Here is a 197,502-nt window from a genome sequence, read left to right as displayed (position 1 = left end):
GGATATCCCCTGAGTTGAAAGCCGGATGAGGCAAAACAAACCGCCATTGTACCGGGCAGGCGGTCAGTTATCCACACGTGGTGGCGACCGCGATCACGTTAAAACCGCCAAAAACTGACGCTTACATCACTCAAGCGGTGTTGATAAGCCCTGTGGATAACGACACCTGTGGGCTATGCACAACCCCGGGCTGAGCTCTGTGGATAAAAGCCCTGTGGATAAACACCCATTCAGCCCACAGGTTGTCCTCATGGCCCGCACAGACAGAGCACCCTTTACCGACAAGGTTGCGAAGCTCTGTACAGCCTGTAAAACGTGGCCTTGAATGGCTTATCCACAGAAGGTTGTCCAGCTAAGATCTATAAGTTCTTCAAAAAAGCTTTTTATATGCCTCTTTGTTTTTTCTGTTTGCCTGCGTTTTGTCCACACGGGCAAACGGTCATCATTCGAGGGAGATTCGATCTACCCTGATTCGACCTTCCATAAGAATGGCTGGTTGGAAATTGACCTATTGCCTTGCTTTCTCTAGAATCGCCGATCTCTTAAAAAGGGGGCCCTTCCGGCCCGTTGTCGACCAACCCAGGTAACACGCCATGAAACGTACTTTCCAACCAAGCACCATCAAGCGCGCCCGCACCCACGGTTTCCGTGCCCGTATGGCTACCAAGAACGGCCGTGCCGTTCTGTCGCGTCGCCGTGCCAAAGGCCGTAAGCGTCTGGCAATTTGATTTTTCGGCACAGGTGGTGAGTCAGGACTTCAGTCGGGAAAAGCGACTGCTTACAGCCCGGCATTTCAAAGCGGTCTTCGACTCCCCAACCGGCAAGGTTCCAGGGAAAAACCTGCTTATCCTTGCCCGCGAGAACGGCCTCGATCATCCGCGCCTAGGCCTGGTGATCGGCAAGAAGAGCGTCAAGCTCGCCGTTCAACGCAATCGCCTGAAACGCCTGATGCGCGATTCGTTTCGCCTGAACCAGCAGCTGTTGGCTGGCCTGGACATCGTGATCGTCGCGCGCAAGGGGTTGGGCGAAGTGGAAAACCCAGAATTGCACCAACACTTTGGCAAGCTCTGGAAGCGACTGGTCCGCAGTCGGCCCTCTCCAGCGGTCGCCAATTCCGCAGGGGTAGACAGTCACAATGCGTAAACTGGCCCTCGTTCCGATCCAGTTTTACCGTTACGCCATCAGTCCACTGATGGCCAGTCACTGTCGTTTCTATCCCAGCTGTTCCTGTTACGCCTATGAAGCCATTGAAAACCATGGCCTCTTGCGTGGTGGGTGGCTGGCCGTTCGTCGCCTGGGGCGTTGTCATCCGTGGAACGACGGCGGTTTCGATCCCGTTCCACCTGCTCCTTCCTCCCGAACTTCTTCGATAGCCGAGTAATCATGGATATTAAACGCACGATCCTGATCGTCGCCCTGGCAATCGTGTCCTATGTCATGGTCCTCAAGTGGAACCAGGACTACGGCCAGGCTGCCCTGCCGACTCAGAATGCTGCTGCCAGCAATGCTGCCCCGGCCCTGCCGGACACCGTGCCGGCCGGCAACTCCGGTGCAAGTGCCGATGTGCCGAGCGCCAATGCTGAATCCAGCCCAGCCGAACTGGCGCCAGTGGCGCTCAGCAAGGACCTGATCCGGATCAAGACCGACGTCCTGGACCTGGCTATCGACCCGGTCGGTGGTGACATCGTCCAACTGACCCTGCCGAAGTACCCTCGTCGCCAGGATCATCCGGATATTCCGTTCCAGCTGTTCGATAACGGTGGCGAACGTGTGTATCTGGCCCAGAGCGGCCTGACCGGCGCCAACGGCCCGGACGCCCGTTCCACGGGTCGTCCGCTGTACTCCGCAGAGCAGAAGAGCTTCCAGCTGGCCGACGGCCAGGACCAACTGTCGGTCGACCTGAAGTTCAGCGAGAACGGCGTCAACTACATCAAGCGCTTCAGCTTCAAGCGCGGTGAGTATGACCTGACTGTCAGCTACCTGATCGACAACCAGAGCAGCCAGGCCTGGACCGGCAACATGTTTGCCCAGCTCAAGCGTGACGCCAGCTCCGACCCGTCGTCGAGCACCGCCACCGGTACCGCCACCTACCTGGGCGCGGCCCTGTGGACAGCTTCCGAGCCGTACAAGAAAGTGTCGATGAAAGACATCGACAAAGGTAGTTTGAAAGAAAATGTGACCGGCGGCTGGGTCGCCTGGCTGCAGCACTACTTCGTGACCGCCTGGATCCCGACCCACTCGGACAACAACGCCGTCCAGACCCGCAAGGACAGCCAGGGCAACTACATCATCGGCTATACCGGCCCGGCGCTTAACGTCCCTGCCGGCGGCAAGGTCGAAACCAGCGCCATGCTGTATGCCGGCCCGAAGATCCAGTCCAAGCTCAAAGAGTTGTCCCCAGGCCTGGAACTGACCGTCGACTACGGCTTCCTGTGGTTCATCGCCCAGCCGATCTTCTGGCTGCTGCAACATATCCACAGCCTGCTGGGCAACTGGGGCTGGTCGATCATCGTCCTGACCATGTTGATCAAGGGCCTGTTCTTCCCGCTGTCGGCCGCCAGCTACCGCTCGATGGCGCGCATGCGTGCCGTGGCGCCAAAACTGGCCCAGCTGAAGGAACGCTTCGGTGATGATCGCCAGAAGATGTCCCAGGCGATGATGGAGCTGTACAAGAAAGAGAAGATCAACCCGCTGGGCGGCTGCCTGCCGATCCTGGTGCAGATGCCGGTGTTCCTGGCCCTGTACTGGGTACTTCTGGAAAGCGTCGAGATGCGCCAGGCCCCGTGGATGCTGTGGATCACCGACCTGTCGATCAAGGATCCGTTCTTCATCCTGCCGATCATCATGGGCGCCACCATGTTCATCCAGCAGCGCCTGAACCCGACCCCGCCCGATCCGATGCAGGCGAAGGTAATGAAAATGATGCCGATCATCTTCACCTTCTTCTTCCTGTGGTTCCCGGCTGGTCTGGTGCTGTACTGGGTTGTGAACAACTGCCTGTCGATCGGACAGCAGTGGTACATCACTCGCCGTATCGAGGCTGCGACCAAGAACGCAGCCGCTTGACGGGCTGCTACGCTAGCCTGTTAACAAAAACGCCCCCCTGGGGCGTTTTTGCTATCTGTCGTATTCGTTGTAGAGGTTCGAGCATGAACACAGTGCGTGAAACCATTGCCGCCATCGCCACCGCCCAGGGCCGTGGCGGGGTAGGCATCGTCAGATTGTCCGGCCCGCTGGCCCGCCAGGCCGGGCAAGTCATCACCGGGCGCAATACGCTGACCCCGCGGCATGCCCATTACGGCCCGTTCCGCGATGACGATGGCCTGGTGCTGGATGAAGGGATCGCGCTGTTCTTCCCCGGGCCAAACTCGTTCACCGGCGAAGATGTGCTGGAGCTGCAGGGCCATGGCGGTCCGGTAGTCATGGACATGCTGCTGCAACGTTGCCTGCAGCTCGGTTGCCGGCTGGCACGTCCAGGCGAATTCAGCGAGCGAGCGTTCCTCAACGACAAGCTCGACCTGGCCCAGGCCGAGGCAATCGCCGACCTGATCGAAGCCAGCTCCACACAGGCTGCGCGCAATGCCCTGCGTTCCCTGCAAGGGGCATTCTCCAAGCGTGTGCATGGCCTCACCGAAGATCTGATCGCCCTGCGCATCTATGTCGAAGCCGCGATCGACTTCCCAGAGGAAGAGATCGATTTTCTTGCCGATGGCCATGTGCTGCGCATGCTCGATGAAGTACGTGACACGTTATCCACAGTTCAGCGCGAAGCAGGGCAAGGCGCATTGCTTCGCGACGGCATGACCGTGGTTATCGCAGGCCGGCCGAACGCCGGCAAGTCGAGCCTGCTCAACCAGTTGGCCGGGCGTGAAGCGGCAATCGTCACCGATATCGCCGGCACCACCCGGGATATCCTTCGCGAACATATCCACATCGACGGTATGCCCCTGCATGTGGTCGACACCGCAGGCTTGCGCGACACCGATGACCATGTGGAAAAGATCGGTGTGGAACGGGCGCTCAAGGCCATCGGCGAGGCCGACCGTGTGCTCCTGGTAGTCGATTCGACGGCACCGGAAGCCAGTGATCCGTTTGCCTTGTGGCCAGAGTTTCTCGATCAGCGCCCCGACGTGGCCAAGGTCACCCTAATTCGCAACAAGGCGGACCTCAGTGGTGAGGTCGTAGGCCTGGAGCAAAGCGACGATGGGCACGTCACCATCACCCTCAGCGCCCGGGACAACGACATGGGCCTGGATCTGCTGCGTGAGCATCTCAAGGCTTGCATGGGCTATGAACAAACCGCCGAAAGCAGCTTCAGCGCTCGTCGCCGGCACCTGGAGGCGCTACGCCAGGCCAGTGCCCACCTCGAGCATGGCCGTGCGCAGCTGACCCTCGCCGGTGCCGGTGAGCTGCTGGCAGAGGATCTGCGCCAGGCACAGCAAGTGCTGGGTGAAATTACCGGAGCGTTCAGTTCGGATGACCTGCTGGGGCGGATCTTCTCCAGCTTCTGCATTGGCAAGTGATCCCACAGGGTTCGATTCGCAACAAAGCCGCTCTCTGGAGCGGCTTTTTTTTGTCTGCGATTCGTGTGGGTACGGGTCATTGCAAGCAGGCCATCGACCACGGACGACAAGCGCTGCGCAAAATATTTCATCAACAGCGTTCCGAACGCCTGGCTAAGCTCTGTGGAAAACTAGGCCTCAGCTCCGTTGATAACCAGGCTTTTTTTCTGAGGACAAACCTGCCTGTGGGTAACAGCACCATTCATCCACAGGTTAAACAGCGGTATCCAGAGCCCCCAGGCCTACCTGGACACAGGGTTATGATTCTCTGTACACATTGTAATACATAGGCTGTAGAGACTTATGCACAGACAGGTGGGTACCTAAACATAAACATAAAAACAAAGCTTTTTTAAATTTTTCCTCTTTGTTTTCTTTTACCTGCCACTCATCCACAGCCTGGTCAAATTTTGCTCAGAAGGTTTCTTTGGAGGGTGGGAAGTCCCTATACTTGTCCGCTTACCTTCTCTATTCGCAAAAACAGGCACGAGGTGCGTGGTGGATTTCCCTTCCCGTTTTGAAGTGATCGTCATCGGCGGCGGCCATGCCGGTACCGAGGCTGCGCTTGCGTCCGCACGCATGGGTGTGAAAACCCTGCTGCTGACTCATAACGTGGAAACCCTCGGTCACATGAGCTGCAACCCGGCCATCGGTGGCATTGGCAAGAGCCACCTGGTCAAGGAAATCGATGCGCTCGGCGGCGCGATGGCGCTGGCCACCGACAAGAGCGGCATCCAGTTCCGCGTTCTGAACAACCGCAAAGGCCCGGCGGTACGCGCCACCCGTGCACAGGCGGACCGCGCCATCTACAAGGCCGTGGTACGTGAAATCCTGGAAAACCAGCCCAACCTGTGGATATTCCAGCAGTCGTGCGATGACCTGATCGTCGAGCAGGACCAGGTCAAGGGCGTGGTCACCCAAATGGGCCTGCGGTTCTTCGCCGACTCCGTGGTACTGACCAGCGGGACTTTCCTCGGTGGACTTATCCACATCGGTTTGCAGAACTATTCAGGTGGCCGCGCCGGCGATCCGCCCGCCAATGCCCTGGCCAACCGCATGCGTGAATTGCCGCTGCGTGTCGGCCGGTTGAAAACCGGTACCCCGCCGCGCATCGATGGCCGTTCGGTGGACTTCTCGGTGATGACCGAGCAACCGGGCGATACGCCGATCCCGGTAATGTCGTTCATGGGCAATGCCGACATGCATCCGCGCCAGGTGAGCTGCTGGATTACCCACACCAACGCCCGCACCCACGAGATCATTGCCTCGAACCTCGACCGTTCGCCGATGTATTCGGGGGTGATCGAAGGCATCGGCCCGCGTTATTGCCCGTCGATCGAGGACAAGATCCACCGCTTCGCCGACAAGGAAAGCCACCAGGTGTTCATCGAGCCGGAAGGCCTGACCACCCATGAGCTGTATCCCAACGGCATTTCCACATCGTTGCCGTTCGACGTGCAGCTTGAGATCGTCCGCTCGATCCGCGGCATGGAGAACGCGCACATCGTGCGCCCGGGCTATGCCATCGAGTACGACTACTTCGATCCGCGCGACCTGAAGTACAGCCTCGAGACCAAGGTCATCGGCGGCCTGTTCTTCGCAGGCCAGATCAACGGCACCACCGGCTACGAAGAAGCCGGTGCCCAAGGCCTGCTGGCCGGGACCAACGCGGCTCTGCGCGCCCAGGGCCGTGAAAGCTGGTGCCCGCGCCGCGACGAGGCGTACATCGGCGTGCTGGTCGACGACCTGATCACCCTCGGCACCCAAGAGCCGTACCGCATGTTCACTTCGCGAGCCGAGTACCGGCTGATCCTGCGCGAAGACAACGCCGACCTGCGCCTGACCGAGAAAGGCCGCGAACTCGGCTTGATCGACGATGAGCGCTGGGCGGCGTTCAGCGCCAAGCGCGAAGGCATCGAGCGTGAAGAGCAGCGCCTGAAGAGCACATGGGTGCGCCCGAACACGCCGCAAGGCCAGGCCATTGTGGATAAGTTCGGCACGCCATTGGCGCATGAGTACAGCCTGCTCAACCTGCTTGCCCGCCCTGAAATCGACTACGCTGGCCTGATCGAGGCAACCGGCGGCGAGAATATCGATCCACAGGTCGCCGAACAGGTCGAGATCAGGACCAAGTACGCCGGCTACATCGACCGCCAGCAGGAAGAAATTGCCCGCCTGCGCGCCAGTGAAGACACACGTCTGCCTGTGGATATCGACTACACGACCATTTCCGGGCTGTCCAAGGAGATCCAGGGCAAGCTCGGCGACACCCGGCCAGAGACCCTGGGCCAGGCTTCGCGTATTCCCGGCGTCACCCCGGCGGCGATTTCCCTGTTGCTGATTCACTTGAAAAAACGCGGCGCAGGCCGCGAATTGGAGCAAAGCGCTTGAGTTCCCCGGTCACCCCGCAACATGCCGAAGAGTTGTCCACAGGTGCGCGCCAGCTTGGTGTCGAGCTGACCGCGCAGCAGCACGAACTGCTGCTGGGCTACCTGGCCCTGTTGATCAAATGGAACAAGGCCTACAACCTGACCGCCGTGCGCGACCCCGACGAGATGGTCTCGCGTCACTTGCTCGACAGCCTCAGCGTCATGCCGTTTATCCACAACGACACCCAGCGTTGGCTGGATGTCGGCAGCGGCGGCGGCATGCCGGGCATTCCGCTGGCCATCCTGCACCCGCACAAGCAGGTGACGGTGCTCGACAGCAACGGCAAGAAGACGCGCTTCCTCACCCAGGTGAAGATGGAGCTGAAACTGGACAACCTCAGGGTTATCCACAGCCGGGTGGAAGAGGTCCAGCCCGAGCAGCCGTTCTGCGGGATCGTCTCCCGGGCCTTCAGCAGCATGGAGAATTTCACCAACTGGACCCGCCACCTGGGTGACAGCCGCACGCAATGGCTTGCAATGAAGGGGCTGCATCCTGCCGATGAACTGGTAGCATTGCCCGCAGACTTCACAGTGGAAAGCGAGCAGGCCCTGACCGTTCCAGGTTGCCAGGGCCAGCGCCATCTGCTGATACTGCGCCGCAAGGCATGACTGGGAACACGAGCAACAATGGCTAAGGTATTCGCAATCGCGAACCAGAAGGGTGGTGTGGGCAAGACCACCACCTGCATCAATCTCGCCGCATCGCTGGCCGCGACCAAGCGTCGCGTGCTGCTGATCGACCTCGATCCACAGGGCAACGCGACCATGGGCAGCGGTGTGGATAAGCACGAGCTCGAGCATTCGGTGTACGACCTGCTGATCGGGGAATGCGACCTGGCCCAGGCCATGCACTACTCCGAGCACGGTGGTTACCAGCTGTTGCCGGCCAACCGCGACCTGACCGCCGCCGAAGTGGTCCTGCTGGAAATGCAGATGAAGGAGAGCCGCCTGCGCAACGCGTTGGCGCCGATCCGCGAGAACTACGACTACATCCTCATCGACTGCCCGCCGTCGCTGTCGATGCTGACGCTCAATGCGCTGGTCGCCTCCGATGGCGTGATCATCCCCATGCAGTGCGAGTACTACGCGCTGGAAGGGTTGAGCGACCTTGTGGATAACATCAAGCGCATCGCCGCCCGGTTGAATCCGGAGCTGAAGATCGAAGGCCTGTTGCGGACCATGTACGACCCGCGCCTGAGCCTGAACAACGATGTTTCGGCGCAGCTCAAGGAACACTTTGGCGAGCAGCTGTACGATACGGTGATCCCGCGCAACATCCGCCTGGCGGAGGCGCCGAGCTTCGGCATGCCGGCACTGGCCTACGACAAGCAATCCCGTGGCGCGCTGGCCTACCTGGCGTTGGCCGGGGAACTGGTTCGTCGTCAACGCCGTCCATCACGCATTGCACAAACAACTTAAGGAATCCGCATGGCCATCAAGAAACGCGGTCTCGGACGTGGGTTGGATGCACTGCTCAGTGGTCCTTCCGTCAGCGCGCTCGAAGCGCAGGCTGTCAAGATCGACCAGAAGGAACTGCAACACCTGCCGGTCGAGCTGATCCAGCGCGGCAAGTACCAGCCGCGTCGCGACATGGATCCCGAGGCGCTGGAAGAACTGGCGCACTCGATCCGCACCCATGGCGTCATGCAGCCGATCGTGGTTCGCCCGATCGGTGACAACCGCTACGAGATCATCGCCGGTGAGCGCCGCTGGCGCGCCACCCAGCAGGCTGGCCTGGATACCGTTCCGGCCATGGTCCGCGAAGTACCCGACGAAGCCGCCATTGCCATGGCGCTGATCGAGAACATCCAGCGCGAGGACCTCAACCCGCTGGAAGAGGCGCTCGCCCTGCAGCGTCTGCAGCAGGAGTTCGAACTGACCCAGCAGCAGGTGGCTGATGCCGTCGGCAAGTCGCGGGTCACCGTGGCCAACCTGTTGCGCCTGATCTCGCTGCCCGAGGCGATCAAGACCATGCTCGCCCATGGCGACCTGGAGATGGGCCACGCCCGCGCCTTGCTCGGCCTCGAGGAAGATCGACAGGAAGAAGGGGCGCGTCATGTTGTCGCACGCGGCCTCACCGTGCGCCAGACCGAGGCACTGGTGCGTCAGTGGCTCAGTGGCAAACCTGAGCCGGTCGAGGCGAGCAAACCTGATCCGGATATCACGCGTCTTGAACAGCGTCTGGCAGAGCGCCTGGGCTCGGCGGTACAAATTCGCCATGGCAACAAGGGCAAAGGCCAGTTGGTTATTCGCTACAACTCCCTTGACGAGTTGCAAGGCGTGCTTGCTCACATCCGCTGAAACAATTCCTGTTGTAGCGCGCAGTCGGAAATCACTACCCAAGAGTTGAATAGGGGTTAATCCACCCCTATACTCTGCGCGCATTTTGTCGGCACAAATTATGCCAAGTCATTGTTGACGAGGCGGTCGACTTTCGAGGAGCAGTTGTGATGGAAATCCGCACGCCAAACCGCCTGCCTTTCCATCGCTGGGCGGTTTTTCCGGTACTGCTGGCTCAATTTGTCGTACTGCTGCTGGCAACGCTGGTGTTGTGGCAGTGGAAAGGGGTGGTCAGTGGATATTCAGGCCTTTGCGGAGGTTTGATTGCCTGGCTGCCCAATGTGTATTTCGCCTGGAAGGCTTTTCGCTTCAGCGGAGCCCGGGCGGCGCAGGCCATCGTCAAGTCGTTTTACGCGGGCGAGGCAGGCAAGATGATTTTGACGGCAGTGCTGTTTGCACTGACCTTCGCAGGAGTGAAGCCATTGGCGCCGTTGGCAGTATTCGGCGTCTTCGTGCTGACCCTTTTGGTCAGCTGGTTCGCGCCCCTGCTGATGAATAAAAGACTTTCGAGACCTTAGGGCGTTTGAGGCAACCATGGCAGCAGAAACCGCTTCGGGCTATATCCAGCACCACTTGCAGAACCTGACCTACGGTCAACTACCAGACGGCAGCTGGGGCTTGGCCCATTCGGCTGCAGAAGCCAAGGCAATGGGCTTCTGGGCGTTCCACCTGGACACCCTGGGCTGGTCCGTTGCGCTGGGTCTGATCTTCCTGTTCATCTTCCGCATGGCGGCTAAAAAGGCCACTTCCGGCCAGCCTGGCGCCTTGCAGAACTTCGTAGAAGTGCTGGTGGACTTCGTCCACGGCAGCGTGAAGGATTCCTTCCACGGCCGCAGCCCGGTGATCGCCCCGCTGGCGCTGACCATCTTCGTCTGGGTATTCCTGATGAACGCCATCGACCTGGTACCGGTCGACTGGATTCCTCAACTGGCCATCCTGATCTCCGGTGATCCGCACATTCCGTTCCGCGCGGTGTCGACCACCGACCCGAACGCCACCCTGGGCATGGCCCTGAGCGTGTTCGCGCTGATCATCTTCTACAGCATCAAGGTCAAGGGCATCGGCGGCTTCATCGGCGAGCTCACCCTGCACCCGTTCGGCAGCAAGAACATCTTCGTGCAGATCCTGCTGATCCCGGTGAACTTCCTGCTCGAGTTCGTCACCCTGATCGCCAAGCCGATCTCGCTGGCGCTGCGTCTGTTCGGCAACATGTACGCCGGCGAGCTGGTGTTCATCCTGATCGCGGTGATGTTCGGCGCCGGCATCCTCTGGCTCAGCGGCCTGGGTGTGGTGCTGCAGTGGGCGTGGGCTGTGTTCCACATCCTGATCATCACCCTGCAAGCTTTCATCTTCATGATGCTGACCATCGTCTACCTGTCGATGGCTCACGAAGATAACCATTAAGACCGCCTGGCGTGTCTGATAGCCTTCCCCGCCGGTTTGGGGGGAGGGCTTAAAAAGTCCGCAAGGGCATGCTGTACCAAACGATTTGTTTTACCGCTTCAAACTAAAAACCTAACCAATACGACGTAAAAGTCGGGAGGAAAGATGGAAACTGTAGTTGGTCTGACCGCTATCGCTGTTGCTCTGCTGATCGGCCTGGGTGCTCTGGGTACCGCCATTGGTTTCGGCCTGCTGGGCGGCAAGTTCCTGGAAGGCGCTGCTCGCCAGCCAGAAATGGTTCCGATGCTGCAGGTCAAAATGTTCATCGTTGCCGGTCTGCTCGACGCCGTAACCATGATCGGTGTTGGTATCGCTCTGTTCTTCACCTTCGCGAACCCCTTCGTTGGTCAGATCGCCGGCTAATCACTCGTTCCTACGAGTTGATTGGTGTGATGGACAAAGACCGAGCGAGGTGTTGGCGTGAACATTAATGCAACCCTGATTGGCCAATCCGTTGCTTTTCTGATTTTTGTACTCTTCTGCATGAAGTACGTATGGCCTCCGGTCATCACTGCCCTGCAAGAGCGCCAAAAGAAGATTGCCGACGGTTTGGACGCTGCCAACCGCGCAGCTCGCGACCTGGAGCTGGCCCAAGAGAAAGCGGGTCAGCAACTGCGTGAAGCGAAGGCACAGGCAGCCGAAATCATTGAGCAAAGCAAGAAACGCGCTGCTCAGCTTGTCGAGGAAGCCCGTGAACAGGCTCGCGTCGAAGCTGACCGTGTGAAGGCTCAGGCTCAAGCCGAGATCGAACAGGAACTGAACAGCGTCAAAGACGCCCTGCGTGCCCAAGTGGGTGCCCTGGCTGTTGGCGGTGCTGAAAAGATCCTTGGCGCCACAATCGATCAAAACGCGCATGCGGAGCTGGTTAACAAACTGGCCGCTGAAATTTAAGCGAGGGCGATCATGGCAGAACTGACCACGTTGGCCCGACCTTACGCTAAGGCTGCCTTCGAGCATGCCCAGGCCCATCAGCAACTGGCCAATTGGTCAGCCATGCTCGGCCTGGCTGCTGCGGTGTCGCAAGACGACACCATGCAGCGCCTGCTCAAGGCCCCGCAACTGACTAGCGCAGAAAAGGCCGCCGCATTCATTGAAGTGTGCGGTGACAAGTTTGACGCCAAGGCACAGAATTTCATTCATGTTGCCGCGGAAAACGAACGTCTCCTGCTTCTGCCGGAGATTTCGACTCTGTTCGACCTGTACAAGGCCGAGCAAGAGAAGTCCGTGGACGTGGAAGTCACCAGTGCTTTTGCGTTGAACCAAGAACAGCAAGACAAACTCGCCAAGGTTCTCAGTGCACGGTTAGGCCAGGAAGTGCGCCTGCACGCGTCGGAGGATGCCAGCCTGATCGGCGGCGTCGTCATCCGCGCTGGCGACCTGGTAATCGACGGTTCGGTTCGCGGGAAAATCGCGAAACTGGCCGAAGCCTTGAAATCTTGAGTTTGAAGGGGCAGCAGAGCAATGCAGCAACTCAATCCTTCCGAAATTAGTGAAATCATCAAGGGCCGCATCGACAACCTCGATGTCGGCTCCCAAGCCCGTAACGAAGGTACCGTCGTTTCGGTTTCCGACGGCATCGTGCGGATCCACGGTCTGGCCGACGTCATGTACGGCGAAATGATCGAGTTCCCTGGCAGCGTATTCGGCATGGCCCTGAACCTGGAGCAAGACTCCGTAGGTGCAGTGATCCTGGGGGCCTATGACACCCTCGCCGAAGGCATGAGCGCCAAGTGCACCGGCCGCATCCTGGAAGTTCCGGTTGGTAAGGAACTGCTGGGTCGCGTCGTCGACGCACTGGGTAACCCGATCGACGGCAAAGGTCCTCTGGGCAACACCCAGACCGACGCGGTCGAGAAAGTAGCTCCAGGCGTGATCTGGCGTAAGTCGGTAGACCAGCCTGTACAGACTGGCTACAAGTCCGTCGACGCCATGATCCCTGTCGGCCGTGGCCAGCGTGAGCTGATCATCGGTGACCGTCAGATCGGCAAGACCGCCATGGCCATCGACGCCATCATCAACCAGAAAGACTCCGGTATTTTCTGTGTTTATGTTGCAGTCGGCCAGAAGCGTTCCACCGTTGCCAACATCGTTCGCAAGCTGGAAGAAGCCGGCGCCCTGGCCAACACCATCGTGGTCGTTGCCAGTGCTTCGGAATCCGCCGCACTGCAGTTCCTGGCGCCTTACGCCGGCTGCACCATGGGCGAGTTCTTCCGTGACCGCGGTGAAGACGCCCTGATCGTTTACGATGACCTGTCCAAGCAGGCCGTTGCCTACCGTCAGATCTCCCTGCTGCTGCGCCGTCCACCAGGACGTGAAGCGTACCCAGGCGACGTGTTCTATCTCCACTCCCGTCTGCTGGAGCGTGCATCGCGCGTTTCCGAAGAGTACGTCGAGAAGTTCACCAACGGTGCCGTAACTGGCAAGACTGGCTCGCTGACCGCTCTGCCGATCATCGAAACCCAGGCTGGCGACGTTTCCGCGTTCGTTCCGACCAACGTGATCTCGATCACCGACGGTCAGATCTTCCTGGAATCGGCCATGTTCAACGCAGGCATCCGTCCTGCCGTTAACGCCGGTGTGTCGGTATCCCGTGTTGGTGGTGCCGCCCAGACCAAGATCATCAAGAAGCTGTCCGGTGGTATCCGTACCGCCCTGGCCCAGTACCGTGAACTGGCGGCCTTCGCCCAGTTCGCTTCGGATCTGGACGAGGCTACCCGCAAGCAGCTGGAGCATGGTCAGCGCGTTACCGAGCTGATGAAGCAGAAGCAGTACGCGCCAATGTCGATTGCCGACATGGCCCTGTCGCTGTACGCCGCTGAGCGTGGTTTCCTGACCGACGTAGAAGTCTCCAAGGTTGGCAGCTTCGAGCAAGCTCTGATTGCCTACTTCAACCGTGATCACGCCGAACTGATGGCCAAGATCAACGTGAAGGGTGACTTCAACGACGAAATCGACGCTGGCATGAAAGCCGGTATCGAGAAGTTCAAGGCCACCCAGACCTGGTAAGCCGCAGCGGGGGCTCCGGCCCCCGCTTGCTAACCTGATAGGTGATACATGGCAGGCGCAAAAGAGATTCGCAGTAAGATTGCGAGCATCAAAAGCACGCAAAAAATTACCAGCGCCATGGAGAAAGTGGCGGTCAGCAAGATGCGCAAGGCACAAATGCGCATGGCTGCTAGCCGTCCTTACGCGGAGCGTATCCGCCAGGTGATCGGTCATCTGGCCAACGCCAACCCGGAATACCGCCACCCGTTCATGATCGAGCGCCCTGTAAAGCGCGCTGGTTATATCGTGGTGAGCAGTGACCGTGGTCTGTGCGGTGGCTTGAACACCAACCTGTTCAAGGCCCTGGTCAAGGACATGGGCGAAAACCGCGAACAGGGCGTTGAAATCGACCTGTGCGTGATCGGCAGCAAGGGTGCGACTTTCTTCCGCATCTTTGGCGGCAACGTCGTAGCCGCGATCAGCCACCTGGGCGAAGAGCCATCGATCAACGATCTGATCGGCTCCGTCAAAGTGATGCTGGACGCCTACCTCGACGGCCGTATCGATCGCCTCTCGGTGGTTTCGAACAAGTTCATCAACACCATGACCCAAAAACCGACGGTCGAGCAATTGGTACCGTTGGTGGCAACCCCGGATCAGGAACTCAAGCACCACTGGGACTACCTGTACGAACCCGACGCAAAAGAGCTGCTGGACGGCTTGATGGTGCGTTACGTGGAGTCGCAGGTGTACCAGGCGGTGGTCGAGAACAACGCTGCTGAACAAGCGGCCCGGATGATCGCCATGAAGAACGCCACAGACAACGCCGGTGATTTGATCAAAGAGCTTCAGTTGATCTACAACAAGGCGCGTCAGGCTGCGATCACCCAGGAGATCTCGGAAATCGTCGGCGGCGCTGCCGCGGTTTAACGGTTCAAAAATTCAGAGGATCCAGCTATGAGTAGCGGACGTATCGTTCAAATCATCGGCGCCGTCATCGACGTGGAATTCCCACGTGACGCCGTGCCGAGTGTTTACAACGCGCTGAAAGTACAAGGCGCGGAAACCACCCTGGAAGTTCAGCAGCAGCTGGGCGACGGCGTGGTTCGTACCATTGCGATGGGCTCGACCGAAGGTCTGAAGCGCGGTCTGGATGTCGTCGACACCAAGGCTGCCATCTCGGTACCTGTTGGCAAGGCAACCCTGGGCCGTATCATGGACGTCCTGGGCAACCCGATCGACGAAGCCGGCCCGATCGGCGAAGAAGAGCGTCGCGGTATCCACCAGCCAGCGCCTTCGTTCGCTGACCAGGCAGGCGGCAACGACCTGCTGGAAACCGGCATCAAGGTTATCGACCTGGTCTGCCCGTTCGCCAAGGGTGGTAAGGTTGGTCTGTTCGGTGGTGCCGGCGTCGGCAAGACCGTCAACATGATGGAACTGATCCGTAACATCGCCATGGAACACAGCGGTTACTCCGTGTTCGCTGGTGTGGGTGAGCGTACTCGTGAGGGTAACGACTTCTACCACGAGATGAAGGACTCCAACGTTCTCGACAAGGTAGCGCTGGTCTACGGTCAGATGAACGAGCCACCAGGAAACCGTCTGCGCGTAGCGCTGACCGGCCTGACCATGGCTGAGAAGTTCCGTGACGAAGGTAACGACGTTCTGCTGTTCGTCGACAACATCTATCGTTACACCCTGGCCGGTACCGAAGTATCCGCACTGCTGGGCCGTATGCCTTCGGCAGTAGGTTACCAGCCGACCCTGGCCGAAGAGATGGGCGTTCTGCAAGAGCGTATCACTTCGACCAAGGAAGGTTCGATCACCTCCGTCCAGGCCGTATACGTACCTGCGGACGACCTGACCGACCCGTCGCCAGCGACCACCTTCGCCCACTTGGACGCCACCGTCGTTCTGTCCCGTGACATCGCTTCCCTGGGTATCTACCCAGCGGTCGATCCACTGGACTCGACTTCGCGCCAGCTGGACCCGAACGTGATCGGCACCGAGCACTACGACACCGCACGTGGCGTTCAGTATGTTCTGCAGCGCTACAAAGAGCTGAAGGACATCATCGCGATCCTGGGTATGGACGAACTGTCCGAAGCCGACAAGCAACTGGTTGCCCGCGCTCGTAAGATCCAGCGCTTCCTGTCGCAGCCGTTCTTCGTGGCCGAAGTCTTCACCGGCTCGCCAGGCAAGTACGTTTCGCTCAAGGACACCATCGCTGGCTTCAGCGGCATCCTCAAAGGTGACTACGACCACCTGCCAGAACAAGCGTTCTACATGGTCGGCAGCATCGACGAAGCGATCGAGAAAGCCAAGAAACTGTAATCCCGGCGCCCCGCAAGGGGCGCTAATCAGGTTGAGGCAAGCAGATGGCTATGACAGTCCATTGCGATATCGTCAGCGCGGAAGGAGAGATCTTCTCCGGCCTGGTCGAGATGGTAGTAGCGCACGGAAACCTGGGCGATCTGGGTATCGCTCCAGGCCACGCGCCGCTGATCACCAATCTCAAGCCTGGTCCGATCACGCTGACCAAGCAAGGTGGTGATCGTGAGGTGTTCTACATCTCCGGTGGCTTCCTCGAAGTGCAGCCGAACATGGTCAAGGTTCTTGCCGACACCGTGCAGCGCGCTGCCGACCTGGACGAAGCTCAGGCTCAGGAAGCCCTCAAGGCTGCTGAGAACGCGCTGAACGCGAAAAGCTCGGACTTCGACTACGGTGCTGCTGCCGCACGTCTGGCCGAAGCTGCAGCTCAGCTGCGTACCGTCCAGCAATTGCGCAAGGGCAAGTAACCTGGCCTTGGCCGGTCACTTCCAATGCGATTGAGTTAAAGGGTAGCCTCGGCTACCCTTTTTCTTTTCTGAATTTCCCCTTTGGTCACGTCCCTGACCGCCCAGTATTGGTAGCCAGTCAATGTCCCTCGATATCGTCATTCTCGCCGCAGGCCAAGGCACCCGCATGCGCTCCGCGCTGCCCAAGGTGCTGCATCCGGTTGCCGGCAACTCCATGCTCGGCCACGTTATCCACAGCGCCCGCCAGTTGCAGCCCCAGGGTATTCACGTGGTTATCGGCCACGGCGCGGAGCTGGTGCGCGAACGCCTGGCGGCCGACGATCTGAACTTCGTCATGCAGGACAAGCAACTGGGCACCGGCCATGCCGTGGCCCAGGCGTTGCCGGCGATTACCGCCGACACCGTGCTGGTGCTTTACGGCGATGTGCCGTTGATCGAGGTCGAGACCCTGCAGCGCTTGCTGGCCAAGGTCAGCGAACAACAGTTGGGACTGCTGACCGTAACCTTGCAAGATCCGACCGGCTACGGTCGCATTGTGCGTGACGCCGCGGGCAAGGTGACCGCGATCGTCGAGCACAAGGACGCCAGCGAAGCGCAAAAGGCGATCAAGGAAGGCAACACCGGTATCCTCGCCATGCCGGCCGCACGCTTGGCCGACTGGATGGGCCGTCTGTCCAACAACAATGCCCAGGGCGAGTACTACCTCACCGACGTGATCGCCATGGCCGTGGACGATGGCCTGGTGGTCGCCACCGAACAGCCCCACGACCCGATGGAAGTGCAGGGCGCCAACGATCGCCGCCAGCTGTCGGAACTCGAGCGTCACTACCAGCTGCTCGAAGGCCGTCGCCTGATGGCCCAGGGCGTCACCCTGCGCGATCCGGCGCGCTTCGATGTCCGTGGTGAAGTGACCGTCGGCCGCGATGTGCTGATCGACATCAACGTCATTCTCGAAGGCCGGGTAGTCATCGAGGACGACGTGCAGATCGGCCCGAACTGTGTGATCAAGGACAGCACCCTGCGCAAGGGCGTGGTCATCAAGGCCAACAGTCATATCGAAGGCGCGGTGATGGGTGAGGGCAGCGATGCCGGCCCGTTCGCCCGCTTGCGTCCAGGCAGCGTGCTGGAGGCCAAGGCGCATGTGGGTAACTTCGTCGAGCTGAAGAACGCCCACCTGGGCGAGGGCGCCAAGGCCGGCCACCTGACCTACCTGGGCGACGCCGAGATCGGCGCCCGCAGCAACATCGGCGCAGGCACCATCACCTGCAACTATGACGGTGCCAACAAGTTCCGCACGGTGATGGGTGAGGACGTGTTCATTGGCTCCAACAACTCCCTGGTTGCCCCTGTGGAAATCCAGGCCGGAGCCACTACCGCAGCGGGCTCGACCATTACCCAGATGGTTGAAGTGGGACAGTTGGGCGTTGCGCGTGCACGCCAGCGCAATATCGAAGGCTGGAAACGGCCGGAGAAGATCAAGAAGAGCTGAGTTATCCACAGCGCTTTTTGCACAGGGCCGGCTTATGTGAATAAGTCGGCCTTTTTGTTTGCCGGTTGATGCCCGACTTGACGAATCGATTGACTTAGGTTTTGATTGCAACACTTATCTTTCGAATCGAAACTTAAATCCACATGTCGAAACGAAATACCCCTCAACGGCGCCACAATATCCTGGCCTTGCTCAATGAGCAGGGCGAGGTCAGTGTCGACGCCTTGGCCAAGCGTTTCGAAACCTCCGAAGTGACCATCCGCAAGGATCTGCATGCCCTGGAGGCCAACGGCCTGCTGCTGCGCCGCTACGGCGGTGCGGTGACCATGCCCCAGGAGCTGCTGGGCGACACGGTCCAGCCGGTGTCCCTCTACAAGCAGGCCATTGCCCGTGCTGCGGTAGAACGCATCCGCGAACACGCGCGCATCATCATCGACAGCGGCAGCACCACGGCGGCGATGATCCCGCAGCTCGGGCGCCAGCCAGGCCTGGTGGTGATGACCAACTCGCTCAATGTGGCCCGGGCTATCAGCGAACAAGAGCATGAACCCGTGCTGCTGATGACCGGTGGTACCTGGGACCCGCACTCGGAGTCCTTCCAGGGCCAGGTGGCCGAGCAGGTACTACGCTCATACGACTTCGACCAGCTGTTCATCGGTGCCGACGGCATCGACCTGGAACGTGGCACAACGACCTTCAACGAACTGCTGGGATTGAGCCGGGTCATGGCCGAAGTGGCCCGCGAGGTGATCGTCATGGTCGAGTCGGACAAGGTCGGCCGCAAGATCCCCAACCTCGAGCTGCCCTGGGGCAGCGTGAATACCCTGATTACTGATGATCGCCTGCCCGCCGAGGCACGCGACCGGATTCAAGCCCGCGGCATCACCCTTATCTGCGCCGCTATCAGCTAGGAGCAACATCTTATGTGTGGAATCGTCGGTGCCGTTGCTGAGCGCAATATCACAGCCATTCTCATCGAAGGCCTCAAGCGTCTGGAGTACCGTGGTTATGACAGCGCCGGCTTGGCCGTCCTGACCCAGCAAGGCGCGCTCGAGCGTCGCCGCCGCATCGGCAAGGTCAGCGAACTGGAAGGCGCGGTTGCCGCCGACCCGCTGGCTGGCCAACTGGGTATCGCCCACACCCGTTGGGCCACCCATGGCGCGCCTACCGTGCACAATGCCCACCCGCACTTCTCTGGCCATGAAGTGGCGGTGGTGCACAACGGCATCATCGAGAATCACGAGGAACTGCGCGAAGAGCTCAAGGGCCTGGGCTACACCTTTGTCTCGCAGACCGACACCGAGGTGATCGTGCACCTCATCCACCATCTGCTCAAGACCATCCCCGACCTCACCGATGCGCTCAAGGCCGCGGTAAAGCGCCTGCATGGCGCCTATGGCTTGGCCGTGATCAGCGCCAGCCAGCCTGACCGGCTGGTGGCTGCCCGCAGTGGCAGCCCCCTGGTGATCGGCCTGGGCCTCGGTGAAAACTTCCTGGCCTCGGATCAACTGGCCCTGCGCCAGGTCACCGACCGTTTCATGTACCTGGAAGAGGGCGATATCGCCGAGATTCGTCGCACTCAGGTGCAGATCTGGGACCAGGCCGGTCAGCCGGTCCAGCGTGAGACGGTGCAGTATCACGAAGGTGCGGAAGCCGCCGAGAAGGGCAACTACCGCCACTTCATGCTCAAGGAGATCCACGAGCAACCCGGCGTGGTGCAGCGTACGCTGGAAGGTCGCCTGGGCAATGACCATGTGATGGTGCAGGCCTTCGGTCCCCAGGCCGCCGAGCTGTTCGGCAAAGTGCGCAATGTGCAGATCGTCGCTTGCGGTACCAGCTACCACGCCGGCATGGTCGCCCGTTACTGGCTCGAAAGCCTCGCCGGCATCCCTTGCCAGGTGGAAGTCGCCAGTGAGTTCCGCTATCGCAAGGTGGTGGTGCAGCCGGACACCCTGTTCGTCTCCATCTCGCAATCCGGCGAGACCGCCGACACCCTGGCGGCCCTGCGCTATGCCAAGGAATTGGGCTTCCTCGGCAGCCTGGCCATCTGCAACAAGGGCATCAGCTCGCTGGTGCGTGAATCCGACTTGACCCTGCTGACCCTGGCCGGGCCGGAGATCGGCGTCGCCTCGACCAAGGCCTTCACCACCCAGCTGGTCTCGCTGATGCTGCTGACCCTGGCCCTCGGCCAGGTGCGCGGTACCCTCGAGGCCGGTGTCGAAGCCGAGCTGGTGGACGAGCTGCGCCGCCTGCCGGCACGCCTGAGCGAAGCGCTGGCGATGGATGGCGTGGTCGAGAAGATCGCCGAGCTGTTCGCCGACAAGCACCACACCCTGTTCCTTGGCCGCGGTGCCCAGTACCCGGTGGCCATGGAAGGCGCGCTCAAGCTCAAGGAAATCTCCTATATCCACGCCGAAGCCTACCCGGCCGGTGAGCTCAAGCATGGTCCTCTGGCGTTGGTGGACAACGATATGCCCGTGGTGACCGTGGCTCCTAACAACGAGCTGCTGGAAAAGCTCAAGTCGAACCTGCAGGAAGTTCGCGCCCGTGGTGGTGAGCTGGTGGTCTTTGCCGACGAGCAGGCCGGCATGAGCAATGGCGAAGGCACCCATGTGATCAACGTCCCGCACATCAACGATGCGCTGGCACCGATCCTCTACACCATCCCGCTGCAACTGCTGTCGTACTACGTCGCCGTGCTCAAGGGCACCGACGTCGACCAGCCGCGCAACCTGGCCAAGTCGGTGACGGTGGAGTAACGCTACTGCTGTTGAAAAGGGAGGGTGGTTGCACGGATTATAGATTGACACAAAAGGTTAAAGTTTGACACAAGCAATTATAGTTTGACACAACGCGCAAACCCCCGTATTTACGGGGGTTTTCCGTTTATGGGCCAAGCCGTTTGTCCGGATCAGCCGCTTCACTTGTCAGCGGGAGTAGTGTTGGAATTCCATCGACGGGCCGCTTAGTAGGTCGGTTTTTTCCTATGACTATTTTTGCGAGTGAGGTGAAGCGGTCCGGTTGGGCTGAGGAGGTGGGGTTGCGCGGTCGTAGGTTTTCATCGAAGCAGGACATTGAACGGCACATCGCAAATGGATTTGGAGCAGGCGCCGGAGTCGGCTACATGCCTTGGTTACGCGTACAGGACGTGCCCTCCACAGGTCGCTCCTGGAAGATCCAAGGCGTCAAAATCGAGCGCATGCATCATCTCCTGTCCGATCTTGAACGGGCCTATCTTCTAGTCCTCGAGTTCTCTGAAAACGTTGTAGATATCCGCGAGCAGTATCCACTGCTGCCTTTCGAAAGCCCCCAGGCAATCGCAAGAGCGATTGGTGTTCGTTACCCAAGGTACATGAAGACCAACGTTCCATTGGTTATGACGACAGACTTCCTGTTAACTGTTAAACAGCCAAATGGAGACTTCAAGTCTGTCGCCAGAACTATCAAATATCAAAAGGATCTGCTGGGCGAAGACGCTCTTCGGACGCTACAAAAGTTAGAAGTCGAAAGACGATTCTGGATGAGTCAAGGAGTGGACTGGAGTATCGTCACAGAAGAAGATTTCACGCCTGATCTGATTAAAAACCTTGGATTGCTAAGGCGATATGCTCAACTGCCTCGCGCCCTGATGAATTCATCATTGCACTCGGAGTTTCTAGAACTTCTAGAGTCTAGCAAACCTTACGCCTGGGCTACGATGTCAGAGTGCCTGAGGAAAATTTCCAAGCGTTTGTCTATCCCATATGCGGAGGCGCGGGACATTTTCTTTAACCTGATTTGGCGTAAATTCATCCGGCTTGATCTGTGCAATGTGCCTCTTCACCTAACTTCGCCGTTACCTGATTTCCATATCGTTTATCCATCTGAGTTGAGTTCACTGAGAGAGAGGTCGTAATGAATATTTCAGTAAATGACGTATTCGAACCCGTCACAGAGTTCTCTGTGCTTTCTACTATGGTGAGGGCAATTCATGTCGATGAGGCACACGATGCAGTGATCGTTATGAGCCTGATTGATCCTCCTGGAAAGCCCTATCCAATGGGGCTTGAGGAGCTCAAGTTATCACTGGAGTCTGGCGACACCAAGTCAGTGGTTACGGCAGTGCCGGAGTTCCTGTTGGTCCTTGAGGATGACCTCGATGAGACCGCCAAGCGAGACAGGGATGAAAAGTGGGCGGTTATTGCCCCTCTGTTGGATCCGGCCTATCCAGGGCAGATATTCGTTCATGGCGAAATGGGACGGTTGGTCGGTAACAGGGCCGCAGAGTTAGGTATACAGCGAAAGACAATCTACCGGAACCTGTACAGATACTGGTTTTACGGCCAGGTAAGAAACGCACTCCTGAAAAACTATTCGGCCGTTGGTGTACAAAACCGTAACTACACCCCTGACAAGCGGCCAGGACCAAAGCCAAAGTTTCAAGGAGTGCTTGTTTCGCCTTCAAAGTTGCTCAGCGTTACAGATAAACGCTGCATTCGTATAGGTTATTCGCTGTATACCAATGATAAGACATCTACAATTCGTAGCGCTTACGACAAGATGCTTAAAAAATTCTATTCGGTGAAAAATCTTTCTAAAAATGCAGAAAATAGAGTTCGCTTGCTTCCCGAGTCAGAAATTCCAAACTTCAATCAGTTTGATTATTGGGGAAAACAATTCTTTGACGAAGTAGAAACTGATCGTGGCCGTAAGGGGCTGACAAAGTGGCTCAAGGATTGTCGCCCGCTTTCCGGTACCGTTCGAGATTGGCTCAGAGGGCCTTGCCACCAGTTTGAGATCGACGCGACGATTGCCGATATCTACTTGGTCAACAGCTACTCCAGGCGGATGCTCATCGGCCGGCCGGTGGTGTACATCGTGGTGGACAGCTTCTCGGGGATGATAGTCGGGCTGTATGTCGGGCTAGAGGGGCCAAGCTGGAATGGCGCTCGGCAGGCGTTATTCAACGCGTTCACCTCCAAGGTAGATTTCTGCGCGCAATATGATGTTGAAATCACTCCGGAGGAGTGGAACTGCCACCACCTGCCACACAATATCTACGCTGACAGAGGCGAGATGCTGTCTTTGGCATCGGAGGGGTTGGCGACTGGACTGGGCATCGAAATGGGCACCGCTCCTCCGTATCGACCGGATTGGAAACCTATGGTCGAGAGCCGATTTGGCATCCTCAATGACCTAACTGGTATCAGGTGGCTACCGGGTGGAGTGGCTGCGCGTGAACAGGAACGAGGCCAGCGAGATTATCGCCTCGATGCCACACTGAACCTGAAGGAGTTCACCCGGATTGTCATCGAGTGTGTCCTGCACTACAACCGCCATCACCGGCAACCAGACCGGCTGACCCAGGCGATGATGAACGATGGGGTTGAGCCGACCCCGATGGGCATCTGGACCTGGGCTTCAGAGAATGACCTGATCCAGGCCAATAATCGGCCTGACGAACTGATCTATCTCCATCTGTTGCCTCGTGAACGAGCCACTGTCCAAAAGGGTGGAGTCATTTTCCGCGGGATGCACTATGTCTGCGAGATGGCGATCAACGACAATTGGTTCGCCAAAGCGCGGCGCAATGGGGTCTGGTCAATCGACTGCCGATTCGATCCCAACTCGGCAGCGCATATCTGGATCCAGGGTGAGAACAAGCAGTTTGTTCGCTGTGACCTTCGCCGCTCGGATATCAAGTACGCGAGTTACCGCTCGGACGAGATTTACGATCTTCTGGAGGCCTACCGGCAGACACCCCCAGCTCATAAACGTGCGGAGCTGGAGAGCCGCGTGGGCCTGGTCGACACCGTAGAACAAATCATCACCAATGCACAGGCTGAGCAGAAGCTTGAACCTCCACCTAGGACCAAGGCAGAGGCTGTGGCCAACATTCGCGAGAATCGCGCTGAGGAGCGGATTCTGGGGCGCGAAAACGCGACTGTCCCAGATGGTGTCCGTGCCGAACCAGTCCAGCCCGTCGCGGATGCCCCTGCCATCGCGCACGACTCTTACGCGGGCCCTCGCAGTGCAGAGGTTATTGATCTGCTCAAAAGACGTCGGCCAGGACAGGCTCAATGAAAGGCGCACAGATTTTTGCGAGCTACACGAAGCAGGCTATCTCGGAGTATGCAGGCAATCCGTTGATCGAAGCACTACCGCCGATTCTTCCAGAAACGAAGGCCATCGAGCTGATTTCGAATTTTCCCCAGCCGGTAGTACCTGAAGAACTCGAACTCGAGAGTGCAACACGGATTCACTGTATTGAGCGCCTGAAGACGGTAGTGCAGCCGTTCCTGCTGCACTTGGAGCTTGAGTCCATGTTCTCCCTTCTGATCCGCCGCGGATACGTCGGGCGTAATCCGACCTCTCCAGACACGGTGAGGCATCTGCATTCGTTGTCGGGGGCTCAGCGATATCACGAGTCCTTCAGGTCGACAGCTGACGCCTTCACTCTGGTGGGCCTGAGTGGTATTGGGAAGTCCACCGCTCTGCACGCCATCCTAAGCCTTTACCCGCAGACGATTCGACACGAGCGTTATGAGGGCCATCAGTTCGTCCAAACCCAGATCACGTGGCTGAAACTAGATTGTCCGCGGGATGGTTCCCTGGGTGGGTTCTGTCAGCAGTTCTTCCACGCGGTCGGACTGGCACTGGGTGACAAGGACTATTACAAGCGACATCGGCACCGTAACATCAATGATGCGCTGAAACAGATGGAGCAGGTTGCCAGTACGTTTTACATCGGCGCCTTGCTCATCGATGAGCTGCAAAATCTCCGCCTAGCAAAATCGGGCGGGAAGGAAAGCATGTTGAACTTCTTCCTTAACCTAGTGAACAACATCGGCATCCCAGTCGTATTCATCGGCACGAATTCGATGATCAGCCTGATTTCGGACGTCATGCGCGTTGCCCGGCGCACTTGCGGCGGTGGGATGGTCGAATTCAAGCGCTTTGAGAAGAACAATGAAGAATGGCAGATCCTGGTTGAGAACCTCTGGAGTTACCAGTGGTGCAAGCAGACGGCTGAGCTAACCCCCGAGATTTGCGATGCACTGTACGACTACACTCAAGGCGTAACTGATTTCCTGGTAAAGCTACTGGTGCTCAGCCAGCGCTATGCCATTCAAAGTGGTTCCGAATGCCTGAGTGCCGAGATAATCGCCAAGGTGAGCAACACTAAGATGCAGATCCTCAAGCCAGCGTTGTCGGCTCTACGCAGCCGAGATCCTGCTCGCATGAGACAGTTTGACGACCTGCTCCCCATTGAGGAGCAGTTGATCGACATGATGTCCTTCGATGGGCTTCTGCGATCAGAGGGTCTTGCCTTGCTTCGTGGCGTGAAGCCACATGCGAAGCCAGAGGCTCTCCCTCCAGCGGCTGTTTCAAGTAAACCAACGGCTCCAGCAGCTGTTGCGGTGGAGACATCGGAAGCGAAAGCACTGAGTGAAGAGCAAGACAGCCTGGCGGCTCTGAAGTCCGCTGGCTGGATCAGCACGGACCTTTTTGAGTTTTCACCGGCCTACCGAAAATCATGAATCGAAGGTGGTGGAATGGCGCTGAAATTCCATTTCTTCCCGGCGGTCTTCCCCGACGAGACACTTCACAGTGTCCTCTCTCGCTACGCTCGGCTTTGCGGTGGAGGTAGCCGCAAAGCAGCTTTCGCTGGAGAGGACGCTGCAGCTTCGTTCACTCAGAACGTGGCGTTTCCAAGTAGGTTGGGCGATTTGGTTGAGTCACTTCCCCGCGGTATGGACCTGTCGGTGGCTCAAATCATCAAGCGTCATACCGTACTGCCGTATTTCGCCCCCTTTCTCACCTACGACCAATTGCAGCATGCTCAGGTCTCGATGACTGGCGATGGTAGTGGCCTGATGCTGAAACTGGGCATCAATGCCAGTCGGGTCGAGAGCGCTTCGAGAATACGGTTCTGCTCCGAATGCCTCCATGAGGACATTGAGCGTGTTGGCGCAGCATACTGGCACCGCGTACACCAGCTGCCTGGTGTGCTGGTATGCCCACACCACATGAAGCTGCTCAAGGTGGTAGATCCCGGCTCGAGCAGCCGTATTTCCCGGCAGCTCAACTTGCCTGACGACGAAGAGATACAAACCCATTCGATCCAAATTGATGCTTGCACGGACACGCTTCAAAGGTTGTATCAAATTGCCTTGAGGTCATTGCAGCTCCTCGATTTGGAGCTCAACCCTCTTCCAGCTCCCGCTTTACGCACTTGGCTCCTGCAAGGGGCTGCCAACCTGGACTTGACCACTGGAGCCAAACGGCGATTAGACCTGCCCCGTTTGGCTGCGCACATGGCCAGTTTTTTCAAAGCGCTCCCAGCCGCTTGGGAGTATTCGGTGCTTCGAGAAGCCCCTGCTGGTTTCCCCGCGACGTGGGTCACCAAGCTGCTCCGGAAACCCAGATGCACTCACCATCCACTCAAATACATTGTGCTGTCCACCGCATTGGAGGTCGACCTAGCTTGCATCCCTCGCGATGAAGAACCGTCGCCACCTGTGGGTAAGCGTGCGACGCTGATTGATATCCCTTCCTCACCACTAGGGCCAAGAGAAATCATACCTGAGGGATGGGAAGGCCTACCCGCAGCAGTTTGCAGGCTGGCTTTTACCGGGCAGGAAGCACGGCTAATCGCCGACACTCTGGGTGTATCCCTGGCTTATGTTTACCGGACTATCCGCGCCGTTCACTGCGGCCCAAGCGCATGGAGAGACGCAAGATTCCTGCGCGAGCGTCGGCAGCGCCGAACAGCCTTCGAGAGGGACTATCGGCACCTGCATGCTCACCAATGTCGTAACTATGCATGGCTTTACCGATGCGATCGGATTTGGCTTACAGACCGCATTGCGAACTGTGGCAGTGTCCACGCAAGCCGAGCTGATAGCGCCGGCGCGTTTGCGGTCCTCGACTCGCAACTCGCCGAGCAGGTGAGGGACTGTGCACAGTGGCTTCGTGGCGTAGATGGGAGACCCGTCAGGATCACGCGCACCCGCATCGGTCGGGAGCTGCACGTCCTATCACGTATCCAAAAGCAGCTAGCTAAGCTCCCCCTTTGTGCGAGAGCACTGGAGCAGGTTTGTGAGCCCGCCGAACTGTTTCACCTCCGACGTCTGCTGTGGGCAAAGGCAAAGTTGGAGGGTGAACAGCGAAGAGTGACCCGATCAGCGCTGTATCGCACCGCATGTATCAGGTCTGGGATTTGAGCTGTTAGGTCGCATGAGGCGCGGATGTAGATTCTGGAAAATCGCCTTATAAGCTGACCATTCGGTTAATTTAACAAGGTAACGCTATAGCGCACTACGAACAGAGTCAGCGGGAAATTCGGCTGGCGACTCGCTCGCCATCCCCTTCATCGCTTTAATCGAGTAGGTTGCTCAGCCAGGGGCCTAATCATGGTGATCAGCTCCAGCTGATACCTCTATCCAGCTCGTTGTTCCCGCCAATCGAAAAGGAAGTCAGATGCACATTCGCCTCGCTCAACCCAGTGATGTTCAGGCCATTGCCGAGATCTACAACCAGGGGATCGAAGACCGCAGCTCTACGTTCGAGACCCAGCCGCGCACCGCCATGGATGTACAGCCCTGGGTGGCCGATATGTCCCGCTATCCAGTGCTGGTCGTCGAGGTCGACGGCGCGGTAGTGGCGTGGGCAAACCTGAGCAGCTACCGCGCGCGTTCGTGCTACGCCGGCATCGCCGACTTCTCGATCTATCTGCACCGTGACGTCCGCGGACGTGGCATTGGCAAGGCGCTGCTCAAGGCATTGCTCAGCGAGGCTGAGGCACGTGGTTTCTGGAAAGTCCTCTCCCGCATTTTCACCTTCAACGAGGCGAGCCTCGCGCTCTGCCAGGCCTGCGGCTTCAGGACGGTTGGCGTCTATGAGAAGCATGCTTGTCTTGAAGGTCGGTGGCTGGATTGCGCTATCGTTGAACGGATTTTTCCATCGAACCAGCCCGGTCCAGATGGCGAAGCAACTGGGGCATGAGGTAGCCCGCGTCAGCTCCTACACCCCTGAGGGTTGCTGAGGCGAAGTTCCTTTGCTTTGGCAGCCCGACGAAGTACAGACCTGGCACCTGATCTGCCACCCCGTTTCGCTGCAGAACGTTCCCATGCCGGCCAACAACTGGGAGCTGTGCCAGAAACGCCAGGTTCGGCCGGAAGCCCGTGGCGAAAATCAGCGCGTCGGCCTGATGGGTGGTTCCATCCGCCCAGACAACGCCATCGGGCAATACCTGCTGGAACATCGCTTTGCGCTGGAGCCGCCCGGAGTCCAGGGCAGCCCGGTACTTGCCGGTATCCAGCACAGGCGTGCTCTGGTCACTCAACCAGCGCGTGTGCTCCAGCCGGGTGAGTTTCAACCAGGCGTGAAAATCGAGCCCCAGGATCCGCTGCGGGAAAAAGCGGATTTTCTCGCGAGTCGCCAGCACTACCTGCGCAACGCCGGCAAGCTCATAGGCAATTTGAACAGCCGAATTCGCCGCACCAACTACGACGACACGCTGGCCGGCAAAGGCCTCAGGCGTTCGATACGCCGAGCTGTGCAGACAGGTCCCTGAGAAGCTTTCCAGGCCAGGAATGTCAGGCATGTTTGGACGGCTGAAGCCCCCCGATGCCACGACCACCGCACGCGCCGTGAAGGTCGATCCGTTGGCGGCGAGAACCTCAAATGCCTTGTCCTTCTGCACGACTTCCAGCACCCGGGTACCGCCCTCAAAAGGCAGCTGAAATTCGGCGGCGTATGACTCCAGGTACTGCACCACGTCGTCTCGCAGCGGGTAGCTCTTGGGATCACCGGGAAACACCATCCCCGGTAGCGCTGAATACTCCGCCGGGGAGAACAGTTGCAGGCTGTCGTAGTAGTTGCGCCAATTCCCACCAGGGTGTGTCTGCTCATCCAGGAGGAGAAAGTCCAAGCCGTGTTGCTGCAAATGCCAGCCAAGCGCAAAACCCGCTTGCCCACCACCGATGACGACCACATCCAACACGCGACTCGACTTATTCATATGTGCGCACCCATGCATATATAAGGTCAAAAAAGGGCTAGCTACGGGCAGCACAGCGAAACCAGACCCTTGGTTCGCTGGAGCAAGCCCTCAAGGCGCTCGATGATCGCCCCACCATTCACCTCGTAGAACACCTGCCTGCCCACCTTGGTGGCTTTCACGATCTGGGCGTCGTGCAGCACCTGTAGGTGCCTGGAGACCACCGAGCGCTCCTGCGGCAGCTCTTTGGCGATTTCGCCGACATCCGCCCAGCCCAGCAGGAGCACGCGCTTGAACACCGCGACCCTGGAGGGCTCGCAGAGCGCTTTGAAGAAGGCCTCATCCAGCGACTCGATGGCAGCGTCGATGGCTTGGGTGCGGAGGTTCAGGTTGGTCGTCATGTCGCCAATATATGTGCACGAATATGCACATGTAAAGCCACCCATCCTCAGAGGGGTTGCGATACATTCGAAAAAGCGTATATTCGAAAAATCATATATGCGCAGAGTACCTCGTGATGACTGGCAAGATCCGCGTCCTGTTTGTTTGCACCGCAAACGCTGCTCGCTCCCAGCTCGCCGAAGCATTGCTCCGACACACAGGCCCTGTGCGTTTTGAAGCTTTCAGCGCCGGCACTCAGCCTGGCGAGGTCGATCCGCGTACCTTCGCGGCGCTTGAGCACCTCGGTATCGATGCCAGCGGCCTGCGCAGCAAGTCCATCGATGAGTTCGCCGATGAACACTTCGATTACGTCATTACCCTTTGTGACAAGGCTGTGCTGGAGTGCCAGGTCCTGCCGGAATTCGGGGAGCGCCTGATGTGGCACTTCGAAGATCCAGTCACCAGCGACAAGCACGATGCCTTCCGCCACACGCTTCACGAGCTCCATGAGCGCATCAAGATGTTCGTCCTCGTGAAAACCAAACACTGAGAATCGCTATGACTGATCCACTGACCCCGACCAAGGTTTTCAAATGCCTCGCCGACGAGAACCGCATTCGGATGATGCTGCTGATCGCCCGCGAGGAAGAGCTCTGCGTCTGTGAGCTGACCTGTGCACTGGAAGAAAGCCAGCCCAAGGTTTCCCGCCACCTGGCGCAGCTGCGCACGTGTGACCTGCTGGCAGACCGCCGCCAGGGCCAATGGGTGTACTACCGGCTGCATCCAGAGCTGCCCGCCTGGGTACGCGAGATCCTGAAAACGACGCTGGAGGCCAATAGCGAGTGGCTGAACAGCAGTTCCACTCGATTGGACGCAATGGGTGACCGCCCACAGCGCGTCGCCACCTGCTGCTGATCACTGCCGAGCAAAACCGATGAAAGTTCTGTTCCTCTGCACCGCCAATAGCTGCCGCAGCATCCTGTCAGAAGCCGTGTTCAACCACCTAGCCCCGGCCGGTATGAAGGCCTACAGCGCCGGCAGCCAGCCCAAAGGCGAGGTACCTCCGTTGTCCATCTCCGCGCTGCAGCGCGCCGGTATTTCCAGCGATGGCCTCAGCAGCAAGTCCAGCGATGCGCACGCCGAGCTGGCCCCGGACTTTGTCATCACCGTCTGCGACAAGGCTGCCGGCGAAGCCTGCCCCGTGTTCTTCGGGCCGGCAGTAAAAGCCCACTGGGGACTTTCCGATCCGTCGGACCTGCAGGGCAACCCCGCCGAGTTGGACGCGGCGTTCGACACCACGCTTGAGCAGATCAAGCGACGCCTCAAGGCATTCCTCGCACTGCCTTTTGAACAATTGGATGCCGCCCAGCTCAAGGTCGAGCTGGCCCGCATCGGAACGCTCTGACGTATAGGGAGATCCACCATGAGCAAAAGCCGACTTTCCTTCCTCGACCGTTACCTGACGGTTTGGATCTTTCTGGCCATGGGCTTGGGTATCGCCCTGGGCAGTCTGTTCCAGGGATTGCCCGCGTGGCTGAACAGCCTGTCGGTAGGCTCGACAAACATCCCCATCGCGATTGGCCTCATCGTCATGATGTACCCGCCGCTGGCGAAGGTGAAATACGAGGAACTGCCTCAAGTTTTCAAGGACAAGCGCATCCTCGTGCTGTCGCTGGTCCAGAACTGGGTAATCGGCCCGGTACTGATGTTCGGGCTGGCGGTAGTGTTCCTTTCCGACAACCCCGAGTACATGACCGGCCTGATCCTCATCGGCCTGGCGCGCTGCATCGCCATGGTGCTGGTGTGGAACCAGATCGCCGGTGGCAACAACCAATACGTGGCGGGCTTGGTCGCCTTCAACAGCATTTTCCAGATCCTGTTCTTCAGCGTGTACGCCTGGATCTTCCTGGGCCTGCTGCCGCCTCTGTTTGGCCTTGAGGGTAGCGTCATCGAGACCAGCTTCCTCGAAATCGCCCAATCGGTGCTGATCTATCTGGGCATCCCGTTCCTGGCCGGTTTCCTGACCCGCAAGATCCTGATCAGCAGCAAGGGCGAGACCTGGTACCAGGAACGCTTCATTCCGAAGATCAGCCCGCTGACGCTTGTGGCGTTGCTGCTAACCATCGTGGCCATGTTCAGCCTGAAGGGCGACATGGTGCTGCAACTGCCGCTGGATGTGCTGCGCATCGCCATCCCGCTGACCATCTACTTCGTGGTGATGTTCTTCATCAGCTTCTGGATGGGCAAGCTGCTGGAGGCCGACTACCCACGCACCACCGCGCTGGCGTTCACTGCAGCAAGCAACAACTTCGAACTGGCCATTGCCGTGGCCATCGCTACCTTCGGCCTCGCTTCGCCGGTTGCCTTTGCAACAGTCATCGGGCCCTTGGTGGAAGTGCCGGTACTGATCTCACTGGTGGGCGTGGCCTTGTGGCTCAAGCGTCGCTGGTTTGATCAGCGCTCTGGTGCCTTGTCTCAGGAGTAAATCATGACCGAACACCACATCCCCAACATCGACAACGAACTGGTCGACCTGCCGTCCGCCGACAAGCTCGCGATCGAGCAGCAGTCCACCCATAAACCCCGCATTCTGCTGCTGTACGGATCGACACGGGAACGCTCCTTCAGCCGTCTGCTGACAGAAGAAGCGGCACGCCTGCTGGAGCACTTCGGTGCGGAGACGCGAATCTTCAATCCCACTGGCCTGCCACTGGCGGATGACGTGCCCGATGACCATCCCATGGTCAAGGAACTACGTGACCTGGTGCTGTGGTCGGAAGGCATGGTCTGGTGCTCGCCTGAGCGCCACGGCGCGATGACCGGCGTGTTCAAGTCGCAGATCGACTGGATTCCACTGAGCATGGGCGCCGTGCGGCCGACGCAAGGCAAGACCCTCGCGGTGATGCAGGTCTGCGGCGGCTCCCAGTCGTTCAACGTGGTCAACCAGCTGCGCGTCCTCGGCCGCTGGATGCGCATGTTCACCATCCCTAACCAGTCGTCCGTACCCAAGGCCTACCTGGAGTTCGACGAGGCCGGCCGCATGAAGCCCTCGGCGTACTACGACCGTGTCGTCGACGTGATGGAGGAGCTGGTGAAGTTCACCCTGCTGCTTCGCGACCGCTCCGACTACCTGGTCGACCGCTACTCCGAACGTAAAGAGTCGGCTGAAGAACTATCCAAGCGTGTCAATCAACGATCCATTTGAGGCTTTCTGAGCATGCAATTGCACCCGTATTCCGTGTTGGCCAGTTCCGAACTGGTCGGCCAGCTGATCTTCACTCCGTGCCCAGGCACCAAGGACACCTCGGTATCTCAGGCGCTGGCAACGCTGCGCGAAGCCGGTGCGAGTGCACTGGTCACCCTGATGCCAAGTGAAGAACTGCTGCAGAACGAGATCGATCTGCTTCCCGAGGAGTGCCAACTGCTGAGCCTCGAATGGTTCCACCTGCCGGTGGAAGACGACCAGGCACCCGGCGAGCCCTTTGCTGCCGCCTGGGAGATCCACCGGGAACGCCTGAAAGAGTTGGTGATGACTGGCAAGACGATCGCCATTCACTGCAAAGGCGGCTCCGGCCGCACCGGCCTGTTTGCGGCCCGCCTGATGATCGAGTGCGGCATTCCCGTGCAGGAAGCTGTTACTCAGGTCCGGGCCCTGCGCCCACGTGCCATTCAGAACCCTGCGCACGTCGACTACATCAACCAGTTCGCCAATACCCTCTGACCGTCCCCTGACCGCTACGCGAGAACAACAACATGGCAATCAAAGTAGGCATCAATGGGTTTGGCCGCATCGGTCGCTTGGCGCTGCGCGCGTCTTGGGACTGGCCAGAGTTCGAGTTTGTGCAGATCAATGACCCGGCCGGCGACGCCGAGACCCATGCCCACCTGATCAACTTCGACTCGGTCCACGGCCGCTGGCTTCGTGAAGCCCGTGCTGAGGGCAGTACGGTGGTGATCGATGGCAAGCGTATTCAGGTCACCGCGAACAAGACCATCGCCGACACCGACTGGTCGGGCTGCGACCTGGTCATCGAGGCCAGTGGCAAGATGAAGTCGGTAGCCGTGCTCCAGGCCTACCTGGATCAGGGCGTCAAACGTGTGGTGGTCTGCGCTCCAGTGAAGGAGAAAGGCGCACTGAACGTGGTGATGGGCGTCAACCAGCACCTGTTCGACCCGGCGCAGCATCGCATCGTTACCGCCGCCTCCTGCACTACCAACTGCCTGGCCCCGGTGGTCAAGGTGATTCACGAAAACCTGGGCATCCGCCACGGATCGATCACCACCATCCACGACCTCACCAACACCCAGAGCATCCTCGATACACCGCACAAGGACCTGCGCCGCGCCCGTGCCTCTGGCATGAGCCTGATCCCAACCACCACGGGCTCGGCTACTGCGATCGCCGAGATCTTCCCCGAGCTGCGCGGCAAGTTGAATGGTCACGCCGTGCGCGTACCGCTGGCCAACGCCTCGCTGACCGACTGCGTGTTCGAAGTGGAACGTGAGACAACGGCTGAAGAGGTCAACGCTCTGCTGAAGGCGGCGGCCGAAGGCCCGTTGAAAGACATCCTGGGCTACGAAGAGCGCCCCTTGGTGTCCATCGACTATCGCACCGATCCGCGCTCCTCGATCATCGACGCACTGTCGACCTTGGTGGTCAGTGGCACCCAGGTGAAGCTCTACGCCTGGTATGACAACGAATGGGGCTACGCCAACCGTGCAGCGGAACTGGCCCGCCTGGTCGGCGCAGCGGAGTAAACCACGGTCATGAAGGCGTTGTCAGCCCTGTCTGCGGAAGTGCGTCAGTACCTGCTGGTTACCGGCAACTACTGGGCCTTCACCCTCACCGACGGCGCGTTGCGCATGTTGGTGGTACTGCACTTCCATTCGCTGGGCTACACGCCGCTGCAGATCGCCGCGCTGTTCCTGTTCTACGAAGTGTTCGGCGTGATCACCAACCTGGTGGGCGGCTACCTCGGCGCCCGCCTGGGACTCAACCGCACCATGAACATCGGCCTGGGCATGCAGGTGCTGGCCTTGCTGATGCTCACGGTACCGGCAGCCTGGCTGACCGTGCCGTGGGTGATGGCCGCTCAGGCGCTGTCCGGCATCGCCAAGGACCTGAACAAGATGAGCGCCAAGAGCTCCATCAAGCTCCTGGTACCGGACAGCCAGCAAGGCACTCTCTACAAATGGGTGGCCATCCTGACGGGCTCGAAGAACGCGCTCAAAGGTGTGGGCTTTTTCCTCGGCGGAGCACTGCTCGCGTTGCTCGGCTTCACCCTGGCGGTGCTGGCCATGGCGGCAGTACTGGCCATGATCTGGATCGGCAGTCTGGTGCTGCTGAAAAAGGACTTGGGCAAAGCCAAGGCCAAACCCAAGTTCCGCGACATGCTGTCCAAGAGCCGAGCCATCAACATCCTCTCGGCCGCACGGCTGTTTCTCTTCGGTGCCCGGGACATCTGGTTCGTCGTGGCGCTGCCGGTGTACCTGAGCACCGCGTTTGGCTGGGACTTCTGGCTGGTCGGCGGCTTCCTCGCCGCGTGGATCATTGGCTACGGCATCGTCCAGTCGTTTGCTCCTCACATCACCGGCAAGAAACGAGGTCATGTGCCGGACGGCCGAGTGGCCTTCATCTGGGCGCTCGCCCTGGCCGGACTGCCTGCGCTTATTGCCGTGGGCCTATCGGCAGAATGGTCGGCGCAGGTGGTGCTGCTCGGTGGGCTGATGCTGTTCGGCGTGCTGTTCGCGGTGAACTCATCGCTGCACAGCTACCTGATCGTCAGCTATGCCAAGGAAGACGGCGTCTCCCTGGACGTAGGCTTCTACTACATGTCCAACGCCCTGGGGCGGCTGGTCGGCACGCTGCTGTCGGGCTGGGTGTTCCAAGCCTATGGGTTGCAGGCTTGTTTGTGGGTCTCGAGCGTCTTCGTATTGGCTGCCGCGCTCATCTCGATCGGGTTGCCCAGGCACAGCGAAATGGCCCAGCAGACCCACTGAGCACAGAGGAAGATCGGAGGCACTCAAGCCTCCGCTTTCACCAGAAACTGCTCGATCTCAGAAATAGAGCTACGGGCTGTGCGCGTAACTGCGGAGCCTGTCCACTCGCCATATACGCACATGAGCAGCACCAGCATCAATCACACACACGACCATATGTTTCTTGGCTCGGCACATGATGAAAACGCCAAGCGAACGCTTTGGGTCGTGGCATTGACCGTTGTGATGATGGTTGGAGAGATCACCGCAGGCTATCTCACAGGCTCGATGGCTTTATTGGCCGATGGATTTCACATGGCAACTCATGCCGGTGCATTGGGCATCGCGGCGGCCGCATACGGATATGCAAAACGGCACGCTTCCAGCCAACGCTACAGTTTCGGTACCGGAAAGGTAGGGGACTTGGGCGGTTTTGCCTCTGCATTGATTCTCGGCATCGTCGCCTTGGGAATTGGCATTGAATCTGTCATGCGCCTCTTGCAACCAACAGACGTTCAGTTCGGTACCGCTACGCTAATCGCGATTGCCGGATTGATAGTCAATGTTGTCAGTGCACTGTTGCTGGGTCACGGCCACAGTCACGACCACGATCATGTTCACCACGGGCACGATAACAATCTGAAATCGGCCTACATGCCGCTATCGTCAGCGTTCTTGGTGAAGTCACTGGCAGCGCGGAGAGTATTCGTGAACGGATCAAGCCGGTTCACGAAGTCTGCCATCTGACGGTCGAGATCCGAGCGGTCTCATAGCAGACCCCCAACCTGTGTTGGATCGGCGTAACCGGCAAGCAGCGTATCGAAGCAGAGTGGAAGGACGGGAGTCGGAATCAACGCTGTTTCCTTCGCCACATCGCGGCCGATGAAGATGGCTACTCTATCAACCGTCGTTTTCCCGATTTAGTGCAAAGAAGGCTTACTTAGATGTAATCCCCCGATCATTTGGCCGACAGGTCAACCCGCTTAAGATTAATCACACCAGATCGGAGTGATGAACATGAAAGCTATCAAAAGTATTGCCGCCTTGCTGATTCTGACTGCCTCCTCGGTTGCACTGGCTGAGGGGGGCTCAGACCGCCTGCATGGCCAGATGATTCAGGCAAATGAGCAAGCAATGCGGGCGTACGCCGCCGCCAACGGGAAAAACGAACCTGAGGTCACCCATTATCGCTATGGGATGAAGCTCGACGTGGCCAAAGTGATCAGCGTGACCTCGAACCGGGGTAGCTGCGACGTGATGCCAGCACAGATGAACTATGAAGACTCAAGTGGAAAGCTCAACATCCTCGAGTACCGTACATCCGGTATTGGTTGCCGCGGCCAGAATTGAGGAGTTCAGATGCTCACATATCCAACGAAAACGGCGCCAGGAAGGCGCCGTTTTCGTTGGTTGGTAGGTTTACTTGGCAGGATAATCTGCAACCACGCGATCTTCCCCCCCTGTGGTAAGGCCTATGACCTGGTAAGCATGACTTACGCCATCCACCTCCATTCCTGGAGAACCAGCAGGCATACCAGGCACGGCGACCCCGACCAAATCATTTCGCTCTGAAAGCTGTCGAATCTGTTCGGCCGGAACATGACCTTCAACGAACTTTCCGTTTATCACTGCGGTGTGACAGGAAGCTAGGCGCGGAGCTACCCCTAGCGTCTGCTTAACAGCACTCATATCGGCTTCAACGTGATCGATGACCTTTAAGCCATTTTGCTCCAAGTGAGCAATCCACTTTTTACAGCACCCGCAGTTTGCATCCCGGTGCACGTCAATAGTGGTTGGCACTGCCGCGTTAACTGGCGGAAGCACGAGAAAAGCAGCGAGTGCTGCCAAGCTAAGGAATCGCCTTCTAGCCCTCATGGGTGTGCTCCTTACCATCTTTGTGAGTATGCGTATTTGGGGTCGGTTTGGAGTGATGGTCACTATCAGCTTCCGTGACTTCATGCTCGTTGTGGTGATCGGTTTCAGGCTTGGCATCTGCAGGCTGCGCATGATGGGCTTCAGGCTGTCCCATATCATGATGGCCCTTCGCGGAGGCCGCCTCGCCGTGGAGATCAGCGTCACTTTTATCGTGCTGGCCTTCATGATTGTGCATATCACTTTCCCCACCGCCGTGCTGATGGCCGCCGCTGGTCGCTACCATTGACTTGTATTGCTCAGCGTTCATCTGTGGGAGCTGATCTAAGAAAGCAACGATCCCCCAGATGTATTGATCACCCATGCTCTTGCCCCAAGCAGGCATGCCGGTGGCTTTAATGCCGTGTTTAATAGTCCAGAATGCAGCGGCAGCGTCCCCACCATCACCGATCTTGGAGAGATCGGGTGGGGACGGGTAAAGCGCTTGGCTGAGCTCGGTCTTATCAACGCCTGGGGCGAGGTGACAGCCAATGCACATGGCATTGTAGTTTCCGGCGCCTGTTCGAATCAGGGTTTCATCTTTGAGATTCGGTACCTCGATATCCTTGGCACGCACTTCGATGGAGCGATCTCTCGCCATGGCGAGAAAAGCATGCACAGCGGGGAAATGAGGGTCATCAGCGCCCACGTTGACCAGGCCAAAATAGGCGGTTCCCAATACAGCCGCGCTACCCACGGCGCCTGCTGCGACCAATGTTGTAATTGTCTTTTTCATGTCAGGTTCTCAAAACCACATCCGAATGCCGGCAACGAAACGCGCTTCACTTACATCCCCGCCTTCGTCCCGAATCAGGTCAGCAGTTTTGCCGTAAGAGCGGCTCCAGGTGACGCCTATGTAGGGAGCAAACTGGCGAACAATTTCATACCGAAGTCGTAGCCCCACCTCGGTATTGGCAAGACCTGAACCAACACCACGCTCAGGGTCATTTTTGCCATAGAAGTTCGCTTCGGCGGTGGGCTGTAGGATCAGGCGATTGGTTAAAAGGATGTCGTAGTCGCCTTCCAACCGTGCGGCAGTCTGGCCATTCTCACCAATGAACGCCGTGGCTTCCGCTTCAAACGCATAGAGAGCCATGCCCTGAATGCCAAAGGCTGCCCACGTCTGGGGAGATTCGGGTTGGAAATCCTGGCGTACCCCTGCAACGACATCCCACCACGGACCAATTGATCGGCCGTAGAGGAGCTGCAGCTCGGCATCCTCGGTTACACCATTTGTTCGCTCGCCCTCGGAGCGAATCCAAAGACGATTGATGTCGCCACCAACCCACCCAGAGGCATCCCACGCCAAGGTGCTACCCTCGTCAGCATCCTGATACTCCAGCTGATCTAACAAGAAGAAGCTGTTGATGGCGCTGTCGTGAACCTCATGACCGCCCAAAGGGGGAAAAGCCGCTTTACGGTCCGCATCCGTCAGGACAGGAATGGGGGTGCGACTGGCGGCAGTAGGTGCATCAGCGGAGCCGTGGTTCATTTTTGAATGATCCATCGTTCCGGGCCCCATCCCTTCCATGCTCCCATGACCCATATTGCTGTGATCCATAGGGGCAGGCTTCACCTTAGGTTGACCATGTCCCATCGTGCTGTGATCCATGGTGCCCATGCTACCCTGCATAGCGCCATGATCCATCTTGCTATGATCAGCAGGGGCAGGTTTTTTCTCCTGCTTGCTCGCTCCCATCTGGCTGTGGTCCATACCCGGCATCGGTTTTGGAGAAGGGGCAGAGTCCATTTGCATAGATCCATGCCCCATTGCCGAATGGTCCATTTCTTCAGCCGCAAAACCAGTTGTCCCCCCGAATGCGCCCAGGGAGACAGCCAATGCCAAGAGCGATGGTCGTGCCAGCCTATTGGTCATCTTTCCCTGCCTTTGCTTTATCGCCGCCCTGCGATTCCATCATTTTGCTGTGATCCATACCTTCCATCGAGCCGTGGTCCATACCTTCCATGGACCCGTGATCCATGCCCTTCATGGAGCCATGGTCCATGCTACCGGACTGCTTATCCTGCGCCGTCTTTGCTCCTGCGTTGGATTTCGCTGCATTAGGTGTATCTACAGACTTCTGGGAATGTTGGTCATGGTTTTCACCGGACCACGAGGACGGGGCGTAAACAGCCAGAAGTCCTACCATGGCAGCAGAGAAGAAAAAGGCGCTACGTTTCATTGGTTTGCTCATCTCAAATCTCCAGATCATTCGTCCACACGGACTTCTCGGAACATGCCCATTTCCATGTGGAGCAGTAGGTGGCAGTGATAGGCCCAACGACCTAATGCATCTGCAGTTACGCGATAACTTCGTTTAGAGCCAGGCGGCATGTCGATGGTGTGTTTTCGAACCATGAAATTACCGTTCTCGTCTTCCAGATCACTCCACATGCCATGGAGGTGAATTGGATGCGTCATCATGGTGTCGTTGACCAAGGTGATGCGAAGACGCTCGCCATATTTGAGACGCAGCGGCTCGGCATCTGAAAATTTGATTCCGTCAAAGGACCAGGAGAATTTTTCCATGTGACCAGTGAGATGAAGCTCGATTGTTCTACCTGGGTCGCGGCCGTCGGGATCAACGAACGTGCTTCGCAGATCTGCGTAGGTAAGGACACGACGCCCGTTGTTCCGCAGTCCGATTCCTGGATCGTTCAACTTAGGTGTTGGCGACATCGTTTGCATGTCGACCAATGGATTATTGGTTTCCGACGCAGGGTGAACCTGCATGGCGCCGCCCATCCCAGCCATCTTGCTGTGATCCATGCCAGCCATGCTGCCCTGGTCCATCCCGGCCATCTTGCTGTGGTCCATGCCAGCCCTGCTGTCCTGGCCCATCCCAGCCATCTTGCTGTGGTCCATGCCAGCCATGCTGTCCTGGCCCATCCCGGCCATCTTGCTATGGTCCATGCCAGACATGCTGTCCTGGCCCATCCCGGCCATCTTGCTGTGGTCCATGCCAGCCATGCTGTCCTGGCCCATCCCGGCCATGCCTCCATGGTCCATCCCACCCATACTGCCGTGATCCATGCCCATATCGCTCATCGAGATTAGAGGGCGTGGATCAACGGCTGGTACTGGTGCTTGCATACCTTCGCGCACGGCCAGGGTGCCTCTGGAGTAACCAGTACGATCCATGGATTGCGCAAAAATGGTGTAAGCCTGTGCATCGTCTGGTTCGACGATGACATCGAAAGTTTCGGCTACTGCAATTCTGAATTCATCCACGTTCACCGGCTTGACATGCTGCCCATCGGCTGCAACTACAGTCATTTTCAAACCAGGGATCCGGACATCGAAGTACGTCATGGCGGATGCGTTGATGAAGCGCAGACGAATCTTTTCGCCCGGCTGGAAGATGCCCGTCCAGTTACCGTCCGGAGCCTGGCCATTCATGAGATAGGTGTAGGTATAGCCACTAACGTCGGCCAAATCAGTGGGGCTCATTTTCATCTCAGCCCACATTTTCCGATCCGCTACTGCTGCTGACCAACCCATCTCACTGACGTCATTGACGAAGTCGCCAACCGTCCGCTTATGGAAGTTGTAGTAGTCCGACTGCTTTTTGAGCTTGGACAGTACTCTGGCAGGGTCCTCGTCCGTCCAATCGCTGAGCAGCACGACGTAGTCTCGCTCGTAGGTGAACGGCTCGGGCTCCTTCGCATCGATGACCAATGCGCCGTACACTCCGATCTGCTCCTGCAGACCAGAATGGCTGTGGTACCAGTAGGTACCGTTCTGATGGACCTTGAACTTGTACTCATACATGCCATCGGGTGCGATGCCATGGAAACTTAGGCCTGGGACACCATCCATGTTTGCCGGCAGAATGATGCCGTGCCAATGGATAGATGTGTCCTGCTGCAAACGGTTTCGAACCCTAAGGGTGACAGTGTCACCTTCGCGCCAACGAAGAATGGGACCGGGCAGTGAGCCGTTGATCGCCATTGCCGTGCGAGCAGCTCCGGTAATATTGACTGGCAGCTCACCGATATACAGATCAAAATCGTTCCCTGTCAGCACGTTAGCTTGGCCAGGGCTGGTCACGGCCCACACCGGCGTGCGCCACATGCCCAATCCACCCAATAATCCAGTGGCGGCCAAGCCTTTAACGAAGGATCGTCTCGTGGTTTTGCTTTGCATGCCGTAGTGTCCAGTGAGTCAGGTAATTCGCTGATATCCGGGCCTGCGCGAAGCCGCAGCACCCCGTTTCCTTACAATTCCCGCAAGCTTTGTGAATTTCATACACAAGATGCGGCGGGAACGAGCACTCCGAAGCTGCCACACAAAAGATTCGTGAGTGATTACATTTCTGTAAGCTCGACTCAGCAATTCTCGTGTTTGGTCTCTCGGTGCTCAGCAGCGACTGGGGCGGTGTCCTTCTTCTGCTGCGCGATCTGATAGGCCTGCATAGACGATTGGCGAGCTGCCTCCATCCTTGCAAAAGTGCGGTCGGCACCACCTTCAGCTAGGGCAACGCTAGCCAAACCATATGTGATCATCATCACAAGCGCTTTCACCATGTTCATTCCTAGTCCCTCTGCAGTCAGTTGGAGGCCCATTGGGTAGGCTTGGAGTCAACAATAGCCCCGCCTCGCTTTCAGGTAGCTGAGCTCGACGTTACAGATCTGTCAGCTTCTAGGGTCAAAGGAACCTCATCTGTTCCGGACCTTTCGAGAGGCTGACCAAGGAAAACTGCAGCCACGCGTCACCCAAAAAAACGGCGCCGGTTAGGCGCCGCAAGGCCAAGGAGCACTGGGGAACGGCCACGAAGAATGGATTATGGATGACATTCCTTGTCCGCCATCATGAGCTGGTGTTCACGAACCATCTGACCAAGGACGTCATCTACCATCTTGTCATGTTTCTCCATCCACACGAGATGCTCATCCTTTGACATGCCGGCTTTGGGGTGGTCTTGATGCAATTGGCTCATCAAATCCTGAAGCATAGACATGTGTTCTTTCATATGAACATGCCGTTGGCTGGGGTCGGCTTTCTCCGCCTTGATCAACACAGCTTCGGCCTTGTCTCGAAGTGACTGAATTCTTTCAAGCGCGCGGTCGCTTCCACCTTCAGCAAACGCAGCTGACGATATCAGCATAGCTGAAGCAAGAATCATGGGTTTGAGCGATTTCACAGGACGATCTCCATCAGGTTGTCAGGGTCACTGCTACCGCTAAATGGCAGACAGGATCGATTGAAATGCCTGTCATGAATGACCGTAGACGGGCTGCCTGACAGCGGCCTGATGCCTAAATTACTTTTGCGTCAGGTTCTGGTTAGGTGGTGTTTTTGCTGCAAACTGGGCATGTACACCTTTGGGGTTGGAGCACATGAAATTACTCGTAGCTGAGGATGAGCCGAAAGCGGGAGCCTACTTGCAGCAGGGCCTGGCAGAGGCAGGTTTCACCGTTGACCGAGTCCTCTCGGGTACCGACGCACTTCAAAATGCACTGAGTGAGAGCTACGACCTGTTGATCCTCGACGTCATGATGCCGGGCTTGGACGGGTGGGAAGTCCTGCGGATGGTTCGTGCTGCTGGTAAGGACGTCCCGGTCTTGTTCCTGACCGCTCGGGATGGCGTGGATGATCGAGTGAAAGGCCTTGAACTGGGCGCCGATGACTATCTGATCAAGCCCTTCGCCTTCTCTGAATTGCTAGCTCGGGTACGAACATTACTACGCCGGGGAACCAGTGCCTCAGCCCAAACCACCATGAAGATGGCAGACCTTGAGGTAGACCTGCTCAAGCGCAGAGCCACCCGAAGCGGCAAGCGAATCGATCTGACTGCCAAAGAATTCTCTCTTCTTGAGCTGCTGATGCGCCGACGCGGCGAAGTGCTGCCCAAGTCCTTGATTGCTTCCCAGGTTTGGGACATGAACTTCGACAGCGACACGAACGTGATTGAAGTAGCAATCCGCCGCCTACGTGCAAAGATCGATGACGATTTCGCTCAGAAGCTCATTCATACCGCCCGTGGAATGGGTTACATGATGGATGAGCCGGAGTGATGCTCTCCCAATCCTCGCTGGTCAAGCGTCTGACCCTCATGATTATGTTCGCGGTCATTTCGGTACTGGTGGTCGCAGGCATCAGCGTCAACATGTTAAGCCAGCATCACTTCCGCATGCTTGATGAGCAGGCACTGTCCGAGAAACTGGAGTCGACAAGACACATCCTGTCAATTCAAACACCAGGGACGAGGCAAGAGGAGCTGCGAGAACAACTGCGCGCGCTGCTGGGTGCTCACCAAGATCTGACGGCGGAAATTCTCACCTCGGATGGCGGCGTACTTTTCTCAGATCTCAAAACCACCCTAATCCCCGACCGATACAAGGTGGCGGGAAAGGACAATATGTGGGAGTGGCAGGACAGTTCCCATAATTTCCGTGGTGTAACCTCTCGCGTTCAGATCCAAGGCGATCCAGCCCTTGGTACCGTCATGCTGATGCTGGATGTCACTAGCCATGCTCACTTCTTTGAAACGCTGCAACGGTGGTTCAGCATCGGCTTGGTCATTAGCGCATTGGTCAGCGCGGCATTGGGTTGGGTGGTTGCAAAAAGTGGGTTGCGTCCCGTCGAGCAGATAACGAAGGTTGCGACATCCATGTCCGCGAGATCACTCCAAGAGCGCATCCCGTTGGAGCCTGTGCCCCTTGAGCTTCAGGAAATGATCGTGTCTTTCAACGGGATGCTTGCGCGTCTAGAAGATGCATTCATTCGCCTATCCAACTTTTCGGCCGATATCGCACATGAGCTAAGAACGCCAGTGAGTAACTTGCTAACGCACACCGAGGTAGTGCTTACAAAAAAACGTGATTTGGTCGCGTACGAGGAGAACCTGTACTCGAATTTGGAGGAACTGAAGCGAATGTCTCGAATGATCGATGACATGCTCTTCCTCGCCAAAGCCGACAATGGCCTCATCATTCCTGAGCAAGTTGATATCAAACTCGAAAAGCTAGTGGCTAAGCACTTCGACTACTACCAACTGGTGGCTGAGGATCGGGGTATACGGCTAACCCTCCAAGGAGAGGGTGTTGTCTCTGGGGATACACTCATGATCGACCGTGCCCTTTCCAACATCTTATCGAACGCTATGCGGTACACCCCCGAAGGAAGCTCAATCTCGGTAGAGATCCAGGAAACCTCTGACACCGTGACCCTCACTACTCGAAATGGGGGGGCCACAATTGCTCCAGAGCATGCCAAGAAAATCTTTGACCGCTTCTACAGGGCCGACCCGGCAAGACGGGAAGGGGGGCCTAGCAACGCCGGACTCGGCCTTGCAATAACCCGTTCCATCGTCGAAGCACACAACGGACGGATATGGTGCGCACCGGAGGACGGTGAGACTGCATTCCACATTGCATTTCCTGCCAGGAAGCGGCCGATGAATGATCGTGCCCACCATTAATGCCGGGCTAATCGATTTAACCTACACTCGACCACTATGATCAGGGTTGTACGACTACTCACTATCCTTCTGCTGGTTCTCTCGCTTCCCCTCAACGGGATGGCGGGAGTCGACTCACCCGTTGAACCCTGCCCGATGCAGGCTATGGGCATGGAAATGATGGCGGGCATGGATCACGACTGTTGTCAGGACCAGGACCAAGGGAAGTATTCCCAGCACGCCTCAAAAGCCTGCAAAGTCGGCCAAGAATGCAGAACCGCGAGCACACTTCAAGTCAGCTTGCTCGAGCCCCAGTTGACCTTCTCTACTACGTGCCCTGCGGATGGTTATGCCGTAAGCCTGGTAACTCGAGCGCCGCCAGATCACTGGCGTCCTCCGCGCGCCTGATTCCTTCGTAAACCTCACACCCGTTGTTCTGCCTTGGCGGCCGAACGATGGCATGCGCCTGTGCGCTGGTTTTTCGAGGAATCATGGTCATGACTCCCCTACGTTTCACTTCAGGACGGATACTTCCGGCTGCCCTGATAGTCCTGCTACCGATGCTATCGGCGCAGGCGGCTTCGCTTTCTCTGGATGATGCGCTGCAATTGGCTGAGCGTAATGCGCCTTCGCTTCAGGCACGCCAGGAGCAGGTGTCGGCGGCGCGTCACTCCATCGTGCCAGCGGGTGAACTACCCGATCCGCGGCTTAACCTCGGGGTACAGAATCTACCGATCGAGGGCAGCGATCGCTGGAGCACCAACCGAGACTTCATGACCATGCAAGTGGTCGGGCTTTCTCAAGAGGTGCCCAACCGCGACAAGCGCAAAGCACGGGTCGAGACAGCACGGGCCACAGTCGAACGCGCTGATGCCGAAACTGTCTTCGAGCGTTTGAAGGTGCGCGCGGCGACGGCGCAGGCTTGGGTGGCCGCCTACACGGTGCAACGCAAGCTGCAACAGTTCGATGAGTTCTATAAGGAAAACCGCCTGCTGGCTTCCGTCGTGAAGGCTCGTCTAGCCGGCGGGGGCGGTTCGTCGGCCGATACGCTTGCGCCGAGCCAGGAAGTAGCACAGCTGGATGAACAAAAGGACCTGCTAATGAGCCAGGCGGCCCAGGCAAGAGCGGCACTCAAGCGCTGGGTCGGACAGGACGTGGATGCACAAGCACCGGCTTTTCCGCAGTGGCCAGTGAAAGCCCCGGAATACCTGCACGCCCTGCACGCGCATCCCGAACTGGCGGCCTACGGCGCCAAGACCCGTGAAGCCGAAGCACAGGTTCATCAGGCGGTCGCCGAGAAAAAGTCGGACTGGGGCTGGCAATTGGATTACCAACGTCGTGGTCCGGACTTTAGCAACATGGTCAGCGTGCAAGTCAGTTTCCAGTTGCCGCTGTTCACAGGCTCTCGCCAAGACCCAACGATCGCTGCGCGGCAAGCTGAGGTGCGCCAGCTGGAAGACGAGCAAGAGGCTGCGCTGCGTGAACATACCGAGCGGTTGGAGTCAGATCTGGCGGAATACCAGCGCCTGCAACGGGCAGTGACCCGTAGCCGCGAGACCCTATTGCCCCTCGCCGAGGACCGGGTTCGCCTGGCACTGGCGGACTACCGGGCGGGAAAGTCGACATTAAGTGAGGTGCTTGCGGCACGACGCCAGCGGGTCGAGGCCCGGCTACAGGATATCGACCTGCAAGGGCAGTTAGCCGCGACAGCGGCGCGCTTGCACTTCGCATATGGAGAGGTTCGGGCATGAGACCTATGTCGATAGGATTGGTCGCAGCGCTCGCACTGGCCATAGGTGGTGGTGCGGGCTACTGGCTGGCTCAACAGGCCCAAAGTGGACCAGTGCCGACACCAGAACAACGCAAAGCGTTGTACTGGTATGACCCGATGTACCCTCAACAGCACTTTTCTGAGCCTGGTAAGTCACCTTTCATGGACATGCCATTGGTCGCCAAATATGCCGATGGCACACAGGATCAAGCAGCGCCTGCGGTACAGATCAACACGGGTATACAGCAGAACCTCGGCGTGCGGCTCGCGACAGTGGGCCAAGGCCGCCTCGAACGCACGCTGCAGGTCAGTGGTGTGCTGGCCTTCGACGAGCGAGATTTCAGTGTGCTGCAAGCACGGACCGCAGGATTCGTCGAACGCACCTATGGCCGAGCCACGGGCGATGTCGTGGCCAAGGGCGCACCGCTGGCCGATGTCTTGACCCCTGAATGGGCAGGATTGCAGGAGGAGTATCTGGCACTGCGGCGCTTGGGCGATGGCGAACTGCAGGCCGCAGCCCGTCAACGCTTATTGCTGGCCGGAATGCCTGCCGAGCTCATCGAGCGGATCGCGCGCATTGGTAAGGTACAGAACCTTGTCACACTGCTAGCACCAAGCGCCGGGGTGATCCAAACGCTAGACCTGCGTCCGGGCATGAGCTTGGCGCCAGGGGCTACCCTGGCGCGGATCAATGGTGTGGCCAACGTCTGGCTCGAAGCCGCAGTGCCGGAGGCGCAGGCCCAGGGCCTGCGCGAGGGGCAGGCAGTGCAGGCGCATTTACCCGCCTATCCAGGTGAAGCCGTGCCGGGCAAGCTGACCGCTTTGCTTGCAGACGCCAACCCGCAAAGCCGTACTTTGCGCCTGCGTATCGAGCTACCCAATCGCGACGGCCGACTGCGACCGGGGATGTCCGCCCAGGTCGCGCTGCATCCAGCCGGGCAAATCGATACCACACTGCTAATTCCCGCCGAAGCAGTCATCCGCACCGGCAAACGTGATCTGGTGATGCTGGCCGAAGACCAAGGTCGTTTCCGCCCAGTGGAAGTGGTGCTGGGTCAAGAGAGCGGCGGCCAGGTTGCCGTGCTGCAAGGGCTGCAGTCAGGCCAGCGGGTGGTGACATCGGGTCAGTTCCTCATCGACTCCGAAGCCAGCCTCAAGGGCATTGAGGCCATGACCACGCAGGAATCCCCACCTGCACCAGCACTGCCAGCACTGCATGAGGCAGACGGACGTATCGTGCAGATCGAGGGCAATCAGCTGACGATCGCTCACGGTCCCTTCCTCACCCTGGGCATGCCTGGCATGACCATGACCTTCCCCGTGTCTGATCCCACGCTGATTGTCGGGCTGAAGTTGGGCCAACGTATTCGCTTCGGAGTTCGCGAGCGGGATGAGGGCATGGTGATCGAGCAGATCAATGCGCTGGAGAGTCAACCATGATCGCGAAACTGATTCGCTGGTCAGTGGGCAACCGAGTGCTGGTGCTGCTCGCCACACTGTTCCTGGTGGCCTGGGGCGTGTTCTCGCTGCGCAGCCTGCCGATCGATGCACTGCCGGACCTGTCGGACGTGCAAGTGATAATCCGTACCTCCTACCCGGGTCAGGCGCCACAGATCGTCGAAAACCAGGTCACCTACCCGCTGACAACCACCATGCTCTCGGTACCGGGGGCCAAGACCGTGCGCGGCTTCTCGGCCTTCGGTGACAGCTTTGTCTACGTGCTGTTCGAGGACGGCACCGACCTGTACTGGGCACGCTCGCGGGTACTGGAGTACCTGAGCCAGGTGCAGTCGCGCTTGCCGGCGTCGGCAAAGCCGGTGCTCGGGCCGGACGCCACCGGCGTGGGTTGGATCTTTCAGTACGCGTTGGTCGACCGCAGTGGCGGGCATGACTTGGCGCAATTGCGCAGCCTGCAAGACTGGTTCCTGCGCTTCGAGCTCAAGACCTTGCCGGATGTCGCTGAAGTGGCGAGCATCGGCGGCATGGTCAAGCAGTATCAGGTGGTGCTTGATCCGCTGCGGATGGCCAGCCTGGGCATCACCCAAGGGGAGGTGTCGGACGCTATCGGAAAGGCCAACCAGGAAACCGGTGGCGGCGTGCTGGAACAAGGCGAAGCCGAGTTCATGGTGCGGGCGTCAGGGTACCTGAAGACGTTGAACGACTTCCGCGCCATTCCCCTGCGCCTGGCCACCAACGGTGCGCCGGTGACACTCGGCGATGTCGCCACGGTGCAACTTGGCCCAGAAGCGCGTCGGGGTATCGGTGAGCTGGATGGTCAGGGCGAGGCCGTTGGCGGTGTGGTGATTCTGCGCAGTGGCAAAAACGCCAGGGAGGCCATTGCCCACGTCAAGGACAAGCTTGAAGCGCTGAAAAAGAGCCTGCCCAAGGGCGTGGAGATTGTCACGACCTATGATCGCAGCCAGCTGATTGACCGGGCAGTGGACAACCTCAGCCACAAGCTGATCGAGGAATTTATCGTGGTAGCGCTGGTGTGTGCGGCGTTTCTCTGGCACCTGCGTTCGTCGCTGGTGGCAATCGTCTCGCTACCGGTAGGGGTACTGATCGCTCTGATTGTCATGCGCCATCAAGGCATCAACGCCAACATCATGTCGCTTGGCGGTATCGCCATCGCCATCGGTGCGATGGTCGATGCTGCCGTGGTGATGATCGAGAATGCGCACAAGCGAGTGGAAGCCTGGCATGCACGCAACCCAGGGATGTCGCTGCGCGGCGAGCAGCACTGGAAAGTGATGACCGAGGCGGCGGTCGAAGTGGGGCCGGCGCTATTCTTCAGCCTGATGATCATCACCTTGTCGTTCATCCCGGTGTTCACCTTGCAGGCCCAGGAGGGACGACTGTTCGCTCCCCTGGCGTTCACCAAGACCTACGCCATGGCAGCCGCGGCAGGGCTGGCGGTGACCCTGGTACCCGTGCTGATGGGCTACTGGATTCGCGGCCCTCTGCCAGCAGAGGAACGTAACCCGCTCAACCGTGGTCTAATCCGTCTGTATCGGCCTGCGTTGGAAGTGGTGCTGCGCTGGCCCTGGATGACACTGGTTGGCGCGCTGGCGATCTTGTTCAGCAGCCTGTGGCCATTGAGCCAGCTGGGTGGGGAATTCCTACCACCGCTGGACGAAGGTGACCTGCTGTACATGCCCTCGGCCCTGCCAGGCCTGTCGGCGCAAAAGGCCTCGGAGCTGCTGCAACGCACCGACCGGCTGATTCGTACCGTGCCCGAGGTCGCCAGCGTGTTCGGCAAGGCTGGTCGAGCCGAATCAGCGACCGACCCGGCGCCGCTGGAAATGTTCGAAACCATCGTGCGGCTCAAGCCGAAAGATCAGTGGCGTCCGGGCATGACCACCGAAAAGCTGATCGAGGAACTCGACCGTACGGTGCGGATACCGGGCCTGACCAACATCTGGATTCCACCGATCCGTAATCGTATCGACATGCTGGCCACCGGCATAAAGAGCCCGATCGGCGTAAAAGTGGCGGGCAGCGACCTGACGCAGATCGACCGCACGACCCAAGCCATCGAGCAAGCCGCCAAAACCGTGCCCGGTGTGACCTCGGCACTGGCCGAACGTTTGACCGGCGGCCGTTACATCGATCTTGACATCGATCGCCAGACTGCATCGCGATATGGCCTGAACATTGCCGATGTACAGGCCATCGTCGCTGGTGCCATTGGTGGTGAGACCATCGGCGAGACGGTCGAGGGCCTGGCGCGCTACCCGATCAGCGTGCGCTACCCCCGCGAATGGCGCGACTCGGTTGAAGCCTTGCGCCAACTGCCGATCTACACCGCGCAAGGCGGCCAGATCACTCTCGGCACCGTGGCCCATGTGCGCATCACGGACGGTCCGCCGATGCTCAAGAGCGAGAATGCCCGCCCATCTGGTTGGGTATACATCGACGTGCGCGGTCGTGATCTGTCCTCTGTGGTCGCCGATCTGCGCCAGGTGGTGAGTCGCGAGGTGAAGCTCGATCCTGGCATTAGCCTGAGCTATTCCGGCCAGTTCGAGTACCTGGAGCGCGCCAACGCACGTCTGGCCTGGGTGATACCGGCGACACTGGTGATCATCTTCGTGCTGCTCTATCTGACTTTTGGCCGCCTCAGCGAGGCGTTACTAATCATGGGCACTTTGCCTTTTGCCCTTACCGGCGGCGTGTGGCTGCTGTACCTGATGGGCTTCAATCTGTCGGTGGCCACCGGCGTGGGCTTTATCGCCCTGGCTGGGGTCGCGGCGGAGTTCGGGGTGATTATGCTGATCTACCTGAACAACGCATGGGCCGAGCGACAGTCCAATAGTGAGCGCACGCAACTGGCGCTACTGGAAGCGATCCGTGAGGGCGCGGTGCAACGCATCAGACCCAAGGCGATGACGGTGGCGGTGATCGTCGCAGGCCTGCTGCCAATTCTCTGGAGTGATGGTACCGGCAGCGAAGTGATGAGTCGCATCGCCGTGCCCATGGTGGGCGGCATGCTCTCTGCTCCCTTGCTCTCTCTGTTCATTGTTCCTGCGGCGTATTGGGTAATCCGGCGCCGTGATCTCGCGATTACCAATGATTCCAAACCAGGAGAAACACAATGAAAAACGTCAATTTCAGCGCTTTACTGATGTTGGCTTTCGCGACGGGCGCGCAGGCCCAGGCCAGCATGGAAGGCATGGACATGAAGAACATGCCGATGGAAGGAATGGACATGAAGACCGAGCAGGCGGTACCGGTAGCCCATGCAGAGGGTACGATCAAGGCCATTGATGTCGAGCAAGGCAAAGTCACCTTGGCACACGGGCCGGTGGCTACGTTGAAATGGCCGGCGATGACCATGGTGTTCAGGGCCACCGCGCAGCAGCTTGAAGGATTGAAGGTAGGGGACAAGGTAAGGTTTGGCTTCCGGATGCAGGGCAGTACCACAACGATTGTTGATATCCGAAAAGAGTAAAGCGCTCTAGTCCCATAGAGTCGTCCCTTGAACACACGAGGCAGCTCCCTTGCAGGAACTGCATAGCGGCGCTTAACGCAAACGACTGGTCAAGTCGAATGCAAACGGGTGGTCAAATAACCGCAATTACCCAAGCACGCTGCTGGAGCTAATCCAGCAGCCGGCCAATGACTATGTGCGCACCTTCTTCAAGGGCTTCGACGTGTCCCGCGTGCTCAAATCTGGCGACGCCGCGCCGCTGCACCCCTCGGCATTCTGCTAGGCTTGCAGCAAAGCGTTGGAACCGACCCGCCAGCTTCCACACCGGCCAGCCCCTCCACCATGAAGTACAACCGCAAGTTGATACAGGCGATCATGTGGGACAGTATCAACATCGCCGAAGTGGTGGGCGCGCAGGTGATCAGTCTCGACCAGGCGCCATAAGGCTACGGCGAGTTCAACGCCAGTGTACCGAAGAAGTTCGTCATCGATCCGCACCGAACCGTTTCCTGAGCAAGGTCTTGACTCTCAGCTATGACGGCCATCGGGCGCTTCGATAGGAGGCCTCTATTTCGCCTGTGTCAGAGTGGTACTCCTTGGGGCGCTTATCGTCCAGGGTAGATACTGCTAATACGTAGCTCAAACCATGGAGCGGTTCATGCCGGCGCTGCCGCTCGACCATTCCGGACTCGCCACGACTGTCGATAGTCGCGGATTCTTGGCAGTTTCTGCAGCCTGCATGGGGTAGAGAGTTACTCTGCATTCACCAAGTGAAGGTCGTGCCTTTATGCCGGCCTGGCCTTCAACCTCTAGGAACCTTGCAAGGAGTAGTTAAATCCAGCGCTGAGCGATACGAAGATGTTTGAACGTCCATCATCCCGAGAACTGTGTGGAACAGGTTGTCATGGCTCAATGGTGAGTTTTCCTGACTTCTTAGACAGTCAACGTTAAGCCCTTCGCTCTTTGCTAGCGAATCCGACATCCAGAGCACCAATGGAACCTTGGTCTGCTCATCCGGAGCCATTGCATAGGGCAACCCATGCAAGTAGAGCCCCCCCTCACCCAGTGACTCCCCGTGATCCGAGACATACATGAGTGCAGTGTCGAATTTGGTGTTCGAAGCCAGAATGTCGATCAGCCCGGATGTCACATAGTCGGTGTACAAGATCGAGTTGTCGTAGGCGTTGACCACCTCTTGCTGCTTACACTTGTCGAGCTCATTCGTCTCACACACAGGCTCGAATTTCCTAAATTTCGAGGGGTAGCGTTTGTAGTAGGCAGGACCGTGGCTTCCTTTGTAGTGGAGCACCAGAACAGCATCGCCCGCCTGCCGCTTGATGAAGTCCTCCATCTCAGCGAGTAGCACCCCGTCCTTGCACTCGTCACTGGTGCATAGTTGGGGATCCGCGCTTGGGACCACCTTGCGGTTGGGCACACGGTCGCACACCCCTTTGCACCCTGAGTTGTTATCAGTCCACATGACGCTGATCCCCGCGCGCTGAAGCACATCGAGCAGCCCTTCACGGCTCTTGGCTAAGCCGTCCTTGTATTCATCTTTTCCCACATCTAGGAACATGCATGGCAGCGAAACTGCGGTTGCGGTACCACAAGAGCTCACATTCGAGAAGCTAATGACATTGCGCTTTTGAAGCTCCGGATTGGTATCACGGGAGTAACCGTTGAGCGAGAAGTTAGCAGAGCGCGCAGTTTCCCCCACAGCCAGCACCAACAGTTTGGGCTTTCGAACCGCCCCTTGTCGATTTACTACCGCATCAGCACCAATGACCGTTAGCGTTTTAGGCGTTGCCAGTTGGCGTTTAAGGTATCCATGACCGGCCGCAAACAAGTTCGTGGGTACCAAGATGAGTCGGATCTCTCGGTTGTTCCGTAGCAAGGAAGCATAGGATTGGTACTGACTCAGAACGATGCCGGATAGGGTGACCAGAGAGATTGAAAGGGCAATGAGTCTGCTGGCAAGTGCCTTCGTCCAGGGCTTGCGTCGAAGAGGGACCTGGCCGATCAAGCAGACGGGTAGCCCCCCCACCATGGCTACCCATAGGAAGAGTTTCCAATTCAACAGCTCGGAAACCTCACCGACATCGGTCTCCACGACGTTGGTGAACATCGTGTAATCAATAACGATGCCGTAAGCATTCATGAAGTAGCTTGCGAAAGCCGCACTGATTAGGACCAGACATAGCAGTGGTTTTGCAAGCCGTCCCCACGACAGCAGGCTGAGTACAGTAAACACCCAGGCAAACACAAGCACCGGCAGGCTGGCTGCAAGCAGCCAGTTAATTTCATCGGTGCTGAATACCAGCTTCCAAACCAGAGCCCAGAGCTCAGCGTTCGCGAACAGCAATAACCACGCAGTCACTAATCCGATGAGTAGATTGGTACTTACCCCATTCTTTCGAACATTGTGTATAGCAAACATCCACTTACCGAGCAGGATTTGAGCATTAAATTTTGACGGAGCCATTTTGAAACTCTGAGATCCTACTCACCCATGACGCTTGTTGCTATGGACTATTCGGAAGCTGGCAAGCAAGCTGTCGACAGACGCTAAGCGAATGCGGCGGCGAGCACCTGAGGCCGTGAACCCCATAGCTTGAGAGCGCGTAGGATGTGTGAGATAGATGGATTAGAAGAGCGAAGAGAGTTAAATCTCGCTAGCCGCATTATTTCTGGAGTCTGATAACGACACGATGACCTCATGATTACAATGCTGACAGAATTACCGCAATGACTTTTCGCTCGCCATCGCTGACGCTATGCTAAAAATTAGGGCGTCTTCAACTGTAAAACTTTCGATATCCTTTGCGCAGATTAATTAATTTTCACAAACCAAGCACCCTAGCTTTGTCGTACGCTCACGTTTGAACTTAGGGCTTCACTTAAAAGTCTCTGCCTTGAGCAGATAACCTTTTCTCCGATGCTACTCGTGGATAGGCACTAATTCTGAGGGGCGAACATTATGAAGATTTTCAAAGATTTGTTGGGCGGCCACCATGGTCGCGGTAACCACGGCGGCGGTAAGCATTACGGCGGAGGACATGAGAGCGACCGACATGAGCGACGGGACGGCCATCAGAATTGCGACAATAGCGGCCGGTCGGGCGATGGCGCACGCCCAATAGCCGAATCCACCATCAAGGATCTGAAGGCCTGTGGGCAGTGCCGGACGGCAAACGATCCGTCAGCACGCTTTTGTCTAAACTGTGGGACACCACTATCTAGTGGCTGCGCTGCTTGCGGCTCGCCCCTAAGCACCGGGGCAAAATTTTGCAGCCAATGTGGCCAAGCGGCGCTCTGAAACTAGGCAGGAAACAAAAACGCGACCACCGCCCTACGCAAGGAGAAATACGTGGGATCGAATCATGATCATGGTAGTTCTGCGGTACGTGAAGAGCATCAGAAGAAGCTAGTCATGGCACTGGCCTTGACCGGCAGTTTCATGATCGCAGAGGTAATCGGCGCATGGATTACCGGCAGCTTGGCACTGCTGTCGGACGCCTCTCACATGTTCACCGACACTGCAGCCCTAGCGATCTCATTGATTGCACTCCAGATAGCCAAGCGGCCGGCCGACCAAAAAAGAACCTTTGGCTATGCGCGCCTGGAGATACTCGCATCCACGTTCAACGCTGTGCTGCTGTTCATGGTGGCGATGTACATCTTGTACGAGGCGTATCAGCGGTTCTTCATGCCAGCAGAGATCGCTACAGGAGCCATGATGTGGATCGCTGTCGCGGGCCTGGCCATCAACCTGATTTCGATGCGACTCCTTGCATCTGCGAGCAATGAGAGCCTCAATGTCAAAGGGGCCTACCTCGAAGTCTGGAGCGACATGCTCGGTTCGGTGGGAGTGATCATCGCCGCCCTTATCATCCGGTTCACCGGCTGGGGTTGGGTCGACACGATTGTTGCTGTAGCGATCGGTCTTTGGGTACTGCCACGGACCTGGCAATTGCTTCGAGAAAGCTTAGGGATACTCATGGAGGGTGTCCCCAGAGGTCTAGATGTCTCGACAATCGAGTCTAAGATCCTCAGTGTCGATGGCGTTACAGCCGTCCATGACTTGCACGTCTGGGCCGTCAGTAGTGGCAGCAACGTACTGACATCGCACGTCGTAGTGCGGGACTCTGTGGACGGGGATGCCGTACTGGCGGCTGTTGTAGATGCAGTCAGCGATGCGTTTGAAATACACCACTGCACTATTCAGATTGAGCGGACAGCCTTCCACGAAAGTGTTCCATCGCCATCACATTGATCGGTCGTGAACACCTGGCCAGTGCCACCTTCCAGGCCGAGGGTATCAAAAGACAGTAGCACTTTATCTCTCGGGTTTCTCCACTTTCTAAAGCAGGCTCAGCGATGGCTTGGATCATCACGAAGTACCTACTCACTGCTGTGATGGTTACCCTCGTATCAGAGCTCGCAAAAAAAGTGATAAGCCAGGTGGACTGATCGCTGCTCTGCCCCTAATCGCCGTCATAACGCTAATCTGGCTCTACCTTGAGAAGCAGAGCATGGAGAAAATCTCCAACCATGCCTGGTATAGGCTATGGTATGTGCTTCCGACACTGCCGATGTTCATCGCGTTCCCGCTGCTCTTGCCCAAGCTGGGATTCTGGCCGACGCTCTTCGCCAGCTGCATCATCACAACTGCAAGCTTCTTTGGCTTTGCCCTGCTGCTGCGTCGATTTGGTATCGAGCTTCTATGATTCGAGTACATAGAGGCTTACCACTTTAGCCGGTCAACGACTATTGATGCACTCGCCCTTCACCAGATAACGAACCATGTGCAGCTCTCCTTGCGAATCCTCGTAAGTCATCATGCTGCTCAGGTTACCGCAGTACCGCACGCTGGGCGAAACGTACACTAACTTACAAATGTCGAGATTCATGCCGTAGGTGTAGTCCTCAAGCTCAGGCATTGGCTTTTTAACACTCTGGGCATAGTCAGCTGTAGCAACTCTTGCAGCACGTTCGGTTCGCTGATTGATCTCCATGCCACTTTGTGCATTGGCTGTTAGTGATGAAAAGAGCATAAACACGACAATAGCGGATCTAGTTGTATTCATGAGAAGTCCATTAATAAAAAAGCGCCCGTTACAGGGCGCTAAAATTCACCTTGCCAAGGGAGCATATGGTTCCAAGGTGAATGCATTGGCGTGAGTAGGTTCTCGTTACTCCCACCATGCTGCTTCGGATTCAGACGCCCCAAAGCAGCGCTGCCTGTGTGCAGCTTTCAAACTAGCAAAGGCGGCTAACGACAAGATGATGGTGGAATTACAATTTGGACATGTAATAGATTGTAAAATAATTACCCTGCCCGCCTTAGATTAAAATTCGAGCGCGCTTAACGGGGGGAGCCCTATAGCCGTGGGGCGAACGACAGGTGGCAAGCTCGCATCCGGCTCTTACGCTCGATGGCATCTCCGTAGCTAAGCCAACGCTGCCTGACAGAAATGCTGCCTTCCCCGGCCAGATCAGCCTATTATAGGCGCCGGAGCGGAAAACCGCTGTAAGCCCCAGAGTCCGCTAAGCTCAGGAAGGTAGCCTCGCATGACTGTCAGCAGTCTTACGGCTACATTACAAATTTGTAGGATTTCGCCGCGGCCAGCTACTTCGCGTTAAGATTCAAGCGTCCTCAGGTGACCAAGGCGTATGGATAGAGGTAGCGACTACCACATGCCATGCACACAGCCGACCCTTCACGCATTCTGTAAGAACAACCTTGGCGGATTAGGCCAACTCCTTCCTCATACCTTGAGATAAGTTATGCGCGTTCTAGTTGTGGAAGACGAAATCAAAACTGCCGAATATCTTCAGCAGGGCCTGTCCGAAAGCGGATATGTCGTAGATATTGTGCACAATGGTGTTGATGCACTGCACCAGTTCCATACTAATGATTACTCGCTTGTTTTACTGGATGTTAACCTCCCGGGCATCGATGGTTGGGATCTGCTGGAAACCATTCGCAAAACCAGCCGAGTTCGCATCATCATGCTAACTGCTCGCGGGCGTATCAATGACAAGCTCAAGGGCTTGGACGGTGGCGCTGATGACTATCTCGTGAAGCCGTTCGAGTTTCCCGAATTGCTAGCACGCATACGCTCACTGCAGAGGCGTGGTGATGAATTAGTCGAGAAGAGCTCGCTGAAGATCGCCGATTTGGAACTCGACTCCGTACGGCATCGCGTCTTCCGCGGCGGCACACGCATCGATCTTACCACCAAGGAGTTTGCTCTCTTGCACCTATTCATGAGCCGCCCAGGCGAAGCCCTGACTCGCTCCCAGATCATCTCGCTGGTCTGGGACATGAATTTTGACTGTGACACCAACGTCATCGATGTCGCCATCCGGCGCCTGCGCTCGAAGATTGATGACCCGTTTGAAACCAAGCTCATTCACACGCTTCGAGGCATTGGGTACGTTTTTGAGGAGCGCGCATGAGGCCATTCAGCCTGGCTGCAAAGCTGGGGTTAAAAGTTGGATTGATGAGTGCAGTATTGCTGCTTCTCTTCGCCACCTTCGGATACCTGATGGTTGGCCAGGCTCTTGAAAGAAATGCCAGGACTGACCTCGAAGTGAAAATGGAGGGCATGGCTCACAACCTGTCCACAATCTCGGATCTCTCCGGCGTCAACGCAGACGCGCACCAGCTTGTTGATTTGGTCATGGGCCACAACAACCTGTACGTAAGCATTTTCGACTCGACAAGTAATCAGGAGCCACTGCTCTCGATAGGCTCTAAGCAAGTCAATTTGGAGGTACACCGCTTCCTGGCAGGGGCAAAGGCGCAAGAGCACGAATGGCGTGATAATCAGGGTCGCCCCCTTCTCAGTGCCTCTCGTGTTATGAGCTTGGGCGACGGCACCGCAGTCAGCGTCTACATGACCATGGACCAGTCTTCCAATGAGGCTCTGCTCGGTGCATTGCTTACCTGGGCACTGATGATGTCACCGCTTATCCTTGCGCTGATCCTGACCATTGGTTGGTGGACCGTACGCCGTGGGCTCCTGCCACTGACCAAGTTCCTAAAGGTTGCCTCGAAGATTTCCACCGAAAGCCTTGAGCATCGATTGCCAACGGAGGGAATGCCCGCAGAACTCAAAAAGCTCGCAGACGGAATCAACATCATGCTGGCTCGCCTGGATGAAGGGGTTCAGCAGCTATCGCAGTTTTCTGACGACCTTGCTCACGAGCTCAGAGCACCGCTGTCCAACCTGATGGGTAAAGCCCAGGTCGCATTGACCCGAGAGCGGTCGCTTTCCGAGTACCGCGAAGTTCTTGAGTCCTGCACAGAAGAGCTAGACCGTATGAGCCGCATGGTTTCCGACATGCTGTTCCTGGCTCAGGTCACTCATCCGGCCTCCATGGTGGAATTCGAAGCTGTGTCTTTGGTCGATGAGGTACAGCGGGTGTGCGATCTTTTCAGCATCTCGGCCGAAGAAGGCGAGATTCAGCTACAGATCTCTGGCAGTGATGATGTCGTCCGCGGCAACCGCCTTATGATTCAACGAGCTGTCTCGAACCTGGTGTCGAATGCAATCCGCTACTGCCCTCGTGGCCGAACGGTCTACGTGAAGGTGCAACGCGGCACAAACGGCACAACCTTGAGTGTCGGTAACCCTGGCCGCGGAATCGCTAAAGAACACCATCCGCATCTGTTTGAACGGTTCTACCGTGTAGACAAGAGTCGAGCACGCAGCGAAGGTGGTACGGGACTCGGCTTGGCCATCGTCCAGTCGATCATGAGCCTGCATCAGGGGTCGGCGAGTGTGGAAGTTACCGATGAGAACTTCACGTGGTTTCACCTTCATTTTCCTGAAGCCCAGCTAAACCAGCCAGCTCTGAGCGCTGCCTAAATCGCCCCCGCATGAAAAGGCCCGCCAACAGGCGGGCCTTTAGGTTTCTGCCCAAAACATCAGTGCCTGATGACCACTGGCTCCATGGGGGCCCGCAGAATAACCGACTTTATGATCCGTTGTTCTTCAGAATTGGCGTTCTTCCAAAGGTGGGAAAAATATTGAGCATTAACCTTTTCTTGGGCGCTGACGCTACCAGCTTCATCGATGAGGCGCATGGTCGAGTAGACACAGATCAGTGCAAGAATAAAGAATGCTGTCGCCACCACCATGACGTAACGCTTGGCCAGAATCGGCGCACGCTTGAGCTCCAGGATCGAGGTATTCGCAGCCTTTGTAGCTACCGAAAGCTCCAGTATCAGGGGTTGGATGGCAGTGTCGACTCCACGGCAGGCAGCGGAATAGGCCTCCGCAGCGGCGTGCAAAGCGACCTCCTCAGCATTGGACCAAAGTCTTTCAGACTTCCGGACCTCTCCTTGGATCTCCCGGCCTACAGCATCCACCTGCTCCACCAGCTCGTTCGACTTCTCCAAGACAGCGGTACAGACTCGCGTCTGAGACGCCAGCTCGTCGAGCTGGAGGGTGAACCTCTCAGTGCATCGGCGAAAATCATTAATGGCAGCTGCCCAGGGCTCAATTTCTTTCATGGCTATCTCCTAGAGCGGCCAGTAGTGCCGCACTGAGTAAATGCATTAGATATCAGAATTGTTATTTTATTTGAAGAAACCTGAGTACTCCCTCGACAGCGCCGAGATAGACATGATCCTTCCAGATTTACAGATTTAACGCATCCTGCCGCTCACAAAAATTACGGAATTGTAATTAGCGCCTCACCTTGCCGTTAGCTTCGCATTCCTAAACTACAAACCAACAAAGGCCGCTATTCAGGCAGGCCTAGTAGAAACCGAGGCACTAAATGAAATTTGTAAAATCCATCGCTTTTGGCAGTCTGCTGCTTGGTCTTATGGGCACCGCCTATGCTGAAGGTGGTTTCGAGCGAGCGAAACAGTTCCACGAGAATTTCCGAAATGAACAGGCTCGTATATGGAGCGATGACTCGTCGGACCAGAGCAAGCAACGGGTCGCTCAAGAGCAACAGAAAGAGCGCAAGGATGCCAAGGAACAAGCCGAAAACTAATCGGCGTCTCAATAGGATTTAAAATGACGAAAGTAATCGACAGAAAAGCCAGGTTAACGCTTGGCTTTTTTGTGCTTACATTTAACCTTGACCCGTCCGGAAGTCTCCGGCTTTAGTTTCCCCGACTAGACCTTCTGCATTTTACTTAACCCCTTTCCAACTACATAGCAATAGTTGGCTGGCGTTCGCCTGGGTGATTTCGATGCATCCCAGATTGGCAGGCAGTTGAGCTTTGCTGTCACGCAAGCGCTTCGACAAGTAGAACGAGCCATCGCCCGGCCATTTAGAAGGATCCTTGATGTTCTCGGACTTCCCGTTGCTGTAGAACTCGGATGAATACGAGCGATGCCCAGGATAGATCAGGGGAGCAGATTGAGTAGACTGTGCATTCAGCCACGCTTGCACGACATCTCGCTGATTCTGAGGTCTCCTCTCCAGCACGCCCGGGTAGATGATGCTTGCACCGATGATGGGCAGCGCCATCGCACTCGCAGCGGCTACCCAAGTTGTCTTTGGCCCGACCTCACTGATGCGAGCAGACAGCAGCAAAGCCCATGCTGGTAAAGCCGGAAGCAGGTAGGTCCAAAGAATGTTGCCAGCGAATGTGAAAAAGACTGGAGTCGCCAGCGCCCAAAGCCAAAGGTAGGCCTCAAATCTCTGTATTGATCCATTTCTGCGAATCAGCGATGGAAGGAAGAAGACCCACGGCAGCAACGCTAAGCCGAGCTGGATTCAGATAGTCCCATATGGCTTGGCGTGAGCGCTCCCATAGAGATCACCTGCCCAATTGCTGACGACATAACGGCTCCAGTGCTCGCCTAAGAAGAAGTACTCCATGAAGCCTGGCGTCTTCATCTCAGCCGCGACATACCAAGGCACCGATATGCCTAGCATCAGGACAAGGCCATCTGCTGTGTGCCGATGTTGATAATGATGAAACAACTAGCCAAGTGCAGTAGCCAGGCAGGGAAGCGAGCAGCGAACTCATTGACACCGAAGAGCGTCATGCTCGCGGCTTGCGTCCAAAAAGACAGCGGTGGTTTCCCCAGAACGGTACCCCGTAGTCAAACATGGGCGTGATCCAGTCATTCAGCTCGACCATCTTGCGCGCCATTTCCGCGTAGCGGGCCTCCGATGTATCCATCAGGGGGTAAACACCTAGGCTCTGTACGAAAAGTTTTGTGGGAGCGGGCTTGCCCCGCGATGGAGTGCGAAGCGCTTCTGTGCCCGATATCAAATACGCCGTGAATTCGGGCTTTGCTGCCGCGTTGCGGCAGATCGCGGGGCAAGCCCGCTCCCACAACGATGGATAACCATACTTTTCGTACAAAACCTAGTCCCGATAGGCGCAAGACCAGAATCATGCCCAGGATCCACCAAAGAGCTTGCTCGTTTTTCAGACTCAAAATTTCTTGCCCTCGATCGAAGAAACCGAGGGGGGCAAAGGCATGGGATCCGGCTTGCTGCTGTTCTTCAAGAAGTAGAGGGGGCGACGCTTCACCTCAGCGAGTGTCACGCCCACGTATTCACCCACCATAGCGACGCCCCCGCATATGAATGAAGACATTCCGACGAGCAAGTGATGACTACTGGCCAGCAATGGGGCAACAAACCCGGCCATCAACAGCGCCAAGAAAATTAAATAATGCACTCCCGTTGCTATTAGTCCAACCCCTAGATAGCGAGCCAGAAAAATTATATGAAGCGGGCTTTTGTTTTCCATTTGAGAAGACTATGGAGTAAAAGGTGAAAAAAATGAATTACGTATCATTCCGGATGCGGCACGAAGCACGTACAAATAAAGATGGAAGTTGGCGCGCTAAGCTAGCACGCCAAAACATCAACAGGATTACTTGATAATTACGCTTTCGCAATAAAGGCACTCCAATAACGTAGGCATGACCTAGAAATTACAATCCTGACAAAATAAGGAATAGCAGATCAGCATTAGGATAAATTCGTCCGTTCAAGGGGGACGACAGGGTTACACAAAATGAAACACTTCCTGACGTCGGCATTTCTTACAGTCCTGACATTCTGGATGATCTGCCAATTGATGATCAGTTAGCTCTAGAGTTTTTCGCAACGGCTCGCTGTGCCAGCTTCAAGCAGGCTCCTCGAGCGCTAAATGTGCCCGTAGTAGGCCTTCGGACGCGCCTGGAAAAGCTTGAGGAACACATCGGTGCTCCAGTATTCGTTTATAAGCTCAACAAGCTTGCCCTGACCCGCACCGGCGAGAGGGTCAGCTTTTACCTGTCTCAACTGTTCGGCCCCGAGGGCCTTGGGAACGCCTTCGTGACTCGCCTGCAGTACATCTTCTGATCAGTTTTCGACCTTGCGTAAAAAGCCGGGGACGCTCAACGCGCCCCCGGCTTTTTTCTGCCGACTGCTTTCAGTGATCAGGTGTCTCTACGATAGGGCACCACAGATCAGCGCGAATACTAGCTCAGTGTTCACTCCAAAGATGCCGCCATGCTCATGGCCATGGTCTTCGTGCCCGGTTTGGTCATCCGGACGCTCAAGCATACTTTTCATAACTCGTCCCTTCTGGCTCAAGGCTTCCAACTGCTACCTGCAGCTAGAGGCCATCGCTATTGGTTAGCAAAGGTCTACTCACGAACTTCCCAAAATGCAGCCACTAAAGCATTCCGACTTCGCGCGGCCCTTCGGAATCAATAAAAAAGCCAGGCACTGCCCGGCATTTTCGAATTCTCTTATTATCCTATTCAAAGCTGCAGCTACTTATTATTGATACATTGTGAGTACATGGAGTAACGAACTGTCTTGAGCGTGCCCTCAGAGTCCTCAAAGGTCATCAGCCGTGGGTAGACTTGACAGGTGCGTGGATCTTTCGATTGCCGCACGAACTTCGCGACATCTATCTTCATTCCGTACTTGTAGTCTTGAACCTCAGGCATAGGCTTGCCATTTTTCTCCGCATAGGTAGCTACAGCGCTCTGGTGCTCCTGGATGTATTGCAACTGCCGCTCCTCGGAGAACGTTGAAGCTTGCGACGCCATAGAGAAAACAACAAGTGCTGCAGCAATAATGAGCTTGTTCATAGAATCCTCTTAAATTCAAAACTTCTCGGACGTAACCTTAGCAACGCATAGCCATCACCGGCATGACGAGAAGCTTACAATTTTGAAAGAAAATATAAGTCACTTCTGGTGAAACAAAAAAGCCCACAACAAAGGTTGTGGGCTTCCTGTTTTACCGGCTATCAACTAACCACTTCGGCCTCGTCGCCGTCTTCATCCTTGCGGTGCGCCCAGTGATACAGAGCGGGTAGTACCAACAAGGTCAGTGCAGTGGAGGACAAGATGCCACCAATCACCACCGTCGCCAGTGGCCGCTGGACTTCTGCACCGGTGCCGGTGGCCAAAGCCATCGGGATGAAGCCCAGTGAGGCCACCAAGGCAGTCATCAGAACAGGCCGCAATCGAGTCAACGCGCCCTCATCGACGGCTTGTCTGAGCGTGCGCCCTTCTTCCCGCAGCCCACGGATGAAGGCAATCATCACCAAGCCGTTAAGCACCGCAACCCCCGAGAGCGCAATGAAGCCGACACCTGCGGAGATCGACAGCGGGATATCCCGCAACCACAGAGCCACGACGCCACCAGTAAGTGCGAATGGAATGCCGGTGAAGACCAGCATGCCGTCCTTCAGATTGTTGAACATCAGGAACAGCAAGGTCATGACCAGCAGTAAGGCGACCGGAACAACGATCTGCAGACGTTTGGCGGCCGACTGCAGCTGCTCGAACTGGCCACCCCAGGTGGTCCAGTAACCCGCAGGGATCTCCACGTTTGTTGCCAGAGATGCGGTCGCTTCTTCAACGAACGACCCAAGGTCGCGGCCCCGAACGTTTGAACTAACAATGACCAGGCGTTTGCCATTCTCGCGGCTGATCTGGTTCGGGCCCAGCTGCAGGTCCAGATTGGCGACCTGCGACAGCGGAATGAAGCCAATCTGATTGGCGCCCTGAGCAGCATTAGCCGGTACGGGAATCAGCAGGCTGGACATGCCCGCCACATCGGTACGAACGGTCTCTGGCAGACGTACCACCATGTCGAAGCGACGGTCGCCTTCGTACAACGTGCCAGCGGTACGGCCACCCACTGCAATAGCAATCGAGTTCTGCACATCCGCGATGTTCAGCCCATAGCGCGCAGCTTTTTCACGGTCGATGTTGATCGTCAGCACCGGCAGGCCGGTAGTCTGTTCAACCTTGACCTCCGAGGAACCCGGAACTGCTTTAAGTGCTGCAGCGATCTTGTTGGCCGTACTGTTGAGCACGCCCATATCATCACCGAAGACCTTCACTGCAACGTCACTACGCACACCCGAGATCAGCTCGTTGAAGCGCAACTGAATTGGCTGAGACAGCTCGTAGTTGCTCCCAGGAACTCCGGCCGCGGCTTTCTGTACCTCAGCGATAAGCTCGTCACGAGGCTTTTTGGGATTCGGCCACTGATCCTGAGGCTTGAGCATGATGTATGCGTCGGAGGCATTAGGCGGCATCGGGTCGGATGCAATCTCAGCCGTACCCGAGCGTGCAAAAATCCGCTCTACCTCAGGGACTTGCTCAATAACGGCCTTCTCGAGACGCTGCTGCATCTCGACGGACTGCGTAAGGCTCGTCCCAGGTACTCGGATGGCCTGCATCGCAAAGTCACCCTCGCTCAGGCTCGGGATGAATTCGCTGCCCATACGACTTGCAAGTACACCACTAAGCACGACCAATGCGACTGCTGCCGAGAATGCTATGTTCCGGTGCCCAAGAACCCATTGCAGTACCGGCTCGTAGCGCAGCCGCGCAGTGCGCATGACCACACCTTCTTCTTCTTTGACCTTGCCGGTGACAAACATGGCGATGGCCGCAGGTACGAAGGTAACAGAAAGGATCATTGCACCCAGCAGCGCCATCACGACAGTGAAGGCCATGGGGTGGAACATTTTTCCTTCGACGCCGGTCAGGGCGAAAATCGGCAGGTAAACCACCATGATGATCAGCTGGCCGAAGATGAGCGGTCGACGAGCTTCCCGCGCAGCCGCAAAGACCTCATGGAACCGTTCGGTTTTGGTGAGCATACGGCCATGCTTGTGCTGCGCATGAGCTAACCGACGGATTGCGTTTTCTACGATTACCACGGCTCCGTCGACGATGATGCCAAAATCGAGTGCCCCCAAACTCATTAGGTTGGCACTGACCTTGTTGTTGAACATACCTGTGAAGGTGAACAGCATGGACAGTGGGATCACCATCGCAGTGATCAGTGCCGCACGGATGTTGCCAAGGAACAGGAACAGAATGGCGATTACTAGGATTGCGCCTTCCACCAGGTTCTTCTTCACCGTAGTAATGGCTTTTTCAACCAGGTTGGTACGGTCGTAAACGGTGATAGCAACCACTCCCTTTGGTAGGGTGCGATTGATGTCAGCCAGCTTGGCAGCGACAGCTTGAGACACGGTACGGCTGTTTTCACCGATCAGCATGAACACGGTACCAAGCACTACTTCACGGCCATTCTCAGTAGCTGCCCCCGTACGTAGCTCCTTACCGATGCTGACATCAGCGACGTTGCTGATGCGAATTGGCGCTCCATCCACACTGGTAATCACGATGTTGGCGATGTCTTCGATGCTGCCAACCTGACCCGGTGCACGGATGAGCAACTGCTCGCCATTACGCTCAATGTAACCAGCGCCGACGTTGGCGTTGTTACTTTCCAATGCTGCAACCAAGTCATTGAGCGTCAGCTTATAAGTAGCCAGGCGCTTCGGATCCGGTGCAACCAGGAACTGCTTGGCATAGCCACCGATGGTGTTGATCTCGGCCACGCCCGGCACGTTGCGTAGCTGCGGTTTGATGATCCAGTCCTGGATCACTCGAAGGTCGGTGGGTGTGTACGGCGTACCGTCCTCTTTGACCGCGCCTTCTTCGGCCTCAACGGTCCACAGGAAGATCTCGCCGAGACCAGTGGATACCGGCCCCATGACAGCCTCTACGCCCTCTGGCAACTGCTCCTTTGCAACCTGCAGCCGCTCGTTGATCAGTTGGCGGGCAAAGAAGATGTCGGTGCCGTCCTTGAAGATCACTGTGACCTGAGACAGGCTAGAGCGAGACAGGGAGCGGGTCTGCTGGAGCCCTGGCAGGCCGGCCATGGCCGTTTCAACTGGAAACGTAATACGCTGCTCGGTTTCCAACGGCGAATAGCCAGGCGCTGCAGCGTTGATCTGCACCTGCACGTTAGTAATGTCAGGTACGGCATCGATGGGCAGCTTTTGATAGCTGTAGATGCCGATACCGGCCATGATCAGAACAGCGATCATTACGACGATGCGCTGTTCAATGGCGAATCTGATGATACGTTCAAACATGAGAAATCATCCTGTCAGTTCGCATCAGTGACCGTGCTCGGCAGAAGCTTTGCCGAGTTCGGACTTGAGTGTGAAGCTGCCACTGGCTGCTACCTGGGCGCCGGCTTCGATACCGTCGGTGATTTCCACATACCCATTGTCACGACGGCCCAGCTTTACAGGACGGGTGTCAAAGCCTTCTGAGGTGCGGACGAATACCGACGCCTTGTCTTCGACGGTTTGCACCGCACTTTCAGGAACAGCTACGGCAACTCGATCTGTCTGGGAAGTGACGGCGATGTTTACGAACAGACCTGGTCGCCAGGCACCGTTGGGGTTGGTCAAGGTGACGCGGACGGTTGCCGCACGATTTTGCTCACCTAGCAGGCTGCCGACGTACCCAACTTTTCCATCGACCTCAACATTCATGTCAGGCGAAGTAACCTTTACTGCACGACCAGTCACGACCTTACCCAAATCGGTAGGAGGCACTGCGAAGGTTGCCCACACCTGGTTAAGGTCAGACAGGATGAAAGCGTTGGTCGCCTCACTGACAACTTCACCAATGGTCAGGTGCTTCTCCACTACCACGGCGTCAAATGGCGCCCGGAGCTCGTAACGGTTACCACCGAGTGAGCTGACAGAGGTACCGATTGCACCAACTTTCTGTTTGGCGTTTGCCAGAGAGATCTCAGCTTCTTGCAGCGCTTGGCGTGCCTGGAGGTAATCCTGCTCGGCGGAGATCTTGTCCTGCCACAATTGCTTCTCCCGATCGAAGGTCACGCGTGCGAGCTCGACGCGCCGTTGTGCAGCCTGCTGCTCACTGCGCAGATCGGATATCTGTTGGCTGGCAATGACCGCGAGGACTTGGCCTTTCTTGACCACCTCGCCCAGGTTGGCCTGAACACTTTCAACAACACCAGGGACCCGAGGTACCACGTGTGCGGTGCGATCCTCGTCGAAGCGGATCTCACCTGGGAAGGTCACGACCGTGCCGAGGTCTCGAGGAGCTGCGGCCTCCAGGACAACCCCGGCAGCTTTGATCTGCTCAGCACTAAGCGTCAGTTTGCCTTCTTCCTCACCACCCTCTTCGTCGTGGCCTTCTTCACCATGTCCTTCATCCCCCTTTTCCTTAGCAGGTGATGCGGCCTTCTTTTCGTGACCGTGACCATCATTAGAACCGTGCTCGGCACTGCTGGACGGCTGTTGTTCGGAGCTAGAGTTCCAGGCGAGGCTGCCGAAACCAAGGGCTGCCGCAGCTGCTACAGCTAGGGCGATCTTGCGTTTGTTATCCATTGCTACTCCTGCTGATCGTAGGCACCGGCCTTGTCAAAACCGAGTGTCGAAGAAATATTTGACCCGTTCAGATACCGCCGGCACTCGCACCAAGGTCGCCATAAACCCTTTCCACCTGCGCACGCGCATTGGTCGCTGCTGCCAGCGACTCGAGGTATTGGCCACGAGCGACGATCAATGTGCGTTGGGCATCCAGCACTTCGATGAAGCCGAATTTGCCCATCTCGAAACCGCGGGTTGCGGTATCCACGGCCTGCTGGGCAGAAGGCAAGATGGTCTTGTCATAGGACTCGACCTCCTGCATGGCAGTAGTCCACTGGTTCAACGAGGTCAGGGTTTCTGTACGTAGTCTCAGCTCTACAGCGTTACGCTGATCACGGGCCTGGTCTGCGCGTCGAGAAGCAGAAAGAATGTTGCCCTGGTTACGATCAAACAGAGGCAGCGGCATGGACAGCCCGACGACATTGACCCGCTCACGCACGGAGCGGTCGTACTGGCTACCCACGCTCACCGTCAGGTTCGGAATACGTTGTGCTTTTTCAGCACCGAGCGAGGCATCGCTCTTGTCGATCTGCACCACTGCCTGGCGCATTTCGGCTGTTTCATCGAGCTTCGAGAGCAGTTCTTCAGCTTGTGGTGGCAAGCCAGGGGACAGGGTCGGCGAATCCAGGCGATCAAACACGGTAACCGCGCTGCCTGTAATCTGGGCGAGCTCCTGGTAGGCGGTCGCTTTCTCCGTTTCGGCGCGGCGGAACTGCAGCCTGGCTTCGGCCAATTGCACCTGAGCACGGGTGGCCTCCACCGGGGACGATTTACCTGCGCGTACACGTCCATCGACAATACGAAGACCGCGCTCAGTCAACTCCAGGGATTGTTTGGCCAAGTCCAGGCCCGTTTGGGCACGCAAGGCCGCGTAGAAGGCCTGCACGACGTCAGCACGCAGACCGTTCACACGACGGTCCAACTCCAGCTGCGCGGCAGTTTGGCCGTATGTAGCGACTTCAACTCGAGCGCCTCGCTTACCGCCCAGTTCCAAAGTCTGGCTGAGCCTGACAGTAGTCGTGCTGGTGCTTCTACGTGTGTCTTCAGCCTCGTAAGAGATCTCGGGGTTGGGGATAAGTCCAGCCTGTTTGCGTGCACCATCCGCTATCCCAATCTCCTGCCTAGCTGCGGCCAAATCTGGGTTGGCATCCATTGCCGTGGAGAGCGCTTGGGGCAAGCTGATGCTTTGGGCAAATGCAGCAGGTGCCATCAAACCGGAGATTGCCACACAGAGTGCAGCAATCTTCCAAGGTGAGATTGAGGTCTTGGATAAGACATTACGGTTATACCGGGGCACTTTGATGGTCCTCGTGCACAAACTTCGATAAAGCTTGGCGAGAACGCCGAGACAGCTGCCAAGCCCCACTGGATTAGGTGATGGCACTCTAATCAGCGGTAGCTATCAGAGGGGTGGCTAGAAAATTACAATTTCGTAAGGAAGCCAGGAAGCACCCGTAAATACTGAAAAAATCAATCCATCCCACGGATTTCATTGCAAACGTCAGACTTGGATAGCACGCCTCAATCGCCCTCAAACAACGAAAACATGACGAAATTGTAATTTTCCTATCACCATCCCGTTATCTTTGGCCTGCAAAGATGAGCTTGGCGCTACGCTTGGCGCGCTGACGCGTTAGAACATATAACGACAACGCATCGGTAAAACATAATAAAAGCTGCCGTAAATCAAAGGAGCATCGGATGAGAATCAGAGTACCACTTTATCTGGCCGCAGTTTCTGCGCTCTCTGGAAGCTATGCTATTTCGGCACAAGCTGAAGACAAGCCAGACGGCTTTATCGAAAGCAGCAGCCTTACAGTCTTGAACCGAAACTTCTATTTCAACCGTGATAATCGCGACAGTTCGGCCCCTACTTACAACAGTGGCAAGGGCAACACCAATGGCTACTCCGAAGCCTGGGCGCACGCGATCATTACCAAGTTCAACTCTGGGTTTACCCAGGGTACGGTCGGCTTTGGTGTTGATGCCTTTGCCATGATCGGCCTCAAGCTCGACACCGGCGACGGGCGCAACGGCGGCCGGAGCTCCTTCGATGTGCTTCCCGTTGATAACAAAGGTGAAGCTCGTGATGAGTACACCAAGGTAGGTGGCGCCGCAAAAGTCCGCTTGTTCGATACCGTTGTGAAAGTGGGTGATGTCTTCCCGTCGACCCCAGTGGTTGCATCGGGCGATTCGCGTCTGCTGCCAGAAAGCTTCCGTGGTGTAACTGTTGAAAACACCAGCATCCAGGGTCTCACCCTGCAGGGCGGTCGACTGCATGCGATGAGCCAGCCAGTTTCTAGTAACTTGAACGATAACTTCGTTACCTTCTACGGCGGCCCGGTAAACTCGCCCTGGATCGGTTACGGCGGTGGCGACTATCAGGTCAACGACAATGTCACCGTTAGCGTGTACGCCAGCCAACTTAAGGATGTCTGGAATCAGTACTACGCCGGCACTAGCTTCGTCTACCCACTGAACGATGATCTCGCTCTGCTCGGCGGCTTCAATTACTACAAAGCAGTGGACGAGGGTAAGCGACGTCTGGGTGAGTTCGACAACAACATCTGGAGTGCCAAGGTAGGTGTGCGCTACGGTGCCCACACCCTCGCTCTGTCGCACCAACGCAACAATGGCGATGACGACTTCGACTACCTGCGTCAGTCGGACTCGATTTTCGTCGACAACTCGATCCAGTACAGTGACTTCAACTCTCCGAAGGAACGCTCCTGGATGCTGCGCTATGACCTCAACATGACCAGCTACGGCATCCCCGGACTGTCGTTCATGACTCGTTATGCTCGAGGCTCAGGCGCGGACTACTCGAACGCCAACCAGTTCTACATGCGCACCGACGACAACGGCAATCCGCTCACCAACCAGAAACGTTGGGAACGTGATATTGAGGTCAAGTACGTTGTACAAACTGGCCCAGCAAAAGACCTGTCCTTCCGGTTGCGCCAAGCCACCACTCGTGCAACTGCATTCGAATCGGACCTGGATGAAACTCGCGTGATCGTGGAGTACCCTCTCTCGATTCTGTAAGCACACATTGAATCGATTTCACAAAGCCGATTCAATTAGGAAAATGAACATCACGAATTCACCTTGAGTGGCTTAATTGCTCCTTTGGTAAAAGGTGGATATTTGGCGCCCTATGGGCGCCTTTTTTTATCTAAAATTCAAGCATTTGTTCGAGTGCACGCATCGCCTGTCGATGCAGTTCATGGCTGCACCAGTGTTCGACTTCTTCAGTGTAAGCAACATCGCCCTCATCTGAACGTAATGAGGACAATACAAAAAACAAAATAACCCAATACTTCATAAGGTCAAATCACTTGTCAGATATGGGGTCCGTAGCGGTCAAACCCGAGTCGGGACACGATATACCCCGATACTATCAACCGTATTACCTGAAAATTACAAATCCGTAATTTAGAACCTATTCATCTCATTTTGATTTACCATCCCTCTCAATAACACCGGCACGCGTGCGCGGTTAATTGCTCAGTGATATCGAGACAAAATCACATGCGAATTCTGGTAATCGAGGATGAAGTAAAAACTGCAGAATATGTACGTCAAGGCCTTACAGAATGTGGGTATGTCGTTGACTGCGTACATACCGGCCCAGATGGACTATTCCTGGCCAAGCAGCATGAGTACGAGCTCATCATCCTCGATATAAATCTGCCAGAGATGGATGGATGGCAGGTTCTTGAACTATTAAGGCGAAAGAGTTGCCCTTCGCGCATCATGATGCTCACAGCGAGGAGCCGCCTAGTTGACAAGGTTAGAGGCCTTGAGAACGGTGCAGATGACTACCTGATCAAGCCATTTGAGTTCCCTGAACTGCTTGCTCGGGTTCGAGCCTTAATGCGCAGGTCTGATCACCCCTCATCAGCAGAGATCATTCGCGTCGCTGATCTGGAGCTCGATCAGAGCCGTCACAGAGCGTTTCGAGATGGCCAGCGCATTGATCTGACCACAAAAGAGTTCGCACTTCTGCATTATTTAATGCGAAACACTGGCGTGGTACTTAGTCGCACCCAGATCATTTCTCAAGTTTGGGATATGAACTTTGATTGCGACACTAACGTAGTCGAAGTCTCAATCCGGAGGCTGAGAGCAAAGATAGATGATCCTTTCGAAAGCAAATTAATTCACACCTTAAGAGGTGTTGGGTATGTATTGGAAAAACGATGAGGCTAACCATTAATACTCTCATGACACCTATTATTGCTGCCAGTGTTGATTTTGACCTGTGAACAAAAATCAACTACTGCCCTTCGACAAAGATAGTTGTGCCGTCAATTGTTTTTTCAACTGATATAGTTACTTGCCAGATACGAAAACACAATTCCATCAGCATATAAAAAGCCCCGCCACTCCGGCGGGGCTCTCTGGTTACTTGCCTTTTCTGTGCTTATGCACACCTAGATCTGGATGTTTGTCTTTGTTCTCAGGGGTAACACTACGACGCTGATCTTCCTTTCCCGTCGACTTAGCGATCGGCTTAGGTCCCGGTTTTATCCCCATAGAGCTTCCCTTTCCACTAGTAAGTAGGTTTCTCAAAAGCTCTGGCCATGTAGGTAGCCCATTGAGCTGGGTCACCTTTCTACTGGCGCACCTAACAATGTCGCTCGCAAAATGCCTTGGCGCGCCTTTTTAGTAAGCCTGGTTTCACGCTTATGTAGAAAGCCAGTCCATACGGCTGTTCTGTAAAAGATACCCCACCATGTACCTAGGTCGGAGCTGAATCGGTATAGCGTATTAGCGCCTGGCTAATTCCTTGCCCATACCCTTGAAGATTTAAGGTGAATGAGCAAGTGGCCCGCCTGGACCCCTTGCTTGAACTACCGCTGAGTTATTGAGTTCTCCATGAATCAACTTCTTGCGAACGGTATTTGGATTTCCACTCTTTCAACCTCTTGTGATTACCACCTTTGGTCTCAATAATTTCGCCAGAGTGTGGGTTCTTGTAGACCTTCAACTGACGAGGCTTACGAGTACCCCTATCGGCAATGGGAGCAGGAGCGGTGGAGCGTGCAGTAGCCTGAGGGTCGAGGATCGCGACGATGTTACGCAGGCTGTAGCCGTACTCACCCAGCAGGTCGCGAAGCTTCTTCTCGAATTCGATTTCGCGCTTCAGACCATCGTCATTTTTCAAGGACTCAAGCTCAGCTAGCTGTGCAGCAAGCTGCTGTTCGAGAGCACGAAATTCGGCGAGACGTGACATATGATATTCCTTAATTATGATGCTTAGAGACTATCCCATCTGCTGGCCAGCCAACAAGAACTTAGGCTAAAATCTGAGCGGTTTTAGCTGATTTCGAACATTCCATTGCCAGTTGCCTAAATGGCTCACCATTAATTTTGGCTTTATATCGAAACAGGCACCCTAGGGTCAGGAAACCAGCGCTTGAGGACCTGTAGGTTGCTTTAGCGATAGTTCACCTCGTCGTGTTGTGATTGGTGTGGAAGTCCTGGGAGTCAGTACCGTCGCTGATGGAAAGGCACAAGCAGAAGACTGCACTCAGCACTGGGCTACCGTTCACCGAACGAATATGCAAAAGGCTTGAGAAAGGCGGCTCAATAGCCAGCCTCTTGGCGTCCGTTGTCACGGGACAGGCTCAGATGGTCTTTGCCATTCAGGATGTCCTGGCAACGATTTTGGTGCTCTATTGCGCGCCTGAAGCACTCGGTCGTTAACACTCTCATGATCAGTGGTAGGGGGCGATAGGGAATACGGAAATATCCGTTGCCCATTGGCGATCTTGGTAGTCGCTGTGTTCCAGTCGGTTTATGGCACTCGTCGTGCGCACTCGGCTCATCGGAGGACAGTGCACGGCCAATCGCGGTTTCATGCGCTTGCATGGCCGAGTCGGTTTGAGCCTTTTCGCACGCCTGGGAAGAAGTCGATCGCCCCAAGTGGCCGAAGGCCTTCCTGAGCTTGCGCACTTGCCACGGTGTCTGAAGCGAATTATCCGGTGAGAGGTCAGCCCTGCAGCTTGCAATTTCTTCCATCAGCTTGGCGTACTCTTCGCTTCTGTCGAACAGCCCGCCTGAAGCGATCCTCACGTTCGGGCCGCGTCAGGATAAAGGCCGTACCGTGGATGGCCAGTAAATCTCATTCCACGGCTTGAAACGCTTCGCGGCTCGTGCATTGTTCCGGCAACAGGTAAAGCAGCACTGCAGCACCTGAGGCCTTCAGGATTTTCCAGGCACGCATTCGCTCGTGGCGTTGGCCGTCGAGCACCCCAGAATCAATAGCGACCAGTCAATCATGTAGATGACTCAACATAAAATATATCTGTCTCTATATTAAGCTGGATCTGTCCAAAAGCGACGTGTATTCAACGAGCGCGTCGAGCAGGGTGGAACCACGTTGACCATATCCTCCTGGGGGGGATACGCTGTTGTCACCATTATGAAAGTCAAGCGATTGAGATCGCCGCCAGCCTTGCACAGAGGTGCCATGCTATCCGTCCTGAAAAATCGCACCTACAGGCACCTGTTTGTGGCCCAAGTGATCGCCTTGATCGGTACGGGTTTGGCGACTGTTGCCCTTGGCCTTCTGGCCTATGATCTGGCCGGGGCGCAGGCTGGCGCCGTGCTGGGTACTGCGCTCGCGATCAAGATGGTGGCCTACATTGGCGTGGCCCCGATTGCCGCTGCGTTCGCCGAACACTTGCCCAGGAAAGCCATGCTGGTCACCCTCGACCTGGTGAGGGCGGCAGTGGCACTGTTGCTCCCGTTTGTCACAGAGATCTGGCAGGTCTACGTGCTGATTTTCGTGCTGCAGTCGGCATCTGCCGCATTTACCCCAACGTTTCAGGCCACCATCCCCGACATCCTTCCAGATGAGCGTGATTACACCCGGGCGCTATCGCTTTCGCGCCTGGCTTATGATCTGGAAAGTGTCATCAGCCCGATGCTCGCGGCAGCACTGCTGACCGTGGTCAGTTTCCACAGCCTGTTCGGCGGCACCGTCGTAGGTTTTCTCGTGTCAGCTGCCATGGTGGTTTCAGCGGTACTGCCGGTAGCCGTTCGCGGGCCCAAGCGGGGCATCTATGAACGTACGACCAAAGGTCTGCGGATCTTCCTGCACACCCCACGCCTGCGCGGCCTGCTGGCCCTGAACCTCGCCATTGCTGCGGCCAGCGCGATGGTGATTGTGAATACGGTCGTTCTGGTTCAGGCGAAGCTTGGGCTGGATCAGCGCGCGATGGCCATGGCATTGATGGCCTTTGGTGGCGGCTCGATGGTGGTGGCGCTGGTGCTTCCGCGACTATTGGAGCGCCTTGATGATCGTAAAGCCATGCTTGCCGGCGGAGCGGTCCTGGTGGCTGGTTTGTTGGTCGGGGCCTTCGTCTCCGGCTATTCGGCGCTGATCGCTCTGTGGGTGGTGCTGGGCGCTGGATATTCCCTGGCACAAACGCCATCGGGGCGGATCTTGCGTCGATCATCCTCGGCTCAGGATCGACCAACGTTGTTCGCTGCCCAGTTCGCCCTGTCTCATGCCTGTTGGCTGATAACCTATCCGATGGCCGGGTGGCTGGGAGCCAGCGTCAACCTCACTGCTGCGTTCGTTGGTCTAGGTCTACTCGCTGGTGCTGCGTGGGTACTGAGCAAATGGATCTGGCATCCTGACCATGATCTCGAGGTTTTGCCGCATCAGCACGACGACCTTGCGCAAGACCATCCACATGTCGCGGATGGCCAATCCCACGCTCATACGTTTGTTATCGATGAGCACCACCGGAAATGGCCCCGGCAATAGTGCCCTCCACCGCGATCGGTTGGGGCACTAAGTCGGCGCTATTTCTTTAGCGCCTTCAGTCGCGCACTGGCTTTCTGTGCGGCTGCCATCTTCTCCGGGCGCTTCATGCGCTTCCACTTGCGAATTTCATCTTTTGACCGCCCGCAGCTGACGCACAGATCACCCTTCAACTGACATAGGGAAATACAAGGGTTCTCGATCGGTGAAGCCATTGTTGAGTTACCTGCGAGTCGGGACTGTGAAGCGAGAGTGCGGGCAACGACTGCGGTCCGCATGCCCACATTAGGCTAGATGGATTTCGACGGTCAGGTGCCGTATTTCATGGACCGGCAGCAGCCGCTCACGAATTCTTGCAACGCTGGTTCCAGCCTGGCCAACAACGCTGACGATCGCTGCGTGAGCATCGGGCCCGACACGCCAGACATGCAGATCGCAAATGCGGACGTCACCGTGTTGTTCAATGAACTCACGGATTTCCTGCGCTACATGATCATCGGTTTTGTCCAGGAGGACACCGGCGGTCACTTTCATCAGGTTCCATGACCAGCGGCCAATAACAACGGCGCCCACGATGCCCATTACAGGGTCGAGCCAGACCCATCCGAGGTATTTGCCCGCCAACAGTGCGACGATCGCCAGGACCGAGGTCAATGCGTCGGCTAGTACATGCACATAGGCCGACCGCAGATTGTTATCGCCGTGGCCATGATTATGGTGGTGGTCATGGCCGTGATCATGGTCGTGCCCGTGGCCCAAGAGCAGCGCACTCACGACGTTCACCAGCAGGCCAACTACCGCGATACCGATGGCCATGCTGAACTGGACTTCATTCGGTTGGAACAGGCGGACGATCGACTCAGCACCGACTGCCAGGGCAACGAGACCCAGAATCAGCGCTGAGGCAAATCCACCAAGGTCACCGACTTTGCCCGTACCAAAACTGAATCGTGAGTTGGTGGCATGTCGCTTTGCGTACGCGTAGGCAGCGGCTGCGATGCCGAGAGCCCCAGCGTGTGTGGCCATATGGAAGCCATCGGCGAGTAGAGCCATCGATCCGGTGATGTAACCAGCGGCAATCTCACCCACCATCATCACAACGGTTAACAAGACCACCCAGAGCGTGCGCTTCGCATTATCTTCATGAGAGGCACCGAGAAAAACATGGTCGTGGGTAGTTGCTGTCGTGCTCATTGCTTGGATGTCCGAGGTCATTTTGAATACCGCTGAATAGCTTCCAGGAGTTCTTCAACGCCCTTACTGCGCTGTTCGTCAGTGAGCGAAGGTTCAGCCACGTGCGCCCTGGCGTGATTCTTGATGATCTCGTCCAGCAGCCCATTCATCGCTCCGCGGGCCGATGCCACAAGGAGCAGGGTTTTGGCGCAGTCATCTTCTTCCTGAAGAGCTTTTTCGATTGCTTGCACCTGCCCAGCAATACGTTTGACGCGCTTGAGCAGCGCGTCCTTGTTTGATGCGAGATGGCCCATACCATACCCCCCTTATGTATATTGGCGCGGATGTTGTCATACCCCGCCCCCCTATACAAGAGGCCAATGCTCAGCAGGCGGTTATGGAGACGAACGGACCGGCTGGCGAAGGTACCAGCCGTCATTCTGGGGAGGTGTAGGTAGAGCCATCCTTGGCTCTCACCGGGGCGTCAGTCGTGAGCGTGGCCATGGCCCGCGCTGTCCTTCGATAGCTCAGGCTCGGCATCGCCGCATGCGACGAGCAGACCAAGAAGGCTGATTACAGCGAGCGAACGTACCAATTTGATAGTCATGTTGTAGGTTCCAAGGTTTTGCGATCAAAGGGTTCAAGGTGCGAGGCTCTCTGCTCGTGAGCCCCGACCTGTTTTCATTTTTTGAGATTGAGATAGTCGCCGGTTGTATTCAGCACGATGGTGACGTTGCCCGAGGTACGGTTACGCCAGAACCAGCCATGGGTACCGTCGAAGAGCGCAATCAGCTCTCCCTTGTCGTCGTTCACCTGGCGGCCCTTGCTGTAGCTGTGAAAGTCGCCTTGGGCCGCATCATAGGTTTCGCCGTGGGTGTCGTGGTTGACCGGCCCTGAAGCACTCCACTCATAGGCCACGGCAGTTCCCTTACGCATTTCGAGCTTGATCTCGCGCCCTTCGCCAGGCTTGAGGGTCAAGCTGACTTTGTCGGTTTTTGCCGCTGGCTGCACCGCTGCAACTGGTGGGGCCGCAGCGGGAGCAACCGGGGGAGCCGGTGTCGGCTTAGCAGGCGCAGGTGCAACTGCAACTACTTTCGTAGCGGCCTCATCGGCCAAGGCCTCTTGGGCGAGGGAGATCTTGATCTCGCCCATCTGGGTGAGCCCCATGGCTCGGCCCAAACCAGTTGGGTCGACGGCATACTCCGAAGGCATGACCACAGTAACCAGAAGGCCAATCGCGACTGCGAAGGCGATCGCGGTGGATCGAATGAGCTGACGGCTGCTCGGCAGTTCACTTGCCGAAGGAAGTGGAGAGTTGAACATGTTCAGGATCCTCAAGCGGTAACAATCAGGCCGGTCAGCTGGTAACCCATCAGCAGAAAACCGGCACTCATCATGGCAACGTTGGCGGTATAGGCGTGAAGCCAAAAACCACCGGTTCTTCTCCAGAAGCCCATCACAATCAGGATGGCGCTCAGCGCGAGCAACTGACCGATCTCAACCCCTACATTGAACGCAATGAGGTTGGGGATCAGGCCGTCGGTGGAGATTTCGTACTCCTGGATCTTTGTTGCCAGGCCAAAGCCATGCAGCAGACCGAATGAAAGCGTCGCGGCTTTGGTGTTCGGCTGGTAACCGAACCAGCGCTTGAAGGCCCCGAGGTTATCCATCGCCTTGTAGACCACCGAGAAACCGATGATGGCGTCGATAATGTAGGAGCTGATGCTGATCTCCGTGAGCACTCCATACAGCAGCGTGACCGAATGCCCAACGGCGAAGAGCGTGACGTAGAGGCCCACGTCCTTGAGGCGGTAGAGGAAGAAGATGACGCCGAACAGGAACAGCAGGTGGTCGTAGCCCGTCATCATGTGCTTGGCGCCCATGTAGATGAACGGGATCAGCATGACCCCCGAGCTTTCCTGGATGAATCCCTTGTCGCCTTCCGCTACAGCGTGTGCCAATGCCTCGGGCATGCCGATGAGCAATGATACGACTAACAGGAACAAGAGGAAGATGGGACGGCGTGTGCGCACGGCGAGCACGCTTCCACCCGGTTTCGAGTGTAAAAACATGAACCAATCCTTTTTGCAGTGATCAAGAGCCGCAAAGCGGCCAGGGTCAGGAAGCAAAAGCAGGACGGGGTGGGCGTTCGATCCGGAAGATTGGTGGGTGTGGTACCGAGTCGCCTGACCAGGCCAACAGTGTGGGCGGGCCAAAGATCGGCATCAGTTGCGCTGCAGAAGAGAGCTGAGGCGTTTCGTGTTGATGGTCTGGGGTGAGCGGGGCATGGTAGTGGTCAGTGCAGTGCGTGCAGCTCCACGAGGCCTCGCCGTGATCGTGTCCAGGCTTAATCGTCACGGTCTCTTGGGGAGCGACTTGAGTCGGTACCGCTAACGAATAGGCGTGCCCCGTCCAGGCCAGCATAAAGGCCATTGCCAAAGCGACGATCATGGTCGATGACAGGAAACGACGAGACATCCAGGTGCCTATCAGGCTGCTCCAACAGCAAAGCTACATGTTTGACCCAACCCCCTGGGGGGGATAGCATCTCCAGCGTAATGTATCGCCGACTGAGACTCAAGATATGTCCGATCACTCCCATAATCACCCGCATGATGCCAAACACGGGCATGCTCACACTCACCAGAGCCATGAGGCGATCATCAAGCGCCTGAAACGGGCAGATGGGCATTTGCGCAGCATCATTACGATGATCGAGGACGGACGTGAGTGCGTAGACATTGCCCAGCAGCTGCATGCGGTCGAAAAGGCTGTCTGCCAGGCCAAGCGTACGCTCATCCAGGACCATATTGACCACTGCCTGGAGGACTCAGTGGCAGCTTTGAGCAACGGCGATCGATCGGCCCTGGACGAATTCAAACAAATCACCAAGTACCTGTAGGGCCGTGTTCGAGCTCACCAGCTACCTCGGCCTGTTTCTGGCAGCTTTTGCAGCCGCCACGCTGTTACCCATGCAGTCAGAAGCAGCGCTTGTCGCGATGCTGGTGTCTGACCACTACCTACCCGTGGCGCTTGTCGCGGTAGCCACCGCCGGCAATGTGCTGGGTTCGGTAGTGAACTGGTATTTGGGTCGAGGCGTCGAGCACTTCAAGCACAAGCGATGGTTCCCGGTTAGTGAGGCCAAGCTGGAGAAGGCACAAGCCTTCTACCAGCTCTACGGATATTGGTCACTGCTACTAAGCTGGGTACCCATCATCGGTGATCCGATTACGTTGGTGGCCGGGATCATGCGCGAGTCGCTTTGGCGTTTCACGCTGCTGGTCATCCTAGCCAAGGGTGGGCGGTACCTGCTGCTGGCACTTTTAGTGCTTGGAAGCATGCCATGACTTCAGATTCACTCCGCCCCACAGAGCGGCACACTGGCCAGGACCTGATCAAGTGGATCGCCTTGATCACGATGGTGTTCGATCACATGCGATTGGCCTGGCCGGCTACAAGCGACCTATTTGTCCTGGGCCGACTGTCCTTCCCTTTGTTCTGTTTGGCGATAGCCATCAACGTCTCGCGGAATCAGGCTGGTGAGTTGTTTACCCGAAGTAATAGCCGGTATCTCGCCCTGTTGGTGTTGTTTGCAGCGCTATCAGAAGTGCCATACCGCTTGGTAAGCACCTCAGGGACATTCAACGTCCTCGTCACATTGACGCTGGGGCTTCTGATCGCTTGGGGAGTGCAGCACCGGACGCTCGCAAGCATGGTGCTGGCTGGCGGTGCAATTCTGGCGGCCTATCTGCTGAGCGGGCCGCTGATGTTCGGTTTTTATGGGGTGTTCGTGCCGGCAGCTCTGGTGCTCGCGATCAAGCGCCCCGAACTGTTCGCGTTACTGCCCGTCGCGCTCTGTGTAGCTGCCAACTCTCGAGCTGGCCTGTTCGAGCAGGCAGCGCAGCTGGAGCCATTCGCCATCCTCGCGCTGCTGACCGCCGCTTTGGCGCCTTTGCTTGGTTTGTCTCTCTACTGGGCCCCTTTGCCGTTCAAGGTTTTGCCTGTCACCCAGTGGAGCTATTGGTTCTACCCCGGCCACTTGGTGGCGGTGCTGGGTATTCGCACACTGATGTAGCCGCCGACTCTGCTTAGGACTGGCATCCTCAGGGTCAAGAACGCCAGCGCTGATAGGGCCTGCGGACTGCGTTAGTGGCAGTGGCGCTCGCCCGTTTTGTGATTGGTGTGGCAACCCTTGGAGTCGGTACCGCCGCTGTGCGCGAAGGCAGCAACCGAAGACAACGACAGAACTGCAGCGATCACGAGGGAAAAGGTCTTCATCAGGCTACTCCATGCTTAGTTTTATGGTGGCACATTGCCTTGTCGAGCATATGTCCTAGAGCATCCTCATAACAACCGTAATGGCGGGAAAGTCGATGAAAGGACTGACCGCTATGGTTTGATGGCGGTCGTCGGTGAGAGGCTCCTTTCAGTCCTTAACGGTCAATCACAAGCATGCATGGTCCGGGCGGCTGATCAACAGCCTCTGGCCTTTGCCGTTTGATGATGGAATGCCATTCGCTTTGGTACACGCTGGTCGGCCCTTGCGGAAGAGAAGCCAGCGGCGCGAAGTGGTGCTACGCGTCAGCGGCCATCGCTAGGCGAGGTCGCCAGCACCCTCGCATTCGTCAAACCAGCCGGACATTCAGCCTGGCGCATTGCGGGCGTTATGGCACGTTTCTACAGGCGTAATTTTGCGAGAAAGTGTGAGGGCATCTTGGGGGGGGATTTCCGTGCACCCCCCGTAATTACTGATGTATACGTGATTTGTACCGGGCAGATACTGATCGGAATATAGATTGAAAAAGTGTCAAAGTACTATGGCTAATTGACGTCGGGCTTTGTGTAAATTCTCAAAAGTCCTGTCCCTGATACAGGATTTCGTGTGTTACAAGTATGCCGATCACTGGATGTGCGTCCTTTCCGAGCCCTATCTTGCAAGTCGGTAACTGATGTCTGATCTTCTATTTTTCCCTATGTCGATGCCGGACGAGATGCTGCATTCTCGTATCACGCGCTACCACTTCCTTTCAGGTAACAGAACCGTAGGGGAGACTTTTCGCGATCTGTTTGGCTCGAATCCCTTCAACGTCGGTATGCTTCCAAAGCAGATTGAGGTGCTTGCTGCCAGGCTACCAGGTATCACATCAAGCAATCTTGACGAGTTGATCTGCACCAACACTACCTTTCCCGCTTACCGACCATTTCTGGGGATCAGTGAATGGGCGGAGGGACCCTCGACAGGCCTCAGCTTCACTGGAGTAGCCCGTATTCCCCGAAGGGAGGGGGCGGTCCACTGCAAGGCAAAGCTCTGTCTCACTTGCGTTCAGCAGGACCTTCTCGAACTGGGTTATGCGTACTGGCATCGCTCACACCACCTACCTGGTGTGGCCGTCTGTTGGCGTCACGGTGACCTGCTGATGCAAGCATGCCCGAGATGCTCTCACCCATTCTTCAGAAAAAATCGGATGCTACCGAGCCTGTCTGAGCCATGTGTATGCGGTTGGAATACGCTCGCTCCTGCGCCAGTGAATCAGGGTACTCAACTTGAAAAGAAATTTGCCCAGTTCGCACACGAACTGCTACAGCGCAATTTGCCACCGATGAGTAGTGATGCTTTGTGTTCTAGCTATCTGCGGCAATGCAAAAAGCGGGGTTTCATACATGGAAGGTTTGCTGGAACAGCAAAACTGTTCGACAGTATTCGTGATACATATGGTGATGAAACTTTGTCGCAGATATGCAGTGCCTACGCAGCGGGAAAGCATGAACAATGGATAAGGTTTACTTCCCACAATGGACAGATGGATATGCCCCTTGCACGGCATATGATCATCGCGCTGCACCTGTTCGGCAGTGCTGATGCGTTCGAGAGTGCCTTGAAGAAAGAAATCATACTTAAAAGTATTTCTGGTGTCAGGTTGCGTGGGCTGCAGGGCAAACCAATCTTGGGTAAAGAGGCGCAGTTCCGTCAGAAAATTGAAACTCTCCTAGCGGTGCGGGCGGACGTCGGCTTGGAGTATCTCTGGTTGAATGCCTATAAAGCGACACGGTGGCTTTACGATAACGACAAATCGTGGCTGATGGCGAAGCTCAGCAGGCCAAAGCCCAAGCCTGTTGAGTTTGAAAACGCCACTGACCCTCGTGACAAAGAGTTTGCTGCCATCTTGATTAAGGGGGCTGAGGAGATGTATCGGATTTCGAGAGGTCAGAAACGAGTCAATATTACCAATTTGCAGAAGCTACTCCCGGTCAATTTGCCGAGGCATTGCCCAACCCGTAAGCATAAATTTCCCCTGGCTCTAGAGCAGGTTGAGCTCCTCTTGGAATCGGTCTGGCACTTCCGGTTGAGGAGATTGATTTGTGCTGTTGACGATATGGTTAGACTTAACCTTCCGATAAATACCGGCAGCCTTAATATAGTTTCCAGCGTTGATAAGCCGGTATTCCATGTTTTAGTCAGCTTTTTCGAATGGGATCTGGAGAGTTTCGTGAAAAATGGCGTAGATCCTGAGGCTGTACTCAGGTCAACCGGCGTATCACGGGACTGGCAGGGACCTCCCGGCTTCAACGTTGTTCTCGGGGGAAATGCTTACTACCGTAATAGACCAGCGAGCGGATTTTTGGAGAACGCGAAGAAGTAGGAGCCATCAACTGCACTAGAAGGACGGCGGCAGCTTTGATCACCCGCTTGCTCAGCGGTAAGCTGATCGAAAGCTAGGAGTTGAAATCATGATCAACGGACAGCGCCTTAGCGGTGAGCAGTGTTCGGTCGGCCTGAAGGTGGCGCTTCGAATCATCGATGCCTGGCGAGCAACACCGGAACAAGCCTGCAGCATCCTACGGATCTCTCTATCGACGTATCGCCGCGCTGTGCGGGGTCTGGAGTGTGGGCAAAAACTCGATCTGGATCAGCAGCAGCGGATCGGCCTGGTGATAGGTATTCACGGTTTTTTGAGAGCTGCATTCAGCAATCAGGATAATGTGAAGGGCTTTCCAGGCTTCAAGAATGCCAACGCATTTTTTGAGGGGCGCACGCCTCTGGAGATCATGGCCCAAGGAGACCTAATCTCTCTGTACGAGACGTATCGACGTATTGAGCAGATTCACTGCGGCGAAATCATCGCTGCTTGACGATCAGCCGCAGTGGGGGAAGGCTAGGGTTAGGCTACCAACTGCAGGCGAGGAGCGATTGCAAGGTAGTCTTGCGGGATGGTCGATAGGATTGCAACGACGTTCTCCTGTGGCAGCCGTTCAGAGAGCAGCGCTTCAAGTTTGGCCAACCGCTCTTGGACGGCGTGGGTACGATCCCACTGAATGACGAAGCGCTTGGCCGCGACCTTCTGCTCTACAAGCACCAAATGACGGCTGAGGTCGTAGGTGTAACGCATGGTGACCTTGCTCGACGATCCGTCATCGTCTGCCTCTTGGAAGGTGAGCTCGAACACCAGGCCCTGAGAGGTTTTCCGGGCTGAGGACTCGACGTAGTCCTCCTCGAAGAGATTGTCGATGAGCTCACTGGGCTGAACGCCACGGGTTACGTGGAGAGTCGAGAGCTCATCAACCAGCATTTTGATGGATTCAAGACTCATTTCAGTATTCTCCTCAGATCGTCGATGATCACTTCCACGTCCTCAATTGACCTGGTCAGCAAGCCATTGTCACGGTCAGCAACCCTACCGAATTTCTTCGCCAGCTTGGTGTTAATAAAGCTCACCAGTATACCGTCGTTAGGTGTGTTGAATTTCACCATCGGCAGGTGGTTTTTGAAAATCGGATAAAGGGTAGAAGCTTTTTCTGAGATCTGCAGGTCGCTGAGCAAGGTCGCGACCTCGTCTTGAGCCTTCTTCGTCAGGATCTCGCGAAGCTGCTTGCGGGCGATCTCGGGCCGCTTTTCCACAAGATTGGGGTCTATGATCTGAGCCGCTTTCTTCGTTTCGGCGTTGAGGAAAACGCTCTTGAGCTGCGCCAGAACTTCCGCGTCGTAGCCCTCGAGTCCAGTAAGCGCCTGGACCTTTTGGGTCGCGATGGATTCGACCTCAGCCCTTTTCTCGGAAAAAATCTTATTGAAGTCCAAGTCTACAAGGTAGGAATCTTGGTCACTCACGAACGCTTCTGAGGTTGAAACACCACCCAGTTCCCGCTCTTTGCGGGTGTAGTCCTCATCCGTGATGGTGTAGTCGCGGGTCCGCTGGTGTTTTGCCCGATCAACCTCAGTCTGGAAGGCCGTCCACATAGCGTCCAGACCGGTTTCCTTGTGATAGATCACCACGGCGTTGTTATCGATCTCAAAGGCCGTGATTTCCTCATCCGGAATCGCTCGCAGGACTCTGCCGACTATCTGCGCAAAGGCGTTTTCGCTTCGGTAGGGCCGGAAAAGCGCAAGAACCGTGAGGTACCGATGGTCGTAGCCTTCCATCAACATGTTCACTGAGATGACGACATCGCATTGATGGTTGTCGATTACCCGAAACGCTGCAGCGATATCGCCCTGATCCATGTAGCTGTGCACGACAGCCACAGTCAGGTTCTTGGACTGATACCAGGTGCGCAGGTCCTCGGCATGGGTGATGCTGCAGCCAACAGCGAGAATCTTGTGCGGCACTTTTGGAGAGGTTTTCCGAAGCTCATCCAGCTTCTGAATGCTCAGGTCGATAACGTCCATCGAGCATTCTGGAGACAGGGCGACGCTACGCTCTACCCACTCCCGGTCCTTATATTCGAGGACTTGTTCCTTGGATAGCCGGGTACCTGGCTGCTCCGCGATTGTGAAATAGAGCTCGTGAGCGCTGACGGTCTCTTTTCTCAGCCACTTCACGTACCGATCACGCATCACCTCTGAAAGCGGTGTCTTGTGGATCAGCTTCCCTGGCACTTCCTGGTTGTCGCCGCGGAATGGAGTGCCCGTCACGAAAATTTTCTTGGCCTTGGAGAAATGGGCCAAGGTCTTTTGCCAACTGCCCGCCGGCGCATGGTGCCCTTCGTCGATGATGATCAGGTCGAAGAAGTCAGGGGCCACCCGCTTTGTTAGTGACTGACCGCGCTCGTTGTACACCTGCTGGATGTTCGAGTAGACGAAATGGGCCTGTTCCAGGCTGGCCTGATGTGTTTCTGACGTGAATTCACACGTGACCGGCAGATCCTCGGCACTGAAAATCACATCGAAATTGATCCAGAAATTGTCTTCCAGCAGATCCTGGGTCTTTCGGATGCTCTGCTTCGTGACCAAGCCCGGTGTGATGATCAACACGCGACCCTTTGCCAGGCCAAATGGCACGATGGAGATCAGTCCACTTTTACCTGTGCCGGTCGGCAGGACGATCAGCGCATCCTCATTGGAGCTTTCGAAATGCTCCTGCGCTTTGATGTAGGCCTCGATCTGCGGGCTGCGCAGCTTCTTATTACCGAGGATGTTAGCTGCCGTTTCGGTGAAGTAATTCATAGACAGTCGAGGTTCCTATCGGCGGCGCGCGCCAAGGTGCCCGCGCGCTGGGCCACTGCTCGGCGACGGGAGGACAGAATTGGAATTGTTCGAGGTGCAGCAGATGTGGGCATTGAAATATCCATATTTCGGGCCAGGCATCATCAGGCGATCTTGATGACTGAGCGTAAGCGCTGTGGCTGATTGTAGCCCAGTGATATCACGCTTTGGGGCCCGATTTTCTGGCGAATGCGGTTCACGGCACCGTGCCAATGAACATTTGTACCTTTCATGGACAGGTTGAAATGCGTGGCATGACAATACGCTGAACATGCCGGCGCGCGGCATAACCTGCATCAGGCTCAGCGATAGGACTTCCTAGCATGCTTTACCTTACCGACGAACAGCCCGCGTTCTGTCCAAAATGTGGCAAGCCGATCGACCCACAGCTGCACGGCTGGGAGGCAAAGGATCGTTTTTACAACGGACATCATCCGTTTCTTTGCGGTTGTGGGGCCCGCTATCTGATCGCAGGGGCAGCCGTGAACAAAGCCTTCGACTCGGCTGAAACGGTCGCCGGTGACGCTGGCATTGACCGGCAGGCGAGAGCCAACCTGATGTGCGAGCTGTATGTGATTTTGGGAGCCCTTGATGCTCCGGCCGCAGTGCTTGACCAGGTACTTGCAGCGGTTGAAGGCGACGAACTGCCGTACTCTACTTTATTGCCATTCGAGAATGACTAAATGAACAAGCTTTACTGGTTCTGCGTTTCCAATCCAGATGGAAAGCGTTTTCCCGAATGGCGACGGTCCTTCGGCGTGAGTGACGGCGGGGTAGTGTTCGTGCCGGCGGCGATGGCGGGTGATGAGACTGAGATGAACGTCATGCTCTGTGCATCTGGTGATGGGCAGAGCACTGCTGTGCACCTTGATCACCATTTCGTGCCGAGTGACTGGCTGAAACGCGAGTTCCCCAAACACTTTGAGTTGATCGAGATGGTTGAGGCCCGTGCCCAAAGTGCTTTGGCAGAAATCGGCCAGGCACAGTCAGCGCCTATTTTGGATTAGGTTTCCGGATTGGCCTCAGCACGATCACGCTGTTGACCAATTCGATGCTGAGCTTGTCGCCTACGGAAAGGCTCAGCTCTTTCAGGATGTCTGGGGGTAACTCCACGATCACATCCCTTGAGCCATCACGAGGGTCCTGACTTTTGACCGTCGTGCGCGCTGATTGGGTCATGGAAGGGTCTCGACTGGTTCAGCTGTGCCTTTGTACTTCGACAGGCTTCTTCAATGGTCACCACGTTACCGAAAGGCGGCGGGGACGGACTTGGCGTGCGGCACATGGCATGAATGGGATCGTAGTGCACAGATGAGGTCGCTTTGAGCGGGCTTGTCGCTAGCTGTGTCAAACTATATTCCGTGCAACGGAGTGCCTTTTTTCGATGGGGCGCCTGCTTGTGTCAAACTATGATTCGTTCGCAGCTGTAGGTCTCATCGCTGGAGGCTACGAATTACAGGGGGCTCTGTGTCAAACTATATTGCGAGCCCCCAGAGGGCGCCGCACGGGCGCCCTCCCTTTATGCTGTCTTCCTTCCTCTCAAAGCCTCCCCCGCAACCTGTCCGAGCAGGTAAAAACGCATATTGGATATGCAGCGCTGACGCATCGCGCAATCTAGAAACGTCATATCCTTCTGCTGCTCGATGAAGCCGTGCCTTGCGGCCTGGCGATGCAGCAACACACTGGTCGACCCAGGATGGGCGATCCGACAACAAGAACAAGAGAAGTCATCGACATGGATGTGAGATGTGATCAGCTCAAGACGCTGACGGGCACGCTGTGCCTGGCGTTTGCCACCGGCCTGCCGCTGTCGGCTGCGGCGGCCTATCAGGACACTGGCCGCCTGGGCGACCCTGCCAGCTGGCGCTCGGTCGAATACCAGCAGGACTGGGGCCTGGAGCGCATGCAGGCGAGCCAGGCCTATGCCGCCGGGTTCACCGGTGCCGGGGTCAGCATCGGCGCCCTGGACTCGGGATTCGATCCCGCCCATCCCGAAGCCAGCCCCGGGCGTTTCCACGCGGTCACCGCCACCGGCCAGTACCTCGACGGTACTCCGTTCAGTGTGTCCGGGGTGCTCAATGGCGCCAACGACAGCCATGGTACCCATGTCACCGGCACCATGGGCGCGGCCCGTGATGGCGTGGGCATGCACGGCGTGGCCTTCAATGCCCAGGTATACGTGGGCAACACCAACAAGAATGACAAGTTCCTGTTTGGCACCGATCCCGATCCGCGGTATTTCAAGGCGGTCTACGACGCCCTGGTGGATGCCGGGGCGAGGGCGATCAACAACAGTTGGGGCAGCCAGCCCAAGGATGTCAGCTACCAGACCCTCGGCGACCTGCGCACGGCCTACGCCCAGCATTTCCAGCAGGCCACCTGGCTCGATGCCGCTGGCGATGTGGCGCGTCGGGGTGTGATCAATGTGTTCAGCGCCGGCAACAGCGGCTATGCCAATGCCAGCGTGCGCTCGGCGCTGCCGTACTTCCAGCCGGAACTGGAAGGCCACTGGCTGGCGGTATCGGGCCTGGACAAGAACAACCAGCAGAAATACAACCAGTGCGGCATCGCCAAATACTGGTGCCTGGCGACCCCCGGGGCGGCAATCACCAGTACCGTGCCCGGTGGCGGCTATGCCACCTACAACGGCACCTCAATGGCCGCGCCCCATGCCACCGGGGCCCTGGCCCTGGTCATGGAGCGTTATCCCTATCTGAACAACCAGCAGGCCTTGCAAGTGCTGCTGACCACTTCGCGCCAGCTCGATGGCTCGCCGACCCAGGCGCCCAGCGAGCGGGTGGGCTGGGGCGTTCCGGACCTGGGCCGGGCCTTGCATGGCCCAGGGCAGTTGTTGGGGGAGTTCAACGTCAACCTGGAGCGTGGGCAGGGCGATAGCTGGAGCAACGGCATTTCCGACCAGGCACTGGTGCAGCGTCAGGCCGAGGACGTCGCGGAACGGCAGGCCTGGCAGCAGACCCTCAAGGATCGCGGCTGGGAGCATGGGCTGGCAGCGGGCGCCAGCCAGCAGGATCGCAGTGATTATGCCCTGGGCATGGCGCGTGACGCGGCAGCCGCGCAGCGGGTTTACCAGGGCAGCCTGGTCAAGTCCGGGGCCGGTTGGCTGGTGCTGTCGGGTGACAGCAGCTACCGCGGCCCGACCCGCGTCGATGGCGGGTTGCTGGCGGTCAACGGCAGCCTGCAATCAGCGGTGACGGTCAATGCTGGCGGTACAGTGGGCGGCAATGGCCGGGTCGGTGCCCTGATTGCCAACGCTGGGGGCGTGGTGGCCCCGGGTAACTCCATCGGTACCTTGAATGTCGCCGGTAACCTGGACTTGCAGCCGGGTTCGACCTATCAGGTGGAGCTGTCGCCCACGGCCAGTGATCGACTCGTGGTGGATGGTCAGGCCAGCGTCGCTGGCGCCAATCTCGATCTGGTGCCCCAGGCTCGGCCGAACCTGCTGGCCGGTGGCCCGGTCACCAGCCTGGTGGGGCGCCAGTTCGACATCCTGCAGGCGGCAGGCGGCGTCGATGGGCGCTTCGCCCAGGTTCAACCCGGCTACTTGTTCCTTGGGACCGTGCTCGACTATTCGGCCAACGGTGTGCAGTTGGACGTGACGCGCAGCGCCGCAACGTTCGACAGCGTCGCGGCCACGCCCAACCAGCTCGCCAGCGGCGCCGCCGTGGAGCGCCTGGGGCCGGGCAATCCGGTGTATGAAAGCCTGCTGCTCTCGACCTCGGCGGACCAGGTCCGGGACGGCCTGCGCCAGCTAGCCGGGGAGATCTATCCGGCGCTGGACTCGATGCTGCTCAGCCAGGGCTCGGTGTTGCGTGATGCCTTGGGCGATCGTGTGCAAGGCGCCGCACTGCCAGCCAATGCGCCTGGCACGACGGCGCCCGAGACCGGCTCGACCCAGCTCTGGCTCAAAGGCCTGGGCAGTTGGGGGCGCATCGAGGGCGTGCAGGGCAGTGAGTCCTATACCAGCTCCTTGGGCGGCATGCTGCTGGGCCTGGACCGGGACTTCGACGAGCAGACCCGCGCCGGTCTGGCTGCCGGCTACAGCGACAGCTCCCTGGGCATGGGCGGCAGCCACTCCCGGGCCACGGTCGACAGCTATCACTTGGGCGCCTATGTCCGTCACGACGTCGACCAGCTGCGCTTGAGCCTGGGCGGCAGCTACAGCTGGCACTGCGCCGAAGTTCGTCGCGACCTGGCCTATGCCGAGGTGTCCGGCCGCCAGCGCGCGCGGATCGATGCCCGCAGCCAGCAGCTGTTTGCCGAGGCGGCCTATCGCCTGGCGTTGCCGGCGGTGCAGTTGGAGCCGTTCGCCAACCTGACCTACCAGCACCTGGACCGTGATGGCTTCCATGAGAAGGGCGATGCCGCAGCGTTGCAGGCGGGCGACGAGCAGCGTGATGCCTGGTTAAGCACCTTGGGCCTGCGTGGGCGCCAGCAATGGCAAGTGGGCCCGCAGCAGGACCTGCAATTGGCGGCAAGCCTGGGCTGGCAGCACCGGCTGAGCGGAACCCAGGACCGCGAGCACCTGGCCTTTGCCGACAGTGACCTGCCGTTCCGGGTGGAGACGGCGCCAGCCCTGCGCGATGCCGCGCTGGTCGGGCTCCAGGCACGGGTGGGCCTGACCCGCGACCTGGACCTGAGCCTGGACTACCAGGGGCGTCTGGCCAGTCGTGAACAACAGCATGGCGCGGGGCTCAACCTGCAATGGCGTTTCTGAGGCGTCATGGCGCCAGTTGTTGCAATACGGAGTTCGACCAACGCGGTATTCAATCCATACAACTAAGGAAGGTCGTAGTGAAGCGAGTCAGACAGGATGACAGCGCACTTGGGCAGGGCTGGGCCCTGGCGCCGCTGGGGCGGGTATTGATGGGCTGGGCGGCGTTGATGGGCACGGCCCAGGCCGCGCCCTATGTGGAGAGTGGCCGCCTCGGCGACGCCAGCAGCTGGCGGAGCAGCGAATTCAAGGCCGATTGGGGGCTGGGGGCGATCCACGCCGACAGCGCCTATGCCGCCGGCTACAGCGGCAAGGGGGTGAAGCTGGGGATCTTCGACCAGCCGGTGTACGCCGCGCACCCTGAGTTCGCCGGCAAGGACAAGATCGTGACCCTGGTCACCAGTGGCATTCGCCAGTACACCGACCCCTATATTCCGGTGAAAGCCGGCGATGCCTTCCGCTACGACGGCAGCCCGTCGGTAGGTTCGGATGGCAAGCTCGGCTCCCATGGCACCCACGTCGGGGGGATCGCCGCCGGCAACCGTGACGGCGTGGAGATGCATGGCGTGGCCTTCAATGCGCAGATCATCAGCGCCGACAACGGCGACCCCGGCCCCGAGGATGGCATCGTCCTGGGCAACGATGGCGCGGTGTACAAGGCCGGCTGGGACAGCCTGGTGGCCAGCGGCGCGCGGATCATCAACAACAGCTGGGGCATCGGCATCACCGACCGCTTCGCCAAGGGCGGGCGCAATCCGGACTTCCCGCATTTCACCGTGAACGATGCCCGGGCGCAGTTCGCGCAAATCCAGCCGCTGCTGGGCACCTTGCCCGGTGGCGCCTATGACGGGGCCATCGCCGCCGCCCGCAGCGGGGTCCTGACGATCTTTGCCGCCGGCAACGACTACAACCTGAACAACCCCGATGCGATTGCCGGGCTGGGCTATTTCGTACCGGAGATCGCCCCCAACTGGATGACCGTGGCGGCGTTGCAGCAGAACCCCGACACCAGCAGCGCCAACCCGTACGTGATCAGCACGTTCTCTTCGCGCTGCGGCTATACCGCAAGCTTCTGCGTATCGGCCCCCGGCACCCGCATCTACAGCGCGGTGATTGGCGGTACCAGCCTGGAGGACCTGACCCAGGGTTACGCCAACAAGAACGGTACCTCCATGGCCGCGCCCCATGCCGCTGGCGCAGCGGCGGTGCTGATGGAGCGTTTCCCCTACATGAGCGGCGCGCAGATCGCCAGCGTGCTGCGCACCACTGCCACCGACATGGGCGCGCCCGGCATCGATTCCTTGTATGGCTGGGGCATGATCAACCTGGACAAGGGTATCCGCGGCCCCGGCATGCTGGTTACCGAGCAGGACATTCCCGAGGAGTTGCGGATCGCCGGCGGCTACGGCCCGAGCCAGTTCGTCGCTGATCTGCCGGGTGTCGGCGCCCTGGTGGATGCTGGCAGGCCCACGGAAAGGCGCTGCAACGATCTGAGCTGTGTGCTGGATCTGTGGAGCAACGATATTTCCGGGCATGGCGGCCTGACCAAGCAGGGCATCGGCACCCTGGTGCTCAGCGGGAACAACACTTACGCCGGTCCGACGCTGGTCAACCAGGGGCGGCTGGCGGTCAATGGTTCGCTGCAATCGACCGTGACGGTCAACGACGGCGGCGTGCTGGGCGGCAATGGCCGGATCGGCGCGCTGGTGGTCAACCGCGGCGGCGTGGTGGCGCCCGGCAACTCCATTGGCACCTTGCGCGTCAGTAATGACGTGACCTTCCAGCCTGGCTCGACCTATGCGGTGGAGGTAGACAGCACTGGCAGCGACCGTCTGGTCAGCGATGGCCAGATAGCCGTGGGCGGTGCGAACCTGGCCCTGGACCTGCAGAACCCTGGCGTTTCGCTGCAGTCCCAGCAAGCCACCAGCCTGGTGGGGCGGCAGTTCGACATCCTGGATGCCGCAGGTGGCGTGCAAGGCAGTTTTGCCCAAGTGCAGTCCAACGCGTTGTTCCTCGGTGGTGGCTTGGCGTATACCGGCAGTGGGGTACGGCTGGCGGTGCAGCGTAATGCCACCTCGTTCGCCAGTGTCGGCCTGACCGCCAACCAGCGTTCGGTGGCCGCGGCGGCCGATCGGCTCGGCGCGGGCAACCCGGTCTACGAGAGCCTGCTGTTGTCGGCCGATGCCGCCAGCGCCCAGCAGGCATTCGATCAGCTGTCCGGCGAAATCCACCCGGCGGTGGGTAACTTGCTGCTCAACGACAGCCGCCAGTTGCGCGACGCCGTAGGCGAGCGTACCCGGCTGCAGGGTGTGGAAGGCCAGGACAACGGCCTGTGGGTCAAGGCCCTCGGCGCCTGGGGCAAGGCCGACGGTGATTCCGGACATGCGCGCTATAGCAGTTCGATTGGCGGCATGCTGCTGGGGATCGATGGGCAGATGAGCGAGGACACCCGTGTCGGCGTCTTTACCGGCTATAGCGACAGTTCGCTGAGCATGGGCGATGGCCGTCACTCCTCGGCCAGCGTCGACAGCTACCACCTGGGCGCCTATGCCGGCAAGGAACTGGAGCAGCTGCGCCTGAGCGTGGGCGCCAGCCACAGTTGGCACCGTACCGAGACCAAGCGCGAACTGCAGTACAACGAGGTCAGCGATCGCCAGAAGAGCAAGCGCGATGCCCAGAGCACCCAGGTGTTCGGCGAGGCGGCCTGGAAGGTCGAACTGCCGAGCGTGGCGCTGGAGCCGTTCGCCAATCTGGCCTACGTGCATATAGCCAGCGACAGCTTCAGGGAGCATGGCGGCGCTGCCGCGCTCAAGGGGGGCCAGGATAACCGCGATGCCTGGCTCTCGACCTTGGGCATGCGCGCCGGCAAGCAGCTGCAGTTGTCCAGCGGCCAGGCGGTCGAGCTTGCCGCCACTCTGGGCTGGCAGCACAACCTGAGCTCCACCGGGGCCGACCAGCACCTGGCGTTCGCGGGCCAGGGCGATACCTACAAGGTTCAGGCGCTGTCACTGGACCGTGATGCGGCGGTGGTCGGTGCACGGGTGGGGATTGCCCTGAGCCGCGAGGCCCGGGTCAACCTGGACTACAACGGACTGCTGGGTAGCCGCGACAAGAGCCACGGGGTCGGCCTGACCCTGGATTGGGCATTCTGACACTAAGGTCTCAGTGCTTTGTAGTCAAAAGGCCCCTGCATTCGCGGGGGCTTTTAAGTTCTGCAGGTAAGCATTTTCGGAGCAATGTGAAATCCGTAGCAGTTCGTCGTTGTCGGACGTTTCTACAACCAGCGTCTGGCATGGATCAATGTTTTCTCTCCGGGTTTGCCCTAACGTCCCCCGACCCATCAGTCATCAAGGACGACAGGAAATGCAGACGCTGCAACGAAAGCACGATATCCAGCCATTGGAAGGCAATGAAATGACCCTCCTGGTCAATGGGTTGCCCGCAGTCGCCAGTGCCGGCGAGACTGTACTCAGCGTGCTCAACGCCGTTGGCCTGCGCCAGCTGGCGCGTAACGATCATGGCCAGCTCAGCGGTGCCTACTGCGGCATGGGCGTCTGCCATTGCTGCCTGGTGCAGATCGACGGTCGTCCCAAGCGTCGCGCCTGCCAGACCATCGTCAAACCGGGCATGCACATCGAGACCGAGGTCAACCGCGTGCACGAGGAGGCCCATCCATGAGCCTTCGTCCTGTGATCGTCGGTGGCGGCTCGGCCGGCATGGGCGCGGCCATCGAGCTGGCCGAACATGGCGTGGATTGCCTACTGTTCGACGAAGCCTCGCGCCCCGGTGGCGTGGTCTATCGTGGCCCGTTGCGCGCCGGCGTCGACCTGGGCTACCTGGGCCCGCGCTACACCAAGGCCCTGACCAAGCTGCACGAAGATTTCGCCGCCTGCGCCGAGCGCATCGACCTGCGTCTGAACCATCGCGTGGTGGGCGGTGACGACCAGCGGCTGATGGTCCTCGATGGCGACGAGCGCCTGCACGAGATCGACTATTCCCATCTGCTGCTGGCCGCCGGTTGCCATGAACGCAACGTGCCGTTCCCTGGTTGGACCTTGCCGGGCGTGATCCTGCTCGGTGGTTTGCAACTGCAGATCAAGAGCGGTGTGGTCAAGCCACTGGGCAGTACCCTGATTGCGGGTACCGGGCCTTTGCTGCCACTGGTCGCCTGCCAACTGCACGCCGCCGGTGCCAAGGTCGCGGGGGTGTACGAGGCCTGCTCGTTCAACCGCATCGCCAAGGAAAGCCTGGCGCTGATGAACAAGCCGCAGCTGTTCCTCGACGGCCTGAGCATGCTCGCCTACATGAAGCTCAACGGCATCCCCATGCATTACGGCTGGGGCGTGGTGGGCGCCACGGGGGAGGGCGAACTGCAGGAAGTCGAGGTCGCACCCTATACCCAGGACTGGCAACCGGACATGAGCCGTGTCCAGCGCGAGCAGGTGCGCACCCTGGCAGTGGGCTATGGCTTCATCCCGCGTACCCAGCTCAGCCAGCAACTGGGCCTGGCCCATGGTTTCAGCGAGGACGGCTACCTGCGCGCCGAATGCAACGTGTGGCAGCAAAGCAGCCAGCCGAACATTCACCTGGCGGGCGACATGGCCGGGATCCGCGGTGGCGAGGCGGCCATGCTGACCGGGCGCATTGCCGCGGTTTCGATGCTCCAGCAGATGGGCAAGCTCGATGCCGAGCAGGCGATCGAGCGCCGTGAGCGCTACCTGGGCAAGCTGGCTGCGATCAAGCGCTTCCGTTCCGGGGTTGAGCGCTACACCGCCCGTGGCGCCGCACAGGTCGCACTGCCACAGGCCGACACGGTGATCTGCCGTTGCGAACACGTGACTCGCGAGCAGATCGATCTGGCCCTGGAGCAGGGTGTGCAAGACATGGCCAGCCTGAAGATGCGCACCCGGGTGAGCATGGGCGACTGCCAGGGGCGCATGTGCGTCGGTTACTGCAGCGACCGTCTGCGCAGCGCCACCGGGCGCAAGGACGTGGGTTGGCTGCGCCCGCGCTTCCCGGTGGACCCGATCCCGTTTTCCGCATTCGAACAACTCGGCACGGAGGCCTGAACATGAAAAAGCACTACGACATCATCATCGCCGGTGGTGGAGTGATCGGCGCGTCCTGCGCCTACCAGCTGTCCAAGCGCAGCAACCTGAAGATCGCCTTGATCGACTGCAAGCGCCCGGGCAATGCCACCCGCGCCTCGGCCGGCGGCCTGTGGGCCATCGGCGAATCGGTGGGGCTGGGTTGCGGGGTGATCTTCTTTCGCATGATGTCCTCGCGCAGCAAGCGCGAGGCCAATGGCGCGGCGGTGGTGGTCGATTCGAGCACACCGCACATCCTGCCGGAATGCTTCTTCGACTTCGCCTTGCAGTCCAACGCGATTTATCCACAGCTGCACCAGGAACTGATCGAACGCCACGGCATGGACTTCAAGTTCGAGCGCACCGGGCTCAAGTACATCATCCAGGATGAAGAAGACCAGTTATACGCCGAGCACATCGTCAAGCAGATCCCGCACTTGGCCGACCAAGTTCGTTGGCTCGACCGCGACGCGCTGCGCGCTTCGGAACCGGCGGTAACGCTCAAGGCCAATGGCGCGCTGGAGTTTCTCTGCGATCACCAGGTCAGTCCGTTTCGCCTGGGCGATGCGTTCATGGAGGCGGCGCGGCAGAACGGCGTCGACCTGTACCCGAACGTCAACATCACCGGCGTGCTGCATGAAGGCTCACGGATCAAGGGCGTGCGCACCGCCGAAGCCGGTGAGTTCCATTGCGGCACATTGATCAATGCCGCTGGCGCCTGGGCGGCGGAACTGAGCGAGTGGGCCACCGGGGAGAGCATTCCGGTCAAGCCGGTGAAAGGCCAGATCGTGCTGACCGAGCGTCTGCCCAAGCTGCTCGATGGCTGCATCACCACCAGCGATTGCTACATGGCACAGAAAGACAACGGCGAGATCCTGATCGGCAGTACCACCGAGGAGAAGGGCTTTGATGTCAGCAATACCTTCCCGGAGATCAACGGCTTGGTACAGGGGGCGATCCGCTGCGTGCCACAGCTGGCGCAGGTGAACCTCAAGCGCACCTGGGCCGGCCTGCGGCCTGGGTCACCGGATGAGCTGCCGATTCTCGGGCCTGTGGATAATGTCCCGGGGTATTTCAACGCCTGTGGACATTTCCGTACCGGGATTCTGACCTCGGCGATTACCGGCGTGCTGCTGGACAAGGTTGTCCACAATGAGGCGCTGCCGCTGGATATCACGCCATTCCTGGCGTCGCGCTTCCACAGCGCTGGGGATAAACAGCGGGCCCATGGCTAAGTGGGCTTTGCCCTGCGATTGCGTTGGCAGGCATGACGCAATCGCGGGGCAAGTCCGCTCCCACGGGCGGTGCTGAAAGGTCCGGTCAGATCTGCATCGCCATCCCTTGCACATTCATCGCCGCCTGGCGCAGGGCCTCGGAGCGGGTCGGGTGCGGGTGGCAGGTGAGGGCGATGTCCTCGGCCGAGGCCGAGAACTCCATTGCCACGCAGAACTCGCCGATCATCTCGCTCACGCTTGGGCCGACCAGGTGCACGCCCAGCACCTCATCGGTCTCGGCATCGGCGATGACTTTGGCGAAGCCTTCGGTCTCATGGTTGATCTTGGCGCGGCTGTTGGCGGTGAAGGGGAACTTGCCGACCTTGTAGGCACGGCCTTCGGCCTTGAGCTGCTCTTCGGTCTTGCCGACGCTGGCCAGTTCCGGGCGGGTATAGATGACGCCCGGGATGAGGTTGTAGTTGACCTCGTGGGCCTTGCCGGCGATGCGCTCGATGCACGACACCGCTTCGTCTTCGGCCTTGTGCGCCAGCATCGGGCCGGAGGTGACGTCGCCGATCACCCAGATGCCTGGCACCGTGCTGCGGTGATGGTCGTTGGCGAGCATGCCGCGCTTGTCGGTTTGCAGCCCTGCGCTTTCCAGGTTCAGGCCTTGGGTATAAGGACGGCGGCCGATGGCTACCAGCACGTAGTCGGCCTGCAGGGTTTCGGCGGTACCACCGGCGGCGGGTTCCAGGGTCAGTGTGACGCCGTCGGCCGCGGCCGTGGCCTGGGTCACCTTGCTGCCCAGCTTGAAGGTCATGCCTTGCTTGGCCAGGGCTTTCTGCAGGGTCTTGGCGGTTTCTTCGTCGGTGCCAGGGCAGATGCGGTCCAGGTATTCGATCACCGTCACTTCGGCACCCAGGCGACGCCATACCGAACCCAGCTCCAGGCCGATCACCCCGGCGCCGATGACGATCAGATGCTTGGGCACCTGGGGCAGCGACAGGGCACCGGTGGAGTCGATGATGCGCTGGTTGTCGATGGTCACGCCGGGCAGCGGCGTGGGCTCCGAGCCGGTGGCAATGACGATGTCCTTGGCCTGCAGGGTGGTTTCACTGCCGTCCTCGGCCTTGACGATCACCTTGCCAACCCCGTCCAGGCGGCCCCAGCCCTTGACCCAGTCGACCTTGTTCTTGCGGAACAGGTATTCGATGCCCTTGGTCAGGCCAGTCACGCTTTCATCTTTCTGCTTCATCATCTGGCCCAGGTTGAGGGTCGGCTTGACCTCGATCCCCAGGTGGGCGAACTCATCGCCACTGGCTGCCTCATACAACTCGGAAGCGTGCAGCAATGCCTTGGAAGGCATGCAACCGACGTTCAGGCAGGTGCCGCCCAAGGTCGAGCGACCCTCGACACAGGCCACGCTCAGGCCCAGCTGGCCCGCACGGATCGCGGCGTTGTAGCCGCCGGGGCCGCCGCCAATGATCACCACGTCATAGGATTTCATGGGTTTCGTTACTCCGAGAGTGTGAGGAAGCGAAGAGGGCACAAGGTTAATCTGAGCGAGCAGGATTGTATACAATCTGCCATATAGGCTGCGCCAGATAGTTCTAGACCATGGTCGTGATTACCGGAAACTTCGTACGAATGAACTACCCTGATGCGGTGACGTCCGACACATTAAGGCGTGGCGTCCCGTGTCAACGAAAGGGAGGGTCATGAATGCTTGCGCAACTTCCACCTGCGTTGCAGAGCTTGCACTTACCTTTGCGCGTCAAGCTGTGGGACGGCAACCAGTTCGATCTGGGGCCGAGCCCGCAAGTCACCATCGTGGTCAAGGAACCCCAGCTCATTACCCAGCTCACCCATCCCAACCTCAATGAGTTGGGATCGGCCTTCGTCGAGGGCAAGCTGGAGCTGGAAGGCGATATCGGCGAAGTCATCCGGGTTTGCGACGAACTCAGCGATGCCTTGCTGCAGGATGAAGATGAGGTATTGCCGGCACGCACTGCCCATGACAAGACCACCGATGCCGAAGCCATTTCCTATCACTACGACCTGTCCAACGAGTTCTACCAACTGTGGCTCGACCGGGACATGGTCTATTCCTGTGCTTATTTCAAGGAGCCGGACAACACCCTGGCCCAGGCTCAGCAGGACAAGTTCGATCACCTGTGCCGCAAACTACGCCTGCAGGCTGGCGATTACCTGCTGGATGTCGGTTGTGGCTGGGGCGGGCTGGCGCGCTTTGCCGCCCGTGAGTATGGCGCCAAGGTGTTTGGCATCACCCTGAGCAAGGAACAGCTGAAGCTGGGCCGCCAGCGGGTCAAGGAGGAGGGCCTGGCTGACAAGGTCGACCTGCAGATCCTCGACTACCGCGACCTGCCCCAGGATGGTCGCTTCGATAAGGTGGTCAGCGTCGGCATGTTCGAGCATGTCGGCCACGCCAACCTCGAGCTGTACTGCCAACGGCTGTTCGGTGCCGTGCGCGAGGGTGGCCTGGTGATGAACCATGGCATCACGGCCAAGCATGTCGATGGCCGCCCCGTCGGCCGCGGCGCGGGCGACTTCATCGATCGTTATGTATTCCCCCATGGCGAGCTGCCGCATATCTCGATGATCACTGCACGGATTTGCGAAGCGGGCCTGGAGGTGGTCGACATCGAGAGCCTGCGCCTGCACTACGCCAAGACCCTCAACCACTGGAGCGAGAACCTCGAGAACCAGCTGCAACGCGCCGCCGCGCTGGTGCCGGAGAAGACCTTGCGTATCTGGCGCCTGTACCTGGCCGGTTGCGCCTACGCCTTCACCAAGGGCTGGATCAACCTCCATCAGATTCTCGCAGTGAAGCCTTACGCCGACGGTCACCACGACCTGCCATGGACCCGTGAGGACCTGTATCGCTGACCTCTACAGCGGCGTGCTCGTCCGGCACGCCGCTGCGCGCTACAGGATCGGTGAAATCAGGCGCGCGATGCGCATACCCAGCTGTTGCAGACGATGGGTGTCGCGGCTGTCTTCAGCGGTGATCTCCCTGGCCTGCTCGAAATCATTCACCAGCATGAGCTCGACCTGATCGGCAAAGGCACGATCCACAGTGAGCAAGGTGATCTCGAAATTCAGCCGGAACGAACGATTGTCGAGGTTGGCGCTGCCGATGGCGCTGACCTCGTCATCCACCAGCACGACTTTCTGGTGCAGGAACCCCGGTTGATAGCGGAACATGCGCACCCCGGCGCGCACCGCTTCGAAGGCGAACAGGCTGGAGGCGGCGTAGACGATGCGGTGGTCGGGGCGCGAGGGAATCAGGATGCGTACATCGACGCCCCTCAGTACCGCCAGGCGCAGGGCGGCGAAGATGGCTTCGTCGGGAATGAAGTAGGGGCTGGTGATCCATACCCGGCTGCTCGCCGAGTGAATCGCTTCGAGAAAGAACAGCGCGCAGGTTTCCTGGGGATCGGCCGGGCCGCTGGCCAGCGCCTGGCACAACACGCCATCCTCGGGGTAGGCATCAGGCAGGATCAGCGGCGGGAGCTGGCGCGTGGCCCAGTACCAGTCCTCGGCGAAGGACTCCTGCAGGCAGGCCAGCACCGGGCCGCTTATCTGTACGTGGGTATCGCGCCAGGGCGAGAGCTTGGGGTGTGCACCGAGGTATTCGTCTCCCACGTTGTGGCCACCGAGAAAACCTTGCAGACCATCAACCACCACGATCTTGCGATGATTGCGGAAGTTGACCTGAAAGCGGTTGAACCAGCCGCGGCGCGTGGCGAAGGCCTCAATCTGCACTCCACCGTCACGCAGTACCTGGCTGTAGCTGGCCGGCAGCGCATGGCTGCCGACGCGGTCGTAAAGCACGAAAATTCGGACACCTTCGGCGGCCTTGCGCAGCAATAGCTGCTGCAGTTCCTTGCCCAGGGCATCGTCATGGATGATGAAGAACTGCACCAGGACGGTGTCCCGCGCCATGCGGATGGCCGAGAAGATCGCCTCGAATGTGGCAGCGCCGTCGACCAGCAGTTTCACTTCGTTGTTGGCCAGGCATGGCATGCGCCCGAGCTTGGGCATGGCGCGCAGGGCGGCATAGCTGTCCGACTCGCGGGCGGTCAGCGCTTCCTCCACCCATGGGCGCCAGTTCAGGTTGGCCATGGCCACATGCATTTCCTGGTTGGCCTGGCGCCGCGCCTGGATGTACGCATAGAAGGAGCGGGCGCCGAACACCAGGTAGGGGATGAGCGTGAGGTAGGGGATGAACAGCAGCGACATGGCCCAGGCGATCGCACCTTGGGCGGTGCGCACGGTGAACACCGCATGCAGCGCGGCGGCCAGGCCGAGCAGGTGAATCAGACCGAGCACGTAACCGAAAAAGTAGGGGCTGTGGTAATCCATACGCATCCTGCTTGCCGAGAGTACTGCTGCTAACAGACCACGTTCGAGGGGACCACTGCAACCCACAGGCGAATTCGACGTCTAAAGGCTCAGTCCGGCCGGAGCCGGTATTTCGAGGAGCTTTCATCCATGAAGATTCGTCTGCCATTGCTCGCCCTGGCACTGGGGTTGGGCAGCCCGCTGGTCCACGCGCAGATGTTGCAACCCGGCTTGTGGGAGCTGACCACCAGCAATATGCAGGTCGATGGCAAGCCGTTGCCAGACATGGAGTTCATGCTCGGCCAGTTGAAGAACCTGCCGCCTGAGCAACGGGCGATGATGGAAGGTGCCCTGGCCAAGCAGGGCATCACCGTGGGCGGCAAGGGTGTGCGCTCGTGCCTGACCGCCGAGCAGGTCAAGACCAACGACATCCCCCTGCAGGACCCGCAATCGGGCTGCACGCAGAAGATCACCGAGCGCAATGGCAATGTCTGGAAGTTCCAGTTCAACTGCCCGAAAGCCCAGGGTACCGGCCAGGCCACCTTCCTCAGCGACCGTGAGTTCCTGACCAAGGTCAACGGCACGTTCAATGCCTCCGGTGTCCAGCAACAGGGAAGCATGGATACCCGGGCGGTCTGGCTGGGCAACGACTGTGGAACAGTGAAGCCACGCAGTTGAAGTAGCGCTCACCACCGATGTTGAGTCACCGCAACCGCGTCGTGGGCATGCAGGCTCTCTGCATGCTCCACGCGTACGCTGAACCCCAACACCTCTTCAATCTGCATCAATGCCAGGTGCAGGCGCCGGGCAGCATCCTCGCAGAACATCAGGTTCTGTCCATTGGCCAGGGCAAAAGCCTGCTCGTCGGCGCGCTTCACTGCGGTCTGCACTGCGGTGCCCAGCGCGGCTTCCGCCGCGTCGATCAGCCCTGTCAGGTTCAGCGCTTCCCCTGCAAGGCGTACCTGAAGCCTGGCCATGCTCCGTTGGCTATGGGGCGTGGCGACGATCCCGTCACTACTGCCCAGCCATTGGCGAATGCCGCAGCGGTCCAATGGCCGGTGGGCGAAGTCCCTGTCGAACTGCTCCTGGATCAACTGCCTTGCTAGTGCTGCCGAGCATGGGCATGTCGACGAGTACGGCACATTCACTGATAGTTCCACGTGGAACATTTCATCTTCAAGCTTGGCATCCACGGTTACCGGGTAGCGCTTCCAGCCAGCCAACGGACTGATCAGTGCCGACCGTTTGAGCAGATGATCAAAGGTCAGGCGCAGATAAGCATTGTTGGACAGGCCGGTGTGGCTAAGCAGAAATGACCGCAGTATATGGCGTAGAAGCGGGGGTGACAGGGGTTGTTGCTCCAGCGCCTCCAATGCCAGGTACAGCCGGGACATGTGGATGCCGCGTGAGGCGCCATCGTCGAGGCTCACTCCGGCATCGGCAAATGCGGTGACGGTGCGCCCGTCGAGTTGCAGCGCAACGGCGATACCATTCATGCCCACCCAGTCCAGCGGCAGTGCCTGTTGGTTGCTTTGGGCGGCGACATCGGGAAGGGATAGGCTGGTCATGGAAGGGATCCTGAACGGTTAAAGTCACTGGCAACCGCCGATGAGGCTGCAATGCAGGTTGAAGCGTTGGCCGCTGGAGCTGGAAACACGATTCAGCGTGGTCCAGCCAATACGCCGGCTGTAGCCGACCCAAGCCTCGCCGTCGCTGGCCAGGCCGGTAAAGAACGTCAATGCGCCGTGGCGGCTGTTGGTTTGCGCCCAAAGCCGCTTGCTCGCAACTTCATACCCGCGCAAGTAAAAGGTGCTGCCCTCGGTTCGCACGCTGTAGTAGTTGCCCTTGCTGTCCTGGCAGGCCAGCAAGGTTGCGCTGCGGGTGCACCGTGCAAGGTCGGTAGTGGGCATGGCAAAGAGCTGCTCTGGATGAACGAGCAGCAGCAGGGCGATGACGCCAGGTAGTTTCATGACGCTCTCCAGGCAACCGTTCGGCGATACGGCTTGGCGAAATTGTATTGTTATAATATAACATTGTGCAATGCATCGTTTCGAATGCGCCTGCCCGATGAGGTTCGTCATGCCCAACCGTCTTCCTGTCACCGTGCTGTCCGGCTTCCTGGGTGCCGGCAAGAGCACGTTGCTCAACCATGTCCTGCGTAACCGCGACAATTTGCGCGTGGCCGTGATCGTCAACGACATGAGTGAAATCAACATCGATGCCAGTGAGGTGCAACGCAATGTCAGCCTCAACCGCGCTGAGGAAAAGCTGGTTGAGATGAGCAACGGCTGCATCTGCTGCACACTGCGCGAGGACCTGCTGGAGGAGGTGGCCCGGTTGGCGGGCGAGGGTCGCTTCGATTACCTGCTGATCGAGTCCACGGGTATATCCGAGCCGCTTCCGGTCGCCGAGACGTTCACCTTTCGCGATGAGCAGGGCCGCAGTCTCTCCGACATGGCACGCCTCGACACCATGGTCACCGTTGTCGATGGGCTGAACTTCCTTCGCGATTATCAGGCAGCCGAAAGCCTGGCCAGTCGGGGTGAGACCTTGGGCGAAGGTGACGAACGTTCGATCAGTGACTTGCTGATCGAGCAGGTTGAGTTCGCCGATGTGTTGCTGCTGAGCAAGATCGACCTGATCAGCCAGCATGAGCGCGAAGAATTGACCGCCATCCTGCGCAGCCTCAATGCGCGGGCGCAGATCGTGCCGATGGTGATGGGCCAGGTGCCTTTGGCGCGCATCCTCGATACCGGCCTGTTCGATTTCGACCAGGCCGCGCAGGCGCCGGGCTGGCTGCAGGAGCTGCGTGGCGAACATGTGCCGGAAACCGAGGAGTATGGTATTGCCGCGACCACCTGGCAGGCGCGCCGGCCATTCCATCCGCAGCGTTTCTTCGACTTTATCCACAAGCCTTGGAGCAACGGCCGCTTGCTGCGCTCCAAAGGGTTCTTCTGGCTGGCTAGCAAGTTCCAGGAGGCCGGTAGCTGGTCGCAGGCCGGCGGCATGATGCGCCATGGCCTGGCTGGTCGTTGGTGGCGTTTCGTGCCGCGCGAACAATGGCCGCAGGATGAAGAGAACACCGCGGCGATCCTCAAGCAGTGGTCCGCGGAAGCGGGCGACTGCCGACAGGAACTGGTGTTCATCGGGCAGAACATCGACTTTGTTCGGTTATCCACAGAGCTGGAAGCCTGCCTGCTCGATGATGAGGAAATGGAGTTGGGGCCGATGGGCTGGCTGCGCCTGCCGGACCCCTTTGGTGAGTGGCATGAGGACGCTGCGGCATGACTGTGGATATCCGCCAGGTCTTCGGTGAGTCACCCCAGGTGATGACGGAGATTCTCCAGGATGGGGTCAACCTCGCGGTCTGGCAGCGCCGCCTGCCGGCCCAGGTCGAGGACTTCGCCAACCTGGTGCTGAGCCTGGGCCAGCCATTGGCCGATGAGCGCGTGATCGAGGTGGATGAACGCCAGCCGCCAGCGTTGCCCGGGCTGCTCAGAGAAACCGCCGATCTGCATGGCTACGATGGCTTCGTCGCCGATGTGGCCTGGCTGGTGGCGGCCTATACCTGCCTGCTGGGCGCTCGGCGCCTAGGGGTGCGGCTGCGGGTGCTTGAGGGGGCGATGTGCCCGCGCATGCATGTGGATCATGTGCCATTGCGCCTGCTCAGTACCTACGCCGGCGCAGGTAGCGAATGGCTGCCAGAGGGTGCCATCGACCGTACCCGGTTGCAGCTGGCGCCGCCGCCTGTGGATAACGTCCGGCGATTGGTGGCGGGAGAGGTAGCCCTGCTCAAGGGTGAGAAGTGGCTGGGGAACGAGGGTGCGGGCTTGGTCCACCGGTCCCCGCAGACACCCGCCGGGGAGCGTCGCTTGCTGTTGAGCCTGGACTGGTTGGCATGAATTGCCGGACGCCCCGGTATAGACTGCCATCAAGCCCTTGCGATACCGAGCCATGTTGCAGAACATCCCCACCCATGTGATCGCCGGCCCGCTAGGCGCCGGCAAGACCAGCCTGATCCGTCACTTGCTGGAGCAACGACCAACTGGTGAGCGTTGGGCCGTGCTGGTCAACGAATTTGGCCAGATCGGCCTGGATGCCGCCTTGCTCAGCCGTGATGAGGCCGGCATCGCCATCGCAGAGGTGGCGGGAGGCTGTCTGTGCTGCGTCAATGGCGCACCGTTCCAGGTGGGGCTCGGCCGCCTGCTGCGCAAGGCGCGCCCGGATCGCCTGTTCATCGAACCGTCCGGCCTCGGTCACCCACTCGAATTGCTGGAGCAACTGGGGCGGGCGCCTTGGACCGGTGTCCTGTCGGTCCAGCCACTGTTGATGGTGCTGGATGCCGCGGCCCTTTCCCGGGGCACTGGCTTGCCAGAGGCACAGAACATGGCATTGGCGAAGGCGGGGTTGCTGCTGTTCAACAAGGCGAGCTCCATGGATGCTGCCACCCGCCTGTTGATAACTGCATCATTGCCTGAAGTCCCGGCGTTGTGGACGGATCATGGCGCGCTAGCCCTCGCTGAGTTGCCTGTATCGCCCGCGGCGCCAGCAGCGGGCTCACTCGACCTTTCCAGTTTGCCTGTGGATAACGGCCCCGTCCCACGGCCCACCTTGTGGGTGGATCCGCGGCAACCGATCTGTCAGTCCCGGCTGGCGGACGAGGGCTGGAGCGTAGGTTGGCGCTGGCATCCGGGCCAGTTCTTCGATGAAATGGCGCTACGTGGCGTTCTTGAGCAATGGTCGTGGTGCCGGGCGAAAGGGGTTATCCACACCGCGGCGGGGTGGCAGTCGTTCAATGGCCTGGAACGTGGGGCGCTGGAATGGCGCCCCAGCGAATGGCGCAGGGACTCGCGCATCGAGCTGATCTTCGATCAGCCACAACCAGTGCAGGTGCTCCAGGCGGCCATCGCCAGCTGTTACGTTGCTGGCTGATCAATTGCGCCAGCGGTTATGTTCCTGGCGCCATTGCTGCATTTCGATGACGTTGTCGGTGCGTGGCGGGGTCTTGATCTCGAACGGGTAGGGTGCAAGTTCGATCTGCATGGTGTGGGCGCCGAACTGGGTGACAGTGCCGGGGTGACGTTGTTCGCCGGTAACGGTGAACTCGAAATTGTAGATGCGCGCCAGGCGCTTTCGGCCATTGGCGTCGCGCACGAAAGCGATGCGCTTGAGCGCCACGGCGTCGTCGAGCAGTTCCAGGTCGAGCTTGGCACAATGCTGCTTGACCCGAGCCAGGGCCTTCTCGCGAAGCCCGTGGTTGTGCCACAGCCAGGCGCCTGCGGTCGCCACCAGCATCAGGACGAAAAGGTTTTCCAGGGTCAGCATTTGCGTAAGCTCCAGACAGGTCGATCCAGCTTAACTGCGTCTCTGGCCTGTCGTACAGATGGCAATCAGGTTCATACTGCGGGCCGCACATTTCTTCACATAGTTTCGGAAGCGCCCTGCATGAAACGTACACCGCACCTGCTCGCCATTCAGTCCCACGTGGTCTTTGGACACGCCGGCAACAGCGCCGCGGTGTTTCCCATGCAGCGGGTCGGGGTCAACGTCTGGCCACTCAACACGGTGCAGTTCTCCAACCACACTCAGTATGGCCAGTGGGCGGGGGAAGTGCTTGCGCCAGCGCAAATTCCCGCGTTGGTGGAAGGCATTTCCAATATCGGCGAATTGGGCCACTGCGATGCGGTGCTGTCGGGTTACCTGGGCAGTGCCGAGCAGGGGCGGGCGATCCTGGCTGGCGTCGAGCGGATCAAGGCGGTCAATCCCAGGGCTTTGTACCTGTGCGACCCGGTCATGGGCCATGCCGAGAAAGGTTGCATCGTGCCGGCCGAGGTAAGTGAATTCCTGCTCGAGCAGGCCGTGGCCAAGGCCGATATCCTGTGCCCCAACCAGCTTGAGCTGGACAGTTTCTGTGGCCGCCGCGCGCAGTCGCTGGAGGATTGCGTGGGCATGGCGCGCGGGTTGTTGGAGCGTGGGCCGCAGGTAGTGCTGGTCAAGCACCTGAATTATCCACAGCGCGCGGACGATGCCTTCGAGATGCTCCTGGTGACCCGCGAAGCCAGCTGGCACCTGCGTCGGCCACTGCTGGCGTTCCCGCGTCAGCCGGTAGGGGTGGGCGACCTGACGTCAGGGTTGTTCCTCGCCCGGGTGCTGCTTGGCGATAACTGGCTGCAAGCCTTCGAGTTCACCGCCGCTGCCGTGCATGAGGTGCTGCTGGAAACCCAGGCCTGCGCCAGCTATGAACTGCAGCTGGTGCGGGCCCAGGATCGCATCGCCCACCCACGGGTGCGCTTCGAGGCGCAGCGCCTGAACGGCTAGATCGAATCGGTCTTCAGGTTCTGATAGCGCTGCTCTAGCTCCTGGCGGATCTGTCGGCGCTGCTGACCCTGCAGGAAGCGGCGCTTCTCTTCGCTGCTCTGCGGCTGGCGTGGTGGTACCTTCACCGGGCGCCGGTCATCGTCGACAGCCACCATGGTGAAGAAGCAGCTGTTGGAGTGGCGTACAGAGCGCTCGCGGATATTCTCCGTGACAACCTTGATGCCCACCTCCATCGAGGTGTTGCCGGTGTAGTTGACCGACGCCAGGAAGGTCACCAGTTCGCCGACGTGCACCGGCTCGCGGAAGATCACCTGGTCCACCGACAGGGTCACCACATAGGTACCGGCATAGCGGCTGGCGCAGGCATAGGCGACTTCGTCGAGGTACTTGAGCAGGGTGCCGCCGTGTACGTTGCCAGAGAAGTTGGCCATGTCCGGTGTCATCAGGACGGTCATGGTCAGCTGGGCGTTTCCAGGTTCCATAGAGAGCTCACGGTGAATTTGCACGGTATCGGGGCGGGTATCTGCAGACACTTCTGTTTCCCCTCTTTGAGGTTTCCCATCCTGGTACGGGACGTCGGCTGACGCTCCATCGTCACGCCAATATTGCCATCGGCGGTGTCGAATCTGCCGATCTGTTTCTGCATATTGCATTGGCAATTTGCGGCAAGGCGCGATGTTAACCTGACGACGCCCATGCAACGTGGGCTTTCGCGTCAATCACAACAGTATGTGCCTGCTCCGCGCCCAGGGTCTTCCCAGCAGAGGAGCGGTTCGCCCCCAGCATCGAAAACAAGGAGTAACACGCCATGCATGCCATCAGCTTCATCCAGGATCTGGCGGTGATCATGCTGGTTGCCGGGGTGGTCACCATTCTCTTTCATCGCCTCAAGCAGCCCGTGGTGCTGGGCTACATCGTCGCCGGCTTCATCATCGGGCCGCACACGCCGCCGTTCGGGCTGATCCACGACGAAGACACCATCAAGACCCTGGCTGAACTGGGAGTGATCTTCCTGATGTTCTGCCTGGGCCTGGAGTTCAGCCTGCGCAAGCTGTTCAAGGTCGGTGCCACGGCGTTCATCGCCGCCTTCCTGGAAATCGTCCTGATGATCTGGATCGGTTTCGAGATAGGTCGCTGGTTCGGCTGGAACACCATGGATTCGCTTTTCCTCGGGGCGATCCTGGCGATTTCTTCGACCACCATCATCGTCAAGGCGCTCAACGACCTGAAGATGAAGAACGAGCGCTTTGCCCAACTGATCTTCGGCGTGCTGATCGTCGAGGATATTCTCGGCATCGGTATCATCGCGCTGCTGTCGGGCATCGCCGTCAGCGGTACGGTGAGCTCCGGCGAGGTGTTCTCGACCGTGGGCAAGTTGTCGCTGTTCATGATCGTCGCGCTGGTCATCGGCATCTTGCTGGTGCCGCGGCTGCTGGCCTATGTGGCCAAGTTCGAAAGCAACGAAATGCTGCTGATTACCGTGCTGGGCCTGTGTTTCGGCTTCTGCCTGCTGGTGGTCAAGCTCGAGTACAGCATGGTGCTGGGTGCCTTCCTGATCGGCGCAATCATGGCCGAGTCGCGCGAGCTGCTGAAGATCGAGCGCCTGATCGAGCCGGTGCGCGACTTGTTCAGTGCCATCTTCTTCGTGGCCATCGGCCTGATGATCGACCCGTCGATCCTGCTCGAATACGCTTGGCCGATCGTGGTCATCACCCTGGCGGTGGTGTTGGGCAAGATGCTTTCCTGCGGCATGGGGGCGTTCATTGCCGGCAATGATGGACGCACTTCGCTGCGTGTGGGGATGGGGCTTTCGCAGATCGGCGAATTCTCCTTCATCATCGCTGCCCTGGGCATGACCCTGCAGGTCACCAGCGACTTCCTCTACCCGGTCGCGGTGGCGGTATCGGCCATCACCACCCTGCTCACGCCCTACCTGATCCGCGCTGCCGACCCGTTGTCGATCAAGCTGGGCAATGTGGTACCCAGCCGCCTGGCGCGGGTGCTTTCGCTGTACGGCGAGTGGTTGCGCAGCATCCAGCCCCAGGGCGAGGGGGCCATGCTGGCGGCGATGATCCGGCGCATCCTGTTGCAGGTCGGGGTCAACCTGGCGCTGGTGATCGCGATCTTCTTCAGTGGCGGCTATTTCGCCGGGCGTATCGGCGTCTGGCTCAGCGAATGGGTGACGGACGCCGGTCAGCAGAAGGCGCTGATCTGGGGCGCGGCGCTGCTGCTGTCGTTGCCGTTCCTGATTGCCGCGTACCGCAAGCTCAAGGCACTGTCGATGTTGCTGGCAGAGATGGGCGTCAAGCCGGAGATGGCGGGGCGACATACCCAGCGCGTAAGACGGGTGATCGCCGAGGTGATTCCGCTGCTGTCACTGCTGGTGATCTTCCTGCTACTGTCAGCCTTGTCGGCGAGCATTCTGCCCACCAGCGAACTGCTGCTGATCATCGCGGTAGTGGCGGCGGTAGTGGTGGCACTGCTGTGGCGCTGGCTGATCCGTGTGCATACGCGAATGCAGGTGGCGTTGCTGGAGACGCTGGAGAACAGCCGCGATCATTCGCACTGAGGGAGCGGTTAACGCTTTCTGCGCAAGATTTCACCGTCGTCCGAGGGGATGGAGCGGTAGCAGTGTCGCCAGGCGCAGAGAGCCTGGCGATTCTACGAGTGATTGGTAGCTATAAGCCATCACTTTGTGCGGGTATTTCTCATTCAGCTTTCCAGCCAGACATCCCGCGCCCAGTGCCAGACCGATTCCCAGCTTTCCTCGGTGACGATTTCCTCTTCACCGGACCACAGCACCACGGTGCCGTCCTCTTCGACGCAGTAGAAATCGTCTCCGTCCTGGCAGATCGGTATGAGGTCGCGGGGCACGCCGGCGTCCCAGGCATTGGCCGCCACCTCCGGCAGGTAGGTGTGGGATTGCGGGTCGGTCACGGTGACCGGCTCGAGGCTGCCGTACACCACGTCACTGACGGTCAGCAGGTATTCCTTGAACACGAAGGGGATGTTGATGAACAGCTCTTCCTCGATCTCGACCAGCTGATCCTCGTCCGGCAGTTCCAGCGGCACCGGTACCGGCTCGTTGGCTTCACGGAGTTGTTCGATCACTTCTTCCACGGTTCACATCCTCTGACCTTATGACAACGCTGCGCGTTATACCCTAGTAGGCCGCTCTGGCAAAAGCAAAAACCCCGGGACAGGCCCGGGGTTTTTTCTGCAACGTGCGACGGTTAACCGTTTTGGCGGATACCGGCCAGCAGCCAAGGCTGGTTTTCGCCCTGGGCGCGAACCATGTGCCAGCTTTCGCTGAACACTTCGCCCTGGTCGAAGCGCGAAGTCTTCGACACGCCACGGAAGGTAAGGGTGGCGTCGGTCTGGTCGGCGCGGTCGTCTACGCCGTCCAGTTGCACATCGAGGTCGTCGATGTAGGTGGACTGGAAGCCTTCACCTTGTTCCGCGCGCTCACGCTTGAGGAACTCGAGCATCTGCGGGGTGACGAACTCGGCGATCTTGTCCATCTCGTTGGCGTCCCAGTGCTGCTGCAGCGACTGGAAGTGCGAACGTGCGGCGGCCAGGAAGCTGGCTTCGTTGAACCAGGCCGGGGCGTTTATCGCAGGCGCGGCAACCGGTGCGGCGGAACCGCCGAAGATCGACTGCGGGGCGGCCTGCGGCTGGGCTTCGCGCTGGTACGGGGCATGGCCGGCTGCAGCGTGTTGCGGCTGCTGCTGGCGGCGGCGCGCGGCGATGAAGCGGAAGACCAGGAAGGCGATCAGGCCCATGATCAGGAAATCGAGGATCTGCATGCCATCGAAGCCATCGCCCATGAACATGGAGGCCAGCAGGCCACCGGCGGCGAGGCCGGCCAGCGGGCCCAGCCAGCGCGAGGCGCCGCTGGCGGCAGCGGGTGCGCGGCCTGGCGCGGTCGGGGCGGCGGCAGGGGTGGTCGGGGTAGCCTGGCGGGTTTGGTGGATAGGCGCGGAGCCCGAGCTCTTGCCGCCACCGAAGCGCTTGGCGTTGGCGTCGAGGCTCAGCGTCAGGCCGACGCAGAGCGCCAGAGCGATGCTAAGAAAACGTTGCATAAGTTGGGGGTTCCCGTTTGTGTGGATTGCACGCGCGTCATGGTGCACATGAACCAGCAGACATAGCCAGCGACAACATGTTTCGAGCTTTTGCCTGATAGTCGGGAATGCAGACGGGCGTTGTCTGAAAGGTCATCGCGGGGCAAGCCCCGCGATTGGGTTCAGATGGCTTCCAGCTTGGCGTAACCAAGCATCAGCCATTTGCTGCCTTCGGAGAAGTTCACCTGCACCCGCGCCTGGGCACCGGAGCCCTCGAAGTTGAGGATCACGCCTTCGCCGAACACCGCATGCTGCACCCGCTGGCCAAGGCTGAAGGCGGTCTGCGGGATGCTGGCGTTGGCGAACAGGCTGCTCGCGGGCGTCTTCGCGCCGCCGAACGGGCGGCTGACGGTGTTCGATAGGCGCACTTCCTGCACCAGCCCGGCCGGAATCTCGCGGACGAAACGCGACACCTTGTTGTAGGTTTCGCTGCCGTACAGGCGACGGGTCTCGGCGTAGGTCATGACCAGCTGGCGCATCGCCCGGGTGATGCCCACGTAGGCCAGGCGCCTTTCTTCTTCGAGGCGGCCGGGTTCTTCGAGGCTCATCTTGTGCGGGAACAGGCCTTCCTCCATGCCCACCAGGAACACGTAGGGGAACTCCAGGCCCTTGGCGCTGTGCAGGGTCATCAGCTGGATGCTGTCCTCGTGCTCGTCGGCCTGGGTGTCGCCGGCCTCCAGCGAGGCATGGCCGAGGAACGCCGACAGTGGCGACAGGTCGGCGTCGTCGTCGCTGGTCTCGAAGTTGCGGGCCGCGCTGACCAGTTCCTCAAGGTTTTCCACCCGGGCCTGGCCTTTCTCGCCCTTTTCTTCCTGGTGGTAGATGATCAGGCCGGACTGTTCGATGACGGTCTGGGTCATCAGGTGCAGCGGCATGTCCAGCACCTTGGCGGCGAGGTTCTCGAGCAGCTCGATGAAGGCGCCCAGCGCACTGGCGGCGCGGCCCTTGAGGGCCTTGGCGGCCAGCAGCTGGCACATGGCGTCCCACATCGACAGCTGGCTGTGACGGGCGTGTTCGCGGATGGCCTCGACGGTCTTCTCGCCGATGCCGCGTGGCGGCACGTTGATCACCCGCTCCAGCGCCGCGTCGTTGCCGCGGCCTTCGAGCAGGCGCAGGTAGGCCATGGCGTTCTTGATCTCGGCGCGTTCGAAGAAGCGCTGGCCGCCATAGATGCGGTAGGGGATGCGTTCGCGCAGCAGGGCCTCTTCCAGCACCCGCGACTGGGCGTTGGAACGGTAGAGGATGGCGATCTCGTCGCGAGCGTTGCCCTGCTTGATGAGACTTTCGATGGTCTCGACCACGTAGCGCGCTTCGTCGTGCTCGTTGTACGCGGCGTAGAGCGTGAGCGGTTCGCCCTCGCCCATGTCGGTCCACAGTTCCTTGCCCAGGCGTCCGCTGTTGTTGGCGATCAGCGCGTTGGCGGCCTTGAGGATGCCGCCGGTGGAACGGTAGTTCTGCTCCAGGCGAATCAACTCGGCGTCGGGGAAGTCGGCGGTGTACTGGTGGATGTTCTCTATCTTGGCGCCGCGCCAGCCGTAGATCGACTGGTCGTCGTCACCCACCGCCATCAGGCTGTCGCCACCGGAGGCGAGCAGGCGCAGCCAGGCGTACTGCACGGCGTTGGTGTCCTGGAACTCGTCCACCAGCAGGTGGCGGAAGCGGCGCTGGTAATGCTTGAGCAGGTCCGGGTGGTCGCGCCACAGGTCGAGGGCGCGCAGCAGCAGCTCGGAGAAGTCGATGACCCCGGCGCGGTCGCAAGCCTGTTCATAGGCGACATAGATGTCGCGCATGGTGGCCAGGAACAGGTCGCCGCTGGCCTGGATATGCCGTGGGCGCAGGCCCTCGTCCTTCTGGCCGTTGATGAACCACTGGACCTGGCGTGCCGGCCATTTCTGCTCGTCCAGGCCCATTTCGCGGATCACCCGCTTGACCAGGCGTTGCTGGTCGTCGCTGTCGAGGATCTGGAAGTTCTGCGCCAGCCCTGCCTCCTGCCAGTGCGCCCGCAACAGGCGGTGGGCCAGGCCGTGGAAAGTGCCGACCCACATGCCGGCCGGGTTGATGCCCAGCAGTTGCTCGATACGCTGGCGCATTTCCGCCGCGGCCTTGTTGGTGAAGGTCACCGACAGGATCGAGTGCGGCGAGGCCTGCTCGACCTGGATCAGCCAGGCGATACGGTGCACCAGCACGCGGGTCTTGCCCGAGCCGGCGCCGGCCAGCACCAGTTGGCGCCCGACGGAGGCCGCCACGGCCTGGCGCTGGGCGTCGTTGAGGGAGTTCAGCAGGAGGGAGAGGTCGTCATTATGCATGCGGGCATTCTATGGCCGCGCGCAGGCAGGGGCAAACGCCCGCGCTGCAAATCACCGCACAGGCCATCTACCGTTCATCGGCGCTGCTGGCAGCGCCGCGTGGTTGAGCGGTCAGACCTGGACGGACGAGACATTTTCCAAATCATGACGTAGAGCAGTTTGGTCTGACGCGACGCTTGTGTATTCTCCCTGCACATTTGTGGTCAGCCATAACAAGAACTCAAAAGAATCCAGCCATATGACCCAGGATTGCATGGCGATCGGAGCATCGCCGGAGACGACACGGAGCGTTCGCAGGCAATTCGCCACCCAGCTGTCGATCGAGCGGACTCGCCTGCTGTACCAGGGCTCTCTGCTGCCCACCCTGTTCATGCTGCTCAACGGCCTGCTCAGCGCCTGGCTGCTGTGGAGCCCTGGGCGCTATCTGCTGGTTGGTGTGTGGATGGCCTGGCTGCTGGCACTGGTGGTGCTGCGGGTGATCCAGGTGGCGGCCTTCGAATCGGCGACACCGGTTCGCCAGGCCAAGCCAGCCTGGCGGAGGATGTTCCTGCTCGGTTCGGCGTTCAGCGGCCTGACCTTGGCCAGTGCGGTGATCGCCCTGGCGCCGGCGGACAACTTCGTGCAGCAGGCCTGGGTATTCGGCCTGCTCGGGGCAGCGGCGTTGTCGGCCAGTGTCGCCTACGCGGTCAGCCTGCCGGCGTTTCTCAGCTTCGCGGTGCCGTGCCTGCTGCCGCCGATCGCGTTTCTCTTCGTCTATGACGCCGGGCACCAGCGTGGCTGGGGCTGGCTGGGGCTGATCCTGCTGGTAGCGCTGATGGTGGTGGCCTGGCAGGTCAATCGCCTGATCGAGCGTGGCTTGCTGCGCCGCTTCCAGAACCAGGCGCTGATCGAGCATCTGCAGTGCGCCCAGCGCCACAGCGAGGGCCTGAACCGCAAGCTCAGCGCCGAAATCGCCCAGCGCCGTCAGGCCGAGGACGACCTGCGCCAGGCCCATGCCGGCCTTGAACAGCGCGTGGCCGAACGTAGCCATGAGCTGGACCAGGCCAACCAGGCCCTGAGCAAGAGCGAGCAGCGCCTGGCCCTGGCCCTGCAGGCCAGCGAGCTGGGGCTGTGGGACTGGAACCTGGAGACCGACGAAGTCCATCACACACAACTGCATGCCCTGTTCGGCCTCGATGCCGACCAGGTGCGTTCGGTACGCGCCGACCTCAAGCCGCGGCTGCACCCCGATGATTTGCCGGTGCTGCGGCGCACGCTGGTCGAACATCTCAAGGGGCGCACCGAGGACTACCGGGTCGAGTACCGGGTGCGTCACGCCCAAGGCCACTGGTGCTGGATCGAGGACCGTGGGCGGGCGGTGGAATCCGATGCCCAGGGCAAGGTCCTGCGCATGCTGGGCACCCGCCGTGACATCACCGCACAGAAGGAGCAGGAGGAGCAGCAGCGGCTCGCCGCGACGGTGTTCGAGGCAGCCAGCGAGGGGATCGCCATTCTCGATGCCGACTTCCAGCTGCTGGCGGTCAACCAGGCTTTCTGCGATGTCACCGGCTACGGCCGGGCCGAGTTGATCGCCCGCAACGCCCTGGAGCTACCCTGCAGCCGCGACGCCCGGCGCCACAGCCAGGCCATCGACCAGGCGCTGGACCAGCAGGGGCGCTGGCAGGGTGAGTTGGTCGAGGCGCGCAAGAGCGGCGAGCTCTATCCCCAATGGTTGCAGCTCAACAGCGTGAGCGATGTGCGGGGGCGTATCGTCAATATCGTCGGCTTCTTCACCGACCTGTCGGCGCGCCGCGAATCCGAGGAGCGCCTGCGCTATCTGGCGCACTACGATGACCTCACCGGCCTTGCCAACCGTGCGCTGTTCCGCCTGCGTCTGCACGAGGCGGCGCAACGCATGCGTCTGAATGGCCGCAGCCTGGCGCTGCTGCATGTTGACCTGGACCGCTTCAAGCTGCTCAACGAGAGCCTGGGTCATGAGCTGGCCGACCAGTTGCTGAAGAAGATGGCCCAGCGCCTGGCCAACGCGGTGCCCGAAGCCGATACCGTGGCGCGCCTATCCGGCGACGAGTTCGCGGTGCTGTTCGACGGCTATACCAACTTATCCAGCCTGGTGCGCGTCACTACCCGGTTGCTGGACAAACTGCGAGTGCCCCAGCGTGTGGGCGGGCACGAGGTGGTGATCAGCGCCTCGGTGGGTATCAGCCTGCTGTCCGATGCCAGCCTGGACCTCAATGCCCTGGTAAGCCAGGCCGACATGGCCAAGCAGCATGCCAAGCATCTGGGCGGCGACAGCTTCCAGTTCTATACCGAGAGCCTGCGTGCCAGCACCCTTGAGCGCCTGCAGCTGGAGAATCAGTTGCGCAAGGCCATAGACGAAGGCCAGCTGCTGGTCTACTACCAGCCCAAGCTGTGCCTGCGCACCGGTCAGTTGCACGCGGCCGAGGCCTTGGTACGCTGGCAGCACCCGCAATGGGGCATGGTGCCACCCAGCGAGTTCATTGGCCTGGCGGAGGAAACCGGATTGATCGCGCCCATGGGCGAGTTCGTGCTGCGCCAGGCCTGTTGGCAAGCCTGCGAGTGGTTGCGCCAGGGCCTGGAGGTGCGTGTTTCGGTCAACCTGTCGGTGTACCAGTTGCGCCAGGGCAAGCTGGTCAGCCTGGTGCGCCAGGTCCTGCAGGAGTCCGGCCTGGCGCCGCACCTGCTGGAGCTGGAACTGACCGAAAGCCAGTTGCTGGACAGTGTCGAGCACATCATCGCCACCTTCGAGCAGCTACACGCGCTGGGGGTTAAGCTGGCCATCGACGATTTCGGCACTGGCTACTCGTCACTGAGCTACCTCAAGCGCTTCCCGGTCGACTACGTAAAGATCGACCAGGCGTTCATCCGCGGGCTGCTTGAAGGCACGCAAGATGCGGCCATTACCCGGGCGATCATCGCCATGGCGCAGAGCCTGCAATTGAAGGTGGTGGCCGAAGGGGTGGAAACCCGTGAACAGTTGCAGTTCCTGCGCGAGCACGGCTGTGACGAGGTGCAGGGCTACCTGATCAGCCGGCCGGTCGATGCCGCGTCGTTCAAAGCGCTGCTAGGGCTTTCGACCGCCGACCTGTTGGGCTAGGCGTGCCAGGCCTGGCCCTGGCGCGCCAACAGGCTGTTGGCCTGTTCCGGGCCATTGCTGCCGGCGGGGTAAGGGCGCGGCGCCTGGAAGTGCTCCTCCCAGCCCTGCAGGATCGGGTCGATCCAGGCCCACGCGGCCTCGACCTCGTCGCGGCGCATGAACAGCGTCGAATCGCCTTCGAGTACATCCAGCAACAGCCGTTCGTAGGCCTCCCAGCGGCGGGTCTGGGCGAAGGCCTGGGCCAGGTTGAGGTCCAGCTCGACCGGCGCCAGGCGCATGCCTTTGCCCGGGCTCTTGGTCATCATGCGCAAGCTGATGTGCTCATCCGGTTGTAGCTGGATCAGCAGCTGGTTGACCTGGCCGCCGCTGAACAGCTCGTGCGGCACGGGCTTGAACTGGATGACGATCTGCGACGAGCGCCGCGCCATGCGCTTGCCGGTACGCAGGTAGAACGGCACGCCGGCCCAGCGCCAGTTGTCGATGTGCGCCTGGACCGCGACGAAGGTTTCGGTGTCGCTGTCGTTGTCCACGTCCTTCTCGAAATAGTAGGCCGGCACTTCCTGGCCGCCGATCTTGCCGGCGCCGTATTGGCCGCGCACGGTCTTGTCCTGGACGTCCTGGCCGGTGATGGGCTTGAGGGCGCGGAGGATCTTCACCTTCTCGTCGCGTACCGCTTCGGCCTCGAACTGCGAGGGGGGCTCCATGGCCACCAGGCAGAGCAGTTGCAGCAGGTGGTTCTGCAGCATGTCGCGGGTAGCGCCGGCACGGTCGTAGTAGGCGCCGCGGTTTTCCACGCCGAGGGTTTCACAGACGCTGATCTGCACATGGTCGACCTGGCCGTTGCGCCATACCGGCTCGAGCAAGGCGTTGGCAAAGCGCAGGGCCATGAGGTTCTGCACGGTTTCCTTGCCCAGGTAGTGGTCGATGCGAAAGACCTGGGACTCGTCGAACACCGCGCCGATCGCTTCGTTGATCGCGGTGGCCGACTCAAGCGAGTGGCCGATGGGCTTTTCCAGCACGATGCGCGCTTCGCTGTCGGCCAGGCCGGCGATGCGCAGGTGAGTGGCGATCGGCACGAACAGCTTGGGCGCGGTGGCCAGGTAGAAGATCCGCGTCAGGCCGCCGGGCTCACCCAGGTAGCGGGCCAGGCGGCCGAAGTCAGCGCTCTGCGCCGCGTCCATGGGGAAGTAGTCGAGCCGCGCCGAAAAGCGCTGCCAGACGTCTTCGTCGAAGTCCTGGCGGGCGACCTGCGCCCGGCAATGGCGCTCGGCAAGCTTGACGTAGTCGTTGCGCGGCAGGTTGCGTCGGGCCAGGGCGATAATCCGCACGGCGGTGTGCAGGCGGGATTCGCGATACAGGTGGTAGAGCGCCGGGAGCAGTTTGTGCAGGGCCAGGTCGCCCGTGCCGCCGAAGACCAGGATGTCGCAAGGAATCGTCAAACCACCACTCTCCACGTTCGATTAGCTGGGCGGGTTGGCAAGCATGTAGTATAACTACAAGAAAGCTACATCCCGGCACGCCGATCATAACCGAGTCCAGCCCGTGAATCTGTTGCAACATATCGACCAATCGCGGCACCTGCTGCGCAAATCGGAACTCAAAGTGGCCGACCATGTGCTGCTCGATCCGGCTGCCGTCATGCACAGCTCCATGGCCGATCTGGCGCACAGCGTGGGTATCAGCGAACCGACCATCGTGCGCTTCTGCCGGGCGATCGGTTGCTCGGGCTTCCAGGATCTCAAGCTCAAGCTGGCGCAAAGCCTGGCTGCCGGTGCCAGCTTCGGTCAATTTGCCATCCATGAAGACGACTCGGTCGCCGACTACAGCCTGAAAATCTTCGACACCACCCTGCATACCTTGATGGAAGTACGCGAGCACCTCGACCCGCAAGCCTTGCAGCAGGCGGTGACGGCCATGGCCCAGGCCCAGCGCGTGGAGTTCTATGGTTTTGGCGCCTCGGGCGCGGTCGCGGCGGATGCGCAGCACAAGTTCTTCCGCCTGCTGCTCAGCGCGGCGGCCTATTCCGATCCGCACATGCAGGCAATGTCGGCTGTCACGCTCAAGCCGGGCGATGTGGCGGTGTGCATTTCCCAGTCGGGTCGCTCGAAGGACCTGCTGATCACCGCCAACCTGGTGCGCGAGAGCGGTGCCAACCTGATCACCCTGTGCCCGAGCCAGACACCGCTGGCCGAGCTGTCGACGGTCAACCTGGCCATCGACGTACATGAGGACACCGAAATCTACACGCCGCTGACCTCGCGCATCGCCCACTTAGTTGTGATCGACGTGCTGGCCATGGGCGTGGCAATGGCCCGCGGGCCGAGCCTGGTCAACCACCTCAAGAGCGTGAAGCGCAGCTTGCGCAGCCTGCGCCTGTCGCCCAAGTCGATCAAGGCGACCGACGACTGATTCAAGGCTGTGCTCGCATGGGGGCGGGCTGGCCCGCGCCCATGCAGGTTTCATCATTTCGTCACCAATCCACCGCCAAACCGTAAACCACTGAGGCCAGTCTGAAACTCCCCGCATCCTTTCTGGGAGACAGGCAATGGCACGTGATCACGACGGTGTGTACCAACCCAACGCCAAGGCTCGCAAGCAGCAGGAAAAGGATCAGCGCCGCATGGAGTACCGCCGCGCGATCGAATGCTACTGCGACCAACGCCAGTTGCTGCGCGAACTGGCCGACTACCCCGACCTGCAGGACCTCACGGTGTGGCAGGTATCGGCGGCAACTTCCCCGAGAAACGCTCAACAAGCCCGCTGATCATTGCACGTTCGCTGCGGATGAACGCTTGAAACGCCAGGGCCACCGGCGATTGCCGCTTGCTCCGGGACTGCACCAGGCACCAGCTGCGGTACAACGGCAGTTCTTCCACCGGCAACTCCCTGAGCATGCCGGTGGCCAGTTCCATGTTGACCGCATGACGGGTCAGCAGGGCGATGCCCAGCCCGGCCACCACGCATTCGCGCTGGGCATCGGTGGAGGCCACCTCGAGGGTCTGGGTGAAATGCACGCGCTTGTCCTTGAAAAACTCCTCGCAGGCCTTGCGGGTGCCAGAACCCTGTTCACGGACCAGCAAGGTGTGCGGTTCGAGATCCTGCAGGCGCAGGCTGTCCGGCTTGCACAACGGGTGTTGCGGCGGTGCCACGGCGATGATCGGGTTGTTCAGGAAGGGCAGGAACTCGAGGCCCATGTCCTGGGGCACCATGGACATGATGACCAGGTCGTCGCGGTTGTCCGACAGGCGCCTGATCGCCTGGGCACGGTTGACCACCGTCAAGGTGAGGTTGACCTCCGGGTGGCGCTGCTTGAAGGCGGCGAACAGGTGTGGCACGAAGTACTTGGCGCTGGATTCGATCGCCAGTTTCAGCTGCCCCTGCAGTGAGCCCTGCATGTCCGACAGCTGCATATCGAGGTTTTCCAGGCGCCCGAAGATATCCCGGCTGGCGCGTTGCAGCGCTTCGGCGGCCTCGGTCAGGTAGAGCTTCTTGCCGACATACTCGAACAGCGGCTGGCCAACCAGCTCCTCGAGCTGGCGGATCTGTAGACTAACGGCGGGTTGCGTCAGCGCCATCTCTTCGGCCGCCCGGCTGTAGGAGCGCAAATCACACACTTCGTTGAAGACCTGCAGCTGACGTAAAGTCATACGCATCAATGACTTGCGCATTTTTTGCGGTGCTCCGGCAAAACCTTGTTACCCAACTATAAGCTTTTGCTTATGCTGCCTCTAACAAATATTGATTTTTGTTTATCGACCTTCAGCGCTAGGGTGGATATGCGACTGGCCAGCGACGTTTGGTCACGCGCCGACCGGTAGAACCGGATCGTCTGTTCCTACGGCTTTGGGAAGACTCCAGTGATAACAAAAATCCTGATCGCCAACCGGGGTGAGATTGCAGTACGGATCGTGCGTGCCTGCGCCGAGATGGGCATTCGCTCCGTGGCGATCTACTCCGACGCCGACCGCCACGCCTTGCACGTCAAGCGCGCCGACGAGGCCTACAGCATCGGTGCCGAGCCCCTGGCCGGCTACCTGAACCCGCGCAAGCTGGTGAACCTTGCTGTCGAGACCGGCTGCGATGCCTTGCATCCCGGCTACGGTTTCCTGTCGGAAAACGCCGAACTGGCGGAGATCTGCGCTGAACGCGGGATCAAGTTCATCGGCCCGGCTGCCGACGTCATTCGCCGCATGGGTGACAAGACCGAAGCGCGCCGCACCATGATCGCGGCCGGCGTGCCGGTCACCCCCGGCACCGAAGGCAACGTCGCCGATATTCATGAAGCCCTGCAGGAAGGCGACCGCATCGGTTACCCGGTGATGCTCAAGGCCACCTCCGGTGGCGGCGGGCGCGGCATTCGCCGCTGCAACAGCCGCGAGGAACTGGAACAGAACTTCCCCCGGGTAATTTCCGAGGCCACCAAGGCCTTCGGCTCGGCGGAAGTGTTCCTGGAAAAGTGCATCGTCAACCCCAAGCATATCGAGGCGCAGATTCTCGGTGACAGCTTCGGCAACGTGGTGCACCTGTTCGAGCGCGACTGCTCGATCCAGCGCCGCAACCAGAAACTCATCGAGATCGCCCCGAGCCCGCAGTTGACCCCTGAGCAGCGTGCCTACATCGGCGACCTGGCCGTGCGCGCGGCCAAGGCGGTGGACTACGAGAATGCCGGTACCGTGGAGTTCCTGCTCGCCGATGGCGAGGTGTACTTCATGGAGATGAACACCCGGGTGCAGGTGGAACACACCATCACCGAGGAAATCACCGGCATCGACATCGTTCGCGAGCAGATCCGCATCGCCTCCGGCCTGCCGCTGTCGATCAAGCAGGAAGACATTCAGCACCGCGGCTTTGCCTTGCAGTTTCGCATCAACGCCGAAGACCCGAAGAACAACTTCCTGCCCAGCTTCGGCAAGATCACCCGCTACTACGCCCCGGGCGGCCCGGGTGTGCGTACCGACACGGCGATCTACACGGGCTACACCATTCCCCCGTTCTACGACTCCATGTGCCTGAAACTGGTGGTCTGGGCGTTGACCTGGGAAGAAGCCATGGACCGCGGCCTGCGGGCCCTGGACGACATGCGCCTGCAGGGGGTCAAGACCACTGCCGCGTACTACCAGGAAATCCTGCGCAACCCGGAATTCCGTAGCGGCCAGTTCAACACCAGCTTCGTCGAAAGCCACCCTGAACTGACCAACTACTCGATCAAGCGCAAACCCGAAGAGCTGGCCCTGGCCATCGCCGCCGCCATCGCCGCCCACGCAGGCCTGTGAGGAACCGAATAATGTCCAAGAAAATCTTTGTTACCGACACGATCCTGCGCGACGCTCACCAGTCCCTGCTGGCCACCCGCATGCGCACCGAAGACATGCTGCCGATCTGCGACAAGCTCGACAAGGTCGGCTACTGGTCGCTGGAAGTCTGGGGCGGCGCCACCTTCGACGCCTGCGTGCGCTTCCTCAAGGAAGACCCGTGGGAGCGCCTGCGCAAGCTGCGTGCCGCGCTGCCCAACACCCGCCTGCAGATGCTCCTGCGCGGGCAGAACCTGCTGGGCTACCGCCATTACAGCGACGATGTGGTCAAGGCCTTCGTGGCCAAGGCCGCGGTCAACGGCATCGACGTGTTCCGCATCTTCGACGCCATGAACGATGTGCGTAACCTGCGCGTGGCCATCGAGGCGGTGAAAGCCGCCGGCAAGCACGCCCAGGGCACCATCGCCTACACCACCAGCCCGGTGCATACCGTCGATGCCTTCGTTCAGCAGGCCAAGCAGATGGAATCCATGGGTTGCGACTCGGTGGCGATCAAGGACATGGCTGGCCTGTTGACCCCGTTCGCCACCGGCGAGTTGGTCAAGGCACTGAAAGCCGAGCAGTCATTGCCGGTGTTCATCCACTCCCACGACACTGCCGGCCTGGCCGCGATGTGTCAGCTCAAGGCCGTCGAGAACGGCGTCGACCATATCGACACCGCGATCTCCAGCTTCGCCTGGGGTACCAGCCACCCGGGCACCGAGTCGATGGTCGCCGCGCTAAAGGGCAGCGAGTTCGACACCGGCCTGGACCTCGAGCTGCTGCAGGAGATCGGCCTGTACTTCTACGCCGTGCGCAAGAAGTACCACCAGTTCGAAAGCGAGTTCACCGCCGTGGATACCCGCGTGCAGGTCAACCAGGTACCGGGCGGGATGATTTCCAACCTGGCCAACCAGCTCAAGGAGCAGGGCGCGCTCAACCGCATGAACGAAGTGCTGGCGGAGATCCCGCGGGTGCGCGAAGACTTGGGATTCCCGCCGCTGGTGACCCCGACCTCGCAGATCGTCGGCACCCAGGCGTTCTTCAACGTGCTGGCCGGCGAGCGCTACAAGACCATCACCAATGAAGTGAAACTGTACCTGCAAGGCGGCTACGGCAAAGCCCCCGGTGTGGTCAACGAGCAGCTGCGGCGCCAGGCGATCGGCAGCGAGGACGTGATCGACGTGCGCCCGGCCGACCTGCTCAAGCCGGAGATGGCCAAGCTGCGCGCCGACATCGGCAGCCTCGCGCACTCCGAGGAGGACGTGCTGACCTTCGCCATGTTCCCCGACATCGGCCGCAAGTTCCTCGAGGAGCGTGAAGCCGGCACCCTCAAGCCAGAAGCCTTGCTGCCGATTCCGGAAGCTGGCGCGGTGGGGGCGGTGGGCGGTGAAGGCGTGCCGACCGAGTTCGTCATCGATGTCCACGGTGAAACCTACCGCGTCGATATCACCGGTGTCGGCGTGAAGGCCGAAGGCAAGCGCCACTTCTACCTGTCCATCGACGGCATGCCGGAAGAAGTGGTGTTCGAGCCGCTCAACGAATTCGTCGGCGGTGGCGGCAGCAAGCGCAAGCAGGCCAGCGCGCCGGGCCACGTCAGCACCAGCATGCCGGGCAACATCGTCGATGTGCTGGTCAAGGAAGGCGACGTGGTCAAGGCCGGCCAGGCGGTGCTGATCACCGAGGCGATGAAGATGGAGACCGAAGTCCAGGCAGCGATCGCCGGCAAGGTCGTGGCCATTCACGTGGCCAAGGGCGACCGGGTGACCCCGGGCGAAATCCTGATCGAGATCGAAGGCTGACAGAAGCCTTCATCTACAAGCTGTTAACCTCTGGGGAGCGGATGCTCCCCTTTTTTTGTCTGGATAAATCAGCCCACGCGGCACGCTTCCAGCGTGCGGACTTGTCCCTCAGGCTGCTGGTTTTCCTCACTCAACCAACGCTCGAACCCCGCCGCCACGGTCGGCCATTCGGTATCGGTAATCGAATACCACGTTGTATCGCGATTACGGTCCTTGACCACCATGTGGTTGCGGAACACGCCCTCGAACACAAAACCGAACCGTTCGGCCGCGCGCTTGGAGCGGGCATTGGCGTCGTTGCACTTCCATTCCAGCCGGCGATTGCCCAGCTCGAAGCCCAGTTTGCTCAAAAGGTAAACCGCCTCGGTGCCCTTGGGTGTGCGTTGCATGGCGGCGCCGAAGGCGATGTGGCCAATCTCGAAGCGGCCGTGTTCGGGGACGATCGACATGTAGCTGAGGATGCCCTGAACCTGGCCGTTGGCGCGGTCGATCACACTGTAGAACAGCGGGTCGCGGCTGGCGGCGTTGCCTTCCAGCCAGCGGTCGAAGCTGGCGCGCCCAGCAAACGGGCCGTAGGGCAGATAGTCCCATAGCGCTGGGTCCGAGCCCGGACCTTGCAGTACTTCCCAAAGGTCGTTGCCATGGCGCGCCGGGTCAAGCTTCTCCAGGCTGATGAAACGGCCTTCGATGGGCTCGGCCTTGGGCGTACCGGCGGGTTTCCAGTTCAATGCGTCGTTCATGGGCGGCCTACAGTGCTTTGCGGAATTGGATGAAGCCCGGTCGCTCGGCGACCTGCTCGTACAAGCTGATGGCGGTGGCGTTGGTCTCGTGGGTCAGCCAGTGCACCTTGATGCAGCCGGCGGCCTTGGCCGTGGCGTAGACATGCTCGATGAGCTGCCGACCGATGCCCAGGCCACGCACTTCACTGTCCACGTAGAGGTCCTGCAGGTAGCAGGAGTTCTCGATGCTCCAGTTGGAACGATGGTAGATGAAGTTGACCATCCCCACCGCCTTGCCATCGACCCAGGCCAACGCCGAGTGGGTGGGCTCGTTCGCATCGAGCAGGCGTTGCCAGGTGCTGGTGTTGACTGCGTCGGGCAGTTCGGCCTGGTAGAAGCGCAGGTAGGCCTGCCACAAGGGTAGCCAGGCGGCGTGGTCGTTGGCGCCCACCGGGCGCAGGGTGATGCTGGTCATGGGCTTTTCCTTCAGAGGTCGCGCATGTGCGCGGCGAGTTGGTTATCCACAGGGTCGGCGCTGGCGGCCAGGCCTGCGCGGACCCCGGCGATGTCTTGCGCCGAACGGTTCTGACTGAGCTTGCGTGCGCCCTGCAGGCGGGCGATCGGCAGGCGGATACCGATGATGGCGCGGAGCATGCCGTCAAGGTAGTCAGCCGGAGCATCGGCGACGCTCCACGGTGCTGCGCGGCCTTGCTCATGGCGGTCGGTCAGGCGGCTGACGATGTCCAGCAATTGCGTCGGTGCGTGGATCACCTCCACCGGGCCCCAGGCATGCACCGCCATGTAGTTCCAGGTGGGCACCACCTTGGGGTTGTCCGTCTTGCTCGGGTAGTAGCCAGGGCTGACATAGGCGTCGGCGCCGGGGAATACCAGCAAGGCTTCAGCGCCTTGTGCCAGGTCTTGCCACTGCTGGTTGGCCCTGGCGAGGTGGCCGTAGACCGTGCCGAATTCGCCCTCGCCGGTGGTGACCAGCACGGGCAGATGGGTGGCCAGCAGCCCGTGCTCACCGTGGCTGACCAGCGTTGCCAGGCGGGTGTGCAGCATGTGCTGGTGCAGGCGGGCAAGGTCATGTTCCTGATGCGGTTTGCTGTTGTACATGCCGGTGTTCCTTGTGCTGTGGCTTCATGCTAGGCAGGCTATTGGCTCTGTGTAAGAGCCATTCGTGACTGTTTTGATAGGTCCAATACCATGAGCGAACGTACCCACGCGTTGCCTTTCGATCCGGCAGGGATCGTCCTGGATCGCCATCGCGGGCTTAGCCAGCAGCTTTACCAGGCCTTGCGCGCGCGCGTGCTGGATGGGCGCCTGGAAGGCGGCACTCGGCTGCCGGCCACCCGTGACCTTGCGGCGGTGCTCGCGTTGTCGCGCAACAGCGTGGTGCGTGCCTATGACCAGTTGTATGCCGAGGGCTTTATAGAAAGCCGGGTAGGCGATGGCACCTATGTAAGCCGCCTGGGAAAACTATCCACACAACTGTCCACAGGGTTATCCCTGGTGTTATCAACAGACTTATCCACATTTGAGGCGTCTGATACTGAGGATTTATCCAGTTTTGCGCTGTGCAGCGAGCCGTTGTTGCGTCTGAAAAAGCACCATCTGCCGCCGCCAAAAGGCGATGCGCCGAGGGCTTTCAGGGTTGGCCTGCCAGCCTTCGACCTGTTTCCTTTCGAGGTCTGGGCCAAGCTGCAAGCGGGTTTCTGGCGAAATCCCGACCCGGCGCTGCTCGGCTATGGCGACCCGGCAGGGGAGCTGCCGTTGCGTGATTTGATTGCCACCTATCTGCGTCGATCGCGAGGGCTTTCCTGCAGTGCTGAACAAATTGTGATCACCAGTGGTGCGCAGCAGGCGATCAGCCTTTGTGCACAGTTGCTGTTGCAGCCTGGTGACGGGGTGGCTGTGGAAAACCCGGGCTACCGCGCTGCCGGGCACGCCTTCGCCCTGGCGGGGGCAAGGGTCAGCGGCGTGCCGGTAGACGAAGAGGGCATGGACTGTGCGCGCCTGGCCGAGCTGCCGGATTGCCGGCTGGCTTACGTGACCCCGGCTCACCAGTACCCCACCGGTGTGACCATGAGCCTGGCCCGGCGCCTGGCGTTGCTGGCCTGGGCCGAGCGCCAGGACGGTTGGGTCGTCGAGGACGATTACGATGGTGAGTACCGCTACAGCGGTGCGCCTTTGGCACCGCTGGCGGCACTGGATCGGCAGGGCCGGGTGCTGTACGTCGGAACGTTCGGCAAGATCGCATTTCCGGCTTTGCGGCTGGGTTACCTGGTGCTGCCCGGACGCCTGGTGCGGGCATTCAGCCAGGCCAAGGCGCTGGCGGTGCGTCACTCGGAAGTCGGCACGCAATGTGTCATGGCGCAGTTCATGGCCCAAGGGCATTTCCAGCGGCATATCCGCCGTATGCGCCGGGCGGCGCTGGCCCGCAGGAATGTGCTGAAGGCCGGTTGGCCCGTGGATGTACCGGGGCTGGGGGCAATGCCAGACGTCGCAGCAGGGCTGCATGTGAAGGTGGCTGTGGATAACTTGGCGCGGGAGCAGGAGTTGGTGGCGCGGGCGGAGGCGGTGGGGGTGGAGGTCACTCCGCTGAGCAGCTACTGGCTGGAGGACAGCGCGGAACCTGCGGATACGAGGGCAGGGCTGGTACTGGGATTCGCGGCAGTGCCAGAAGGGGAGATTGCGCAGGCTTTGATGCGCCTGCGCAAGGCCTGGCGAGATTGAATGGGGCCGCTCTGCAGCCCCAAAAACATCAGGTCCCCGACTTGATCTTGGTCCAGGCCCGCGTCCGCGCCCGCTCGGCATCCCGTGGCAACGGCTTGAGCGTGTACAACTTGGCCATTGCCTCCGCCGTCGGGTACAGGTTTGGATTGTTGCGGATCGCCGGGCTGACCTTGTCGGTCGCATCCTTGTTCGGATTCGGGTAGCCGACGAAGTCGCTGATCGGTGCGATCACTTCTGGTCGCAACAGGTAGTTGATGAATGTGTGGGCATCTTCCGGGTTGGCGGCGTTCTTGGGGATCGCCAGCATGTCGAACCAGATCGGCGCGCCTTCCTTCGGCAGACGCATGTCCACCACCACGCCGTTCTTCGCTTCACGAGCCCGATTCGCGGCCTGGGAGAAGCTGCCCGAGTAGCCCACCGCCACACAGATATCACCATTGGCGATATCGGCCATGTACTTGGACGAGTGGAAGTAGGTTACATGCGGGCGGATCTTCAGCAGCAGGTCCTGGGCTTTCTGATAGTCGGCCGGCTTGCCGCTGTTGGGGTCCAGGCCCAGGTACGACAGCGCCAGCGGCAGGATCTCCGACGGCGAATCAAGCAGCGCCACGCCACACTGCTTGAGCTTGGCGATGTTCTCTTCCTTGAAGATCAGGTCCCAGCTGGCCACCGGTGCGTCGTCGCCGAGCACCGCCTTGACCTTGGCCGGGTTGAAGCCGATCAGCACCGTGCCGTACATGTAAGGCACGGCAAACTTGTTGCCGGGGTCATTGGCCTCGATCAGCTTCATCAGTGCCGGGTCAAGGTGTTGCCAGTTGGGCAGCTTCGCCCGATCGAGGGGCTGGAACACGCCGGCTTCTATCTGCTTGGCGAGGAACACGTTGGACGGCACCACCACGTCATAGCCGGAGTTGCCGGTGAGCAGCTTGGCTTCCAGTGCTTCATTGGTGTCGAAGATGTCGTAGATCAGCTTGACCCCGCTGTCCTTCTGGAAGTCGACCAGGGTTTGCGGGGTGATGTAGTCGAACCAGTTGTATACCCGCAGGGTACGCTGTTCGGCGTGTGCCTGCAGTGCGCCAGCGAACAGGCCGGCGGCGACGAGCGGGGCGAGCAGACGTTTGAGTCGGGTCATGTTCACGCTCCTGGCTGGGCCTGCTGGAAGCCTTCCAGCACATTGACCGCGTTGATGCCGATTTCCTCCACAGCGTAGCCGCCCTCCATCACGAACAAGGTCGGCTTGCCCAGCTGGGCGATGCGCTTGCCCATCGCCAGGTAGTCGGGACTGTCGAGCTTGAACTGGGAGATGGGGTCGTCCTTGAAGGTATCCACGCCAAGGGAGATCACCAGCACATCGGCATCGAAGGTGGCGATGCGCTGGCAGGCGTCTTCGAGGGCTGCGCTCCAGGCTGCCCAGTCGCTGCCGGCAGGCAGCGGGTAGTTGATGTTGCAGCCTTCGCCGGCACCTTCGCCGATCTCGTCGGCGTAGCCGAGGAAGAACGGGAACTCGTCCTGCGGGTCGCCGTGGATCGAGGCGAAGAACACGTCGTTGCGGGTGTAGAAAATGTCCTGCGTACCGTTGCCGTGGTGATAGTCGACGTCGAGGATGGCTACCTTGCGCCGGCCGTGGTCGATGAAGGCCTGGGCGGCAATGGCTGCGTTGTTGAGGTAGCAGTAACCCCCCATCACTTCGCCTGCGGCGTGGTGCCCTGGTGGCCGGCACAGGGCGAATGCGGCATGGGCGCCTTGCTGGATCGCGGCCTGGGCGGTCAGGGCGACCTGGGCGGCGCTGTAGGCGGCCTGCCAGGTGCCGGCGGTGATCGGTGCGCCGGCGTCGAAGCTGTAATAACCGAGCTCGCCGTGCAGGCCGCTGGGTTTGACCTGGCGCAGGGTGCGCGCCGGCCAGGTGAACGGCAGCAGGTCACCTTCCTGGCCAAGCGCGGCCCAACGGGCCCAGGCGCCTTCGAAGAAATCCAGGTAGTCGGCGCTGTGGATGCGCTGCAGCGGCGCGCGGCCAAAGTCGGCGGGGCCTTGCACGGGCCCGAGGTTGCGCTGCTTGACGCGCTCCAGGACGTGGTCGGCGCGCGACGGCATTTCGAAACAGGGCATCAGCTTGCCGTCGATGAGCTCGCAGCGGCCATGGTGCAGGCGGTGGTCATCGGAATAGATCGTCAGCACGTTGTTGTTCTCCGTATTCACTGGCGTGGAGCCATTTTTACGGACTGCCCGGTACTGGAGAACGTCGCAAACGGCCAAAAGGGGATCGATGTGGCCAAGCCGTCCGTAACCGGTCAACCGCGAAAATGGCTTGGCGCCACGCCGCTCCAGCGCTGGAAGGCATGTCGGAAGCTCGCGGTCTCGCTGAACCCCAATGTTTCGGCAATGCGGTAGATCGGCATCTGGTCCTCGGCCAGCAACTGCTTGGCCCGCTCGAAGCGCAGCTCGTCGAGGAGCTGTTGATAACTGCTGCCCAGCGCCTGCAAATGCCGGCGCAGTGTGCGCGACGAGCAGTTCATCTGCCGTGCCAAGCCTTCCAGCCCAGGCGCGGCATCCAGTTGTCGCAGCAGCAGCTGGCGGATCCGCCCCAGCCAAGCTTGGCGGCCGGTGAACTCCAGGTTGAGGCGCCGGCAGCGTTCGCCCATGGCCTTGTGGGTGATCGGGTCGGCCAGGGGCAGGGGCATGTCCAGCCAGTGTCGTTCGAAAGCGAAGGCATTGTCGCTGGCGCCGAAGCCGAGTGGGCACTGGAATGCAGGGTCATAGAGCGCGTGGTAGCCCGGGCGCGGGTGTTCGAAACGCGCCGCCAGCAACGGTAGTTGGCGGCCGAGCAGGTCATCGCAGATCACTTTCAGCGACAGCAGGCAGAATTCGGCATTGAAGGCGGCCAGCCCAGGCGCGTCGTAATGGTCGCTGGCGCTGAGCCACACGCGCTGGCCATCGTCCACCAGGCGCAGCTGAAAGACTGTTCCCAGCAGTGCCGGAAAGGTCAGCGCCAGGCGCAGGGCGTCACCCAAAGTGGCACTTGAGAGCAGGGCGTAACCGAGCATGCCGTAGCACGACACGTGCATGCGCCGGCCGAGTTCCAGGCCGATGTCCTGGCGCCGGGCCACGGCGTTGGCGCAGACCTGCAGTTCCTGCTGGGTGGTGATGCGCGCATCGGCGTGGCCCAGGTCTGCGGGACCTATGCCGCTGCCGGCGAGCATGTGCTGCGCGTCCACGCCGTCTTCCTGGAACACCTGGAGGATCAGCGAAACGGCGTTGAGGGTGGTGAGGTGGCTGTGCAGCATGCTCGGCATCCCGTTGAGCTGGGGAGAATTACCGAGCAAGTTGTGTGCCGGGTACGCGGCGTGGCGTGGGAGCAGGCTTGCCCCGCGATGGCGTAGTTGAGGCCCGCATCAATATCGCGAGGCAAGCCCGCTCCCACGGCCGCTCCCCTATCAACAGCATTTCGCAGGCATAAAAAAAGGGCCCGTAGCATGCGCTCGGGCCCTTGAAAGGTTGAGAGGTGTCTAGTCCCTCGACCTGGTGAGACTGTTTGCAGCGGTCTGGGTTACGCCTTCAGCGGAACCAGACGGGGAGCGATCATGTTTTCCGGACGCAGGATGTCGTTGAGCATCTCTTCGTCCAGCAGCTTCTCTTCGCGCACCAGTTCCAGCACGCCGCGGCCGGTTTCCAGGGCGACGCGGGCGATACGGGTGGCGTTTTCGTAGCCGATGTATGGGTTCAGGGCGGTGACCAGGCCGATCGAGTGCTCGACCAGTTCACGGCAGCGCTGTTCGTTGGCGGTGATGCCGACGATGCAGTGCTCGCGCAGCATGTCCATGGCGCGTTGCAGCAGGCGGATCGAGTCGAAGATCTTGTAGGCGATCAGCGGTTCCATCACGTTCAGCTGCAGCTGGCCACCTTCGGCGGCGACGGTCAGGGCCAGGTCGTTGCCCATGATGGCGAACGCGACTTGGTTGACGGCTTCCGGGATAACCGGGTTGACCTTGCCTGGCATGATCGAGCTGCCTGGCTGGCGCGCCGGCAGGTTGATCTCGTTGATGCCGGTGCGTGGGCCGCTGGACAGCAGGCGCAGGTCGTTGCAGATCTTCGACAGCTTGACCGCGGTGCGCTTGAGCATGCCGGAGAACAGCACGAAGGCGCCCATGTCGGAGGTGGCTTCGATCAGGTCGGCAGCCGGCACCAGCGGCTGGCCGCTGATGATCGCCAGGCGCTGGACGGCCAGCATCTGGTAGCCCGGGTCGGCATTGATGCCGGTACCGATGGCGGTGCCGCCCAGGTTGATTTCGGTCAGCAGTTCCGGAGCCAGCGAGCGCAGGCGCTGCAGGTCTTCGGTCATGGTGGTGGCGAAGGCGCGGAATTCCTGGCCCAGGGTCATCGGCACGGCGTCTTGCAGCTGGGTACGGCCCATCTTCAGAACGTGGTCGAACTCTTTACCTTTGGCAGCGAAGGCCTGGATCAGGCTGTCGAGGCTAGCCAGCAGGGCGTCGTGGCCCAGCAGCAGACCCAGACGAATCGCGGTCGGGTAGGCGTCGTTGGTCGACTGCGCCATGTTCACATCGTTGTTCGGGTGCAGGTACTGGTACTCACCCTTCTGGTGACCCATGGCCTCCAGCGCGATGTTGGCGATGACTTCGTTGGCGTTCATGTTGGTGGAAGTACCAGCACCGCCTTGAATCATGTCCACCACGAACTGCTCGTGATAGTCGCCTTTGATCAGTCGTGCGCAGGCTGCGCTGATCGCGGCGTGCTTGGCATCGCTCAGGTGCCCCAGCTCACGGTTGGCGTCAGCAGCTGCCTGCTTGACCATCGCCAGGCCGACTACCAGTTTCGGGTAGTGCGACAGCGGAACACCGGAGAGGTGGAAGTTGTTGGCAGCGCGCAGAGTCTGGATGCCGTAGTAGGCATCGGCAGGGACTTCAAGGGTACCAAGCAGATCTTTTTCGACGCGGAACGATGCAGCGGAGGACATGATGGATATCATCTCGATTTTGACCCGGCACCTGCCGGAATGGCGCCAATGCTAGGGCTGCCCAGATTTTGCGGCCAATGCTGTTGCACGCTAACCTATGCGCAAACGGCATACGGTTTGATGTGACGCCGATTGACAATCGAGCGTGTTCCATTTTGGTGCACGCAGTGCGGAGTAGTCGATGAACCTCGAAAGCAAATGGCTGGAGGACTTCAGTGCCCTGGCCTCGACCCGCAGTTTCTCGCAAGCGGCCGAGCGCCGGTTCGTTACCCAGCCAGCGTTTAGCCGACGCATACGCAGCTTGGAAGCGGCGCTTGGGTTGACCTTGGTGAATCGTTCCCGCACACCCATCGAACTGACCGAGGCCGGGCAGCTGTTTCTCGTCACTGCACGCACCGTTGTCGACCAGTTGAGCGAAGTTCTCCGCCATTTACATCACCTCGAAGGCGGTCAGGGCGAAGTGATCCAGGTCTCGGCCGCGCACTCCTTGGCATCGGGCTTTTTCCCCCGCTGGGTGGCGCAATTGCGCAACGATGGCCTTAACATCGCCACGCGCCTGGTCGCCACCAACGTCGGTGATGCGGTGCATGCATTACGCGAAGGCGGCTGCGACCTGATGCTGGCCTTCTATGACCCGGACGCGGCGCTGCAGATGGACGCCGAGATCTTCCCGTCGCTGCACATGGGCAATACCGAAATGCTTCCGGTGTGTGCCGTGGGCCCCGACGGCGAGCCGCTGTTCGACCTGGAGGGGGAGGCCAGCGTGCCCTTGCTGGCCTACAGCGCCGGCGCCTTCCTCGGTCGGTCGGTCAACCTGCTGCTGCGCCAGCGCAACCTGCGCTATACCACTGTCTATGAGACGGCCATGGCCGACAGTCTCAAGAGCATGGCGCTCGAAGGCATGGGCATCGCCTGGGTCCCGAAGCTGTCGATGCGCGGCGAACTGGAGCGTGGCGAGCTGGCGATCTGCGGTGGCAGCCAGTGGCATGTGCCACTGGAAATCCGCCTGTATCGCTGCGCCTTGGTGCGCAAGGCCAACGTGCGCTTGCTGTGGCGCAAGCTGGAGGGCGGTTCAGTTGACCCAAAAGTCAGCCAAACCCCCGAAAAATAAGGCCGACAGTTGGTCGCCGGGGGTGCCGTGACCGCGCAACGTTACGCTATACTGCGCGGCCCCTCGACCGGATAGATTCCGGTCATGATCAGCAAACAAGCCACGCCGGTCGTCCCGCGTGGCTTGTTGTTTTTTGACGCGCCTGCGGGCGCACAAGCGAAGAGGCTCGACGATGAGTGCACTGGTTGGCGTGATCATGGGCTCCAAGTCCGATTGGTCCACCCTTAGCCACACCGCCGATATGCTGGAAAAACTCGGCATTCCCTACGAAGTGAAGGTGGTTTCCGCCCACCGCACCCCGGACCTGCTGTTCCAGTACGCCGATGAGGCCGAAGGCCGCGGCATCGAAGTGATCATCGCCGGCGCCGGCGGCGCCGCCCACCTGCCGGGCATGTGCGCCGCCAAGACCCATCTGCCGGTGCTCGGTGTGCCGGTGCAATCGTCGATGCTCTCGGGTGTTGATTCGCTGCTGTCGATCGTACAGATGCCTGCTGGCGTCCCGGTCGCCACCCTGGCCATCGGCAAGGCCGGCGCGATCAACGCAGCCTTGTTGTCGGCGAGCATCCTCGGGGCCAAGCACCCGCAGTTCCACGCGGCGCTCAAGCAGTTCCGCACCGAGCAGACCGACACCGTGCTGGATAATCCAGACCCGCGTCAGGCTTGAGGCTGAAACCCATGAAGATCGGTGTAATCGGTGGTGGCCAACTGGGCCGCATGCTGGCCTTGGCGGGCACCCCGCTGGGCATGAACTTCGCTTTCCTCGACCCGGCACCAGACGCCTGCGCCGCGCCGCTGGGCGAGCACCTGCGTGCCGACTACGGTGACCAGGACCATCTGCGCCAGCTGGCCGACGAAGTCGACCTGGTGACCTTCGAGTTCGAAAGCGTGCCGGCCGAGACCGTGGCCTTTCTCTCGCAGTTCGTCCCGGTCTATCCGAGCGCCGAGGCCCTGCGCATCGCCCGTGATCGCCTGTTCGAGAAGAGCATGTTCCGCGATCTGGGGATTCCCACCCCGGCCTTTGCCGACATCCTCTCGCAGGCGGACCTCGATGCCGCGGTGGCAAGCATTGGCCTGCCGGCCGTGCTCAAGACCCGCACCCTGGGTTACGACGGCAAGGGCCAGAAGGTCCTGCGCAAGCCCGAAGACGTGGTCGACACTTTTGCCGAACTGGGCAGCGTGCCGTGCCTGCTGGAAGGCTTCGTGCCGTTCACCGGGGAAGTGTCGCTGGTGGCCGTGCGCGCCCGCGACGGTGAAACCCGCTTCTACCCGCTGGTGCACAACACCCATGACAGCGGCATCCTGCGCCTGTCGGTGGCCAGCGAGGCGCACCCGTTGCAGGCCCTGGCCGAAGACTACGTTGGCCGCGTGCTGCAGAAACTCGACTACGTGGGCGTCATGGCCTTCGAGTTCTTCGAAGTGGACGGTGGCCTGAAGGCCAACGAAATCGCCCCGCGTGTGCACAACTCCGGGCACTGGACCATCGAAGGCAGTGAGTGCAGCCAGTTCGAGAACCACCTGCGCGCCGTGGCCGGCCTGCCGCTGGGCTCGACCGCCAAGGTCGGCGAAAGCGCCATGCTCAACTTCATCGGCGAAGTGCCAGCAGTGGAGAAAGTCGTCGCCATCGATGACTGCCACCTGCACCACTACGGCAAGGCATTCAAGGTCGGGCGCAAGGTTGGCCACGCCACCCTGCGCTGCCAGGACATGGCCACCTTGAAGGCCAAGATTGCCGAAGTAGAGGCGTTGATCGCCGGCTGATCGAACTTCTGCCGGGCATTGCCGCTCTGAGATGGCAACATGCCGAAGCGCTGACTAGGCTTTGGCATGTCTCATGTTCATCACAGAGGGATTGCCATGGGCATCATTGGAACCATCTTCATCGGCCTGATCGTCGGCCTGCTGGCGCGTTTCCTGAAACCGGGTGACGACAGCATGGGCTGGATCATGACCATTCTCCTCGGCATCGCCGGTTCCCTGGCCGCCACCTACGGCGGACAAGCCCTGGGCATCTACCAGGCCGGGCAGGCCGCGGGCTTCTTCGGGGCCCTGGTCGGCGCGATCATCCTGCTGGTGATCTACGGCTTCATCAAGAAACGCTGAATTCCCGCTAGAATGCCCGGCAATTCATCCTGAGTTGCCGAGCATTTCCATGCGTGCGTTATCCCTCATTCCCCTGTTGCTGGCCAGCGCCCTGGCCCATGCCGAACTGCCCGAGACCGACTGGCTGGAACTGATGCCCAAGTCGGACCAGAAGGCGCTCGAGCAGATGCCCGAGATCGATCACAACTCCCCGGAAGCCCTGGGCACCTTCACCGCCAAGGGTGGGCTGAAGCAGAGCAAGGGCCTGCCGGCAGTGATGTACTCGACCAAGACCGTGGCCGCCATGAACGGCAGGCAGATCCGCCTGGGTGGTTATCCGGTGCCGCTGGAGAGCGATGCCAAAGGCAACAGCACGCTGTTTTTCCTGGTGCCTTACCCAGGGGCGTGCATCCATGTACCGCCGCCGCCACCGAACCAGCTGGTGCTGGTGCGGTATCCGAAAGGGCTGAAGATCGACGACATCTACACGCCGCTGTGGGTGACCGGCACCTTGAAGGTGGAGGCGGTCAGCAATGACTTGGCGGATGCGGCCTATGCACTGGAGGCGGGGCAGGTGAGGGTGGTGGAGGATGCGGACCTCTGAGCCTGGCAGAGCGTATCGCGGGGCAAGTCGGGCCGCCCCGCGATAGCGATTTCAGAGCGCTTCGCTACCGATTGCCACGCTCATCGCATGAGTCGCCCCTGGCTTGAGCACCACCACGTCATCCATCACATTCGCCGTCTCGATGCACAGCATGCGCTGCCAGCCATCGTCGGCCATGTCCGGCAGGTCGCGGGCGCGGTCGGTCCAGGGGTTCCAGATCACCGCGGTGCTTGAGCCGCCAGCAGTAAGGGTGGTGCGTCGGTTCCAGTGCGGATCGACAATCGCCAGTCGATCGGGCGCGTTCAGGTAGATGCGATCAGTCTCGCCCGCGAAACCCAGGTTGCCCTGCTGTTTGCGCTGTTCCCAATTGGCCAGTGTTTCGATGTAGGCCAGCCCGTCCACGCCTTCCACTTGCACCTGGCGCACATCGCTCACGGCGAAGTAGCTGTGCAGCGCCTGGCTCAGGGTGACATCGGTATTGCCGAGGTTGTAGCTGGTGAGGGTGAGCTTCAGCTGGTCACCCAGCTCTACCAGGAGCTTGAGCTGGACCTCATGAGGCCAACCCGGCAGGTCACCCTGGGCTTCGGGCAATTCGAACTCGACCTGCAGGTGGTCGCCGTGTTCCTCGGCGCGCAACAACTGCCAGTCACGGCCACGCACCAGGCCGTGGGCGGGCGGCTGCTCGCCCTTGAACATGGCTTTGACCGTATCGGGATTGCGCTCGAAGATACCGAACCACGGCCAGCACACGGGAGCGCCGGCACGCACCGACTTGCCCTGGCGGAAGATGGCCTGGTCGCTCAGCCACAGCAGCGGAGGCTCGCCCAGGCGCTGATAGCTCAGAACCTGGGCGCCCTGCTGGGCAATCAGTAGTTCGGCATGATCGCTGGTGATGCGCCAGCAGTTGAGTTCGCCGTGCAGCTCGGTCTCGACCGTGAAGTTAGCCATTGCGTTCGTCTCATTGATTGTCTGTCAGGCCGTTGGACCCGGTGACGTGCAATGAGTTTACCGCTGGCCAGGCTCAGCGACGAGGTACGGAGCGGGTGCGACCACTGCCATCGATGGCGACGAACACGAACACCGCCTCGGTAACCTTGCGCCATTCGCTGGACAGCGGGTCGTCGCTCCATACCTCGACCATCATCTGGATCGAGCTGCGGCCGATTTCCAGGGTCTGGGTATAGAAGGACAACTGCGCGCCCACGGCCACCGGGACCAGGAACGCCATGCGATCGATGGCTACCGTGGCCACTCGGCCTCCGGCGACGCGGCTGGCCATGGCGGTGCCGGCCAGGTCCATCTGGGCGACCAGCCAGCCGCCGAAGATATCGCCGAAACCATTGGTTTCGCGCGGCAGCGCGGTGATCTGCAAGGCCAGGTCGCCTTGCGGGATAGGATCTTCTTGTTCGAGCTCAATCATGCCGTGGGGCCTCTGACCCGTGACGCTTCGTTGGTGGCGCAATAACGGACGCCGTAAAAACGATTCAGCAGCACGCATACTACGCTGATTTCGCTTCAGGGGGCGGCCTCAGGGAAACTCTGCGAAACAGTCTGACAACGATGACCGACGTTTTCGCACAACATCCCTCAGGATAAGCAACCTTTTCCTACGAGCGGGCAGTATATATACCTGCACAGCCAGCGACGACCGCGCATTCATGAATATCTGTATGGATTTTGTACCGCTATGAGCGCAGCTCGGCAATTTGCTATCTTCGCCGACTATTCAATCCAGAAGCCGCATGCCAAGCGGTCCGCAGACCTACAAGAGAAAGAACAGCGATGACCTCCGTGCAGAGCAGTATCGAGCAGCCGTCCCGGCCGTTGTCCCGCAGTGACTACAAGACCCTCTCGCTGTCCGCCCTGGGCGGTGCCCTGGAGTTCTACGACTTCATCATCTTCGTGTTCTTCGCCACTGTGGTGGGCAAGCTGTTCTTCCCGGCCGACATGCCCGAATGGCTGCGCCTGATGCAGACCTTCGGCATCTTCGCCGCCGGCTACCTCGCCCGGCCATTGGGTGGCATCGTCATGGCCCACTTCGGCGACCTGCTCGGACGCAAGAAGATGTTCACCCTGAGCATTTTCATGATGGCCGTGCCGACCCTGGTGATGGGGCTGCTGCCCACCTATGCGCAGATTGGCCTGTGGGCGCCGATCCTGCTGCTGTTGATGCGGGTTATCCAGGGCGCGGCCATCGGTGGCGAGGTGCCGGGGGCCTGGGTGTTCGTCTCCGAGCACGTGCCGGCGCGCAACACCGGCTATGCTTGCGGCACCCTGACCGCCGGCCTGACCTCGGGCATTCTGCTTGGCTCGCTGGTGGCGACGCTGATCAACACGATCTACAGCCCCGAGGAAGTGGCGGACTACGCCTGGCGTATTCCATTCCTGCTCGGTGGGGTGTTCGGCTTCTTCGCGGTCTACCTGCGCCGCTGGCTGCATGAGACCCCTGTGTTCGCCGAAATGCAGGCACGCAAGGCCCTGGCCGAGGAGCTGCCACTGCGCGCGGTGCTGCGTGATCATCGCGGCGCGATCATCCTCTCGATGCTGCTCACCTGGCTGCTGTCGGCCGGCATCGTGGTGATCATCCTCATGACCCCGGCATTGCTGCAGAGCCTCTACCACGTCAGCCCCACCGACTCGCTCAAGGCCAATAGCCTGGCTATCGTGCTGCTCAGCCTGGGCTGCGTCGGCGCTGGCAGCCTGGCCGACCGTTTCGGTGCCGGGCGAGTGTTCATCGTCGGCAGCCTGATGCTGCTGGCGTCGTCCTGGGCCTTCTACCACAGCCTGCCGACCCGCCCGGACCTGCTGTTCCCGCTCTATGCGCTGACTGGCTTGTGCGTGGGTATCGTCGGCGCCGTGCCTTACGTGATGGTCAAGGCGTTCCCGCCTGTCGTGCGCTTCAGCGGCCTGTCGTTCTCCTACAACCTCGCCTACGCGATCTTCGGTGGCCTGACGCCGATGGTGGTGACCGCGCTGCTCAAGTTCAGTCCGATGGCACCCGCCTATTACGTGGCGTGCCTGTGCGCCGTTGGTCTGCTGGTGGGCATCTATCTGCTCGCGCGCAAACGCTGAAACCCGCTCTAAGTCCCCTCCGCAACATCCTGTAAAGGCCATCCCGGTTACCGGTGATGGCCTTTCATCCAATTGTCACATTCGAGTCATAGAGTGTTCATGCGGCCTGCAGATACTTGGGCCCGTTCCATCTCACAACCCACGATATTCCTGCTAGGAGCAAGGCATGAAACTGAAGCGTTTGATGGCGGCCCTGACCTTTGCCGCCGCTGGCGTCGCTGCCGCCAATGCGGTCGCCGCTGTCGATCCTGCAATCCCGACCTACACCAAGACCACCGGTGTTTCGGGCAACCTCTCCAGCGTCGGTTCCGACACCCTCGCGAACCTGATGACCCTGTGGGCCGAGGCCTACAAGAAGGAATATCCGAACGTAAACATTCAGATCCAGGCCGCCGGTTCCTCGACCGCGCCACCCGCCCTGACCGAAGGCACCGCCAACCTGGGCCCGATGAGCCGCAAGATGAAGGACGTCGAGCTGCAGGCGTTCGAGCAGAAGTATGGCTACAAGCCGACTGCCATTCCGGTTGCCGTTGACGCCCTGGCCGTGTTCGTTCACAAGGACAACCCGATCAAAGGCCTGACCATGGCCCAGGTCGACGCCATCTTCTCCTCCACCCGTCTGTGCGGTGGCAAAGCCGACGTAAAGACCTGGGGTGACCTGGGCGTGACCGGCGACCTGGCCAACAAGCCAGTTCAGCTGTTCGGCCGTAACTCGGTATCCGGCACCTACGGCTACTTCAAGGAAGAAGCCCTGTGCAAAGGCGACTTCAAGCCTAACGTCAACGAACAACCTGGCTCGGCTTCGGTCGTGCAGTCGATCAGCTCGTCGCTGAACGGCATCGGCTACTCGGGCATCGGCTACAAGACCGCCAGCGTCAAGACCGTGGCCCTGGCCAAGAAAGAAGGCGGCGCGTTCGTCGAAGACAACGAAGCCAACGCCCTGAACGGTACCTACCCGCTGTCGCGCTTCCTCTACGTCTACGTCAACAAGGCCCCGAACAAGCCTCTGGCCCCGCTGGAAGCCGAGTTCGTCAAGCTGGTGCTGTCGCAGGCCGGCCAACAAGTTGTCGTGAAGGACGGCTACATCCCGCTGCCAGCCAAGGTGGTCGACAAGACCCTGGCCGACCTGGGTCTGTCCCACGCGGGTAACGTTGCAAAGAAGTAAATAACTGAGGATGAGGCCGGTGCCAAAGAATGCCGGCCTCCTCCACGAATTCCTTAGTCCGAAGCCAGGGCTCCTGAGCGGCGGGCTTTTTTGCGTCACTGCACTGTCATGTTTTTGTCATACGGGACCGCTAGGGTGTGCGCATGAATGATCTGGCCAACTCCACAATGACCCAAAATTCTCCTCCCGTGCGCATTGACTTCAATACGCCCGAGTTGCAACGCAAGCGCCGCCTGCGCGCCCTCAAGGATCGCCTGACCCGCTGGTACGTCCTGGTGGGCGGGCTCGCCGTGCTGGCGGCGATCACGCTGATCTTCTTCTACCTGGCCTATGTGGTGCTGCCGTTGTTCCAAGGCGCCACGCTTACCAGCAAGAAGGCGCTGGAGCCGACCTGGCTGCAGCAGGACGCCGGTAAACCGCTGCTGATCGCCCTCGAGGAACAGAACCTCGTGGGCATGCGTGTATCCGACAAGGGCCAGGCCCTGTTCTTCGACACCAAGACCGGCAACGAACTGAAGCGCGTCGACCTGCCGCTGCCGGCCGGCGCCCAGGTCAGCTCGATCAGCACCGACCAGCCGGGCAGCCCGCTGGTGGTGGTGGGCCTGTCCAACGGCCAGGCACTGGTGTTCCACCACACCTACAAGATCACCTATCCGGACAACAAGAAGACCATCGAGGCGGGCATCGACTTCCCCTATGGTCAGGACCTGTTCACCCTGGATGACCAAGGCCGCGCGCTGGAGCATGTGAGCGTCAACGTCAACGGCGACACCTTGTTGCTGGCCGGTTCCACCGGTGCGCACCTGCAGGTGATCGAACTGTCGCGCACCGAGAACATGATGACCGACGAGGTCACTGTCGAGCAGAACCGTATCGAACTGCCGCAGATGACCGAGGTGGTGAAGAACATCTTCATCGACCCGCGCCAGCAGTGGCTGTACGTGGTCAACGGTCGCGCCACCGCCGACGTGTTCAGCCTGCGCGACAAGAGCCTCAACGGCCGCTACAAGCTGCTCGAGGACGGCAACGCCGAGATCACCGCGACCGCCCAGCTGGTCGGTGGCATCTCGCTGATCTTCGGTGATTCCAAGGGTGGCCTGAGCCAGTGGTTCATGGCCCGCGACCCCGATGGCGAGTCGCGCTTCAAGTTGATCCGCAGCTTCCAGCTGGGCAAGGCCCCGGTGGTGCAGATCGACGCCGAGGAGCGCCGCAAGGGCTTCATCGCCCTGGACAGCGAAGGCAAGCTCGGCGTGTTCCACAGCACCGCGCACCGCACCCTGCTGGTCGAGCCGGTCGCCGAAGGCGCGGGCATCCTCGCCCTGTCGCCGCGCGCCAACCGCATCATCATCGAGCAAGGCAACAAGCTGCTGCCGCTGAGCCTGAAGAACCCGCACCCGGAAGTCTCGTTCAGCGCGCTGTGGGGCAAGGTCTGGTACGAGAACTACGACGAGCCCAAGTACGTCTGGCAGTCGACCGCCTCGAACACCGACTTCGAACCCAAGCTGAGCCTGTCGCCGCTGACCTTCGGTACGCTCAAGGCCGCGTTCTACGCGATGATCCTGGCTGCCCCGCTGGCCATCGCCGCCGCCATCTACACCGCCTACTTCATGGCTCCGGGCATGCGCCGCAAGGTCAAGCCGGTGATCGAGTTGATGGAAGCGATGCCGACGGTGATCCTCGGCTTCTTCGCCGGCCTGTTCCTCGCGCCGTACCTCGAAGGCCACCTGCCGGGCGTGTTCAGCCTGTTCCTGATCATGCCGATCGGTATCCTGCTTGCCGGCTACAGCTGGAGCCGCCTGCCGGAGTCGATCCGCCTGCGCATCCCCGATGGCTGGGAAGCGGCGATCCTGATCCCGGTGATCCTGGTCATTGGCTGGTTTGCCCTGTACATGAGTCCGTTCCTCGAGAGCTGGTTCTTCGCGGGCGACATGCGCCTGTGGATCACCAACGATCTGGGGATCACCTATGACCAGCGCAACGCCCTGGTAGTGGGTATCGCCATGGGCTTCGCGGTCATCCCGAACATCTACTCCATTGCCGAGGACGCCGTGTTCAGCGTGCCGCGCAGCCTGACCCTGGGCTCGCTGGCGCTGGGCGCGACGCCATGGCAGACCCTGACCCGCGTGGTCATCCTCACCGCCAGCCCGGGCATCTTCTCGGCGCTGATGATCGGCATGGGCCGTGCGGTGGGTGAGACCATGATCGTGCTGATGGCCACCGGCAACACCCCGGTGATGGAGCTGAACCTGTTCGAGGGCATGCGCACCCTGGCCGCCAACGTGGCCGTGGAAATGCCCGAATCGGAAGTCGGCGGCAGCCACTATCGTGTGCTGTTCCTCGCCGCCCTCGTGCTGCTGTTGTTCACCTTCGTGATGAACACCCTGGCCGAGCTGATTCGCCAGCGCCTGCGCAAGAAATACTCGTCGCTTTGATAGAAAGGTAGAGATCCGTGAAAAAGGATTCCCTCAAAGGCTGGTTCAAGAGCGGCGCCCCCGGCGTCTGGATCAGTGGCGGCGCGGTGGCCATGGCGGTCATCATGACCGTCGGCCTGCTGGCCGTGATCGCCGTGCGCGGCCTGGGCCACTTCTGGCCGGCCGACCTGGTCCAGGCCACCTACAAGGTGCCCGGCCAGGCTGACCACATCGTCATCGGTGAAGTGGTGCAGAAGGAAGAAGTGCCCCGCGAACGCCTCAAGGGTGCCGGCCTACCGGTGCCCGACCAGGGCCCGGAGTTCATGACCCGCGAGCTGATCAAGGTGGGTAACCGCGACCTCAACGGCAGCGACTTCACCTGGGTGGTCGGCGAGTGGCTGGTCGACCAGCAGAAACCTGCCGACCTGATTGCCCTGGAGCGCCGCGAATGGGGCAACTTCTACGGCTATCTGGTCAGCGTCAAGGAAGAAGGCCGCGTGGTCGCCCAAGGGCCGGAAGCCTGGAACGAGCTGCAGGCCCGCCTCAAGCGCGCCAGCCAACTCAACGACCAGCTTGTGAAGCTCGAGAAGAAGGACATCGGTGCCATCAACCATGGCCTGGAGCGCCTGCGCCTGCACAGCCGCAAGCTGGAACTGGACGGCAAGCTCGACGCCGCCGCCCAGGCCGACATGGACGCCGAGCGCGCCGAGCTGAACAACCGCTACAAGGCCATCGAAGAGCGCCTCAACGGCCTGCATCAGGAGTTCGCCCGCGACAGCCTGGTAGCCCGCGACGGCAACGGCCGCGAAGTGGAGATCAACCTGAGCAAGGTGGTCCACGCCATTCAGCCGAACGCCATGTCGGGCTTTACCAAGATGGGCGCCTACTTCGCCAAGGTGTGGGAGTTCCTCAGCGACGACCCGCGTGAGGCCAACACCGAAGGCGGTATCTTCCCGGCCATCTTCGGCACCGTGATGATGACCCTGATCATGGCGGTGATCGTCACCCCGTTCGGCGTACTGGCTGCCGTCTACTTGCGTGAATACGCCAGGCAGGGCCCGGTGACCCGGCTGATCCGCATCGCCGTGAACAACCTCGCCGGCGTCCCGGCGATCGTCTACGGCGTGTTTGGCCTGGGCTTCTTCGTCTACGTGCTGGGCGGCTCGATCGACCGGCTGTTCTTCCCCGAGTCGCTGCCGGCACCTACGCTGGGTACGCCGGGCCTGTTGTGGGCTTCGCTGACCCTGGCGCTGCTGGCCGTGCCGGTGGTGATCGTGGCCACCGAGGAAGGTCTGGCGCGTATTCCGCGCACTGTACGCGAAGGCTCGCTGGCGCTGGGCGCGACCAAGGCCGAGACGCTGTGGAAGATCGTCCTGCCGATGGCCAGCCCGGCCATGATGACCGGCATGATCCTCGCCGTGGCCCGCGCCGCCGGCGAAGTGGCCCCGCTGATGCTGGTGGGTGTGGTGAAGCTGGCGCCATCGCTGCCGGTTGACGGCAACTACCCGTACCTGCACCTGGACCAGAAGATCATGCACCTGGGCTTCCACATCTACGACGTCGGCTTCCAGAGCCCCAACGTCGAGGCCGCGCGGCCGCTGGTGTACGCCACCGCGCTGCTGCTGGTGCTGGTGATCGCCACCCTCAACCTCTCGGCGGTGTGGATCCGTAACCACCTGCGCGAGAAGTACAAGGCCCTGGACCACTGATCCCGATTGCAAGCGTGCCGCCCGGATGCCGGGCGGCCCTTTGAAACGAATTGATAGCGTATGGAGTTGACCATGCAGCATGAATCCCACGCCCACGGCATCGACATGTCGGCCCTGGGCCGCGACAAGCAGAGCCTGCGCCTGGCTGAAGAGACCGTGGCCATCGAAGTACCCGGCCTGTCCCTGTTCTACGGCGACAAGCAAGCACTGTTCGACGTCAGCATGAACATCCCCAAGCAGCGCGTGACCGCCTTCATCGGCCCGTCCGGCTGCGGCAAGTCCACGCTGCTGCGCACCTTCAACCGCATGAACGACCTGGTCGACGGCTGCCGTGTCGAAGGCGCCATCAACCTGTACGGCAACAACATCTACCGCAAGGGCGAGGACGTGGCCGAGCTGCGTCGCCGCGTGGGCATGGTGTTCCAGAAGCCCAACCCGTTCCCCAAGACCATCTACGAGAACGTGGTCTACGGCCTGCGTATCCAGGGCATCAACAAGAAGCGCGTGCTCGACGAGGCCGTCGAGTGGGCGCTGAAGGGCGCGGCCCTGTGGGATGAGGTCAAGGACCGCCTGCACGAGTCGGCGCTGGGCCTGTCCGGTGGCCAGCAGCAGCGTCTGGTGATCGCCCGTACCATTGCCGTTGAGCCGGAAGTGCTGTTGCTCGACGAGCCGTGCTCGGCACTGGACCCGATCTCGACGCTGAAGGTCGAAGAGCTGATCTACGAACTGAAATCCAAGTACACCATCGTCATCGTGACCCACAACATGCAGCAGGCGGCCCGTGTTTCGGACTACACCGCCTTCATGTACATGGGCAAACTGGTCGAATTCGGTGATACCGACACCCTGTTCACCAACCCGGCGAAGAAGCAGACCGAAGACTACATCACCGGTCGCTACGGCTAAGACCGGCAAGGTAGGAACGCCAGGGAACGACACGAACGACTTGAAGCCTGCAGCTGCTTCGCGGAGCCAAACGATGATCAACAAAGAAAGCCTTACCCACCACATCTCCCAGCAGTTCAACGCCGAGCTCGAGGAGGTGCGCAGCCACCTGCTGGCCATGGGCGGGCTGGTGGAGAAACAGGTGAACGACGCCGTCACCGCGCTGATCGAGGCCGACTCGGGCCTTGCCCAGCAAGTGCGCGAGGTCGACGAACAGATCAACCAGATGGAGCGCAACATCGACGAGGAGTGCGTGCGCATCCTCGCCCGTCGCCAACCGGCGGCCTCCGACCTGCGCCTGATCATCAGCATCTCCAAGTCGGTGATCGACCTGGAGCGCATCGGTGACGAATCGACCAAGATCGCCCGCCGTGCCATCCAGCTGTGCGAGGAAGGCGAGTCGCCGCGTGGTTATGTCGAGGTGCGCCATATCGGCGACCAGGTGCGCAACATGGTCCGCGACGCGCTGGACGCCTTCGCCCGCTTCGACGCCGACCTGGCGCTGTCGGTGGCCCAGTACGACAAGACCATCGACCGCGAGTACAAGACGGCGCTGCGCGAGCTGGTCACCTACATGATGGAAGATCCGCGCTCGATCTCCCGCGTGTTGAGCGTGATCTGGGCCCTGCGTTCGCTGGAGCGCATCGGCGATCACGCACGCAACATCTCCGAGCTGGTGATCTACCTGGTGCGTGGTACCGACGTGCGCCACATGGGCCTCAAGCGCATGAAGGCCGAGGTGCAGGGCGAAGCGTTCGATGAGGGCGAAATCGCTAATGTTCCGGCTGAACCGGACGATAAATAGGATTGCTCCCGAGCATGAACGCCCGGCAACCGCCGGGCGTTTTCGTTTGCGGTCGAGCACCAGCAGGCACCCGCGAACCGTGTGAGAAGTCCCGGCGTGACCAGTGGTTTGGCAAATGGCCATCAGTCGGCGGTATGCTAGCCGGGATCAAGAGGAGTATCGATGAGTAAAGTGAATGTGCTGGTCGTGGATGATGCCCCGTTCATCCGCGACCTGGTAAGGAAGTGCCTGCGCAATGCCTTCCCCGGCATGGTGATCGAGGACGCGGTCAACGGTCGCAAGGCCATGGCCATGCTGAGCAAGGAACGTTTCGACCTGGTCCTGTGCGACTGGGAAATGCCGGAGATGTCCGGCCTCGAACTGCTGACCTGGTGCCGTCAGCAGGAAGAGATGAAGACCATGCAGTTCATCATGGTGACCAGCCGTGGCGACAAGGAGAACGTGATCCAGGCCATCCAGGCCGGCGTTTCCGACTTCGTCGGCAAGCCGTTCACCAACGAGCAGCTGCTGACCAAGGTGAAGAAGTCGCTGACCAAGATCGGCAAGCTCGACAGCCTGATGTCCAGCGCGCCGGCGCGGGTCAACTCGGCGTTTGCCAACGATTCGCTCAGTGCCCTGACCGGTGGTCGTCCGGACGCGGCCAAGGTAACCGCGCCCGCCGCTGCGCCAGTGGCAGCGGCGGCCAAGCCTCTGATCAACGCCCCCACGCCGAAGACTGCCGCTGCGGCGGCCCAGACTGGTCGTGGCCAAGGCCAACTGCGCCTGTCCAGTGGCACCCAGCCGTGCATGATCAAGGCCTTGAGCCTTAAGGAAGCCCTGCTGGTGGTGCGCCGCGGCACTAACCTGCCACAGGTGCTCGAAGGCGCGGTGCTGGACCTGGAGCAAGGTGAGAACGCCGAAACGGCGCGTCTGAACGGCTACCTGCACGCCATTGCGGCGCTGGAGCCCAAGCCTGAGAGCGACTGGCTGCAGCTGACCTTCAAGTTCGTCGACCAGGATGCGCAGAAACTCGACTACCTGTCGCGACTGATCGCCCGCGGCACGGCGCAGAAGCACTTCACGCCTGGCGCCTGATGGCCACTTGAGCACCGCGTCGCAGCGGATGTAGTGGGAGCGGGCTTGCCCCCTCCCACGTTACACCTCCAGCATCCCGACCAACTGTCATATCCCTCTCAAATCCGGCTGCTAGGCTTCGACAGAACACCACTGTCAAAAAGCCACCATCATGCCGCCCTCCAGACTGCTGCTGTTCTGTGCCTTGCTCACGGCCTCGGCGTCGAGCCTGGGCATGACCATCTACAAGACCACTGATACCTATGGCGTGGTTTCCTATTCCGACCGACCCCGCGTTGGCGCCAAGGTTTTCGTGTTCCGCGAACCCATGGTCGAGCGCCTGGACGGCCAGGTGCGGCTGAAGACCGAGGATTTCGCCGGTGGCGTGCGTTTTGTCGCGCGCAACGAGCTGTTCGTGCCGATGGAAGTTGAACTGCGTGTGGAGCGCCTGGCCAATGCCCAGGGCGGTAACGCCCCGCGCATCGTCCGGCGCCTGGTGCCGCCACGCTCGAACCTGATCCTCAGCGTGGTACAGGCTCGCCAAGGGGCTCGCCTCAAGTACGACACCAAGTTCCGCTACGCCATGGGCGACCCGGGCCAGCGCCCGCAGGGCTACCGTTATCCGTTCCCCTGGAAGGGCGGGCCGTTCCGCCTGAGCCAGGGCCCCAACGGCCGTTTCAGCCACTTCGGGCCCAAGGGCCGCTACGCCATGGATATCGCCATGCCCGAAGGCACGCCGATCATCGCGGCACGCGGTGGGGTGGTGGTGAAGATCGAGAACAACCAGAGCGGGCGGGGCAACAATCCGGCGGGCAATTTCGTCAGGATCCTGCACCCGGACGGCACCATGGGCGTTTACCTGCACCTGATGCGCGGTTCGGTGGTGGTGGGCGAGGGGCAGCGGGTTGCACAGGGGCAGCCATTGGCCAAATCGGGCAACACCGGCAACAGCAGCGGGCCGCACCTGCATTTCGTGGTGCAGCGCAATGTGGGGCTGGCGCTTGAGTCGATCCCGTATCAGTTCGACCGGCCAATCGGTGGTTTGCCGGACTTTACCGCAGGGAATCCATGACGCATTGCGGAGCAAGCCCGCACCCACGGATGTAGGCGCGGGCTCTCGGGTCAATCGAGCTTGAGCACCTTGGCCAGCACGATCTTCGGCCCTTTCATCTTCTTGATGATGATGCGCAGGCCTTCGACCTCCAGCACTTCCTCTTCCTCAGGGACGCGCTTGAGGGTCTCGTAGATCAGCCCGGCGAGGGTTTCAGCCTCGATGTGGTCCAGGTCGATACCCAGCAAACGCTCGACCTTGAACAGCGGCGTATCGCCGCGCACCAGCAGTTTGCCCGGCTGGTAGGCGAGGATGCCGCGCTCGGTCTTGCGGTGCTCGTCCTGGATATCGCCCACCAGCACTTCCAGCACGTCTTCCATGGTCAGGTAGCCGATCACCTTGCCGTCGGCTTCCTCGACCAGCACGAAGTGCGCGCCGCCCTTGCGGAACTGCTCCAGCAACTGGGCCAGTGGCATGTGCCGGGACACCCGCTCCAGCGGGCGGGCGAGGTCTGCAAGGTCGATGGTTTGCGGCAAGTGGTCGAGCTCTGCGAGCTCCAGCAGCAGGTCCTTGATGTGCAGCAGGCCGGTGAATTCTTCGCGCTCGGCGTCATACACCGGGTAGCGGCTGAACTTGTGACGGCGCAGCAGGGCGAGGATTTCCTTCAGCGGCGCATGGGCATCGATGCTGACCATGTCCTCGCGGGAGTTGGCCCAGTCGACCACCTCCAGCTCGCCCATCTCCACGGCCGAGGCCAGCACGCGCATACCCTGGTCGCTTGGGTCCTGGCCACGGCTGGAGTGCAGGATCAGCTTGAGCTCCTCGCGGCTGTAGTGATGCTCGTGGTGCGGCCCGGGCTCGCCTTGACCGGCGATGCGCAGGATAGTGTTGGCGCTGGCGTTGAGCAGGTAGATCGCCGGATACATCGCCCAGTAGAACAGGTACAGCGGCACGGCGGTCCACAGCGACAGCAGCTCTGGCTTACGGATCGCCCAGGACTTGGGTGCCAGCTCGCCGACAACGATGTGCAGGTAGGAGATCACGAAGAAGGCGACGAAGAACGAGATCGCCTTGACCAGCTCCGGGCTGTCCACGCCGACATAGGCTAGCAACGGCTCGAGCAGGTGGGCGAACGCTGGCTCGCCGACCCAGCCCAGGCCCAGGGAGGCGAGGGTGATGCCCAGTTGGCACGCCGAGAGATAGGCGTCGAGCTGGTTGTGCACCTTGCGCAGGATGCTGCCACGCCAGCCATGCAGCTCGGCGATGGACTCGACGCGGGTGGAGCGCAGCTTGACCATGGCGAACTCGGCGGCTACGAAGAAGCCGTTGAGCAGCACCAGGAACAAGGCGAAAAGGATCATGCCGAAATCGGCGAACAACGAGGTGAGGCTGATACCAGGGGAAGGGTCCATGATGGGGTTTTTACGGGGTCCGTCTTTGAAAGGGAGAAAAAAAGTGCCAGCGATGGCTGGCACGGGGGATCCAATGTAGCGGCTGGCGCCGCAAAAGCAAAGGGGACGCTGACCGCATCGCGGGGCAAGCCCGCTCCCATGCCAGCAGAGGCAAGCGTGGGAGCGGGCTTGCCCCGCGCGGGGTCATCCTCGATTTGTGACCAACTGCGCCGGCGCAAAGTGGCAGGTAAAGGTACTGCCATGCCCCGGCACGCTGCTGATTTCCAGGCGTGCGCGATGGCGCATCAGCACGTGCTTGACGATCGCCAGGCCCAGCCCGGTGCCGCCGGTGTTGGAGGCGCGGCTGGAGTCGACGCGGTAGAAGCGTTCGGTCAGGCGTGGCAGGTGCTTGGCCTCGATACCGACCCCCGAGTCCTGCACGCTGAGGTGCGCGCCCTGGTCGTCGGCCCACCAGCGAATGCGAATGGTGCCCTCATCCTGGGTGTACTTGACCGCGTTGAACACCAGGTTAGAGAACGCGCTGCGCAGCTCCGACTCGCTGCCCTTGAGGCGTATGCCAGGCGTTGCTTCCAGGCTGATCCGCTGGTTGCGCGGGCCGGACAGGGCCTGGGCGTCGTTCTTGATGGCGGTGAGCAGGGTGTCGACCAGCACCGGCTGGTTGTCCGAGGGATAATCGGTGGCTTCGAGCTTGGCCAACAGCAACAGGTCGTTGAGCAGCGTCTGCATGCGTGAGCCTTGCGCGCTCATCTGCTGCAAGGCACGGCTCCAGCGCGGGTTCACGTCCTCGACGTTGTCCAGCAGCGTCTCCAGGTAGCCGGTGATCACCGTCAGCGGCGTGCGCAGTTCGTGGGAGACGTTGGCGACGAAGTCCTTGCGCATCTGTTCCAGCTGGTGGATGCGGGTCACGTCGCGCACCAGCATCAGATGTTCGTTGTTGCCGTAGCGGGTAAGGTGCAGTTGCACGCGCAGGCGGTCGTTGATCGGCGACGGGATCTCCAGCGGTTCGGCGTAGTTCTCCGACTCGAAGTACTCCTTGAAGCGCGGGTGGCGCACCAGGTTGGTCACCGGCTGGCCGCCGTCCTGCGGGGTCTTGAAGCCCAGCAGGGTCTCGGCGGCGCGGTTCCACCACTCCAGGTTGCCGTCGCTGTCGAGCATGATCACCGCATCGCGCAGCGCGGCGGTGGACTCCTGGACCCGGTCGATCACTGCCTGCAGGCGGCCACGCACGCGCTGGTCGCGGCGCTGCAGGTGATAGATGCTGTCGAACACTTCGCCCCACAGGCCGTAGCCATCGGGTGGCGCCTCATCGGGTTGATGATTGCGCAGCCAGTCGTGCAGGCGCAGCAACTGCTTCAGTGTCCAGCCCAGGTAGAAGGCCAGGCCGATGGCCAGGCTCCAGCCATAGTACCCGCTGACCAGCCCGCCGATCAGGCAGACGGTGATCAGCAGGAGCATGTGGCGAATCAGGGTCGCGTGCCAGTTCTGGTTCAATTGACAGTCCTTGTACAGCGGGCGCTTGGGCTTCGATCAGCTTTTGGTCGAGAAGCGATAGCCAGTGCCGCGGACGGTTTGTACCAGATTTTCGTAGGCTTCACCCAGTGCCTTGCGCAGGCGGCGGATGTGCACGTCGACGGTGCGCTCCTCGACATAGACGTTGCCGCCCCAGACCTGGTCGAGCAACTGGCCGCGGGTGTAGGCGCGCTCCTGGTGAGTCATGAAGAACTGCAGCAGGCGGTACTCGGTGGGGCCCATCTCGGCCGGCTTGCCGTCGATGGTCACGCGGTGGCTGATCGGGTCTAGCAGCAGGCCGCCGACTTCGATCGGCGCTTCGCTGTCGCTTGGGCCGGTGCGGCGCAGCACGGCCTTGAGGCGCGCCACCAGTTCACGGGGCGAGAACGGCTTGGTGATGTAGTCGTCGGCGCCGACTTCCAGGCCCTGGATCTTGTTGTCCTCTTCACCCTTGGCGGTGAGCATGATGATCGGGATGTCGCCGGTCAGCTCGTCGCGCTTGAGGCGGCGGGCCAGTTCGATGCCGGAGGTGCCCGGCAGCATCCAGTCGAGCAGGATCAGGTCCGGCTTGCGGTCGACGATGATGGCGTGGGCCTGTTGCGAGTTCTCGGCCTCGAGGCAGTCATAGCCGGCCATTTCCAATGCAACGGCGATCATCTCGCGGATAGGCGCTTCGTCGTCGACGATCAGAATGTTTCTGCCAACCATGCTCAATTACCTCTCCCAGGAACGATGTCTTGGCCCGCATTAGATAACGGAATTATTGCAGCTGTGTGACAGGGCGTGGGCGGTTCTGGCGACATTGCGTGACTGGACTAGGCTAAAAGTGGCCGCGAACATTCAATCCACCCCTGAACAATGGTGATTCCAATGACACGACATACGCTGAGCTGGATGGCCCTTTGCGCTGCGCTGGCAGTGCCGGGGGTGGCGTCGGCTCATCACGCCATGGAGAAGGATGGCATGTGGGTCGACCACGATGGCATGACGCTGTACACCTTTGACAAGGACGCTGGTGGCAAGTCCATGTGCAATGGCGAGTGCGCCAAGAACTGGCCGCCGTTGATGGTGAAGAAGGACGACGAGGCGCCGAAGGACAAGTGGACTCACGTCACCCGCGACGATGGCTCGATGCAGTGGGCCTATGACGGCAAGCCGCTGTACACCTTCGTCAAGGACAAGAAGGCCGGGGATACCACCGGTGATGGCATGAAGGATGTCTGGCACGTCGCCAAGCCTTGATGCACCTGGCGTGGGAGCGCCGCACCGCCGCTCCCACCATTGGCCTGCGCAATGTCAGCGCAGCGCGTAGTCCAGCACCACACCAATGAAGATCAACAACCCCGCCCAGTGGTTGTGCAGGAACGCCTTGAAGCACGACTCGCGGTCCAGCTTGCGCGTCGACCAGAACTCCCAGGCGAAGCATATCGCCGCCGCCAGCAGCCCCAGGTGGAACCAGCCGCCCAGCTCGAAGCGGTTGCCCGCCAGGAGCAGGCAGCCCAGCGACAGCAGCTGCAGGCTCAGGATGATCACCCGGTCGGCCTCGCCGAAGAGGATGGCGGTGGATTTCACGCCGATCTTCAGGTCGTCGTCACGGTCGACCATGGCGTAGTAGGTGTCATACCCCACCGTCCACAGCAGGTTGGCGATGTACAGCAGCCAGGCGCTGGCCGGCAGCTCGCCACCCGCGGCGGTGAAAGCCATCGGGATACCCCAGGAATACGCCGCGCCCAGCACCACCTGCGGGTAGTAGGTGTAGCGCTTCATGAACGGGTAGCAGAAGGCCAGGGCGACCGCGCCGAACGACAGCCAAACCGTGGTGGCGTTGGTGCACAGCACCAGCAGGAAGCTCACTCCCACCAGCAGGGCGAACAGCACCAGCGCTTCGCGGGGCTTCACCCGGCCGCTGGCCAGTGGCCGGTCGGCGGTGCGCTTGACGTGGCCGTCCACCTTGCGGTCGGCGAAATCGTTGATGCAGCAGCCGGCGGCACGCATCAGCACCACGCCGAGGCCGAAGATCAGAACGTTGGCCAGGGTCGGCGAGCCGTTGCCGGCAATCCACACCGCCGACAGCGTCGGCCACAGCAGCAGGTAGATGCCGATGGGGCGGTCCATGCGGCTCAGCTGGACAAAGTCCCAGGCGCGCGGGTGCAGGCGGTTGAGAGACTTGAGCAGTTGCATGTACATCAGCGGTTTTCCTCCGTGGCCGCGTGCCACAGGGCGGGCAGGAACACCTCGGCCACCAGCAGGTCGAGGCCGGCGCGTTCGAAGCGCGAGCGCCTTCCCCACAGCCCGGAGCTGGTGACCTCTACGGGCAGCCAGTCCTGTGGATAACTGCACACTTCGATAGGGTGGCGGACGAACGCCTGGTCGCAGAACAGTAGCTCGCCCAGCGAGCGGCTGCCCAGGGTCTCCAGGTCGAGCCCCCCGCGCTCCAGCGCTGTGCGGCTGGCGACGCTGCGGGCGAATACCCACGGCTGGCCATGGCCGCGCAGGTAGACCTCGCGCACCCAGCCCTGCGCGCCAGGCCGCAGGCCCAACGCGGCGCATTCATCGTCACGTAGTGGCTGCCAGCCCTCGAACAAAGGGGTGACGCTGAAGTGGTCATGGGAAAGACCGGTCAGGCGACGGGTCAGGGAGCCTTCGTCGAACAACCAGTCCAGGGTCGGCTGGTCGGGCAGGGGCGCCAGTTGCGGATACGCCAGCCACGCGACAGCGGCTGCTTGCGGGGTTTCGTACGGCACGTCGGTATGCTTGATACAGGCCAGAGAGGCGGCGAGCTTAGCATGATTGCCGTCCTGGCTTGCATACTGCCAGCAGGCCCAGTACAAAAGCCGACCAGAGATTGCACGGTGGTCACTTGCAGGCGCGGGCGTGCCCCACGACCCGGTCACCAGTTGCAACGCACCAATGAGCCTGACCGAGGAACAGCATCCGATGAAGAAGTGGCAATGTATTGTCTGTGGCTTGATCTACGACGAAGCCGATGGTTGGCCGGACGACGGCATCGCCCCCGGCACCCGCTGGGAAGACGTGCCGGAAGACTGGCTGTGCCCTGATTGTGGCGTAGGCAAGAGTGACTTCGAAATGATCGCCATTGGCTGATCGCAACCCTGGCTTGAACAAGGAACGCACGACATGACGTCCCCCGTGGTGATCATTGGTACCGGCCTTGCCGGTTACAACCTGGCGCGAGAGTTTCGCAAGCTGGACGGCGACACGCCGCTGCTGCTGATCACCGCCGACGACGGTCGCTCCTATTCCAAGCCGATGCTGTCCACCGGCTTTGCCAAGCAGAAGGACGCCGACGGCCTGTGCATGGCCGAACCGGGCGCCATGGCCGAGCAGCTCAAGGCCGAGATCCGCACCCATACCCGCATCAGCGGTATCGACCCCGGCCACAAGCGCCTGTGGATCGGCGAGGAAGCGGTGGAATACCGCGACCTGGTACTGGCCTGGGGTGCGCAGACTGTGCAGGTGCCCGTGGAAGGCGATGCGGGCGAGCTGGTCTTCCCGATCAACGACCTTGAGGACTACGCACGATTTCGTGTCGCCGCCGCAGGCAAGCAACGGGTGCTGATCCTCGGCGCCGGCCTGATCGGCTGCGAATTCGCCAACGACCTCACCTTGGGCGGCCTGCAGTGCGAGGTCGTGGCGCCGTGCGAACAGGTCATGCCGACCTTGCTGCACCCGGCGGCGGCCGCTGCCGTGCAGGCAGGCCTTGAAGGGTTGGGCGTGCGTTTCCATCTCGGCCCGGTGCTGACCCGCCTGCAACGTTTTGGGGAGGCTGTGGAGGCGCACTTGTCCGACGGCAGCGTCATCCCTTGCGACCTGGTGGTGTCTGCGATCGGCCTGCGGCCGCGCACCGACCTGGCGGCGGCAGCGGGCCTGCAGGTCAACCGCGGGGTGGTGGTGGATCGCCAGCTGCGCACCTCTCACGCCAACATCTTCGCCCTGGGCGACTGCGCCGAGGTCGATGGTATCAACCTGCTTTACGTCATGCCCTTGATGACCTGCGCCCGCGCCCTGGCCCAGACCTTGGCCGGCAACCCGACCGCAGTGGCCTATGGCCCGATGCCGGTCACCGTGAAGACGCCGGCCTGCCCGCTGGTGGTGTCCCCGGTGCCGGCAGGCTACGAGGGCACTTGGGTGGTGGAAGGCAGCGGTGGCGACCTGAAAGTGCTCTGCCATGGCTCCGATGGCCAACTGCTGGGCTACGCCCTGACCGGCGGCGCGGTCATGGAGAAACTGGCGTTGAATCGCCAGTTGCCACCCTTGATGGCGTAAATGGCGGGCGTTCTGTCGTAATTATCCTGTTCTTGCCACGACAATGGCCGCCCAGATACTGGCGCGGCCCCGGTCGGCGTGCCATCCTCACTGGCGTCTACCGCAGCCTAGAGCCTGCGGTGCCTTGAACGCTGCTTCCTTCGGCAGCACGGCATAACAACAAGAAATCCCGTCAAAGAGGCTTCACTATGCGTAAACCAGAACTCGCCGCCGTCATCGCCGAAAAGGCCGACCTGACCAAGGAAAAGGCCAATATTGTCCTGAACGCGATTCTCGACAGCATCACCGGCGCACTCGACAAGGACACCGTCACCCTGGTCGGCTTCGGCACCTTCGAAAAACGCCACCGCGGCGCTCGCACCGGCAAGAACCCGCAGACCGGCGAGCCGGTTAAGATCAAGGCCAGCAACACTGTCGCCTTCAAACCGGGCAAGGGCCTGCGTGACAGCGTCAACGCACCGGCCAAGCCTGCCAAGAAAAAGTGATCGACAAGCCATCGAGACGGGCGCCTTAAGGCGCCCGTTGTGTTTCTGGTAAGCAAATGCGGCGAACTTGCATAAACAGGGCGATAAACGGATAAACTGCGCGACTCAGTCATTTTTCACTCGAGGCGCGTTGATGAAGTTTCGTTTTCTTCTCTGGGCCATGGGCTTGCTGATGGCCAAGGCCAGCCGCAACAACCCGGCGTTCCAGCAGCAGCTGCAGGACAAGGACCTGGTCTTCCAGATGCAGACGCTCGACGGCAAGGTTGCCCGGCACTTCATCGTCAAGGACCTGCGCATCAGCAGCAAGGGCGGCCTGCACCCGCAGCCGGCGTTCGCCATTGCCTTCAAGGATGCCGCGTACGGCTTTGCCACGCTGCAAGCCGGTAACAAGCAGCTGGCTTTCATGCAGGGGATTCAGGAGAAGAACATCCAGATCAAGGGCAATCCGGCGCTGGTGATCTGGTTTCAGGGCTTGATGAAGTACCTGAAACCGAAGAAGAAAGCGTAGTAGCGGCTTTAGCCGCGATGCAGGCACCGCGGTTTCTGGCACCCGCTTCGCGGGTGATCGCGGCTGAAGCCGCTCCTACGGGGCGGCCTTAATGCGAATGCGGCGGGTGGAACTGCGACGCCAGCTCGCGTAGCAATGCCTCGGCCTCCAGCACCTTGTTCACCACCTCTTCCGCCTTGTCCCGGGTCAGCCCCAGGCGCTCGAGCAGGGCATCCGGGATCTCGTCCTTCGGCCCCGAGCCAATCCCCCGGGCGCGCAGCAGGCGCGTCGCCAGGCACACCAGGTTGGGGAACGCCGCATAATCGCCGTCGTACGCCGGATCGTGCTGGAAGCGCAGGGCTGTGGACAGTTCATCGGGCATGTCCCATAGCTTCATCAGCCAGGCACCGATCTGTTCACGGCTGATCCCCAGCAAGTGCTGCTCCACATAGCTGTGGCACAGGTGTGGGTTGACCTCCAGATGACGGCAGATCAGCGAGAAATGCGGGGGGAAGACGTGGGCCAGCAGCAGGTAGCCGAAGTTGTGCAGCAGCCCGGCCAGGTAGGTCAGGCCTGCTTCCGGGCGTTCGGCGCGCGGCATGGCACGGGTCAGGCCCTCGATCACGGCAGCGGTATAGATCGACTGCTGCCAGTACGGCGTGGCCTGTTGCGGGTGGTCCTTGGGCAGGCTCAGGGTCTTGCCCAGGGCCAGGCCCAAGGCCAGGTTGATCACCAGGTCGAAGCCCAGTACCCGCACGATGGCGTCTTCCACCGAGCGGATCTTGCCGGGTGACGCGTAGTAGGGCGATGCCGCCCAGCTGACGACTTGCGCAGCCAAGGCCGGGTCGGTTTCGACCACGCCGGTGATGTCATCGATGCTGGCATTGGGGTCGACACGCAGCTTGATGATCTTCTGCGCGGTGTCGGCCAGCGGCGGAATCTCGATGGTCTGCTCCAGGCGCTGCTGGATGCGCCGGGCGGTGAAGGCCTGGACTGCGCGAATGACTTCCTTGGGAGGACCGTCCAACTGATCGAAACTGAGGCGAATATCGCTGATCGGCTGGCCGAAGGTGCTGGCACTGGCCTTGACCAGCATCTTCTTGAAAGCCGTCCGGCCGATTTCCAGGAGCAGCCCGGCTTCACCGGACTGGATCAGCAGGGTTTCGTTGTCGAGCAGGCTCTTTTCGTACTGGCACGGCGAGCTGGTCAGCGCGGGAATGGCGGGCAGGGTCTTGAGGTGATGCTTGTCGAGCATCTGCTTCAAGCGCTCCAGCGGCACGGCCTTGAGCTTGCGTCCGGTCAGTTCCTCGAGGCGCTTGAGGTCCAGCAACTGGCTTTGCGGGAACAGCACCATCAAGGCACCGATCTCGTCATCGAGCAGCACGGCCTGTACGCGCGAGTTGGCCGGCAGCCCCGGGTGCTCGGGCACCTCGCGGAAGCTGACGCCGAGCTTGTCGAGCAACAGCCGGATGACAGACGGTGCGTGTAGGGTTGCGGTATCCAGGGCAACTTCAGTCATGGCCTGTATCCAATCATTTCTGTAAACGCGAAGTATAACCAGCCTGGCCGCCAAGCTGGATCCATAATGGGACGGGCGTCACACCTGGCCATATTGTTGGCCGTGGCGCAACCAGCGGTCGAGTAGCGGGCTGACGTGGCCCGGCCAGTGCGCCAACAGGGCCTGGGCAGCGTCACGTACGGCCGGCAACAAGTCGGCGTCGCGCATCAGGTCGGCGACCTTGAACTGTAGGAGGCCGGTCTGGCGAGTCCCGAGCATCTCGCCGGGGCCGCGCAACTCCAGGTCCTTCTCAGCGATGACGAATCCGTCGTTGGTTTCCCGCATGATGCCCAGCCGCTCTCGACCGATCTGCGACAGCGGTGGATGATAGAGCAGCACGCAGTGGCTCACCGCGCTGCCCCTACCGACTCGGCCGCGCAACTGGTGCAGTTGGGCCAGGCCCAGGCGCTCGGGGTTCTCGATGATCATCAGGCTGGCATTGGGCACGTCGACGCCGACCTCGATCACTGTGGTAGCGACCAGCAGTTGCAGCTCGCCGGCCTTGAACTCAGCCATCACCGCCGCTTTTTCCGCAGGCTTCATGCGTCCGTGGATCAGCCCAACGCGCAGCTCGCCCAGGGCGCTGCCCAGCTCTTCGAAGGTGCTTTCGGCGGCCTGGCAGGTCAGCTCCTCGGATTCTTCGATCAGGGTGCACACCCAGTAGGCCTGGCGGCCTTCGGCACAGGCGGCGCGAACCCGCTCGACCACCTCGAAACGACGGCTGTCGGCGACCAGCACGGTATTCACCGGTGTACGACCGGGCGGCAATTCGTCGAGGACCGAGGTGTCCAGGTCGGCGTAGGCGCTCATGGCCAGGGTGCGTGGGATCGGGGTGGCGGTCATGATCAACTGGTGCGGGCATAGCTGGCCCATGACGCCTTTCTTGCGCAGGGCCAGGCGCTGCTGCACGCCGAAGCGGTGTTGTTCGTCGATGATCGCCAGGGCCAGGTGCTTGAATTGCACCTCGTCCTGGAACAGCGCATGGGTACCGACCACCATCGGCGCGCCATTGGCGATCTGTTCCAAGGCGCTGGCGCGGGCCTTGCCCTTCAGCTTGCCGGCCAGCCAGGCGACTTCGATACCCAACGGCTCCAGCCAGCGTTTGAAGGTGATGAAATGCTGCTCGGCGAGAATCTCGGTGGGGGCCATCAGCGCCACCTGGTATCCGGCCTCCAGGGCCTGCAGCGCCGCTAGCGCGGCGACCACGGTCTTGCCGGCCCCCACGTCACCCTGTACCAGGCGCATCATTGGTTCGGGTTGGCTGAGGTCGTAGGCGATTTCGTTGCCGACGCGCTGCTGGGCACCGGTCGGGTTGAAGCCGAGGTTGGCCAGGTACTGGGCCGGCAGGCGGGTGGCCTTGGGCAGCACCGGCGCACGCAGGCTGCGCTGGCTTTCCCGCAGGCGCTGCTGGGAGAGCTGATGGGTCAGCAGTTCCTCGAAGGCCAGGCGGTGCTGCGCCCAGTGATGGCCCTCGGCAAGCTCGTCCAGATCGGCATCGGCCGGCGGGTTGTGCAGGTAGCGAATGGCATCGCTCAATGGCGCCAGCTTGTAGTCGCGGGCCAGTTGCTCAGGCAGCCAGTCGGGCAGGCTGCGCGGGCCGAGCATGCCAAGGCTCTGCTGGCACAACAGGCGCAGGCGTTGCTGGGTGAGGCCTTCGGTGGTCGGGTAAATCGGCGTCAGCGTCTGTTCGACCGGCGGTGGTGCCTCATCACCGTTCAGCGCCCGGTATTCCGGGTGGTAGATTTCCAGCCCCGAGGCGCCGGGACGCGCTTCACCATAGCAACGCAGATGTGTGCCACGCTTGAGGCCCTCCTTTTGCGCATTGCTGAAATGGTAGAAGCGCAGGCTCAGCGTGCCGCTGCCGTCACCTAGGCGCACCACCAGGCTGCGGCGCTTGCCCATGGTCACGTCAGCTCCGCTGACCACGCCTTCGATCACCGCGTCCTGGCCCGGCCGCAGTTGGCCGATAGGTACCACGCGGGTGCGGTCCTGGTAGCGCAACGGCAGGTGGAACAGCAGATCCTGCAGGTTCTCCAGACCGACCTTGGCGAGTTTCTCTGCCATGGCTTCACCAACACCCTTGAGCGTGGTGACCGGGACGTTCGACAGCTCGGTCATGGGCTCAGGCCGGTTGGTCCACGGTTGGCTTGGCCACCGAGCAGAGGCGGATCGAGTCGGCGAGGATCTCGATGGCCTTCGGCCGCGGGAAGCTGGCGCGCCAGGCGATGGCCACGGTGCGGAACGGCGCGGGCGCGGTCAGCGGGCGAACTTCGATGACGCCCGGCGCGTAATGATGGCTGTGCACTGCCGATAGCGGCAGGATCGACACGCCCAGGCCAGAAGCGACCATGTGGCGGATGGTTTCCAGCGAGCTGGATTCGACCGTGGTGTGCTTGGAGGCTTCGCTGCCCTTGTTCAGGGTCGGGCAGGCTTCAAGCACCTGATCGCGGAAACAGTGACCCTCGCCCAACAGCAGCAGGCTCTTGTCGTTGAGCATGGCGGTGTCGATGGTGTCCTTGGCGGTCCAGGGGTGGTCGGCCGGCATCAGCGCGCAGAACGGTTCGTCGTACAGCGGCAGGGTCAGCACGTCGGCCTCGTTGAACGGCAGGGCGATGATCACCGCGTCCAGTTCGCCATTGCGCAGCTTCTCGCGCAGTACATGGGTGAAGTTCTCTTCGATGTACAGCGGCATCTGCGGCGCCACGCGGTGCAGTTGCGGGATCAGATGCGGGAAGAGATAGGGGCCGACGGTATAGATGGCCCCGACCTTGAGCGGTGCTGTCAGCTGGTTCTTGCCGGCTTGGGCCAGTTCGCGGATGCCCTGGGCCTGTTCCAGCACCTTCTGCGCCTGGGCGACGATGCTCTCCCCGACCGGCGTGAGGCGCACCGCGCTCTTGCTGCGCTCGAAGATCAGCACGCCGAGTTCGTCCTCGAGCTTCTTCACGCCCACCGAAAGGGTCGGTTGGCTGACGTGGCAACGCTCGGCCGCGTGGCCAAAGTGCTGCTCTTGCGCGAGGGTGACGATGTAGCGAAGTTCGGTGAGGGTCATAACGTGCGTCCATGAAGTTGCGGCCCCAGCATAGCGGCTGCAATCGATAGACGCACGTTATCAGACTTGCCGTTTTGTGACAGAAACAAAAACGTCAGCGTCGGTCCAGTGAGTAGACGAACGGCGCAACCACTTCGATCGTGCCATTGTTCAGCAGCTCCGCCGGAGGCTTGGGTACCGTGCCGGCACGGCGGATCATCTCCAGCGTGGCCCGGTCCAGCGCCGCGCTACCCGAACCACCGGCCAGCGTGTACGACACTACCTTGCCTTCGGCGTCGACCACGAAGCGCAGGCGGTTGATGCCCTGCAACCCACGGCGGCGAGCGTCCTCGGGGTACTTCTTGTACTTGGCCAGGTGGCGCAACAGATCACTCTGCCAGCTCGGCAGGGCATTGCTGTTGGACGCGATGCTTGGCTGCGGCGCCGCCGACTTCTGCGGTGGCGTGTTGCTGGGCGGTGTATCCGCCACATCGTCCTTGGCCGGCGGTTCGTCCTTTGGCGGCTCCAGTTTTTTCTCAGGCTTGGGCGGCTGTGGCTTGGCCTTGGGCTTGGGCGGCTTGGGGATGGCGATCTTCGGCTTCGGCGCCTCTGCCAGCTTGGGCAGCGGTGGTTCCTCGATCGGCGTCGGCGGTTTCGGGGCGGCCTTGGGCGGAGGCGGTGGCGCGGGCTCTGGCAGTGGGGCCAGCTCGACCATCATCGCTGCCGGCGGCAACTCGAGGGCCTGGGGCACCGACCAGTTGAGCGTCAGCAGCACGGCGACCGCGTGCACACCCAGCACGATCGCCAGGCTGCCACCGTAGCGCGCCAGGTTTGAGCGCGTTTTCGTCATTTCTTGGCTGCCGTCTCGAGTCCGACCAGGCCGACCTTGAGGTAACCGGCGGCACGCATGGTGTTCATCACTTCCATCAGGTCGCCGTAGTCGACGCCCTTGTCAGCCTGGAAGAAGATGGTGGTTTCCTTGTCGCCCTTGGTCTTGGCGTCGAGCATGGCGCCAAGCTGGTCGCGCTGGGCCACCTCGTCGTCGCCGAGGTAGAGCTTCTTGTCGGCCTTGACGCTGACGAACACCGGCTTCTCGGGCCTCGGCGCCGGCTTGGCGGTCGAGGCGGGCAGGTCGACCTTGATGTCGACAGTGGCCAAGGGCGCCGCGACCATGAAGATGATCAGCAGCACCAGCATCACGTCGATGAACGGCGTGACGTTGATTTCGTGGTTCTCGGCGAGGTCGTCGCCACCTTCGTTGAGATGCAGGCCCATGGTTTACCCCACTTTCACCATGTGCGGGGCGACGCGTTCGCCACCCTGGTGGTCCAGATCACGGCTGACCAGCAGCAGTACCTGGGCGGAGGCATCGGACACCTGTGCCTTGTAGCCGGCGATAGAGCGGGCGAAGACGTTGTAGATGACCACGGCCGGAATTGCGGCAACCAGGCCCAGGGCGGTGGCCAGCAGGGCCTCGGCGATGCCAGGGGCGACCACGGCGAGGTTGGTGGTCTGGGTCTTGGCGATGCCGATGAAGCTGTTCATGATGCCCCACACGGTACCGAACAGACCGACGAACGGGGCGGTGGAGCCGATGGTGGCCAGCACGCCGGTGCCGCTGCTCATGGTGCGACCGCTGGCGGCCACCAGGCGCTCCAGGCGGAAGCTGACGCGTTCCTTGATGCCTTCCTTCTCGCGAGCGTTGGCCGACAGGCGCATCTCTTCGAGGGCGTCATGCACCAGGGTGTGGGCCAGGGTGCCTTCCTTGTTAGACACCTCGCTGGCCTCTTTCAGGCTCACCGAGCGTTTCAGGGCAGCGATCTCGCCACGCAGGCGGCGCTTGGCGCCCATCAGCTCGAAGCCTTTGGCGATCCAGATGGTCCAGGTGATGATCGAGGCGATGGCCAGGCCGATCATCACGGCCTTCACCACCACGTCGGCGTTCTTGTACATGCCCCATGGGGACAGGTCGTGGGCCATGCCCAGCGAGGTGTCTTCGACCATCGCCTGCACGTTCTCGTCTGCCGGTGCCTGGCCATCCACTGGGGCGTTGGTGTCGGCAGGCGCGTCGGTTGGCGCAGCTACCGGTGCCTGGCCTTCGGCGGCAGGCGCGGCCGTGGCGCTGGCGGCTGCCGGTGCGGCGGCAGTGGCGGCGGGCTCATCGGCCATGGCCACGGGGGCCAGTACCAGGCTGAACATCAGCGCGGCAATGGCGCGCCAGGCGCGCGACGGGGTTGGCGAAGCGGAAGATTGAGTACGTGTCATGCTGGCCGGACCTGATGAAGAGAAATGGGTTGAGTTCTTCAAGGCCTCGAAGCAGGCCGAGAACAGACAGGGCCGCCATTATTGCAAGTAATTCTTGTTAACAAAAGAATGGAGAGCGCTTTTTTTAACCTTTGTCTAGCCGCCGATCGCTAAATCCGGTTAGCGTGAACCTTTGGATTTGGAGTTTCATGATGTCGGACCTGAGAGCGTTGATCGTCGGCTGCGGCGATGTGGGAGGCCGTCTGGCCCGACAGTTGCTCGCCCATGGGTGGCAGGTCGATGGCCTGCGCCGGTCGGTGCGGGACCTGCCCGAAGGGGTGCGGCCCGTTGCCGCTGACCTGTCGAACCCGCGCCTGCCGGAAGCGTGGCCCGCACGCGCGCCGGACTACCTGGTGTACTGCGTGGCGGCCAGCCAGCATGACGAAGCGGGCTACCAGGCCGCCTATGTCGATGGTTTGCGCCATGTGCTCGATTGGTTGAAAACCAAGGGTCAGCGGCCGCGTCGCCTGCTGTTCGTCTCCAGCAGCAGTGTCTATGCACAACAGGATGGTGAGTGGATCGACGAGAGCGCAGCCACCGCACCCGAGGGGTATTCGGGCAAGGTGATGCTCGAAGCGGAGCGCCTGGCGTTGGGCAGTGGCATTCCCGCGAGCATCGTGCGCTTGACCGGGATCTATGGGCCTGGACGTGAGTGGCTGCTGAGCCAGGTACGTCGAGGCTACCGAGTGGCCGAGGAGCCGCCGTTGTACGGCAACCGCATTCACGCCGAGGATGCCGCTGGTTTGCTGGCGCACCTGCTGCAGGCCGATGCCCGGGGTGTGGCGTTGGACGATTGCTACATCGGTGTCGATGACGATCCGGCGCCGCTGGCCGAGGTGGTGGGCTGGCTGCGCGAGTACCTGGGGGTCACCGAGTGGTCGGACGAGCAGCGGGTGCGGCGTACCGGCAGCAAGCGCTGCAGCAATGCGCGGGCTCGGGCACTGGGCTGGGCGCCGCAGTATCCGAGCTATAAAGAAGGCTATGCGGCCATTCTGCAAGGGCGTGGTTGAGAGATCTGGCTCTATCGCGGGGCCAGTCGGGCCGCCGCGATGATGGCTAATCCTTTTCCAGCACCCACTGCCGGGCGCCGGCAGTCAGTTGCGGCATTTCGTCCGGCTGGGCGCGGTTCACCGCCTGGAAGATCTCCAGGGTGTCGCCGTCGCGCTTGAAGATCCACGGCGCGCCACGCTGGTTGCGCTCCAGCCACAGGCTGTCGTTGCCATCGCCCATGGTCGCGCAGTCACCCGCCAGGCACAGGGCAAAGCGGTCCGGGCCGGGCAGGCCGGTGACATTGCCGGTATCGCTGAAGCGTACTAACCCGCCCTTGCCCTGGCCCTCGACGATCTTCCAGTCACCGCCCAGGTATTGCTGGTACAGCGCCTTCTCGAAACTGCCGCCCAGCGCAGCGCCTTCTGGCGCCTTGCTGCGCACGAACGTCTGCTGATGGCCGGAGGGGTCGATAGTCACCAGTTCGTCGCCATTGAGCTTGAGTTGTTCGGTCAGGTCGCCTTCGAAGTTGACCTGCCAGTCCTTCTCGTTGGCGCTCAGGCGCCCGTCGGCGGCCTCGAAGCCATTGCTGAAGCTGGCCTGCTGGTTCTTGACGTCGATCTTCCACTCGAACACCGGACCCTTCGCGTCCAGGGCCTGGCGCAGGCTGGTGCCTTTGCTGGCGGCGTCGATGGCGGCCTGGTTGATCCAGGTGCCGTTGAAATCTTCAGGCTTGTGGCTGGCGCAGCCGCCCAGGAGCAGGGCTGCCAGCGTGAGAGGCAATGCGTGGCGCATGGTGAAAACCTTGAGGCAGGAGGGGGGTGACGGGCCTTGACCCGTCACCGGGGTATTACTCGAGAACCAGGATGGCGTCCATCTCGACCTGGGCGCCCTTGGGCAGGGCAGCCACGCCGATGGCGGCGCGGGCCGGGTAGGGCTGCTCGAAGTAGCGGCCCATGATCTCGTTGACCTTGGCGAAGTGGCTCAGGTCGGTGAGGAAGATGTTCAGCTTGACGATGTCCTTGAACGAACCGCCAGCGGCTTCGGCCACCGACTTCAGGTTCTCGAACACCTGGACGGTCTGGGCTTCGAAGCCCTCGACCAGTTCCATGGTTTTCGGGTCGAGCGGGATCTGCCCCGACATGTACACGGTGTTGCCGGCCTTGATCGCTTGCGAGTAAGTGCCGATGGCGGCTGGTGCCTTGTCGCTGGTGATGACGGTCTTGCTCATGATGACTCCTTGCGGTTGGCGGACTACGCACGCATCCGGGTGATGCGGACCACGCCGGTCAAGGTGCGCAGCTTCTTGATCACACGGGCCAGGTGCACGCGGTCGTGCACGCTGACCACCAGTTGGACCACGCTGATACGGCCGTCGCGTTCGTCCATGCTGATTTTCTCGATGTTGCCGTCGGCGGCGTTGACGCTGCTGGCCAGTAGGGCGATCAGGCCGCGCTGGTGCTCCAGCTCGACGCGCAGCTCGACGTTGAACTCGCCGGTGATGTCCTTGGCCCAGGAGAGCTGCAGGCACTTCTCCGGGTTATGTCGGACTTCACTGATGTTGCGGCAGTCTTCCAGGTGCACGACCATGCCCTTGCCGGCCGACAGGTGGCCGACGATCGGGTCGCCCGGGATCGGCGTGCAGCACTTGGCGTAGCTGAGCACCAGGCCCTCGGTGCCGCGGATCGCCAGCGGGCCTTCCGGGGCCGGCAGCTGTTCGCCTTCGGCGGACAGCAGGCGGCGGGCGACCACGTAGGCCATGCGGTTGCCCAGGCCGATGTCTTCGAGCAGGTCTTCGACCAGCTCCAGGCGGTACTCGGTGAGGATCGCCTGGACGCGCTCCTGCGGGATCTTCTCAAGGCTGCTGTCGAAGCCGGTCAGCACTTTGTTCAGCAAGCGCTCGCCAAGGCTGATGGACTCGGAGCGGCGCTGCTGCTTGAGGGCGTGGCGGATATGCGTGCGCGCCTTGCCGGTGACCACGAAGTTGAGCCAGGCCGGGTTCGGCCGGGCCCCCGGTGCGCTGACGATCTCGACGGTGGAGCCGCTCTGCAGTGGCTCGGACAGCGGTGCCAGGCGGCGGTTGATGCGGCAGGCGATGCAGCTGTTGCCGACGTCGGTGTGTACCGCGTAGGCGAAGTCGACGGCGGTGGAGCCCTTGGGCAGCTCCATGATCCGGCCTTTCGGGGTGAAGACGTAGACCTCGTCCGGGAACAGGTCGATCTTCACGCTCTCGATGAATTCCAGCGAGTTGCCGGCGCGCTGCTGCAGCTCGAGGATGCCCTTGACCCATTGGCGGGCGCGGGCATGACTGCCTTTTGGCTGCTCTTCCTCGTTGGACTTGTACAGCCAGTGCGCGGCGATGCCGTTGTTGGCCATCTCTTCCATTTCGCGGGTGCGGATCTGGATTTCGATGGGCACGCCGTGCATGCCGAACAGCGTGGTGTGCAACGACTGGTAGCCGTTGGCCTTGGGGATCGCGATGTAGTCCTTGAAGCGGCCCGGCAGCGGCTTGTACAGGTTGTGCACGGCACCGAGCACGCGGTAGCAGGTGTCGACCTTGTCGACGATGATGCGGAAGGCGTACACGTCCATGATCTCGGTGAAGGCGCGGCGCTTGCCGCGCATCTTCTTGTAGATGCCATAGAGGTGTTTCTGTCGGCCGCTGACCTCGCCTTCGATGCCGTCGGCGGCCAGGCAGTTGGCCAGCGAGGTCTCGATCTTGGCGACGATCTCCTTGCGGTTGCCGCGCGCGGCCTTCACTGCCCGGTGGATCAGCGACGAACGCATCGGGTGCATGGCCTTGAAGCCGAGGTCCTCGAACTCCACGCGCACGGTGTGCATGCCCAGACGATTGGCGATGGGGGCGTAGATCTCGAGGGTTTCCTTGGCGATGCGCCGGCGTTTTTCGCCGGAGAGCACTTCCAGGGTGCGCATGTTGTGCAGGCGGTCGGCCAGCTTGACCAGGATCACGCGGATATCGCGGGCCATGGCCATGGCCATCTTCTGGAAGTTCTCGGCCTGCGCCTCGGCCTTGGTCTCGAAGTTCATCTGGGTCAGCTTGCTGACCCCGTCGACCAGCTCGGCGACGGTCTCGCCGAATTGCTGGCTCAAGGCTTCCTTGGCGATGCCGGTGTCTTCGATCACATCGTGCAGCATGGCGGCCATCAGGCTCTGGTGGTCCATGTGCATGTCGGCAAGGATGCTGGCCACTGCCAGCGGATGGGTCACGTAGGGCTCGCCGCTGCGGCGGCGCTGGCCATCGTGGGCCTGCTCGGCGTAGAAGTAGGCCCGGCGAACCAGATTGACCTGTTCGGGGCCCAGATAGGTCGACAGCCGTTCGGCGAGGGCTTCTATACCCGGCATGGTTTCACCTCTTGCAGTAGAAGAGGGCCTTGCGCCGCACGGTGTCGACTGGGCATCAATTAGACGGCCTCGTTGTTCTCGTCCTCGAACGCGGCGAATACCGGATCCTCGGTGACGATCTCTTCGGCGGCGATGAACTCTGGCGTGACGATGCCTTCGGCGATTTCACGCAGGGCGACGACGGTCGGCTTGTCGTTTTCCCACGCAACGCGGGGCTCTTTGCCGCCGGTAGCCAGCTGGCGGGCGCGCTTGGTCGAGAGCATGACCAGCTCAAAGCGGTTATCCACGTGTTCCAGGCAGTCTTCAACAGTTACGCGGGCCATGGTCTTCCTCAGTAGCAAATGCGGTTAGGCGTGCAGCCCAGAATGGGCAGGCGGACTAGATAGTTTAAAAAATCACCAGCCAATAGGGAAGGGCTGTTTTGTCGGGTGTACCTGTGTCGCCTGTATCGCGGGGCAAGCCCGCTCCCATGCATGTGTTCCCGAGTCGGGCAACGTGGGAGCGGGCTTGCCCAGCGATAGGGCCGATCCAGACAACTGGAGCCAACCGCCGATGCCCGACAATAGCGTGCTGTCCCTTGCCGGCACAACCGCCCTTGACGCGTTAACGCAACATCGCGTCGCGCAGGCGCGGGGTCAGCTCCTCGAACAGCGTCTGCACCGAGCGCAGGGCACGGCAATCGGGCCGCGTCAGCAGCCATAACTGGGTGTCGCAGCCGGGCAGCGGGCCGCTCAGTGCCTCGACGCCGGGCAGGTCGTGGACCATGTAGTCGGGCAGTGCCGCCACGCCCAGGCCGGTGGTCACCAGTTGGGCGATGGTCGACATGCCGCTGCACTGGTAGCGCGGGATCAGGCCGGGATGATGCTGGTTACGCCAGACCACGGTGGCGTGGTCCTGCATGGAATCGTCGGGGGCGATCCAGGGCACGCTCAGGGGGGCCTCCTGCAGCCGCTCGCGCAGCGCCGGCTGGCCGCAGACCACATAGGAGGTCGACCCCAGGCAGCGCCCGACAAGGTGCTCCGGCGGCGTGTTGGTCAGGCGCAGGGCGATGTCGGCATCGCGGCGGCTGAGGTTGGCGAAGGTGTTGGAGGTACCCATCTCCAGCGACAACGCCGGATAGTTGGGCATGAACTCGGCCAGCGCCGGCAGCAGCAGGCTGTGCAGCACGGCCTCGGTGCAGGTCAGGCGCACGGTGCCGCTGACCACCTGTTCGCCGCTGGTCAGGGCGATGCGCGCCGCGTCCAGGGCCTGCTCGGCGCGCTCGGCCTGCTCGGCCAGGGCCTGGGCGGTGTCGGTGGGCAGGTAGCCTTTACGGCTCTTGACGAACAAGGCGGTGCCCAGCGCCGACTCCAGCCGGCGGATCGAGCGGAACACCGTCGAAACGTCGACCTTGAGCAGTTCGGCTGCCTTGGCCAGCGAGCGGCCGCGCTCCAGTGCCAGGACCAGGGAAAGGTCCGCATGGTTGATCTGATATTGCATCGGTGCACGCTCTGCTTGCCAAAATGCCAATGTCTGTTGCGTTTTGGCCATTTTATAGTGGAACGGCCCCCGGGAATCAATGCAGCCGGTCGGCAACCAGCCCCCAACGATGGGCCAGTGAAAAGAACAACAGCAGCACCATCGTCGCCCTCCAAGGCGTCATCCGCAGTTCCCACATCGCCGCTCCGAATCAAAGGATGTACAGCCATGACGTCGGTCTCCCCGTGCGCCAGTTCTTCCCGCGAGATGAATGAATTCCTGGATGCCCATCCGGATACCCAGTACGTCGACCTGCTGATCTCCGACATGAACGGCGTGGTGCGCGGCAAGCGCATCGAGCGCGCCAGCCTGCACAAGGTGTACGAGAAGGGCATCAACCTGCCGGCATCGCTGTTTGCCCTGGATATCAACGGCTCGACCGTCGAAAGCACCGGGCTGGGCCTGGATATCGGTGACGCCGACCGCATCTGTCTGCCGATTCCTGGCACGCTGTGCGACGAACCCTGGCAGAAACGCCCCACCGCCCAGCTGCTGATGACCATGCATGAGCTGGACGGCGCGCCGTTCTTTGCCGACCCGCGGGAAGTGCTGCGCCAGGTGGTGAGCAAGTTCGACGACTTGGGCCTGGATATCTGCGCCGCGTTCGAGCTGGAGTTCTACCTGATCGACCAGGACAACCTCAACGGTCGCCCGCAACCGCCGCGCTCGCCGATTTCGGGCAAGCGCCCGCAGTCGACCCAGGTGTACCTGATCGACGACCTCGATGAGTACGCCGACTGCCTTCAGGACATGCTCGAAGCCGCCAAGGAGCAGGGCCTTCCGGCTGATGCCATCGTCAAGGAAAGCGCCCCGGCGCAATTCGAGGTGAACCTGCACCACGTCGCCGACCCGCTGAAGGCCTGTGACTACGCGATCCTGCTCAAGCGCCTGATCAAGAACGTCGCCTACGACCATGAGATGGATTCCACCTTCATGGCCAAGCCCTATCCGGGCCAGGCCGGCAACGGCCTGCACGTGCACATTTCGTTGCTGGACAAGAAAACCGGCAAGAACATCTTCGCCAATGAGGATCCGCTGCAAAGCGACACCCTGCGCCATGCCGTCGGCGGTGTGCTGGAAACCATGCCGGCATCGATGGCGTTCCTCTGCCCGAACATCAACTCGTACCGTCGCTTCGGTGCCCAGTTCTACGTGCCCAACGCGCCGAGCTGGGGCCTGGACAACCGCACCGTGGCCGTCCGCGTGCCGACCGACAGCAGCGAGAACGTGCGCATCGAACACCGCGTGGCTGGCGCCGACGCCAACCCGTATCTGATGCTTGCGGCGATCCTCGCCGGCATTCACCACGGCCTGACCAACAAGGTCGAGCCGGACGCGCCGATCGAAGGCAACTCGTACGAGCAGTTGGAGCAGAGCCTGCCGAACAACCTGCGCGATGCCCTGCGCGCGCTGGATGACAGTGAAGTCCTCAACCAATACATCAGCCCGGACTACATCGACATTTTCGTGGCCTGCAAGGAGAGCGAGCTGGCCGAGTTCGAAGTGTCGATCTCCGACCTCGAGTACAACTGGTACCTGCACACGGTGTAAGCCCATGAGCGCAATTGCGGTCCCCTTGATCGGTGTCAGCGCCTGCCGCCAGCAGGTGGGGAAGAACTCGTCGCACACGGTGGGCGACAAGTATGTCGAGGCCGCGGGCTTTGCCGGGCTGCCGCTGATCCTGCCGGCCCGTGACGGCGGCAGCGACACGCAGGCGCTGCTGGCCAGGCTCGATGGCATTCTTTTTACCGGTTCGCCTTCAAATGTCGAGCCGCATCATTACAATGGCGCGCCCAGCGCGGAAGGCACCCGGCACGATCTTGCACGTGACCGCCTGACCTTGCCGCTGCTGCAGGCGGCCATTGCCGCGGGTGTGCCGGTGCTCTGCATCTGCCGTGGATTCCAGGAACTGAACGTGGCCCTCGGTGGCAGCCTGCACCAACGGGTGCAGGAATTGCCCGGCTACCTGGACCACCGCGAACCTGAGGACGCACCCCTGGAGGTGCAATACGGCCCTCGTCACCCCGTCGGCATACAGCCGGGTGGGATGTTCGAGCGCCTGGGCCTGGCTGCGCGGTTCGAGGTCAACTCGCTGCACAGCCAGGGTATCGACCGCCTGGCCCCGGGCCTGCGCGTCGAGGCACGGGCCCCGGATGGCCTTATTGAAGCGGTGTCGATGCCTGATGCGCCGGGCTTTGTACTCGGCGTGCAGTGGCACCCTGAATGGCGTTTCGCCGAAAACCCGGTTTCGCTGCGCCTGTTCGAGGCGTTCCGCGAGGCCTGCATTGCCCATGCTGCACGGGAGGGTGTGCGCCAGAAGACCCTCTGACGTCACCCGGTAGTCTCGGATGACCCACCCCGGCAGTGAGCTTTCAATGAGTGGAAGCGGGCCCTCTACGGGGGCCTGTGAAAACAATTCCAATAGTTACGGCAAATACTCATGAGCGATTACACAGAAGCCGGCCGCCCACCCGACGTGGCGGCCGACTCGGGCAACACCCAGCGCAGCAAGGGCCTGGCCAAGGGCCGCCTCGGCCTGCTGGCCAGCGTCGTGCTGGGCATTTCCACCATTGCACCGGTCTATACTCTGACTGGCGCGCTCGGCCCGACCGTGCGTGAAGTCGGCGCCCACTTGCCGGCGGTGTTCATCGTCGGCTTCCTGCCGATGCTGCTGGTCGCCCTGGGCTACCGCGAGCTGAACTCGGCGGAGCCCGACAGCGGCACGTCCTTCACTTGGTCGGCCCGGGCCTTCGGCCCGATGATCGGCTGGATTGGCGGCTGGGGGCTGGTGGTGGCCACCACCATCGTGCTGTCCAACCTGGCAGGGGTGGCGGTGGACTTCTTCTACTTGTTCCTGGCGCAGATCACCGGCAACCAGGAGCTGGCCGCGCTGGCGGACAACCTGTTGATCAACGTCACCACCTGTTGCGTGTTCATCGCCCTGGCAGTGTGGATCTGCTGTCGCGGCATGGCCACCACCATGACGGTGCAGTACGGTCTGGTGGCCTTGCAGTTGCTGGTCCTGATCGGCTTCGCCTTTGCCGCGTTCGGCGAGACCACCGCGCCGCCGCCGCTGGCGTTCGACCTGGCCTGGTTCAACCCGTTCGGTGTCGAGTCGTTCTCGGCCTTTGCCGCAGGCCTGTCGCTGTCGATCTTCATTTTCTGGGGCTGGGACGTGTGCCTGACCGTCAGCGAAGAGTCGATCGGCAGCGACGAAGTGCCGGGCAAGGCGGCGACCTGGACCGTGCTGCTGATCCTCGGCCTGTACCTGCTCACCGCCATCGCCACCCTCCAGTTTGCCGGGATCAGCGAGCATGGCTTGGGCCTGAACAATCCGCGCATCCAGGAGAACGTGTTCGCCCACCTGGCCGGGCCGGTCATGGGCCCGCTGGCGATTCTGATGTCCATCGCGGTGCTGGCCAGCACCGCCGCCTCGCTGCAATCGACCTTCGTCTCGCCAGCGCGCACCCTGCTCGCCATGGGTTACTACGGCGCTGTGCCGCAACGCTTCGCCACGGTGTGCCCGCGTTCGCAGACGCCGCGCTACGCGACGATCTGTGCCGGTATTGCCGCGGGCCTGTTCTACGTGACCATGCGTACCCTCAGCGAGAACGTGCTGGCCGATACCATCACCGCCCTGGGCATGATGATCTGCTTCTACTACTCGCTGACGGCCTTCGCCTGCGTGTGGTACTTCCGCCGCAGCCTGTTCGACAGCGTGCGCCACTTCTTCATGCGCGGCGTGTGCCCGCTGGTGGGTGGCCTGATCCTGTCGGTGATCTTCCTGCGCACGGCGATCGACAGCGCCTCGCCAGACTTCGGCAGCGGCTCGCATGTGGGTGGGCTGGGGCTGGTATTCGTGATCGCGGCGATCATCTCGGCGCTGGGTATCGTGCTGATGCTGCTGTCGCGGCTGCGTGCGCCAGCGTACTTCCTGGGGGCTACCCTGCGTCAGCAGGCGACGTTGCAGTTGCAGGAATAAACCAGTCGGAATCATCGCGGGGCAATCCCGCCGCCACGCCAAACGCGTGGCGGCGGGATTGCCCCGCGATGCTTTTTCAGCCGACCAGTTGTTTCAGCAGTGCTCCATGGCGCTGTTGCTGTTTTTTCAGCAGCAGACGGTTCGATGCGAACACTGCCTTCATTTCTTCCAGTGCCACCGCGAAGTCATCGTTGATGATGACGTACTCATATTCGTCGTAGTGCACCATCTCGCTGACCGCTTCCTTCATGCGTCCGGCGATGATTTCCTCGCTGTCCTGGCCACGGCCGTCCAGGCGTTGGCGCAGGGCCTCCTGGCTTGGCGGCAGGATGAAGATCGAACGCGCCTCGGGCATCAGCTTGCGCACCTGCTGGGCACCTTGCCAGTCGATCTCCAGGATCAGGTCGTAGCCCTGGTCGAGGGTTTCCTGCAGGGCGCTGCGCGAAGTGCCGTAGAAGTTGCCGAACACTTCGGCGTGCTCGAGGAAATCGCCCTGGGCGATCAGTGCCTTGAACTCTTCGTGGACCACGAAGTGATAGTTGACCCCGTGTTCCTCGCCCGGGCGCATGGCACGGGTTGTGTGGGAGACCGAGACGCGGACGCGCTCGTCGTCCTTGATCAGGGCAGTAACCAGGCTGGTCTTGCCGGCGCCGGACGGGGCCGAGACGATGTAGAGGGTGCCGCTGCTGTGGTTCATGGTAGGGGTGGCCTTACTCGATGTTCTGTACTTGTTCACGCATCTGTTCGATCAGCACCTTCAGGTTGACTGCCGCCTGCGTGCTGCGTGGGTCGAATGCCTTGGAGCCAAGGGTGTTGGCTTCGCGGTTGAGCTCCTGCATCAGGAAGTCCAGGCGCCGGCCAGCGGCGCCGCCCGACTTGAGCACACGGCGCACTTCGGTGACGTGGGTGCTGAGGCGGTCCAGCTCTTCGGCGACGTCGCTCTTCTGCGCCAGCAGGACCATTTCCTGCTCCAGGCGCTGCGGGTCGAGCTCGGCCTTCATATCGCCGAAGCGATCGAGGACCTTCTGCCGTTGCGCGGCCAGCATCTGCGGCACCAGGGTGCGCAGGGTGGCGACTTCGCCGGCCATGCTGTCCAGGCGCTCGTTGATCAGCCGGGCCAGTTCGGCGCCTTCGCGTTGGCGGCCGGCCTTGAGTTCGGTCAGGGCTTCGTCGAACAGTGCGATGGCTTCGGCATTGAGCGCTTGCGGATCGGTGGCGTCGGCCACCAGCACGCCCGGCCAGGCCAGTACTTCCAGCGGGTTGAGCGGTGCCGGTTGCTTGATCAGGCTGGCGACGGTTTCGGCGGCGGCCACCAGTTGCGCGGCACGTTCGCGATCGACCTGCAGTGGCTTGCCGGTGCTGTCCTCGCTAAGGCGCAGGGTGCACTCGACCTTGCCGCGCGAGAGGCCTTGGCGCAGGCCTTCGCGTACGGCGCCCTCGAGGTCGCGCAGGGCCTCGGGCAGGCGCAGGTGGGGTTCGAGATAGCGGTGGTTGACCGAGCGCAGCTCCCAGACCAGGGTGCCTTGGCTGCCAGCGCGCTCGACACGAGCAAAAGCGGTCATGCTATGCACCATGGGGAGTACCTCGCGTATTCAGGTGGACGGGGAGCCTGTCGGCTGCAAGGCGCAGGATTGTAGCGCAGTGCGGCGCGGGCGCCCAATCCAGCCATGCTAACGGTCGCCCCTAAACCTGTCGGAAAACACGACAGGCTGCGCGAGCGCGACGACAGGCGTGCCTTCGTCGGGTGTCGGGCTCTATAATGCTCGGCAGATTCAAAGTCCCCGTACAGGTATTCCAGATGAAACGTCCAAGTGGTCGCGCCGCCGATCAGCTCCGCTCGATCCGCATTACTCGCAACTACACCAAGCACGCCGAAGGATCGGTTCTGGTCGAGTTCGGTGACACCAAGGTCATCTGCACGGTCAGCGTCGAGAACGGTGTTCCCCGCTTCCTCAAAGGCCAGGGCCAAGGTTGGCTGACCGCCGAGTACGGCATGCTGCCGCGCTCCACCGGCGAGCGTAACCAACGCGAGGCCAGCCGTGGCAAGCAAGGCGGCCGCACCCTCGAGATCCAGCGCCTGATTGGCCGCTCCCTGCGCGCCGCGCTGGACATGAGCAAGCTCGGCGACATCACCCTGTACGTCGACTGCGACGTGATCCAGGCCGACGGCGGCACCCGCACTGCCTCGATCACCGGCGCCATGGTCGCTCTGTGCGACGCCCTGGCGGTGATCAAGAAACGTGGCGGTCTCAAGGGTGGCAACCCGCTCAAGCACATGATCGCTGCGGTATCGGTGGGCATGTACCAGGGCGAGGCCGTGCTCGACCTCGACTACCTCGAGGACTCCGCCGCCGAGACCGACCTGAACGTGGTCATGACCAGCGCCGGTGGTTTCATCGAGGTGCAGGGCACCGCCGAGGGCGCGCCGTTCCAGCCTGACGACTTCAACGCCATGCTGGCGCTGGCGCAGAAAGGCATGGACGAAATCTTCGAACTGCAGAAGGCGGCGCTGGCCGACTGAGCAGACACCAGGGAGGTGAGGGATATGAACGACTCGGATCTGCCGATCACCCCGCCCAGCGCCGATGTCCGGCAATGGGCGATGTTCTGCCACCTCTCGGCATTATTGGGGCTGGTGCTGCCCCTTGGGCATTTGCTGGGCCCGTTGGTGCTGTGGCACCTCAAGCGCGAGCAGGACCCGTTCATCGATGCCCAGGGCAAGGAGGCGCTGAACTTCCAGATCAGCGTGACCATCGCCGGTTTCGTCTGCTTCCTGCTGATGTTCGTGTTCATCGGCATCCTGCTGTTCGCCGTGCTGATGGTGGCGGTGCTGATCCTGATCATCCTGGCAGCGGTCAAGACCAATGAAGGGCAGCCATATCGCTATCCCTTCATCTGGCGGCCGATCAGATAGACACAAAAAAGCCGACCTGATGGTCGGCTTTTTTGTGCGTGCCATCCTCAGATGGTCAGCGTCCAGTCATAGTCCACGATCAGCGGCGCGTGCTGGGAGAAGCGCGGCTGGCGCGGCAGGCGAGCGTTGCGCACGAAGCGGCGCAGGCCTGGGGTAAGGATCTGGTAGTCGAACCGGTAACCCAGGTTGAGCATCTCGGCCTGCTCGTTGTCCGGCCACCAGCTGTACTGGTCGCCTTCACGGCTGACTTCGCGCAGGGCATCGACATAGCCCATGTCGCCGACGATGGCGTCCATCCAGGCGCGCTCGGGCGGCAGGAAGCCCGGCGACTGCTGGCTGTCACGCCAGTTCTTGATGTCTAGCTTCTGCTGCGCCACGTAGAACGAACCGCAGTAAATGTACTCGCGACGCTTGCGGCGCTGCTTGTCCAGGTACTTGGCGAAGTCGTCCATCAACTTGAATTTCTGGTTCAAGTCCTCGTCGCCGTTCATGCCCGAAGGCAGCAACAGGCTGGCAATACTGACTTTGTCGAAATCTGCTTGCAGATAACGCCCGTAGCGGTCGGCTGTCTCGAAGCCCAGGCCGGTGATGACTGCCTTGGGCTGCATGCGCGAGTAAAGTGCCACGCCACCTTGGGTGGGCACCTCCGCGTCGCAGGCGTAAAGGAAATAGCCATCGAGCTGGAAAGCTGGGTCGTCGAGTTCAAAGGCCGAGGCGCGGGTATCCTGAAGGCAGATGACGTCGGCATTCTGGGCTTGCAACCAGCTGAGCAATCCACGCTCGGCCGCAGCCTGAATGCCATTTACGTTCACACTGATGATCCGCATAAATGGCCCCAAAAATCTCGTGCGTGTATGATACCCGAGCTCAACACATTTAGCTAAATCCGTGGTGTCCGGGACCTTTCATGCAGCCGTATCAGCGCGACTTCATCCGTTTTGCCATCGATCGCGGCGTTCTGCGCTTCGGTGAGTTCACCCTGAAATCGGGGCGTACCAGCCCGTACTTCTTCAATGCCGGTCTGTTCAACACCGGGTCCGCCCTGGCGCAGCTGGGGCGTTGCTACGCGGCGGCCATCGTCGACAGCAAGATCTCCTTCGACGTGCTGTTCGGCCCGGCGTACAAGGGCATTCCGCTGGCAGCCACCACGGCGGTGGCGTTGGCTGACCAGCACCAGCTCGACGTGCCATGGTGCTTCAACCGCAAGGAAGCCAAGGACCACGGCGAGGGCGGCAACCTGGTCGGCGCCCCGCTGGCCGGCGACGTGCTGATCATCGACGACGTGATCACCGCCGGCACTGCCATCCGCGAAGTGATGCAGATCATCAACGCCCAGCAGGCCAAGGCTGCTGGCGTGCTGATCGCGCTGAACCGCGAAGAGCGCGGCAATGGCGAGCTGTCGGCGATCCAGGAGGTCGAGCGCGACTTCGGTATCCCGGTCGTGAGCATCGTCTCGCTGACCCAGGTACTGGAATTCCTGGCTGACGATCCGCAGCTCAAGCAACACCTGCCGGCGGTCGAAGCCTACCGCGCCCAGTACGGTATCTGACGCGCACACGGCAACGGAAAAGGCGACCCTGAGGTCGCCTTTTTCATGCCGGTGTTTCAACGGCCGTTGGGGTAGGGGTCCTGCACGGCGTCGCCGACACCAGTCAGGATCTTCCAGGCCCGCTTCGGGTGGGAGATGGTGTCGAAATCGGGGCAAGGCGGTAGTGACTTCTTACCCTGATTGGAGTACTCGTAGCCGCAGTCGGCACACTCGTAGCTACCTGCGGAAACATCGCTGCCGTAGGGAACCTCGTCTTTTTTCATCGCTGGATCTCCTGTGTGTGGGAAGTCTCCATGCTAATCAGCCGATGAAAGCAGATGTTGTAGTACCCGTCCGACACTGCTGTGGGGCTGTTCTGGGCAGTGCTCGTCTTATCGCGCTACAAGCCCGTACCCTCCATCTGCGTGGGGGGCGGGCTTGCATAGCAGTGGGCTGGTTGAATCAGCGTGGCTTGCGGTTGCTGATCAGCGTGCCCACGCCGCTGTCGGTGAAAATCTCCAGCAGCACGGCATTCGGCACGCGGCCGTCGATGATGTGCGAGCTGTTCACGCCGCCCTGGACGGCATCCAGCGCGCACTTGATCTTCGGCAGCATGCCACCGTAGATGGTGCCGTCGGCGATCAACTCGTTGACCTGCTCGGTGCTCAGCCCGGTGAGGACCTCGCCCTGCTTGTCCATCAGGCCGGCGATGTTGGTCAGCAGCATCAGCTTCTCGGCCTTCAGCGCCTCGGCCACCTTGCCGGCTACCAGGTCGGCGTTGATGTTGTACGACTCGCCGTTGGCACCCACGCCGATCGGCGCGATCACCGGAATGAAGTCACCCTTGACCAGCATGTTCAGCAGGTCGGTGTTGACGCTGACGACCTCGCCGACATGGCCGATGTCGATGATTTCCGGGGTGGTCATTTCCGGGGTCTGGCGGGTGACGGTGAGCTTCTTGGCGCGGATCAGCTCAGCATCCTTGCCGGTCAGGCCGATGGCGCTGCCGCCGTGGCGGTTGATCAGGTTGACGATGTCCTTGTTCACCTGGCCGCCCAGGACCATCTCCACCACGTCCATGGTCGCCGCGTCGGTGACGCGCATGCCATCGATGAAGTGGCTGTCGATCGACAGGCGCTTGAGCAGGTCGCCGATCTGCGGGCCGCCACCGTGAACCACCACCGGGTTGATGCCTACAGCCTTCATCAGCACGATGTCACGGGCGAAGCCGGTCTTGAGCTCCTCACTCTCCATCGCGTTGCCGCCGTACTTGATCACCAGGGTCTTGCCGACGAAGCGGCGGATGTAAGGCAGTGCTTCGGACAAAACCTCGGCTACATGGGAAGCGGCATCGCGATCGAGGGTCATGCAGGGCTCCAGGTAAGGAACGGATAGTCGTCAGAACGGCAGTTGCAGGCCTGGTTGGACCCGCAGCAACTGCGTGCGGAATACAGCCTTGATTCGGTCGAGTTCTGCGGCGCTGTCGGCCTCGAAGCGCAGCACCAGCACCGGTGTGGTGTTGGAGGCGCGAACCAGGCCCCAGCCGTGGGGATAGTCGACCCGCACACCGTCGATGGTGGTCAGGCTGGCTTCGCCCCAGTCGGCGTCGCGTTGCAGTGCATCAATGATGCTGAATTTACCCTCGTCGGTCACATCAATGTTGATTTCCGGCGTGGAAATATCATTTGGGAACGCGGCGAACAGGCGTTCGGCGTTCTGCCCGGCCTTGCTGAGGATCTCCAGCAGGCGCGCGGCGCTGTAGATGCCGTCGTCAAAACCGTACCAGCGTTCCTTGATGAAGATGTGCCCGCTCATCTCGCCAGCCAGCAGCGAGCCGGTCTGTTTCATCTTCTTCTTGATCAGCGAGTGGCCGGTCTTCCACATCAAGGCACGGCCACCGTGCTGTTCGATCAGCGGTGTCAGGCGGCGCGTGCATTTGACGTCGAAGATGATCTCGGCGCCCGGGTTACGCGATAGAACGTCCTGGGCGAACAGCATCAGCAGGCGGTCGGGGTAGACGATGCTGCCAGTGTTGGTCACCACACCCACGCGGTCACCGTCGCCGTCGAAGGCCAGGCCGATATCGGCGCCGGTCTCTTTCACCTTGGCGATCAGGTCTTCCAGGTTCTCGGGCTTGCCCGGATCCGGGTGGTGGTTGGGGAAGTTGCCGTCGACTTCGCAGAACAGCGGGATGACGTCGCAGCCCAGCGCTTCGATCAGTTGCGGAGCGACCACGCCGGCGGCGCCGTTGCCGCAGTCGACCACCACCTTCAGGCGCTTGGCCAGTTTCACGTCGGCGACGATCTGCTGGAAGTAGCGATCAAGGATCTCGACCTTTTCCACGCGGCCTTCGCCGCGGGACAGGTCGTTGCTCTTCAAACGCGTCAGCAAGGCCTGGATTTGCTCGTTGGCGAGAGTGTCGCCGGCGATGACGATCTTGAAACCGTTGTAGTCCGACGGGTTGTGGCTGCCGGTGAGCATCACCCCCGACTTGCCAGCCAGCACGTTGGCGGCGTAGTACAGCGCTGGGGTCGGCACCAGGCCGACATCGCTGACCTGGCAACCGGCGTCGGCCAGGCCTTTGATCAGTTGCTCGACCAGCATCGGGCCGGACAGGCGGCCGTCACGGCCGACCGAGATCTGTGGCTCGCCCTGGGCGAGGGTCTGGGCGCCGATGGCGCGACCGATCCAGTAGGCGGTCTCGGCATGCAGGGTCTTGCCGACCACGCCGCGGATGTCATAGGCGCGGAAGATGCTGTCGGGCAGTGCGGGGACCAGCTGGGCCATGTCGTTCATCTCTGGGGACTCCAAGTATTCAAAGGCTTCTGGGCAGGCACAAACTGAACGCTTGGACGGTGGTTTCGCCGCAGAGTTCGCCATCCATGGCCCAACGGTCTGTCGTTGGCTCAGCGGGTGCCCGAATGGCCGAAGCCGCCGGCGCCACGCTGGGTTTCGTCGAACTGCTCGACGATATCGAAGTGCGCCTGCACCACCGGCACCAGGATCAGTTGCGCAATGCGCTCGCCGACGGTGATGGTGAACGGCGTGTTACCACGGTTCCAGCAGGACACCATCAGCTCGCCCTGGTAGTCGGAGTCGATCAGGCCAACCAGGTTGCCCAGCACGATGCCGTGCTTATGGCCCAGGCCCGAGCGCGGCAGGATCATGGCCGCCAGGCCCGGGTCGCCGATGTACACCGACAGGCCGGTGGGGATCAGCAGGGTCTGGCCCGGTTCGAGGACGGTGTCCTCCTTGAGCAGGGCACGCAGGTCCAGCCCGGCGGAACCGGGGGTGGCGTACTGCGGCAGGGGGAATTCGGTGCCTAGGCGTGGGTCGAGGATCTTGGCTTGAAGAGCGTGCATGTAACTTATTGAACCTGGTTGAGCCGTTCGGCGATGAAGGCGACCAACTGGCGGGCAATCTTGCCTTTGCTGGTCTGCGCGAAAAGGGTTTGATGCTGCTGCCGGTCTATCACGGTCAGGGCATTTTCCTCGCTGTTGAAGCCGATGCTGGGGTTGGCCACATCATTGGCGACGATCAGGTCGAGGTTCTTGTCCTTGAGCTTGCGCGTGGCGTAGTCGAGCAGGTGCTCGGTCTCGGCGGCGAAGCCGACGCTGAACGGGCGGTCGGCGCGACCGGCAATGGTCGCAAGGATATCGGGATTGCGCACCATCTGCAGCAGCATGCCGTCGCCGGTGGTGGGATCCTTCTTAAGCTTCTGAGGGGCGACGACCTCCGGGCGGTAGTCCGCGACCGCAGCCGAGGCGATAAACAGGTCGCACGGCATGGCTGCTTCGCAGGCCGCGAGCATGTCCCGCGCGCTGACCACGTCGATGCGACTGACCCGGTCGGGGGTCTGCAGGTGCACAGGACCGGTGACGAGGGTAACCCGAGCTCCGGCTTCGGCGGCGGCCTCGGCCAGGGCGAAGCCCATCTTCCCTGAACTATGGTTGGTGATGTAGCGCACCGGGTCGATGTTCTCTTGGGTGGGGCCGGCGGTGATCAGCACGTGCTTGCCGGTCAGGGCCTGGCGCTTGAAGCTTTCGGCGGCGCACCACGCCAGGTCGGTGGCTTCGAGCATGCGACCCAGGCCCACGTCGCCACAGGCCTGGCTGCCGGAAGCCGGGCCGAATACCTGGATGCCGCGGCTCTTGAGCAGCTCGAGGTTGGCCTGGGTCGCCGGGTCGCGCCACATGGCCTGGTTCATCGCCGGGGCGACGGCAACGGTGGCGTCGGTGGCCAGCACCAGGGTGGTCAGCAGGTCGTCGGCCATGCCCTGGGCCATGCGCGCCATCAGGTCGGCGGTGGCCGGGGCGATCAGCACCAGGTCGGCCCATTTGGCCAGCTCGATATGGCCCATGGCCGCTTCGGCCGCGGGGTCGAGCAGGTCCATGTGCACCGGGTGGCCGGACAGCGCCTGCAGCGTGAGCGGGGTGATGAACTCGGCGCCACCACGGGTCATGACCACGCGCACCTGCGCGCCGTGTTCCAGGAGTCGGCGAATCAGCTCGGCGCTCTTGTAGGCGGCGATGCCGCCACCCACGCCGAGAACGATGCGCTTGCGATACAACCGCTGCATAGGCCTTGCCTTATTCCAGTGAAAGCGGGTGGCGACGACAGCTGCCTGCGGCAGATCGTCGCATTTTCGAAGCGAACTAGATTAACACAGCGCCCAAAGGGGCCGTAGTGGCAGGCGAGGAGGGGAAATGAACATGAGGGAGTGGCCGGCTGAAGAACGGCCGAGGGAGAAGTTGTTGCAGCGTGGCGCGGGGATCCTGTCGGATGCGGAATTGCTGGCGGTTCTGCTGGGGTCTGGGGTTGCCGGGCGCAATGTGCTCGACCTGGCGCGTGGGTTGCTGGCAAAGTTCGGCGGGCTGCGCCAGTTCCTCGAGGCGGATCGGGCCATGGTGCTGCGCGAGCCTGGCCTGGGGCCGGTGCGGTATGCGCAGTTGCAGGCATTGCTGGAAATAGGCAGGCGCTACCTGGACGAGCACATCGAGCGTGCGTCGGTTCTGGAGAGCCCGGCCTCGGTGAGGCGCTATCTCAAGTCCATGCTGCGGCACGAGTCCAGCGAGGTGTTCGGCTGCCTGTTCCTGGACACCAAACATCGGCCGCTGGCGTTCGAGATACTGTTCCGTGGCACCATAGACCGCGCGAGTATCTACCCCCGCGAGGTCGTTCGGCGCTCATTGCTGCACAACGCGGCGGCCCTGATCCTTTGCCATAACCATCCGTCGGGCATATGCGAGCCGAGTCAGGATGACGTGCACTTGACGCTGATGCTCAAGCGCTCGCTGGCGCTGATCGATGTGCGGGTGATGGACCATGTCATCGTGGGTGATGGCGAGCCTTTGTCGATGGTCGAGCATGGATGGCTGGCCGGTTAGGCAGCGCGGGGCAAGCCCGCTGTCCAATGACTGTGGGCTTGCCTCGTGATTGGGCGTCAGCGGTTGACTGAGACCTTGCTGAAATCCTGCCGCCCGAACGGGCTCACCTGGTAACCCTGTACGTCCTGGCGCAGCAACGCTGCCGCAGTCGGATGCGCCAGCGGCAGCCACAGCGCCTGCTGCTGGATCAGCGTCTGAGCCTGCTGGTACAGGCGGCTGCGCACGCTCTGGTCGTTGGTGGTGCGGCCGGCGTTGATCAGCTGGTCCAGGCGGTTGTCGCAGAAACGCGCGAAGTTGGTCCCGGACTTGACCGCGGCGCAGGCAAACTGCGGGCTGAGGAAGTTGTCCGGGTCGCCGTTGTCTCCGGCCCAGCCCATGAACAGCAGGTCGTGCTCGCCGGCCTTGGCGCGGCGGATCAGCTCGCCCCACTCGATGGTGCGGATCTCGGCCTTGATGCCGATTTTCGCAAGGTCGGCCTGCAGCATCTGTGCGCCCAGGCTGGGGTTGGGGTTGAGCAGGCTGCCCGACGGGCGGGTCCAGATGGTGGTCTCGAAACCCTTGCCCAGGCCGGCCTTGGCCAGCAATGCCTTGGCTTTCTTGTGATCGAGTGTGTAGCCGGGCAGGTCCTTGGCATAGCTCCAGGTATTCGGCGGATAAGGACCGTTGGCGGCAGTGGCGGTATCTTCGAACACGGCCTTGAGGTAGGCCGGCTTGTCGAAGGCCAGGTTGATGGCCTGGCGCACTTCAGGCTTGTCCAGTGGCGGGTGCTGGCTGTTGATGGCGACGAAGGCGGTCATGAATGCCGGGGTGGTGGCGACCTTGAGGTTGCCGTCCTTGCCGGCCTCGGCGATGTCCAGCGGCTTGGGCGACAGGGCCACCTGGCATTCGCCGCGCCTGATCTTTTGCAGGCGGACGTTGGCGTCCGGGGTGATGGCGTAGATCAGCGGGTCGACCGACGGCTTGCCGGCGAAATAGTCAGGGTTGGCGCGGTAGCGCACCACGGCGTCTTTCTGGAAACGCTGGAAGACGAACGGGCCGGTGCCCACTGGCTGGTTGTTGAGTTTCTCGGGGGTGCCGGCCTTGAGCAGCTTGTCGGCATATTCGGCGGAGTAGATCGAGGCAAAACCCATGCTCAGGGTGGCCAGGAAAGTGGCGTCGGCGTGGGTCAGGGTGAAGCGCACGGTGTGCGGCTCGGGTGCGTCGATGGCCTTGATCAAGCTGCCCAGTTGCAGAGATTGGGCATGCGGGTAGCCGCCCGGGGCGGTCTTGTGCCAGGGGTGGGCCGGATAAAGCATGCGTTGGAAGCTGAACAGGACGTCGTCGGCGTTCAGTTCGCGGGTCGGCTTGAAGTAAGCGGTGGTGTGAAACTTCACGTCCGGGCGCAGCTTGAAGTCGTAGACCAGGCCGTCAGGCGACACCGTCCAGCTTTGCGCCAGGCTTGGCACCACCTTGCCCTCGGCGGCATCGAACTCGACCAGGCGGTTCATCAGCACGTCGGCCGAGGCGTTGGTAGTGGTCAGCGAGTTGTACTGCACCACGTCGAAGCCTTCGGGGCTGGCTTCGGTGCACACCGACAGCGCTGCGGCCTGGGCAAGGCCCGTGGCGCACAGGGTGGTGAACAGGAGGGAAAGGGCGGCGGCACGCATGGTGACTCCTTGGCTGGTCGGTGGCCCATCTGCCGGTGCAGTCTGGAAATTGAGGAAATGTCCTACCCTAGTGCGGGCATGGGCAAATGACCACACCCTTTCGCATTAATTCGGCGACGGGCGGTCGACAGCTTGCCGCCCCAGTCGTTATGCTGCCCAGGCGCGCTCGGCCCGACCGGAACTCTCATATTCTGTTGTTGTGGCGGAGTCTTTCTGGTATAAAGCAGCGCTCTTTTCTAGGGGCTCGGTCTGTCGCGTAAGCGCACCCGGCCGATAAGACCCCCGGGAACACGGCGCCTTGGCGCCATTGACTGAGAGATTAAGCGGCCAACCCATGCCGGGTTGGGCATGTGGTTTTAGAGGGCTGAGGCATGTCGAGAGTCTGTCAAGTTACCGGTAAGGGTCCGGTAACTGGGAACAATATTTCCCACGCAAACAACAAAACCCGTCGTCGTTTCCTGCCGAACCTGCAGCACCACCGTTTCTGGGTTGAGTCCGAGAAGCGCTTCGTGCGTCTGCGCGTTTCCGCCAAAGGCATGCGTATCATCGACAAGCGCGGCATCGATGCCGTTCTGGTCGACATCCGTCGCGCTGGCGCCAAGGTTTAAAGGAGAACATCATGCGTGAATTGATCCGTCTGGTTTCGAGTGCCGGTACCGGCCACTTCTACACCACCGACAAGAACAAGCGCACCACTCCGGACAAGATCGAGATCAAGAAGTACGATCCGGTCGTCCGCAAGCACGTGGTGTACAAGGAAGCCAAGATCAAGTAATTGATCGGCAACCTGAAAAACCCGCAACCGCAAGGTGGCGGGTTTTTTTATGTCTCCAGCAAAGTCATCGCGGGGCCTGCATGAAGCCGGGCCCCGCGATTGGGTTCATTTCTGCTCGAACATCACATAGATCTTGCGGCACGGCTCCAGCACTTCCCAGGTGCCCTTGAAGCCTGCGGGGATCACAAAGCGATCGCCGGCACGCAAGGTCTTGGCGCCGCCGTCCTGGTCGCGCAGCACCGACACACCCTGGACGATCTCGCAGTACTCGTGCTCGGTGTAGTTCACCGTCCACTGGCCCACCTCGCCTTCCCAGACGCCCGCAGCGAACTGCCCGCACGGGCTGGTGTAGTGGTTGTAGACAGCCTGGTCAGGCTCGCCCTTGAGGATTTTCTCCGCTGCCGGACGGTAGCGTTCGGCTTCGGTCAGAACTTGGGCAAAGTCGACGATGCTGGTGATACTCATGGTGGTTACCCTGTCGTTGTTTAATAAAATGAACATCAGTAGGCATTTGAGCCGTTGGTGTCAAATATATTGATAGTTTCCCCGCCCTGGTTTAGGGTGGCAGGTGCCCGTGTGCGTCGTCACCCGGCCAGAATTTCTGACAGCGCCCGTGAGTCCTCAGTGCGGCGTTGCACCTTAACAAGAGAGGAGTTTCCTATGACCACCCTGACTCGTGCGGACTGGGAACAGCGTGCCCAGCAACTGAAGATCGAAGGCCGCGCCTTCATCAACGGCGAATACACCGATGCCGCATCCGGTGAAACCTTCGACTGCCTGAGCCCGGTGGACGGACGCTTCCTGGCCAAGGTCGCCAGCTGCGACCTGGCCGACGCCAACCGCGCTGTCGACAACGCCCGCGCCGTGTTCGAATCCGGCGCTTGGTCGCGCCTGGCCCCGGCCAAGCGCAAGGCCAAGCTGATCCGCTTCGCCGACTTGCTGCGCAAGAACGTCGAGGAACTGGCCCTGCTCGAAACCCTCGACATGGGCAAGCCGATCGGTGACTCCTCCACCATCGACATTCCGGGCGCGGCGCAGGCCATCCACTGGACTGCCGAAGCCATCGACAAAGTCTACGACGAAGTCGCCCCGACCCCGCACGACCAACTGGGCCTGGTGACCCGCGAGCCCGTGGGTGTGGTCGGTGCCATCGTGCCGTGGAACTTCCCGCTGCTGATGGCGTGCTGGAAGCTGGGCCCAGCCCTGGCCACCGGCAACTCCATCGTGCTCAAACCGTCCGAAAAATCGCCGCTGACCGCAATCCGCATCGCCCAGCTGGCCATCGAGGCCGGTATTCCGGCTGGCGTGCTGAACGTGCTGCCAGGCTACGGACACACCGTGGGCAAGGCCCTGGCCCTGCACATGGACGTCGACACCCTGGTGTTCACCGGTTCGACCAAGATCGCCAAGCAGCTGATGGTCTATGCCGGTGAGTCGAACATGAAGCGCGTGTGGCTGGAAGCCGGTGGCAAGAGCCCGAACATCGTCTTCGCCGACGCCCCTGACCTGCAGGCCGCCGCTGAGGCCGCCGCCAGCGCCATCGCTTTCAACCAGGGCGAAGTCTGCACCGCAGGTTCGCGCCTGTTGGTCGAGCGCTCGATCAAGGACAAGTTCCTGCCCATGGTGGTCGAGGCCCTCAAGGCCTGGAAACCGGGCAACCCGCTGGACCCGGCAACCACCGTCGGTGCCCTGGTCGACACCCAGCAGATGAACACCGTGCTGTCCTACATCGAGGCCGGTCACCAGGATGGCGCCAAGCTGCTGGCTGGTGGCAAGCGCATCCTCGAAGAGACCGGTGGCACCTACGTCGAGCCGACTATCTTCGACGGCGTGACCAATGCGATGAAGATCGCCAAGGAAGAGATCTTCGGCCCGGTACTGTCGGTGATCACCTTCGACACCGCCGAAGAGGCCGTGGCCATCGCCAACGACACGCCATACGGCCTGGCGGCGGGCATCTGGACCTCGGACATTTCCAAGGCGCACAAGACCGCCCGCGCCGTGCGCGCCGGCAGTGTCTGGGTCAACCAGTACGACGGTGGCGACATGACCGCGCCGTTCGGTGGCTTCAAGCAGTCGGGCAACGGCCGTGACAAGTCGCTGCACGCGCTGGATAAGTACACCGAGCTGAAGGCGACCTGGATCAAGCTGTAATCGGGTAGCGCCTTTTTTCGCGGGGCAAGCCCGCTCCCACATGAGTAGTGGGAGCGGGCTTGCCCCGCGATGCTTTTTGCCAGAATTCTTACCCGGAGGCCGCTATGCGTTGGGGAACCTACTTTGCCGTCCTGGCGTCGGTGCTCAGTGTCGGGCTTGCGCTCGGCGTGAGTATGCCGCTGGTGTCCCTGCGCCTGGAGGGTTGGGGCTACGGTGGATTCGCCATCGGCGTGATGGCGGCGATGCCGGCCCTAGGTGTGCTGGTCGGTGCCAGCCTGGCCAGCCGCCTTGCCGGTTGGGTCGGCGTACCCATGGCCATGCGTCTGTGCCTGTGGGGTGGGGCGCTGTCGATCAGCCTGGTGGCGCTGCTGCCCAGTTATGCCCTGTGGCTGGTACTGCGCTTGATGATCGGTATGTCGCTGACGGTGGTGTTCATCCTTGGTGAGAGCTGGATCAACCAGTTGGTGGTCGAACAGTGGCGTGGCCGGTTGGTAGCGCTGTATGGCAGCAGCTATGCACTTAGCCAGTTGGCCGGCCCGTTGGTTCTAGGTTTTCTGGGCTCTGACGATGATTTCGGCTTCTGGGCGGCGAGCGGCTTGTTGCTGGTTGCACCGCTGATTCTGCTGGGGCGCGGCGGTGCACCGACCACTGAGGCGTGCAGCGTGACCTTCGCCGATCTGTTCGGCTTTTGTCGGCGTCTGCCGGTGATCGCCTGGGCGATCGCGCTGTTTGCGGCATTCGAGGCGATGATCCTGACGCTACTGCCGGTCTACTGCCTGCAGCAAGGGTTCACCACGGAGGTGGCGTTGTTCATGGTCAGCACTGTGGTGGTGGGTGATGCGGTGCTGCAATTACCGATTGGCGCCTTGGCCGATCGCATGTCACGGCGAACGCTGTTCAGCGGCTGTGCACTGACCTTGCTGGTCTCAAGCCTGGTGATTCCAGTGCTGCTGCATAACCCGGCGATCTGGCCGCTGTGGGTCCTGTTCGGTGCCAGCGCGGGCGGCTTGTTCACATTGTCACTGGTGCTGATCGGCGAGCGCTATCGGGATGACGAACTGGTGCGGGCCAATGCTCACGTGGCGCAGCTGTGGGGTATCGGTTGCCTGCTCGGGCCGTTGCTGGCCGGGGCGGGGAGCCAGTGGATCAGCGGGCACGCGTTGCCGTTGCTGATGGCAGCGGGAGCGGCGGGGTTGGTGCTGCTGACACGGCGCAAAGATGCATTTGAACCTGCGGCGGCGTGATTACTGACTGGGGCTGCTACACAGCCCCTCGCCGTCAAGCTTACACACATCTGTAGCGCACCATCTCGATCCGATGCAGCGGGCCCACAACGGGCCCTAGCCGGCTTCATCAGACATCATCCGAGGCGAACAACCGCTCCAGCTCCACCCGCGCCTCCTTGGCCGTCTGCATCACCTTGGCCCGGTCGTCGCGTACCTGCCCCTGGGCCTCCAGGACCTGCTCATCATGCTCGGTGAACCGGGCGATGCGGTCTGTCGCCTGCGCTTCGGTGAGCCCCAGCCCGATCAACGCGCGCCGGCTCATCTCCAGGCTGGAATAGAACGTCTCGCGAATCGGGTCGGCACCCACGTCAATCAGCTTGTGCACGTGCTGGCGGTTGCGTGCCCGGGCGATCACTTTCAGGTGCGGATACAGGCGCTTGGCCCGCTCCGCGGTGTGAATGGCCACCTCGGGATCATCAATGGTGATGATGAAATACTCCGCCTCGCCAACCTTGGCCGCGTGCAGCACTTCGGGGCGCAGCGGGTCGCCATAGAACACTGGCACCTGTTCGAACATGCGAGTCATTTCGATGGCGTCGACCGAGGTCTCCAAGGCAATGAACGGGATCTTCTGCGCCCGCAGGATGCGCGCGACGATCTGGCCCATGCGGCCCATGCCGGCGATCACCACGCGCGGGGTGCCCGCGTCGATGGCCTTGTACTGCTCGGGCACCTCGCGGGCCGCCTGCGGGCGCTTCAGGGCGCGGGCGCAGCCGAGCATCAGCAGTGGCGTTAGCGCCATCGACAGGGTGATGGTCATCAACAGCAGGTCGTAGGTCTGGGTGTCGAGCAGGCCCTGGTCCTTGCCCAGCTTGAACACCACGAAGGCGAACTCGCCGCCGGCGGCCAGTACCATGCCCAGGCGCAGGGCGCTGGCGCTGTTCAGGCCACCGGCCAGGCGGCCGACGCCTATCAGCAACGCCAGCTTCACGCCGATCAACAACAGGGTCAGGCCCAGCAACACCAGCGGCATTTCCAGCAGCAGGCGCAGGTTGGCGCCCATGCCGACGCTGATGAAGAACAGGCCCAGCAGCAGGCCTTTGAACGGCTCGATCTGCGACTCCAGCTCATGGCGGTATTCGGAGTCGGCCAGCAGCAGGCCGGCGAGGAAGGCGCCCAGAGCCATGGACACGCCGGCTTCCTCCATCAGCCAAGCGGTGCCGATTACCACCAGAAGCGCGGTGGCTGTGGAGACTTCCGGCAAACCGGTGCGGGCGACGATACGGAACAACGGACGCAGCAGATAGCGGCCGCCGACGATGACGATGGCGATGCTGGCGAACACCTTCAGGCCATGTTCGATGCTGTCGCCGTGGCTGGTGTCGGGGCCGCTGGCGGCCAGCAGCGGCACCAGGGCGATCAACGGGATTGCGGCAATGTCCTGGAACAGCAGGATGGCGAAGGCCAGCCGACCGTGGGGCGCATTGAGCTGCTTGCTCTCGGCCAGGCTCTGCAGGCCCAGTGCGGTGGATGACAGCGCCAAACCCAGGCCGAGCACGATGGCCGCCGGCAGGCTCTGGCTGAAGCCGAACAGGGCGATGGCGCCAAGTACCGCGCCGGTCAGCACGACCTGAGCGGTGCCGACGCCGAACACCGATTTGCGCATCAGCCACAAGCGTCGTGGTGAAAGCTCCAGGCCGATGATGAACAGCAGCAACACCACACCCAGCTCGGAGATGTGCGCGACGCTCTCGGTGTCACGGATCAGTCCCAGGGCCTGCGGGCCGATGGCCACGCCGGCCAACAGGTAGCCGAGCACGGCGCCCAGTTGCAGGCGCTTGGCCAGTGGCACGGCGACCACGGCGGCGAGGAGGAAAATGACGGCGGTTTGTAGAAGGCTGCCTTCGTGTGGCATCGCTCGGACTCCTTGAACTGCATGCGGCAGCGCTTGATGCAACAGCTTATGCCATCGATGAAAGAGGCGGGCATTTTCGGCGGACAAGGGATACAGGACAATCCTGGGGTTACAGGAAGCAGCGTTCTGAATGTCGGACCTTTGCTGAATCAGTCGCGGGACAAGCGCGCCCACAGGTGTGATGTCTGCGTGGGAGCGGGCTTGCCCCGCGGAGGCGATCGACCCGTTATTGCAGATGGGTTTTCAAGGCCTGTGCCGCCTGGTCCATGGCACTGCGCACACTAGGCACGCTGCTCAGTACATTGAGCAGGCCATAGTCATGGATCATGCCGTTGTATCGCACGGCGGTCACCGGCACTCCGGCGGCGTCCAGTTTCCGGGCATAGGCTTCGCCTTCGTCGCGCAGCACGTCCATTTCGGCGGTTTGCACCAGGGCCGGCGGCAGGCCCTTCAATTGCTCCACGCTGGCGCGCAGCGGCGAGGCGTGGATGTCGTCGCGCTGGCGCGGGTCGGTGATATAGCTGTTCCAGAACCACTGCATCATGTTGCGGGTCAGGAAGTGTCCTTCGGCGAACTGGTTGTAGGACGCATTGTTGAAGTTGGCGTCGGTCACCGGCCACAGCAGTGCCTGGAAGCGCAGCTTCGGCGTGCCGGCCTCCTTGGCCTTCAGTGCCACCACCGCGGCCATGTTGCCGCCGACGCTGTTGCCGGCAACCGCCAGGCGGCTACCGTCCACGCCGATCTCCTTGCCATGCTCGGCAACCCAGCGGGTGGCCGCGTAAGCCTGGTTGATCGCGGTGGGGAACTTCGCTTCGGGGGACGGCGTATAGTCGACATACACTGCCGCAGCACCGGAGCCCACCACAAGGTCACGGATCAGGCGTTCGTGGGTAGGGTAGTCACCCAGCACCCAACCGCCACCGTGGAAGAACATGAATACCGGCAATTCGCCCTTGGCCCCTGCGGGCCGAACCACACGGATCTCCAGTGGCTGGCCACCGGCCTGGATGGTCCGGCGTTCGACGCGTATCTCCGACACATTGACCTTTACGCCGGCTTGGGCTCCGCTGAGCACCGCACGGGCATCCTTGGGCGCCAGGGTCTCCAGCGGCTTGCCGCCACCGGCGGCCAGGGCATCGAGGAAACCCTGGGTGGTGTGTTCGACACCGGGGCTGCCGGCGGCGAAGGCGCTGTTCACGGCAAGGGCCAGCAGGCCGGCGGTCAGGGTGTGGGACAGTTTCATGTTGTAGCTCCTTTGGTGGGCGAGCCGCGGCTCAGTTCTGATTGGCAAGGACGGTGGGTTGCACGTAACTCACGGCGCGCAGCTGGCCGCTGCTGTCGCGGTAGGTCAAGGTGGCGGTGCTGGTCTGACCTTGGGTGCTGGTGGGGGCATCGACGCTGACGACCTTGGCGATGTCCAGGTCCATGCCATAGTGGTACGAGGTGGCTTCGCTGGCGAAGCTGCTGACGCTGGTGCCGAGGGCCAGGGTGGTGACGGTGACGGCGAAGGCTTTGCGAAGGGTCATGATCGTTCTCCGGGTTCTGCTGAGTGGGGTTGGCGACTGCTTACTGCTTGAGGTGATATTGCGCGCAAATATTTAGTGCGCAAAATATATTTCCGCTATGAGATCGATTGACTGGGTCTGTCGAAGGAGCTCAGCCATGATGCAGCGGGTGATTGCGCGGAAGCCGCCGTAATAGATCAGGCGCTGGGCCGGTACTGCAGCGCCTCCGCCAGGTGCGACCTGGCAATGGATTGCGCGCACTCCAGGTCCGCCAGGGTGCGGGCCACCTTCAACAGCCGGTGTGCTGCCCGTAACGACAGCGTCAGCCGTTCGCAGGCCTGCTCCAGCCAGGCCTGGTCGACCGGCTCCAGCGGGCAATGCCGGCGCAGCCCCTTGAGATCGAGGAAGGCATTGGCGCAGCCCTGCCGGCGCTGTTGCAGCTCCCGTGCCTCGGCCACCCGCTGGCCAACACTGGCGCTGGTCTCCCCGCTGGGCTGGTGGGTCAGCACGGTACTTTCCCGGGCCACTGTCAGGTGCAGGTCGATGCGGTCGAGCAGGGGGCCGGACAACTTGTTGCGGTAGCGCTGGATCTGCTCGCTGCTGCACCGGCAACGGCCGGTCGGGTCACCCAGATAGCCGCAAGGACACGGGTTCATGGCTGCCACCAGTTGAAAGCGCGCCGGGAAGCGTACCCGGTCCTTGGCCCGAGCTACCACGATCTCGCCAGACTCCAGCGGCTCGCGCAGCACCTCCAGCACACGTCGTTCAAATTCGGGCAGCTCATCGAGGAACAGCACGCCATGGTGCGCCAGGGTGATCTCGCCGGGTTGCGGTCGGCTGCCACCACCCACCAGCGCCGGGCCGGAGGCCGAGTGGTGGGGATGGCGAAACGGCCGCTGTGGCCAGCAATCGAGCGGTGCTTGGCCACTGACCGAGCGGATCGCCGCCACCTCCAGCGCCTCGCGCTCGTCCAGCGGCGGCAGCAGCCCGGGCAGGCGGCTGGCGAGCAGGGTCTTGCCGGTGCCCGGCGGGCCGGAGAGCAGCAGGTTGTGGGCACCAGCTGCGGCGACCAACAGCGCCCGCTTGGCAGCGATCTGGCCTTGAACTTCGCTGAGGTCCGGGTAGGGGCGTTGCTCCAGTAACAGGCCTTTCGCCACGTAGGGTGACATTGCCGGTTGAGCATTCAGGTGGGCTGCCAGTTCTCGCAGACTCCCCACCGCGTACACCACCAGGCCGTTGGCCAGGCTGGCTTCCTCGGCATTCTCCCTGGGTACTACCAGCGCCCGACCCGCGTCTCGCGCCGCCAATGCCGCAGGCAGTACACCCTGCACCGGGCGCAGCGTACCCGACAGCGCCAGTTCCCCCAGGCATTCAATGCCGTCGAGGGCGGCAACCGGTACCTGGCCATTGGCGGCCAGGATACCCAGCGCGATGGCCAAGTCGTAGCGGCCACCGTCCTTGGGCAGGTCGGCTGGGGCGAGGCTCTGGGTGATGCGCCGTGCCGGATAGTCCAGGCCAGAGTTGACGATGGCGCTGCGGACTCGATCCTTGCTCTCCTTGACCGTGGTTTCTGGCAGACCGACCAGCGTGAGCGTGGGCAGGCCGTTGGCCAGGTGGGTTTCGACGCTGACAGCCGGAGCCTGCACCCCGACCTGGGCGCGGCTGTGGACGAGGGCGAGGGACATTGACACTCCGTGTTTGCAGGTGATGGCCGCGTCCTGCGGCCTGGCAAAGCTTAGTGGTGCTCTTGTGCAAGTGGACGAGAAGAGTGCGTCGAATTTTGTCCGGCCTGCCCCCCAAGTCTGTGGGCGCCCGTCGTGCGTGGCTGCCTGGCGCAGATCACCGGAATCCCCGAACCCCGCGCCCGCGCCAGCAACTCCTCGGTATCATCACCGCCCGGCAGCGCCAGCACCAGGTCGGGCCGACTGTCGCGCAACATAAAGAGGTTGCGCAGGCGCTCGGCCAACTTGCCGTGGAGTTGCCAATTGGGCGGGTAGCGCACTATGTCGGCGCCCTGTTCGCGGGCCCAGCCTTCGATTTCGCCGCCCAGATGCTGGCTGCCGCCGTGGATCAGCACCTGGATTGGTTGCTGGCGCTGGAGGGCGTCCAGCGCCTGGCGGCAGCGTTGGTTGTCGGCGTAGTTGCGCCCCGCGCAGATCAGTACGCGCATGCCCACCCCCTCAGAACCACTGGCCGAAGCGGCGGATGTACAGGGTCTTCATGCCCTGGGCCACCAGGCAGTAGCCGAGCAGGGTAGCGGCCAGCCATGGGAAGTATTCCCACGGCAGCGGCACCAGCCCGACCATCGCCCCCAGTGGCGAGAACGGGATGTAGATGCCCAGGCACATCACCAGGCCGGTGGCCAGGATCACCGGCAGCGCCGCGGTACTCTGGAAGAACGGCACCTTGCGCGTGCGCAGCATGTGCACCACCAAGGTCTGCGACAGCAACCCCTCGATGAACCAGCCGGACTGGAACAACGCCTGCATTTCCACGCTGTTGGCGGCGAACACGTACCACATCAGGGCAAAGGTGGTGATGTCGAAAATCGACGAGGTTGGGCCGATCCACAGCATGAAGCGACCGATGTTGCGCGCATCCCACTTGCGTGGCTCGGCCAGGAATTCCTTGTCCATGCGATCCCACGGCAGCGACAGTTGGGAAAAGTCGTACATCAGGTTCTGCAGCAGCAGGTGGATCGCCAGCATTGGCATGAACGGGATGAACGCGCTGGCCACCAGCACCGAGAACACGTTGCCGAAGTTCGAACTGGCGGTCATGCACAGGTACTTCATGATGTTGCCGAAGGTTTCGCGGCCCTTGAGCACGCCTTCCTCCAGCACCAGCAGGCTCTTTTCCAGGAGGATGATGTCGGCCGATTCCCTGGCGATGTCGGTGCCGCTGTCCACTGAGATGCCCACGTCGGCATCGCGCAACGCCGGGGCGTCGTTGATGCCGTCACCGAGGAAGCCCACGGTGTGGCCATTGGCTTGCAGTGCCTTGAGTACCCGCGACTTCTGCAGCGGAGTGAGCTTGGCGAACACCGTGCGCTCTTCGACCAGGGCCTTGAGCTGGGTGTCGTCCAGGCGTTCGATGTCCTGACCGAGCAGTGGTTGGCCGGGCTCCAGGCCCACTTCGCGGCAGACCTTGCAGGTGACCACAGGGTTGTCGCCGGTCAGCACCTTCACCTTCACGCCCATTTCACGCAGGGCGGCGATGGCCGGGCCGGCGGTTTCCTTGGGCGGGTCGAGGAAGGTCAGAAAACCACGGATCACCAGCTCGCGTTCGTCATCGGTGTGGTACTGAGGCTTGCCGTCGGCAGCTGGGATGTCCCGGGTGCCGACCAGCAGCACGCGGAAACCCTCCTGGTTGTAGCTGCTGGCGGTGGCCAGCAGTTGCTGGCGTCGCCCGGCATCCAGAGTGACCCGCTGGCCGCCTTCTTCCACATGGGTGGCGATAGCCAGCATTTCCTCGACGGCGCCCTTGCTCACCAGCAGGTGATCGCCCAGGGCATCCTTGACGATCACCGACAGGCGACGGCGGATGAAGTCGAAGGGCAGTTCGTCGACCTTGGCGTAGGCATAGGGCGGTTGGAAGCCCTGGTTTTCGCCGGCAAAGCGCAGCACGGCCTGGTCCATCAGGTTTTTCACGCCGCTCTGGTGGTGGCTGTTGAGCCAGGCCAGCTCCAACAGCCGCGCGTCCTTGTGGCCGCTGGGGTCGACGTGGTGTTCGAGGATGATGCGGTCCTGGGTCAAGGTACCGGTCTTGTCGGTGCACAGGACATCCATCGACCCGAAGTTCTGGATGGCGTTCAGGCGCTTGACTACCACCTTGCGCCGGGCCATGGCCACGGCGCCTTTGGCCAGGTTGGCGCTGACGATCATCGGCAGCATCTCCGGGGTCAGGCCCACCGCAACGGCCAGGGCGAACAGGAAGGCATCGCTCCAGTCACCCTTGACCACGCCGTTGAGCATGAACACCACCGGCACCATCACCAGCATGAAGCGGATCAACAGGCGACTGACGCTGTTCACGCCACGGTCGAAGGCGGTCTGGCTGCGCGAGCCGACGATGGCCTTGGCCAGCGAACCGAAGTAGGTGCGCTTGCCGGTGGCCACCACCACCGCGCGGGCGCGGCCGCTCACCACGTTGGTGCCCATGAAGCCGATGTTGGGCAGGTCGAGCAGGCCGCTTTCATCGCT

General features: G+C 60.8%; 184 protein-coding genes and 5 pseudogenes (1 of these 189 only partly in view). 109 read left to right on the top strand and 80 right to left on the bottom strand.

What is annotated here, in order from left to right; genetic code table 11:
* The first annotated feature begins 593 nt into the window (after nucleotides 1–593).
* The 26 genes from rpmH (at nucleotide 594) to LU688_RS27635 (ending at nucleotide 28,033) form a co-directional block, all read left to right on the top strand.
* Entirely contained in the window at nucleotides 594–728 is a 135-nt protein-coding gene (gene rpmH, locus LU688_RS27760) for a 50S ribosomal protein L34 (protein WP_003253163.1), read from the top strand.
* Nucleotides 729–741: 13 nt separating this feature from the next.
* A complete protein-coding gene (rnpA, locus tag LU688_RS27755; RefSeq protein ID WP_094010827.1) occupies nucleotides 742–1,143 on the top strand; it encodes a ribonuclease P protein component in 402 nt (133 codons plus the stop codon).
* Nucleotides 1,136–1,381: a membrane protein insertion efficiency factor YidD gene (gene yidD, locus LU688_RS27750; protein WP_011536514.1), complete on the top strand. Its 246-nt coding sequence runs from the start codon at nucleotides 1,136–1,138 to the stop codon at nucleotides 1,379–1,381. The genes rnpA and yidD overlap by 8 nt, the downstream gene beginning before the upstream one ends.
* Nucleotides 1,382–1,383: 2 nt before the next feature.
* A complete protein-coding gene (gene yidC / locus LU688_RS27745) occupies nucleotides 1,384–3,066 on the top strand; it encodes a membrane protein insertase YidC (protein ID WP_094010828.1) in 1,683 nt (560 codons plus the stop codon).
* An 83-nt stretch (nucleotides 3,067–3,149) separates the two neighbouring features.
* Nucleotides 3,150–4,523 (top strand): tRNA uridine-5-carboxymethylaminomethyl(34) synthesis GTPase MnmE, encoded by a 1,374-nt coding sequence (gene mnmE / locus LU688_RS27740; RefSeq protein ID WP_094010829.1) that lies wholly within the window; start codon nucleotides 3,150–3,152, stop codon nucleotides 4,521–4,523.
* Between the two features lie 537 nt (nucleotides 4,524–5,060).
* Nucleotides 5,061–6,953 (top strand): tRNA uridine-5-carboxymethylaminomethyl(34) synthesis enzyme MnmG, encoded by a 1,893-nt coding sequence (mnmG, locus tag LU688_RS27735; protein WP_102683386.1) that lies wholly within the window; start codon nucleotides 5,061–5,063, stop codon nucleotides 6,951–6,953.
* Nucleotides 6,950–7,600 carry a 16S rRNA (guanine(527)-N(7))-methyltransferase RsmG gene (rsmG, locus tag LU688_RS27730; RefSeq protein ID WP_023628557.1) on the top strand — a complete coding sequence of 217 codons (651 nt, stop codon included), beginning with the start codon at nucleotides 6,950–6,952 and terminating at the stop codon, nucleotides 7,598–7,600. Before mnmG ends, rsmG begins: the two co-directional genes overlap by 4 nt.
* A gap of 18 nt (nucleotides 7,601–7,618) precedes the next feature.
* A complete protein-coding gene (locus LU688_RS27725) occupies nucleotides 7,619–8,410 on the top strand; it encodes a ParA family protein (RefSeq protein WP_023628558.1) in 792 nt (263 codons plus the stop codon).
* Between the two features lie 9 nt (nucleotides 8,411–8,419).
* Nucleotides 8,420–9,292, top strand: coding sequence for a ParB/RepB/Spo0J family partition protein (locus LU688_RS27720; RefSeq protein WP_023628559.1), 873 nt, complete (start codon nucleotides 8,420–8,422; stop codon nucleotides 9,290–9,292).
* 149 nt (nucleotides 9,293–9,441) lie between these two features.
* Entirely contained in the window at nucleotides 9,442–9,849 is a 408-nt protein-coding gene (locus LU688_RS27715) for a F0F1 ATP synthase subunit I (RefSeq protein WP_011536507.1), read from the top strand.
* Between the two features lie 16 nt (nucleotides 9,850–9,865).
* Nucleotides 9,866–10,735, top strand: coding sequence for a F0F1 ATP synthase subunit A (gene atpB / locus LU688_RS27710; RefSeq protein ID WP_023628560.1), 870 nt, complete (start codon nucleotides 9,866–9,868; stop codon nucleotides 10,733–10,735).
* A 144-nt stretch (nucleotides 10,736–10,879) separates the two neighbouring features.
* Nucleotides 10,880–11,137: a F0F1 ATP synthase subunit C gene (gene atpE / locus LU688_RS27705; protein ID WP_003097235.1), complete on the top strand. Its 258-nt coding sequence runs from the start codon at nucleotides 10,880–10,882 to the stop codon at nucleotides 11,135–11,137.
* Nucleotides 11,138–11,194: 57 nt separating this feature from the next.
* Complete coding sequence (locus LU688_RS27700; protein WP_023383136.1) at nucleotides 11,195–11,665, top strand: F0F1 ATP synthase subunit B; 471 nt, start codon at nucleotides 11,195–11,197, stop codon at nucleotides 11,663–11,665.
* A 12-nt stretch (nucleotides 11,666–11,677) separates the two neighbouring features.
* Nucleotides 11,678–12,214: a F0F1 ATP synthase subunit delta gene (locus LU688_RS27695; RefSeq protein WP_023628561.1), complete on the top strand. Its 537-nt coding sequence runs from the start codon at nucleotides 11,678–11,680 to the stop codon at nucleotides 12,212–12,214.
* Nucleotides 12,215–12,235: 21 nt separating this feature from the next.
* Nucleotides 12,236–13,780, top strand: coding sequence for a F0F1 ATP synthase subunit alpha (gene atpA / locus LU688_RS27690; protein WP_038707082.1), 1,545 nt, complete (start codon nucleotides 12,236–12,238; stop codon nucleotides 13,778–13,780).
* Nucleotides 13,781–13,828: 48 nt separating this feature from the next.
* Nucleotides 13,829–14,689 carry a F0F1 ATP synthase subunit gamma gene (atpG, locus tag LU688_RS27685; protein ID WP_023628562.1) on the top strand — a complete coding sequence of 287 codons (861 nt, stop codon included), beginning with the start codon at nucleotides 13,829–13,831 and terminating at the stop codon, nucleotides 14,687–14,689.
* Between the two features lie 27 nt (nucleotides 14,690–14,716).
* Nucleotides 14,717–16,093, top strand: coding sequence for a F0F1 ATP synthase subunit beta (gene atpD, locus LU688_RS27680; protein WP_023628563.1), 1,377 nt, complete (start codon nucleotides 14,717–14,719; stop codon nucleotides 16,091–16,093).
* Nucleotides 16,094–16,137: 44 nt separating this feature from the next.
* Nucleotides 16,138–16,557, top strand: coding sequence for a F0F1 ATP synthase subunit epsilon (locus LU688_RS27675; protein WP_011536500.1), 420 nt, complete (start codon nucleotides 16,138–16,140; stop codon nucleotides 16,555–16,557).
* Nucleotides 16,558–16,678: 121 nt separating this feature from the next.
* Nucleotides 16,679–18,046, top strand: a complete 1,368-nt coding sequence (gene glmU, locus LU688_RS27670; RefSeq protein WP_094010831.1) for a bifunctional UDP-N-acetylglucosamine diphosphorylase/glucosamine-1-phosphate N-acetyltransferase GlmU — start codon at nucleotides 16,679–16,681, stop codon at nucleotides 18,044–18,046.
* 143 nt (nucleotides 18,047–18,189) lie between these two features.
* The gene (locus tag LU688_RS27665; protein ID WP_046857650.1) at nucleotides 18,190–18,957 is read left to right on the top strand and encodes a DeoR/GlpR family DNA-binding transcription regulator; all 768 of its coding nucleotides are present in this window, start codon (nucleotides 18,190–18,192) and stop codon (nucleotides 18,955–18,957) included.
* A gap of 12 nt (nucleotides 18,958–18,969) precedes the next feature.
* Entirely contained in the window at nucleotides 18,970–20,805 is a 1,836-nt protein-coding gene (gene glmS / locus LU688_RS27660) for a glutamine--fructose-6-phosphate transaminase (isomerizing) (protein WP_094010832.1), read from the top strand.
* 281 nt (nucleotides 20,806–21,086) lie between these two features.
* Nucleotides 21,087–21,941: a TnsA endonuclease N-terminal domain-containing protein gene (locus LU688_RS27655; RefSeq protein WP_232887957.1), complete on the top strand. Its 855-nt coding sequence runs from the start codon at nucleotides 21,087–21,089 to the stop codon at nucleotides 21,939–21,941.
* Nucleotides 21,941–24,109 (top strand): Mu transposase C-terminal domain-containing protein, encoded by a 2,169-nt coding sequence (locus LU688_RS27650; RefSeq protein ID WP_232887889.1) that lies wholly within the window; start codon nucleotides 21,941–21,943, stop codon nucleotides 24,107–24,109. The genes LU688_RS27655 and LU688_RS27650 overlap by 1 nt, the downstream gene beginning before the upstream one ends.
* A complete protein-coding gene (locus LU688_RS27645; protein WP_232887890.1) occupies nucleotides 24,106–25,566 on the top strand; it encodes an ATP-binding protein in 1,461 nt (486 codons plus the stop codon). The genes LU688_RS27650 and LU688_RS27645 overlap by 4 nt, the downstream gene beginning before the upstream one ends.
* 15 nt (nucleotides 25,567–25,581) lie before the next feature.
* Nucleotides 25,582–27,252, top strand: a complete 1,671-nt coding sequence (locus LU688_RS27640; RefSeq protein ID WP_232887891.1) for a TnsD family Tn7-like transposition protein — start codon at nucleotides 25,582–25,584, stop codon at nucleotides 27,250–27,252.
* Nucleotides 27,253–27,508: 256 nt separating this feature from the next.
* Nucleotides 27,509–28,033: an arsinothricin resistance N-acetyltransferase ArsN1 family A gene (locus LU688_RS27635; protein ID WP_232887892.1), complete on the top strand. Its 525-nt coding sequence runs from the start codon at nucleotides 27,509–27,511 to the stop codon at nucleotides 28,031–28,033.
* Here LU688_RS27635 and LU688_RS27630 read toward each other — a convergent pair.
* Together LU688_RS27630 and LU688_RS27625 are read right to left on the bottom strand one after the other, a co-directional pair.
* Entirely contained in the window at nucleotides 27,969–29,051 is a 1,083-nt protein-coding gene (locus LU688_RS27630) for a flavin-containing monooxygenase (RefSeq protein WP_232887893.1), read from the bottom strand. The two genes, LU688_RS27635 and LU688_RS27630, sit on opposite strands and share 65 nt — an antisense overlap.
* A 41-nt stretch (nucleotides 29,052–29,092) precedes the next feature.
* Complete coding sequence (locus tag LU688_RS27625; RefSeq protein WP_232887894.1) at nucleotides 29,093–29,431, bottom strand: ArsR/SmtB family transcription factor; 339 nt, start codon at nucleotides 29,429–29,431, stop codon at nucleotides 29,093–29,095.
* A gap of 116 nt (nucleotides 29,432–29,547) precedes the next feature.
* On the opposite strand from LU688_RS27625, the gene LU688_RS27620 reads away from it, so the two are divergent.
* The 10 genes and pseudogenes from LU688_RS27620 (at nucleotide 29,548) to LU688_RS27575 (ending at nucleotide 36,740) form a co-directional block, all read left to right on the top strand.
* Complete coding sequence (locus LU688_RS27620) at nucleotides 29,548–29,961, top strand: arsenate reductase ArsC (protein WP_232887895.1); 414 nt, start codon at nucleotides 29,548–29,550, stop codon at nucleotides 29,959–29,961.
* Between the two features lie 8 nt (nucleotides 29,962–29,969).
* Entirely contained in the window at nucleotides 29,970–30,326 is a 357-nt protein-coding gene (locus tag LU688_RS27615; protein WP_028692329.1) for a metalloregulator ArsR/SmtB family transcription factor, read from the top strand.
* A 19-nt stretch (nucleotides 30,327–30,345) separates the two neighbouring features.
* Entirely contained in the window at nucleotides 30,346–30,816 is a 471-nt protein-coding gene (locus tag LU688_RS27610; protein ID WP_232887896.1) for an arsenate reductase ArsC, read from the top strand.
* An 18-nt stretch (nucleotides 30,817–30,834) separates the two neighbouring features.
* Nucleotides 30,835–31,896 (top strand): ACR3 family arsenite efflux transporter, encoded by a 1,062-nt coding sequence (arsB, locus tag LU688_RS27605; RefSeq protein WP_232887897.1) that lies wholly within the window; start codon nucleotides 30,835–30,837, stop codon nucleotides 31,894–31,896.
* 3 nt (nucleotides 31,897–31,899) lie between these two features.
* The gene (arsH, locus tag LU688_RS27600) at nucleotides 31,900–32,616 is read left to right on the top strand and encodes an arsenical resistance protein ArsH (protein ID WP_004575545.1); all 717 of its coding nucleotides are present in this window, start codon (nucleotides 31,900–31,902) and stop codon (nucleotides 32,614–32,616) included.
* Between the two features lie 12 nt (nucleotides 32,617–32,628).
* Entirely contained in the window at nucleotides 32,629–33,132 is a 504-nt protein-coding gene (locus tag LU688_RS27595) for a cyclin-dependent kinase inhibitor 3 family protein (RefSeq protein WP_232887898.1), read from the top strand.
* Nucleotides 33,133–33,164: 32 nt separating this feature from the next.
* A complete protein-coding gene (locus LU688_RS27590; RefSeq protein ID WP_232887899.1) occupies nucleotides 33,165–34,169 on the top strand; it encodes an ArsJ-associated glyceraldehyde-3-phosphate dehydrogenase in 1,005 nt (334 codons plus the stop codon).
* 9 nt (nucleotides 34,170–34,178) lie between these two features.
* Entirely contained in the window at nucleotides 34,179–35,411 is a 1,233-nt protein-coding gene (arsJ, locus tag LU688_RS27585) for an organoarsenical effux MFS transporter ArsJ (RefSeq protein WP_232887900.1), read from the top strand.
* 120 nt (nucleotides 35,412–35,531) lie between these two features.
* A pseudogene (locus LU688_RS27580) lies at nucleotides 35,532–36,163 on the top strand (cation diffusion facilitator family transporter).
* A 244-nt stretch (nucleotides 36,164–36,407) separates the two neighbouring features.
* Nucleotides 36,408–36,740, top strand: a complete 333-nt coding sequence (locus LU688_RS27575; RefSeq protein ID WP_232887901.1) for a DUF2790 domain-containing protein — start codon at nucleotides 36,408–36,410, stop codon at nucleotides 36,738–36,740.
* A 69-nt stretch (nucleotides 36,741–36,809) separates the two neighbouring features.
* Here the strand turns inward: LU688_RS27575 and LU688_RS27570 are convergent, their stop codons facing one another.
* From LU688_RS27570 to LU688_RS27540, 7 genes are all read right to left on the bottom strand, one after another.
* Nucleotides 36,810–37,265, bottom strand: a complete 456-nt coding sequence (locus LU688_RS27570) for a DUF411 domain-containing protein (RefSeq protein ID WP_232887902.1) — start codon at nucleotides 37,263–37,265, stop codon at nucleotides 36,810–36,812.
* Nucleotides 37,255–38,037 carry a c-type cytochrome gene (locus tag LU688_RS27565; protein ID WP_232887903.1) on the bottom strand — a complete coding sequence of 261 codons (783 nt, stop codon included), beginning with the start codon at nucleotides 38,035–38,037 and terminating at the stop codon, nucleotides 37,255–37,257. Before LU688_RS27565 ends, LU688_RS27570 begins: the two co-directional genes overlap by 11 nt.
* Before the next feature lie 9 nt (nucleotides 38,038–38,046).
* The gene (locus LU688_RS27560) at nucleotides 38,047–39,177 is read right to left on the bottom strand and encodes a copper resistance protein B (protein WP_232887904.1); all 1,131 of its coding nucleotides are present in this window, start codon (nucleotides 39,175–39,177) and stop codon (nucleotides 38,047–38,049) included.
* On the bottom strand, nucleotides 39,167–39,496 hold the full coding sequence (locus LU688_RS27555; protein ID WP_081941348.1) for a hypothetical protein: 330 nt from the start codon (nucleotides 39,494–39,496) through the stop codon (nucleotides 39,167–39,169). The genes LU688_RS27560 and LU688_RS27555 overlap by 11 nt, the downstream gene beginning before the upstream one ends.
* A 14-nt stretch (nucleotides 39,497–39,510) precedes the next feature.
* Nucleotides 39,511–41,448, bottom strand: a complete 1,938-nt coding sequence (locus LU688_RS27550) for a copper resistance system multicopper oxidase (RefSeq protein WP_232887905.1) — start codon at nucleotides 41,446–41,448, stop codon at nucleotides 39,511–39,513.
* 182 nt (nucleotides 41,449–41,630) lie between these two features.
* Nucleotides 41,631–41,834: a co-regulatory protein PtrA N-terminal domain-containing protein gene (locus tag LU688_RS27545; RefSeq protein ID WP_232887906.1), complete on the bottom strand. Its 204-nt coding sequence runs from the start codon at nucleotides 41,832–41,834 to the stop codon at nucleotides 41,631–41,633.
* A gap of 251 nt (nucleotides 41,835–42,085) precedes the next feature.
* Nucleotides 42,086–42,445 carry a co-regulatory protein PtrA N-terminal domain-containing protein gene (locus LU688_RS27540; RefSeq protein ID WP_232887907.1) on the bottom strand — a complete coding sequence of 120 codons (360 nt, stop codon included), beginning with the start codon at nucleotides 42,443–42,445 and terminating at the stop codon, nucleotides 42,086–42,088.
* Between the two features lie 196 nt (nucleotides 42,446–42,641).
* Between LU688_RS27540 and LU688_RS27535 the strand changes: the two genes are divergently transcribed.
* The 8 genes and pseudogenes from LU688_RS27535 to LU688_RS27500 form a co-directional block, all read left to right on the top strand.
* The gene (locus LU688_RS27535; RefSeq protein ID WP_232887908.1) at nucleotides 42,642–43,319 is read left to right on the top strand and encodes a heavy metal response regulator transcription factor; all 678 of its coding nucleotides are present in this window, start codon (nucleotides 42,642–42,644) and stop codon (nucleotides 43,317–43,319) included.
* On the top strand, nucleotides 43,319–44,725 hold the full coding sequence (locus LU688_RS27530) for a heavy metal sensor histidine kinase (RefSeq protein ID WP_232887909.1): 1,407 nt from the start codon (nucleotides 43,319–43,321) through the stop codon (nucleotides 44,723–44,725). The genes LU688_RS27535 and LU688_RS27530 overlap by 1 nt, the downstream gene beginning before the upstream one ends.
* Before the next feature lie 36 nt (nucleotides 44,726–44,761).
* Nucleotides 44,762–45,112, top strand: a complete 351-nt coding sequence (locus LU688_RS28115) for a hypothetical protein (protein ID WP_232887910.1) — start codon at nucleotides 44,762–44,764, stop codon at nucleotides 45,110–45,112.
* An 89-nt stretch (nucleotides 45,113–45,201) separates the two neighbouring features.
* Nucleotides 45,202–46,455, top strand: coding sequence for a TolC family protein (locus LU688_RS27520; RefSeq protein WP_232887911.1), 1,254 nt, complete (start codon nucleotides 45,202–45,204; stop codon nucleotides 46,453–46,455).
* On the top strand, nucleotides 46,452–47,915 hold the full coding sequence (locus LU688_RS27515; RefSeq protein ID WP_232887912.1) for an efflux RND transporter periplasmic adaptor subunit: 1,464 nt from the start codon (nucleotides 46,452–46,454) through the stop codon (nucleotides 47,913–47,915). Before LU688_RS27520 ends, LU688_RS27515 begins: the two co-directional genes overlap by 4 nt.
* Complete coding sequence (locus tag LU688_RS27510) at nucleotides 47,912–51,070, top strand: efflux RND transporter permease subunit (protein WP_232887913.1); 3,159 nt, start codon at nucleotides 47,912–47,914, stop codon at nucleotides 51,068–51,070. The genes LU688_RS27515 and LU688_RS27510 overlap by 4 nt, the downstream gene beginning before the upstream one ends.
* Nucleotides 51,067–51,423 (top strand): copper-binding protein, encoded by a 357-nt coding sequence (locus LU688_RS27505; RefSeq protein ID WP_232887914.1) that lies wholly within the window; start codon nucleotides 51,067–51,069, stop codon nucleotides 51,421–51,423. The genes LU688_RS27510 and LU688_RS27505 overlap by 4 nt, the downstream gene beginning before the upstream one ends.
* A gap of 278 nt (nucleotides 51,424–51,701) precedes the next feature.
* Nucleotides 51,702–51,915 (top strand): annotated as a pseudogene (locus tag LU688_RS27500) (formaldehyde dehydrogenase, glutathione-independent); the annotation flags it as partial.
* Nucleotides 51,916–52,204: 289 nt separating this feature from the next.
* On the opposite strand, the gene LU688_RS27495 reads toward LU688_RS27500, so the two are convergent.
* On the bottom strand, nucleotides 52,205–53,884 hold the full coding sequence (locus tag LU688_RS27495) for a phosphoethanolamine transferase (protein WP_232887915.1): 1,680 nt from the start codon (nucleotides 53,882–53,884) through the stop codon (nucleotides 52,205–52,207).
* 495 nt (nucleotides 53,885–54,379) lie between these two features.
* On the opposite strand from LU688_RS27495, the gene LU688_RS27490 reads away from it, so the two are divergent.
* The 3 genes and pseudogenes from LU688_RS27490 (at nucleotide 54,380) to LU688_RS27480 (ending at nucleotide 56,129) form a co-directional block, all read left to right on the top strand.
* Nucleotides 54,380–54,718, top strand: a complete 339-nt coding sequence (locus LU688_RS27490; RefSeq protein ID WP_232887916.1) for a zinc ribbon domain-containing protein — start codon at nucleotides 54,380–54,382, stop codon at nucleotides 54,716–54,718.
* Between the two features lie 51 nt (nucleotides 54,719–54,769).
* Nucleotides 54,770–55,675, top strand: a complete 906-nt coding sequence (locus tag LU688_RS27485; protein ID WP_232887917.1) for a cation diffusion facilitator family transporter — start codon at nucleotides 54,770–54,772, stop codon at nucleotides 55,673–55,675.
* Between the two features lie 104 nt (nucleotides 55,676–55,779).
* Nucleotides 55,780–56,129: pseudogene (locus LU688_RS27480) on the top strand (DUF3147 family protein).
* A 33-nt stretch (nucleotides 56,130–56,162) separates the two neighbouring features.
* Here LU688_RS27480 and LU688_RS27475 read toward each other — a convergent pair.
* Nucleotides 56,163–56,489 (bottom strand): DUF2790 domain-containing protein, encoded by a 327-nt coding sequence (locus tag LU688_RS27475; protein WP_232887918.1) that lies wholly within the window; start codon nucleotides 56,487–56,489, stop codon nucleotides 56,163–56,165.
* A gap of 700 nt (nucleotides 56,490–57,189) precedes the next feature.
* Here LU688_RS27475 and LU688_RS27470 point away from each other — a divergent pair.
* Nucleotides 57,190–57,864, top strand: coding sequence for a heavy metal response regulator transcription factor (locus tag LU688_RS27470; RefSeq protein WP_232887919.1), 675 nt, complete (start codon nucleotides 57,190–57,192; stop codon nucleotides 57,862–57,864).
* On the top strand, nucleotides 57,861–59,279 hold the full coding sequence (locus tag LU688_RS27465) for a heavy metal sensor histidine kinase (protein ID WP_232887920.1): 1,419 nt from the start codon (nucleotides 57,861–57,863) through the stop codon (nucleotides 59,277–59,279). The genes LU688_RS27470 and LU688_RS27465 overlap by 4 nt, the downstream gene beginning before the upstream one ends.
* A gap of 59 nt (nucleotides 59,280–59,338) precedes the next feature.
* On the opposite strand, the gene LU688_RS27460 is transcribed toward LU688_RS27465, so the two are convergent.
* A complete protein-coding gene (locus tag LU688_RS27460; protein ID WP_232887921.1) occupies nucleotides 59,339–59,926 on the bottom strand; it encodes a hypothetical protein in 588 nt (195 codons plus the stop codon).
* Between the two features lie 269 nt (nucleotides 59,927–60,195).
* On the opposite strand from LU688_RS27460, the gene LU688_RS27455 reads away from it, so the two are divergent.
* Nucleotides 60,196–60,417: a hypothetical protein gene (locus tag LU688_RS27455; RefSeq protein WP_232887922.1), complete on the top strand. Its 222-nt coding sequence runs from the start codon at nucleotides 60,196–60,198 to the stop codon at nucleotides 60,415–60,417.
* A 141-nt stretch (nucleotides 60,418–60,558) separates the two neighbouring features.
* On the opposite strand, the pseudogene LU688_RS27450 reads toward LU688_RS27455, so the two are convergent.
* Both LU688_RS27450 and LU688_RS27445 read right to left on the bottom strand, forming a co-directional pair.
* Nucleotides 60,559–61,651, bottom strand: a pseudogene (locus tag LU688_RS27450) (ArnT family glycosyltransferase).
* A gap of 168 nt (nucleotides 61,652–61,819) precedes the next feature.
* Nucleotides 61,820–62,140, bottom strand: a complete 321-nt coding sequence (locus LU688_RS27445; RefSeq protein WP_232887923.1) for a GtrA family protein — start codon at nucleotides 62,138–62,140, stop codon at nucleotides 61,820–61,822.
* Nucleotides 62,141–62,373: 233 nt separating this feature from the next.
* On the opposite strand from LU688_RS27445, the gene LU688_RS27440 reads away from it, so the two are divergent.
* Nucleotides 62,374–62,739, top strand: coding sequence for a helix-turn-helix domain-containing protein (locus LU688_RS27440; protein ID WP_312668603.1), 366 nt, complete (start codon nucleotides 62,374–62,376; stop codon nucleotides 62,737–62,739).
* 416 nt (nucleotides 62,740–63,155) lie between these two features.
* Here LU688_RS27440 and LU688_RS27435 read toward each other — a convergent pair whose 3' ends face one another.
* From LU688_RS27435 to LU688_RS27420, 4 genes are all read right to left on the bottom strand, one after another.
* Entirely contained in the window at nucleotides 63,156–63,479 is a 324-nt protein-coding gene (locus LU688_RS27435; protein ID WP_232887925.1) for a DUF2790 domain-containing protein, read from the bottom strand.
* A gap of 161 nt (nucleotides 63,480–63,640) precedes the next feature.
* Nucleotides 63,641–66,802: a CusA/CzcA family heavy metal efflux RND transporter gene (locus LU688_RS27430; RefSeq protein WP_232887926.1), complete on the bottom strand. Its 3,162-nt coding sequence runs from the start codon at nucleotides 66,800–66,802 to the stop codon at nucleotides 63,641–63,643.
* A 24-nt stretch (nucleotides 66,803–66,826) separates the two neighbouring features.
* A complete protein-coding gene (locus LU688_RS27425) occupies nucleotides 66,827–68,077 on the bottom strand; it encodes an efflux RND transporter periplasmic adaptor subunit (RefSeq protein WP_232887927.1) in 1,251 nt (416 codons plus the stop codon).
* A 67-nt stretch (nucleotides 68,078–68,144) separates the two neighbouring features.
* Nucleotides 68,145–69,416 carry a TolC family protein gene (locus LU688_RS27420; RefSeq protein WP_232887928.1) on the bottom strand — a complete coding sequence of 424 codons (1,272 nt, stop codon included), beginning with the start codon at nucleotides 69,414–69,416 and terminating at the stop codon, nucleotides 68,145–68,147.
* Between the two features lie 404 nt (nucleotides 69,417–69,820).
* Between LU688_RS27420 and LU688_RS27415 the strand changes: the two genes are divergently transcribed.
* Together LU688_RS27415 and LU688_RS27410 are read left to right on the top strand one after the other, a co-directional pair.
* Nucleotides 69,821–71,164: an OprD family porin gene (locus LU688_RS27415; RefSeq protein WP_232887929.1), complete on the top strand. Its 1,344-nt coding sequence runs from the start codon at nucleotides 69,821–69,823 to the stop codon at nucleotides 71,162–71,164.
* 486 nt (nucleotides 71,165–71,650) lie between these two features.
* Nucleotides 71,651–72,325: a heavy metal response regulator transcription factor gene (locus LU688_RS27410; protein ID WP_232887930.1), complete on the top strand. Its 675-nt coding sequence runs from the start codon at nucleotides 71,651–71,653 to the stop codon at nucleotides 72,323–72,325.
* Nucleotides 72,326–72,986: 661 nt separating this feature from the next.
* On the opposite strand, the gene LU688_RS27405 is transcribed toward LU688_RS27410, so the two are convergent.
* Complete coding sequence (locus tag LU688_RS27405) at nucleotides 72,987–73,358, bottom strand: histone-like nucleoid-structuring protein, MvaT/MvaU family (RefSeq protein WP_232887931.1); 372 nt, start codon at nucleotides 73,356–73,358, stop codon at nucleotides 72,987–72,989.
* A 1,239-nt stretch (nucleotides 73,359–74,597) separates the two neighbouring features.
* Between LU688_RS27405 and LU688_RS27400 the strand changes: the two genes are divergently transcribed.
* A complete protein-coding gene (locus LU688_RS27400) occupies nucleotides 74,598–75,902 on the top strand; it encodes an MFS transporter (RefSeq protein ID WP_232887932.1) in 1,305 nt (434 codons plus the stop codon).
* Nucleotides 75,903–75,940: 38 nt separating this feature from the next.
* On the opposite strand, the gene LU688_RS27395 is transcribed toward LU688_RS27400, so the two are convergent.
* The 5 genes from LU688_RS27395 to LU688_RS27375 form a co-directional block, all read right to left on the bottom strand.
* A complete protein-coding gene (locus tag LU688_RS27395; RefSeq protein WP_232887933.1) occupies nucleotides 75,941–76,114 on the bottom strand; it encodes a DUF1289 domain-containing protein in 174 nt (57 codons plus the stop codon).
* Nucleotides 76,115–76,184: 70 nt separating this feature from the next.
* Nucleotides 76,185–77,114 (bottom strand): CDF family Co(II)/Ni(II) efflux transporter DmeF, encoded by a 930-nt coding sequence (dmeF, locus tag LU688_RS27390; protein WP_232887934.1) that lies wholly within the window; start codon nucleotides 77,112–77,114, stop codon nucleotides 76,185–76,187.
* Complete coding sequence (locus tag LU688_RS27385) at nucleotides 77,111–77,386, bottom strand: metal/formaldehyde-sensitive transcriptional repressor (RefSeq protein WP_232887935.1); 276 nt, start codon at nucleotides 77,384–77,386, stop codon at nucleotides 77,111–77,113. The genes dmeF and LU688_RS27385 overlap by 4 nt, the downstream gene beginning before the upstream one ends.
* Before the next feature lie 367 nt (nucleotides 77,387–77,753).
* Entirely contained in the window at nucleotides 77,754–78,395 is a 642-nt protein-coding gene (locus LU688_RS27380; protein ID WP_232887936.1) for a hypothetical protein, read from the bottom strand.
* 11 nt (nucleotides 78,396–78,406) lie between these two features.
* The gene (locus LU688_RS27375) at nucleotides 78,407–79,144 is read right to left on the bottom strand and encodes a HupE/UreJ family protein (RefSeq protein WP_232887937.1); all 738 of its coding nucleotides are present in this window, start codon (nucleotides 79,142–79,144) and stop codon (nucleotides 78,407–78,409) included.
* A gap of 512 nt (nucleotides 79,145–79,656) precedes the next feature.
* Between LU688_RS27375 and LU688_RS27370 the strand changes: the two genes are divergently transcribed.
* The 3 genes from LU688_RS27370 to LU688_RS27360 are packed head-to-tail and all read left to right on the top strand — an operon-like array spanning nucleotide 79,657 to nucleotide 81,147.
* On the top strand, nucleotides 79,657–79,974 hold the full coding sequence (locus LU688_RS27370; protein WP_232887938.1) for a metal-sensing transcriptional repressor: 318 nt from the start codon (nucleotides 79,657–79,659) through the stop codon (nucleotides 79,972–79,974).
* 4 nt (nucleotides 79,975–79,978) lie between these two features.
* A complete protein-coding gene (locus LU688_RS27365) occupies nucleotides 79,979–80,419 on the top strand; it encodes a YqaA family protein (protein ID WP_232887939.1) in 441 nt (146 codons plus the stop codon).
* Nucleotides 80,416–81,147 carry a TraX family protein gene (locus tag LU688_RS27360; RefSeq protein WP_232887940.1) on the top strand — a complete coding sequence of 244 codons (732 nt, stop codon included), beginning with the start codon at nucleotides 80,416–80,418 and terminating at the stop codon, nucleotides 81,145–81,147. The genes LU688_RS27365 and LU688_RS27360 overlap by 4 nt, the downstream gene beginning before the upstream one ends.
* Before the next feature lie 71 nt (nucleotides 81,148–81,218).
* Here LU688_RS27360 and LU688_RS27355 read toward each other — a convergent pair whose 3' ends face one another.
* Nucleotides 81,219–81,350: a YHYH domain-containing protein gene (locus tag LU688_RS27355; protein ID WP_232887941.1), complete on the bottom strand. Its 132-nt coding sequence runs from the start codon at nucleotides 81,348–81,350 to the stop codon at nucleotides 81,219–81,221.
* 671 nt (nucleotides 81,351–82,021) lie between these two features.
* Here LU688_RS27355 and LU688_RS27350 point away from each other — a divergent pair.
* The gene (locus LU688_RS27350) at nucleotides 82,022–83,713 is read left to right on the top strand and encodes a TnsD family Tn7-like transposition protein (protein ID WP_232887942.1); all 1,692 of its coding nucleotides are present in this window, start codon (nucleotides 82,022–82,024) and stop codon (nucleotides 83,711–83,713) included.
* Nucleotides 83,714–83,801: 88 nt separating this feature from the next.
* A complete protein-coding gene (locus LU688_RS27345; protein ID WP_232887943.1) occupies nucleotides 83,802–84,203 on the top strand; it encodes an antitoxin Xre-like helix-turn-helix domain-containing protein in 402 nt (133 codons plus the stop codon).
* A gap of 29 nt (nucleotides 84,204–84,232) precedes the next feature.
* On the opposite strand, the gene LU688_RS27340 is transcribed toward LU688_RS27345, so the two are convergent.
* Together LU688_RS27340 and LU688_RS27335 are read right to left on the bottom strand one after the other, a co-directional pair.
* Nucleotides 84,233–84,661: a hypothetical protein gene (locus tag LU688_RS27340; protein WP_232887944.1), complete on the bottom strand. Its 429-nt coding sequence runs from the start codon at nucleotides 84,659–84,661 to the stop codon at nucleotides 84,233–84,235.
* On the bottom strand, nucleotides 84,658–86,511 hold the full coding sequence (locus tag LU688_RS27335) for a DEAD/DEAH box helicase (protein WP_232887945.1): 1,854 nt from the start codon (nucleotides 86,509–86,511) through the stop codon (nucleotides 84,658–84,660). Before LU688_RS27335 ends, LU688_RS27340 begins: the two co-directional genes overlap by 4 nt.
* Before the next feature lie 362 nt (nucleotides 86,512–86,873).
* On the opposite strand from LU688_RS27335, the gene LU688_RS27330 reads away from it, so the two are divergent.
* The gene (locus LU688_RS27330) at nucleotides 86,874–87,233 is read left to right on the top strand and encodes a hypothetical protein (protein WP_232887946.1); all 360 of its coding nucleotides are present in this window, start codon (nucleotides 86,874–86,876) and stop codon (nucleotides 87,231–87,233) included.
* The gene (locus LU688_RS27325) at nucleotides 87,234–87,557 is read left to right on the top strand and encodes a hypothetical protein (RefSeq protein ID WP_232887947.1); all 324 of its coding nucleotides are present in this window, start codon (nucleotides 87,234–87,236) and stop codon (nucleotides 87,555–87,557) included. It begins immediately after the preceding gene.
* Here the strand turns inward: LU688_RS27325 and LU688_RS27320 are convergent.
* On the bottom strand, nucleotides 87,544–87,729 hold the full coding sequence (locus LU688_RS27320) for an AbrB/MazE/SpoVT family DNA-binding domain-containing protein (RefSeq protein ID WP_232887948.1): 186 nt from the start codon (nucleotides 87,727–87,729) through the stop codon (nucleotides 87,544–87,546). The genes LU688_RS27325 and LU688_RS27320 overlap by 14 nt on opposite strands.
* 556 nt (nucleotides 87,730–88,285) lie before the next feature.
* Between LU688_RS27320 and eprS the strand changes: the two genes are divergently transcribed.
* The 5 genes from eprS (at nucleotide 88,286) to hcnC (ending at nucleotide 97,604) form a co-directional block, all read left to right on the top strand.
* Complete coding sequence (gene eprS / locus LU688_RS27315; RefSeq protein WP_094010876.1) at nucleotides 88,286–91,285, top strand: autotransporter serine peptidase EprS; 3,000 nt, start codon at nucleotides 88,286–88,288, stop codon at nucleotides 91,283–91,285.
* Between the two features lie 149 nt (nucleotides 91,286–91,434).
* On the top strand, nucleotides 91,435–94,434 hold the full coding sequence (locus tag LU688_RS27310; RefSeq protein ID WP_201754897.1) for an autotransporter serine protease: 3,000 nt from the start codon (nucleotides 91,435–91,437) through the stop codon (nucleotides 94,432–94,434).
* Between the two features lie 211 nt (nucleotides 94,435–94,645).
* Complete coding sequence (gene hcnA / locus LU688_RS27305) at nucleotides 94,646–94,960, top strand: cyanide-forming glycine dehydrogenase subunit HcnA (protein WP_023629670.1); 315 nt, start codon at nucleotides 94,646–94,648, stop codon at nucleotides 94,958–94,960.
* The gene (gene hcnB, locus LU688_RS27300) at nucleotides 94,957–96,351 is read left to right on the top strand and encodes a cyanide-forming glycine dehydrogenase subunit HcnB (RefSeq protein WP_046857637.1); all 1,395 of its coding nucleotides are present in this window, start codon (nucleotides 94,957–94,959) and stop codon (nucleotides 96,349–96,351) included. Before hcnA ends, hcnB begins: the two co-directional genes overlap by 4 nt.
* 2 nt (nucleotides 96,352–96,353) lie before the next feature.
* Nucleotides 96,354–97,604 carry a cyanide-forming glycine dehydrogenase subunit HcnC gene (hcnC, locus tag LU688_RS27295; RefSeq protein WP_094010878.1) on the top strand — a complete coding sequence of 417 codons (1,251 nt, stop codon included), beginning with the start codon at nucleotides 96,354–96,356 and terminating at the stop codon, nucleotides 97,602–97,604.
* A gap of 85 nt (nucleotides 97,605–97,689) precedes the next feature.
* Here hcnC and lpdA read toward each other — a convergent pair whose 3' ends face one another.
* Nucleotides 97,690–99,090, bottom strand: a complete 1,401-nt coding sequence (lpdA, locus tag LU688_RS27290; protein WP_094010879.1) for a dihydrolipoyl dehydrogenase — start codon at nucleotides 99,088–99,090, stop codon at nucleotides 97,690–97,692.
* Nucleotides 99,091–99,305: 215 nt separating this feature from the next.
* Here lpdA and cfaB point away from each other — a divergent pair, with 215 nt between their 5' ends.
* A complete protein-coding gene (gene cfaB / locus LU688_RS27285) occupies nucleotides 99,306–100,490 on the top strand; it encodes a C17 cyclopropane fatty acid synthase CfaB (protein ID WP_094010880.1) in 1,185 nt (394 codons plus the stop codon).
* 39 nt (nucleotides 100,491–100,529) lie between these two features.
* Here the strand turns inward: cfaB and cls are convergent, their stop codons facing one another.
* Nucleotides 100,530–101,969 carry a cardiolipin synthase gene (gene cls, locus LU688_RS27280; RefSeq protein ID WP_038707076.1) on the bottom strand — a complete coding sequence of 480 codons (1,440 nt, stop codon included), beginning with the start codon at nucleotides 101,967–101,969 and terminating at the stop codon, nucleotides 100,530–100,532.
* Nucleotides 101,970–102,098: 129 nt separating this feature from the next.
* Between cls and LU688_RS27275 the strand changes: the two genes are divergently transcribed.
* On the top strand, nucleotides 102,099–102,626 hold the full coding sequence (locus LU688_RS27275) for a DUF3617 domain-containing protein (RefSeq protein ID WP_023629675.1): 528 nt from the start codon (nucleotides 102,099–102,101) through the stop codon (nucleotides 102,624–102,626).
* Nucleotides 102,627–102,634: 8 nt separating this feature from the next.
* On the opposite strand, the gene folE2 is transcribed toward LU688_RS27275, so the two are convergent.
* Complete coding sequence (gene folE2 / locus LU688_RS27270; protein ID WP_094010881.1) at nucleotides 102,635–103,516, bottom strand: GTP cyclohydrolase FolE2; 882 nt, start codon at nucleotides 103,514–103,516, stop codon at nucleotides 102,635–102,637.
* A gap of 24 nt (nucleotides 103,517–103,540) precedes the next feature.
* On the bottom strand, nucleotides 103,541–103,918 hold the full coding sequence (locus LU688_RS27265) for a hypothetical protein (RefSeq protein ID WP_023629677.1): 378 nt from the start codon (nucleotides 103,916–103,918) through the stop codon (nucleotides 103,541–103,543).
* 109 nt (nucleotides 103,919–104,027) lie between these two features.
* Between LU688_RS27265 and zigA the strand changes: the two genes are divergently transcribed.
* Genes zigA through LU688_RS27250 form a run of 3 tightly spaced genes read left to right on the top strand, consistent with a single transcriptional unit; the run spans nucleotide 104,028 to nucleotide 106,880 of the window.
* Nucleotides 104,028–105,236: a zinc metallochaperone GTPase ZigA gene (zigA, locus tag LU688_RS27260; RefSeq protein WP_023629678.1), complete on the top strand. Its 1,209-nt coding sequence runs from the start codon at nucleotides 104,028–104,030 to the stop codon at nucleotides 105,234–105,236.
* On the top strand, nucleotides 105,233–105,850 hold the full coding sequence (locus LU688_RS27255) for a DUF1826 domain-containing protein (RefSeq protein ID WP_094010882.1): 618 nt from the start codon (nucleotides 105,233–105,235) through the stop codon (nucleotides 105,848–105,850). Before zigA ends, LU688_RS27255 begins: the two co-directional genes overlap by 4 nt.
* Nucleotides 105,851–105,902: 52 nt before the next feature.
* Entirely contained in the window at nucleotides 105,903–106,880 is a 978-nt protein-coding gene (locus LU688_RS27250) for a CobW family GTP-binding protein (RefSeq protein WP_094010883.1), read from the top strand.
* Here LU688_RS27250 and LU688_RS27245 read toward each other — a convergent pair whose 3' ends face one another.
* On the bottom strand, nucleotides 106,881–107,273 hold the full coding sequence (locus tag LU688_RS27245) for a DUF3301 domain-containing protein (RefSeq protein ID WP_023629680.1): 393 nt from the start codon (nucleotides 107,271–107,273) through the stop codon (nucleotides 106,881–106,883).
* A gap of 120 nt (nucleotides 107,274–107,393) precedes the next feature.
* Here LU688_RS27245 and pdxY point away from each other — a divergent pair, with 120 nt between their 5' ends.
* Nucleotides 107,394–108,266 (top strand): pyridoxal kinase PdxY, encoded by an 873-nt coding sequence (pdxY, locus tag LU688_RS27240; protein ID WP_023629681.1) that lies wholly within the window; start codon nucleotides 107,394–107,396, stop codon nucleotides 108,264–108,266.
* Here the strand turns inward: pdxY and LU688_RS27235 are convergent.
* Nucleotides 108,263–108,748, bottom strand: a complete 486-nt coding sequence (locus LU688_RS27235) for an acyl-CoA thioesterase (RefSeq protein ID WP_023629682.1) — start codon at nucleotides 108,746–108,748, stop codon at nucleotides 108,263–108,265. The genes pdxY and LU688_RS27235 overlap by 4 nt on opposite strands.
* A 326-nt stretch (nucleotides 108,749–109,074) precedes the next feature.
* Between LU688_RS27235 and LU688_RS27230 the strand changes: the two genes are divergently transcribed.
* A complete protein-coding gene (locus LU688_RS27230) occupies nucleotides 109,075–110,835 on the top strand; it encodes a cation:proton antiporter (protein WP_023629683.1) in 1,761 nt (586 codons plus the stop codon).
* Between the two features lie 143 nt (nucleotides 110,836–110,978).
* Here LU688_RS27230 and LU688_RS27225 read toward each other — a convergent pair whose 3' ends face one another.
* From LU688_RS27225 to uvrD, 3 genes are all read right to left on the bottom strand, one after another.
* On the bottom strand, nucleotides 110,979–111,386 hold the full coding sequence (locus tag LU688_RS27225; protein ID WP_023629684.1) for an SMI1/KNR4 family protein: 408 nt from the start codon (nucleotides 111,384–111,386) through the stop codon (nucleotides 110,979–110,981).
* Nucleotides 111,387–111,499: 113 nt separating this feature from the next.
* On the bottom strand, nucleotides 111,500–112,348 hold the full coding sequence (locus tag LU688_RS27220) for a Tim44 domain-containing protein (protein ID WP_038707074.1): 849 nt from the start codon (nucleotides 112,346–112,348) through the stop codon (nucleotides 111,500–111,502).
* 161 nt (nucleotides 112,349–112,509) lie between these two features.
* On the bottom strand, nucleotides 112,510–114,693 hold the full coding sequence (gene uvrD, locus LU688_RS27215) for a DNA helicase II (protein WP_038707073.1): 2,184 nt from the start codon (nucleotides 114,691–114,693) through the stop codon (nucleotides 112,510–112,512).
* A gap of 253 nt (nucleotides 114,694–114,946) precedes the next feature.
* On the opposite strand from uvrD, the gene LU688_RS27210 reads away from it, so the two are divergent.
* Nucleotides 114,947–117,808, top strand: coding sequence for an EAL domain-containing protein (locus LU688_RS27210; protein WP_094011058.1), 2,862 nt, complete (start codon nucleotides 114,947–114,949; stop codon nucleotides 117,806–117,808).
* Here the strand turns inward: LU688_RS27210 and zwf are convergent.
* Nucleotides 117,805–119,247, bottom strand: a complete 1,443-nt coding sequence (zwf, locus tag LU688_RS27205; protein ID WP_094010885.1) for a glucose-6-phosphate dehydrogenase — start codon at nucleotides 119,245–119,247, stop codon at nucleotides 117,805–117,807. The genes LU688_RS27210 and zwf overlap by 4 nt on opposite strands.
* Before the next feature lie 103 nt (nucleotides 119,248–119,350).
* On the opposite strand from zwf, the gene hexR reads away from it, so the two are divergent.
* The gene (gene hexR / locus LU688_RS27200) at nucleotides 119,351–120,217 is read left to right on the top strand and encodes a transcriptional regulator HexR (protein WP_023630201.1); all 867 of its coding nucleotides are present in this window, start codon (nucleotides 119,351–119,353) and stop codon (nucleotides 120,215–120,217) included.
* A 136-nt stretch (nucleotides 120,218–120,353) separates the two neighbouring features.
* Complete coding sequence (locus tag LU688_RS27195; RefSeq protein ID WP_081941302.1) at nucleotides 120,354–120,572, top strand: PA3496 family putative envelope integrity protein; 219 nt, start codon at nucleotides 120,354–120,356, stop codon at nucleotides 120,570–120,572.
* Here the strand turns inward: LU688_RS27195 and LU688_RS27190 are convergent.
* A complete protein-coding gene (locus LU688_RS27190; protein ID WP_167335941.1) occupies nucleotides 120,514–121,461 on the bottom strand; it encodes a LysR family transcriptional regulator in 948 nt (315 codons plus the stop codon). The two genes, LU688_RS27195 and LU688_RS27190, sit on opposite strands and share 59 nt — an antisense overlap.
* 204 nt (nucleotides 121,462–121,665) lie before the next feature.
* Between LU688_RS27190 and LU688_RS27185 the strand changes: the two genes are divergently transcribed.
* The gene (locus LU688_RS27185; protein WP_023630199.1) at nucleotides 121,666–123,081 is read left to right on the top strand and encodes an acetyl-CoA carboxylase biotin carboxylase subunit; all 1,416 of its coding nucleotides are present in this window, start codon (nucleotides 121,666–121,668) and stop codon (nucleotides 123,079–123,081) included.
* A gap of 11 nt (nucleotides 123,082–123,092) precedes the next feature.
* Nucleotides 123,093–124,901, top strand: coding sequence for a sodium-extruding oxaloacetate decarboxylase subunit alpha (gene oadA, locus LU688_RS27180; protein WP_023630198.1), 1,809 nt, complete (start codon nucleotides 123,093–123,095; stop codon nucleotides 124,899–124,901).
* A 68-nt stretch (nucleotides 124,902–124,969) separates the two neighbouring features.
* On the opposite strand, the gene LU688_RS27175 is transcribed toward oadA, so the two are convergent.
* The 3 genes from LU688_RS27175 to LU688_RS27165 are packed head-to-tail and all read right to left on the bottom strand — an operon-like array spanning nucleotide 124,970 to nucleotide 126,736.
* Entirely contained in the window at nucleotides 124,970–125,641 is a 672-nt protein-coding gene (locus LU688_RS27175; RefSeq protein WP_094010886.1) for a GNAT family N-acetyltransferase, read from the bottom strand.
* A 7-nt stretch (nucleotides 125,642–125,648) separates the two neighbouring features.
* Nucleotides 125,649–126,095 (bottom strand): GNAT family N-acetyltransferase, encoded by a 447-nt coding sequence (locus LU688_RS27170; RefSeq protein ID WP_023630196.1) that lies wholly within the window; start codon nucleotides 126,093–126,095, stop codon nucleotides 125,649–125,651.
* An 11-nt stretch (nucleotides 126,096–126,106) separates the two neighbouring features.
* Nucleotides 126,107–126,736, bottom strand: a complete 630-nt coding sequence (locus LU688_RS27165) for an FMN-binding negative transcriptional regulator (protein WP_094010888.1) — start codon at nucleotides 126,734–126,736, stop codon at nucleotides 126,107–126,109.
* Nucleotides 126,737–126,826: 90 nt separating this feature from the next.
* Between LU688_RS27165 and pdxR the strand changes: the two genes are divergently transcribed.
* Nucleotides 126,827–128,356 (top strand): MocR-like pyridoxine biosynthesis transcription factor PdxR, encoded by a 1,530-nt coding sequence (gene pdxR, locus LU688_RS27160; protein ID WP_094010889.1) that lies wholly within the window; start codon nucleotides 126,827–126,829, stop codon nucleotides 128,354–128,356.
* Nucleotides 128,357–128,384: 28 nt separating this feature from the next.
* Here pdxR and LU688_RS27155 read toward each other — a convergent pair whose 3' ends face one another.
* From LU688_RS27155 to aspA, 4 genes are all read right to left on the bottom strand, one after another.
* Nucleotides 128,385–129,488, bottom strand: a complete 1,104-nt coding sequence (locus LU688_RS27155) for an extracellular solute-binding protein (RefSeq protein WP_094010890.1) — start codon at nucleotides 129,486–129,488, stop codon at nucleotides 128,385–128,387.
* 2 nt (nucleotides 129,489–129,490) lie between these two features.
* Complete coding sequence (locus LU688_RS27150; protein WP_038707625.1) at nucleotides 129,491–130,531, bottom strand: histone deacetylase family protein; 1,041 nt, start codon at nucleotides 130,529–130,531, stop codon at nucleotides 129,491–129,493.
* Between the two features lie 113 nt (nucleotides 130,532–130,644).
* Nucleotides 130,645–131,637, bottom strand: a complete 993-nt coding sequence (locus tag LU688_RS27145; RefSeq protein WP_023629862.1) for an AraC family transcriptional regulator — start codon at nucleotides 131,635–131,637, stop codon at nucleotides 130,645–130,647.
* A gap of 263 nt (nucleotides 131,638–131,900) precedes the next feature.
* On the bottom strand, nucleotides 131,901–133,325 hold the full coding sequence (gene aspA / locus LU688_RS27140) for an aspartate ammonia-lyase (protein WP_031314847.1): 1,425 nt from the start codon (nucleotides 133,323–133,325) through the stop codon (nucleotides 131,901–131,903).
* Between the two features lie 181 nt (nucleotides 133,326–133,506).
* On the opposite strand from aspA, the gene LU688_RS27135 reads away from it, so the two are divergent.
* The 5 genes from LU688_RS27135 (at nucleotide 133,507) to LU688_RS27115 (ending at nucleotide 137,119) form a co-directional block, all read left to right on the top strand.
* Nucleotides 133,507–134,436 carry a LysR substrate-binding domain-containing protein gene (locus LU688_RS27135; RefSeq protein WP_232887949.1) on the top strand — a complete coding sequence of 310 codons (930 nt, stop codon included), beginning with the start codon at nucleotides 133,507–133,509 and terminating at the stop codon, nucleotides 134,434–134,436.
* A 172-nt stretch (nucleotides 134,437–134,608) separates the two neighbouring features.
* Nucleotides 134,609–135,100 (top strand): 5-(carboxyamino)imidazole ribonucleotide mutase, encoded by a 492-nt coding sequence (gene purE / locus LU688_RS27130; RefSeq protein WP_031314848.1) that lies wholly within the window; start codon nucleotides 134,609–134,611, stop codon nucleotides 135,098–135,100.
* Nucleotides 135,101–135,111: 11 nt separating this feature from the next.
* Nucleotides 135,112–136,194, top strand: a complete 1,083-nt coding sequence (locus LU688_RS27125) for a 5-(carboxyamino)imidazole ribonucleotide synthase (RefSeq protein ID WP_023629865.1) — start codon at nucleotides 135,112–135,114, stop codon at nucleotides 136,192–136,194.
* Between the two features lie 96 nt (nucleotides 136,195–136,290).
* Nucleotides 136,291–136,536 (top strand): GlsB/YeaQ/YmgE family stress response membrane protein, encoded by a 246-nt coding sequence (locus tag LU688_RS27120; protein WP_023629866.1) that lies wholly within the window; start codon nucleotides 136,291–136,293, stop codon nucleotides 136,534–136,536.
* Between the two features lie 49 nt (nucleotides 136,537–136,585).
* A complete protein-coding gene (locus tag LU688_RS27115) occupies nucleotides 136,586–137,119 on the top strand; it encodes a DUF3299 domain-containing protein (RefSeq protein ID WP_023629867.1) in 534 nt (177 codons plus the stop codon).
* A 51-nt stretch (nucleotides 137,120–137,170) separates the two neighbouring features.
* Here the strand turns inward: LU688_RS27115 and LU688_RS27110 are convergent, their stop codons facing one another.
* Nucleotides 137,171–138,067, bottom strand: coding sequence for a D-hexose-6-phosphate mutarotase (locus LU688_RS27110; protein WP_094010892.1), 897 nt, complete (start codon nucleotides 138,065–138,067; stop codon nucleotides 137,171–137,173).
* 73 nt (nucleotides 138,068–138,140) lie between these two features.
* Complete coding sequence (locus LU688_RS27105; RefSeq protein ID WP_003253317.1) at nucleotides 138,141–138,539, bottom strand: acyl-CoA thioesterase; 399 nt, start codon at nucleotides 138,537–138,539, stop codon at nucleotides 138,141–138,143.
* Between the two features lie 362 nt (nucleotides 138,540–138,901).
* Between LU688_RS27105 and LU688_RS27100 the strand changes: the two genes are divergently transcribed.
* The 8 genes from LU688_RS27100 (at nucleotide 138,902) to LU688_RS27065 (ending at nucleotide 149,351) form a co-directional block, all read left to right on the top strand.
* Entirely contained in the window at nucleotides 138,902–140,191 is a 1,290-nt protein-coding gene (locus tag LU688_RS27100; protein WP_023629869.1) for an MFS transporter, read from the top strand.
* A gap of 166 nt (nucleotides 140,192–140,357) precedes the next feature.
* Nucleotides 140,358–141,356, top strand: coding sequence for a phosphate ABC transporter substrate-binding protein PstS (locus tag LU688_RS27095; RefSeq protein ID WP_023629870.1), 999 nt, complete (start codon nucleotides 140,358–140,360; stop codon nucleotides 141,354–141,356).
* A gap of 143 nt (nucleotides 141,357–141,499) precedes the next feature.
* The gene (locus LU688_RS27090; RefSeq protein ID WP_094010893.1) at nucleotides 141,500–143,788 is read left to right on the top strand and encodes an ABC transporter permease subunit; all 2,289 of its coding nucleotides are present in this window, start codon (nucleotides 141,500–141,502) and stop codon (nucleotides 143,786–143,788) included.
* 17 nt (nucleotides 143,789–143,805) lie between these two features.
* On the top strand, nucleotides 143,806–145,476 hold the full coding sequence (pstA, locus tag LU688_RS27085) for a phosphate ABC transporter permease PstA (protein ID WP_038707069.1): 1,671 nt from the start codon (nucleotides 143,806–143,808) through the stop codon (nucleotides 145,474–145,476).
* Between the two features lie 72 nt (nucleotides 145,477–145,548).
* On the top strand, nucleotides 145,549–146,382 hold the full coding sequence (pstB, locus tag LU688_RS27080; RefSeq protein WP_031315066.1) for a phosphate ABC transporter ATP-binding protein PstB: 834 nt from the start codon (nucleotides 145,549–145,551) through the stop codon (nucleotides 146,380–146,382).
* Between the two features lie 73 nt (nucleotides 146,383–146,455).
* The gene (gene phoU, locus LU688_RS27075) at nucleotides 146,456–147,226 is read left to right on the top strand and encodes a phosphate signaling complex protein PhoU (protein WP_023630537.1); all 771 of its coding nucleotides are present in this window, start codon (nucleotides 146,456–146,458) and stop codon (nucleotides 147,224–147,226) included.
* Between the two features lie 162 nt (nucleotides 147,227–147,388).
* A complete protein-coding gene (locus tag LU688_RS27070) occupies nucleotides 147,389–148,300 on the top strand; it encodes a response regulator (protein WP_038707068.1) in 912 nt (303 codons plus the stop codon).
* Nucleotides 148,301–148,451: 151 nt separating this feature from the next.
* A complete protein-coding gene (locus LU688_RS27065) occupies nucleotides 148,452–149,351 on the top strand; it encodes a peptidoglycan DD-metalloendopeptidase family protein (RefSeq protein ID WP_094010894.1) in 900 nt (299 codons plus the stop codon).
* Between the two features lie 50 nt (nucleotides 149,352–149,401).
* Here the strand turns inward: LU688_RS27065 and LU688_RS27060 are convergent, their stop codons facing one another.
* From LU688_RS27060 to phoB, 3 genes are all read right to left on the bottom strand, one after another.
* Nucleotides 149,402–150,742: a hemolysin family protein gene (locus tag LU688_RS27060; RefSeq protein ID WP_023630539.1), complete on the bottom strand. Its 1,341-nt coding sequence runs from the start codon at nucleotides 150,740–150,742 to the stop codon at nucleotides 149,402–149,404.
* Nucleotides 150,743–150,925: 183 nt separating this feature from the next.
* Nucleotides 150,926–152,197: a phosphate regulon sensor histidine kinase PhoR gene (gene phoR / locus LU688_RS27055; protein WP_232887958.1), complete on the bottom strand. Its 1,272-nt coding sequence runs from the start codon at nucleotides 152,195–152,197 to the stop codon at nucleotides 150,926–150,928.
* Nucleotides 152,198–152,269: 72 nt separating this feature from the next.
* Nucleotides 152,270–152,959 carry a phosphate regulon transcriptional regulator PhoB gene (gene phoB, locus LU688_RS27050; protein ID WP_003253341.1) on the bottom strand — a complete coding sequence of 230 codons (690 nt, stop codon included), beginning with the start codon at nucleotides 152,957–152,959 and terminating at the stop codon, nucleotides 152,270–152,272.
* Between the two features lie 162 nt (nucleotides 152,960–153,121).
* Between phoB and LU688_RS27045 the strand changes: the two genes are divergently transcribed.
* On the top strand, nucleotides 153,122–153,493 hold the full coding sequence (locus LU688_RS27045; protein WP_023631403.1) for a COG4315 family predicted lipoprotein: 372 nt from the start codon (nucleotides 153,122–153,124) through the stop codon (nucleotides 153,491–153,493).
* A 54-nt stretch (nucleotides 153,494–153,547) separates the two neighbouring features.
* On the opposite strand, the gene ubiA is transcribed toward LU688_RS27045, so the two are convergent.
* Nucleotides 153,548–154,438, bottom strand: a complete 891-nt coding sequence (gene ubiA / locus LU688_RS27040) for a 4-hydroxybenzoate octaprenyltransferase (protein WP_038707067.1) — start codon at nucleotides 154,436–154,438, stop codon at nucleotides 153,548–153,550.
* Complete coding sequence (locus LU688_RS27035) at nucleotides 154,438–154,995, bottom strand: chorismate--pyruvate lyase family protein (protein WP_031315457.1); 558 nt, start codon at nucleotides 154,993–154,995, stop codon at nucleotides 154,438–154,440. Before LU688_RS27035 ends, ubiA begins: the two co-directional genes overlap by 1 nt.
* Before the next feature lie 193 nt (nucleotides 154,996–155,188).
* Between LU688_RS27035 and LU688_RS27030 the strand changes: the two genes are divergently transcribed.
* The 4 genes from LU688_RS27030 to LU688_RS27015 all read left to right on the top strand — a co-directional run bounded on the left by LU688_RS27030 (nucleotide 155,189) and on the right by LU688_RS27015 (nucleotide 157,531).
* Nucleotides 155,189–155,356, top strand: coding sequence for a rubredoxin (locus LU688_RS27030; protein WP_023532601.1), 168 nt, complete (start codon nucleotides 155,189–155,191; stop codon nucleotides 155,354–155,356).
* Nucleotides 155,357–155,389: 33 nt separating this feature from the next.
* Nucleotides 155,390–156,538 carry an NAD(P)/FAD-dependent oxidoreductase gene (locus tag LU688_RS27025; RefSeq protein ID WP_038707066.1) on the top strand — a complete coding sequence of 383 codons (1,149 nt, stop codon included), beginning with the start codon at nucleotides 155,390–155,392 and terminating at the stop codon, nucleotides 156,536–156,538.
* A gap of 188 nt (nucleotides 156,539–156,726) precedes the next feature.
* Entirely contained in the window at nucleotides 156,727–157,023 is a 297-nt protein-coding gene (locus LU688_RS27020) for an HU family DNA-binding protein (protein WP_023631266.1), read from the top strand.
* Nucleotides 157,024–157,156: 133 nt separating this feature from the next.
* Entirely contained in the window at nucleotides 157,157–157,531 is a 375-nt protein-coding gene (locus LU688_RS27015; protein WP_050707542.1) for a hypothetical protein, read from the top strand.
* Between the two features lie 88 nt (nucleotides 157,532–157,619).
* Here the strand turns inward: LU688_RS27015 and LU688_RS27010 are convergent, their stop codons facing one another.
* The 6 genes from LU688_RS27010 to exbB all read right to left on the bottom strand — a co-directional run bounded on the left by LU688_RS27010 (nucleotide 157,620) and on the right by exbB (nucleotide 164,361).
* On the bottom strand, nucleotides 157,620–159,029 hold the full coding sequence (locus LU688_RS27010) for an aminoacyl-tRNA deacylase and HDOD domain-containing protein (protein ID WP_094010896.1): 1,410 nt from the start codon (nucleotides 159,027–159,029) through the stop codon (nucleotides 157,620–157,622).
* A gap of 78 nt (nucleotides 159,030–159,107) precedes the next feature.
* Nucleotides 159,108–161,186 carry an ATP-dependent DNA helicase RecG gene (gene recG, locus LU688_RS27005; protein ID WP_094010897.1) on the bottom strand — a complete coding sequence of 693 codons (2,079 nt, stop codon included), beginning with the start codon at nucleotides 161,184–161,186 and terminating at the stop codon, nucleotides 159,108–159,110.
* A 4-nt stretch (nucleotides 161,187–161,190) separates the two neighbouring features.
* The gene (locus LU688_RS27000) at nucleotides 161,191–162,117 is read right to left on the bottom strand and encodes a hydrogen peroxide-inducible genes activator (RefSeq protein ID WP_038707064.1); all 927 of its coding nucleotides are present in this window, start codon (nucleotides 162,115–162,117) and stop codon (nucleotides 161,191–161,193) included.
* Nucleotides 162,118–162,211: 94 nt separating this feature from the next.
* Nucleotides 162,212–162,946, bottom strand: coding sequence for an energy transducer TonB (locus tag LU688_RS26995; protein WP_023632734.1), 735 nt, complete (start codon nucleotides 162,944–162,946; stop codon nucleotides 162,212–162,214).
* A complete protein-coding gene (gene exbD, locus LU688_RS26990; RefSeq protein WP_023632733.1) occupies nucleotides 162,943–163,371 on the bottom strand; it encodes a TonB system transport protein ExbD in 429 nt (142 codons plus the stop codon). The genes LU688_RS26995 and exbD overlap by 4 nt, the downstream gene beginning before the upstream one ends.
* A gap of 3 nt (nucleotides 163,372–163,374) precedes the next feature.
* Nucleotides 163,375–164,361 carry a tonB-system energizer ExbB gene (gene exbB, locus LU688_RS26985; RefSeq protein ID WP_023632732.1) on the bottom strand — a complete coding sequence of 329 codons (987 nt, stop codon included), beginning with the start codon at nucleotides 164,359–164,361 and terminating at the stop codon, nucleotides 163,375–163,377.
* A 191-nt stretch (nucleotides 164,362–164,552) separates the two neighbouring features.
* On the opposite strand from exbB, the gene LU688_RS26980 reads away from it, so the two are divergent.
* On the top strand, nucleotides 164,553–165,410 hold the full coding sequence (locus LU688_RS26980) for an SDR family oxidoreductase (protein ID WP_038707063.1): 858 nt from the start codon (nucleotides 164,553–164,555) through the stop codon (nucleotides 165,408–165,410).
* A gap of 46 nt (nucleotides 165,411–165,456) precedes the next feature.
* On the opposite strand, the gene LU688_RS26975 is transcribed toward LU688_RS26980, so the two are convergent.
* From LU688_RS26975 to LU688_RS26955, 5 genes are all read right to left on the bottom strand, one after another.
* Nucleotides 165,457–166,182: a hypothetical protein gene (locus LU688_RS26975; RefSeq protein WP_104444692.1), complete on the bottom strand. Its 726-nt coding sequence runs from the start codon at nucleotides 166,180–166,182 to the stop codon at nucleotides 165,457–165,459.
* 55 nt (nucleotides 166,183–166,237) lie between these two features.
* Nucleotides 166,238–166,618 carry a RidA family protein gene (locus LU688_RS26970; RefSeq protein WP_028689951.1) on the bottom strand — a complete coding sequence of 127 codons (381 nt, stop codon included), beginning with the start codon at nucleotides 166,616–166,618 and terminating at the stop codon, nucleotides 166,238–166,240.
* Between the two features lie 23 nt (nucleotides 166,619–166,641).
* The gene (gene spoT, locus LU688_RS26965) at nucleotides 166,642–168,750 is read right to left on the bottom strand and encodes a bifunctional GTP diphosphokinase/guanosine-3',5'-bis pyrophosphate 3'-pyrophosphohydrolase (protein ID WP_038707062.1); all 2,109 of its coding nucleotides are present in this window, start codon (nucleotides 168,748–168,750) and stop codon (nucleotides 166,642–166,644) included.
* Nucleotides 168,751–168,809: 59 nt separating this feature from the next.
* The gene (rpoZ, locus tag LU688_RS26960; protein WP_008091595.1) at nucleotides 168,810–169,073 is read right to left on the bottom strand and encodes a DNA-directed RNA polymerase subunit omega; all 264 of its coding nucleotides are present in this window, start codon (nucleotides 169,071–169,073) and stop codon (nucleotides 168,810–168,812) included.
* A 280-nt stretch (nucleotides 169,074–169,353) separates the two neighbouring features.
* On the bottom strand, nucleotides 169,354–170,229 hold the full coding sequence (locus LU688_RS26955) for a LysR family transcriptional regulator (protein WP_038707061.1): 876 nt from the start codon (nucleotides 170,227–170,229) through the stop codon (nucleotides 169,354–169,356).
* A 207-nt stretch (nucleotides 170,230–170,436) separates the two neighbouring features.
* Between LU688_RS26955 and LU688_RS26950 the strand changes: the two genes are divergently transcribed.
* The 3 genes from LU688_RS26950 (at nucleotide 170,437) to LU688_RS26940 (ending at nucleotide 174,250) form a co-directional block, all read left to right on the top strand.
* Nucleotides 170,437–171,819: a glutamine synthetase family protein gene (locus tag LU688_RS26950; RefSeq protein WP_038707060.1), complete on the top strand. Its 1,383-nt coding sequence runs from the start codon at nucleotides 170,437–170,439 to the stop codon at nucleotides 171,817–171,819.
* A gap of 4 nt (nucleotides 171,820–171,823) precedes the next feature.
* Complete coding sequence (locus LU688_RS26945; protein WP_023631274.1) at nucleotides 171,824–172,597, top strand: gamma-glutamyl-gamma-aminobutyrate hydrolase family protein; 774 nt, start codon at nucleotides 171,824–171,826, stop codon at nucleotides 172,595–172,597.
* A gap of 111 nt (nucleotides 172,598–172,708) precedes the next feature.
* Nucleotides 172,709–174,250 carry an APC family permease gene (locus LU688_RS26940; RefSeq protein ID WP_023631275.1) on the top strand — a complete coding sequence of 514 codons (1,542 nt, stop codon included), beginning with the start codon at nucleotides 172,709–172,711 and terminating at the stop codon, nucleotides 174,248–174,250.
* 76 nt (nucleotides 174,251–174,326) lie between these two features.
* Here the strand turns inward: LU688_RS26940 and gmk are convergent, their stop codons facing one another.
* Together gmk and LU688_RS26930 are read right to left on the bottom strand one after the other, a co-directional pair.
* On the bottom strand, nucleotides 174,327–174,947 hold the full coding sequence (gene gmk / locus LU688_RS26935; RefSeq protein ID WP_023631276.1) for a guanylate kinase: 621 nt from the start codon (nucleotides 174,945–174,947) through the stop codon (nucleotides 174,327–174,329).
* A gap of 13 nt (nucleotides 174,948–174,960) precedes the next feature.
* A complete protein-coding gene (locus tag LU688_RS26930; RefSeq protein ID WP_038707059.1) occupies nucleotides 174,961–175,824 on the bottom strand; it encodes a YicC/YloC family endoribonuclease in 864 nt (287 codons plus the stop codon).
* A 224-nt stretch (nucleotides 175,825–176,048) separates the two neighbouring features.
* On the opposite strand from LU688_RS26930, the gene rph reads away from it, so the two are divergent.
* Together rph and LU688_RS26920 are read left to right on the top strand one after the other, a co-directional pair.
* Entirely contained in the window at nucleotides 176,049–176,771 is a 723-nt protein-coding gene (rph, locus tag LU688_RS26925) for a ribonuclease PH (protein ID WP_038707058.1), read from the top strand.
* A gap of 24 nt (nucleotides 176,772–176,795) precedes the next feature.
* Complete coding sequence (locus tag LU688_RS26920; RefSeq protein WP_023629897.1) at nucleotides 176,796–177,164, top strand: DUF4870 domain-containing protein; 369 nt, start codon at nucleotides 176,796–176,798, stop codon at nucleotides 177,162–177,164.
* A gap of 47 nt (nucleotides 177,165–177,211) precedes the next feature.
* On the opposite strand, the gene crc is transcribed toward LU688_RS26920, so the two are convergent.
* Nucleotides 177,212–177,991: a catabolite repression control protein Crc gene (crc, locus tag LU688_RS26915; protein WP_023629898.1), complete on the bottom strand. Its 780-nt coding sequence runs from the start codon at nucleotides 177,989–177,991 to the stop codon at nucleotides 177,212–177,214.
* A gap of 80 nt (nucleotides 177,992–178,071) precedes the next feature.
* Between crc and pyrE the strand changes: the two genes are divergently transcribed.
* Complete coding sequence (gene pyrE / locus LU688_RS26910; RefSeq protein WP_023629899.1) at nucleotides 178,072–178,713, top strand: orotate phosphoribosyltransferase; 642 nt, start codon at nucleotides 178,072–178,074, stop codon at nucleotides 178,711–178,713.
* Between the two features lie 56 nt (nucleotides 178,714–178,769).
* Here pyrE and LU688_RS26905 read toward each other — a convergent pair whose 3' ends face one another.
* From LU688_RS26905 to coaBC, 5 genes and pseudogenes are all read right to left on the bottom strand, one after another.
* Nucleotides 178,770–178,976, bottom strand: a complete 207-nt coding sequence (locus tag LU688_RS26905; RefSeq protein ID WP_023629900.1) for a hypothetical protein — start codon at nucleotides 178,974–178,976, stop codon at nucleotides 178,770–178,772.
* 178 nt (nucleotides 178,977–179,154) lie between these two features.
* Nucleotides 179,155–180,060 carry an acetylglutamate kinase gene (gene argB, locus LU688_RS26900; protein WP_023629901.1) on the bottom strand — a complete coding sequence of 302 codons (906 nt, stop codon included), beginning with the start codon at nucleotides 180,058–180,060 and terminating at the stop codon, nucleotides 179,155–179,157.
* A gap of 30 nt (nucleotides 180,061–180,090) precedes the next feature.
* A pseudogene (locus LU688_RS26895) lies at nucleotides 180,091–181,464 on the bottom strand (phosphomannomutase/phosphoglucomutase); the annotation flags it as partial.
* Nucleotides 181,465–181,598: 134 nt separating this feature from the next.
* Nucleotides 181,599–182,054 carry a dUTP diphosphatase gene (gene dut / locus LU688_RS26890; protein WP_050707525.1) on the bottom strand — a complete coding sequence of 152 codons (456 nt, stop codon included), beginning with the start codon at nucleotides 182,052–182,054 and terminating at the stop codon, nucleotides 181,599–181,601.
* 5 nt (nucleotides 182,055–182,059) lie between these two features.
* Nucleotides 182,060–183,271, bottom strand: coding sequence for a bifunctional phosphopantothenoylcysteine decarboxylase/phosphopantothenate--cysteine ligase CoaBC (gene coaBC, locus LU688_RS26885; RefSeq protein ID WP_094010904.1), 1,212 nt, complete (start codon nucleotides 183,269–183,271; stop codon nucleotides 182,060–182,062).
* Between the two features lie 127 nt (nucleotides 183,272–183,398).
* Between coaBC and radC the strand changes: the two genes are divergently transcribed.
* Nucleotides 183,399–184,079 carry a RadC family protein gene (radC, locus tag LU688_RS26880; protein ID WP_232887950.1) on the top strand — a complete coding sequence of 227 codons (681 nt, stop codon included), beginning with the start codon at nucleotides 183,399–183,401 and terminating at the stop codon, nucleotides 184,077–184,079.
* Between the two features lie 56 nt (nucleotides 184,080–184,135).
* Here radC and LU688_RS26875 read toward each other — a convergent pair whose 3' ends face one another.
* Nucleotides 184,136–185,725: an ABC transporter substrate-binding protein gene (locus LU688_RS26875; protein WP_038707056.1), complete on the bottom strand. Its 1,590-nt coding sequence runs from the start codon at nucleotides 185,723–185,725 to the stop codon at nucleotides 184,136–184,138.
* Nucleotides 185,726–186,096: 371 nt separating this feature from the next.
* Here LU688_RS26875 and rpmB point away from each other — a divergent pair, with 371 nt between their 5' ends.
* Nucleotides 186,097–186,333, top strand: a complete 237-nt coding sequence (gene rpmB / locus LU688_RS26870; RefSeq protein WP_023629974.1) for a 50S ribosomal protein L28 — start codon at nucleotides 186,097–186,099, stop codon at nucleotides 186,331–186,333.
* Between the two features lie 11 nt (nucleotides 186,334–186,344).
* A complete protein-coding gene (gene rpmG, locus LU688_RS26865; protein ID WP_003253507.1) occupies nucleotides 186,345–186,500 on the top strand; it encodes a 50S ribosomal protein L33 in 156 nt (51 codons plus the stop codon).
* Between the two features lie 105 nt (nucleotides 186,501–186,605).
* Here the strand turns inward: rpmG and LU688_RS26860 are convergent, their stop codons facing one another.
* A complete protein-coding gene (locus tag LU688_RS26860) occupies nucleotides 186,606–186,965 on the bottom strand; it encodes a cupin domain-containing protein (RefSeq protein ID WP_094010905.1) in 360 nt (119 codons plus the stop codon).
* Between the two features lie 195 nt (nucleotides 186,966–187,160).
* Between LU688_RS26860 and LU688_RS26855 the strand changes: the two genes are divergently transcribed.
* Together LU688_RS26855 and LU688_RS26850 are read left to right on the top strand one after the other, a co-directional pair.
* On the top strand, nucleotides 187,161–188,654 hold the full coding sequence (locus LU688_RS26855) for an aldehyde dehydrogenase (RefSeq protein ID WP_023629975.1): 1,494 nt from the start codon (nucleotides 187,161–187,163) through the stop codon (nucleotides 188,652–188,654).
* Between the two features lie 104 nt (nucleotides 188,655–188,758).
* Nucleotides 188,759–189,898 carry an MFS transporter gene (locus LU688_RS26850; protein WP_023629976.1) on the top strand — a complete coding sequence of 380 codons (1,140 nt, stop codon included), beginning with the start codon at nucleotides 188,759–188,761 and terminating at the stop codon, nucleotides 189,896–189,898.
* A gap of 109 nt (nucleotides 189,899–190,007) precedes the next feature.
* On the opposite strand, the gene LU688_RS26845 is transcribed toward LU688_RS26850, so the two are convergent.
* The 6 genes from LU688_RS26845 to mgtA all read right to left on the bottom strand — a co-directional run.
* Entirely contained in the window at nucleotides 190,008–191,795 is a 1,788-nt protein-coding gene (locus LU688_RS26845; protein ID WP_094010906.1) for a monovalent cation:proton antiporter-2 (CPA2) family protein, read from the bottom strand.
* A 226-nt stretch (nucleotides 191,796–192,021) separates the two neighbouring features.
* Nucleotides 192,022–193,038, bottom strand: a complete 1,017-nt coding sequence (locus LU688_RS26840; protein ID WP_094010907.1) for an alpha/beta hydrolase — start codon at nucleotides 193,036–193,038, stop codon at nucleotides 192,022–192,024.
* 31 nt (nucleotides 193,039–193,069) lie between these two features.
* A complete protein-coding gene (locus LU688_RS26835) occupies nucleotides 193,070–193,321 on the bottom strand; it encodes a DUF2790 domain-containing protein (protein WP_094010908.1) in 252 nt (83 codons plus the stop codon).
* Nucleotides 193,322–193,497: 176 nt separating this feature from the next.
* Nucleotides 193,498–194,985, bottom strand: a complete 1,488-nt coding sequence (locus tag LU688_RS26830; protein ID WP_104444694.1) for a YifB family Mg chelatase-like AAA ATPase — start codon at nucleotides 194,983–194,985, stop codon at nucleotides 193,498–193,500.
* Nucleotides 194,986–195,035: 50 nt separating this feature from the next.
* Nucleotides 195,036–195,470, bottom strand: a complete 435-nt coding sequence (locus LU688_RS26825; RefSeq protein ID WP_081941301.1) for a DUF2493 domain-containing protein — start codon at nucleotides 195,468–195,470, stop codon at nucleotides 195,036–195,038.
* Between the two features lie 10 nt (nucleotides 195,471–195,480).
* Nucleotides 195,481–197,502, bottom strand: the 3' portion of a protein-coding gene (mgtA, locus tag LU688_RS26820; protein WP_094010910.1) for a magnesium-translocating P-type ATPase. The gene runs 690 nt beyond the window's last position; the window shows 2,022 of its 2,712 coding nt (coding positions 691–2,712); its start codon lies beyond the right edge, outside the window — the gene reads right to left on this strand; its stop codon occupies nucleotides 195,481–195,483.

This window comes from Pseudomonas soli, from assembly GCF_021283165.2.
Classification (GTDB): Bacteria; Pseudomonadota; Gammaproteobacteria; order Pseudomonadales; family Pseudomonadaceae; genus Aquipseudomonas; species Aquipseudomonas soli.
This window is presented reverse-complemented; position numbering and strand designations above follow the sequence as displayed.

Excerpts from the sequence above, each read along its gene's own strand:
- rpmH (WP_003253163.1), top strand. The coding sequence starts at position 594 with ATGAAACGTACTTTCCAACCAAGCACCATCAAGCGCGCCCGCACCCAC.
- yidD (WP_011536514.1), top strand. The coding sequence starts at position 1,136 with ATGCGTAAACTGGCCCTCGTTCCGATCCAGTTTTACCGTTACGCCATC.
- yidC (WP_094010828.1), top strand. The coding sequence starts at position 1,384 with ATGGATATTAAACGCACGATCCTGATCGTCGCCCTGGCAATCGTGTCC.
- mnmE (WP_094010829.1), top strand. The coding sequence starts at position 3,150 with ATGAACACAGTGCGTGAAACCATTGCCGCCATCGCCACCGCCCAGGGC.
- LU688_RS27725 (WP_023628558.1), top strand. The coding sequence starts at position 7,619 with ATGGCTAAGGTATTCGCAATCGCGAACCAGAAGGGTGGTGTGGGCAAG.
- LU688_RS27720 (WP_023628559.1), top strand. The coding sequence starts at position 8,420 with ATGGCCATCAAGAAACGCGGTCTCGGACGTGGGTTGGATGCACTGCTC.
- LU688_RS27715 (WP_011536507.1), top strand. The coding sequence starts at position 9,442 with ATGGAAATCCGCACGCCAAACCGCCTGCCTTTCCATCGCTGGGCGGTT.
- atpB (WP_023628560.1), top strand. The coding sequence starts at position 9,866 with ATGGCAGCAGAAACCGCTTCGGGCTATATCCAGCACCACTTGCAGAAC.
- atpE (WP_003097235.1), top strand. The coding sequence starts at position 10,880 with ATGGAAACTGTAGTTGGTCTGACCGCTATCGCTGTTGCTCTGCTGATC.
- LU688_RS27695 (WP_023628561.1), top strand. The coding sequence starts at position 11,678 with ATGGCAGAACTGACCACGTTGGCCCGACCTTACGCTAAGGCTGCCTTC.
- atpA (WP_038707082.1), top strand. The coding sequence starts at position 12,236 with ATGCAGCAACTCAATCCTTCCGAAATTAGTGAAATCATCAAGGGCCGC.
- atpG (WP_023628562.1), top strand. The coding sequence starts at position 13,829 with ATGGCAGGCGCAAAAGAGATTCGCAGTAAGATTGCGAGCATCAAAAGC.
- atpD (WP_023628563.1), top strand. The coding sequence starts at position 14,717 with ATGAGTAGCGGACGTATCGTTCAAATCATCGGCGCCGTCATCGACGTG.
- LU688_RS27675 (WP_011536500.1), top strand. The coding sequence starts at position 16,138 with ATGGCTATGACAGTCCATTGCGATATCGTCAGCGCGGAAGGAGAGATC.
- glmU (WP_094010831.1), top strand. The coding sequence starts at position 16,679 with ATGTCCCTCGATATCGTCATTCTCGCCGCAGGCCAAGGCACCCGCATG.
- LU688_RS27665 (WP_046857650.1), top strand. The coding sequence starts at position 18,190 with ATGTCGAAACGAAATACCCCTCAACGGCGCCACAATATCCTGGCCTTG.
- glmS (WP_094010832.1), top strand. The coding sequence starts at position 18,970 with ATGTGTGGAATCGTCGGTGCCGTTGCTGAGCGCAATATCACAGCCATT.
- LU688_RS27650 (WP_232887889.1), top strand. The coding sequence starts at position 21,941 with ATGAATATTTCAGTAAATGACGTATTCGAACCCGTCACAGAGTTCTCT.
- LU688_RS27645 (WP_232887890.1), top strand. The coding sequence starts at position 24,106 with ATGAAAGGCGCACAGATTTTTGCGAGCTACACGAAGCAGGCTATCTCG.
- LU688_RS27640 (WP_232887891.1), top strand. The coding sequence starts at position 25,582 with ATGGCGCTGAAATTCCATTTCTTCCCGGCGGTCTTCCCCGACGAGACA.
- LU688_RS27635 (WP_232887892.1), top strand. The coding sequence starts at position 27,509 with ATGCACATTCGCCTCGCTCAACCCAGTGATGTTCAGGCCATTGCCGAG.
- LU688_RS27630 (WP_232887893.1), bottom strand. The coding sequence starts at position 29,051 with ATGAATAAGTCGAGTCGCGTGTTGGATGTGGTCGTCATCGGTGGTGGG.
- LU688_RS27625 (WP_232887894.1), bottom strand. The coding sequence starts at position 29,431 with ATGACGACCAACCTGAACCTCCGCACCCAAGCCATCGACGCTGCCATC.
- LU688_RS27620 (WP_232887895.1), top strand. The coding sequence starts at position 29,548 with ATGACTGGCAAGATCCGCGTCCTGTTTGTTTGCACCGCAAACGCTGCT.
- LU688_RS27615 (WP_028692329.1), top strand. The coding sequence starts at position 29,970 with ATGACTGATCCACTGACCCCGACCAAGGTTTTCAAATGCCTCGCCGAC.
- LU688_RS27610 (WP_232887896.1), top strand. The coding sequence starts at position 30,346 with ATGAAAGTTCTGTTCCTCTGCACCGCCAATAGCTGCCGCAGCATCCTG.
- arsB (WP_232887897.1), top strand. The coding sequence starts at position 30,835 with ATGAGCAAAAGCCGACTTTCCTTCCTCGACCGTTACCTGACGGTTTGG.
- arsH (WP_004575545.1), top strand. The coding sequence starts at position 31,900 with ATGACCGAACACCACATCCCCAACATCGACAACGAACTGGTCGACCTG.
- LU688_RS27595 (WP_232887898.1), top strand. The coding sequence starts at position 32,629 with ATGCAATTGCACCCGTATTCCGTGTTGGCCAGTTCCGAACTGGTCGGC.
- LU688_RS27590 (WP_232887899.1), top strand. The coding sequence starts at position 33,165 with ATGGCAATCAAAGTAGGCATCAATGGGTTTGGCCGCATCGGTCGCTTG.
- arsJ (WP_232887900.1), top strand. The coding sequence starts at position 34,179 with ATGAAGGCGTTGTCAGCCCTGTCTGCGGAAGTGCGTCAGTACCTGCTG.
- LU688_RS27575 (WP_232887901.1), top strand. The coding sequence starts at position 36,408 with ATGAAAGCTATCAAAAGTATTGCCGCCTTGCTGATTCTGACTGCCTCC.
- LU688_RS27570 (WP_232887902.1), bottom strand. The coding sequence starts at position 37,265 with ATGAGGGCTAGAAGGCGATTCCTTAGCTTGGCAGCACTCGCTGCTTTT.
- LU688_RS27565 (WP_232887903.1), bottom strand. The coding sequence starts at position 38,037 with ATGAAAAAGACAATTACAACATTGGTCGCAGCAGGCGCCGTGGGTAGC.
- LU688_RS27560 (WP_232887904.1), bottom strand. The coding sequence starts at position 39,177 with ATGACCAATAGGCTGGCACGACCATCGCTCTTGGCATTGGCTGTCTCC.
- LU688_RS27555 (WP_081941348.1), bottom strand. The coding sequence starts at position 39,496 with ATGAGCAAACCAATGAAACGTAGCGCCTTTTTCTTCTCTGCTGCCATG.
- LU688_RS27550 (WP_232887905.1), bottom strand. The coding sequence starts at position 41,448 with ATGCAAAGCAAAACCACGAGACGATCCTTCGTTAAAGGCTTGGCCGCC.
- LU688_RS27545 (WP_232887906.1), bottom strand. The coding sequence starts at position 41,834 with ATGAACATGGTGAAAGCGCTTGTGATGATGATCACATATGGTTTGGCT.
- LU688_RS27535 (WP_232887908.1), top strand. The coding sequence starts at position 42,642 with ATGAAATTACTCGTAGCTGAGGATGAGCCGAAAGCGGGAGCCTACTTG.
- LU688_RS27530 (WP_232887909.1), top strand. The coding sequence starts at position 43,319 with ATGCTCTCCCAATCCTCGCTGGTCAAGCGTCTGACCCTCATGATTATG.
- LU688_RS28115 (WP_232887910.1), top strand. The coding sequence starts at position 44,762 with ATGATCAGGGTTGTACGACTACTCACTATCCTTCTGCTGGTTCTCTCG.
- LU688_RS27520 (WP_232887911.1), top strand. The coding sequence starts at position 45,202 with ATGACTCCCCTACGTTTCACTTCAGGACGGATACTTCCGGCTGCCCTG.
- LU688_RS27515 (WP_232887912.1), top strand. The coding sequence starts at position 46,452 with ATGAGACCTATGTCGATAGGATTGGTCGCAGCGCTCGCACTGGCCATA.
- LU688_RS27510 (WP_232887913.1), top strand. The coding sequence starts at position 47,912 with ATGATCGCGAAACTGATTCGCTGGTCAGTGGGCAACCGAGTGCTGGTG.
- LU688_RS27505 (WP_232887914.1), top strand. The coding sequence starts at position 51,067 with ATGAAAAACGTCAATTTCAGCGCTTTACTGATGTTGGCTTTCGCGACG.
- LU688_RS27495 (WP_232887915.1), bottom strand. The coding sequence starts at position 53,884 with ATGGCTCCGTCAAAATTTAATGCTCAAATCCTGCTCGGTAAGTGGATG.
- LU688_RS27490 (WP_232887916.1), top strand. The coding sequence starts at position 54,380 with ATGAAGATTTTCAAAGATTTGTTGGGCGGCCACCATGGTCGCGGTAAC.
- LU688_RS27475 (WP_232887918.1), bottom strand. The coding sequence starts at position 56,489 with ATGAATACAACTAGATCCGCTATTGTCGTGTTTATGCTCTTTTCATCA.
- LU688_RS27470 (WP_232887919.1), top strand. The coding sequence starts at position 57,190 with ATGCGCGTTCTAGTTGTGGAAGACGAAATCAAAACTGCCGAATATCTT.
- LU688_RS27465 (WP_232887920.1), top strand. The coding sequence starts at position 57,861 with ATGAGGCCATTCAGCCTGGCTGCAAAGCTGGGGTTAAAAGTTGGATTG.
- LU688_RS27460 (WP_232887921.1), bottom strand. The coding sequence starts at position 59,926 with ATGAAAGAAATTGAGCCCTGGGCAGCTGCCATTAATGATTTTCGCCGA.
- LU688_RS27455 (WP_232887922.1), top strand. The coding sequence starts at position 60,196 with ATGAAATTTGTAAAATCCATCGCTTTTGGCAGTCTGCTGCTTGGTCTT.
- LU688_RS27445 (WP_232887923.1), bottom strand. The coding sequence starts at position 62,140 with ATGGAAAACAAAAGCCCGCTTCATATAATTTTTCTGGCTCGCTATCTA.
- LU688_RS27435 (WP_232887925.1), bottom strand. The coding sequence starts at position 63,479 with ATGAACAAGCTCATTATTGCTGCAGCACTTGTTGTTTTCTCTATGGCG.
- LU688_RS27430 (WP_232887926.1), bottom strand. The coding sequence starts at position 66,802 with ATGTTTGAACGTATCATCAGATTCGCCATTGAACAGCGCATCGTCGTA.
- LU688_RS27425 (WP_232887927.1), bottom strand. The coding sequence starts at position 68,077 with ATGGATAACAAACGCAAGATCGCCCTAGCTGTAGCAGCTGCGGCAGCC.
- LU688_RS27415 (WP_232887929.1), top strand. The coding sequence starts at position 69,821 with ATGAGAATCAGAGTACCACTTTATCTGGCCGCAGTTTCTGCGCTCTCT.
- LU688_RS27410 (WP_232887930.1), top strand. The coding sequence starts at position 71,651 with ATGCGAATTCTGGTAATCGAGGATGAAGTAAAAACTGCAGAATATGTA.
- LU688_RS27405 (WP_232887931.1), bottom strand. The coding sequence starts at position 73,358 with ATGTCACGTCTCGCCGAATTTCGTGCTCTCGAACAGCAGCTTGCTGCA.
- LU688_RS27400 (WP_232887932.1), top strand. The coding sequence starts at position 74,598 with ATGCTATCCGTCCTGAAAAATCGCACCTACAGGCACCTGTTTGTGGCC.
- LU688_RS27395 (WP_232887933.1), bottom strand. The coding sequence starts at position 76,114 with ATGGCTTCACCGATCGAGAACCCTTGTATTTCCCTATGTCAGTTGAAG.
- dmeF (WP_232887934.1), bottom strand. The coding sequence starts at position 77,114 with ATGACCTCGGACATCCAAGCAATGAGCACGACAGCAACTACCCACGAC.
- LU688_RS27385 (WP_232887935.1), bottom strand. The coding sequence starts at position 77,386 with ATGGGCCATCTCGCATCAAACAAGGACGCGCTGCTCAAGCGCGTCAAA.
- LU688_RS27380 (WP_232887936.1), bottom strand. The coding sequence starts at position 78,395 with ATGTTCAACTCTCCACTTCCTTCGGCAAGTGAACTGCCGAGCAGCCGT.
- LU688_RS27375 (WP_232887937.1), bottom strand. The coding sequence starts at position 79,144 with ATGTTTTTACACTCGAAACCGGGTGGAAGCGTGCTCGCCGTGCGCACA.
- LU688_RS27370 (WP_232887938.1), top strand. The coding sequence starts at position 79,657 with ATGTCCGATCACTCCCATAATCACCCGCATGATGCCAAACACGGGCAT.
- LU688_RS27360 (WP_232887940.1), top strand. The coding sequence starts at position 80,416 with ATGACTTCAGATTCACTCCGCCCCACAGAGCGGCACACTGGCCAGGAC.
- LU688_RS27355 (WP_232887941.1), bottom strand. The coding sequence starts at position 81,350 with ATGAAGACCTTTTCCCTCGTGATCGCTGCAGTTCTGTCGTTGTCTTCG.
- LU688_RS27350 (WP_232887942.1), top strand. The coding sequence starts at position 82,022 with ATGTCTGATCTTCTATTTTTCCCTATGTCGATGCCGGACGAGATGCTG.
- LU688_RS27345 (WP_232887943.1), top strand. The coding sequence starts at position 83,802 with ATGATCAACGGACAGCGCCTTAGCGGTGAGCAGTGTTCGGTCGGCCTG.
- LU688_RS27340 (WP_232887944.1), bottom strand. The coding sequence starts at position 84,661 with ATGAGTCTTGAATCCATCAAAATGCTGGTTGATGAGCTCTCGACTCTC.
- LU688_RS27335 (WP_232887945.1), bottom strand. The coding sequence starts at position 86,511 with ATGAATTACTTCACCGAAACGGCAGCTAACATCCTCGGTAATAAGAAG.
- LU688_RS27330 (WP_232887946.1), top strand. The coding sequence starts at position 86,874 with ATGCTTTACCTTACCGACGAACAGCCCGCGTTCTGTCCAAAATGTGGC.
- LU688_RS27325 (WP_232887947.1), top strand. The coding sequence starts at position 87,234 with ATGAACAAGCTTTACTGGTTCTGCGTTTCCAATCCAGATGGAAAGCGT.
- LU688_RS27320 (WP_232887948.1), bottom strand. The coding sequence starts at position 87,729 with ATGACCCAATCAGCGCGCACGACGGTCAAAAGTCAGGACCCTCGTGAT.
- eprS (WP_094010876.1), top strand. The coding sequence starts at position 88,286 with ATGGATGTGAGATGTGATCAGCTCAAGACGCTGACGGGCACGCTGTGC.
- LU688_RS27310 (WP_201754897.1), top strand. The coding sequence starts at position 91,435 with ATGGGCTGGGCGGCGTTGATGGGCACGGCCCAGGCCGCGCCCTATGTG.
- hcnA (WP_023629670.1), top strand. The coding sequence starts at position 94,646 with ATGCAGACGCTGCAACGAAAGCACGATATCCAGCCATTGGAAGGCAAT.
- hcnB (WP_046857637.1), top strand. The coding sequence starts at position 94,957 with ATGAGCCTTCGTCCTGTGATCGTCGGTGGCGGCTCGGCCGGCATGGGC.
- hcnC (WP_094010878.1), top strand. The coding sequence starts at position 96,354 with ATGAAAAAGCACTACGACATCATCATCGCCGGTGGTGGAGTGATCGGC.
- lpdA (WP_094010879.1), bottom strand. The coding sequence starts at position 99,090 with ATGAAATCCTATGACGTGGTGATCATTGGCGGCGGCCCCGGCGGCTAC.
- cfaB (WP_094010880.1), top strand. The coding sequence starts at position 99,306 with ATGCTTGCGCAACTTCCACCTGCGTTGCAGAGCTTGCACTTACCTTTG.
- cls (WP_038707076.1), bottom strand. The coding sequence starts at position 101,969 with ATGGATTACCACAGCCCCTACTTTTTCGGTTACGTGCTCGGTCTGATT.
- LU688_RS27275 (WP_023629675.1), top strand. The coding sequence starts at position 102,099 with ATGAAGATTCGTCTGCCATTGCTCGCCCTGGCACTGGGGTTGGGCAGC.
- folE2 (WP_094010881.1), bottom strand. The coding sequence starts at position 103,516 with ATGACCAGCCTATCCCTTCCCGATGTCGCCGCCCAAAGCAACCAACAG.
- LU688_RS27265 (WP_023629677.1), bottom strand. The coding sequence starts at position 103,918 with ATGAAACTACCTGGCGTCATCGCCCTGCTGCTGCTCGTTCATCCAGAG.
- zigA (WP_023629678.1), top strand. The coding sequence starts at position 104,028 with ATGCCCAACCGTCTTCCTGTCACCGTGCTGTCCGGCTTCCTGGGTGCC.
- LU688_RS27255 (WP_094010882.1), top strand. The coding sequence starts at position 105,233 with ATGACTGTGGATATCCGCCAGGTCTTCGGTGAGTCACCCCAGGTGATG.
- LU688_RS27250 (WP_094010883.1), top strand. The coding sequence starts at position 105,903 with ATGTTGCAGAACATCCCCACCCATGTGATCGCCGGCCCGCTAGGCGCC.
- LU688_RS27245 (WP_023629680.1), bottom strand. The coding sequence starts at position 107,273 with ATGCTGACCCTGGAAAACCTTTTCGTCCTGATGCTGGTGGCGACCGCA.
- pdxY (WP_023629681.1), top strand. The coding sequence starts at position 107,394 with ATGAAACGTACACCGCACCTGCTCGCCATTCAGTCCCACGTGGTCTTT.
- LU688_RS27235 (WP_023629682.1), bottom strand. The coding sequence starts at position 108,748 with ATGGAACCTGGAAACGCCCAGCTGACCATGACCGTCCTGATGACACCG.
- LU688_RS27230 (WP_023629683.1), top strand. The coding sequence starts at position 109,075 with ATGCATGCCATCAGCTTCATCCAGGATCTGGCGGTGATCATGCTGGTT.
- LU688_RS27220 (WP_038707074.1), bottom strand. The coding sequence starts at position 112,348 with ATGCAACGTTTTCTTAGCATCGCTCTGGCGCTCTGCGTCGGCCTGACG.
- uvrD (WP_038707073.1), bottom strand. The coding sequence starts at position 114,693 with ATGCATAATGACGACCTCTCCCTCCTGCTGAACTCCCTCAACGACGCC.
- LU688_RS27210 (WP_094011058.1), top strand. The coding sequence starts at position 114,947 with ATGGCGATCGGAGCATCGCCGGAGACGACACGGAGCGTTCGCAGGCAA.
- LU688_RS27195 (WP_081941302.1), top strand. The coding sequence starts at position 120,354 with ATGGCACGTGATCACGACGGTGTGTACCAACCCAACGCCAAGGCTCGC.
- LU688_RS27190 (WP_167335941.1), bottom strand. The coding sequence starts at position 121,461 with ATGCGTATGACTTTACGTCAGCTGCAGGTCTTCAACGAAGTGTGTGAT.
- oadA (WP_023630198.1), top strand. The coding sequence starts at position 123,093 with ATGTCCAAGAAAATCTTTGTTACCGACACGATCCTGCGCGACGCTCAC.
- LU688_RS27175 (WP_094010886.1), bottom strand. The coding sequence starts at position 125,641 with ATGAACGACGCATTGAACTGGAAACCCGCCGGTACGCCCAAGGCCGAG.
- LU688_RS27170 (WP_023630196.1), bottom strand. The coding sequence starts at position 126,095 with ATGACCAGCATCACCCTGCGCCCGGTGGGCGCCAACGACCACGCCGCC.
- LU688_RS27165 (WP_094010888.1), bottom strand. The coding sequence starts at position 126,736 with ATGTACAACAGCAAACCGCATCAGGAACATGACCTTGCCCGCCTGCAC.
- pdxR (WP_094010889.1), top strand. The coding sequence starts at position 126,827 with ATGAGCGAACGTACCCACGCGTTGCCTTTCGATCCGGCAGGGATCGTC.
- LU688_RS27155 (WP_094010890.1), bottom strand. The coding sequence starts at position 129,488 with ATGACCCGACTCAAACGTCTGCTCGCCCCGCTCGTCGCCGCCGGCCTG.
- LU688_RS27145 (WP_023629862.1), bottom strand. The coding sequence starts at position 131,637 with ATGCTGCACAGCCACCTCACCACCCTCAACGCCGTTTCGCTGATCCTC.
- aspA (WP_031314847.1), bottom strand. The coding sequence starts at position 133,325 with ATGTCCTCCGCTGCATCGTTCCGCGTCGAAAAAGATCTGCTTGGTACC.
- LU688_RS27135 (WP_232887949.1), top strand. The coding sequence starts at position 133,507 with ATGAACCTCGAAAGCAAATGGCTGGAGGACTTCAGTGCCCTGGCCTCG.
- purE (WP_031314848.1), top strand. The coding sequence starts at position 134,609 with ATGAGTGCACTGGTTGGCGTGATCATGGGCTCCAAGTCCGATTGGTCC.
- LU688_RS27125 (WP_023629865.1), top strand. The coding sequence starts at position 135,112 with ATGAAGATCGGTGTAATCGGTGGTGGCCAACTGGGCCGCATGCTGGCC.
- LU688_RS27120 (WP_023629866.1), top strand. The coding sequence starts at position 136,291 with ATGGGCATCATTGGAACCATCTTCATCGGCCTGATCGTCGGCCTGCTG.
- LU688_RS27115 (WP_023629867.1), top strand. The coding sequence starts at position 136,586 with ATGCGTGCGTTATCCCTCATTCCCCTGTTGCTGGCCAGCGCCCTGGCC.
- LU688_RS27110 (WP_094010892.1), bottom strand. The coding sequence starts at position 138,067 with ATGGCTAACTTCACGGTCGAGACCGAGCTGCACGGCGAACTCAACTGC.
- LU688_RS27105 (WP_003253317.1), bottom strand. The coding sequence starts at position 138,539 with ATGATTGAGCTCGAACAAGAAGATCCTATCCCGCAAGGCGACCTGGCC.
- LU688_RS27100 (WP_023629869.1), top strand. The coding sequence starts at position 138,902 with ATGACCTCCGTGCAGAGCAGTATCGAGCAGCCGTCCCGGCCGTTGTCC.
- LU688_RS27095 (WP_023629870.1), top strand. The coding sequence starts at position 140,358 with ATGAAACTGAAGCGTTTGATGGCGGCCCTGACCTTTGCCGCCGCTGGC.
- LU688_RS27090 (WP_094010893.1), top strand. The coding sequence starts at position 141,500 with ATGAATGATCTGGCCAACTCCACAATGACCCAAAATTCTCCTCCCGTG.
- pstB (WP_031315066.1), top strand. The coding sequence starts at position 145,549 with ATGCAGCATGAATCCCACGCCCACGGCATCGACATGTCGGCCCTGGGC.
- phoU (WP_023630537.1), top strand. The coding sequence starts at position 146,456 with ATGATCAACAAAGAAAGCCTTACCCACCACATCTCCCAGCAGTTCAAC.
- LU688_RS27070 (WP_038707068.1), top strand. The coding sequence starts at position 147,389 with ATGAGTAAAGTGAATGTGCTGGTCGTGGATGATGCCCCGTTCATCCGC.
- LU688_RS27065 (WP_094010894.1), top strand. The coding sequence starts at position 148,452 with ATGCCGCCCTCCAGACTGCTGCTGTTCTGTGCCTTGCTCACGGCCTCG.
- LU688_RS27060 (WP_023630539.1), bottom strand. The coding sequence starts at position 150,742 with ATGGACCCTTCCCCTGGTATCAGCCTCACCTCGTTGTTCGCCGATTTC.
- phoR (WP_232887958.1), bottom strand. The coding sequence starts at position 152,197 with ATGCTCCTGCTGATCACCGTCTGCCTGATCGGCGGGCTGGTCAGCGGG.
- phoB (WP_003253341.1), bottom strand. The coding sequence starts at position 152,959 with ATGGTTGGCAGAAACATTCTGATCGTCGACGACGAAGCGCCTATCCGC.
- LU688_RS27045 (WP_023631403.1), top strand. The coding sequence starts at position 153,122 with ATGACACGACATACGCTGAGCTGGATGGCCCTTTGCGCTGCGCTGGCA.
- ubiA (WP_038707067.1), bottom strand. The coding sequence starts at position 154,438 with ATGTACATGCAACTGCTCAAGTCTCTCAACCGCCTGCACCCGCGCGCC.
- LU688_RS27030 (WP_023532601.1), top strand. The coding sequence starts at position 155,189 with ATGAAGAAGTGGCAATGTATTGTCTGTGGCTTGATCTACGACGAAGCC.
- LU688_RS27025 (WP_038707066.1), top strand. The coding sequence starts at position 155,390 with ATGACGTCCCCCGTGGTGATCATTGGTACCGGCCTTGCCGGTTACAAC.
- LU688_RS27020 (WP_023631266.1), top strand. The coding sequence starts at position 156,727 with ATGCGTAAACCAGAACTCGCCGCCGTCATCGCCGAAAAGGCCGACCTG.
- LU688_RS27015 (WP_050707542.1), top strand. The coding sequence starts at position 157,157 with ATGAAGTTTCGTTTTCTTCTCTGGGCCATGGGCTTGCTGATGGCCAAG.
- LU688_RS27010 (WP_094010896.1), bottom strand. The coding sequence starts at position 159,029 with ATGACTGAAGTTGCCCTGGATACCGCAACCCTACACGCACCGTCTGTC.
- recG (WP_094010897.1), bottom strand. The coding sequence starts at position 161,186 with ATGACCGAGCTGTCGAACGTCCCGGTCACCACGCTCAAGGGTGTTGGT.
- LU688_RS27000 (WP_038707064.1), bottom strand. The coding sequence starts at position 162,117 with ATGACCCTCACCGAACTTCGCTACATCGTCACCCTCGCGCAAGAGCAG.
- LU688_RS26995 (WP_023632734.1), bottom strand. The coding sequence starts at position 162,946 with ATGACGAAAACGCGCTCAAACCTGGCGCGCTACGGTGGCAGCCTGGCG.
- exbD (WP_023632733.1), bottom strand. The coding sequence starts at position 163,371 with ATGGGCCTGCATCTCAACGAAGGTGGCGACGACCTCGCCGAGAACCAC.
- exbB (WP_023632732.1), bottom strand. The coding sequence starts at position 164,361 with ATGACACGTACTCAATCTTCCGCTTCGCCAACCCCGTCGCGCGCCTGG.
- LU688_RS26980 (WP_038707063.1), top strand. The coding sequence starts at position 164,553 with ATGTCGGACCTGAGAGCGTTGATCGTCGGCTGCGGCGATGTGGGAGGC.
- LU688_RS26975 (WP_104444692.1), bottom strand. The coding sequence starts at position 166,182 with ATGCGCCACGCATTGCCTCTCACGCTGGCAGCCCTGCTCCTGGGCGGC.
- LU688_RS26970 (WP_028689951.1), bottom strand. The coding sequence starts at position 166,618 with ATGAGCAAGACCGTCATCACCAGCGACAAGGCACCAGCCGCCATCGGC.
- spoT (WP_038707062.1), bottom strand. The coding sequence starts at position 168,750 with ATGCCGGGTATAGAAGCCCTCGCCGAACGGCTGTCGACCTATCTGGGC.
- rpoZ (WP_008091595.1), bottom strand. The coding sequence starts at position 169,073 with ATGGCCCGCGTAACTGTTGAAGACTGCCTGGAACACGTGGATAACCGC.
- LU688_RS26955 (WP_038707061.1), bottom strand. The coding sequence starts at position 170,229 with ATGCAATATCAGATCAACCATGCGGACCTTTCCCTGGTCCTGGCACTG.
- LU688_RS26950 (WP_038707060.1), top strand. The coding sequence starts at position 170,437 with ATGACGTCGGTCTCCCCGTGCGCCAGTTCTTCCCGCGAGATGAATGAA.
- LU688_RS26945 (WP_023631274.1), top strand. The coding sequence starts at position 171,824 with ATGAGCGCAATTGCGGTCCCCTTGATCGGTGTCAGCGCCTGCCGCCAG.
- LU688_RS26940 (WP_023631275.1), top strand. The coding sequence starts at position 172,709 with ATGAGCGATTACACAGAAGCCGGCCGCCCACCCGACGTGGCGGCCGAC.
- gmk (WP_023631276.1), bottom strand. The coding sequence starts at position 174,947 with ATGAACCACAGCAGCGGCACCCTCTACATCGTCTCGGCCCCGTCCGGC.
- LU688_RS26930 (WP_038707059.1), bottom strand. The coding sequence starts at position 175,824 with ATGGTGCATAGCATGACCGCTTTTGCTCGTGTCGAGCGCGCTGGCAGC.
- rph (WP_038707058.1), top strand. The coding sequence starts at position 176,049 with ATGAAACGTCCAAGTGGTCGCGCCGCCGATCAGCTCCGCTCGATCCGC.
- LU688_RS26920 (WP_023629897.1), top strand. The coding sequence starts at position 176,796 with ATGAACGACTCGGATCTGCCGATCACCCCGCCCAGCGCCGATGTCCGG.
- crc (WP_023629898.1), bottom strand. The coding sequence starts at position 177,991 with ATGCGGATCATCAGTGTGAACGTAAATGGCATTCAGGCTGCGGCCGAG.
- pyrE (WP_023629899.1), top strand. The coding sequence starts at position 178,072 with ATGCAGCCGTATCAGCGCGACTTCATCCGTTTTGCCATCGATCGCGGC.
- LU688_RS26905 (WP_023629900.1), bottom strand. The coding sequence starts at position 178,976 with ATGAAAAAAGACGAGGTTCCCTACGGCAGCGATGTTTCCGCAGGTAGC.
- argB (WP_023629901.1), bottom strand. The coding sequence starts at position 180,060 with ATGACCCTCGATCGCGATGCCGCTTCCCATGTAGCCGAGGTTTTGTCC.
- dut (WP_050707525.1), bottom strand. The coding sequence starts at position 182,054 with ATGCACGCTCTTCAAGCCAAGATCCTCGACCCACGCCTAGGCACCGAA.
- coaBC (WP_094010904.1), bottom strand. The coding sequence starts at position 183,271 with ATGCAGCGGTTGTATCGCAAGCGCATCGTTCTCGGCGTGGGTGGCGGC.
- radC (WP_232887950.1), top strand. The coding sequence starts at position 183,399 with ATGAACATGAGGGAGTGGCCGGCTGAAGAACGGCCGAGGGAGAAGTTG.
- LU688_RS26875 (WP_038707056.1), bottom strand. The coding sequence starts at position 185,725 with ATGCGTGCCGCCGCCCTTTCCCTCCTGTTCACCACCCTGTGCGCCACG.
- rpmB (WP_023629974.1), top strand. The coding sequence starts at position 186,097 with ATGTCGAGAGTCTGTCAAGTTACCGGTAAGGGTCCGGTAACTGGGAAC.
- rpmG (WP_003253507.1), top strand. The coding sequence starts at position 186,345 with ATGCGTGAATTGATCCGTCTGGTTTCGAGTGCCGGTACCGGCCACTTC.
- LU688_RS26860 (WP_094010905.1), bottom strand. The coding sequence starts at position 186,965 with ATGAGTATCACCAGCATCGTCGACTTTGCCCAAGTTCTGACCGAAGCC.
- LU688_RS26855 (WP_023629975.1), top strand. The coding sequence starts at position 187,161 with ATGACCACCCTGACTCGTGCGGACTGGGAACAGCGTGCCCAGCAACTG.
- LU688_RS26850 (WP_023629976.1), top strand. The coding sequence starts at position 188,759 with ATGCGTTGGGGAACCTACTTTGCCGTCCTGGCGTCGGTGCTCAGTGTC.
- LU688_RS26845 (WP_094010906.1), bottom strand. The coding sequence starts at position 191,795 with ATGCCACACGAAGGCAGCCTTCTACAAACCGCCGTCATTTTCCTCCTC.
- LU688_RS26840 (WP_094010907.1), bottom strand. The coding sequence starts at position 193,038 with ATGAAACTGTCCCACACCCTGACCGCCGGCCTGCTGGCCCTTGCCGTG.
- LU688_RS26835 (WP_094010908.1), bottom strand. The coding sequence starts at position 193,321 with ATGACCCTTCGCAAAGCCTTCGCCGTCACCGTCACCACCCTGGCCCTC.
- LU688_RS26830 (WP_104444694.1), bottom strand. The coding sequence starts at position 194,985 with ATGTCCCTCGCCCTCGTCCACAGCCGCGCCCAGGTCGGGGTGCAGGCT.
- LU688_RS26825 (WP_081941301.1), bottom strand. The coding sequence starts at position 195,470 with ATGCGCGTACTGATCTGCGCGGGGCGCAACTACGCCGACAACCAACGC.